Genomic DNA, 219,644 nt, shown 5'->3' on the forward strand with positions numbered 1-219,644 from the left:
GGACAGGGCGTTGGATGAGGCCATGGGGAGTCCTTGTGGTGATGGTCAGGTTCAGGCGGCGAGGCGCAGCGGCGGGCGTTGGGATGAACGGGAGGGGCTGCCGCTGAGCTGGTCGGTGACGATGTGGGCCAGGCGTTGCGGCGGGATGCGGCCACTCTCCAGCGCGTAGTGAGCCGCGCTGACGACATGACGGGGCGGCAGGTCTGTGGCCCGGCCGGCCTGCAGGCAGCGCGCGCCTTCTAGGATGGCGTCCTGGTCACCGCGGTTGAAGCGGATCACGTCGGCCAGGGCCTGCTGGGCAAGATTGCGCCGCGTCTGGAAGGCGATCTCGTCCACCACCTCAGGAATGAGGCGCGGGGCGCTCGTCATCAGGCCGGCGGGAATGCGGTGGCCGCTCTCGGTCCGGTACAGGGCCTGCCAGACGCGCAGCAACTTCGTCGCGTCGCTCGCGAACCCCATGCGGCGCAGCATCTCCGCCAGCAGGTAGACGCGCAGATAGGCCGTCGGATGGGCGCCGCCGGGGCGGAAGGTCATGGTGCGCGGCTGCGGGTGGGCCAGAAAATCGGCCATGCCCCAGGCCGCGGCCGGCCCGCCGAGCAGGATGGCGGCGAGATCGGCAAAGATCTCCTTGTGCCAGCGCCCGTAGACCGAGGCCAGCATGGGGTTGCCGGCGCGGCCCATCACCCGGCGCAGCACCGCCTGGCGGTTCTCCTGCCAGATGCCGGCATCGGCCTGGATGTTGTGGGCCACCTCGTGCAGGAAGACGCTCTGCCAGGGCTGGTCACGATCCCAGGGAATGCGGATCAGCGGGAAGGGGTTGGCCTCGCCGAGCAGGCGCGACAGGGCCACGCCGCGCCGCATGGTCGCCGGCGAGTAGCCATGCTCCATGTACGACACCGGCTTGAGCAACGGCCCGTCGAAGAGGCGCGGCGAGGTCTGGCGGATGGCGGCATAGCAGTCGGCGGCGATGCTGTCGTGGGCGGCGAGCGAGGGGCCAAAGGCCGTGCCGCGCTGGGCAAATACCTCGTAGAACATGCCGAAGAGACGGCGCGCGCGGTCCAGTTCGCGCTCGACCAGGGCGATGTCGACGAGGACGCGCTGGGGCGCGCGCTGGCCGACATCGGTCTGCAGGTCTTCAAAGCGCTGGCGGATGCGCTGCTCCACCGCCGCCAGCCGCGCATTGGCGACACGGAAATGCTCGGGCGAGGGTGCATACGGCATGTCCTGGGGGCGCAGGCCGACGAAGGCGTTGTCCACCCGCGCGAGCCGCGAGAGCCGGGCCGACAGCCCGGTGATCTTGGCCTGCAGGAAACGGCGCACATTCATGGCCCAGCCCTCGGTTGTCGTTGTGGGTCGCAGCTCAGCGGCAGCGCAGGTTGATGACGACGGGGCCGCGCGCAATCACACGACGGCCGCGTGCGCAGTGCGGGCAGCCGATGCGGGCGACGCGACCGGTCGTGGCCACCACCTGGCGGGCCACGGGCGCCACCGTGCGAGCGACCACCTGGGCCGCCTGGCCGCGCGGCGTGGCGCGACGGGCCGGCGCCACCAGCGGGCGGGACAAGCGCTGCACGGTCTGCGGGCGGGCCGCCACCTGGCGGGTGACGCGCTGCACCGCACGCACGGCCTGGCGGGCCGGCAGGCGGCGGCGCTGCACGATGCGGCGCGTGGCCGTGACGGCGCGAGCCACGGCGCGGGCGGCCTGCGGGCCCTGGCGGCGCACGGCGCCGCGCACGGCCTGGCTGACGGCGCGCACGGCGGCACGGCGCACCGGTGCCGCGGCTCGTGCCACACCGGGCAGGGCGCGGCGGATGACCATGCCGGCCAGCACCGGGGCGGCGGCGTCGATGCCATCCTCGTCCAGGCCGTCCACCAGCTCGTCGAAGGCCTCGAACTCGTCGGCCCCATCGGCCAGCAGGCGGCCGGCCACGTTGGCGATGCGGCCGATCATCTGGGCCTGCGGGATGGGGATCATGCTGGCCAGGGGGCCGACGACGCGGGCCGCACGGCCGATGCCGCGGCCCACGCCGCGGGCGATGCGGCCCAGGCGGCGGAAGAACTCGTCGCCATCGCCGGCGTCCATCGCGTCGGCGACGGCGGCTTCGAAGGCGTCGTCGCCGCCTTCGTCCCCGTAGTCGTCGCCGGCATCGAACTCGTCGCCCTCGTCGAACTCGTCGTACTCATCGGCTTCGTCAAAGCCCTCACTGCCGCCTCCGCCGCCACCCAGCAGGCCACCGGCCACGCGGCCGATGCCGCCGAGCAGGCGGCCGATGAACTCGTCATCGCCCTCGTCGGCGCCGTCGAACTCGTCGAACTCATCGCCTTCGTCGAACTCGTCATAGGCATTGCTGGTGCGTGCCGGGCCTTCTGCGGCGTCGGACATCAGGTCGTCCATCACGTCGGCTTCGAATCGGTCCATGGTGTGCTCCTTGCGTGAAGTGCTATCGAATGGTGGGTTAGCGCGGCGTGACCGTCAGCGCGACGGGGCCGTCGATGTGGAAAGTGCGGGTGCCGCTGATGCGACGCGTGCGCTGGCCGCGACCGACTCGGGTGTCACGCGCCAGCGGCGCAGAACCCGGGCCCGCGCTGGGGCGGGGGCTGGCGGCGCTGGGCTGGGCCAGTCGGCGCAGGGTTTGCGGTTGCTGGGCCACGCGGCGCGCCGTGGTGGGCAGGCCGCGTCGCACCTGCTGGGCGGCGCGCTGGGGTGTGGGGGCCGTGCGGGCGGCCACGCGGGCGGCGGACTGCGCAAGGCGGGGCAGGGCGCGCACCGCACCGCGGCCGCGCTGGCGCACCAGTTCGCGGGCGGCCGAGGCCGTGCCGCGCACGATGGCGCGCCGGCCCGCCTGGGCCAGTTGGCCCATATTGCGCATGCCCAGGGTGCGGGCCGCAGCGCGGGCGGCCAGGGCCACGACGGCCGGCAGAGCCTCGTCCACGCCGTCCTCGAAGGCATCGGCCAGCGCGTCGAAATCGTCCATCTCGTCCCCGCCGCCGCCGATCAGCTGGCTGAGCTGGCCCAGCACGCCCTGGGCGCTGCCGGCCGTGTTGGCGACGCCACCGGCCAGGCGCCCGGCCGTGCCGGCCCAGCCCTGCACGCGCTGGGCGCCACCGGCCACGCTGCGCAGGCCGCCGGCGATGCCGGGGGCCCCCAGCATCTGGGCCAGGCGCGAGGCGGCCATCGCCGCCGGCGATACCTGGCGGGCCACCCGGCCCACGCCGCCGGCCACGCGCTGGGCCTGGCGGGCCACGCCACGCACGCGGCCGGCGATGCCGGCGGCGCCGCCCACGCCTCGCCGCAGCATGCCGCCGGCGCGGCCCAGGCCGCCGAGAATGCGGCCGAGGAATTCGTCCTCGTCGGCGGCATCCAGGCCGTCGGCGACTTCGTCCTCGAAGGCATCCCACAGGGCCATGGCGTCACCGCCGTCGCCCTGGTCGTCGGCGAAGTCGGCACCGTCCAGCGCCTCGCCTTCGAAGCCGTCGCCCTCGTCGCCGAGGTCGCCAGCGTCGTTGTCGAAGCTTTCCATCAGGTCCATGCCGTCGCTGCCGTCGGCTTCGTCGAAACCCTCGTCCGCGCCGTCGCTCGCGTCGGCACCATCGAGGGCATCGGCCTCGTCCATCAGTTCGCTGTCAAAAGGGTTCTGATCCATGTCGTGGTCTCCAAGCCGGGGCGGCATCGCTACCGTGAAGTCACTCTAGGCAGGGCCAGGCGCGTCGACAAAACGTGTTTTGTGCCGACCGCATCGGGGCTCGTGTCGACGCACCAGTCCTGACGCACCAACCCATCGGAGGGCCCCCGTTTGAGGGCATCGATCAGGGGGACTTTGCTGGTGCGCGCCCGGACGCATGATGCGCAGCGCCGGGGGCGCCACCGCCGTGCATCGACATCCAGCACTTATTCACGTCGTCAGCCCCCCAGCTTCCCAGGTGCCAAGAAGGGCGGACTGAGCAAATATCCGGCGCCTTGGACGATCCAGAGAGGGACCACGTCAAAGCGGGAGCGCGTTATGGCCAGCAGCATGCAAACCCGGCGATCTCCAACGCCCCGAGGCGGGGCATGAACATCCGTCGCGACGGCCCCGACGACGACGCGGCCTGCGCCGACGCCGGGGCGCCGCCACCCTGCGTGGAACTGGGCGGCCGCAGCCTGCGCATCGTCTGCGTCGACGACCGCCTGCCCGACCACAGCGCGCGGCCCGGCAGTTCGCGGCTGTGCCAGCGCTATCTGCCGGGCGAGATCGCGCATTTCGAGTGGGCAGGACATCGCTACGCCGTGGTCCCGGTCAGCGAGTCATCTGAATCCGGCACGCCGGTGCAGGAGCTTCACACCCTGCTGACCAACCGCGAACTGCAGATCGTGCAGCTGATCTGCTCGGGCCTGCTGACCAAGCAGGTGAGCGCAAAGCTGCACATCAGCGAGTTCACCGTGCGGTCCTATCTGAAGACCATCTACTGCAAGCTCGGCGTGCGCTCGCGGGGGGCCATGGTCTATGCCTATGCGCAATCGCTGTCTCGCGTCCCGCGGGACGAAGTTGCGGACGCGGCCGACGCCTAGGGGTGCTCCGACACCCGAAATGAAGGTTGGCTGACAGGGCAGGTCTTGCCCTGGCTGATAGTCTGGGCGTATGAGATCCATGCTGATGACCACATTGGCCCTGGGCTGCGTCGCGAATGCCCAGGCCCAGCAGCCCGAGGTGGAAAGCCCTTCGGCCCGCTATCTGCTGGGCGCGGCCGTGGTGTCGCAACCCGAATACGACGGCGCCAGCAAGCGCGAGACCAAGCTCAAGCCGCTGTGGGCCTTCAAGCTCGGCCGGGTGCGCTTCAGCACCTCGGGCGCCGGCAGCCTGCTGGGCTTTGGCCAGGAGGACGCCGCAGGCGGCGCGAGCACGCAGTTCGTCGACACCGACAGGCTGCGCGTCGGCGTGTCGCTGCGCATGGACAGCGGCCGCAGCAGCGACGATGCCAGCACCACGCGGGGCCTGCCCGATGTTCGGCGCACGCTGCGGGCGCGCTTCTATACCAACTACAGCATCACCAAGGACTTCAACGTCAGCGCGAACCTGTCCCAGGATTTGCTGGGCCGCAAAGGCGGCATGACGCTGGGCGCCGACCTGGGCTGGCGCTTCTATCGCAGCCAGACGCTGGAGTGGACGGCCGGCGCCGGCATCTCGGCCGCCAATGGCCAGAACTTGCGCAGTTATTTCGGCGTGCCCGAATCGGCGGTGGCGGCGAGTGGCAAGCCGGCCTATGAGCCGGGTTCGGGCCTGCGCGACGTGCACATGGGCGTGGGCTTCATCCGGCCCATCACCAAGCACTGGATCGCCTACGGCAACGCCGGCGCGAGCCGCCTGCTGGGGCCGGTGGCGGACAGCCCCCTGGTCGAGAAGCGCACCGGCACTTCGGCCGGCATCGGCGTCGCCTGGCGCAACTAGAGCTTGACGCGACCGCGCAGGATGTCGGCGTACATGACCCAGTCGCCGGCAAAGCTGTAGAGCGGATATTTGAAGGTTGCCGGCCGGTTCTTCTCGAAGAAGAAGTGCCCCACCCAGGCAAAGCCATAACCGCACAGCAGACCGTACAGCAGCCACATCAGGGCGCCCGTCGTCGCCAGCTTGAACAGGCAGACCAGCACCAGCGTCGAGCCGACGAAATGCAGGCGGCGACAGACGATGTTGCTGTGCTCGCTGAGGTAGAAGGGGTAGAAGTCGGCGAAGCGGGTGAAGCGTTCGGTGCTCATGACGTGATTCAAGCGCGGGTTGTGCCCGAGCGGCAAGCGGGCTTGCCCTGGCAACATGAGCCGATGAGCGCAATCCCCAACAAGGAATACGAGGTCATCATCCTCGGCGCCGGCATGTCCGGCCTGTGCATGGCCATCCAGCTGCAGCGCGCCGGCATCCAGGACTTCCTCATCGTCGAGAAGTCCTCCGGCATCGGCGGCACCTGGTGGGACAACCGCTATCCCGGCGCCCAGGTCGACGTCCCGGCGCCCGCCTACAGCTTCAGCTTCGCGCCCAACGCCGACTGGACCCACCGCTTTGCCGACGCACCCGAGATCCAGCGCTACCAGCAGCGCCTGGCCGAGCAGCATGGCCTGCCGGCCCGCATGTGCCTGGGCACGGCCATCACCGAGGCCCGCTTCGACGAAGGCAGCGGCCGCTGGCAGCTGAGCCTGGACAGCGGCGAGACCCTCAGCGCGCGCTTTTTCGTCTGCAGCACGGGTCAGCTCAATATCGCGCGTTGGCCCGACATCCCCGGCCTGGCCGATTTCCGCGGGCAGTTGCTGCACAGCGCGCGCTGGCCCCAGGGTGTGGACCTGACCGGCCAGCGCGTCGGCGTCATCGGCACCGGGTCGACGGGGGCCCAGCTGGTGCCGGCGCTGGCCAAGACTGCGATCAGCCTCAAGGTCTTCCAGCGCACGCCGAACTGGGTGCTGCCGCGTGTGGACCGCCGATATGGGCGGCTGGACCGGCTGCTGATGGGGTTGCCTGGCTATGGACGCCTGACCTACAAGGCTTGGTGCTGGGCGCTGGACCAGGGCCGCAACGGCTTCGAAGAAGGCACGCTGGCGCGTCGTGCGGTGGTGGGGGCCGCCCGCTGGCATCTGCGCCGCCAGGTGGCCGACCCGGCGCTGCGCGAGGCCTTGGCGCCGCGCTATCCGCTGGGTTGCAAGCGCATCATCTACTCCAGCGACTATTACCCGGCCCTGTGCCGCCCCACGTCGGAGCTGGTGACTACGGGCATCACCCAAATGACGGCGTCGGGCGTGGTCACGGCCGATGGCCGCGAACATGAACTGGACACGCTGGTCTGCGCCACCGGTTATGACACCACCCAGCCGCTGAAGGGACTGAGCGTGGCGGGCCAAGGCGGCCGGTTGCTGGCCGATGCCTGGGCCGCGGGACCGCGCGCCTATCTCGGCATCAGCGTGCCGGAGTTCCCGAACTTCTTCCTGATGCTGGGGCCGAACACGCTGACCGGCCACACCTCGGCCCTGCTGTCGCTGGAGCCCCAGGTGGCCCATGCCGTTGCCTGCATGCAGCGCGTGCGCGGCGAAGGCCGGCAATGGATCACCGTGAAGGCGGCAGCCGCACAGGCCCAGGATGCCGCGGTGCAGCAACGCCTGGCCACGTCGGTGTGGAGCCACTGCAACTCCTGGTACCGCACCGAGGGCGGCCGCATCGTCGCGATCTGGCCCGGTTTTGCACGCGACTACGAGCGCGCCGCACGCCGGGTCGACGACAGCGCCTACGAACTGGGCTGAAGGGCGGCCCGCAGGGCGGCCAGCAGGGCGTCGGGCGCCTCGGCCATCAGCGCATGGCCGGCCGGCACGGTGTGAACTCGCGGCTTCAGCAGGCCGCCGAGCACGGCGTTCTGCCTGGGCGAGGTCATCTGGTCCAGGGCGCCGAGGATGAAATGCACCGGGCAGGCGACGCGCGCTGCCGCAGCCTCGCCGCCGGCGTAGCGGTCGCAGACCTGGAAGTCGTTCTCGAACAGATTGACCGCGGTCTGGCGCGATTGCAGCCGTCGCATCAACGCCATCGAGCCACCGCGCAGCCAGGCGCCCGGGCCCGGGTAGCCGGGCTTGGCGCTGGACAGGGAATGCGAGAAGGCCGTGACCATGGCCATGGCGGCCTCGGGCTTGTCGCGCGCCGTCGTCAGCAGGGCTTCGGAGACCTTCATCGGATAGGCCGTGCCGACCATGACGAGGGTAGAGGCCCGCGCGGCGGCTTCCAGCGCAATCAGCGAGCCCATGCTGTGACCGACCAGGGCGGCCTTGTCCACGCCGGTGGCATCCAGCAGCTGGTGCAGCCAGGCGGCGATGTCCTCGACGCTTTTCAAGGGCGCGCCACCGCTGCGGCCATGGCCCGGCAGGTCGGGTGCCAGCACGCTGTAGCCGTGGTGGGCACACCAGCGTGCCAGCAGCGTCCAGACGCTGTGGTCGTTCAGCGCGCCGTGGATGAAGACGACGCAGGGCAGGGCGGGGTCGAAGGTCTTGCCGCCGGTGTAGGCATAGGCCTCTTGGCCATCAACGACGAACTTCATGCCTTGCTCGCTGTTTTCAGCGCCCGCTTCAGATCGTCGATGAGATCGGCCGGATCTTCCAGGCCGATGGACAGGCGGATGGTGCCGGGGCCGATGCCGGCTTGCTGCAGTGCCGCATCGTCCATGCGGAAATGGGTGGTGCTGGCCGGGTGGATGACCAGGGACTTGGCGTCGCCGACATTGGCGAGATGGCTGAACAGCTTCAGCGACTCGATGAAGGCGCGGCCCTGTTCGCGACTGCCTTTCAGGTCGAAGGAGAACACCGCGCCGGCGCCGCGGGGCATCAGCTTTTGCGCCAGGGCATGGTCGGGATGGGAGGCGAGGCCTGGGTAGGCCACCTTCGACACGAGGTCGTGGGTTTGCAGGAACTCGGCCACCACCTGCGCATTGGCCACATGGCGAGCCATGCGCAGTGGCAGGGTCTCCAGGCCTTGCAGCATCAGCCAGGCCGTGTGCGGGCTCATGCAGGCGCCGAAGTCGCGCAGGCCTTCGCGGCGGGCGCGCAGCAGGAAGGCGCCGACAGTGCTCTCCTCGCTGAAGACCATGCCGTGGAAGCCTTCGTACGGCTCGCACAAGGTGTCGAACCTGCCATGACGGTCGTGTGCGGCCTGCCAGTCAAAGCTGCCCGCGTCCACCAGCACGCCACCGATGACCGTGCCGTGGCCGCAGAGGAATTTGGTGGCCGAGTGATAGACCAGGTCGGCGCCCAGTTCGGCGGGGCGCTGCAGATAGGGCGTGGCGAAAGTGGCATCCACCAGCAGCGGCAGGCCGGCCTCGTGGGCAATCGCCGACACGGCCGGGATGTCCAACACGTCCAGCCCCGGGTTGCCGAGGGACTCGCCGAACAGCAGCCGCGTCTCGGGCCGGATGGCCGCGCGCCAGGCGTCGAGGTCGCGCGGATTGACGAAGCTCGTCTCGATGCCGAAACGCTTCAGCGTGTAGTGCAACAGGTTGTGGCTGCCGCCATACAGCGCAGTGCTGGCGACGATGTGGCCGCCTGCCCCCATCAGCGTGCAGATAGCCAAATGCAGGGCGGCCTGGCCGCTGGCCGTGGCGATGGCGCCGATGCCGCCATCCAGGGCCGCCATGCGCTCCTCGAAGACGGCCGTGGTCGGGTTGGACAGCCGGCTGTAGACGTGGCCCGAGCGCTCCATGTTGAACAGCGACGCGGCGTGCTCGCTGTTCTCGAAGACAAAGGAGGCGCTCAAGTGCAGCGGCGTCGCCCGCGCGCCGGTGCCCGGATCGGGCGTGGCGCCGGCATGCAAAGCTAGGGTGTCGAAGCCTGGCATGGTGTTTTCTATGGTGTGGATGCGCGGGGATTGTGTGCTATGTTGACTGGCAGTTTTTCCATGGAGGCCCCTATGAAAGTCGTCGATATCCTGCGTGTCAAAGGCGGCACCCTGTTCACCGTCACGCCGGACGAGCCGCTGAAGGATTCCCTCGCCGTCATGGCCGAGCGCGACATCGGCTCCCTGGTCGTCATGGAGCATGGCGACCTGGTCGGCATGCTGACCTTTCGCGAGGTCATCTCGGCGGTCGTCAAGAACAACGGCGCGGTCGGCACGACCATCGTGCGCACGGTCATGGACGACGCGCCGCTGACCTGCACACCCGAGACCGAGATCGACGAGGTGCGCCGCATGATGCTGGGCCGCCACGCGCGCTACATGCCGGTCATGAACGGCAAGACGCTGATGGGCGTGATCTCGCTGTACGACGTCGCCAAGGCCGTGGTCGACAGCCAGGACTTCGAGAACCGCATGCTCAAGGCCTATATCCGCGACTGGCCGGTCGAGGAAGGCAGCGAAGAAGCCGCGCCCAAGCTCTGAAAGAAGTTCGCATCCCGACAAGGCGGCCTTGATGGGCCGCTTTTGCTTTTCCGGGCCGCCTAAAATTCGCTGCATATGTCAGGCAGCACCTTCGGCGAACTCTTCCGCGTCACCAACTTCGGCGAAAGCCATGGCCCGGCCATCGGCTGCGTCATCGACGGCTGCCCGCCGGGCATGCAGCTCAGCGAGGCCGACATCCAGCCCGAGCTGGACCGCCGCCGCCCCGGCACCAGCCGCCACGTGACCCAGCGCAACGAGCCCGACGCGGTCAAGATCCTGTCCGGCGTCTATGAGGGCGTCACCACCGGAACGCCCATCTGCCTGCTGATCGAGAACACCGACCAGCGCAGCAAGGACTACGGCAACATCCTCGACACCTTCCGCCCCGGCCACGCCGACTACACCTACTGGCGCAAATATGGCGTGCGCGACCCACGCGGCGGTGGCCGTTCGTCGGCGCGCCTCACGGCGCCCATGGTCGGCGCCGGCGCGGTGGCCCGCAAATGGCTGCGTGAGAAGTTCGGCACCGAGTTCCGCGGCTGCATGACCCAGCTCGGCGAGATCGAGATTCCCTTCGAAGCTTGGGAGCATGTCGGCCAGAACCCCTTCTTTGCTGCCAACGCCAGCAAGATCGCCGAGCTGGAGGCCTATATGGATGCCCTGCGCAAGGCCGGTGACTCGGTCGGCGCGCGCATCCGCGTCGAAGCCACCGGCGTGCCGGTCGGCCTGGGCGAGCCGCTGTTCGACAAGCTGGACGCCGACATCGCCTACGCCATGATGGGCATCAACGCCGTCAAGGGCGTCGAGATCGGCGCCGGCTTCGGCGTCGTGGCCCAGAAGGGCACCGAACACGGCGACGAGCTGACGCCGCTGGGTTTCGCCACCAACAACTCCGGCGGCATGCTGGGCGGCATTTCCACCGGCCAGGACATCGTCGCCAGCATCGCCATCAAGCCCACCAGCTCCATCCGCAGCCCCAAGGCCAGCATCGACCGCGCCGGCAACCCCTCGGTGGTGGAAACCTTCGGCCGCCACGACCCCTGCGTCGGCATCCGCGCCACGCCCATCGCCGAGGCCATGCTGGCCCTGGTGCTGATGGACCATGCGCTGCGGCACCGGGCGCAGTGCGGCGACGTGACGCTGCCCATGGCCCCCATCGCCGCGCAGCGCCCTTGAACAAGCGCGACCAGCGGGCGCTGGAGTTCATCGCCGCCTACGTCAAGGGTGAGACGGTCGAGGCCGGCTGGCTGTATGCCAAGGCTCTGCAGCAGAGCCGGCTGGATTTTTCCGACGCCAGCCTCGACCGCATCGACCACCTGCTGGCGTCCGTGCGCGGCCGCGCCAAGCCATCGGCCGACACCCTGCGCAACACCGAGCAGGGCCGCAACTTCTGCGCGCTGATTGCCTATTACCTGGGCGAGTTCATCCATCGCCGCACCGGCGCCACCCTGAACTGGCATGACCGCGAGTCCGCCACTGCGGTGCTGCCGCCGGGGCCGGCGCTGCCCGACGCGCCCCATATGCGCCTGGTCGCCGTGGTGCCCGAGCAGGCCCAGGTGTTGATGCTGCTTGGCTGGATCGAGGCCTGCGCGCTGGAAACCCGCACCCAATCGACAGCCAGCGCCCTGGTCGCGCGCTTCTGCGAGGTGCTGACGCAGAACGGGCCGGCGCTGTGGAAGGCCGGCCTTTACGCCGTGGGCCGCATGGCGGCCTGGCAGATGACCATGGCCTATGACGATGGCGTCGTCGTGCCGTCGATGATGAGTTCCACCCGCCCGGACATCTGGGTGACTTTGGGCATGGGTGAGGGCATCGACGAGTACCTGGCCATGGGCGCCAGGAAGCTCGAAGACAACCCGGAAGGTGCCGCCTGGCAGGTGCTGTCCTATGACGGCCATGGCGAATTCCAGGGCCAGCGGCGTGATGCCATCATGGTGGTGCTGCAGACCTACGAGCCGGCGCCGCTGAAGCTGAAGATCGCTTTTCCCTACCGGCAGGCCGCGGATGGCCGTGAGTTCACTATCCTCACACCCACGCTGCTGACCGCGAGCACGGATCGCGACGCGATCCTGAACCTCAGCGCCGCCATCGATAAAGGCACCCAGGCCGTGCGCTGGCCCGGCGGCCTGTCCTGGAACCAATTCCTGGAGGACGCCGAGACCCCGCCCTCCAGCCGGCATCATCTGCCGCCGCAGCCCGCCCAGCTGGAAATGGCGCAGATCATGGAGAAGCTGCGGGCCAGTTTCGAGCAGCGCCAGCAGCGCATGAGCGACCTGACCCTGGCCTCGGTGCTGGCGACCCCGCCCGACTGGATGCGGCCGGACGACAGCCTCAAAGAGGTCTTCGCCCGCCAGAAGCTGCTGCTGACCGAGGGTCGCGTCGTCTGGGGCGCCCTGGTGCAGGCCAACAACCTGATGTTCGAACCCGGCAACGCCAACTGTCCGGGACTGCTGGTCTATTCACCCGACGAGCATTTCGACGCTCATCCGATGGAGCTGCGTCTAGTCGGCCGGGCCTTCTTCGGGCTCAAGGGCACCCAGCCGGACGATCCCGAGCTGGCCAGGCTCGCCAAGCTGGTCACCGAAGAGGCGGACCGCACCCTGCAGTTCCGCCTGCCCCGGGTGTTCTGCAGCCAGGACGTCTGCTCCGGCATCTTCATGCTGTTTCGCAAGCACATCCCGAACGGCGTGCTGTCCTGCGGCCTGTTCCCGGTGCTGACGCATCCGTCCACGCCGGCGGTGCTGATGCTGCCCTTCGAGTTCTGGCCCATCGAGCTGATCGTCATGTGGAAGGAAGGCCGCCTGTAGGCCCTGGACCATGTCCTTCGTCATGGGGGCGGGTGGCGAAACGCCCCCTGCGGTCGACTTGATTCCCGCGGTTCGCCCCCTCCCGCCTGCAACTCGTCCGCCCCGGCGCCGGCCTGATCTCCAACCGGTGCAGCTCAGCCCCCGCAAACCGCGTTTCGTCACAAGGGCGCTGCGCCGGGCCGCTCACATTTCTAGACTGCAAAGGTCTGTATCAGAGAGCGTACTGGGGGAGCCATGCGTAAGTCTTTCAAGTTGGGTGCCATTGCGGCGGTCGTGCTGCTGGTAGGCGGTGCCGGCGTGGCCGTCATGGCCAGCAAGGGCGACGGCCCCAAGAAGCCGGGTGACGACAAGGCCAAGCCGGCCCTGGAGTTCGTTGCCAGCGAAGTCGTCAAGCCGACGCTGGCCGCCATGCCGGCCCAGATCGAATTCAGCGGCCCGCTGGTGGCGCCGGGCACGGCCATGGTGCGCGCCAAGTCCAACGGCACCTTGCTCAACCTCGCCGTCGGCGAAGGCAGCCGGGTCAAGGCGGGCCAGGCTCTCGGCCAGGTCGATCTGGAAGAGCTGCGCTATCGCATCGCCGAGCGCGGTGCCAGCGTCGAAGCCATGCGGGCCCAGATGGAGCAGGCCGAGCGCAGTTACAAGGCCAACGAAGGCCTGGCGTCCAAGAATTTCATCGCCCAGACGGCGCTGGACAACTCCCGCGCCGCCTACGAGTCGGCCCGCGCCAACTGGAACGCCGCCAAGGCCCAGCTGGACACCAGCCAGGTGACGATGCGCCAGGCTGCCCTGGTGGCGCCCATCAACGGCGTCGTCTCCAAGCGCCATGTGGTGCCTGGCGAGAAGGTGGCCGCCGAGCAGCAGATCCTGACCATCGTCGACCTGTCCAAGCTGGAACTGGCCGGCCTGGTGGGCACGCATGAGGTCAGCCGCCTGAAGCCAGGCATGACGGTGCAGGTCAAGGTCGAAGGCGTGGACGAGCCCGTCGAAGCCAAGATCGACCGCATCGCCCCCAGTGCCGAGCCGGGCACGCGCTCCATCGGCGTGACCCTGGTGCTGAGCAACCCCAAGGAGCTCTACCGCGCCGGCCAGTACGCCGTCGCCAAGGTGGTGCTGCAGGACGACACCCAGCGCCTGACCGTGCCCATCGCGGCCATCAGCCGCAATTCCGGCCAGGAGCAGGTCTGGATGATCGAGAACGGCGCCCTGGTGCGCCGCATCGTGACCACGGGCCGCAGCGACGCCCGTGACGGCCGCGTCGAGGTGCTGAACGGCCTCAAGCCCGAGGCCCAGGTGCTGGCGGCGCGCTTCGACAACCTGCGTGAAGGCGACAAGGCCACCATCGTGGCCGCCAAGGCCAAGGTGGCCAGCTCGGCCGCCTCCGCAGCCACCGTCCAACAGTGAGGGCCACACCATGTGGATGACCCGCGTTTCCATCCAGAACCCGGTCTTTGCGACCATGGTGATGGTGGCCCTGTGCGTGCTGGGCCTGTTCTCCTATTCCAAGCTGGGCGTCGAGCAGATGCCCGACATCTCCCTGCCCGGCGCCTGGATCGACATCCGCTACCCCGGCGCCTCGCCCGAGGCCGTGGAGCGTGAAGTCGCCAAGCCGCTTGAAGAGGCGCTGAACAGCATCGCCGGCGTCGACCGCATCCAGTCGCGCAGCTTCGAAGGCCGCGTGCAGGCCAGCGTCGAGTTCACGCTGAACACCGACATGAGCCGCGCCATGCAGGACCTGCGCGACCGTGTCGCTGCGGCCCAGTCCGCCTTCCCCAAGGACGTCAAGCCGCCGACGGTGTCGCGCTTCCAGGCCGACAACGCCCAGCCGGTCGTCGTCATGGCGCTGCTGAGCCAGACGCGTGGCGCGCGCGAGCTGTCCATGATGGCCGACCTCATCGTCTCCAAGCGCCTGGGCCGTGTCGAAGGCGTGGCCAAGGTGGACGTGGGCGGCATGGTGACCCGCGAGGTGCGCATCGACCTCGATCCCATGCGCCTGCGCGCCTATGGTGTGACGCCTGCCGAAATCTCCAAGGCCTTGAACGATGCCAACAGCGACCAGCCGGTGGGCCTGCTGTCCGACCAGACGTCGGACGCCATCCTGCGGGTCGAAGGCCGCGTCAAGGACCCCAAGCAGTTCGGCCAGATGGTGGTCGCCCGCCGCGGCAACCTGGCGCTGACGCTGAACGACCTGGGCACCCTCGTCGAGCGCGAGCGCGAGGTCGACAGCATCGCCCGCATCAACGGCCAGCCGGCCGTCAGCTTCAACGTCTTCAAGCAGCAGGACGCCAACATCGTCGCCACCGGCGATGCCATCAAGGACGCGATGGAAGAGCTGCGCAAGGTGCTGCCCAAGGATGTCGAGCTGCGCCTGATCTATGCCAACTCCGACTTCGTCAAGGGCTCGTTGACCGGCTTGAAGCACACGCTGGTCGAAGGCGCGCTGCTGACGGTGGCCATCGTCTTCCTGTTCCTGCACAGCTGGCGCTCCACCATCATCACGGGCCTGACCCTGCCCATCGCGGTCATCTCCAGCTTCATCGCCGTGCATGCCTTCGGCTTCACGCTGAACTTCATGACGATGATGGCGCTCTCGCTGTGCATCGGCCTGCTGATCGACGATGCCATCGTCGTGCGCGAGAACATCGTGCGCCACGTGGCCATGGGCAAGGACCATCACACCGCGGCCGGCGACGGCACCAACGAGATCGGCCTGGCGGTGATGGCCACCACCTTCGCCATCTGCGCGGTGTTCGTGCCCGTCGCCTTCATGGGCGGCATCATCGGCAAGTTCTTCTATCCCTTCGGCATCACCGTCGCGGTGGCCGTGATGGTCAGCCTCTTCGTCAGCTTCACGCTCGACCCGATGCTGTCCTCGGTCTGGCATGACCCACCGAATGCGCGCATCAAGCACTGGCCCGTCATCGGCCATGCCATCCGCGCCACCGACTGGAGCATGGACCGCCTGCACAACGGCTATGAGCGCCTGATCAAGTGGGCCTTCTCCGGCCGCCGCTACCGCGTCTTCGTGCCGCCGATTCCCGCCTACGGCCATCCCTTCGATGCCGATGGCAAGCGCGACAAGACCGCCAAGCGCGTGTTCCGCTTCGCGACGCTGACGCCGCGCGGCCTGGTCATGTGGGGCGCCGTGGCGAGCTTCGTCGCCGCCCTGATGCTGGCCCCCATGGTCGGCAGCGAGTTCGTGCCCGAGACCGACAACGGCTTCACGCAGGTCAACCTGCGCATGCCGGTGGCCTCCAGCGTCGAACGCGGCAGCGCCAAGGTCGCGCAGATCGAGGAGATCCTCAAGAACTACCCCGAGATCAAGACGGTCTCGACGGTGGTCGGCAGCACCGGTGAAGGTCTGGCGACGGGCCGCAACCAGGCCGCGCTGAACATCTCCCTGACCGACCGCAGCGAGCGCAAGCGCACGCAGAAGGAGATCGAGGACGCCATTCGTGCCGACATCGCCAAGATCCCCGGCATCGAGGTCAGCGTGGGCTTCAACCGCCCGATCTGGGTGACCATCCTCGGCACCGACCCCGAGGTGCTGACCCAGGTGGCCAAGGACTTCGCCGAGAACCTGAAGAAGATCCCCGGCGCCGTCGACGTGGACACCACGGTCAAGCCCGGCCTGCCGGCCTTCGCCGTGCGCCTGAAGGACTCGGCCATCCGCGAGCTCGGCCTGACCGCGCCGCAGATCGCCTCCAGCCTGCGCGCCTATGTCAACGGCGACATCGCGACCTACTGGACGACGCCCGACGGCAACCAGGTCGAGGTGCTGCTGCGCCTGCCGCGCGACCAGCGCGAGCGCATCGAGCAGATGAGCAAGCTGCCGGTGGCCTTCTCCAAGGACGGCGCGCCCATCACCCTGGACCAGGTCGCCACCATCGAGCCGGTGTTCAATCCCGAGGTCATCCGCCGCGAGAACCTGCAGCGCCGCGAGGCCGTGTTCGCCGGTGTTCAAGGCCGCCCTGGCGGCGACGTGAACGCCGACGTGCAGAAGCTGATCAAGAGCACCCAGCTGCCCCCGGGCATCAGCTTCAAGGTGGACGGCGCCGGCAAGCAGCAGGCCGAGGCCTTCAACGGTCTGCTGGCCGCCATGGCCCTGGCCGGCATCTTCATCTACATCGTGCTGGCCAGCCAGTTCGGCAGCTTCCTGCAGCCCATCGCCATCATGGCTTCGCTGCCCCTGGCGCTGATCGGCGTGATGCTGGCCCTGCTGCTGTGGCGCTCGACGCTGAACGTCTTCTCCATGATCGGCCTGGTCATGCTGATGGGCCTGGTGACGAAGAACGCCATCCTGCTGGTGGACTTCGCCAACCACGCCCGCAAGGCCGGGGCGACGATCGCCGATGCGCTGCTGCAGGCCGGCCTGATCCGCATGCGCCCCATCATCATGACGACGGCCGCGATGATCTTCGGCATGCTGCCCATGGCCATCGCGCTGAACGACGGCGGCGAGATCCAGGCGCCCATGGGCCGCGCCATCATCGGCGGCGTCATCACCTCGACACTGCTGACCCTGGTCGTGGTGCCGGTGCTGTACAGCTATCTGACCCGCGAGAAGAAGCCGGCTGTGAAGTCGGCAGCGCGCACGGCAGAGCAGGGCGGCGCCAGCTCGCTGCCGCTGCACGGCATGCCCGGCGCGATGCCGGCCGACAAGGAATAAGTTCTCCCTCGAGCGCGCTCCAGCGCCCCGGGCCGGCCACGCAAGTGGCCGGCCCTTTTTTCTTGTTCCGCCAGCCACGCGAATGACCGGCCCTTTTTCTTTTGGAGTGGCTGCTTTGAGCTTCGGCAAAGCCCTGTCCGCGTAGATCAGGATGCGGCGCTGCATCGCAGCCTCCTAGCATCCGCTTCGACATCCCAGGAGAGTGCGTTCAGCCAGGTTCACACAATGAACCCCTGATCGCCGCCGAAGGCGCAACCTCCCATGCACGCTCAGGCCCCGAACTGGTTTGTCACAGGAGCCGACACTGGAGAGCGGGACGGCGCGGATCAACACCGCGCACGCCCCCACCGAAGGAGCAAATGCCCCGGGCGTTCATCGCGCCGAGGCACGAATCTCTCAGGTACCAAGGACAGCGGGAGCGGCGCGAAACATCCGTGAGGCATGGCCTCGGGGGTTTCGTGGTCGTTCATTCACCGCTGGAGTCGCTGACTCACTGAACCCACCCTCGCACCCCCCGTTGCCGTCGTGACGGTCCAGGCGCTTTCGCGCCGTGCCGCCACACGCCCCTCACCGAAGCCGTGCAAGTCGACACAAGCCGTCGACGTTGCGGCGTCGGCGCCGAGATCTCTGCCGCCACGAAGAACCGTGGCGCCGCGAGAGGCCCGGCTCTTCCTCGAACCCACGAAACGGAGACCTTTGATATGCGAACTGATCGTGATTCGACCCTGCGCCTGCGCAGAGGTATTGGCCTGGCGCTGTCGGCGCTGGCGCTCATGACGGCGCCGGCCGTGCAGGCGCAGAACGTCGGCGCGGCTGCCGTGGCGCGCTTCAAGGCGCCGGACCTCGGCGACCGTGCCGGCGCCCAGGCCGCGGCCGAGCAGGGCCTGGCCGACTATGTGCAGCGCAAGCAGCAGCAAGGCGGCGCCGGCGCCACAGCCTTCGACCTGCCACGGGCTGGCGACCTCGCCAACACACGCATCGCCGGCGGCTTCGAGGTGCACACCATCGCGCCTCAGGACATCGCGGCCGGCCGCAGCGAGTTGCGCCACATGGTGCAGGCCAGCGGCATCTGGCGCTTCTTCGTCAAGGTGGGCACCAGGCCCGTGGGGCTGGTCACCGTGCAGCGCATGGACGGCCGCTGGCAGGCCGTCTCCTTCGGCGGCGCCGGACTCGCACAGGAGCTGTCGGAGCTGATGGCCGAGCATGCCGACGTCGGCGCCGACCACCTGCGCTTCATCCGCGTGCACCAGGCCCAGACCGATCTGCTCGAGGTGGTCTCGCCCACCGACCTGCAAGCCCGCTACGCGCCACTGGCTTCGGCCCGTGCAGCGTTGTCGACCGAGGCGCCAGCCACGACTTCCAAGCTGCTGGACACCTACGAGCTGCTGGAGCCGCTACGCAATGCCGTCAAGCGCAACCTCAATGGCCAGAACTGAGCCATGCCCGCCAACCACTTCAAAGCAACAGGAGCTGCCATGTCCCTGCATCTGAAGCGGGCCCTTGCCGGCCTCGCCATCGCTCTCGCGCTGCCGTTGGCGCATGCCCAGTACCGCCAACTCAATGTGCCCACCAACATCCAGGAGCACAGCCAGTGGTGCTGGTCGGGCTCCAGCAAGGCCGTCATCGGCTTCTTCAAGGCCGCGCCTTCGCAATGCGCCATCGTCAACTGGGCCTTCGGCATCAACTACGCCTGCGGCAACGGCAGCTTCAACTGGAACAGCTACGCCAACCAGCCCAACAGCCTCTACGGCACGAACGGCAGCGTGCAGAACATCCTGTCCAACTGGGGTGTACCGACCTATGCCTACACCTACGCCTCGTCGTGGAACTCCATCGTCAGCGACATCAATGCCAACAAGCCCTTCGTCATCCGCTTCGGCTGGACCAGTGGCGGCGGCCACATCATGGTCGGCACCGGCTACGAGGTCTGGAACGGCTACAGCTACGTCACCTACATGAACCCGTGGCCCGGCGAGGGCAACTCGGAGGATCTCTACAACTGGATGGTCTCGGCCAACGACCACCAGTGGACGCACACGCTTCGCGTGCGCTGATTCAGCTTTTCGTTTTCATCGTTGCAGGAGAGTGCCGGGCCGCGAGGTGCCGGCCGCCGAAGGCGCAGCCTCCCATAACCGCTCAGGCCCCCGTACTGCAACGACTCAATCGCCGTCTGGAGAGACGCCCTCACAAGGGGCGCACCGAAGGAGCAAGGCCCGCGGCAAAACGCCGCGGGCTCAATCTCTCAGGTAACAGGGACAGAGGGAGCGGCAACCGCAGCGTCAACCACGCTGCGCTGCGGCATCTCCTGGAGTTCCTGCAATGAAAGTCATCGTCCTCGGCGCCGGCCTGCTCGGCGTCACCTCCGCCTATTTCCTGCGCCAGCAGGGTTTCGACGTCACCGTCGTCGACCGCCAGGCCGCACCCGGTGCCGAAACCAGCTTCGCCAACGGCGGCCAGATCTCGGTCAGCCATGCCGAGCCCTGGGCCAATCCCAGCGCGCCGCTGAAGGTGCTGAGCTGGCTGGCGAGAGAAGACGCGCCTTTGCTGTTCCGGCTGCGCGCCGATGCCCAGCAGTGGCGTTGGGCGCTGCAATTTCTGCGCGAATGCTCGCCCTGGCGGACCCGCCGCAACATCGAGCAGATCGTCAAACTGGGCACCTACAGCCGCCAGGTGCTGCAGGCCCTGAGAGAGGCCTGCGGTTTGAACTACCAGCAGCGCAGCGAGGGCATCCTGCACTTCTATACCAGCCTGCGTGAATTCGAAGGCGCCGCCGGACCGACCGCGCAGATGCGCGAGCTGGGCTGCGACCGCCGCATCATCAATGCCGACGAGGCCGTGCGCATCGAGCCGGCCCTGCGCCACATCCGGCCACAACTCGCCGGCGCCACCTACACGGCGGAGGATGAGTCGGGCGACGCCAATGCCTTCACGCGTGAGCTGGCCGCGCGATGCGCACAAGACGGCGTGCGCTTCCTGTTCAGCCACGCCGTCACCGCTTTGCGCGAGGTGGGCGGCAAGATGGACCATGTGGAGGTGACGAACGCCGATGGCCAGTTCCAACTCCTGCGCGCCGACGCCTATGTGCTGGCCCTGGGCAGCTTCAGCACCGCTCTCGTCGCGCCACTGCGCATGCGTCTGCCCATCTACCCCGCCAAGGGCTACTCGGTGACCCTGCCCATCAAGGACGAGGCCTTCGCCCACCAGGTCTCGCTGACCGATGACGAATACAAGCTCGTGTTCTCGCGCCTGGGTGACCGGCTGCGCATTGCCGGCACCGCCGAACTCAACGGCTATGACCGGGACCTGAACCGCACCCGCTGCGACGCCATCCTGCGCCGCGTCGAGCAGCTCTTTCCCGGTGCGGGGGACATCGAGAGCGCCAGCTTCTGGACCGGCCTGCGGCCCGCCACGCCCTCCAACGTTCCCCTCATCGGCCGCACGCGATTGCACAACCTCTTCCTGAACACGGGCCACGGCACGCTGGGTTGGACGCATGCCTGCGGTTCGGGCAAGTCGGTGGCGCGCATCGTGGCCGGGCTGAAGCCGGAGGTGGATTTCGCGTTTGTTGGCGCTTGAACGTCAAGCCTGGCGACGCTGCCAGTTGAGGTGCAAGCCAATCTTCTTCGACAAGCTGCCATCCCAACCCGGCTCAAACCCATGCTCCACGAGGCGATCGCAGACCTCCCGGGCGATGCCGAGGGCATGGGTTTCATACACGTCGTGCGCCGCCTCGGCGTCGTCGGGCATGAAGCATCCATAGCCCAGATAGACCGACAGATGACTTCCCTCGGCCAAGGCATCGGCCATGTTCTGGTCGATGAAGAAGGCGTAGCCGCGAACACGCTGGCGAAAGCCGGCGTGCTGCTGATCGATCTCGTCGATGCGTTCCGGCAACTCGCTGCGGGTGCAGGTGTCACAGCAGGGTGACACCTGCCACAACAGAATGCCTCGATCCCGCAGATCGGCTTCCACGCGGTCCAGTCGGTCGCAGTCCGTTTCGGCGGGCCAACTCTTCTTTTCCAGGGCATGGCTCGCCATTGCCTTGTCCATCTCTTCCGCCGCAAACCGCGTGAATGCGTCCTGCTCTTCCGCGGGGCATTCGTCTTCGATATAGACCTCGCGGCAGGTCTGCAAGATGTCGTCTGGGTCCGATTGGGCCAGGCGGACTTCACCCAAAACCAGGTTTTTGAGGCGGGTTCGGAGTTCTTCCCGCGAGTCGTCGTTCCAGGGTGTGTTGTTGCTCATTGGGCTACTCGAATTCGTTTTGATCGCGACTATGCCAACGCTTCAACAGGATCTGCATCGCGCATCGACGTGAAGATGCACGCAGCGCCGGCTTCATGCTGAAAGAGCGAACACGTCCCGCACGCAACCGCGCAGCCACCGGTGCGCCGCATCGCCGTCCATGCGTGGATGCCACAGCAGCGAGACCGGAAAGGCGTCCAGCGCCAGCGGCAGTTTCAAGCTCAGCAAACCGTCACGAAGATGGCCCGTGTGGCGCTCGGGCACGGTGGCCACCAGGTCGCTGCCGCGCGCCAGTGCCAGCGCCTCGGAAAAGCCTGCCACCGTGACGACGATGTCGCGCGCCAGCCCCAGCGCTGCCAGGGCCTGGTCCACCGGTCCCGACGAAGTCCCTCGCCGAGAGACGACGACATGGCGGCCCGCGGCATAGCGTTGCGCCGTCAACCTGCCGCGCGACAGCGCATGCCCCTCGCGCACGACCGCCACGAAGCGATCGCGAAACAAGGGCAGGGCGCGCAGTTCCGGTCCGGTGGTCGAGCCGATGACGCCCGTCTCCAGATCCACACTGCCGTCACGCAGCGGCGTGCTGTCCTTGTCCGGCTTGGGCACGAATCGCAGCCGAACGCCGGGTGCTTCCGAGCTGATGCGTTCCAGCAGCGCCGCGCCGAAGTTCTCGACAAAGCCTTCGCGCGTACGCAGGGTGAACTCGCGTTCGAGCCTGTCCAGCTTCAAGGCCGCCGCCGGCCGCAGCGCGGCCTGAGCTTGCTGGACAAGCGGCCCGATGCGCTCGCGCAGTTCCAGCGCGCGAGGGGAGGGCACCAGTCCGCGCCCCGCTCGCACCAGCAGCGGGTCGCCTGTGGTCTCACGCAGCCGGGCCAGCGACCGGCTCATGGCTGACGGGCTCAGCCTCAGCCGCCGCGCGGCGCCAGCCACGCTGCCCTCGGTCAGCAGGGCGTCCAGGGTCAGCAGCAGGTTCAAGTCGGGTTCTGACATGGCGCCTTATGCAGGGATGAAGTGCAGATGATGCGTCTTCCGCCATGTCCGGCCAATGCCTAAGGTTGCTGCATGACGACCGCAACCCTCACGCCACCCGCCACCGCACCCGTCACCGGCGTGCTCGCCGCCCTGGCCCTGTGCACCTTGCTGCCTTCCCTGGCTGTCAGCAGCGCCAATGTCGCGCTGCCGACGCTGGCCGCGGCGTTTGGGGCCCCCTTTGCGGCGGTGCAATGGGTCGTGCTGGCCTATCTGCTGGCGACGACGGCCCTGATCGTCGGAGCCGGGCGGCTGGGCGACCTGGTCGGCCGCAAGCGCCTGCTGCTGGCCGGCATCGCGCTGTTCACCACGGCTTCAACGGTGTGCGCGATGGCGCCCGGACTGGCGTGGCTGATAGCGGCGCGCGCCGTCCAGGGTGTGGGCGCTGCCGCCATGATGGCCTTGACCCTGGCCTTTGTCGGCGAGGCCGTGCCCAAGGCCCGCACCGGCAGCGCCATGGGCTTGCTGGGCACGATGTCGGCCGTCGGCACGGCCCTGGGGCCGTCCCTGGGTGGGTTGCTGATTGCGGGCCTGGGCTGGCGCGCCATCTTTGCCTTCAATCTGCCCCTGGGCCTGCTCGCCTTGCTGCTGGTTTGGCGCTGGCTGCCGGCCGATCGCAGGAGCGCGCAGGCCTCGGGATTCGACCTGCCGGGCACGGCGCTGCTGGCGGTGGCCCTGGCCGCCTATGCCCTGGCGATGACCCTCAGTCTCTGGCTGCTGGTGGCGGCCGTGGTGGCCTTGCTGGCCTTTCTGCACGTCGAGACCCGGGCGGTCTCGCCCCTGGTCCGCCTGGATGCGCTGCGCGAACCACCACTGGCGGCAGCCCTGGCGGCCAATGTCGTGGTGGCGGCGGTCATGATGACGACCCTCGTCGTCGGGCCCTTCCATCTGTCGCGGGCCCTGGGGCTGAGCACCGCGTCCGTGGGGCTGTTGATGTCGGTCGGGCCGGTGGTGTCGGCCTTCAGCGGCGTCCCGGCGGGCCGCCTGGTCGATCGTTTCGGCGCCCGGCGCGCGTCACTGTTCGGCCTGGCCGGCATGCTTGCCGGCGGCCTGCTGCTGAGCCTGCTGCCGGCGGGCGGGGGAGCGGCGGCCTATGTCGGCCCGCTGCTGCTCATCACGCCGGGCTATGCGCTGTTCCAGGCCGCCAACAACACGGCCGTCATGGCGAATGTCGAGGCGGCGCGGCGTGGCGTCGTGTCGGGGTTGTTGAACCTGTCGCGCAACCTGGGCCTGGTGACGGGCGCATCCCTGATGGCCGCGGTCTTTGCCGCCGCTACCGGTACGGCCAGCCTCATGACGGCGACCGCGGCGGCCGTGGCCAGGGGCACGCAGCTGAGCTTTGGCCTGTCGGCCGTCCTGCTGCTGGTGGCCCTGGGGCTGGTCGCCCGCTACCAGGGGTCGAAGCAGTCGTAGTTGCGCACGCGACAGATCAGACCGTCGCGCAGCTCGAAGAACATGGCGAACCGGGCCTTCATCGTCGCGCCGGCGTCCAGCGAGCCCATGGGCACGGCCAGTTCGGCCGACCAGCGCGCCTCGATGACGACACGATCTCCCTGGGCCAGCTCCGAGACGATGTCGTAGCGCTGGCGGCGGATGATCTGCCGGGCCAGGCCGGTGCGGCGCTGCAGCTCGGCCTTGTCGCTGGTGGCGCCGTGCGGATTCAGCCGATTGGGCAGTTCGACCTGCTCGACGTCGTCGGTCAGGAAGCGCATGGCGTCGCGGCTGCCCTCCTGCAGGGTGGCCAGGAAGTCGCGCACGACCTGCAGCGATTCAAGATCCGCAGCCCTCATCGCCAGTGCCCCAGGCGTCGCCGCGTGCGACGGACGTCGCCTTCGGCCTCGCAGCGGTAAGAGTCGTACTCGGAGCGATGCAGGCCCAGGTCACGCAGCGCGGTGGCGTCGAGCTGCATGAACTCGGCGCGCTCGCGCTGGCTCTGCAGATGGCTCCGGCAGGCGTCGAGCAGGCGCCGCAGTTGCAGGCGCCAGGATGGCGAGGTCGGCAAGGCCAGTGTGCTCATGCTGCTCTCCTTCAAGCGGCCTTGGCCAGCGGCCCGCTGGCCGGCATGGCGTACAGCAGCGGCGAGACGGCTTGCTGGATGCGGGCCAGTTGCGGCGCACTCAGCACGATGTTCAGCAGGGACTGCAGGCGTGGCTCGAGCAGGCCGGAGACGATGTACTGCCAGCGATAGGCCTTCAGCACCGTGTCACCGATCTGCTCGATGTGCTCGGGGTTGATGATGCCGGCGGTCTTCAGAAAGTAGGCCGCGTCCGCCGCGGCCTGGCCCTGCAGGATGCCGTCCACGCCCTGCACCAGGGCGATCAGGTCTTCGACGGCGGCGTCACGTTCCAGCGGCACCAGCTTGGCGTCTTCGCGCAGCCATTCCAGCTCGTCGAGGATGGCGTGCTGGGACTCCTCCTTCCAGTGGAAGAGGAAAACGTCGCGGTAGAGGTCGGAGACGTCCTCGCCGGCCTCGCCGATGCTGGCGCGGTAGTGGGTCTGCGTGAACAGCTCGATATGGCAGGTCAGGGCCAGAACCGCCCAGCTGCTCTTGCCGAGCACGAACTCCGCGACGCCATTGGGCGTGGCCTCGAAACGGTAGCCTGGTGCCATGCGGTCGGCGGCCAGGGCCTCGATGCGGCGGAACAGCTCCTGGTGCTTCATCTCCTCGTCGGTGAAGCGCACCAGGGCTTCCAGCGCGGTCTGGTCGCCCAGCCAGTGGTCGCGGCTGATCTCCAGCATCTTGGCGCCGATGAAGCGTTCGACGAGGCCGAACATGTTGGCGTAGGTGCGGCCCTGGATCTGGCCGAGCAGGCGCTGGTCCGCGGGACTGAGGAAGGGCAGTTCGTCGATCAGCGAGAGCTGGTCGGGCAGGAACTTCTGGCGCAGGTCGAAGCTGCGGCCGCGGATGACATCGCGGTCGATGTCCCAGCGGATGCGTTTGGAGGCTTCGATGCAGCGGGCGTAGCGGGTCGTTTCGGTTTGCATGGTGGGGGCTTTCGGAAGCGGTGGACGGCGTCGTTCTGACGTGTCGTCATCATTCCGGGCCGCCCCTTTTTGCGCCTGAGAGCTGAGTCCCAGGACAGCCCCTGCAGGGCCTCAGCCGCCTGGGACCGCGGTCCCAAACCCCGCTTCGCGCGCCAGCACGATGGCCTGGGCACGGTTCTCCACCTCCAGCTTGGCGAAGATGCTGGTGATGTGGTTGCGCACGGTCTTGTCGCTCAGGCCCAGCACGGCGGCGATCTGCGCGTTGTCGCGGCCCTGGGCGATCAGCTCCAGCAGCCCGCGCTCACGCGGCGTGAGGTTCCCGAACGACGCATCCGAGCGCATGCCTTCGCCCGGACCGAGGAAGTCCCAGACCTCCTGCTCCCAGCGCTTCCAGGCCGGGTCGTCGGCCAGCATCAGGTGGTTGCGGGAGTCCAGCGGCACGAAGCGCGCCTCGGCGATGCCGCCGGCCAGCACGCGGCCCTCGGCAAAGGGCACGCTGAGGTCGCCGGTGGCGTGCAGCACCAGGGTCGGGCAGGCCAGGCGAGGCAGCAAGGCCTGAACATCGATGTCGTAGAGCGTCTCCATCGTGCGGGCCGCATTGCGAGGCGAGGTCGACATGCGTTCCAGTTCGTTGAACCAGCGCTGCTGCTCGGTGTTGGCGTCAGGCAGGAAGGCGCTGGTGAAGAACTGGCGAAAGGACGGGTCGTCCTTGCCCCAGCCCAGCTCGGCCAGCTTGACCATCATGCCGGCCAGTTCGTTGGACTCGGCCTGGCCCCGCTGGCGCCGCCCGCGCGCATAGCCCCCATGCAGCACGAGGTGGCTGACGCGCTCCGGGTGCTTGATCGCATAGGCAATGCCGACCGGACAACCCTGCGACACGCCCAGCAGCGCAAAGCGCACCAGGCCGGCCGCATCTACGACAGCCTCGAGGTCGCTGACCATGGCATCGAAGGAGATCTCCGGCACCTCCCAGTCCGACAGGCCGGTGCCGCGCTGGTCGTAGCGCAGCAGGCGACGGCGCTGCGACAGACGCTCGATGAAATGGCCCCAGACCGGGCTGGTCAGCTCGAACTCGAGATGGGTCAGCCAGTTGCCGACCTTGACGAGGGGCGCGCCACCGCCGCTCTCGGCAAAGGCCAGCCGCACGCCGTCGGGGGCGGTGCAGAAGCGGATGGACTGGCGCAGCGGGGCGATGGGCATGGCGGCCGCATTGTCGCGTTGACACGTTCCGGCGCGCGCAAGTACAGTCGCGCCCGCTCCGGGGTGCTCCGCTTGCTGAACAGCAGGCAGACGCTGAGATGGCCGCAAGGCCAAACCCGTGAACTTGAACCGGCTAGTACCGGCGTAAGGAGAGCGCATGCCATGAGGGCGTGCTGGCGAGGGCCCACCTCGCCGTGCACCCGCAGGCGGCCACGGAGCACCGAATCACAGCTCCAGGAGACCGCCTTGAACGCCCCCGATCCCACCCTCTCGCTGGCCGAGCGCCTGTCGCTGACGCGCGAGCCTTTCCCGGCCTCGTCCAAGATCTACGTCAGCGGCAGCCGGCCCGACGTGGCCGTGCCCATGCGCGAGATCGCGCTGACCAACGGCGAGCGCGTGGGGGTGCACGACACCTCCGGCCCCTACACCGATCCCCAGGCCGCCATCGACGTGCGCCGCGGCCTGCCGCCGGTGCGCTCCAGCTGGGTGGGTGATCGCGCCGACACCGAGGCCTATGTGGGCCGCACCCGCGTCGCCCTGGACGATGGCGGCAAGGAGGACAGCGAGCGCATAGCTCAATTGCGCGCCGAAGCTGCCGCCCTGCAGCGCCAGCCGCGCCGCGCCGTCAGCGGTGGCAACGTCAGCCAGCTGCACTACGCCCGCCGCGGCATCGTCACGCCGGAGATGGAGTTTGTCGCACTGCGCGAGAACGGCAAGCGTGAGTGGATGCGCGACTACCTGTCCGACGCCGAGCGCGAGCAGAGGTTGCGCGGCGACTCGCTGGGCGCCGCCATCCCCGAAATCATCACGCCCGAGTTCGTGCGCCAGGAGGTGGCCCGCGGCCGTGCCGTCATCCCGGCCAACATCAACCACACCGAGCTGGAGCCGACCATCATCGGCCGCAACTTCCTGGTCAAGGTCAACGCCAACATCGGCAACTCGGCCGTCACGTCCAGCATCGAGGAAGAGGTCGAGAAGCTGGTCTGGTCCATCCGCTGGGGCGCGGACACGGTGATGGACCTCTCCACCGGCCGCAACATCCACACGACGCGCGACTGGATCGTGCGCAACTCGCCCGTGCCCATCGGCACCGTGCCCATCTATCAGGCGCTGGAGAAGGTCGGCGGCGTGGCCGAGGACCTGACCTGGGCTATCTTCCGCGACACGCTGATCGAGCAGGCCGAGCAGGGCATCGACTACTTCACCATCCACGCCGGCCTGCGCCTGCCTTTCATCCATCTCACCACCCAGCGCCGCACCGGCATCGTGTCGCGTGGCGGCTCCATCCTCGCCAAGTGGTGCATCACCCACCACCGCGAGAACTTCCTGTACACGCACTTCGAAGAGATCTGCGAAATCATGAAGGCCTACGACGTGACCTTCTCGCTGGGCGACGGCTTGCGTCCTGGCAGCGGTGCCGATGCCAACGACGAGGCCCAGTTCGCCGAACTGCGCACGCTGGGCGAGCTGACCCAGGTGGCCTGGAAGCACGACGTGCAGACCATGATCGAAGGCCCTGGCCATGTGCCCCTGCACCTCATCCAGGCGAACATGGCCGAGCAGTTGAAGCACTGCCACGAGGCGCCGTTCTACACGCTGGGGCCGCTGACCATCGACATCGCGCCGGGCTACGACCACATCGCCTCGGCCATAGGCGCGGCCATGATCGGCTGGATGGGCACGGCCATGCTCTGCTATGTGACGCCCAAGGAGCACCTCGGCCTGCCTGACCGCGACGACGTCAAGCAGGGGTTGATTGCCTACAAGATCGCCGCCCACGCGGCCGACATCGCCAAGGGCCACCCCGGCGCCCGCGCGCGTGACGACGCCATGAGCAAGGCGCGCTTCGAGTTCCGCTGGAACGACCAGTTCGCCCTCGGCCTGGACCCCGACACGGCGCGCGACTATCACGATGAGACCCTGCCCAAGGACTCGTCCAAGGAGGCCCACTTCTGCTCGATGTGCGGGCCCAAGTTCTGCTCGATGAAGATCACTCAGGACGTGCGCGAGTACGCGGCTGCCAAGGGCTTGGAGGCGGCTGACGTCGTCGCCGACGGCATGGCGCAGAAGTCGGCCGAGTTCCGCGCGGCCGGCGGCGAGTTCTACATCCCGATCGCCAAAGCCTGATGGCCTCCATCGCCATTGCAGGTGCCGGTGTCATGGGCCGGCTACTGGCCTGGCAGCTGGCGCGGGCCGGCCATCGCGTCAGCGTCGTCGACCCCGCCGAGGGGCCGGCTCAACCCGGTGCGGCCGGCTTCACGTCGGCGGGCATGCTGAGCCCACTAGCCGAGCAGGAGCATGCCGAGCCGGACGTCGCGGCCATGGGCTGGCGCTCGCTCGAGCTGTGGCCGGCGATTGCCGACGCGCTGGAGCGGCCGGAACTCGTGAAGATCGATGGCAGCCTGCTGCTGGCGCATGGCAGCGACGTCGGGTCGGCTCAGCGCGTTTTGTCGCGACTGCCGGGCGGGCCGGAGCCTTTGAACCGCGCCGGGCTGCAGATGCTGGAGCCCACGCTGGCGCCCGACCTCTGGGCCTGGTGGCTGCCCGGCGAGGGGCAGTTGCTGCCGCGCGAATTGCTGCAGACCTTTGTCGAGCGATCGCAGGATGTCGAATGGCGCTGGGGCCGACGCGCCGTCGCCGTCGGGCCCCACAGGCTGGACCTGGATGACGGGAATGTTGTCGACGCCGATCTCGTCATCGACACGCGGGGTCTCGGTGCCAAGCCCGACCTGCCTGCTCTTCGCGGCGTGCGCGGCGAGATCATCTGGCTGCACGCGCCGGGCGTCGAACTCCATCGGCCCGTGCGTCTGATGCATCCGCGGCATCGCGTCTATCTGGTGCCGAGGCCAGGGGACGTCATCGTCGTCGGCGCGTCGGAAATCGAGAGCGAGGACCGTTCGCCTCTCAGCCTGCGCAGTGCCGTCGAGCTGATGGCCGCGGCCCACAGCGTGCTGCCAGCGCTGGCCGAGGCGCGCATCGTGCACATGGAAGCCAATCTGCGCCCGGCGCTGCCCGACCACCGACCCTGCCTGGACCACCGGCCCGGCCTGCTGCGCATCAACGGCCTGTTCCGCCATGGCTGGCTGCTGGCGCCGGCCCTGGCCGAGAAAGCCCTCCAGCATGTCTGAGTTCAGCATCAACAACGAGACCCAGCCCTGGCGTGAGGGCCTCAGCGTCGCCGCGCTGCTGGCCGAGCAGGGCAGGGCGGCCGATGCCGTCGCCACTGCCGTCAACGGCATCTTCGTGCCGCGGGGCCAGCGCGAGGCCACGCTGATCCGGCCCGGCGATGAACTGACCCTGATCCAACCCATCACCGGAGGCTGAGCATGTCCTGGACGCTCTATGGCCGTGAGCTGGCGAGCCGCTTCCTGCTCGGCACGGCCGGCTACCCCTCGCCCGAGGTGCTGCACCAGGCCGTACGCGCCAGCGGCGCCCAGGTGCTGACCGTCGGGCTCAAGCGCACGCTGGCCGCGGCCGGCGACAACGGTTTTGTCGCCGCCATCCGCGCCACGCTGAAGGAAACCGGCGGCCATCTGCTGCCCAACACCGCCGGCTGCCGCACCGCGATGGAGGCGGTCATCCTGGCTCAGATGGCGCGCGAGCTCTACGACACGCCATGGATCAAGCTCGAGGTCGTCGGCGATGAGTACACCTTGCAGCCCGACCCCTGGGAACTGGTCACGGCCGCCGAGCAATTGGTGAAGGACGGCTTCCAGGTCTTCCCCTACTGCACCGACGACCTCATCACCTGCCGCCGCCTGCTCGACGTCGGCTGCCAGGTGCTGATGCCCTGGGGCGCGCCCATAGGCTCGGGCCAGGGCCTGCTCAACCCCTTCGCCTTGCGCACGTTGCGCGAGCGCCTGCCCGGCGTGCCGCTGATCGTCGACGCCGGCATCGGCGCGCCCTCGCATGCGGCCCAGGCCATGGAGCTGGGCTTGGACGGTGTGCTCTTGAATTCGGCGGTGGCCCAGGCCGGCGACCCCATCCGCATGGCCGCCGCTTTTGGCCAGGCCATCGCCGCGGGCCGCCTGGGCTTCGAGGCGGGCGTCATGAGCAAGCAGGACATGGCCGTGGCCAGCACGCCCGTGGGCGGTCGCCCCTTCCTGATTCCATGAGCAAGCCGCCCATCCTCTGGAGCATCGCCGGCCTGGACAGCGGCGGCGGTGCGGGCTTGAGCGCCGACCAGCGCGCGGCCGACGCGGCCGGTGTGCATCTCTGCCCCGTGGCCGCTGCGTTGACGGCTCAGAACAGCATCGCCGTCGAGGCCTTGTTCCCGGTGTCGGCCGAACGCCTCGATGCCCAGCTCGCCGCGCTCGCGAACGACCTGCCACCGGCGGCCATCAAGACCGGCCTGCTCGGCGGTGTCGAGCAGCTGCGCGTCGTCGTGTGCTGGGTCGACCACCTGCGCGAGCGCGCGCCGGTTGCCCTCGTCGTCGACCCGGTGCTGCGCGCGTCCACGGGCGCCAATCTGGCCAACGAAGCCCTGCTGCGTGCCTACCGCGAGGAGCTTCTGCCGCGCGCCAGCGTCGTCACGCCCAACCAGCGCGAAGCCACACGCCTGGTGGGCGAGGGCAGTGCTCCGGCGCAGGCTCGTGCGCTGCAGGCGCTGGGCGTGGACGCTGTCTGCATCACCGGCGGGGATGGCGACGGGCCCCTGGCCCTCGACTGGTTGGCCGCCGAGCATGCAAGCGGCTGGCTGGCGCTGCCGCGCCGGGCCGCGAGCAACAACCATGGCACCGGCTGCACCTTTGCGACAGCCTTAGCAGCAGCGCTGGCGCGTGGCTTTGTGGCCGCCGATGCGGCCGTCATCGCCAAGATGCTGACGACCTCGGGCCTGCGCGACGCTGTCGCTGCGCCCGGTGCGGGCCCGGGGCCGGTGCGTCCCGACGCCGGCTTCATCCGCGACACCGGCCTGCTGCCGGCGCTGTTCGACGACGAGGCGCCGCCGACCTGCTGGCCTGTGCCTGGCCGCGGCTCACCCGCTGTCGAAGGCGTCTACGGCATCACCGACAGCGGTGCCCATGCGGCACGGCTGTTCCAGGCTGGTTTGCAAACTGTCCAACTGCGCGTCAAACGTGGAACTGATGAGAGCGAGTCCGCATGGCAGGCCCGCCTGCGTGCCGAGATCGAGGCGGCGCGGCGCTCTGGCGCGACGCTGGTCGTCAACGACCACTGGCGCGAGGCGCTGGCGATGGGTGTCGACTTCATCCACCTCGGCCAGGAAGACCTGCTGGCCCTGTCCGCCAAAGACCGCCGGGATCTCGCGGACGCCCGCGCCAGCGGCCTGCGCCTGGGCCTGAGTTCACACAGCCTGTGGGAACTGGCCCGCGCCCGGGCCTGGTCGCCCGACTACATCGCCTGCGGCCCGGTCTGGCCCACGCTGACCAAGGCCATGCCCTGGCGGCCTCAGGGCCTGCACAACCTCGCCTGGTGGGCGGCCATGGCGCCTGCACCTGTCGTTGGCATTGGCGGTGTGCTGGAACCACATCAACTCAGGGAGATTGCTACGGGCGGCGCACGAGCAGGCTGCGTGGTGCGCGGTCTGGCGCCTGGGGGCACACATTCACCGCGGGACTGGCAGCAGGCTTGGCATCAGGGCTGTGATGCGCAGCCCACGAAGGCGCCGGCCTGGCCCCTCCCCAGCCTCCCCGTCAAGACCCGTCTGGGTGGCTAACCCCGATTTCGGTGTCGGCAGGCTTTACAGCCGCCGTTACAGGGCGGGCGTTCTCATAGGAGAGCTGGGGTTGGCCCGAGGTTTGCTTGTAACAACCAAATTGCCTGGAGAACAAGATGAACTTCCGATCCCTCGTTGCCGGTGCTGCTCTTGCGGTTTCGGCCCTGACCGCTCAAGCCGCTCCTGTCCTCGTCATGCGTGGGGTTGGCGGTGTGGACCTGAGCCATCTGCTCATTGGGCAGACGTTCCAGGTTGAGGTGATCATCCAAGGCGGCGCGGCAGGTGAGAAAGATGCCGGCTTTTCCGGTGGCGGCAACCTCGATCCTGATGGCTCGCCTGCGCTCAACATCACGAATTTTGTGAATGGCACGGTCAAATCCGGCGCGGAATGGAATCTCGATCCGTCTCTGTTCATCTTCGACTACACGGCCGTCGCGGAAGGTTCCGGGTTCCTCGCTACCGATAGCCAGTGTCTGAATTCCAATTTCCAAGACTACGGCTGCAATTTCTCGAGCGGCCCGCTGGCCTTCACCGTCCGCGACCCCAACAAACTCCCTGAGCCGGCCACGCTGGCCCTGACGGGTCTGGCCCTGCTGGGTCTGGGCGCTTTCCGTCGTCGCGCCGCCTGATCCTCGCGGCCTCAGCGCCGTGCCAAACTTGCTTCCAGGGCCCCGCAGCGGGCCCTGATGCTTTCTGCGAGCCGCCTCAGGGCCGGCGTGAGGCGGTGCCGGCCGACGGCCATCCAGTGCAGGGGCGCGGGTTCGCCGAGCCAGTCCGGCAGCAGCGCCACCAATCGCCCGGCGGCCAGGTCAGCGGCCACGTCCAGGCCGCTCTTGTAGGCAATGCCCAGGCCGGCCACGGCCCATTCGCGCACCAGGCCGCCGTCGTCGACGGTGCGGCTGCCGCTGACCTCCACGGCCACGGTCTCGCCCTCGCGTGAGCCGAAGCGCCAGCGCGCGTGCAGGCTGTCGCCGAGCACCCAGCGCAGGCAATCGTGGTTGCGCAGGTCGGCCGGTGTCGCCGGCTGCCCGTGGCGGGCGATATAGGCCGGGCTGGCGCACAGCACGCGGCGGTTGGCCGGCGCCAGCGGCAGGGCGATGAGGCTGGAGTCCGGCGGCTCCCCGTAACGCACGGCGTAGTCGACCGGCTCCTGCACGAGGTCGGTCACGCGATCGCTGAGGCGCAGTTCGAGCTGCAGGTCCGTGCTGCCGTCCGCGGCGACGAAGTCCTCCATCCAGCGCCACAGATGCTGGCGGCCGATGTCGCTGGGCAGGCTGACGCGCAGGCGTCCGCTCAGGGGCTGGTCTTGGGCCGCAGCGCCGCGCAGGGCCGTCTGGCCGTCCTCCCAGGCGGCCAGCATCTGGCGCGCATGGGGAAGCCATTGCTCGCCAGCCTCGGTCAAACGCAACCGCCGCGTGGAACGCTCGAAGAGGCGTGTGCCCAGCTCACGCTCCAGCCGGGCGATGGTGGCGCTGGCCTGCACGGGCCCGAGATCGAGGCGCCGCGCAGCACCTGAAAAGCTGCCCGCCTCGGCGGCGGCAATGAAGAGTTGCAGGGGGGCGAGTCGATCCATCTTCACTCAATAGGTGAAACTGATTCTCCAATCCTAGGCTTTTTGAAAGGAATGCACGACGCCACCATGACGGACATCGTTGAACCGTCTCGGAAAGGACGCCCCATGAAAGCCGTTGGCTATCTGCAATCCCTGCCCATCGACCACCCCGAATCCCTGGTCGACCTCAACCTGCCGGCGCCGACACCCGGCCCCCTGGACCTGCTGGTGCGCGTGAGCGCCGTGTCCGTCAATCCGGTCGACACCAAGGTGCGCCTGAACCGTGCGCCCCAGGGCGCCCAGCCCGAGGTGCTGGGTTGGGATGCCGTCGGCACCGTCGAGGCTCTGGGCCGTGACGTGGCCGGTTTCGCCGTCGGCGATCGGGTCTATTACGCCGGCGGCATCAACCGCCCGGGGTCGAACGCCGAACTACAGGTCGTCGACCACCGCATCGCCGCCCGCGCGCCGCAAAGCCTGAGCGATGCCGAGGCCGCGGCCCTGCCGCTGACGGCCATCACGGCCTGGGAGCTGCTGTTCGACCGCTTTGGTGTGGCCGAAGGCGGTGGTGCGGGTGAGAGCCTGCTCGTCATCGGCGCGGCCGGCGGCGTGGGCTCCATCCTCGTGCAACTGGCCCGCGAGCTGACGCAGCTGCGGGTCATCGGCACGGCCAGCCGGCCCGAGACCCAGGCCTGGGTCAAGGAGCTGGGCGCCAACGTCGTCATCGACCACAGCCAGCCCTTCCGGCCGCAACTGGTCGCCGCTGGCGTGGCCGAGGTGGAGCTGGTTGCCAGCCTGACCCACACCGAGCAGCACTGGGACGCCATCATCGACGCCGCCGCCCCTCAGGGCCGTGTCGGCCTCATCGATGACCTGTCCGGTCCGATCGACGTGATGACGCTCAAGCGCAAGGCCCTGTCCCTGCATTGGGAAATGATGTTCACGCGGCCGCTGTTCGGCACGGCCGACATCGCCGAGCAGGGACGCCTGCTGGCACGCGTCGCGGCCCTCGTGGACGCCGGCCGCTTGCGCACCACGGTGAGCGAGCAGTTCAGCCCCATCAATGCGGCGAACCTGCGCCGGGCGCATGCGCTGGTCGAATCGGGGCGCATGCGGGGCAAGGTGGTGCTGAGCGGCTTCTGAGTCCACGTCGGACGGGCACGGCCTCCTGCCGAGCCCTCGTCCGACGCCGCCACCACGGCCGTCTGCCTACGCTGGGCGGCATGTCCATCGTCATCGGCACGGCCGGCTGGTCCATCCCGTCTCCGTCGGCAGGCGACTTCCCCGCGGAGGGCTCGCAGCTGGAGCGTTATGCCGCCGTCGTGGGCGGTGTCGAGATCAACTCCTCCTTCTACCGGCCGCACCGCCCGGCGACCTATGAGCGCTGGGCGGCCAGCACGCCCGAGCGTTTTCGCTTCGCTGTCAAATGCCCGAAGCAGATTTCACACGAAGCGAGGCTGGCAAACGTGGACGAGCTCCTTGCGCGTTTTGTGGGCGAGGCCGGTGCGCTGGGCGCCAAGTGGAAGGTGCTGCTTGTGCAGTTGCCGCCCTCGCTGCGCTTCGATGCCCGCTTGGCCGGGCATTTCTTCGAACATGTCCATGCAGCTTTCGACGGCGCCGTGGTCTGCGAACCCCGGCACTTGAGCTGGTTTGGCACCGAGGCGGAAAAACTGCTTCAGGCCTGCGAGGTGTCACGGGCCGCTGTCGATCCCGCCAAATGGCCCGGTTCCGCCGAGCCCGGGGGCGACACGCGAAGGATTTGCTACTTCCGTTGGCATGGCTCGCCGCGCACGTACTGGTCCAACTATGAGCCCGCCTGGCTGGCCTTGCGAGCCGAAGCGCTGCGGGCCGTGCCGGCCGGTGTGGATCGCTGGTGCATCTTCGACAACACCGCGGCGGGCGCTGCTCTGGCCAACGCGCTGGAGCTTCAGGCGTTGCTGTGAGACTTCACCACTTGCAGCCTTTGCCGCGGACGGTGTCGAGGGCCAGCGGTATCGCGGCCAGGATGCCGGCGTTGGCGTAGGCCTTGCGGCAGTCCTTGTTGGCGGCGTCTTCCACCGACTGCTCCAGCTTGGACTTGCGCTCCGGGGGCTGGGGCATCATGTCCACGAGGCCGGGGCTGCGTCGCGCGGCAATGTCGCCGCGTGGCAGCGATAGGTTCAGCGGCGCGCGTGGCGTGCTGGCCGCGGCCGATGGCGGCGCAGGCACATCGGGCCCCAGGCGCGGGCCGGCGTCAGGTGAACCCGCCGAGGCCTTGGGCGCGGCGTAGGGGTTGGCATTGGGATCGCCCCTGGCCGGTCCGGCCGGCGCACTGACTTCGCCGGGCAGGTTGCCGGACAGTTCGTTCGAGGCCGATGCGCCGGGCGTGGGCGCCGCGGTGCGCGCGCTGGAATCGCGCTGCAGCGGCGTGACGGCTGCACCACTCTCGCCCGATTCCAGGCGGCGCACCGGGGCCGGCAGATCTTGCGGCGTCAGCGTCTGTGCCGTGGACGGCGCCGTCGTGCCCGGCGTCCGCAACTCGTTCGAGCGCGCCAGCGGCGTGACGGCCGCGCCTTCTCCCGAAGGGGCTTCCAGCCTCTGCACGGCCGAGGGCAGGGCCGCGCTGGGCGTGGGCTGCGCCGGCGTGTTGGCTGGTGCGGCGCGCAATTCGGCCGCTCGCGGCAGGGCCTGGGCGACGCCGTTGTCGGTGGGGGCTTCCAGTCGGCGCACCGGGGCGGGCAATGCCGTGCTGGGCGTGGTGGCCACGGCGGTAGGCGCGGGCAGAGCGCGCAGATCGGCCGCGCGAGGCAGGGTTGGCGTCACGGCGGCCTCAGCCGGGGTCTCGAGGCGGCGCACCGCAGCGGGCAGGTCGGCGCTCGGCGGCGCCAACGTGGCCGTCATGGCGGGTGAGCGCAATTCCGCGGGCCGGGGAAGGGTGGCCGTGCGTGCGGGCGTCGGCGTCTCGTCCAGGCGGTTGACGGCCGCGGGCAGGTCCACGGTCGGCGTGGGCAACTCGGGCGTGCGGCTGGGCGTGCGCAGGTCGGCCGGTGCCGCCAGCGGTGCGACCGGCTCGGGGCGTGCCTCCAGGCGGCCGACGGTGGCCGGCAGTTCGGCCGCGGGTGTCGGCAACGGGGTGGTGCGCGGCGGCGGCGTGCTGAGGTTCTCGCGTTCCACCGGCTTGAAGCCTTCGGGCAGCTCCAGCGTGGCGGTGCTGGGGGGCGCGGCCGAGGGCTTGTCCGTGCGCGCTGCTTCGGGCGGCACTTCCTGCGGGTTGGGCTGGCCCAGCCTGGCAGCGCCGTTCTCGGCGTCAGGGCGGGCTTGGCCCTGCTGGCCGGCGGAGCCCGGTGCCTTGTCGCTGGGCGGTGCGCTGGCATCGCTGCCACTGCGGCCGAGCAGCTTGACGGTCAGGCTGCCCCACACGCCTTGTCCGGGCGCGGCCGTGCCGCTGGCGTTGCCGAACACCAGCACCAGCCAGATGTGCAGCAGCACGGCCAGCAGCAGGCAGCGCTGCAACTGGCGCGGATCGGGGGGCTGGCGGTGGCGGGCGTTGAGAACGGCGGCGGTCACGACTGGCTCAATTGTGGCCTGCCGAAGCTGGCGACTTGTTACCGCATCGAAGCGGCGAATGCGGGGTCGTTCACGGCCGCGAACCGGAAGCCCTCGGCGAGCAGCCGCGTGATCAGCGTGTCGAGCTGGGCCAGGGTGTGGGGATGGATCTCGTGCATCAGCACGATGCCGCCCTTGCGCGCCTTCACGGCGTTCACGACATGGTCGATGAAATGCTCGCGGTCGGCCTTCGCGACGCCGCAGATCTTGGCCTCGTGAGGGTCGATGCTGCCGGTCTTGTCGAAGGCCCAGTCGCAGCTGTCCACATGCCAGCCGACGATGCGGTAGCCGCGCTGCTGCAGCTGCGCATTGGCATCGCAGCTGGAGTTGCCATAGGGGTAGCGGAACAGCTTGGGGGCCTCCAGTGCGGCCAGCGCCATGTCGCTGCGTTCGACCTCGCTGGCCTGCTGGGCTGGTGCGATGTCGTGGAAGTTGGGATGCGACCAGGAATGGTTGCCGACCAGGGCCAGCGGATGTGCCTTCACGAGGGCGGCGAGTTCCGGGTGGCGCTGCGCCTTGGCCGCGATGAGGAAGAAGCTGGCCGGCACCTGATGCTTGTCGAGCAGGGCGAGGATGGCCTCGGTGGCGCCGGGCTCGGGGCCGTCGTCGAAGCTCAGGGCCACGACGCCAGGCGGTGGCGGCGTGGCGATGTCGGACTCGAAGCGGCAGCTCTGCTTCAAGGTCTCGGCCGGCAGGTTCATCTGCTCGGCCAGGCCGCGCACGCGCGCCGCGCGTATGGCCGCCGCGTGGTTGTGGTGGGGAGCGGATGCGGCGGCGGATGGGGGTGTCTGCGCCTGGATGGCGCCCATGGCCAGCACCAGCGGGAGGAGAGGGAGGAACTTCACGGCGGCATTGTTGCTGCCGGTTTCAGAGATGGTTTGCGCGAAGGTGTCGCAGCGCGGCTCAGGCCTTGCCCAAGGGGTTCCACAACTCCTCGAGATGGGTGAAGCCCCAGTTCTCGGGCGGCTCGCGGCCGACGATGGCGTCTTTTTCACCGGGCGCCGACGGGTCGAGCAGTTGCGCCGGGATGGGCATGCCGGACTTGGTGGAATAGAAGACCTTGACGCGCGGCTTCACCAGCGACGCGGCGCTCTGTTCGACCACGACGGCCAGGCGGCCCGATTGCAAGCGCACCAGGGTGCCGGTCGGGTAGATGCCCACGCTCTTCAGGAAGGCCTGGAAGACGGCCGGATCGAAGTGACCCTTCCACTGCGCCATGCGCTGCAGCGAACCCGCCGGGTCCCAGGCGCTGCGATAGGGGCGGCTGGACGTGACGGCGTCGTACACATCGCAGATGGCGCCCATGCGTGCCAACAGGCTGATCTCATCGCCGAACAGCCGGTGCGGATAGCCCGAGCCGTCGAACTTCTCGTGATGGTGCAGGGCCACGTCCAGGGCGCCGGCCGGCACCTGCGCGCCGCCCTTGAGCAGGTCGAAACCATGCTCCGGATGGGTCTTCATGACCTTGAACTCGTCATCGGTCAGTGCGCTGGGCTTGTTCAGCACCTCCAGCGGCATCTGCATCTTGCCGATGTCGTGCAGCAGGCCGGCCAGGCCCGCCTCGCGCGTCTGCTCGTCCGACAGGCCGAGCTGGCGCGACAGGCCGATCATCAGCGCGCAGACGGCCACCGAATGCATATAGGTGTAGTCGTCGCGCGTCTTGAGCCGGGCCAGGCTGACGAAGGCCGAGGGGTTGCGTGCCAGCGAGCAGGCCACGTCCTCGACGACCGGATAGCAGCGGTCGGTGTTCACCGTCTTGCCCAGGCGCGCCTCGCCGAACAGCGCCATGACGGCCTGCTTGGAGCGGTTGAGGACCTGGGTGGCGCGTTCGATCTCGCCCTCCAGGCTGTCCCGGGCCGGTGCGGGCAGCTTCTGGCTCTCTGCCGGTGGCGCGGGGGCTTCGGCGACCGCCACCGCCACCTCGGGCGAGATCGGGCCTTCCAGGTCACAGCCCTTGCTGATATCGATCCAGACCGAAGGCACTGGACTGCCCTTCAGCGTCGCCAGGTCGGCCGGATCGTTCAACACGAACTTGGTCTTCCAGAACGGGTGGGACAGCCAGGGACCTTCCAGCGACTGCAGATACATGCCCAGCGTCACGTCGGTGGTCGAAATCTTCTTGAGCATGATCAGAAATGAAGAGTCGCGCAAAGTATCTGCGGCACTCTGCTTTTCATGCTGTGACACATTTCGCAGCGCAACGGTTCCGTGGCAACGTTTTCATCGGCGCATTCCGAGGCTTCGCGGAGCCGCTATGCGCGGCCGTTTTCAGAAGATGGTCTGCTCGAAGGTGTCGCGGCCGGCGGCCTTGGCGCGGTACAGCGCCTTGTCCGCACGGTCCAGCAGGTCGTCGGCCCCCTCGCCAACGCCGTTCCAGCAGGCCATGCCGACGCTGGTCGTCACGAGGATCTCGCTCCCGGCCGGCAGCGGCATCGGCGTGCGGATGGCAGTGACCAGCTTGGCGGCGACGCGCGAAGCCTCGGCATCGCCCTGCAGGCCCTCCAGGATGACGACGAACTCGTCACCGGCGAGGCGTGCCGCGGTGTCGGTGCTGCGCACGGCGCGGCGGATGCGCGCAGCGAACTCCTTCAGCACCGCGTCGCCGGCGGCATGGCCGTGGCCGTCGTTGATGCGCTTGAAATGGTCGATGTCCATGAAGATCAGGGCCATGGCCTTCCGGCTGCGGCGGCTGCGCGCCAGGGCCAGGGCCAGCCTTTCCTCGAATTCGCGCCGGTTGGGCAGGCGGGTCAGCGGATCAATGCGGGCCAGTTCCTGCAGGCGGCGCTCGACGTCCTTGGTGGCCGTCACGTCGGTGGACAGGGTGTAGACGCCGGCAATGCTGCCGTTGGCACGGCGGTCCGGGATGTAGATGGTGTGCAGATGCCGGGTCAGGCCCAGGGCGAGGGAGACGACCTCGAACTCGACGCGTTCGCCATTCAGCGCCTGCGCCAGGGCCTGCTGGCGCTGGGCATAGAGCTCGGGGCCGATCAGCGCCTTCAGGTGGCTGCCGACCGCCAGCTCGGGGTCCACGCCCATCCACTCCTCGAAGGTCTTGTTGACGAAGGTCAGGCGGTGGTGGCGATCGATATAGGAGATCAGCACCGGCAGGTTGTCGGCGATGGCCTTGAGATGGGCCTGGGCATCGCTGAGGCGCTGCGCCGCGAGCTTGCGCTCGGTGATGTCGAAGGTGACAGCGAAGACGCCGGCGACCGCGCCGCTGGCGTCGAGCTCGGGCACATAGGTCTGCTGGTACTGGCGCACCTCGCCGTCGCGCGGGCCGGTCTCGGACTCGAAGACGACGGTCTGGCCCGCCATGGCCTTGTCCAGCCAGGGCCTGATCTGCGCGACGTAGTCCGCGTCGCGGACTTCATCGATGCGCTGGCCGAGCAGCTTCTCGGGCGCAATGTCGAGCAGGGTCTGGAACTGGCGGTTGGCAAACAGGTAGCGGCCGTCGGCGTCGAGGTGGGAGATCAGCGCCGGCAGGTTGTCGGTGATGGAACGCAGGCGGCGCTCGCTGCGCTCCTGCTTCAACTGGGCGCTGCGCAGGGCCGTGATGTCGAAGGTCATCAGATAGAAGCCGCTGACGGCATCCGTCTGGGCGTCGCGCATGGGGACGAGATGGATCTGGAAATAGCCGGTGCTGTCGCGCCAGGGCAGGGAGCCTTCGAAGGTCTGGCGCCGGCCCTGCAGCACGGCCTTCACATGGGCCTCGTGCAGGGCATAGCTGGCCTCGCCCAGGCCGTCGCGCATGGGCATGCCGATGGCGTTGTCGCGGCCGAGGCTGTGGACCTTCAGGGCCAGGTCGTTGGCGAAGACGCAGCGCTCCTGGGCATCGAAGACGCCGACCATGGCCGGGATGGCGTTGGTCACGTCGCGCATGCGCTGCTCGCTGGCGGCGAGCTCGCGGGCAGCGGCCTTGCGCTGGCCGACGTCGCGCACGAAGGCGTGCGCCGCATGGCCATCGCCGGTCGCCATCGCGGCGACGGACAGCTCCACGTCCAGGCGCCGGCCATCGCGATGCTGGGCCACGACCTCGACGCGCTGGTTGATGACGCGGCCCAGGCCGGTGTGCTTGAAGCGTGCCATGCCGGACTCGTGCGCCGCGCGTGATTCGGGCGGGATGATGAGCTCGGACAGGCGCTGGCCGCGGGCCTCGGCGGCCGTGTAGCCGAAGAGCCGCTCGGCCTGCAGATTCCAGTCGGTGACCAGGCCCTGGCTGTCCATGCCTATGAAGGCGTCGTTGGAGTTGTCCAGGATGGCCCGGCAGCGCGACTGCTCGGCTGCAAGCTGCTTCACCAGCGGGCGCACATGCTGGCGCAGCACCCAGGTGCCCAGCAGGGTGAGGGCGGTCAGCAGCAGGGCCAGCCAGCCCAGGCGCTGGCGGATGACGGCGAAGACGGCATCGATGTCGGCCTTGACGACCATGGCCAGGCCGGTGCGTCCCAGCGGCACATAGGACGCCACGACCGGCACACCGCGCAGGTCGGGCGTCAGCAGCACACCGGTCTCGCCGAGCAGGGCCCGGTTGATCGGCAGGTTGACGTTGCCGTGGGCGTCATACATCGGGATGGTGAAGGCCTTGGGGTAGAGCTTGGACGGCACGCAGGACGCCACCTGGTCGACCCGGTTGCAGATCAGCACGTCCGAAGAGGCGTCGGTATCGCGGATGCGCATGACGAGGCGGTCCATCAGGGCCAGGCGCTGCTCGCTCTGGAAGCGGGCCACGACCTCGCCCTTGTCAGTGACCGGCATGTCGGTCGCCAGGATGAAGCCACTGGCCCAGACCAGGCGGCTGCTGGCGGCGTAGTCGCGCGCCAGGGTCAGCGAAGGCGTGTCGGCCTGGGCCGAGAACGTGCCGGCCTCGGCCAGCGGCGCGCCATTGACGTCAAGAAAACGGGCCGCCGTGACGCCGGCGGTCAGCAGGTTGCGGGTGATGCCGCGCAGGCGCTCCTGCCGGACCGCGTCCTGCGGGCTGGCCGCCAGCACGGCCAGCTGCTCGACGATGACGGGCCGGGTGGCGATGGTCTGCGCCAGCCAGACGCCGTTGTCCAGGGCACTGACCAGGGCCTCGCCGGTGACGACGGCCGTGGCATGCACGTCCTCCTTGCGCGTGCGCTCGAACTCCGACTCCAGCGCCGCGAAGCCGCCGGCGCCGGCCGCCACGGCGATCAATGCCAGCACGGCCAGCGAACGCCGCGTGATGCGCTGCTCGTGCAGGTCGAGGCGCTCGCGCACGCCGCTCCAGCCCAGGCGCAGCTCCCACAGCGACAGGGCCAGCAGGGCCAGGCCGCCAGCGGTCGGCAGCGTCAGGCGGTTGAAGCTGCCCCAGTGGTAGAGCCGCTCCAGGTTCAGCAGATAGCCGAGGATGCCGAGGCCGGCGACGAAGGCGGCGGCCGCGATGCCGGCCCCGCTGAGGCGGCGCGCCAGTGGGCGTGGCAGGCTGGCGAGCAGGGCCTGGCTGGCGAACAGCAGCAGCAGGGCCACGCAGCCGTTGGGCGAGATGCGGCCGGGATGGGGATTGGCGGCTGTCGGCAGCACGCCGGCGCGGGCGATGTCGATGCCAAGGGACAGGCCGCCCACGGCCTCCGCCAGCATCAGCGCCGGCAGCACCGCCATCAGCAACGCGAGGCCTTGGACGGCGCGGCGGGCCGCCGGGCTCGGTGCCTGGCCGTCGGGCCAGCCGGCCATGAACCAGCCCGTGGCAGCGGCTGACAACAGCAGCAGGGAGGTCGCGAGACCGGTCTCGGCCAGGCCCGGCAGGAAACCGCCCAGGTCTAGCTGCAACCACCAGCGCAAGGCGACAAGACCCGCCATCAGCATGCAGGCCAGGGCGGCCCAGCGGGCGGTGGACAGACGGGACGCAGGGGTCATCGGCGGCGGGCCAGGACTCGGATGGCCCGTCTGTATAGCAGCTTGGAAGCCGGCCGGTCAGGGCCAGCCGGCCAATTCGTGGCGGGTAGGCGTCAGCCACTCGCCCTGGGCCGTCACCGTGCGCTCGATGATGTGGGTGGCCCCGCTGGCCTCCCGGATCAGCACGGTCGCGCAGCGGGTGCCGTAGACGGCGCGGCCGGGCTGCGCCGGGTCAGGCATGCGAATGAAGCGGGGCGACAGCAGGCGTTCGCGTTCCAGGCCGACGCCGGTATCCGGCAAGGCCGCATCGGGCGCCGGCGTCGAGTCGCGCAGCGCGTTGAACAGCCGGTCGGCGAGCAGCGGGGCTGACGGCGCTGCGGCCAGGGCTTCGGCCATCGCCGTCTTCAAGCCCAGCGTCTTGGGCCAGGGGGTGTCCAGGGCTGCGTTGGACAGCGCGTGAATGCCGGCGCGCAGCTCGAGCGGTGCGCCTGCACGGTTGCTGATCCAGTGCCAGCTGTTGCGGGTCAGATCGGCGGTGACGAGGTTGAAGCCGTTGTAGCCCTGTGCCAGGCCGCTCGCGAAGCCCTCGGCGCCATCGGCCGAACTCAGCCAGTCGACAACCAGGGCGCCGCGCGACGGTGCGTCGGGGTCTTGCCTTGCGGGCTCGCGCACATTGGTCAGCAAGGCGAGGCGCCCGCTGCGGCTGAGGCCGAACCAGGTGCCGCCGGCAGATAGGTCGCGGCCGGCCAGGATGTCCGGGCGGTCCGGCCACCAAGCCATGGGGGCCGCGGCGCGGGCAAAGAACTCGTCGCGGTTGGCGGCGATGACGAGGGGGAAGCGCGGATGGGCGTTCAGCGCAAAGGCGGCAAGGCACATGGGCGGGATGTGGATCTGTGTAGGAACCCTGCCATGGCCGGCGCGGGCGCCCGCCTATCATCGGCGCATCGACACTGGAGAACACAGTGCAGCGACGTCATGTGGGGCTGATGGGGCTTGTCTGGGCGTTTGATTCGCTGGCCGCCCCGGCTGAAGCGCCTTTGCGGCTGCTGAGCGAGGAATTTCCGCCCATCAATTTCACGGAAGCCGGCCAACCCAGCGGATTGGCCGTCGAGATCGTGCAGCATGTGCTGCAACGCCTGGGTTCGGTGCAGCGCATCGAATTTCTGCCTTGGGCGCGGGCCTATCGCGAGGCACAGGGCAACCAGCCGGTGGCCCTGTTCTCGGCAGCGCGCATCCCGGAGCGCGAGAAGCTGTTCCAGTGGGCCGGGCCTATCGTGACCTTCTACAGCAGCTTCTATGCGCGCGCTGGCGCCGAGCGGCTCAGACGCTTTGCCGACGCCCGCCTCGCCGAGGAGGTCCTGGTGGTGCGGGATTGGTATACGGCCCAGCAACTGGCATCCGAGGGTTTTCGCAATCTGCGCTATGTGAGCGATCCTGTTCAAGGCCTGCGCATGCTGATGGCCGGCCGGGCGTCGCTGTTTGCGTCGGAGCGCATCAGCATGCCCGGGACGCTGGCGTCCGCTGGCATCGAACCCGGCGCTCTGGCCGAGGTCTACACCTATGCCAGCAGCGACGGCTACATCGCGTTCTCACCCGGCACGCCGCGGCGTGTCGTGATGGCCTGGCAGCGCGAGATCGATGCCATGAAGCGTGACGGCAGCTTTCAGGCCATCTATAAGCGCTGGCTGCCGCAGGACAATCCGCCAAGATGAGGAGCCCCTCGCCGCTCACAACGGGCTGAACGCCGGTGTGCTCGTCGGTCCCCCGAGGGGACGGCGATGCTTGGCGGATCGACCGCCAAGCACATCGCCAGGCGGGCCGGCTCGGGAGCGGCCCAGCGCTCGGCCCGAATACCCAATACAGGCCGAAAAGTCAGCACTCGACGATATTCACCGCCAGGCCGCCGCGGGCTGTTTCCTTGTACTTGGTCATCATGTCGGCGCCGGTGTCGCGCATGGTCTTGATGACCTTGTCCAGGCTGACGAAGTGGGTGCCGTCGCCGCGCAGCGCCATGCGGGCGGCGTTGATGGCCTTGACCGAGGCGATGGCGTTGCGCTCGATGCAGGGGATCTGCACCAGGCCGCCGACGGGGTCGCAGGTCAGGCCCAGGTGGTGCTCCATGCCGATCTCGGCGGCGTTCTCGACCTGCTCGGGCGTGCCGCCCATGACTTGGCACAGCGCCGCGGCGGCCATCGAGCAGGCCACGCCGACCTCGCCCTGGCAGCCGACCTCGGCACCGCTGATGGACGCGTTTTCCTTGTAGAGGATGCCGATGGCCGCAGCGGTCAGCAGGAAGTCGGTCACGCCCTTGGCCGTGCTGCCATGGACGAAGCGCGTGTAGTAGTGCAGCACGGCGGGGATGATGCCGGCCGCGCCATTGGTGGGCGCCGTCACGACGCGGCCACCGGCGGCGTTCTCCTCGTTGACGGCCAGCGCGTAGAGGTTGACCCAGTCCATCACCTGCAGCGGGTCGCGCAGCGCGGCCTCCGGGTTGGCGGTCAGGTCGCGGTGCAGCTGAGCGGCGCGGCGCTTGACCTTGAAGCCGCCGGGCAGGATGCCCTCAGTCTTGCAGCCGCGCGTGACGCAGGCCTGCATGACGTTCCAGATCTTCATCAGGCCGGCGTCGATCTCGGCCTCGCTGCGCCAGTGGCACTCGTTGCGGCGCATCAGCTCGGCGATGGACAGGCCGTGGCGTCTGGTCTGCACCAGCAGCTCATCCCCCGTCTTGAAGGGGTAGGGCAGCACGGTCACGTCGGGCGCAATGACCTTCTGCTTGCTGCCGTCGGCCGCCACCTCGTCGCTGACGATGAAGCCGCCGCCGACCGAGTAGTAGACGCGGTTGGCGATCTCGTTGCCGTCCGCGTCGAAAGCGATGCAGCGCATGCCGTTGGCGTGGAAGGGCAAGGTCTCGCGGCGCTTGAAGACCAGGTCCTTGGCCTCGTCGAAAGCGACCCGGTGCTGGCCGATGATGTTGAGGTCGCCGGCGCGGATGGCATCCAGCAGTGCCGGGATGGCCTCGATGTCCACCGTGTCCGGCTCATGCCCGGCCAAGCCCAGCAGCACCGCCTTGTCGCTGCCGTGGCCCTTGCCGGTGGCTCCCAGCGATCCGTAGAGGATGACCTGCACGCGGGCCACCTTGTCGAGCAGGCCATCGTGTTGCAGCCGCAGCCCGAACAGGCGCGCGGCGCGCATCGGTCCGACCGTGTGCGAACTGCTCGGGCCAATGCCGATCTTGAAGAGGTCGAAAACGGAAACGGCCATATGGCGCTACCTTGAGTTGATGAAGCGCCGCTCAGCTAGGGGCTTCGGATGTCTTGCGCAGCTAGACGCCGCGGCTGTCTTCAGCTGTTCGCTCGACGACAAACTTTGGATTCGGCCCCAACCAAGCAGCCTTGAATGAAGTCAGTGCGCTGAACAGCGAGCCCAGGATCGCCATTCCCAACCCCAGCGCCAGCGCAAACATCATGACGAGCGCCGTGACGGAGTCCTTGAACCCAGAGGATGCCGACATTGCCAACGCCAGCAGCGCCGATACAGCGGAAAGGAGCAGCAACCAGCCTAAGACGAACCAGGTCTTGCGACGGTAGTAACTGCTTTTGGCTTCGCCATCAGCTGGGAAAGGCCCGGTCCAGGTGAACAGCAGTCGCATCGGTGCCGATTTGGGAAAGCGCTTAATCCCCCACCGCAAGCCAAAAACCAACACCATGAGCAAAGCGATCAAGAGGTCGTTGCTCATGGCGTGACGATCAGGCTTCTTGGTATTCGCTCAGCGGCACGCAGCTGCAGAACAGGTTGCGGTCGCCATACACGTTGTCCACGCGGCCCACCGGCGACCAGTACTTCTGGCGGCGCAGCGAGGGCAGCGGGAAGGCGGCAGCCTCGCGGCTGTAGCCGTGGGTCCACTCGGTGGCGCTGACGACCATGGCCGTGTGCGGCGCATTGACCAGCGGGTTGTCCTCGCGGCTGACCTTGCCGGACTCGACGTCGGCGATTTCGTGGCGGATCTGGATCATCGCGTCGATGAAGCGGTCCAGCTCGGCGCGCGACTCGCTCTCGGTCGGCTCGACCATCAGCGTGCCGGCGACGGGGAAGCTCAGCGTGGGTGCGTGGAAGCCGTAGTCGATGAGGCGCTTGGCGACGTCTTCGGCGCTGACGCCGCTCGTGTCCTTCAGCGGGCGCAGGTCCAGGATGCACTCGTGGGCCACGCCGCCACCCTTGACGCCGTCAATGCCACCCGAGAAGTGGATGTCGTAGTGGTCGCTCAGGCGGGCCGCCACGTAGTTGGCCGACAGGATGGCGACCTCGGTGGCCTTCTTCAGACCCTCGGCGCCCATCATGCGGATATACATCCACGAGATGGGCAGCACGGCGGCGTTGCCCAGCGGGGCGGCGGACACGGCGCCGATATTGGTTTCCTTGCCCAGGCCGGCGGTGCGGTGCGCCGGCAGGAAGGGCACGAGGTCGTCCACCACGCAGACGGGGCCGACGCCCGGGCCGCCACCGCCGTGGGGGATGCAGAAGGTCTTGTGCAGGTTCAGGTGGCTCACGTCGCCGCCGAACTCGCCGGGGGCGGCAATGCCGACCAGGGCATTCATGTTGGCGCCGTCCACATAGACGCGGCCGCCGTGGCTCTTCACCATCTGGCAGATCTCCTTCACGTGGGTGTCGAACACGCCATACGTGGAGGGGTAGGTGATCATGATGGCGGCGAGCTTGTCGGCGTGCTGCTCGCACTTGGCCTTCAGGTCGGCCAGGTCGATGTTGCCTTCCTTGTCGCACTTGGTGACGACGACCTGCATGCCGACCATCTGGGCCGAAGCCGGGTTGGTGCCGTGGGCCGATTCAGGGATCAGGCAGACGGTGCGCTGGGCGTCGCCGCGCGACTCATGCCAGGCCTTGATGGCCAGCAGGCCGGCGTATTCACCCTGCGAGCCGGCATTGGGCTGCAGGCTGATGCCAGCGTAGCCGGTGCATTCGGTCAGCCAGTTCTGCAGCAGGGTGTCCAGCTCGGTGTAGCCGGCAAGTTGGTCCTGCGGCGCGAAGGGGTGCACGCCCGCGAACTCCGGCCAAGTGATGGGGATCATTTCGGCCGTGGCGTTGAGCTTCATGGTGCAGGAGCCCAGCGGGATCATGCTGCGGTCCAGCGCCAGGTCCTTGTCCGACAGGCTGCGGATGTAGCGCAGCATCTCGGTTTCGCTGTGGTGGGTGTTGAAGACCGGGTGGGTCAGGTAGGCGCTGCTGCGGCGCAGTTGCGACGGGATCAGGCTGTCCACGCCAGCGGCGAACTCTTCCACCTTGGGTGCTGAAGCGCCAGCAGGGGCCAACCAGCTCCAGATCGCTTCGATGTCGGCACGCGAGGTGGTCTCGTCCAGCGCGATGCTGACGTGCTTGTCGCTGTGCTTGCGCAGGTTGGCCTGGGCGGCGACGGCCTTGGCGGTGACGGCAGCAGCGTCGCACTCCACCAGCAGCGTGTCGAAGACATGCGGCGTGACGACCTTGACGCCCATGCGGGTCAGGCCGGCGTGCAGGATGGCCGTGTAGCTGGCCACGCGCTCGGCGATGCGCTTGAGGCCTTGTGGGCCGTGGTAGACGGCGTACATGCTGGCGACGACGGCCGGCAGCACCTGGGCCGTGCAGATGTTGGAGGTGGCCTTCTCGCGGCGGATGTGCTGCTCGCGGGTCTGCAGGGCCAGGCGCATGGCGGGGTGGCCTTGCGCGTCCTTGCTGACGCCGACGAGGCGGCCCGGCATGGAGCGCTTGAACTCGTCCTTGCAGGCCAGGAAGGCGGCGTGCGGGCCGCCGGCGCCCATGGGCATGCCGAAGCGCTGGCTGTTGCCGGCCACGATGTCGGCGCCGAACTCGCCGGGCGACACCAGCAGAGTCAGGGCCAGCAGGTCGGTGCAGACGATGAAGGCGGCCTGCTTGGCATGGGCCTGGTCGGCGAAGGCCTTCAGGTCATGGATGAGGCCGGTGGTGCTGGGGTATTGGCAGACGACGGCGAAGTAGTCGTTCTCGGCCATCAGTGCGGGCGCCATGCCGACCTTGACCTCTAGCCCCAACGGCGCGCAGCGCGTCTGGATGACCTCGATGGTCTGCGGGTGCACGTCGCCGGCGACGATCAGCGTGTTGCTCTTGCTCTTCACGCCGCGCTTGGCCAGCGTGACGGCCTCGGCGGCCGACGTCGCCTCGTCCAGCATGGAACCGTTGGCGATGTCCATGCCGGTGAGGTCGGTCACCATGGTCTGGAAGTTCAGGATGGCTTCCATGCGGCCCTGCGAGATCTCGGCCTGGTAGGGCGTGTAGGCCGTGTACCAGGCGGGGTTCTCGAGGATGTTGCGCAGGATGACGCCCGGCGTGTGCACGCCGTAGTAGCCCTGGCCGATGAAGCTCTTGTAGACCTTGTTCTTGCCGGCGATCAGCTTCAACTCGGCCAGTGCGCCGGCCTCGGTGATGGGCGCGGGCAGCTTCATGCCCTGCGAGCGGCGGATGGACTTGGGCACGACCGCGTCGATCAGCGCGGTGCGGCTGGCCACGCCGACGGCGGCGCACATCAGGGATTCATCGACGGCATCCGGCCCGATGTGGCGGGCGTGGAATTCGGAGGCGTCTTCGAGTTGGGAGAGCGGCGTCGGCATGGCGGGTCTTGCTTCGAGAAATTACAGGGCTTGGATCAGAGCGTCTTCAGCAGCGCGTCGTAGGCGGTCGAGTCCATCAGCGCGTCGAGCTGGGCGGGGTTGCTCAGCTTGACCTTGAAGAACCAGCCGGCCTTCAGCGGGTCGGTGTTGGCCAGGGCCGGGTCGTCGCGCAGGGCTTCGTTCACTTCGACGACTTCGCCGTCGACCGGCATGTAGACGTCGGCCGCGGCCTTGACGGATTCGACGACGCCGGCAACTTCCTTTTCGGCATAGGTCCTGCCGACTTCGGGCAGGTCCACGAAGACCACGTCGCCCAGCGCATCCTGGGCGTGAACGGTGATGCCGACGGTCGCGGTGCCGTCACCATGGACGTCCAGCCATTCGTGGTCGGGGGTGTACTTGATGCTCATCGTTCAGGCTCCGTGATTAGCCGCGGTAGTAGCGGTTGGGGGTGAAGGGGGTGGAGGAAACAACCATGGGCGTGCGCTTGTCGCGCACGACGGCGAAGACTTCGGTGCCGACGGCCGTGTGGGCCTTGTCGAGATAGGCCAGGGCCACCGGCTGGTTGACCGTGGGGCCGAGCGTGCCGCTGGTGACGGTACCGATCTCGGTGCCGTCGGCGCTAACGATCTTGGCGCCTTCACGCACAGGCATGCGCTCCTTGCCGACCAAGCCGACACGCTTGCGAGCCGCGCCGTTGGCCAGTTGCTCGTCGATGACGGCGGCACCGGGATAGCCGCCGGCCCGGGCGCCACCGGCGCGGCGCACCTTCTGGATGGCCCAGGTGATGGAGGCTTCGACCGGCGTCGTCGTGGTGTCGATGTCGTGGCCGTAGAGGCACAGGCCGGCTTCGAGGCGCAGCGAGTCGCGTGCACCCAGACCGATGGGCTTGACCTCGGCATGGCTCAGCAGCTTGCGGGCCAGGGCCACGGCGTCGTCCTGGTGGACGGAGATCTCGTAGCCGTCTTCGCCGGTGTAGCCCGAGCGGGTCAGGAAGGTGGCTATGCCGTCCAGCTTGAAGAAGCCGCCGGTCATGAAGGTCAGTTGGGCGACCTCGGGGTTCAGGCGGCTCAGCACGTCGACGGCTTGCGGGCCTTGCAGGGCCAGCAGGGCGCGCTCGGGGACGGGAATGACTTCGCAGCGCGAGCCGATGTGCTTCTGCATATGCGCAATGTCCTGCTCCTTGCAGCCGGCGTTGACGACGACGAAGAGGTCGTCGGGGCGCTTGCAGACCATCAGGTCGTCCAGCAGGCCGCCTTGCTCGTTGGTGAACAGGGCGTAGCGCTGCTTGAACACACCCAGGTCGATGATGTCGACCGGCACCAGGGTTTCCAGCGCGGCGGCGGCATCGGCGCCCACCAGGCGCACCTGGCCCATGTGCGACACGTCGAACAGGCCGGCGGCGGCGCGTGTGTGCTTGTGCTCGGCCATCACGCCGGCGGGGTATTGCACCGGCATGTCGTAGCCGGCGAAGGGCACCATCTTGGCGCCGAGTTCGACGTGGAGGGCGTGAAGAGGTGTTTGCAGCAAAGAGGACATCAAGAGCTCCGACGGAATTCGGGTTTGGATGTCCTCGCTGTCCGGGGTACCTGAGAGATTGACAAGGCGGTTGGCAGTCCCGCGCAAGCTTGCCCCTTCGGTGGACCCGCTCAAGGGCGGGCCTCTCTCCAGTGAGGAACGCCCCAGTGTCTGCCACCGGTGGCGTTTTGTCAGTCCTTTTGCCTGAGCGTTCGAGCGGTGAGGCCCTGCGCCTTCGGCGGCCCCCAACAACCCCGGGGCGCTCTCCTGACTGGGGGGCATTCTAGATGCCAAAGAAGGACGTCTTCGGACCTAGGGGGTGTCGTTTCAAAACCCGTGTCGCAGACTGGTCCGACAACCAGGAGACAGGCCATGATCTTCTCGCGTGCATTGGGTGCCATCACGCTGGCTGTTGCCAGCATCGGAGCGCAGGCGGTCACGAACGTGACCGTGCAGCTGGGCGTGAATCCGAACTTTGCCGGTGGCACAGGCCCCGTGAATCCGGTGCTGACCCAGGCCGGCCCCGCCGAGCTGAGCAGCGGCCTGGTGACCGGCGGCTTCAGTTCCAGCGGCATGGCGCATGCCTATGCCGACATCGGCACACTGAAGGTGGACGGCACGTCCGAGGGCAGCCTGAACAGCCTGGCGCGGGCCAGCTGGCGCGACGACTTCATGCTCAACCTGCCGGGCGTGGCCGCCAACACCCAGGTCACCGTCAATTTCACGCTGCTGTTCGACGGCAGCCTCAACGTCGGCTCGTCCAACATCGGCTCGGCGTCCTGGCAGGTGAGGGCGGATGTCGGCGGCGGTGCCTACGACCTGGGTGGTGATGCCACCCTGTACAACAACTCGCCGTCGCTGGCCAAGCATGGCTATTTCGGCGACCCGCTGGGCGCCTTGCACGGCACGGCCACCTTCCTGACCGGCCAGAACCTGCCCCTCATCGTCGAGCTGACGGGTGTGGCCCAGACGGCCTACGACGGCCACGACGGCCCCTTGGCCACGGCGTCCTTCGACCTGGCGCACACCCTGCGCTGGGGCGGCATGACCGTGTCGCTCAACGGCGTGCAGCAGAACGACGTGATCCTGACCTCGGGCTCGGGCTTCAACTATCTGCAGGCGGCACCCGTGCCCGAGCCGGGCACGTTGATGATGGCGCTGTGCGGCGCCGCCGTGCTGGTGGCTCGGCGGCGCCTGTCCCGCACTTAGTCGCCCTCAATCACCCATGTGGCCCGACTCCAGGGCCTCGCTGTCGATGGGCATGCTCTTGCCGTCGGCACCTTCGAAGAACAGCGGCTTGCGGGCCTTGGCCACCGGCGCCACCTGGTTCATCGTCATGGCGTCGAACAGGCGGCCGTTCTGCATCACCTGGACGATGCGGTCGGTCTGGCGGATGTCGGCCAGCGGGTTGCCGTCGATGACGACCAGATCGGCCAGCTTGCCCGGCTCCAGCGAGCCCAGGTCTTTCTCCATGCCGAAGTTGCGCGCCGGGTTGATGGTGGCGGTGCGCAGGGCCTCGTGAGGCGTCATGCCGCCCATGACGAACATCCACATCTCCCAGTGCGTGCCCAGGCCTTCGCGCTGGCCGTGGGCACCGATGGAGGTGTTGACGCCGGCGCGTGACAGCTGGGTGGCGGTGCGGGCGACGCGGATGACGTTGAAGTCCTCCTCGGGCGCCGTCTCGCGGCGCACCGAGCGCGGCTCCAGCACGCTGCGCGGCACATAGCGGCTCAGCAGCGGGTGCTTCCAGACGTCTGTGCGGGCATACCAGTAGTGCTCGCCGTCCAGGCCGCCGTAGCCGACGTTCAGCGTCGGCGTGTAGCCCACGGCCGTCTGGCCCCACAGCTGCTTCACGTCGTCCCAGACCTCGGCCAGCGGCAGCGCGTGCTCCACCGTCGTGTGGCCGTCGACCACCATGCTCATGTTGAGCTGGAACAGCGAGCCGCCTTCGGGCACCACCATCATGCCGGTCTGGCGCGCCGCCTCCAGCACCTGCTGGCGCTGGTCGCGGCGCGGTTGCTGGTAGCTCTTCACGCTGATGGCGCCTTCGGCCTTCTGGCGGTTCAGGTGGGTCAGCGCGTCGTCCAGGCTGTTGACGTTGGAATAGAAGGGCGTGCGGGCGCCGTAGAGGATGGTGCCGGTCGAGTAGATGCGCGGGCCCAGCACGATGCCGGCACGTTGCATCTCGCTCTGCGTGAAGATGGCCGAGCTGAGGTTGGACGGGTCGTGCAGCGTCGTCACGCCGAAGGCCAGCGACGCCAGGTTGACCCAGCTGGTCTGAGGGATCAGGCCGGAGTCGTTCATGGCGCCGTGCCAGTGGGCGTCGATGAAGCCCGGCACGATGGTCTTGCCGCTGGTGTCGATGCGCTTGGCGTCGGCGGGAATGGCGACGTCCTTGCCCACGGCCACGATGCGGTTGCCGTCCACCAGCACGGTGCCGCCCTCGATGATCTCGTCGCCCTTCATGGTCACGACGCGGGCGCCGGTCAGCGCGATCTTGCCCGTGGGCTTGTCGCTGGCCTGCTCGAAGCCGATCTTCTGGCTGGTTGCCTTGTCCTTGCCTTCCGCGTTGGCAGTGAACAGCTCGTCGCCCAGCGTGAAGTGCAGCTGCTTGCTGTCGCCGCTCCAGTGCAGGGCGGAGGCTGAGTTGACGTCGAGCTGGCGTACCGGCAGGGCGTCCATCTTGCCGCCGACCGTGATGGGCTTGCCCGCCAGGGGCAGCGGCGTCACATAGGCGTGATAGCGCTCGACAAAGCCCAGCCATTGGCCGTCGGGCGAGACGCTGTACTCGGCCGCCGCGTCGCTGCGCGCCACTTCCGTCTCGCTGCGGTCGCGCAGGTTCAGGCGGGTCAGCGAGAAGCGCTGCTCGACCTCGCTGGTGCTGCTGGTCTTGGTGAAGAAGAGCTCGTCGCTCTTGGCGCCGAACTGTGCGCCGCTACCGTCCTTGCTGAAGCGCTCGGGCTTGCCCGAACCGTCGGCGGCGGCCAGGTAGAGACCGGTGTCCAGGCTGTGCCAGGGGCTGGTCAAGCCGCCGCCCTTGACCTTGCGGTAGACGACCTGCTTGCCGTCCGGCGACAGGCGCGGCTCCAGGTATTTGCCCGGCTCCTTGACGACGACGGTCTCGCGGCCGCTGGCGACGTCCAGGCGGCGGATGGTGCCTTGCGTGTCGTCACGCCAGGTCGCGAACACCAGGCTCTTGCCGTCGCGCGACCAGCTCGGTGCGAACTCGAAGGCGTCGTTCTGCCTGGTGAGACGACTCGGGGCGCCGTTCGGCAGCTCCTTCACATACAGCGAGCCCAGTGCCGAGTAGACGACCCGCTTGCCGTCGGGCGACACCTGGGCGCCGCGCAGCTGGTGCACGGCGAACTTGTCGGGCGCGACGACCTGGGCGTAGCGCATGGGCTCGCGCAGCTCGCGGGTGTCCTTCACATGGAAGGGGATGTCGGCGGCCGTGCCCTTGAAGGGGTCGACGCGCCAGATCTTGCCCTCGGCCCAGACGACCATCTCCTTGCTGCCAGGCATCCAGGCAAAGCTGGGGTAGACGCCCCACATGGCCCAGATCTCCTGCAGGTCGCGCGACAGGCCGCTCCAGGCCGGGAACTCGCGGCCGGTGGCCAGGTCCTTCAGGAACAGCGTGCTCTGGTTGCGCACGCGGCGCACGAAGGCCAGGTATTTGCCGTCGGGCGAAGGCGTCGGTCGCACCGCGCCGCCGGGGCCGGTGACGAAGGCCTCGACCGAGCCGTCGCTCAGGTCCTGGCGGAAGATCTTGTAGATCTCGCCATTGCTGTCCTTGTTGTACTCGAACACGCGGCCGGGCGTCGTGTCCTGCGAGTAGTAGAGGTATTTGCCGTCCGCAGACACGGCCGGCTCGCCCAGGTCCTTCTGCCAGTTGGGCTTCTCGTTGAGCTGCACGCCCTTGTTCTTGGCCGCGTCGCCATCGACGTGGAACATCCAGATCTCGCCCGAGCCTGCGCTGCGCGTGCCGGTGTAGTGCTTGCGTGCCAGCAGGTATTTGCCGCTGGGGTGCCAGACCGGGTTGTTCAGCAGGCGGAAGTCTTCCTTGGTCACGGCATGCACGCCGCTGCCGTCGGCATTCATGACCCAGATGTTGTCGCCACCGCCGGCATCGCTCAGGAAGGCGATCTGCTTGCCGTCGGGCGAGAAGCGGGCCTGGTGTTCCCAGGCGATGGAATGCGTCAGGGCCTTGGCCTCACCACCGGCGATGGGCAGGGTGTAGAGGTCGCCGAGCAGGTCGAACACGATCGTCTTGCCATCGGGGCTGACGTCCACGCTCATCCAGGTGCCGGTCTTCACGTCGATGTTGGCCGTCTTGGCCACGCCGGGCGGCGTGTTGACGTTCCACGCCGGTGCCTTGGGGGCTTCCTTCGGCGCTTCTTGAGCGTTGGCGGCGAGGGCCGCGGCCAGCAGCAGGGAGGGGGCGAAGCTCAGACGAGACATAGGTCGGGTGTGGGAAGACCAAAACCTTCGATGCTAGCGAAGGCCGGCTTGTCCACCCGTTCGTCACGCCCCTGTCAGGGCCAGGGCTTCGCTCAAACTGAGGGTTTGTCCCAGGCTCCAGGCGGCCTTGGCGCCGACGCTGCTGAGCTGGGAAGCGGCCAGGCGACGCACGCGGGCCAACGCACGGGCTTCGCGAGAGCCCAGCACGCCCAGGTGACGCTGCCAGTACTGCTCGGCGAAGGCCGCCAACTGCAGCGCGTGCTCGGGATGGCGCAGTCGGGCCAGCGGCCGCGGGAAGAGCTGCAGCGTCAGCGCGCGGGCATGCAGATGCTGGCGACCATGGGCGATGCGCAGGGCCTGGCGCGCGGCAGCGAGGGCGGCGGGCCAATCGCGGCGCGACTCGTGCGCCATCGCGAGGGTGTAGGCCGCGTCGAGCTGGCCGACGCCGTCGCCGTCTTCCTCGGCCAGGCGCTGGCAGGCCGTGATCCAGCCCACGGCCGTCGCGGTGTCGCCGAGTTCGATCAGGCATTGGGCGCGGTTGCGCAGGCGCGCGGCGGCCTGGCGTGAATGGCCGACGGCCTCCCACAGTTCCTGGGCGCGGGCATAGAGCGCCTCCGCCTGCGCCGGCTGGCCGCGCGACACGGCGATGGCGGCCAACTGCTGCCAGGCACGGGCTTCGGTTGCGACATCGCCGACGCGGCGGGCCAGGGCCACGGCTTCCTCCAGCGGACGGGTCTGGCCCTGCTCGCGGTTGTCGCCGGCCAGCAGCACCCAGGCGCGGCGCACCAGGGCCGGGGCTCGCGCGGCCGGGTCGGGGCCGGCGAGTTGCAGCGCACGTTCCGCCTCGGCCAGGGCCAGGGTGCGGTCGCCATGGGTGAAGGCCAGTTGGGCACGCAACTCGTGGCCGGCAGAGGAGGGCGCCAGCTGCAGCAGCAGGCCGAGCTGATCGACCAGGGTGCGGTCCACGCCGTCGCTCTCCCAGCAGGGGCGCAGGGCCAGGGCCAGGCTCAAGCCGGCTGCGGCATCGCCATCGTCAGCTGCACTGCTGATGAGGGCGCGCGCCTGCTCGCGGCGCGGCGTCCAGGCCGTGATGGGCGCCTGCAGCCCGAGGGCTGTGGCCCAGTCGCACAGGGCGGCACGCAACGTGCGGCGGGTCGCGCGCTGCTCGGCCACGTCTGTGCGGGCGAGCACACCGCGGCGCAGCAGCTCCAGCATGCGGTAGCGCGGCTCGGCGTCGCCGCCGGCCTGCACCAGGGAATGCCCCGTCAGCTCATTGAGCAGGGCCGGCGTGCCGTCCAGGGCAGCGACATCGGCCCAGGCAAAGGCGCCGGGCAGGGCAGCCAGGCGTTGCAACAGCGCGCGCGGCTCGGGGCCGAGCAAGGCCAGGCTCCAGTCCAGCAGGCCGGCCACCGAAGCGTGGCGAGGCGCGCGCGTCGGGCTGGCCAGCCACGTCGGCATGGCGCCGGCCCCCAGGCCTCGCCACTGCTCCAGCATCTGCGCCGGCGAGAAGCTGCGCACCCGGGCCGCGGCCAGCTCCAGCGCCAGCGGCAGGCCTTCGAGTTCGCGGATCAATTCGGTCAGCGCGGCCTGGTTGTCGCGGCTGGCTTGGAAATCAGCCCGCACGGCGCGGGCGCGGTCGACGAACAGGGCCTGGGCGGTGTCCGTCGCGTCGGCCAGCGGCGCCACGTCGAGCAGGGTCTCGCCATCCACCTCCAGCGCATGGCGGGACGTGACCAGCAGGCACAGCGCCGGTGCCAGCGCCAGCAGGCGCTGCACGGCCTGGGCGACGATGCCCAGGGCCTGCTCGGCGTTGTCCAGCACCAAGAGGCGCATGCCGCTCGGGTCCTGCAGCGCCGCCTCGATGGCCGGCCAGCCGCCACCGCGCGTGACCATCAGCGCGCGCTCCAGCGCCGCCACCAGGCCGGCCTCGTCGCGCACCTCGGCCAGGGCGGCCATGCCGCAGCTCCAGTCGGCCTGCTTGAACTGCAGCCAGGCCAGTTCCACCGCGAGCCGCGTCTTGCCGACGCCGCCCGGGCCGATGAGGGTCAACAGCCGCGCTTCAGGCAGTTGTGCGGCCAGGGCTTCGAGGCGGCCGGGCGGCGCGAAGTAGCGCGTCAGATAGCGCGGCAGGCTGGTGGCAAACGTCGGCTGGGGCGGGGCCGGTGTCGTCGCGAACTGCAGCACCGGCGGCGCCTGGGCCGGCAGGTCATCGGCCAGCGCGGCGAGACGATGGCGCTCGGTCACCACCCAGTCGTCGAAGTGGCCCGGCAGCAGCTCTCCACCGTAATGAGCATGGCTGCGGCTGGCCTCGAAGTCCTGCACGTCGGATGTCAGCGCGCCGGGCAGCAGCGAGATCTGCAGGCGGTCGGCGTTGAAGAGAGGGGCCTCCTCGGTCTCGAGCAGGGCGCGCAGGGTCGACAGGGTCTGGCGCAGGCGGTTGCGGCCGACGTCCAGCTCGACGCCGGGCCACAGCAGCTCGACGAGTTCCTCGCGCGGATGCTGGCGTTTGGGTTGCAGCGCGAGGCGCGCCAGCAGCAGGGCCGCGGCGCGGCTGGGCAGGCGCGTCAGCTCGACGCGGCCGGCGCGCTCGATCTCGAAACCACCGAGCAGGCGCAGCCGCAGCATGTCAACGGCGCCCGGCCGCCCGTAGGCGTTGACGCGCCCCCTCGGGGGGCAGCGGCCGGAGGGCGCGTGGGGGTCTCATGTTCTATGGCCAAAGCCACCAGACGATCAGGCCGCCGAACAGCACCCACTGGATGGCGTAATAGGCAAAGCGGCTCTTGGCCTTGATCCGCTTGCCGAACATGCGCACCTGCTGCACATAGGCGAACAGGCGGTTGATGCCGCCAGTCTTGTCCGTGTCTGAGTTGGGCGCCGAGGCCGCGCGGATCAGCGTGTTGCTGATGAAGTGGTTGAACCAGCGCGCCACCGGGTTGTTCAGCGGCCGCTCGACGTCGCAGAACAGGATGATGCGCATCATGTCCGACTGGTTTTCGGCATAGTGCAGATAGGTCTCGTCGAAGATGACGCCTTCGCCATCGCGCCAGAAATAGCGCTCGCCGTCGACCGAGATATAGCAGCTGTCGGCGTTGGGCGTGACCAAGCCGAGGTGGTAGCGCACCGAGCCGGCAAAGGGGTCACGGTGGGTGACTAGGCGTCCGCCCGGCGGCAGGGCCGCGAACATGGCGGCCTTCACGGTCGGGATGCGCTGCAGCAGCCCGGTCGTCACGGGGCAGAGCTCCTTGGCCGAAGAGTGCGCGTCGTCGTACCACTTCAGGTGAAAGCGCGTCCAGCCGGTCTTGAAGAAGCTGTTGAAGCCGGCGTCGTTGTACTTGTCGCTCTTCTTGATCTCGCCGGCATCGGCCAGCTTGAAGGCCTCGGCGCGGATGTCCTGCCAGTGTTCCTCCAGCAGCTTGAGCTCCGGGAAGCCCGCCACCGGCAGATAGGGCTTGGCCGGCAGCTTGGAGAACAGATACATCAGGCAGTTGATGGGCGCCATGAAGGTGGAGTGATCCATCAGCTGGCGGAAGAAGCGCAGGCGAACCCGGCCGCGGAAATGCACATACATCGTGCTGGCGATGAAGATCGCGACGATGCTGAGCTTGATGTAGGGGATGTCGTTCATCGTGCGTAGAAGTCGGCCTCGCCGGGCGGGCGCGACTTGAAGCGTTTGTGCAGCCAGAAGTACTGATGCAATTGTCGGCGCGCCTGGGCCTCGATGACGGCATTCATGCGGGTGGCGTCGGCGACGATGTCATCGGTCGGGAAATTCTGCAGCGCGGGTTCGATCACCAGCGTATAGCCATCCGCTTCCCGGCGCGGGTAGCAGGGCAATACGGCCGCCTTCGTCACGGCCGCCATGCGCGACAGCCCGCCGATGGTGGCCGCCGGCACGCCGAAGAAGGGCACGAAGACCGAGTCGCGCGCGCCGAAATCCTGATCGGGCAGGTAGTAGAGGCGGTAGCCTTCCTTCAGCGCCCGCAGCGTCGGCCGTGTGCCCTGCTGGCGCGCAAAGATGATGCCGGTGCCGAAGCGCAGGCGCTTGGCGCGGAAGAAGGCGTCCAGCCAGGGGTCCTTCTGCACCGAGTAGATGCTGACCAGGCGCGTCTCCAGTGACACCCTGAGGCCGGCCAGGTCCAGGCCGGTGAAGTGGGGCATCATCAGGATGACATTGCGGCCGTCCAGGGCGCGCAGATGCTCCAGGCCTTCGATGCGCACCAGGCGTTTGAGCTTCTCGCGCGAGGCGAACCAGCAGTAGCCGTACTCCAGCAGCATCTGCACCATGGCAACGAAGTTGCGTCGCAGCAGGCGGGCGCGCTCGGCCTCGCCGAGTTCGGGCAGGCACAGGCGCAGATTGACTGCGCCGATGCGGCGGCGCGAGGTGGGCAACGCATAGATCAGGCTGCCCACCAGCCAACCCAGGGCGGTGATGACCCGGAACGGCAGCCAGCTCAGCAGCCAGACGACGCCGACAAGCAGCCTCAGGCCCACGGGGTCCTCGGTCGGTCAGTCAGCAGATTCCGTTCAAAAACAATCACTTAGGGTTGCAGTGTGGCCGGTTGGGCCGCCATTGTCGTCTCAGGTCGCCATCTCCATGCGCTGCAGGCGCAGCCGCTGCGCCACAAGCATCAGCAGCGGAATGGCCGCCAGCCAGGCAAAGGCCCAGGCCGAGGGATGCATCCACCAGGCCGCGGCCACCAGACCGCACTGCAGCAGCATGGCATTGCCGAAGCCCGCGCCGCGCCCGCCGGCGTAGGCGGCGATCAGCATGAGGGTCAGCCACAGGCCGAGCAGGACGCGCAGGGCCAGCCACAGCGGGCCGGTCTCGGTGATGGCCAGCAGGCCGACCAGGGCCGGCCATTGCAGCAGGGCGAAGGTGCAGGGTTCGGACAGGGCGCGGTGGATCATGGCGGTCTCCATCAAGGGCGGCGGATCTCGTAGCGGGTCCAGTCGTAGTCGATCTGGTTGCGGGCGGGGCTGGTGGGCGACAGCACGGTCGGCGCCGTCGCGGGCGAGTTGGGATCGAAGACTTCGGCCGTCATGCTGACCGAGACGGGGATGTGCTGCTCGGCATCGACGATGCGGCGGATCACACGCAGTTCGTTCACGGTGCGCGTGGTGGTGCGCGGCTGGGCCGGCGTCGCGCTGGCCTTGGTGATTTCCTGGTCGATGGCGGCCAGGTCGCTGCCGCGGCCCGGCAGGTAGCCGGTGGCCTGCACGTGGACGTTGCGGGCTGACTTGCCGGCGGCGATCTGGTTCTTCAGCGGGCGCTCGAAGGCGCGGTACATCGAATCGCTGCCGCGGTTGTTGGCGGCCTGGGTGAGCGGCGTCAGATTGGCCCAGGTTTCGCCTGAGCCGCCGAGGTTGTGGTTCAGCAGATGGCCACGGATGTAGTAGGGGTTGCTGGGCGAGGGGCCGCGGGCGGCGAGGTCGTCCCACAGCCCGCCGACCACGCCGCTGCCGGGCTCGCTGCCGGGCGCGCAGTCGCGCGTCAGCGTGGCCACCGTCACATCGCGGCCGAAGCCGTGCTGCAGGCTGCCGTAGACCGGTGGCGACGAGGGGCCTACGCCGGTGCTCCCCATGAAGGCCATCAGCCGCCCGGCCACGACGCCGAGCTGGTTGGTCAGCGCGGGAATGCGCTGGTCCGGGCTGTTGGGCGCCGGCGGTGCCGCGGGTGATCCCGGCGAGCTCGGCGCCGGCGGCGACACGCGCTGCAGGGTCTGGATCTGGTCGAACAGACCCTGGGCCAGGGCCACGTCGGCCGCCGGCGCGGTCGCACGAACCGCGTCCAGGAAACGGTTGAAGGGCATGGGCGTGGACTCGACGGTCAGCACTGCATTGGCATCGTCGCCGTGGAAGTACAGCTCATGGCCGGCGCCATCCGGCGCGTTGAAGGACACCCGGATGCCCAGCCAGCCCAGCACCGCGCCGACGGCACCGCGCACCGCCGCCGCGCCGCGCCGCGCCATCTGGATGAAGGCCTGGCCCAGCTCGATGGCGCGGTCGATCAGCCAGTCGATGCCCTGGTCGACCAGCTCGCGCACCGTCTCCAGCAGCTCGTGCATGCGCTCGCCGATATTGCCCAGGCCGAACTGGTTGGCCAGGAAGCCGATCGCTACCGGCATTGCGCGGTCCAGCGCGTCCTCCAGGAAGCCGGCGGCGCCGTCAATGGCGCCGTGGGCGATGTCCAGGATGCCGTCGAGCACGCGCGAGACGATCTCCAGCATCTCGCGCAGGTACTGCATGAAGGATTCGATGGCGTTGTAGACGGCGATGAGCGTGTTGATGACGGGCATGACGCCGGTCACGTCCAGCAGGCTCATCAGCCAGCGCGTGGCGCGGCCGATGATGGCGTCCGTCACCCAGCTGATGACGCCGTCCAGCACGCGGTCCCACAGGTTGGTCAGCTGGTTCTGGATCTCCACCCACAGCCCCGCCGGCCCCTCGTCGATGAGGATGGACAGGAAGTGCCAGGCGCCGGTCGCCAGGTTCATGATCTGGCGCAGCCGCCTCACCGTGCTGGCATCCAGCTTCAGCGTCAGGCGCTCGAAGATGTGCTCCACGGTGATGCCCAGCACCTCCAGCACGAAGCTGAAGATGGAGCCGATGGAAAAGTCCCGCGGCGGCGTGATGCCGGCAGACTCGGCTTGGCCAAAAAGCCAACCGCTGACACCGTTGAGCAGATGCGTGCCGATGTTGTCGAAGAAGCGCCCGAAGCCGGCCTTGACGGCACCCAGCAGGTTGATGAGGAAGCCCACCGGGTCGGTCAGGATGTCGCCGATGGCCGCCGCGGCCTTGGCCAGCACCTGCACCACCAGCTCCGGCGGCAGGCCCAGCACGCGCAGCACCGACTGGAAGAAGGTCCAGGCCGCCCCGGCCAGGTCGCCGTCCACGAAGACCTGGCGCAGGATGCGCAGGGCCGTGGCCTGCACGCGCGGCCACAGCGTGGGGTCGCTGAAGAACTGGCCAAAGACGGGGATGCGCGCCAGGATCTGGTTGAAGACGAAATTCTTGACGGGTTCGCGGATGCAGCAGGGGATGGCCTCCCAGACGCTGGACAGGATGAGCTGGGGCAGGCGCATCAGGTCGGTGACGACGCCGATCAGCCGTCGCACCACGCCCACCGCGTTCTCGATGAAGGGCGTCAGCGCGTCGAAGCCCTGCAGGATCCAGTCGAACAGGCCGCGCACCTTCTCGTCCGCCCAGCTGACCAGGCGCAGGGCCGCGTCCTCCAGCCAGCCCAGGGCATTGGCCAGCATGGCCATCAGGCTGTTGGAGCGCAGGCTGCCCATCAGCGACGACACCGCGGCGCCCAGCGCCCCCACCTTGGTCGACACCCAGCCGCCGGCCTCGACGATGACATTGCGCACCGTGCCGATCACCTGCGTGACCGACGGCAGCACGGTGGCCAGCGTGTCGCGGTTCTCGGCCACGCCGTCGCCGCCTTCCATGGCCGTGGCCGAGGCATTCAGCTGCGTCGACATCTGCTGCATCTGCTGGCCGAAGTTGCGCATCCACGGCGGCGGCAGCATGTCGGCCACCTTCTGGGCCGTGGCGGCGATGGGCTGCCAGACCGGCGCCGTCTGCTCCTTGACCCAGTCCCAGGCCTCGCCCGCCTTGGTGGTGATCCAGCCGACGATGCCGCCTGAGCTGTCCCCACTGCCGGCCTCCTCAGGCCCGAAGAGCTGCTCCTTGACCCAGCCCCAAGCGTCGCCGACGGCGCTGCGTATCGGCTCCGTCCAGTTCCAGATGTCGGTGCCGAATTCCTCGATGCGAGCCCAGACCGCGCCGGCCTTCTCGCGCAGCCATTCGATGGCCGGCGCGCCATAGCCGTTCCACAGGTCGCTGAAGAAGTCGCCGATGGGCTGCAGAAAGGTCGTCAAGCGGTCCCACGCTTCGCCGGCCACCTCCGTGACGAAGGTCTTCAATTCGTCGATGGCATTCAGCAGCGGCTGGCAGTCGCCCGACATCAGCGCTGCGGCGATGCCGGCGGCGCGTTCGACCAGGCCGGTAAACACGCCCAGCATGGCCGTCAGCGTGCCGCTGGGGTCCAGCGCATTCAGCACCGAGGCCAGGCCGTCCAGGGCCGACGACACCATCTCGCGCAGCAGGGCCATGGGGCCGCGTTCGATGATGGGCACCAGGCTGGGCGCCACCTCGCGCACCAGGCGCATGGCGACGGCGCCTATGGCTTCGCCTACCGCTTCGGCGGCATCGCCGACGGCGTCCACGCCCGCGTCGACGACATCGCCGCCGAAATCGGCCACGGCGCCGGCGGCGTCGCCCAGGGTGTCGAGGATGCCGGAACGCTGCACGCCGGTGGCGGGCTGTTCCTTGGCCGTCAGTGGTGCGCCGCTGGCGGCCTTCTTCGCGTTGGCCTCGGCCTCGCGCTCGGCCTTGTCGTGGTGGGCGCCGCCATCGGCCGCGCTGGGCTGGGTGGCAGGCGTGCCGGCCTGGCGCTGCTGCACGACGTGGGTGAGTTCATGGGCGAGCAGGCCGCGGCCTTCCGCGCCTTCGGGCGCGAACTGAGCCGCACCGAAGACGATGTCGCTGCCGGCCGTGTAGGCCCGTGCGCCCAGGCCGGCGGCCGACGCGGCGGCAGCCCCGTCGGTATGAACGCGCACATCGGCCAGTGGCGCGCCAAAGCGGCCTTCCATCTCATGGCGCACCGGTGCCGGGAGGGTCTGGCCGCGGCCGGCCTTGTCCTGCAGATAGCGCGGCAGGCCGGCGGATGTCGATGATTTGGTTGCAGCAGCCCGTGGCGGTCCGCGGCCCGCCCCGCCTCGCGGCGTGCGTGCGGTGGCGGTACGGGCTTGCATGACGCTACAGGTCAGAGGGCGCGCTGCGACCCAGCTTGCGGTACTCGGCGCGCAGGCCGTCGGCGATGTCGGCGTAGGCGATGCGCGCACCACGGGCGCGGGCCTGGGCGGCGGCGGCCAGCACGGCATTGCGCACATGACCGCCGGCAAAGTCGCCCAGGGCGGCCAGGCGGTTGAGGTCGGCGGCCGTGCAGTCGCTGGCCTCGCCGAGATGAGCCTGCCAGAGATGGCGCCGCGCGGTGGCGTCGGGGGCGACGAAGTCGACGATGAAGTCCAGCCGGCGCGCAAAGGCAGGGTCGAAGCGGGCGCGGCTGTTGCTGGTCAGCACGACGATGCCGCTGTGGGTCTCGATACGCTGCAGCAGGTAGTTCGTTTGCGCATTCGCAAAGCGGTCGTTGGCGCTGGCCACCTCGGTGCGTTTGCCGAACAGGGTGTCGGCCTCGTCGAAAAGCAGCACCGCGTCGGCGTGCTCGGCACGGGCCAGCAGCTCGGCCAGGTTCTTCTCGGTGTCGCCAATCCACTTGCTCAGCATGGCGGCCAGGTCCACGCGGTAGATGGGCAGGCCGAGGCGATGCGCCAGCCATTGGCCGGCCAGCGACTTGCCGGTGCCGCTGCCCCCCGTGAACAGCATGCGCACGCCGTCGGTGGCACGGGTGCGGGCCGCCGCGCCCAGGCCGGCTTGCAGGGTCTCGCGCTGCGTGCAACGCTGCACGATGCGGTCCAGCTCGGCGCGCAACGCGGGGCTGACAACGAGGGCGGCGTCGGGCACGGTCTCGCTGAGGGGCTGGGCCAGGGCGTCGAGGGCGCGGCCCGAGGGTGTCATCAGAGCGGCGCGGTGCAGGCTGTCGCTTGATGCCTGGCCGGCGCCGAGCAGACGGGCCAGGCGGGCGTGGTCGCTGATCTGGGCATAGCCGGCCCGGTAGCGTTCGGCGGCTTGAGCGGCCAGGGTTGCGTCGGCCAGGGCGTCTTGCCAGAGAGCAGCGCGGGTTGCCGCATCGGGCAGGGGCACGCGCCAGTCGGCCATGGGGCCATCGCGGCGTACGCCGCCGTCCAGGCCGGTGACGACCAGGGCCGGACCGTCGTAGATCGTCAGGGCCGGCAGCGTCGTCACGGCACCGGGCGTACCGGCAATCTCGAAGACGGGGACGCGGCCGGTCAGCACCAGCCAGGCTTCGACGCCTGGGGGCAGCGTCTCGGTGCTGGAGAACCAGGCCGGCTTGGTGCCGAGACGCAGCACCAGTTCGGCGGCCAGGCCGTTCGCCTCATGCGGCGCAGCACTGCGGATGACGAGGCCGGAGCGCGGCATGGCGGCGAGATCGCGGGCCCAGTCGGCCAGGGTCGTGTTGAGGCTGGGCACGGCGGCCACGGGCCAGAGCGCGGGCGTTGGCGCGCCGGGCCAGTCACAGGACACGCCCGCCAGGGCGGCGGCGATGGGTGCCGGCACGCGCAGCGTCGTCTCGCACAGCGGGCGGGCGGTGTTGGCTTCCTCGGCCTGCAGCAGGCCGTGGCGCAGGGCGCGGCCATAGGCCAGGGCATGCAGGACCGCCGCCTCCCCGCGCTGCGGGTCAGCGGGATCAAAGCCTTCCTGCAGCGGCGCCAGGGCTCGCGCCAGCAGGGCCAGCGTCGGCCGCGGTTGGGGCTGCGGCGCCTGCATCCAGGCGATGACGCGACAGACCAGGGGATCGTCTTCCACCGAGGCAACCAGCGCCAGGGCCAGGGTTTCGAGGGCGCTGAGACCAAAGGCCTGGCGGGCGCGGGCCAGGGCCGCATCCTTGTCCAGGCTGTCCAGGGCATGGACGCACCAGCCGTCGCCCCCCGCAGCGGCCAGGGCATCGCGCAGAAAGCGCTCTTCGGGTGCGGCCGCCGGATCGCCGGGATGGATGAGCAAGGCACCCAGGGCCGCCAGGCCGAAGTCGCGCGGGCGCATCGTCAGTGGGGGCGGCAGGTCGGCGGCGTTCATGAGGGGTAGTGAAAGTGCACGATGCGGCCCAGCCAGGGAACGAAGCCGGGGTTGATGTCGAAGCCGGCGCGACGAATGCGCAGGTCCAGCGAGGTCGGCGGGAACTCGACGTCGATGCGCTCGGGCGAAATCCAGGCCGAGCCTCTGCGGCGGGCGATACGCAGCAGCGGTAGGCGTGCGTCGCGGACGGCGGCAAGGCGGGCGATGCGCAGCCAGTGCGAATCGCCTGTGGCCGGCAGCTCGAGACCGGCGAGGGCGGTGTGGATGAGGTCGTCGTCCGGGATGCGGCAGCGCCGGCGGGCAGCTCGCATGGCCCCGGACCAGGCAGCCAGTGGATCGTCGGCGCCGTCGAGCCCATGGCGCAGCAGCAAAGGCAACAGCAGCCACAGGCCGGACCAGGCGCTGGCGAAACCTTCGTCGAGAGTGGCTTGGGGTGCCAAGCTCATGACGGACCGAGCGGACGGCGTCGTGGCGCCTTCCGCAGCTTGGCGTCGCGGGGTAGCCAGAGTCGGCTCGTCCGGGGGCGGAACCGGGCTTTTCCTTACCGGTGATTCAAGCGCGAATTCGTCGGTGATCGTGGTCCAGCTTTCGATGCGAATGTCTTCGCAGAAGCCGCGCATCGCCGCCATCGCGTCAAGCAGCCGCACCCGCGGCGTCTGGACGCGGGGCACAGCCGATGCGGCCTGAAGCCGTCGGCGGGCCGGCGCCGGAACCGCTCTCAGCGCATCGACCACGTCCAGTACGGCGAGCGCCTGTGCGTCGCTGATGGCTTCGACAAACTGAGCCGCCATCCGGTGTTCCGCGATCAGCTCCAGCAGCGCACGAACCGACAGGGCCCGCTTTTGCGCCTCGGCGGCAGAAGAGGTCGCCACCAGGCCTTCCTCCCCGGCCAGCATCAACGCCACGGCGCGCTGCGGCCACTCGCCTTGCGCGTCCGGCGGCATCAGTCGCCGCCAGAACCAGGCCTCGGTCGCTTCACCGCGCAGCCATCGCCTCAGCAAAGCCAGCCGAGCCGTCGCCAGGCTGGGTGCCCACACCGCCTCGGCAGTGTCGCTGGCCTGCTCGATGGGCTGGGCGCGGGCCGCGAGCTGCTGCCAGGCGCGTTCCAGCTGCAAGGCCAGGGTTTGCGAGCTGACGCCCGCCGCCGCACGCAAGCGCAGTCGGTGAACAAGCACGAGACGATTCAGCAGGGCGGGTGGCTTGGACGACACGCGCAGCGCGTCCTCCACGCTGGGCAGCAGGCCGGGCACCGCCCGCTGCGACCGCAGGCGCAGTTGCTGGACGGTGATGTCGGCCGCGGCCATGGCGTCAGCCGAGCAGGAAGTTCACCGTGGACCGCGCGCTGGGCGTGAAGCCGGCCTGCACGGTCTGGGTCACGCTGACATGGGCGATGCCGCCGACGATGTCGGCCACGACGGCATGCGCGGCGATCTGGGCCTTGCCAACCGCGGCATCCAGCACCGGGTCCAACAGCTGCACCTTCATGCCGACGCGCAGGCGATCGGGCAGGGACGGCTGGACCTCGAAACGCACGCCCGGATGGATGGGGACGGGCCGCACCAGCCGGCCGGTCAGCAACTGTCCTGCCGGGCTGTGGCTGGCGGCCAGCACGCAGACGCGCACCAGGGCCGCCATCAGCGCCACCGCGCGCGGCTGGTTCTGATCGACGCGGCGGCGCAGCCAGGACGCCAGGTCGCGGATGTCCTCGCGGTCGTCGCGGTCCAGTTCAACGAAATGCGGCAGGGTCGAGAGATCTCCCAGGTCGCCCACGCTGTCGAACTGGCTGAAGCGCTCGGCCCAGTCCAGCCGGATGCCGGCGCGCACCTCGGACAGGCGGGCATGCAGGCAGGTGGCGACCTGCGCGATGCGGGCCAGCTCTTCCGTCACGCGCCGGTTCAGAAGATTGCGTTCGGCATTGGCCGCGGCCAGGTCAGCCAGCGACGCGCTCCTGGCGATGAGGTCGATCTTGCCCACCAGCCCCAGGGTGGCGGAGGACAGAGCCACGGCGGCGAAGGGCAGAGCCTCGCTGCGCGCCAGGCTGACGCTTTCGGCCTGGGCACGCACGGCATTGAAGGCGAGCTGCTGGCTGGCGCCGCCGGCCAGGCCGTTGAACAACGTCAGGGCGCTGAAGCTGGTGGTGCTGATGGCGGTGGCCGTGGCCGGCAGAGCGGTCAGCACGCGATCGGCGACGAAATGGGTGTCGAGCAGGCTCAGGTGAGCGCGCATGGCCGGGAACCAGTCCACGGGCGCCTGTCTCACGATGCCGATCATGGCGGCCACGTCACCGGGCGGGTCGTCGTGTTCGGTCAGGCAGGCCGGCACGGCGGCGGGCTCGAGGGCCGAATCGAGGTCGCGCGACGGCAGGGCCACGGTGCGGCTGCCGATGCGGGCCCGCGCGAAGGCGAGGAACTTGACGTTCTCGGCGATGACGGCGTCGCGCGACGCGTTCAGCGCCGCGGCACGCTGCTGGTCTTCGGCGAGCAGGGCGCGGGCGGTGGCCACGTCCTGGCGCGACTCGGCCAGTTCGCGCTCCACCAGGGCGAGGCGCGTGGCCAGGCCGGCCAGGCTGGCGTCGATGGCCGCCAGTGACTTCTTGCAGCGGTCCAGGGCGTCGCGGTATTTGCGCACGATGCCTTCGGCGGCGCGCAGCACGGCGATGGTGTGGTCGGACAGGTCCACGCCGCCAAGGAAGTAGGCCGACTCGTCGCGTGCCTTGTCCTCGGGGTCGGGGTCGAAGCTGAGGTCGGTGAAGCGCAGGCGCAGGGCGCTGAGCTTGATGGGGGCGGCGCGCAGCGGCTGGCCGCCGGGGTCGAACTCCTTGACCACGCCGTTGACGGTCTGCTTCTCGGCGATGCCGGGCACGTCCAGCTCGTCCAGGTCCAGGCCAAGAGAGGCCAGCTTGCTGATGACTTCCAGCCGCGTGGCGACGGTGAAGTCCTTGGCCTCGATGGCGCGCGGGCGTTCCAGCCGCGAGGCGATGGAGGTGGTGCGGATCTCGGCCTTGCCGGTCAGGGCCGACGCGTCGGTGACCTGGGTGCTGGGCGGCGGCGGTGGGGGCAGCGGGGCGAGGGGCGCCAGACCGCCCACGTTGAAACGAGGGTCGAAGGCGAGCTGGCTGCCGACGATGCTGCCGAGTCCGGTGAGGGCGGGCGCCGCGGGCGGCGTGAAGGTCGCGATCGGGCCGATGACGGAGCCGATGCCGGCGACCGGCGTGCTGATGACGCGGATGGGTGAAGGCGCCGGCGTCATGAAGCCGCCGACGCTCTTGCCAAGCCCCACATTGCTGGTCACGTTCAGGGCCGCAGCGCGCTCAGCGCCAACCTCCGCGGCCGCCGTCGCAGCGGCGCGGGCGACGCCGCGCGGCATGGGTGGCGTGACGATGCCGCCGGTGCGCGTGCGGATGGGGAAGACCGGCGGCGAGGTCGCGCCGTCGGGGCGCGCCAGCTGGGTCGCGCTCTTGACCGTGCCATAGAAGTCGGAGAGCTGCTCGCGCGTGGCGCTGGCGTTGTCGAGGTCGGCGATCTGCGTCAGGGCCGGCGACACGGCGAAGCGGCTGGCCTGGGAGGTCTTCAGCACCGTCTGGCGCAGCCGGTACATGTCGGTCTGCACGCGCAGATAGCCGAGGTTGACGGCATCGTCGGCCTCGTCGATGCGGCTGGACAGGTCGGCCACGGTCTGGCGCAGGCCATTGGCCTGGATCAGGGCGGCCAGAGTCTGGAAACCGCGCTTGGCGGCGTCGGCCTCGGTGGGCGTGAGCTTGCTGTCGTCGCCGGTGACGGGGGCGAGCTTGCGGCCGGCGATCAGCGGGTCGGCCAGCAGGGCAGTCAGCTCGGTGGAGTCGCGCTCACCCTTCTCGTCACCCGTGGTGTCGAAGGCATTCTCGAAGGCGGTGTTGGCATCGGCGGCGGCCACGAAGTCCCAGGACTCGCCCTCGCCGCGCTGGATGCCGGAGTCCAGGGTCTTCTGGTCGGTCCAGGCGCTCTCGGTGCCATTGCGCAGCACGCCGACGGGGCCGAACAGGGCCTGGCCGTCGTAAAGCGTGAAAGCGACACCGCTGACCGTCGTCTCCTCCAGCGCCAGAGCCGCCGCGGGGATTTCGAGGCGATGCCAGCGCCCCGGCGTGGGCACCATGGGCGGCACATCGGTGGACTGCTGCAGCCGCGACGGCGTGCCGTCCGCGCCCCAGCCGATCAGGTTCTCGCCCCAATAGGCGCGGTGCTCCCAGCTGTTGGCGATCTGCCATTGCAGCATCAGCGTGCGTGGCGGGAACTCGCGGTCCAGCTGCACCCAGGCGAACAGCACATCGCCCTTCTGCACGGCCAGCGTTTCGGTGGCGTGGTCGAGAAAATGCTGGTGCAGGCCGCGCACATGGGCCGAGCGGTGCAACAGGCCGGCCGGTGCGGACAGCAGTGGCGCCAGCCGCTCGTCCTCGACGCGCAGCGGATCGTCTGCGGGGTCGGGCACGGCATCGGTGTTGTCGGGACCTTCGGCTGCGATGCTCAGGGCCTCGCGCTGCTGGCGCTGGCGCTGGCGGCGGCGCAGCCAGTCGGCGCGGTCGTCCACATAGCGCTCGATGGCATCGGCGATCTTGTGGTCGGCGTCGGCCTCCTCGATCAGCAGCAGCTTGGGGTCGAAAAGCGTCTGCGGCACGGGCACGTAGACGCAGAGGCTGTCGCGCACGGCCAGGTCGATAGGTGCGAGTCCGGCGGCTGCCTCCAGCACCGAATCCAGCTGCTCGATGGGCAGGGGCAGGGCCGCCACGTCCAGCGTCGTCGGGAAGAAGGCCTGCCGCTTCGCGCGGGCATTGACGGCGTCGCGCGGCAGCAGCCCCGCCGGCGGCAGCGTCAGCATCTGGTCGCCTAGGGCCTGGGTGTCGGCGCCGGCCGCGGCAGCTTCGGTCAGGTGCTCGGTGAACTGGTCGATGCGGGCCTGCCACAGGAAGCGCGTGCCGGCGCCGAGCTGCGCATTGGCCTCGGCGCGCGGCCGGCCACCCAGCCGCGCGACGGCGGCGCGGTCGGCAAACAGAGGCTGCCAGGCGGCGTTGACGGCTACCAGAGCCAGGGGCACGCCGCTGGCATGCCAGGGCATGCTCTGGCTGTTGCCGAGCTCGGCCTCGCGAGCGAAGACGGCATGGGCCAGGGCATTGCGCCAAGTGGCGCCGGGCGCGGGCAGAGGCAGCCATTCGTCGGGCCAGGCATAGAAGACGGGCCGGGTGGCGTCCTGGCGCACCTGGTCCTCGAAGGCTTCGGCGTCCAAGTCGCGCTCGCATTGGTCGAAGGGGTCGGCGCCTTCGACGACGCGGTGCTCGATGGGCTCCAGCACGATGACGCCGACGCGTGGCAGCGGCCGGCCCACGGCCAGCAGGGTACGCAGGCTGCGGCCGGTGGCGCGCGCGAACAGCACGCTGCCGTCGGCCTCGGCCGGCATGGCCGGTGCCGGGTCGGTGTCGGACAGCAGCCAGGGCGGCGCGACGACGGGCAGGTCCAGCAGGTCGAAGGAGAAGGTCGCCGGGACGATGACCTCCTCGCCGCCGGCGCTCAGGCCCGAGCCAGTCTCCAGGGTCAGGCGGCGTACTGCGTCCAGCGCCAGCGCTGCCGGCGCCGGGTCTGCCGCGGTCGCGATGTCGGCGATGGCTTCGTCATCGAAGGCCAGGGCCAGGCCCTCGACGACGCCGGCGCTCAGGGCCCGGTTCAGCAGGGCGATGCGGCGGGCGCGCTGGTTCTGCTCGGCCTCCAGCAGCGGCGCGGTCAGGGCGCGGCCGGCAAAGGCGTTCATGCGCCGCTCGCCGTCGGGCGCGGTGCGGCTGGACAGGCGGGGCTGCACGGCCACGGCGATCTCGCCCTTGTCCAGGGCCAGGTGCTGGCCGCGTGCGGTGCCGGCCGGCGGAGTGACCTTGAGCGCGACGATGCGCGAGCCGTCCAGGGCGGGGGTGCTGCGGTCGCTGGCCATGGTGTTCGCTCCGGTTCAGCGCGGCTTGGCGGGCGTGAAGCGCGCCGCCAGCACCTTGTCGAGATTGGCCTTGCCGCGCGCCGGCACCTTGATGTCGGCCGACAGGCGCTGCGCCTCCTGGCCGCTGCTGCGCGAGAGCGTGCGGCCCATGTCCAGCAGGTGTTCGCTGCCGGCGAGCTTGTGCAGGGCCTCCTTGTCTTCCAGCAGGTCGGGGCGTTGCACGGCCAGCTTGGCCAGGCCATCGGACACGCCGGGCTTGTTCAGCGCCGTGGCGACCTCGGCGACGGCGCTCTCGTCCAGGGTCTTGCGCGCCTCCAGCTGGGCCAAGGCCACATGGGCCATCAGCGGCTCGGAGAACTTGGTGGCCGACAGCAGCTTGACCGCCTCGGCCCGCGCCAGCGAGTCGGAGCGGGCCAGCAGCTTCTCCACGCGCTCCGTCTCACCCAGGGCCTTGAAGCGCTCGCGGATGATGTTGTCGGGGTTGGGACCTTCGTTGATGACAGCCACAGCTACGCCTTCCACCTCGGGCCGCAGCGACACATTGCGCCGCCGTGCATACCAGAGGGTGGTCTGGGCATTCACCAGGCTGGCCCAGGCGGTATCGACCGGATCGGTGGGGGGCGCGGGCGGGAACAGCCCCGTCTTCACCAGCCGCGTGTTCTCCAGCAGGCGCAGGGACTCGGCCGGCGAGCGCTTGATGGGCAGGCGTGTGGCCGGCACGGTGAGTAGGCGCGTCAGCCGTTGCTGCAGCGCGCGGGCCTGCGCCGCCAGCGCCTCGCGCGGCACGGGCACGAGGATGCTGACAAAGGTCGAGGTCTGCGAATCGGCGCCCAGCTGCAGATCGATGGGCGGCAGGGTCAGCGACTCCTCGACCAGCATGGCGATCTCGTCCTGCGGCACCAGGGTCAGCTCCGCGTCAATGCCGGCGGGCAGCCAGCTCTGGCTGAAGTCGGCCGTGTTGACGGCGGCGGCGGGCAAGGGGCCGGCGGCCGGCAGGGACGAGAAGAACTGGGCCGCGCTGGGCCGCGCACCCAGGGGGCGCTTCATGACGTCGTCGAGATGGTCCTGGTACTGGGCCAGATGGGCTTCTCGCAGCAGGCGCGGTGCAAAGCCGAAGCCCAGCACGTCGGCATGCGACTGGCCGGCCGTGCGGCGGGCCAGATGAACGTCGATCCAGCGCACGGTGTCGCCGGTCAGAGCCACCAAGGCCAGGGCCAGGGTCTCTGCCGGCAGGGCGGGGCCGGCCTGTTGCACGAAGACCTCGCGCGCCAGTTCGCCGCGCAAGGCCTCGATGCGCTCGGCCGGGGCGTCGGCCACGTAATGCAGGGTCAGGGCGCTGGCCTCGACGATGTCGCCGGGCTCGACGGTGCGTTCGGCATCCAGGCCGGTGGGGTAGCTGGACACCGGGTTGGCGCTGAACTCCAGCGCGCGCAGGCCCAGCACGAAGATGCCGGTGCGGTTGCGCAGCGGCGGGATCAGCAGCTTCTTCTTGCCGGCATTGAGCTGCTGGGCCAGGGTCTGCAACTGGAAGAGCTGGGCCAGGGACACCCGCACCGGGCCGGTCAGGGCCACCAGCTCGCCGGCCGTCGTGTAGCCGAAGCCGGGGCTGACCTGCAGCTCGGTGGCCACGCTGCCCTGCGACACCTCCAGCCCTTCGACGACGCCCGGGCCCAGGGCCCGCGCGAAGCCGGCCTGGCGGGCCAGGAAATAGGCTTGCTCACGGGTCAGGTCGCGGGCCGCGAGGAATTTGCCGTCGAACCAGCGCGGCCGCACGCGGTGCGACTCTTCGACCATCAGATTGGCCTCGCGCAGCGCCCGCGCGGTGTCCACGCTGACGACGGTGCGCTGGGTGCCGCTGGCGGCGCCGAAGGAGACCTGGGGAGCTTTCTGGAGGGCCATGATGGGCTCCGGTTCAGATGCCGAAGACGGCGGCCAATGCGTCGGCCGGATAGGCGAAGCGGCGGCTGGTGTTGTCGATGCGGCTGGCATCCAGAGCCGTGAAGTCGGCCGTGGGGCGAATGCCGGGCGGCACGGCGGCGGGGGCTTCGACGGTGGGGATCAGCAGGCGGGCGAGGAAGAGGGCCGTCGGGTCGGCCAGCGAGGTGACACCGTCGGATGCAGTGCCGTGCTCGGGCAGGGGTGGCAGGGCCTCGCCGTCGGGGCGGGCGAGGTCATGGGCATGCGGGTTGGTCGTGTCGTCCCAGCCGTCGAGCAGGGCCTGGCGCAGCGCGTCGGGCCGGTCGGCGGGCGTCATCGCACGCACGGCGTCGAAGCGCGAGTGGGGCAGGAAATCGGTGGCCGGCGCGTCCTTGGCGTCGGGCCTCAGCACCAGCTCGAAGCGGAAGGCGTCGCGCACGCGGTTGGGCACCAGGGCGTCGGTCGCATCGAAGGCACCCTGGGCGAAGCTGGGCGTGCGGCCGCGGGCCTGCGGCGTGAAGCGCAGGAAGAGGTCGGCCACCACGCCATCGGCGCCATGGGCGGCGCGCAGCGCGTCGGCGGTCTGTGCGATGAACCAGGGCTCCAGGCGCACGCACCAGGCGCGTGGCACCTCGATGAGGCGGCCCAGGCGGTCGATGGCCAGGCCAGCGCCGACCTTGAGCTCGTGCTCGGTGCCGGCCTCGTTGGCCACCACCTCGGCCTTCAGCCCCACCAGGGTGCCGGCGCCGGCCAGATAGGCCAGGGCACGGGCCAGGCGGGAGCGGTGGTAGGTCTGCTCGTCGCGGAAATCGTCGCTGCCCAGCAGCACGCCGGTGTCGTAGAAGGGCCGGTCGGGCCGGTCCGCGGTCAAGAGGGCATCGACCTCGTCGAGGGCATTCATGGGATCAGTCCTCTGTCAATGGGCCGCACCGGCGTCACCGGTGTCACGGGCCCGCGCGGCACGATGAGGCCGTTGCTCACCGTCACGTCCAGCGACACCGCTTCGCTTTCCACGCCCTTGTCGTTGACGACGACCAGCGTGAAGCGGTGCTTGCCGGCGGCGAGCTTGTTCTCGACCAGCAGCACCGGCTTCTCCTGCTCCAGCGTCTTGCCGACCGGCAGCACGGCCATGGTCAGGCTCACCGCACCGGGCCGAGGTAGGTGTAGCGGTAGGTCTTGATGACGCCGCCGATATCGAAGGACTTGCTGCCGTTGAGCTCGAAGTTCTTGCCGAGGTCGGCGACTTGCGGGCCAGCGATGACGGCGGTCGGGCGCTCGCGGTCGGCCACGATGACGTCGACCGTGTCGGGCAGGGACACATTGCCCGAGTCGTCGACGACCTCGAGCTGGAACTTGTGGCGGCCGCGGGCCAGCGGGCTGCGTGGGTCAACCTCGACGACGACGGTGGGCTGATCGGTCTCGAAGGGGACGTTGATCTCGAACTTGGCCATGGTGGGCTCCTTGCAAGGATTACTCGGGGGCGGAAAGTCGGGTGAAGCGCCAGCGCGCGATCACGCCGTCGGGCGGGGGTTCTGAGCGGCGGCCGTCCAGCAGCAGATTGCCGCCCGGGTCACCGATGGGCGCGGCGTCCAGATGCGCGCGCGGTGCGCCGTCGAAGGCGACCAGGCCGCTGCTGTCATCCAGCCGCCAGTCCAGGGCGCCGCCGCCGCTGATGCGATCGCCGCGGCCGATGCCGCTCTGGTCGACGCGCGCCACCTGCAGCGGGATGGGCGCGCGCAGCCAGCTGTCCACGCCGACCAGGGAAGCGATACCGACCATGAAGGGCTCGCGCGCCGCCATCACCTTGACGAGGACATGGGCCGGCGCGATCTCCTCGGCCAGGTTGCGCACCATGGCGATGAGGTCTTCATCCAGCCCCTCGTGCACGAGGATGGTGGCGCGGTGGGCGGTGCGCTCGTAGACGCTGGCGACGGTCTCACGCTCGGCTTCCGAGTCAATCTTCTCGCCAAACAGCGCCAGAAACTCGGCACGGGCCAGGGCGTCGTCGGCGTCGCCCAAGGTCAGCGTGTCGCCGACAAAGGAGTTGCCGGAGATGACGAGGCCAGGCAGCAGCGGGTCGTCGCTGCGTTCCAGGTCGATGCCCAGCAGCGTGGCCAGCGTGCGGCGCAGGCGGAAGTCTTCCAGGACGATGATGCGGCCCAGGCTGACGGCGCCGTCGGTGGCGATGTCCAGGGCCAGGGCCAGGCCGCCGCGGGTGCCGCGCAGCCGGCGCAGCAGCGGCGCATTGGCCAGCCAAGCGCGCTTCTGCGCGGTGGGCAGGCGGGACGGGAAGCGCTCGCCGGTCCAGCGGGCCAGCCAGTCCAGCGCGTCGGGCGGCGTGCTGCTTGGCGAGGTCAGCACGCGGGCCTCGGCGATCTGGTCTTCCAGCGGCGTCAGCAGGCTTTCGAACAGGCCGATGAAGCGCTCGAGGAAGTCGTGGCGCGTGGCGTCGCCACCGGCCGTGCGGTCGTAGACGGGATCGTCGCGGTACAGCTCGGGCAGGTAGCGGCGCAGATAGGAGAAACGGTCGCCCCAGACGCGCAGAGCCGCGATCTGCGGCGTGGCGCGGCCGTTGCCGAACAAGGTCACGCGCGTCTGCAGCCGGCGGCCGCGCAGCTCACGCAACTGCATGCCGGCGCGCTGCACCAGGGCGCCGAACAGGCCGACGCGATTCGCCTGCGGCGCGCAGCCGAGCAGGCTGGCGTGATGGGGCAGTTCGCTGGGGCAGGCCAACCAGGCGGCGCGCGGGATGCCGGCGGGAAGGTCGGCCTGCGACGCACTCGCATCGCCGAACCAATGCGGCCACCAAGCGCCGCTGAAGGTCTCGTCGTCGGTGGCGCGCAGTTCCACCAGCACGCCGCAGCCCGGCGGGATGACGGCTTCGACATAGACGCGGTGCCAGACCAGGTCGAGGGACTGGGTGTCGATCGTGTGGCCCTGGGCCGTGCCAGTGGCCGCGAAACCGCGCCAGGACAGGGGCACGAGGGCGCGGCTGAACGTCGCGTCATCGGGAGCGTCGGGTACGTCCTGAGGGCGCACCAGCGGCAGATGCGGCGGCCAGTCCTGCGAGGCGACAAAGCCACCAGCGGCGGCGTCGGCGCTGGGGTAGCGGCGGCCCAGCGGCTTTTGAGGTCCAGGCGCATCGGCTGCGTAGACCAGGGCTTCGGCGAGGTCGGACACGCGCAGGGCGATATCGGATTCGTCCAGCCAGGCGATGGCGTGGGCGTATTCGGCACCTTCGAGGATGGCGTCCTTGCGTGCCAGGCCGTCGAACACGTTCAGATGCAGCTCGCCATCCGGACCCCACGAGATCACCGCGAGCCGCCCCAGGGGGCTGGCGGCCAGGGCGACGGGTCGCAGGGCGGGGTCGAGCAGGTCCTCGGGCAGCAGCTCGAGGCGGGCGTCGTCGGCGTTCTCGGGTTGGGGGCGGAAGGTGCCGGCGTCGCGCACCACGTCGCCGCGCTCGGGGAAGGGCGTGCCGGCCAGCCGCGCCAGGCGGCGGTTGTTGCGGTCCAGCAGCCAGCGGCCGCCTCTTGCATCGCAGGCCGCCGCCTGCGGCGTGAACAGCGGTGGCAGCTCCAGGCGCACCGGCTCGTGGCGGTCGCGCGGGTCGAAGAGTTCGACGCGGTCGGCAAAGGCAAAGACGATGCGGTCGTCGGCATCGAGTGCCATCGCGGTCGGCGCGCCCGGCGCCGTGGTCGCATAGCGCGGTACCTCGCCGGGGAAGGCACCAAAGCCCATCAGCGAGCCGCCTGGGCCCTCAGGCGTGGGCCGCGGGTCCCAGCGGGCGTAGGTGCCGAAGCGGTCACGCAGCAGTGGCAGCATGGCCAGCTCGGTCTCGGCGCTGGCCAGTCGCGAGGCGCCATCGATCATGGGCGGCAGGCCCAGTTCCGAGGCCAGGGACAGCACCTCTTCCACGCCGCCATGGGCCGCGTCGCGCGGCACGATGGCGCAGCCCTCGGCGACGACCCAATCCGCCGGTCGCGACCAGAGCCAGAAGCGTTGCGAGTTGCTGTCCATGGTCAGCAGAGGTCGACGATGACGGGCACGGCGACGCGAGTGCCGCCGCTGCCGGAGGCCGCGTCCGGGGCCAGGCTGCGAGCCGGCGCATTGCCGACTTCGACCAGCACCTGCATCAGCTCGGGCAGTTGCCAGGGTGCGAGCGCGACCTGCTGCAGGCCGTTGGCATCACGGCCGGCCAGGGCCCAGGCGCCGGGCCCGCCGGTGAAGAGGTTGACGCCGGCGACGGTGGCCACGCCCGGCACGCGGGCGGCCTCAACCTCCAGTTCGCGGTCGGCGACGGTGCGGCCCAGCGGCCAGCCATTGCCGTCGAAGCCGCCGGGCGCCAGCGGCCACAGCAGGCGCCGGATGACGAGGCGCACCGCCGCCAGCGTCTCCTCACGCGGCGCGCCGTCGCGCAGGCCGATGGCGATGGAGACGGACAGCGGCAGGTACTCGCAGCCGATGACATTGAGTTCGGTCGCCAGCAGTCGGCGCGGCTCCAGCCAGGCGTGGACGGCTTCGATCAGCGGCCGGTCGGCGCGCGGGTTGGGCGCCGTGCCGACCTCGCCGCTGGCCGTGCCCGGCAGCACCATGACGGCGACAACGCCGGGGATGCCAAAGGCGCGCGTGCGCGGTGCAAAGCGCGGCAGCACCTCAACGCGGCCAATGTCCATGCCCGGCGTCTCGCGGGCCAGGCTGGCGTAGTCGTCGGCCGTGACGGCGCGCTCGCGGTGGCGCAGCATGGCGGGAATGCGCTGCTGGGCGGCGTCGACGTCCTCGGCGTCCTCGCCGCCTTGTGTGGCGATGGGTTGGGACAGCTTGAGGTTGTTGACGATCGTGCCGGGCAGGCCGCTGGCATTGATGCTGGTCGCGACGATGTCCTTCAGCGTGCCCGCCGGCAGATTGCCTGCACGGCCGCCGCCCGAGCGGGCCGACACGATGCGCATCCGCGAGCCTGCCGGCGGCAGGCGGCCGCGCATGCCATCGCCCAGGCGCACCTGACCGGACTCGGCGTCCAGTTCGTAGGCGCGGGCATCGCGGGCCAGCTCGGCGCGATGCGACACCAGGGCCAGGTCGTCGACGCGGGTCCAGGCCGCGTACTGCATGCCGGGCTCGGCGATTTCGAGCTGCAGGCTGTCGGGCAGCACATTGCGCAGTGGCAGCGTGATGACTTCGTTGGGGCTGCCCGAGGTCTGGGCCACGACCAGTCCCTGGGTCGTCACGCCCTGTTCGATCTGCACCGCATGCAGGCCGGCCCAGCTCACGAGCAGGCGCTGCACGCCGGCGGCGGGCTTCATGCGAAGCCAGGCGACGAGGCGCTGGGCGCGGTCGGGGTCGTCCAGGCGCGGGGGCTCGTCGTCGACGCCGGAGACGGCATCGATGCCGCGGGCCGAATCGCCGACGCCGATCAGCTCGGGCCCGGGCATCAGCAGCCGCACGACTCCGGCGCGGCGCAGGCCGTCGGTGGTGTCGCTGCCCGAGGGGTCCAGGGTCTGGTAGTCGGTGGCGCGCGCACCGCCGACGGAGATCTCCCAGCTGACGCCGATGCGCTCGCGCTCGCCGACCAGCTCCTGGTCGTCGGGCACGGTCAGGGCCGGCACCAGGCCGACATTGAGCAGGCGGGCCGCACCGGCGGCGTTGCGGGCCAACTGCTGCACGCAGCGGTCGCGCAGCGCGGTGATGGACTCGCCGCGCGCCGGCTTGGGTGCGAGCAGGGCCATCCACAGGCAGCCGTCGACGCTGTCGGCCACCACGTCCACGCCGGCGTCCACCGCGCCATCGGCAAACAGCGGCAGGGTCTGGTAGGCGTCGAGGGCCTTGCCGCCATAAAGGGCGCCGAGCTGGGCCAGGGTGTCGGCCAGCTCGGGATGACCGTCTGCCGTGACGCGCCGCTTCAGATAGACCTCGCCAGTGACCGGCGCAATGCTGATCTCCTGGGCAGTCTCGAAGGGCAGGGGTTTGGCGATGCTGGCGCGCTCGCGCAGGTCGACGGCTTCGCGGGCTTCGTCGGGCAGGCGCAGGGTGACCATGCCGCGGGCCATGAGCGCGGGCTTGAGGCCCATGCCCAGCAGGTTGAGGAAGACGCGGCGCTGCAGCTCGGGCACCTGGTTGGCGCGGTAGAGCAGGGTGTCGCCGAGGAAGGCGAAGAGCTCGATCAGCGTGCGGCCGGGGTCGCCGACGCGCGGGTCGGTCCACTCCGGCGTGTGCGCCGGGATGCGCGCCAGCAGGTCGGCGACGAGGTCGTCGGCGCGGCGGTCGTCCAGAAGGGGAATGGGCAGCGGCATGGTCGTTACCCCAGAGTCAAGGCCAGCGCCATGCGCTGGGGCTCACCGGTGCGGCGCAGCCGGTAGTGCACGGCGACGTGGACGATGCGCGGGTCTTGCGGGTCCTCGTCGACGTCGATGCGGTCCACCTGGGCGCGCGGCTCCAGGCGGGCGATGGCGCCACTGATGCGCTCGTGCAGGCGGGCGCGCACGGTGAGGTTGTTGGGCTGGTTCAAAAAGTCCTGCACGCCGGCGCCGAAGTCGGGGTGCATCAGCAGCTCGCCGGGGCGCGTGGCCAGTACGCAGCGCAGGCCGTCGGCCACGCTGCGCGCCAGGCCAGGCCAGGCCCAGCGGCCGTCGGCGTCGGGCCGGCCCAGCAGCGGGAAGCCGATCGGCGGCGAGAGTTCGGGGGCGAGCTTGCGGGCCATGGCTATTTCTTCCTCGGGACCGGCAGGCAGATCTTCACGAAGGGCAGCCAGAAGAACACCAGGTTCAGCAGGGACAGCACGACGTTGAGCAGGATGAAGGCGCAGATCGTGATGATTGGAATCGAGAAGGAGCACAGCCAGCCCAGGCCGATGTCGCTGCCGGCCTTGGGCTTCTTCATGAAGTCCTCGGGCTTGTTGCGCATCAGCAGGTTGGCCAGGGCCGGCGGCACGTCGAAGGCGACGTTGGGCTTCATGGCGGCCAGCGACGCGCGGTCGAAGGCGGGCAAGGCGATGCGGGCCTGGGGCGTGCCGGTGGAGGCGAACCAGGGTGCCACGCGGTAGAGGGGCGTCATGTCGCTCCACACCAGGCGGTTCGGGTAGCCAGGCTCGCCGCGCACACGCACGAAGGCGCGGATGGCGTAGAGGGCTTCGGCATCGTCGAAGCGGCCCTCCAGCGTGCGCGCCTCGGCAGCGCGGCCTTCGAGCACGATGAGGGCCGTGTTGGTGAAGCGGTCCAGCCAGCCGGCCGGCACGGGGCCGAAGTCGTCGGGTATGTAGACGCTGCCGGCGTTCACGTCGGTCGCGACGCGCACGCAGGCCTGCAGGAAGGCCGAAGCGCCGGTCGTGATGCGCGTCGCGAGGCCGAGGGTGGTTTCGTTGCGACCCAGGCGCAGTTCTTCCAGCAGCGGCAGCAGCGCCTTGCCGCGGCCGTTGATGTCGAACTCGAAGGCCAGCTGGCGGATGAAGGCGGCGAACTGCTCACGCATGGCGCTGCTGTCGCCGCTGTCGGGTTCGCTGGCGTCGACCGGGTCGCTGCCGTTCAGCCAGGTGGCGTCGAAGCTGGAGCGTGCGCCGGGCAGCGGGCGGATGTTGGCGCGGGACAGATAGGGCGAGAGATGGGCGACGAAGCTGTCGCGCGCCGTTGAGCCCGGCGTGCGAGCGGCGGCGTAGTCCACCGCGGTGTCGGTCGGCTTGCGCAGGGCCTCGCTGGTGGGCACGACGCCATAAAGCAGGCTGCGCTTGGCGGCATCGCAGACGGCGGGCATCAGCGCATGCAGTGGATTCACCGCCTCGGCCGGGTGCACGGCGCGCAGGGCGGCCAGGCGGGCGTCGACACCGGGGTTGCCGGTGCGGGGTGCGGGGCGGCGCGCCGGATCAGGATCGGCGTCGAAGGCTGCGGCATTGGGCAGGCCGCGCCAGCCTTCGGCCTGCCAGGTCTGCCAGTTGTGCGGGTCGGCCAGGGCCTGGGCGTTGATGTCGTCCGGCCCAGCCCAGCGGCGCACGACAAAGCCGCTGGACTCGATCTTCCTGGGATCCAGGCGCGGCGATCCGAAGACCTCGCAGTGGGTGTCGAATAACACCAGGTTGAAACGGCGGTGGATGGGCTGGAACAGGGCGCGCGGCGCGGCCTGGTCGGGCAGGCGGGCGATGGGCAGCGAGGCCGGCCAGCCGAAGCGGGGCCAGGCGGTGGACGTGATGGCATCGCTGAGGGCGGTGACGAAATCGCCGGCCTCGATGTCCACCAGCACGGCCGGCGCATGCGGATGCTGGCGCGACGGCCCGCCGACGGCGACGGCGTGGTGGGTGTGGGGGTCCATGACGGCAGCCATCGCCAGCCTCACCAGATGTTCCCGGCGCCGGGCGTGTAGCTCGACGACACGACGGCGTTGGTGATCAGCGTGTCGCACTGGACCACGCCGCTGAACTTGGACATGCCGGCATCCACATTGACCATGCCGGCGCTGACCTTGACCGTGCCGGCATTGACCGTCACGGTGGCCGAGGCGGTGACGGTGACGCCGCTGCTGTCGAGCTTGATGCTGTTGCCGCTGGAGTCTTCCAGCGTGCACTCGCCGGGGCCGTCCTTCAGCGTCAGCTTCTGGCCGCCCGGCGTCTCGAGGATGAGCTTCTCCTGGCCGTCCTGGTCGTCCATCGTGACCTTGACGCCATTGCGAGAGCGCAGCACCTTCAGATCGTTCTTGCCGGCGCCGTCCATGCTTTCCGGTGTCTGGGCATTGCCATGCCAGAGGCCGCCGAGAGCGATGGGCATGCGTGGATCGCCCTGCACAAAGGCCACGGCCACCAGGTCGCCGACATCGGGCACCCACCAGGCGCCGCGGTTGTTGCCGGCGAAGGGCGCCATCAGCGGGGCCCACAGCGTGGCGTCCTCGGCCTGGTCATCGACGCCGTGGATGCGCACCTTGATGCGGCCCCGGCCGTCGGGGTCCTTCAGATCGGTCACCTCGGCCATGAAGACGCCGCCGCCCAGCCAGGCCGGGCCGAGGGCCGGCGGGTTGCCGGCGGGGGCGAAGGTGAACGGGGCGCGGTCCATGATCAGTTTTCGGCCAGGAAGGCCGACTGCGCCACGAACTCGGTGACGTAGCCGCTGGTGGGATCGAAGCGATGGCGCGCCTCGATGACGGCATAGCGGTTGTCGAAGCGCCGGCCCACGCCGTGCAGGTTCACGCGCGTGCCAACGCGCAAGCCGGCGTTGCCCTCGGTGCGGCCGTGCAGGCGCACGAACTGGCGGGCGCGCTGGTCGAAGGCGGCGTCGGCCAGGGCCTGGGCGTCAGCCCCATTGCGGCAGGGCAGGGCGCCCAGGTGTTCCTTGCGTTGAATGCCGATCTCGTTCAGCAGCGAGGCGCCCGTGCGGCCGCTGCCGGGGCCGGGCTGGGCGCCGGTGCTGGTCTTGTCGAAAGGATCACCGGCCGCGGGGTCGAAGCCGCGGGTTGTGACCTCGGTGACCTGCTGCGACAGGTCGGCGATGACACGCACCTCCTGCAACTGGCTGTAGAGGGTCAGGTCCAGGGTGCCGCGGTCCATGTCGGCCGTGCTGCGCACCTGCAGGGTGCTGCCAATCACTTGCAGCTCGCAGTCGCTGCGGCCGAGGATGCGGCGCAGGAAGGACAGATCGCTCTCGTCCAGCTGCACCCACAGGCCGGTGGCGCCCGGCAGGCCGCTGGCGTCGACCGTCAGGCCGTGGTCGCCGGCGATGGCGCGCACGACATCTTCCACGCTCATGTCTTCGTAGCTCTTGCTGCGCCGCTTCATGCGCGCGCTGTAGAGCTTGTCTTCGGCCAGCACCAGCAGGCTGGGCGGCGCGCCGACGGAGCCGCTGGCCTCAATGGCATGGATCTGGCCGTCGAAGATCTCGGTGGGGCTGGACGTCTCGCCCGCATAGAGCTGCAAGCGGGCGCCGAGCTTGATGGCGCTGCCGGCGTCGAACACCAGGCCGAGCGTGCTGTCCACCATGCCCCAGTTGCCCATGCCCAGCGACAGGCTGCTCATGCCGCCTTCGGCCTCGGTGACGGAGAAGGTGCGCACCAGGTCGTCCAGGGCCGGCAGGGCCTGGCCGTCCACGCGCAGCGTCGGCCGCGCGCTGTAGGCGGTGCGCGAGGAGACGGGGCGTTCGCTGGTTTCGGGCATGGCGGGGTGGTCCTAGTCGGCCAGCAGGCGCAGGCGGCGCTCGAGGGCGATGCTCAATTGCTGGTCCAGCATGGAAGCGAACTCGGGCGTCCAGGTCGGCGTCGGCGTGGCATTGGCCGCTCCCTGGGCGTCGCGCGACTGCTGGCCGGCCGTGGTCTCCGGCGGCGGGACGTCAACGACGAATTCATCGATGTGGACGGGCATGCGGGGTCTCCTGTTCAGTCGTCGAAGCGCAGGGCGCGCGGGGCCTGGCCGACGTTGGCCCGCAGGCCGGCCGCACCGGCGGGCAGGGCGCGGCCGTCGATGCTGAAACCGGCGCCAACATCGGTGGCGAGTTGCTGGGCCGCAGGCGGCGGTGCCAGGCGGCTGGCGTCGAAGCGCAGCGACGGGGCGGAGGCGGAGAGGCCGATGCCGGCACCGGCACCCACACCGATGCCCAGGCCGCCGACGCCCGCGCCGCCGGCGAATGACACTGCGGCTTTCAGCTCGACCTTGGCGCCCACCGCCAGCGTTGCTCCCGCCGAGAAGCGCAGGCTGGCCTCGCCATTCATGCTTGCGATGGCACGGGCGGCGCGCAGATCGCCGCCCAGACCCGCTATGCCCGCCGCACCGCCCATGCCGCCCGAGACCTCGAAGGCCGTGCTGCGGGCGCGGGCAGCATTGGCCGCGGTAGGGTTGTCGCGCTCCAGGGCGCTGAACTCGTTGGGCTGCTCCTTCAGCGCCAGGGCGACGCTGGAGCGCAATGGCACACCCTCGGGCGAGAAGAAGTCCAGCGTCTCGCGGTAGCTGTCGGAGATGCCGGTGAAGGTGAAGGTGCCCCATTCGAAGCGCAGCGTGGGCGGCGTGAAGGCGGCGCTGGACTCGGCGCTCTGCGTGCCGGTGGCGTCGGGCGAGCGCACGGCGGCGCGCAGGCGGCGCGTGATGCTGCGCACGTCTTCGCCGGTGTGGGTGGTGTCGAAGAGCAGGTCGAGGCCGAGCTTGGCGCTGGACTGCGTGGCCGTCTGCGTCGTGGCGCCGCTGCCGCTCTGTGGACTGGTGGAGTTGGTGATCTCGACCTGCAGCGACACCGGGTTGAAGTGCACCTCGACGGTGTCGATGTCCTGGCCGTTGCGCTGCAGGACGATCTTGGCCTTGACGACGTTGGGAGCAGTCATGATGTCGAGTGCTCCAGTCCTTCGTGGACGATGTGCAGCTCTTCCACGCCCACGTCGGTGCCCCGGGCATTGAGGTCGGCGGCCTTGAACTTGACGGGCATGGCGCGGCGCAGCGTCCAGCCCATGATGCGTTCTCCGGTGGTGCTGCGAATCTCGATCTCGGCCTTGAGACGGTTCACATAGCCGCCCTGGCCCAGCAGTTCGAACCACTGCCAGAGGTCACGCGAGCGCGTGATGCCGCGCTTGAGCACGACGGTGGCGAAATTGACGCCACCGGGCCGCTGCACGCTGCCCCAGTTGCGGCCGCCCTCGCGGATGCTGCGCGGCTCCATCGTGGCTTCCAGGCCGGTCAGCTCGCTGAAGGCACCTTGGCACAGCGTCGCGTCGTCGCCGCCGCTGCCGTCCACGGGGTCGCGGCTGAACGACACATGAAAGTTGAAGACGCCGATCGGTGCGGCCTTGGCATCGCTCATGTGAGCCCCCCGCCCAGCGAATACGCTGATCGGCCCCCCGAGGGGGCGGCGATGCTCGCCGGATTGACCGGCAAGCACATCGCCAGACGGGCCGGCTCGGGAGCGGCCCAGCGCTCGGCCCGAAATGCATGGGATGCCGCGCGCTTCATAGCGCCTCCGCGGTGTGAACGAGCGGCTCGGCGTCCTGCCAGTTGACGCTGCCGTCCTCGGCCAGGGCCAGCTCGATGCGGATGTGGGCGATGGCCGCCTGGGGCGCGAACTGCACCAGCACGACGACGCGGCCGGCGTCGAGGTCGCTCTGCGTCATCACGCTGCGGTCGCAGCGCACCGTGAAGGCCTCGGCCGCCGAGGCGCCACGCAGGGCACCAGCCTGCCAGTAGCTGGACAGCATGTCTTCGAAGCGGCTGCGCACGCGCGCCCACAGGGCCTCGCCTGAGGGCTCGAAGACCAGGGTGGCGCCGACCATGCGGGCCGTGCGCAGCAGCTGGCCGAGCAGGCGCACGACGCCGGCGCTCCGCCATTCGCGCACGGCGCTCAGCGACGGATCGCTGAGCAGGCGGATGCCGTTGGCAGTGGGGCCGAACAGGGCGCAGGTTTCTGCCAGCGGCCAGCCGGTGCGGCGGCTGTTGAGGTCGGGCAGATAACCGGGGAACTGGTCGGGTGGCGGCGAGCGCAGCTCCTCGTCGCGCGGCTGGGGCACGACGGCGAGAACGCCCATGGGCGACTGACCCGCGGCCGGCCGCACCGGGCCGTTGGCCAGCACCGAGGCGGCGATCAGGCCGGCCAAGGCACCATCGGGCGGGATCAGGCCTTCGGGCGTGCGCACCTCGCGCAGCGGCAGCAGCCAGGGCGTGGCGCATTCGACCATGCTGGTCTGCAGGGTGATGGCATCGCTGAGCTGACGCGCGGCCTGGCTGTCGCGCGCCGTTAGCGGCACGGCGACCAGCAACATGAGGTCGCGGCGCTGGCGGGCGAGGGTGTTGCGCAGCCTCAGCACGTTGCTGTTCCACAGCTCAAACGCCGCGTCGGACAGCCGCGGCGCCGCGAGCTGGCGCACGCCGTTGGTGGGCGGCGTGGCAAAGGCTTCGGTGCCACATTCGACAAAGACTTCGGGCACGAGGGCCGTCACGTCCGGGTCACCGGGGAGGGGCGGGTGGTTCAGATTGGCGTGCAGCTCGGGCAGGTCGGGCGCCAGCACCAGGCTGGCGTCCTCCAGCGTCCAGGCCTGCTGCATGGCGGTGTCCAGCGCGTCGAACAGGGTCACGGCGGGTGTCGAGCCCAGCGGCCACGGCAGGCCCAGGCACAGCACATAGGCCTTGCGGCCGCCATTGGTGAAGAAGTCGCGCACGGCCAGGCCCAGCCAGTCGTCGGCGAGTTCGCTGCGCCCCCGCACGGCGCGCGCATGCCAGTCGAACAGGCCGTCGAAGGCTTCCCAGGTGTCGATGGGCACCGGCATGCCAAGCAGGGTCTCCCGCAGGGCGGGGTCCTTGAAGCCCCGGGCGTTCAGCCAGTCCGAGGTCGCCCGCGGCAGCGCCGCGCCGGCGCGGCGCGTGGTCCAGCCCACGAACAGCGCGATGTCGGCGCGCGCCGGATGCGGGCGCTCGACAGGGCGGGTCGATTCGAAGCTCAAGCCGTACATGGCGGTTGTCCGGTCAGGCGGCCTCGATCTCCAGGCCTTCGGACGACAGCACCAGTTCTTCCATGGCCACGTCGCCGCCGCCCTTGGCTGCCAGCGTCGGGCCGGTGTACTTGAGCGGAATGGCGTTGCGCAGCAGCCAGACCTGCACCGGGTTGCGGGCCTCGTCCAGCAGCGTGATGGAGATGTTCTTCTGCGCGTTGACGCCGGTGGTGCGGGTTTCCTTGACCCATTCCCACAGCGACTTGGAGCTGATGATGCCGCGCTTGAGCGTCACGTCGCCGACCTTGTGGACGCCGGGGATCTTGCGCACATGGTTCTCGGCGTCGTTGCCGTAGCGGTACTCGGCCACGGTGATTTCCGAGCCGAGGCCGGAGACGTCGGAGAAGCCGCCGAAGGCTTCCGCGCCGTCGAAGTTGACGAGGAAGTTGAAGGCGCCGTAAGGGACTTTGCGTGCCATGAGCTGCTCCTATTCAGTCTCTGGAATCGGCGGTCTTCTGGCCGATGCGGAAGATCACGAACTCGGCCGGCTTGAGCGCCGCGACGCCGATCTGGCAGACCAGGCGGCCGTTGTCCAGGTCGTTCTGCGTCATCGTCGAGCGGTCGCAGCGAACGAAATAGGCCTCCTCGGCCTTGCCGCCCAGCAGGGCACCATTGCGCCATTCGTTGTAGAGGAACTGCGAGATGGTTTCGCGGATGTTGGCCCACAGGCGCTCGCCGTTGGGCTCGAACACGGCCCACTGGGTGCTGCGGTCGATGGAGGCTTCCAGGTAGTTGAAGTAACGCCGCACGTTGACGTACTTCCACTCAGGGTCGCTGCTGGCCGTGCGCGCGCCCCAGACGCGGTAGCCGCGGCCCGGGAAGTAGCGCAGGCAGTTGATGCCCAGGGGGTTGAGCACCTCCTGCTCGCCGAAGCTGACGTCGCGCTCGAAGCGCAAGGCGCCGCGGACGACCTCGTTGGCGGGTGCCTTGAAGACGCCGCGCTCGATGTCGTTGCGCGCATAGATGCCGCAGACGAAGCCAGAAGGCGGCAGGGCGATCTCGCGCGGGATGTCGTCGCGGCCCGGCCGGGCATTGGGATTGGCGATGACGACCCAGGGGTAGTACATCGCGGCGTATTTGCTGTCGATGGCGGCGCGCGCGTCACGGGCGGCGCCGGCGTTGAGGCCTGTGTCGGTGTCCAGCACGGCGATGCGGTACATGCGCCGGCCTTCGGCGTGGCTGATCAGGGCATTGCGGATGGCGTCGCGCGAGTCGTAGGCGCTGGAACCCGGCGCGGCGACGATGGCGATGTCGTCGAGCTTGGCCAGGGCCGCGAAGGCGCCGGTGTAGCTGGCATCGGTGGGCTCGGCGCCATCGTTGCCGCCGGTCAACACAAAGGAGCCGCGCCGGCCGGTGGCGATGGCGGCACCGGGGAAGAGGGCGGTCAGCAACTGCAGGCCATTGACGGCGCTGCCGAGGTTGGCGGCGTAGAGGTTCTCGATCTGGTCGACGCGCCGGTTGGGTTGCAGCGGCATGACGGTGCCCAGCCAGCGCGGGTGAGCGCGGTCATAGCCCAGGTCGTCGATGGCCAGGCTGCCGCCGTCGGCATCGGTCGTGATGACGGCCAGCGTGATCAGCGAGACGGAAGCCAGCAGAGCCGCGGCGGCGTCGCGTTGGGTCTGGTTGCCGGCGGCCGCGACGGCGGCCTGGGCGGCAGCGTCGGGGGCCGTGACGGCAGCGTCGGCACCGGCGGTGTCCACGGCATGCCAGCCATCGGCGCGCTTGACGAAGTAGCTGAAGGGCGCGCCGGTGCCGCTGCGGGCCATGGAGCCCAGCGGCGCGCTGTCCAGCACGCGCTGCGGTGCGGGGGCGATGATCTCGCGGGTCTGGATGCCGCGCAGCTGGGGCTGTTCGCGCGTCGGCACGGCGCCGTTGCCGCTGGCGCCGGGGAAGCGGGCAACGAAGCGGATGCGGTTGGTGTCGTCCTCGGCCGCCAACACGGCGGGAGCGACGGCGGCAGGGCGCAGGTCGACCGTGCTCGCCCTGCCCGAGTCATTGACGCCGCGCTCCAGGAAGACCCGCGCGACGTAGAGGCGCGAGCCGCCCTCGTTGAAATAGGCACGCACCGCGTGGGCCAGGAAGTTGAGGGTGTCGCCCTGCAGGTCCAGGTTGGCCGTGCCGCCGTAGATGCGTTCGAAATCGGCGAAGCTGGTCAGGATCTCGGGCAGCAGCTCAGCCGTGGCGATGGGCCCCTTGCGTGTCGGGCCGGCGAAGGCCGTGGTGCTGGTGCCCACGCCTTCGATGGACTTGGCTCGAAAGCTGGTTTCTTCCACGTACACGCCTGGGGCGAGGTATTCGGGCATGGTGTGCCTCCTTCAATCGGTCAAGCAGGACTCAGGGGAGCGTCAGGTTCATCACTTCGATGCGGCCGCTGGCGAGGTTGCGCGTGGCGGTCAATCGGGACAGGCCGGCGCCGGGGGCGCGCGCGGCCAGCAGGTCGGGGTCGACGAGGGCGCCGGGCGCCAGGGCGGTGTCGGCGCTGATGACGATCTCGACGGCGATTTCGGTCTCGACCACCAGTTCGTCGGCACCCGGTGTGACCTGGGCAACGCCGACGACAGCCACCAGGGCCTCGCCGCGTGCGTCGGTCATGCCTCGGCCCAGCACGGTGTCGCTGCCGGGGCGGTGCACGCGGATGGCCGCCTGGGCCGCCGGTGCTCCGGCACGCCGCACGCTGAGGCGCAGGGCGGCCCAGGTGGGGAGGAGGGCGGTGGCGGCGGTGGGGTCGAGGGTGATGGTGGCCGCTTCAAACAGCGGCGGCGTCGCACCGGGGGCGGGCGGCAGCGGCGAGCGGGGCAGGGCCAGCGTGAAGCGTCGCGCGAGATAACGCCCGCCGGGGTCGCTGACCGTGCCGGGCAGGGCGATGGCCGGTGCCGCCGGGATGGGGTCGAAGGCGTTTTCGTAGTCGCGCCGCGCGGCGAGATTGGCGACGTCGTCCAGAGCCGTGACGACGAAGAGCCCGCTGCTGTTGCGCTGCAGCCGGGCGCCGGGCAGTTCGACGTGCAGCGGGCCGGCGACGGTGTGGCCCGACATGGCGTCGGCAAAACGCAGGGCGCCCCAGACGCGGCGCACGTCGGCTTCGATGCTGTGGAAGACCGCGCTCATGCGGGCACGCCTCCATAGTCGAAGCGGCGCGCCACGACAGGCAGCGCGTCCGGCTCCTCGACATCCAGCTGCACGATGCGGGCCACATAAGGCGCGCTCAGCCGGTAGCTGGGCGCGATGGCATCCCAGATGCGCATCATGTCTTCCACCGTGATCTCGGCCGGGATCAGCTGCACGACCTCTTCTGCTGACCAGCCACCATTGCTGGACAGCGTGGACGCATCGAGGATGGGCTGGCGGTGCAGCTCGCGCAGCACCCAGGCGAACACGGACAGTTCCAGCGCGGTGTTGGCCGACCAGATGGACAACAGCAGATGCACATCCAGCGACAGCGGCCGGTTGGAAAGGCCCGGCGTGCGGCGCGCGTCGCTGGCGCTCAGGTTGCGCATCTGTTCGTTGATGGTGACGCGGTAGGGCCAGACCGACAGCACGGCGCCCTGCACGTTCAGGTCGGCCAGCAGGGCGCCGCTGCCGACGGCCTGGAAGCTGACATCGCCATGCAAGGCCCGCAGCGCCGGCGTCCAGGCGTTGTCCAGCCTTTGCGCCAGGGACTCGGCCAGCGAGAGGAGGGCGGACTCGTTGGCCATGACGGGTCAGTAGGTGGAGTCCTGGGGCACGACGCCCGAGCCGACCGGAACAACGGGGCCGTACTCCGCCTCGTAGCGCTGCATGGCTTCCGACAACAACTGCAGCAAGGCCATGGCATAGGACGGCGTCATGACCACGCGCGTGGGCATGCCATGCGTGATTGCCTCGCCCTCATAGGCCTGGGCCATGCGCAACAGCACTTCGTTGCGGCTGAAGCCGACCTCGAACTGGTTGGCGTATTGATAGCCGCCCGAGGCGCCGGCCGCCGGGCAGCCCTCGGCAGCCCAGTCACGTCGAACGTCGGTTGGCGACTTCATGCGCCTGATGGCGCAAGGTGCGTGCCATGCGGGGTGGCAGATGCCGACCCTTATGAATCAATCACTTGCGCGCCTGTTTGTGAACCGTGTCACAGCGAGGATGTGACGCCGCGCCGAAAAAACCACGGCGAATCAAGCACTTGAGGTGTCACAGGCCGGTGTTACGGTGCACGTGCAGTGCGGACCGGCTCGGGTGCGATGTGGAACTGCTTCATCTTGCGGTACAGCGTCATGCGCGACCATTGCAGCATCTCGGCAGCCCGGGTGCGGTTCCATTCGCAGTGTTCGAGGGCGGCGATGACGCGGCGGGGTTCATCGTCGGCCGGCGGCTTCATGTTCACGAGTGGCAGTTCGGCAGGTTCGAGAGGCCTGCCGTCGAAGACCAGTCCGGCCGACTCGACCAGGTTGCGCAGTTCGCGCGCATTGCCGGGCCAGTCATGCTGCTGCATCAGGGCCATGGCGGACGGCGTGATACGGACCGGGGGCTCGCCCAATTGACCCGCGAAATGCTCGAACAGCGGTGCGACGTCCTCGGGCCGCTGGCGCAGCGGCAGCAATTCGATGCGGGCCACGTTGAGCCGGTAGAACAGATCGGCGCGGAAGGCGCCTTTGCGCACCGCCTGTTCCAGCGCGCAGTGCGTGGCCGCGACGATGCGCACGTCCACATGCCGGCTGCGCATCGCGCCGATGGGAAAGACCTCGCGCGTCTCCAGCACGCGCAGCAGCTTGGCCTGGGCATGCAGCGGCATGTCGCCGATCTCGTCAAGGAACAGCGTGCCGCCGCTGGCCAGCGAGATCTTGCCGGGATAGGCCGCGTGGGCACCGGTGAAGGCACCGCGCTCGTAGCCGAAGAGTTCGCTGTCCAGCAGCGTGTCAGGCAGGGCCGCGCAATTGATGCTGACCATGGGCCCGCTGCGCCGCTCGCCGAGCTCATGCAGGGCCCGCGCCACGCAATCCTTGCCCGTGCCGGTTTCGCCGGTGATCAGCACGCTGCAGTTCGAGCGTGCCAGCATCGGCAGGCGTTCGCGGAGCGCGCACAGCGAGGGGCTGGGACCGACGATGCCAGCCAGCGCATCCTTCAATGGACGCACGGACCGGGAGTCTGGGCCAGGCGCCGACGCAGGCAACTGCTTGGGCGCGCTCGCGAGGGTCATGGATGGGCCTTCCTTGGCTGCCTGCCGCCGCGGCTGGTGTCATTCGTCCAGCTGTCGCGGCGTCAGGCAGGGAACCGGGTTGTACGACCGGAGCCCGCCCAGGTCATCCTCAAGCGCTCGGAAATAGCTGTCCGACAAAAATGACCCCGTCCCTGCAACCAAGGATTGTCATTTAAAAACAATGGGTTAGGTTGAAAACCCGGGTGATTTCTGTCGTTGGTCGGCGTCACAAATGTCCTAGCAAAAGGGTACGCGACACAAGCGTCCTAGCCAACCGGCCAGCGCGGAGTTCGGCAATCTGGGCGGATGTAACTGAAGGCGCCGGGCACCTCAACGACACAGTCGCCAGATCGACACACGCTCGAAGAAACCATATAGGTGGCTCATCTGGTGAGCTAACGCGCCACTAACGTGGTCGTATGAACTCACCAAAACCAAGTCGATTCAACGTCACTGGCTGGCTGCAATCCCAAGCGGACAAGGTGGCCGGCCTGCCACGGTATTTGCAGATCTATTTGGGCTCGTTGACCCTGCTGCTGCTGTTTGCAGTGGTCAACCTCTTCCACCCGGATCCATTCGTGAGCGGTGGCCTGTACGTGGCGGTCAACGGCTTCGTGTTGGGTTTTGTCGTGTGGGCATGGCCGATTGTTGAAGCCAAATGGTCATCGCGCCTGGGCAAGGTCACCAAGACCGTCCTGCACCTTTTTGCAGCGTTGATCGCCACCGCCGTCGCCCGGTATCAGGTGTCTTCCGCGCTGGGCCTGCCGGCGCACGACTTCGACTTGACAGTCGCGTTCTTCGCGCTCGTGCTGTACCTGCCGGCATGGGCGCTCATCGTCTACCTATTGCTTGCACCCATCTACCTGGTCGGTGTGCCGGCTCTTGTGCTCAGTTCCTCTTTCCGGGCGCGCCTCGAACACAGCGCCTTTTGGATCGGACTCGCGCATCTGGCTGGGGCGGCAGGTTTGTCCCTGTATGCCTGGTCCTTCTTCAACTGGGCGGCCGAAGACAAGCCGGGCCTGCATTCGACCATCGTGACGGTCGCTGCGCTCGTGGACTACCAACCGGCAAAGGACTATCCCGGCATTGGGCCCAAGGAGAGGGTCCGCCTGCACGAGAACGGCATCGTGTCCTCGGTCGAGTTCACCAAAGAAGGCGTGGTTCTCCGCGTCCGCCAGTTGGGCTCATCGCAGGGAGGGGCGTAGTTGCACCGGCGTTGTCTTGCTGAGCGTCGACTTCTTTCCATTGGACCGGCCGACGCCGCAGACAGAGTTGGGCGCTTGACCGACACAGCCGACGTGGCCAGCAAGGCGCTGCCTATAGGTCTGGCTCGAGGCTGGCGATCTGTCCCTGCATAGGCAGGGCCACCGCGTTGCAAATATGCGCTTCGATGGCAGACGCGACTGCGCGGAAGTGGGTGTCGTCGACCACCAAGGCCAGTTGCGGAGGCCCTTCACCGAGGATCTCCTTAATCTCGGCGCTCTCGAAGTTCAGGATGGCCTTCGAATGGGCGAACGCGTTTCGGCACCTGCGGATGGCAGTGATCAGCTTGTAGTGTTGACGGTCCAGCACGCCGAAGGCGAAGGCGACGTCGATCTTCGCGCTGAAGTCGCGGAGGACGCCGTGGTCACTGAAGAGCTTGTCGCGCATCTCGCGGTTCTGAACCGCCATCTTGGTGAACAACGCTTCTTCAAGAATCCGATCAAGGGCCGCGGCCACCACCATCGCCGACGCCGCATGGCTGAGCCGCGCCAAGTTGCCGACGGCCCTTTCAATCTCAGCGAGTTGCGGTAGCGCCTGCTTGGGCTTCTCATCACTCATGATCGCCTCGGGAGCCCATGCCTACATGCCCGTTGGCAGAGGTGCGCCTCGGTCCTTCGCAATCTTCACAAAGATCGCTCGCTTGGGGTCGGTGGCGTTGGGGGCCAGGCGGGATAGCAGTTTTGCCACGATCTCCCCAGGCACGGCCTTTTCGTCGGTTGTCTTCGGCACGTCAAACCATGAGCTCAGCAGCGCTTTGTCCACGGCCTCACGGGCGAAGACCGTCCGGAGCTTGAGAAAGAGGTGCGTCCAGGCCGCTCCGGCGGTGAACCGCTCGCCATGGTCCAGAACAGGCTGGATTCGCTGGGCTCCGTCAAAGTCGATGGCTTTGCCATATGAGATGCGGTAGAGCTTCGACACGCCGGTGTAGCTCGCGACAAGATAGTCCGCGATGCCTGACTCGAGCGCGCTCCGTTCAGGGCCAACGTTTCTGATGTCCATCTTCGAATACAGCACATGGTGCATATATTCGCGATAGATCATCTGCAGGTCTCTGGCAGCTGCCTCCTGCATGACGATGTTGCCCTCTTGGTAGGTCGCGGTCGGTGCGTTCTTGTCCTTGGTGATCCTGAGCTGCAGAGTCGAGCCGCTCGGCGCGTACCCAAGGCCGACGATGTACGCCTGAAAGGCGGCGAAGTCCTTCTCGATCTGTTTTTGCGTTTCGGGTGTCAAGACAGATTGGGTCGTTGAGGGGAACGCCAGTCGTTCGCGCACGTCCTTCAGGTCCTTCGACAACGTCTCGATTTTCTGCTCGGCCTGGGTCTGCTTCTGGTTCACGTCCGCGAGTTTGGCTTCCAAGGCTGCGGCCTTGTTCGTGGCACTGCTCACCAAGCCTTGGAGCTGCTCTTCGCTCTTGGTGACAAGCGAGGTGAAGTCCGAGTACTTGCTGATGCCCAACATGGCCAACAACGCAACGATCAGGGCGGCGGGAACAGCGACCACGCCCGCGAACAGCTTGGCCCAGCCCATCAACCGTTCGAGCACCTTGGTCGCCAGCTCTATCTCGGCGGTCTTCTCGTCCTTGCTGGTCGCTTTCTCTTCGGCTGGCGGTGTCAAGGCCTGCTCTACACTCGTCGCAGTTGCCAGAGCGGCGCGCCGGTATCTGCCGGGCCCGAGCAGGTGTTGGACTTGCTCGTTAACCTGGCGGTCGGCTGCAGCGGCCGCATCGATCAGCCTCGCGATGTCGTCAGCCACGGAGTTTTCCGTCGCGTCTTCCGCCTTGCGGAGGCCCGCTGATACTCCAAGCAGCGCAATCTGCCATTCCAACTGGATGCGTTGCAGCTGAGTTTGCTCATCCTCGGTCAGGCTGAAGCCTGCAGGGGAGGTCATCAGATGGAGCAGGATCTTTGGCCCCGTCGGAACGGCGATGGCCAGGACAGCAGGTTCACCGATTGGCGACGCGCCAGGTGGATCGGTCACCACCGTTTGAAGTTCCTGCATCGATGCTTTCCGTTCGAGGCCGCAGAGCCGGGGGCACTCTAGAGCGCAATGCCGCAGGCCTGAATCATCAACTTTGAGTACCGCGGCAGTGCGCGTTCATGGGCTGTGGCGCATCCATAGTTCAGGCCGCGAGTGGACGCGGCGTAGTTAGCCCAGCAGGGTGTTCGTTCAAATCGGGGCCATAGGCCGGATGAATGGAAAAAGCCCACCGGGTTAGGGTGGGCTTCTCGGCCTATCGTTAGTCTGCGGGTGGAGGCAAAGCCAACGTTTCCTGCAGCCAGCGCGCTAAGTATAAGTACATGAGCGATGGCGACAACCGTAGCGGAGATCGGGGACTGGCTTGGGTACATCCGCGAGATCGCGTGCCTGCCGGTGAAGCCGCAGCATTCATCAGGCCACCGCGCCAGCTTGAGGAGACTCGACACCTTCGCACTGACGATGGACGTCGGGTTTGTCGGCCATTTACGTCCATCGAACGGCCTGCTAGGCTGATCCGACAAGGCAGGGCGCGCACTCGCTGCATCGACGTCCGTGGCTGATCACCGAGGAGAGGAACCTTGATGATGAATTCGACATGCGCGCGCGCGTGCACGATCTTGGCCGCGGCCGCCTTGGCGTTTTACTCCCAGTCCGCACGCGCAGCGCCGCTGCGCATCGTGACATGGAACCTTGGATGGCATGTCTCGCAAGCGGAGTTGACCGGCTGGACGGCGCAGTGCAGTAAATCCTTCGTGAAGAACCCTGCCAATCTCGTGTGGGAGGTCGTCTCCGCCGATGCGCCAGGCGCCATGCCCGGGTGGAGCATCACCGAGTCGCGTGCAAAGCTTGAAGGTGTGGATCTGTCGGTGCAGCCGCCATGCGGCGTCTACCAAGATCCCGCTCGCAAGGGCATTGCGGTCACCTCAGCGGCCTACATCAAGCGTGATGCGCAGATCGCGCGCATGCTCGCCAACGACGTCCGCCCGGATGTCATCGCACTGCAGGAAGTCTCAGGCACCCAGGCCGTCCAGGAGGCGCTTGGGGCCGCAGCGAGCGACTACAACGTCTGCTCGTTTGATGGGCAGTACAAGGTTCAGCGACTGGCCTTCGCGTGGCGCAAGACGCTGGGCATGGCGGTCGAGCCTTGTGCGGCCGTGAAGCCCATGGCGTTGCCTTTTCTCCCGGCGGAATTCCAAGTGCGCCCCGGCTACACCGTCACGTTGCGCCTGAACGGCAAGGCGGTCCGCTTCCTCACCGTGCACCTGAAGTCGGGCTGCGTCTCGCCGCTGGAGCGCGGCAAGCTTGACCAGAACGCTGGTGCCGATGACCCGTGTCCGATCCTGCAGCAGCAGGTGGCGCCGCTTGAGGAGGAGTTCGAACAACTCGCCCGCGGCGTCGATCATTTCGTGGTCCTCGGCGACTTCAACCGCAACCTGTGGCATGAGGCGAACCTGGTCAAAGGCGCCGAGGCCGTCCGGGGCGACGGGAGCACGGACCTGACCAAGCCACGCGCCGGCAAGGTTCTCACGCGCAACCTCTTACTGGAGGTCAACGACGGCGCGCCACCCGAATCGAAGGCAGTGCTGCTCGCGCCGACCTGCGGCGGCGACCCGGCTGTCGCTGCGGCGTGCGAGGCGGCCAAGTCCGGCCTGCTTGACGCCAGCCAACGCAAGGTGCTGACCGCCAAGACCGGGCTGGGCTGCCGCAACCCCGTCGGGCTGGATCACATCATCGTTTCTCAGTCGCTGGCTGGCGCCGTGCGCAGTACGAGCAAGGTGCCGATTGGCGCGTTGGGTGCGTCCCTGTCGCCCAAGCCGCCAAGCCTGCCAGACCCGCTGCTGGCGGTATCGGACCACTGCCCGTTGGTCGCCGACATCGAGTTGTGATCCCGCCGGGCGACGCCAGGCCCGCGCGCTCCCGTGTTTCCTAGGCAACGGAGGCTGTACGTGTACCAAGACCGAGCACACCATCCGCTGAGCGATCAGCTTCCGATCGCCGATGACGACGTACGCCGCGCCATGTGGGCGCTATTCGTGCACATCGGGAAGTTCTGGCGCAATCTGGACGACGCCAAACCCTACGAGTCACGCCTGTACTCCTTCATGACCAACCGGGTCGCGCTCGACCCGAACTACAAGGACTACTACGCGACAGCACGTGCGGTGATCGACCAGCTCATCGCCGAGAAGGGAGAGGATGCGGCCTACGAGTTCCTCTTCACCGATGCGCAGGCCAACCTCGCGCCGCCCAGCACGCCGCTAGCGCTGACGCGGCAGAAGGTCTCCAACGAGTTCGTGGCGCTGCAGATGGCGCTGGGTGGCTTCCTGGCGTTCGGGGCGCTGAACTACCCCGGCTACTTCGGTGGTGCAAACGCACCCGGCGCGCCAGTTCCCTATCGGCCGATGGAGGACCAGCATGGCGGTTGACACCCTCATCATTGGCTCTGGCGTTGTCGCGGCCGCACTGGCCCAGCGTCTGCTGGACAAGAACCCGAAGGCCTCGATCCTGATCCTGGAGGCGGGCGACCGCGTGAAGACCAAGGACTTCGCGCTCTGGGAGAACTACCTGATCACAGGGAAGTTGCCGTACGACCGCTATCGGGACCTGGACTACCCGCAGAAGGACAACCCGGGCGAGAACAAGAGCGTGGGTGGTACCGAGGTCCCGCTCATGGGCGCACGCTTGCTGACCTACGGCGGTTCGACGCTGCACTGGGGAGGATGGTCGTTCCGGCTCAAGCCAGAGGATTTCGAACTGAAGACCCGCACGGGCAACGGCGCGGACTGGCCCTTCGGCTACGCGGAGTTCGAGCCGTACTACGTCCAAGCGGAGCACTACATCGGCGTGTCTGGCGACAGCAAGGACCCGACCGTGCCGCGCAGCGACGGCTATCCATTTCCCGCGTTCCCATACTCGCTCGAAGACCAACCCGTGGCTCATGCGATGGAAGCGCTGGGGGTCACGTACAGCCACTTGCCCATTGCGCGGCATGGCGTGACAGACACGACCTCCAAACATGCACCGTGCCAGACCACGGGCACCTGCAAGTACTGCCCGTTCGGCGCGCGGTTCGCGGCCACGAACTACCTCAACGACATGGTGGAGTGGAACGACTACCCGAACTTCGAGGTGCGCACGGGCGTCATCGTGGAGTCGATCGTCCTGGCTTCCAAGCAGCGGGCGGCTGGCGTCGCCTACATCACACGGGATTCGCCAGTGCCCCAGCGCATCGAGGCCGAACGAATCATCGTGGCAGCAGGCGCGATCGAGTCGGCCAAGCTGCTGCAGCGCTCGACATCCGCTGACTGGCCGCGGGGCGTGGGCAATGACAACGACCTGGTCGGCCGGTTCCTGGTGACGCACCCTTATTTCATCTTCACCGCGGCTCTGCCGGCCAACCCGCTGAAGCTGCAGGCGGAGATGAACTTTCCCACGCTGTGCAGCCGGCACTTCGACAGCGTGACGGAACAGCCAGGCGGAAAGTTCATTCTGGTGAACCCGCCCGACACAGTGAACCCCAAGCTGGTCGCCGCGATGCAGTCCGGCAAGACGCGGGATCAACTCGATGCTCGCCTGATCGGTGCCAACAACATCCAGCTGCATGGCATGCTGGAGGTGTTCGGCAAGCCGGAGAACCGGGTGCTGAACAGCGACAAGCGCAACCAGTTGGGCCTGATCGAAACCAGCGTCGACTACACCAAGGATTTCACCTTTGATGCGCGGATGCAGTCGATCCAGACCCAGGTTGAGCGCATCTTCGGTCAGATGGGTGCGACGCTCTCGGGCAAGCCATCGATCTCCTGGCGAGCCGACCACGCGGGGTCGCTGTGTCGGATGGGACAGTCAGACGCGGACAGCGTCATTGACGCCAACCTGCGCGTGCATGGCGTCGAGAACCTTTACGTCTGCTCCAACGCCAGCTTCCCGTCCATCGGCGCGATCAATCCGACGCTGACGTTGACAGCCCTGGCGCTGCGCCTCGGCGACCATTTGGCCGCGCGGCCTGCGTAAGGAGTACACGATGAGCATCGATACCGCGAAGCGCGCGCAGCTCCTCGAATGGCTCCAGATCGCCATCGAGCTGGAGCTGGCCATCATCCCGCCTTACCTGACGGCGCTGCTGAGCATCAAGCCGTCCAGCAACCGGGCCGCCGCCGAGATCATCCGCAGCGTCGTGATGGAGGAGATGCTGCACATGGCGCTGGTCTCCAACGTCGTCTCCGGCATCGGTGGAACGGTGCAGCTGACGCAGGACAGTCTGCCGCCGTATCCGTTCACGCTTAACTTCGAAGGCAAGACCTTCGAGGACCGGAAGTTTCCGGTGGACCTGGCGCCGTTCTCCCAGGCAACGATCGAGACCTTCATCAAGATCGAGCAGCCCAGCAAGCGCAAGCTGGAGGCTTTGGGTTTCAAGAAGAGCGAGCTGACGGTGCCGGCGCTCACCATTGGTGACTTCTACAGCGGCATCGTCGCGTTGCTTGAGGAGATCGATGCCGCGGCACCAGGGGAGCTCTTCGTGGGCGATCCGGCGCGCCAGATCGCGGCCGACTACTACTGGTCCGCTGGTGGCAAGCCGGTCATAGTGACCGGACTGGCCTCGGCCAAGCAGGCCCTGGAGATCGTGATGCACCAGGGGGAGGGCGCTCCGGCGTCGCTCAATGATGGCGACGACACGCACTTCGGTCAGCCTTTCGAGGTGGCGCACTACTTTCGGTTCTTGGAGATCCGACACGGCCGGCGATACCTGCCGACGGACCTGCCTACCGAAACCCCCAGTGGGCCGGTGATCGAGGTCGACTATGCGGCGGCGTATCCGATCCTGGTCAATGCCAAAAGCGCGAACTACGCAGCAGGCTCTTCGTTGGCCGCGCTGAACGACAGCTTCAACCGGCACTACACACAGATGCTGCTGCAGTTGCAGGAGGCGCTGAACGGCAACCCCAAGGTGCTGTACACGGCCATCATGAACGGCATGCACAACTTGTCGCCGATCTGCCGTCAGATGATGGCGTTGCCGATCGAAGGGGATGCACAGGGCCGCCATGGCTGCCCGAGCTTCGAGTGGTTGGAGGTCTAGCGGGGCGCGACCGCGCATCCCAGGTTCTTCTCAGGTGTGGACGCCCCCGAAGCACTGCGTGAACGTGCACAGATGTTCCACGAGCGCGCGGTGGGGTTCGGGCCAATGGGCGCGGCTCTCAACCAGGTGCTCGGCGGCGGCGCTGGCGAACTTCGCGCGCGTGGCGCTGCTCTCGCACCAGGCGCGAGAGAACGCGCGGTGAGCCTCTGCCTTGAACGGCTGCGCGCCCTCGAGCTGTTCCTGCAGCGCTTCGGGCAGCACCCAGCTCCTGACGCTGCGCGCGAGCCGGTAGGCGCGATCAGGCGCTGCGCGCGGATCCCCGGTCGGTGAACCCGCGTACTGGGCCCGTATCAGGACCTGCTGCATGACACCGGCGTACGCGGGCGCGACGCGCTGGGCGATCTCATCAGGCCAATCGCCGGACATCAGGTCGCGCCTGGCATGCGCCAGGGACGCCGAAGCGGCGGTGCCGATGAGGCGGTAGTGGCGGAACAGGGCCATCAACAGCGGTATGTGAAAGTCTGAGACAGGTGGCGATAGCGTCCGCGTGGGTGGTCAGGTCTTTGGAGAAGTGGGTTCGAAGCGCCGCCAGCCGTTCCTCGCTGAGCGGCGACGCACAAAAGAGGCAGTCGTCTTGGTGCTGGTGGAGCGGCATGCCCTGCAGCACCCACCGCTCGACGTCTGCGTTCTGCGCCAAGGCTTGGATGGCGTTGGGAGCTGAACGATGTATCAGCAGCGAATCGAGGAAAAACGGGGCGAATTGGAGAACGCGCGTATCTTGGCGCGCGCGGCGCGCAAGGCCGTCGTGGACGCCGAAGGCAGAGACTGCGTCTCAGGGGCGGAGCTGGTCCATCTTCAGACCGAGCTGACTCGGGCCGAGGAAAACGTCTTCTGGCTGGCTGCCGAGCTGGAGGCATTGAACGAACTTCAGGCCGAGCATGTGCGGGCGACACGAGTGTCTTCCGGCTGATCTCAACTCGTAGCGCCTGGCAGGCGTCACCGGACGGCCGACAAAGCACTGGAGATGATCGACATCGCTTGAGCCGACGGGTTCACGAACACCAAGCCGACTGCGAATCCCCGTCTGCGTTGCTGAACACGCTGTGTACGACCCGGACCTGCGTCGCCAGTTCCACCCGCTCGCCCGCGACAAGCAGGTGGCAGCGCGATGTCAAGACAAGTCCGGGCACTAGGGGACCATCGGTCACGATCGCCATCCCGCTTTCGCTGATATTCAGCGTACGAGCGTCCATCAGCAGGCCTTCCCGGATATGCAGCTGGATCTTCGTGCCCAAAGGGCCGGCGAGCTGTGCCGCGTCGCTCGTCTTTCGAGGTGCTCATGCGGGCATGCTGGCTTCGGCTGGTCGACTGTCATGCGAAGCGCCGGTCATACCGCCACGCTGGGTCCCAGACAGGCTGGGGAGGCATTGCCTCGGGTGCCGGCTCTCGAACCTGCTCAGGATCGGATGGGCCTTTGACTTCGGCATCCGCCGGTTGGTCACTGAACGCGCGCGTGCCGTCAAGCACCAGTGCCAACACCAGCAAGACCAAGAGCACGAGCCATACAACCTGCATCCTGTCCATGGCACACCGCAAAAACGCATCCATAGAAAAGGCCCCATGCGTGGAAGCATCGGGCCTTTGTCGGTGGGCCGTTCAAGTTGCCGTCGGGCATCTGTCCTAGCTTGCGACGTCACAAATTTAGCTCGCCAGCTCGCCATGCACACGTGCTCGTCGCCTGATCGATTCGTAGGAAGTTCCCTACGACCTACCCCAAACAAGTTACATGTCCATGGCTCGTTAGCGGCCAAGGCACCAAGCCTTCCCATAATCTTTTGGGCACGCATCAGGGGCCACCCATGAACAAGTCCGCCGGGCAAATCCCGCTCACCCTCGGCCAACCTGCCGAGAACCTTCAGGCGGAATGGAAGGACGCGGTGATCGATCGCTACCGACGCATCCTCAATCGGGCGACGCAGACGGCGATCATCACCATCGATGCCGAGGGTCTCGTCACGGGCTGGAGTGAGGGAGCTCGCGCATTGCTGGGTTGGACGGAGCAGGAGATGTTGGGCCAGTCGCTGGGTCGCATCTTTTCAGAGGGAGAAGGTGGCGAGCAAGCGCTGCACGCGGAGATCGCGGAAGCGGCGCGAAAGGGCTCCGCCAGCGCCGAAGGGTGGCGACTGCGCCGTGATGGTCAGCGGATCTGGGCGATTGGCGAAACGAGCTGGCTGTACGAAGACCAGCCCGAGGCAGGCTTCGTGAAGGTCCTGCGCGACCGCACCGCCCGGCGCGAAGTGGAGCTCAAGCTGATCGAACGAACACGGGCACTGGAGCTTCTGAACCGCGCGGGCGCGGCGCTGGCGCGCGAGACCAATCTCGAAGTGGTGGTGCAGACGGCGACCGACGCCGGCGTCGCGCTGACAGGGGCGGAGTTCGGAGCTTTCTTCTACAACGTCATCAACGCCGACGGCGAGAGCTACATGCTCTACAGCTTGTCCGGCGTGCCGCGTGAGGCCTTCTCAAAATTCCCGATGCCGAGGAACACGGCCGTCTTCGCGCCAACGTTCGAGGGCAAGGGGATCGTCCGGTCCGATGACATCACGCTGGACCCCAGATACGGTCACAACGCACCGCGCCGAGGAATGCCCGAAGGGCATCTGCCGGTGCGCAGCTACCTGGCCGTGCCGGTCATCTCGCGATCCGGCGAAGTCCTGGGTGGGTTGTTCTTTGGGCACTCCCGGGCCGGCGTGTTCACAGCGGAGTCCGAGCGAGGCCTGGCCGGGCTGGCGGGTGAGGCCGCGGTGGCCATCGACAACGTGCGGCTGCACGACGCGACGCAGCGGGAAATCGACGAACGCCGCCGCGCCGAGGCCGCGCTCCGCGAGCTCAACAACGAGCTCGAGACCCTCGTTCGACAGCGGACCGATGAATTGATGCAGCAGGCCGAGGCGCTTCGCCAGGCTCAGAAGATGGAGGCGTTGGGCCAGTTGACGGGTGGCATCGCGCACGACTTCAACAACATCCTGCAGGTCATCGTGGGCAATATGGAACTGCTGTCCAGAACGCTGCCCGATGAGATGGCGAAACAGAAGCGCGCTGCCCTGGCCGCCCTCAATGCAGGCAAGCGGGCCGGTGAGTCGACCCAGCGGCTGCTGGCCTTCGCGCGGCGCCAGCCGCTGAATCCGAAGCCTGTCGACGTCAACGTCATGGTGCAAGGAACTTCGGAGCTCCTGAAGCGCTCGCTCGGAGAAACCATCGAACTCAGAACCGCGCTTGCGAGCGCCGTCTGGCCGGTCGAAGCCGATCCCAATGAGCTGCAGAGCGCGCTGCTGAACCTGGCCGTCAACGCGCGCGACGCAATGCCTGACGGCGGGAAGCTGACCATCGAGACTGCAAATGCCTATCTCGATGAGGTATACGCGGCCCGGCACGCCGACTTGGCGCCCGGCGAGTACGTTCAGGTCGCCGTGTCCGACTCCGGTGCGGGCATGGACCCGCAGACGGTCTCCCGGGCCTTCGAACCCTTCTTCACGACGAAGCCCGAGGGCAAGGGCACTGGACTTGGCTTGAGCCAGGTCTACGGATTCGTCCGCCAGTCCCACGGCCACGTGAGCATCTATTCGGAAGTCGGCGCCGGAACCACGGTGAAGATCTATCTGCCACGCCTGCACGCTGTTCCTGACTCGACGGCGCTGGACGACACCCCTCCAACACCTGAAGCGTCCGGTGAAAGCGTGCTCGTCGTCGAAGACGATGCCGACGTACGCGCCTATACGGTGGGCGCCCTGCGCGAGCTCGGCTACCGTGTCACGGAGGCCGTCGACGGCCCGTCGGCCGTGGCGATGCTGGGCGCTTCACGAGTCGATCTGGTCTTCACCGACGTCGTCCTGCCCGGCGGCATGACGGGCGCCGACGTTGTCGCACGGGCGAACGAACTGTGGCCTGGAATCAGGTCGCTGTTCACGACGGGGTATGCCAGAGACGCCATCGTCCACCAGGGACGGCTCGATCGCGGCGTCCATCTCATCACCAAGCCGTTCTCCTTCGACGACCTGGCAGCCAAGCTGAGGGACGTGCTGGACGCCTGAGCGGCGCGCAACTGCAGCGCCTGCAGCTACCCATGGCGACCCGTCTCTCCCGGGTGGGCTCCAGGGGGCATGCCAGCCCGAAATCGTAAGTACGGCGTTGTCCGACAAGGGCCTTGGCCGAGCTGCCGCAATCTCTGCATCCGCGTGCCGGAGCCAGAAGGCACGGCGCTTGCCGGCGATCTGTGGAAGGAATCCAGCCATGAGCAATCCTCTATCGCATGTCGGTCAGACGCCCCACCCGGAGGTGTCTGCCCAGGTCCAGCAGCATTGCGACCAAGTGCAGGCTCAATCGCAGACGCCCGTGGAGAGCCACAGCCAAGGCCAAACCGGCGGCTCCGCAGAAAGCGCACCCCCGGCATCCGGTCCATGGGAGCCTCCCGCAACCCGGCTGCCGCAGCACCCGCAGCAGCAACAAACCGATGCAGCCCAGCGACCCGATGAACAGCAACGCATTCGCCAGCAAGGCGAGACACGTGCTGAAGACACCTCACTGCCGGCGCCCACCGACGCCGACTGACCCCGCGACGCCCATTCCGGGCGCCGCTTTTTTGCCACTAGCTAGTAGGAAGTCACATGCCCACCGCAACGAAAACCTCAGCCAAGGCGTCCAAAGGCGCATCCACTAAAACCGCACCGGCTGCCAAGGCAGGACGCAGCGATGCGCCCGACGCCATCGAGCTGTTGATGACCGATCACCGCGAGGTGAAGGCGCTGTTCAAGGAATACGACAAGCTCGTCAAGGCGGAAGCCGACGCCGGCGAGAAGCAGGTCGTGGCCGCACAGATCTGCGTGATGCTCACGGCCCACGCGACGGCCGAAGAGGAATTGTTCTATCCGCGCGCCCGCGAAGTGCTCGGCGAGGACGAGGACCTGGTCGACGAGGCGGACGTGGAACACGCCAGCGCCAAGGAGTTGATCGCCCAGATCGAGGCAGGCTCGCCGGACGATCCGCTGTATGACGCCAAGGTCAAGGTGCTCGGCGAGTACATCGATCACCACGTCAAGGAAGAGGAAGGCGAGATGTTCCCCAAGGTGCGCAAGTCGGACCTCGACTTGGATGCCATCGGCGAAGAGATCGCTGCGCGCAAGGCCGAACTGATGGGCCAGGCAGGCGACCCGCACTGATCGACGACGCCGGCCCGGGTGTCCGGGCCGCTTTCATCCCACGCCATTCATGGAGCACAGGCATGGCAGACGACAAATCGAAGACCGGCGGCCAGGACCGCCAGCGCATCAATGTCAACGAGGACTATGAACTGCGCGACTGGGCCGCGAAGTTCGGCGTCACCACCGAACAGGTCAAGCAGGCGGTCGCCCAGGTGGGCGACCGAGCCGCCGAGGTTGAGCAGTATCTGAAAGGCGTGCGGAGCTGACCCATGCCCACCGCGCCACGGACTTCGGCGCGAGCCGCGTCGCCAAGGCCAAAAGCCACTTCCCCCGCGCGCAAAGCGGCCGCTGCACGAAAGCCGCCCGCCGCGAAGGCGGTGAAAACGCCTGGCCAGCGTGGCTCCAAAGCACTGCCGCCCGCTGCGGTGGATGTGCCGCTGGCCCATTACAACGCGAAGCGTGATTTCACCGGGACTGCCGAACCGGCGGGCAAGGTAGGCCGCCGTAAGTCCAAGGATCTGGGCTTCGTCATTCAGAAGCACTGGGCATCGCGCCTGCACTACGACTTTCGGCTGGAGCTGGATGGCGTCATGGTCAGCTGGGCCGTTCCCAAAGGACCCAGCTTCGACCCGGCGACCAAGCAGATGGCCATCCACGTCGAGGACCATCCGGTCAGCTACAACACGTTCGAGGGTGACATTCCCAAGGGCCACTACGGCGCCGGCACGGTCATCGTCTGGGACCGCGGCACCTGGGAGCCCGTGGGCGACCCGCGCGAGGGTTTGGCCAAGGGCAAGCTCATCTTCCAACTGCACGGCCAGAAACTCGCTGGCCTGTGGGAATTGGTGCGCATCTCCAAGCCTGGTGAAAAGAAGCAGGACCAGTGGTTGCTCCTCAAGAAGCGCGGCGACGCCTGGGCGCGGCCCGTTGCCGAGTACGACGTCATCACCGCGCTGCCGGACAGCGTCGTGGAGAAGCCGCTCGGTCTCGTTGAGGAGCGCGAGCCTCGGCTGGTAGCCACCGCCTCCTCGGCCGCCGGGCCCGACCTGTCCAAAGCAGTCAAGGCACGCTTCCCTGAATCCCTGAAACCGCAGCTTGCGACGCTGACTTCAGCGCCGCCCGTGGGCGGTAGCTGGGTGATCGAGAACAAGTGGGACGGCTACCGGGCCCTGGTCAAGATCAAGGGAGGCAAGGCCCAGGTTCTCACCCGCAACGGCAATGACTGGACGGCGAAGCTCAGCTCACTCGTGCAGGAGATCGAAGCCATCGGCATCGACAAGGCCTGGCTGGACGGCGAGATGGTCGTGATGAATGAGAACGGCGTGCCGGACTTCAATCTCCTGCAAAACGCCTTCGACAACGCGCGCACGAAGGACATCGTGCTCTTCCTGTTCGATGTGCCGTTCCTCGGGGACACCGACCTGCGCGAGGTGCCGCTGCGAAGCCGGCGAGCCGTGTTGAAGGAACTCCTCAAGGACCATGGGTCAGATCGGATCCGGTTCAGTGACGAGCTGCCGACGTCACCGGCGGCCGTCCTCAACGCCGCATGCCAGCTCGGGCTGGAAGGCGTCATGCTGAAGGATGCGAGTTCGCGATACGTGTCCGCGCGAAGCGAATCCTGGTTGAAGCTCAAATGCCAGCGTCGCCAGGAGTTCGTGGTGGTTGGATTCACGGATCGCACCAGCTCCGCCAAGGAGGTTGGCGCGCTGATCCTGGGCTATTACGACGATGGCGGAAAGCTTCGTGCCGCGGGCTCGGTCGGGACCGGGTGGTCTTCCAACAAAGGCGGTGAGCTGCATGCACAGCTGGTCGAGCTGGAGATCGACAAACCGGCGGTCGCTCCTGAAGAGACCAAACCGGGACGGTGGTCAAAGCGCCCGCGCGGCACGGAGCGCTGGGTAAGGCCGGAGATGGTCGTCGAAGTGGCCTTTGCCGAATGGACGCCGGACGGCAAGGTCCGGCATGCCACGTTCCGAGGCGTGCGCACCGACAAGCCCGCGAAGTCGATCCGGCGTGAGCAGGCCTCGGTACCGCCCGGGGATGCCGAAGTTGCAGCCAAGCCATCCGCCAGATCCGCCGCCGGGCCTCGCACCTCGATCAAGATTTCCAACCCTGACCGCGTGATCGATCCGTCGACTGGGCTGCGCAAGATCGACCTGGTGCACTACTACGAGAGCGTGGCCGACAGGATCCTGCCGCATCTGCGGCACCGTCCGGTGTCACTCGTCAGGGCGCCCCAGGGCATCACTGGCCAGCTCTTCTTCCAGAAGCATTCCGACGCCAAGATCACCGGTCTGACCGAGCTCGATGCCAAGCTTTGGCCTGGCCATGAGCCGCTGTTGACGGTGGACTCCATTGACGGCCTTATCAGCGCTGCGCAGTTGAATGTCGTGGAGTTCCACACGTGGAATTCGACGACCAAGCGGATCGATGATCCGGATCGTGTCGTCTTCGACCTCGATCCTGGCGAAGGCGTCACCTGGGCCCACGTCCAGGAGGCGGCAGAGTTGACCCGGACCATGCTCGAAGAACTGGGTCTCAAGAGCTGGATCAAGACCAGCGGCGGCAAGGGGCTGCATGTCGTCGTGCCGCTGGCGCCGAAGCTGGACTACGACTTGGTCAAGGCGTTTTCGCAGGCTGTCGTAATGCACATGGCCAAGACCATCCCGCAGCGCTTCGTTGCGAAGAGCGGCGGCAGCAACCGCGTGGGCAAGATCTTCATCGATTACCTGCGCAACGGCCATGGCCAGACGACAGCCGCGGCCTTCTCGGCGCGTGCACGCCCGGGCTTGGGCGTGTCCGTGCCCATCGACTGGGACCAACTGCGCGAGCTCAAGAGCGGCGCGCAATGGTCGATCGCGACGGCGCGCGAGCACCTCTCCTTCGAAAAGACCGATCCCTGGGCGGACTACTGGAAGTCCAGGCAGACGCTCACCGCTGCTCGCAAGCTTCTAAAGCTCACCTAGGAAACCCATGGCCACCTCAAAAACCTCTGCCCAGCCGAAGTCCAGCGCGCGATCCATCTGGAAGGGTGCGATCTCCTTCGGCCTGGTGCATGTCCCGGTGTCGCTGCACTCGGCCACCGATGAGCAGGAGATTGACTTCGACTGGCTCGACAAGCGCACCATGGACCCGGTGGGCTACAAGCGCATCAACAAGCGCACCGGCAAGGAGATCGACAAGGAGAACATCGTCAAGGGCGTCAAGCTGGAGAGCGACGAGTACGTCGTCCTCTCCGATGACGAGATCAAGGCCGCGTACCCGAAGCGCACGCAGACCATCGCGATCGAGGGCTTCGTCAAGGCCACGGACGTGTCGTTCGTCTACACGGAGCGGCCGTACTACCTGGCGCCGGAAGGCAAGGCCGACCGGGTGTATGCCCTGCTGCGTGAAGCGCTGACCAAAGCCGGGGTCATCGGCATCGCGCGCTTCGTGCTTCATAACAAGGAGCACCTCGCGGCGGTCATTCCGGCCGGCCCCGCGCTGATGTTGGGAACCTTGCGCTGGGCCGAAGAAATCCGGTCGCCGGATGCGCTGGATTTGCCCAAAGAAGGCGCGTCCGCCAACAGCCTCAAGCCGGCCGAACTCAAGATTGCGCAGCAGCTCATCGACCAGATGACTTCAGCGTGGAAGCCAGAGGAGTTCAAGGACGACTTCACCAGCGCGGTCCGCGCCCTCGTCGACAAGAAGGCCAAGGCGGGAGACAAGGCCACGGTCGAGCCCTTCGAGGAAGCGCCGGACCTCGGCAGCTCCAACGTCGTGGACCTGAGCGAACTGCTACGCCAGAGCCTCGGTTCCAAGGCCGGCGCAGCCAAATCGCCGAAATCCGCTGAGCCAGCCAAGGTGGCGGGGAAGTCGCCGGCCCCAAAGAAGACGGCCTCGAAGACTGCCAAGCCGGCAGCGAAAGCCAGGAAGGCGGCGTAGTCGCTGGTGGACTTCACGCAAGCTCCTGAAGCGGTGGCCCGCCAGTTGATTGGCTGGACGCTTCTAGTGGATGGCGTGGGTGGCGTGATCGTGGAAACCGAGGCCTACGACACCGACGATGAGGCATCCCACAGTTTCAAAGGTCCGACGCCCCGCAACGCACCAATGTTTGGCCCGCCGGGGCGCGTGTACGTCTACCTGAGCTATGGCCTTCACTGGTGCCTCAATGTCGTCTGCCGCGAAGTCGGCCATGGGGCAGCCGTGCTGATCCGCGCCGTGGAGCCAACGCACGGGCTGGAAGCAATGCGGGAGCGGCGTGGCGTTCATCGAGCCCAGTTGCTGGCTTCGGGTCCTGGCCGTGTCGGCCAAGCGCTGGGCATCGATGCTTCCTTCAACGGCCTGGCCTTTGACGAAACACCCTTTGAACTGCTCGAGCCTTCAGCACCGGCGAAGCTAGTCGTCGGCACGCGTATCGGTATCACCAGGGCTGCACATCTGCCGTGGCGCTTCGGTGCGGCGGGCTCGCCGTTCTTGAGCAGGCGCTTCAGCTAGTCGCTGTGCGGCGCGGTCTTAAGCGTAGCGCGGCGACTCGCCGTGTTCTTCCAGTCCAGCTCTATCCAGACCGGCGCGTGATCGCTGGACTTCTCCCAGCCCCTCACGTCGAGGTCGACGGCCGCCGCCCGCAGGTGAGGCACCAGGGAGGGGGACAGCAGAAGATGGTCGATCCTCAAACCCGCATGGCGCTGGAACGCGTTCCTGAAATAGTCGAAGTAGGTGTAGATGACGGCCTCGGGGTGCAGCGTCCGAATGGCGTCGGTCCAACCTTGAGCGACCAAGCGCTCGAACGCTGCGCGGGTTTCCTCGCGGAACAGCGCATCGTCGACCCAGCGCTCGGGCTTGTACACGTCACGGGCGGTCGGAATCACGTTGAAGTCACCCGCCATCACGACCGGCTTGTCGCTCGCAAGCAGGCTCTGGGCGTGACGAATCAGCTGCTCCATCCAGCGCAGCTTGTAGTCGAACTTGGGCCCCGGGGCGGGATTGCCGTTCGGCAGATACAGGCAGGCCACGCGGATGCGGCCCACGTCGACCTCGAGGTAACGGCTTTGCGTGTCGTCAGGGTCTTCTGGCAGTCCGCGCTGGACCTCGATGGGCGTACTCCCACGCACCAGCACCGCGACACCGTTCCAGCTTTTCTGCCCGTGCCACACCGCCTCATAACCAAGCTCCCTCAGCGCATCGGCAGGGAACCGTTCCTGGGGCGACTTCAGCTCTTGCAGGCACGCGACATCGGGCTGCGTCTTCTCCAGCCACCGAAGCAGCACCGGCAGCCGCGCATTCAAGCCGTTGATGTTGTAGGTCGCGATCCGCATGAGGGGCATCAAAACGAAGCCCCCGACCGTGGAAGGGGGATGGGGACTTCGGCGTCGAAGCCTAAGCCTGGATCAAGACGTCAGCGCACAAACAGCGCGATGAGGATGATGATGGGGATGGGCACGCCCAGCATCCAAAGAAGCAGTGATCGCATGTTGATCTCCAGGGGTGATGTCAGAACTGGTCCCGATGACGGCCGCCTACGGTGCCGAGGAAGCTGGCAACGAAGGCACCGATCAGCAGGGAGATGAAGGCCCACAAGGAGGCTGCAGCCGTGGCCTTGCGGGCCTTGTCGGCGGCGGCCTTGGCGTCTTCCTTGGCGGCGTTGGCCTTGGCCTGCATTCGCGCATAGGTGTCCGTCACGCGCCTTTCGGCATCTTGTTGCGACAAGCTGGTGCGCTGCGAGACCAACTGGCCCAGGTACCGGGTGTCGTCGGCACCCAGGCCGGTGGATGCTGCAGCGTTGGCGAAGATGCGGACGACCTCGGCCGTGGGCGCCGTGCCCTTGTCCTGATTAGCCGGCATTGCGGTGTTGCCTGCAGTGGCGGTCGTGGCTGCGGAGGCCGCCGTGCCAGGCACGCTCGCGGCCGCAGCCGGCGACGCAGCGTCGCGGCGGAACAGCGAGTCGACGAAGTAGTCCGGACTCACGCCGGCGGCGCTGGCGGCTGCCGCTGCAGCAGGCGCGGCTGCTGCAGCGCCTGCGACAGCTGTCCCTGCTACTGCGGCGCCTGCTTTGGCACCACCGCTCACGATGGAGCCGACGGCCGCCGTCAGCATGCTTGCCGTGACCAGCGTGGCAACCGACCAGGCGAGGAAGCCGTGAGCCGTGTCGCGGAAATACACCTCGTCGGTGTGGACGGCCGCCCAGCGGTGGCGCAGTCGCCCGGCGAGGTACCCGCCCAAGCCCGAGGCCGCCAACTGGGTGAAGGTCAGCCACGCGATCGTGGACACGCCGAATGTCTCGGCGGACACGCCGTCGGACGACCAGGGCGACACCGAGGAAAGCCCAAGGCCGACACCCAGGATCAGCAGGATCAGGGACAGCGAAGCTGCGCCCGCCGCGCCGGCGAAGACGGCGCCCCAACAGACGCTGTGGGAGTGACCACGGTCTTCGACGTCAGCGTCGACGGCGGCAATGGGACGAGTGCCGGGAATTGCGCCCGGCGAGATGGTCGTAGCGTTCATCGTGGCTCCTGAAGTGGCAGCGCATCGTGGAACTTGGAGCCGCCGGCAGCTGAAGGACTCGGGCTGAAGGATGCGTAGGACGATGAGCACACAACTGGTGCATGCCCTCATGAACCCGGAGGGCCGTTCTTGTCACTGCCTGTCGTTCTCTTATCGTCTTCGAAAGGCAGCACCGACAGCTTGCCGTCGCCTTCAAGAAACGCAGCCCGTACCTTGCTCACATCGTCGATGCCGGCTTGGCGAAGTTGGGCCTCGACGTCCTCTCGGGTCAGAAACTCCTTGCGTAGGTTGCGCATGAGCATCTGGCCGTCCTTCACCAATTGCAGGGGATCTGGCTCGGTGAGTTTGTGAACCGCTTCCCATCGAAAACTGGCCCAGTCGAGCACGTAGTTCCAGAACACCAGGGTGCCCACGAGGATGAATCCTTCCGCCACCGTCTGGTAGCTGCCCGACATGCCGTTCTGCGAGGCGTCGGCAATGATCACCACGAGGAGGATGTCGGCGACGCCCAGCGAGCCCGGATCACGGCGCAACACGAAGCGAAAAATCAGCAGCAGGAACCAGTACATCAGCGTGCCGCGTGCGATCAACTCCAGCGGCGATACGTGGATGGCGAACAGCTCCGCAAAGTCCATCTCTCTACCTCCCTGTGCGAACGGCTTCCGACGGCCGGATATCGGCCTTAAGAACCCGGGCCATCTGCTCCAGGGCACTGTCTCTCGCAGCGGCAGACTCCGCTGCGACGCAGTCGACCGGGATCCATACCGAATAGCCGCGAAGGTACGCGTCCATGGCGCTGAAGAGGACGCAGTTGTCAGCGGCGATGCCGGTGACGATGAGGCGCTTGCAGCGGAGTTGGTCCAGAAGCAGGTCCAAAGGCGTGGCGTAGAAGGCTGAATGCCGCGGCTTCAGCAGCACGAAGTCGTCACGCTTGGGCGCCATCAACTTGGCGATCTTCCCGGCAATGCCAGGCGCGGCGCGGCAGTGCTGCCAAAGCGCCTTGAAGTCGGACGTCCATTGGCCATAGTTGTCGTTCGCATAGACGGTGCGCACCCCTTCGGCCGCGAGCCGTCGGCGCAAACTGGAGGTCTGCCTCGCCGCCTCCAGCGCCGATGGCGCTAACGCTGCGGCCCCGTCGAAGTCGAGGGGGTTCACGAAATCGACCAGCAGCAAGACCGTCTTGCTGGGCTCAAGGGCGTGTGTCCTGATCTTGCTCATGTCGGCACCGGGAGCCAACCGGCAAGTCATGTTCCCTCCCTAGAGCCGCGCTAGCACCGCACCGTTTGGGAGTTACGAACTGCCGCCGTAACTGCGGCCTTGTCTGACATTGGGTCGTTTAGCGCTGCCTAACCTTGCATCGCGGCGCCACGAGGGCGCCCGCGTTTTTCCATCAACCATTGGAGATTCACATGCCCAACAGCAATCGCAATCAAGGTTCGGACAAGCAGCAAGGCAGCAACGACGGCGGCAGCCGCAGCGGCAATCAAGCGGGCTCTGGCAGCAGCGGCAGCGCTGGCCAGCAGGAGCAAAGCTCCCGCAGCGGTGGCAACCAGCACGGCGGCACGCAAGGCTCGACGCGCGGCGGATCGCATGAGCAGCACGTCAACGCCGGCAAGCAAAGCCACAAAAACAGCTGAGCTCTGACCGCCTGACGATCCGGCGCGAAACGACGCGCGCCGGTCGGGACGCCGTGCCGCGCTGCATCCAGCGGCACGGCGTTTGCCCTTGAGATCGACACCCTCAATTGCTGGAGAGCACCATGCCCAGAGGCGACAAATCCTCCTACACGGACAAGCAAAAACGCCAGGCCGAGCACATCGAAAGCGGCTATGAGCACCGCGGTGTGCCCAAGGACGAGGCCGAGCGCCGCGCCTGGGCCACCGTCAACAAGGAGACCGGCGGCGGCAAGAAGTCCGGCTCGGGCCGCGGTGAGGCCGAGAACCATGAGCCGTCTCGCAAGGGCGGCCGGACCGGCGGAGCCGCTTCGGCCAGCCGCACGGCCGCTGAACGCTCAGCGTCCGCCAAGAAGGCAGCGGCGACCCGCAAGCGCAATGCCGCAGCCCGCGGCGCCCACCACTGAGGACAAGGATGAAAGCGCTGACCTACCACGGCTCCAAGGATGTGCGCGTCGAGACGGTGCCGGACCCGGTGATCTACGCCGACGACGACATCCTCCTGCGCATCACCGCGACGGCCATCTGCGGCTCGGACCTGCATATCTTCCGCGGCAAGATCCCCGACATGAAGGCCGGGGACATCTTGGGCCACGAGTTCATGGGCATCGTCGAGGACGTCGGGCCGGGCGTGACCCGGTTGCGCAAGGGGGATCGCGTCGTCGTGCCGTTCACGATCTCCTGCGGCGATTGCATGTTCTGCAGTCGCAAGCTGTTTGCCGCGTGTGAAACCACGAATCCCGGTCGCGGCGCCATCTTGAACAAGAAGGACATCCGCCCCGGGGCCGGTCTGTTCGGATACAGCCACCTCTACGGCGGCTACCCGGGCGGCCAAGCCGAATTCGTGCGCGTTCCCAAGGCCAACGTCGGCCCGCTGGTGATCCCCGATTCGACGCTGCGCGACGAGCAGGTGCTTTTCCTGTCCGACATCCTGCCCACCGGCTACCAGGCCGCAGTGAACGCTGAGGTTGGTCCTGGCTCGAAGGTCGCCATCTTCGGGGCCGGCCCTGTGGGCCTCATGGCTGCCGCGAGCTGCCGCATGCTGGGCGCCGAGCAAATCTTCATGGTCGACCACCACCAGTACCGACTGGACTTTGCCGTGGCGACCTACGGCGTGGTGCCCATCAATTTCGACAATATCGACGACCCCGCAGCCTACATCGTCGACGCCACCGGGCACCACGGCGTGGATGCCTCCATCGACGCGGTGGGCTTCGAGGCCAAGGGCAGCACGACAGAGACGGTGCTGACGACGATGAAGCTCGAAGGCTCAAGCGGTGCCGCGCTGCGCCAGGCCATTGCCGCTACTCGACGCGGCGGCATCGTCAGCGTCCCAGGGGTGTACGCGGGATTCATCCACGGCTTTCTGTTCGGCGACGCCTTCGAGAAGGGCCTCACCTTCAAGGGCGGCCAGACACATGCGCAGCGCTTCATGCCGGAGCTGCTTCAACAAATCTCCGCGGGCGTACTGCGACCCGAGGTGATTGTGACCCACAACCTGGCGCTGCAAGACGCCGCGCGCGGCTACGAGATCTTCAACGAGAAGCAGGAAGACTGCCGCAAGGTCATCCTGCGCCCCGGCGCTGCCAGCGTCTATCCGTCCTGAGGCAGCCATGAGCACTGTTCCCCACCGCCCCATTGCCGTTGTAACGGGCGCTTCGTCCGGGATCGGCCGAGAGCTGGCCCATTTGCTCGCCAAGGACGGCTACGACCTGTTCCTGGCCGCCGATCAGGGGCCGCTCGACGAAGTCGCCGCCCACATGCGCACCCACGGCGGTCACGTCGAGGCCATCCACGCGGATCTGGCGACCGCGGAGGGTGTTGCCCAGCTCGTCGCGGCGGTCGGACAGCGGCCGGTGGCGGTGCTGATGGCCAATGCAGGGCATGGCCTCGGCCATGCTTTCATGCAGCAAGACTTCCAGCAGGTTCGTCATGTCATCGACACCAACATCACGGGCACGATCGACCTAGTCCAGCAGATCGGCCAAGGCATGGTTCAGCGCCATGCCGGCCGCATCCTGGTTACGGGCTCGATCGCGGGCCTGATGCCGGGAAGTTTCCAGGCGGTCTACAACGGCACCAAGGCCTTCATCGACTCGTTCTGCTACGCCTTGCGAAATGAGCTGAAGGACTCGGGCGTGACGGTGACCTGCCTGATGCCGGGCGTCACCGACACCGAATTCTTCGAGCGCGCCGACCTGATGGACACCAAAGTCGGGACGGGCAAGAAGGCCGACCCGGCCGACGTGGCTCGTGCGGGATACGAGGCGATGCTCGATGGCGATGCCGACGTCGTTGCAGGTTGGAAGAACAAGCTGCAGGCCATTCTGGCGAACGTGACGCCAGCGCCCGTGCTGGCGGAACAGCATCGCAAGATCGCGGAGCCGGGATCGGCGGACAAATAGCCCGCGTTGTTCACCCACCAGAAAGTAAAGCCATGCCATCAGCCAAGCCCGCCGAACGCGACACGGCGCTCAAAGACCCGCAGGATGCCTATCCCCGTCCGCCCTTCGCGAGGCAAGAACAGCCTCGCCCGGGTTTGGCATGCCGGATGGATCCTCGGCCCGATCACGGAGAAGACAGCTACGTCGGCTCGGGCCGCCTGAGAGGGCGCAAGGCGCTCATCACGGGCGGCGATTCGGGCATCGGCCGCGCCGCTGCGATCGCCTTCGCGCGGGAAGGTGCGGATGTCGCTTTTGGGTATCTCCCTGAGGAGGATGAAGACGCAGCCGAGGTCGTCAGCCTCATCGAGGCCGCAGGCCAGAAGGCGATTCCTCTCCCCGGCGACATCCAGTCAGAGGAGTTCTGCCAGCAGCTGGTGGCCGCTGCCGTCGAGAAGCTCGGCGGGTTGGACATCCTGGTGAACAACGCGGCCTACCAGCAGGCCCATGAAAGCTTCGCCGACATCAGCACCGAGTCCTTCGACGCGACCTTCAAGACCAACGTCTACGCGCTGTTCTGGATCACCAAGGCCGCATTGCCGCATCTCAAGCCGGGTTCCACGATCGTCAATACCGCATCCATCAACACCTACGACCCTTCGGAGGTACTGTTCGACTACGCTGCCACCAAGGCGGCGATCGGATCCTTCACCAAGTGCTTGGCCAAGCAACTCAGCGGCAAGGGCATCCGGGTGAACGCCGTGGCACCCGGGCCGTACTGGACGCCGCTTCAGCCGTCCGGTGGCCAGCCGCCCGACAAGCTGCCGGACTTCGGATCCGACACGCCCCTGGGACGCCCGGGTCAACCCGCAGAAATCGCACCCCTGTACGTGCTGCTGGCTTCGTCGGAGTCGCCATTCACCAGCGGTGAGATTTTCGCAAGCACCGGTGGCAAGCCAGCCAATTGAACGCTCACCTTCAAAGGAACAGCCATGGCAACCAGCTCCCAACCTCCGATGCCCTCGAGGGACGGTGACGGCGAACCCGACGAAGCGGCGGCTCCCGGACCTCTGCATGCAGCACTGGACCACGCCAGCCAGTTGGGCGCTGACGCCACGTCGAGCCTGCGCGAAGGTATCGCGTCGGCGCGTGAGACCCTGACCGAGTGCGCCGAAGAGCTTCGCGACATGACGCAGGAGCGCATCGAGATTGCTCGATCCAACGTGAGGGCGCGTCCGCTGGTCGCAGTGGCGACCGCCTTCGCGCTGGGCATGCTGGTGGGCCGCCTCTGTAGATAGCGCAAGCTGACATTTCATTGGGCCGGCACCGCCGTGGTTTCTTGAAATCGACTGAATCCTCCAGAGATTTGTCGGGATTCGTGCGCGTGCGCGGCGCGCGTGAGCACAACCTGAAGAACGTCGACGTCGACGTGCCCCGCGACGCGCTGGTAGTGTTCAGTGGTGTGTCGGGCTCGGGCAAGTCGTCATTGGCCTTCGCCACCATTTATGCCGAGGCGCAGCGGCGCTACTTCGAATCCGTCGCGCCCTATGCGCGCCGACTCATCGACCAGGTCGGCGTGCCAGCTGTCGACTCCATCGACGGCCTGCCGCCGGCCGTGGCCCTGCAGCAGCAGCGCGGGACGCCCAGCGCACGCTCGTCGGTCGGCAGCGCCACATCGCTGTCCAGCCTCCTGCGCATGCTGTACTCGCGCGTCGGGCACTACCCGGCCAGGCGGCCCATGCTGTATGCGGAGGACTTTTCGCCGAACACGCCCCAAGGTGCATGCCCGACCTGCCACGGCCTCGGCCGCGTCTACGAGGTCAACGAGGCCTCCATGGTGCCAGATCCCTCGCTCACCATCCGCGAGCGTGCCGTGGCCGCGTGGCCTCCAGCCTGGCATGGGCAGAACCTGCGCGACATCCTCGTCACGCTGGGCCATGACGTCGACAAGCCCTGGCGGGATTTGCCGAAGAAGGTGCGCGACTGGATCCTGTTCACCGAGGAGCAGCCCACCGTCCCTGTCTACGCGGGCTTCACGCCCGCTGAGACCCGCGCCGCGCTGAAAAGCAAGATGGAGCCCAGCTACCAGGGCACCTTCATGGGCGCGCGCAAGTACGTGCTGCATACCTTCGCCACCACCCAGAGCGCGCTGATGAAGCGCCGCGTGGCCCGCTACATGATCGCCAGCAACTGCCCCACCTGTGATGGCAAGCGGCTCAAGCGCGAGGCGCTGTCGGTGACCTTCGCGGGGCTGGACATCGGCGAGATGGCGAGCATGCCCCTGCGCAACCTGGCCCTGGCGCTGGCACCCGCCGCACGAGGCGACGCCCACGGGAGCGCGGGCCACGGCATCAGCAAGGCGACCTCACGTGCGCACACCGCGCAGCGCGTGGCCGCCGGCGGCAAAGCCCACGCCGCCGCGCCGGACGTGCGGCGCACGCCCGAGCAGTCCGAAGAGAAGCGCATCGCGGCGCAGCGGCTGGCGCAGGACATGCTGGCGCGCATCACTACGCTCAACGAGCTGGGCCTGGGCTATCTGTCACTGGACCGCGGCACCCCCACGCTGTCGTCCGGAGAGCTGCAGCGCCTGCGGCTGGCCACGCAGATCCGCTCCAACCTGTTTGGCGTCATCTACGTGCTCGACGAGCCCTCCGCCGGCCTGCACCCCGCAGACGGCGAGGCCCTGCTGGGCGCGCTAAAAGACCTGAAGGAAGCCGGCAACTCGCTCTTCATCGTGGAGCATGATGTGGAGCTGATGCGAGAGGCGGACTGGCTGGTGGACGTGGGGCCCGACGCCGGCGAGCGCGGCGGCGAGGTGCTTTACAGCGGGCCGCCGGCCGGTCTGAAAGCGGTGGCGGCTTCGCGAACGGGGACCTATCTCTTCCCCAAGGCCCGGCCACAGCGGCCGCCGCGCCGCGAGCCTGGGAATTGGCTCAAGCTGGCCGGCGTCACGCGCAACAACCTGCGCGGACTCGATGTCGAGTTCCCGCTCGGCTGCTTCGTGGCAGTCACGGGCATCTCAGGCTCCGGCAAGTCCAGCCTGGTGAGCCAGGCGCTGGTGGATCTCGTGGGCCAGGCCCTGGGGCATGAGCCGCCGCTACCCGACGCCGAGGAGGACGATGACCCCGACATCGCGGCCCGCGAGGTCACGCACGGCCACATTGTCGCTGGCGCCGAGCACATCCGCCGCATGGTGAAGGTGGATCAGAAGCCCATTGGACGCACGCCGCGTTCTAACCTGGCGACCTACCTGTGAGGGCGAAGGTTTCGTCAGCGTCGAGCTGCTCTTCATGCCCAGCGTGTACGCGCCGTGCCCGACCTGCCATGGCGCGCGCTACAACGAGGCGACGCTGAAGGTCCGACTGCGCGAGCAGACCATCGCCGACGTACTTCGCATGACGGTGGATGAAGCGGCCGCATTCTTCGTCAACGACGCGGTGTTGGCCCGGCCGCTGACGCTGCTCCAACAGATCGGTCTGGGCTATCTGCGCCTGGGCCAGCCTGCCACTGAACTGTCCGGCGGCGAGGCCCAGCGGATCAAGCTCGCAACCGAGTTGCAGCGCGCCCAGCGCGGCCAGACCTTGTACGTGCTGGATGAACCAACGACCGGGCTGCATCCATCGGATGTGGACAAGCTGCTGACGCAGTTGAACAGCCTGGTGGACGCGGGCAATACCGTGGTTGTCGTGGAGCACGAGATGCGGGTCGTGGCCGCCAGCGATTGGGTCATCGATGTCGGGCCAGGCGCCGGGGCCGAGGGTGGCCGCATCGTCTGCGCCGGTACACCCGACGCGGTTGCGCTGGCACCGGAGAGCCGTACCGGACGCTACATCGCCAGGGCGCTGCGCTAGTCAAGTGCATTACGGCGTCGCTCTCGCAGGTGGCCGCCGCAACGGAGCTTACGGCAGCGTTTCCGTTGATCCCTCGCGCGGCCTTGTCCGATAGGCACACAAGGTGCAGTCATGTAGCTTGAATAGGCAACCCGGCGGGCCTGCCCCAAGCAGGCGCTGGCCGGCCGCATCCCAAGGAGGTTACGTGGACATTTCCCAGAACAAGCCCGCAGTGGTTTCCGATGGCGGCAACGGCGATTCGTTGGGCGCGATGCCCAGCACGAACACGGCCGCGTACGCGACCAGATCGACGTTGCTCACGTATTTCGATCACTTCGCGTCGGCGGTGACACGTTGGTGTGGCTCCCCCCTGGCGTTCTGTGCCGCGCTGGCGATGATTGCTGGATGGGCCTTGCTGGGGCCGCTCTATCAGTTTTCTGAGAATTGGCAGCTCGTGGTCAATACCGGCACGACCATCGTCACCTTCCTGATGGTGTTCCTCATCCAGCAGAGCCAAAACAAGGACAGCGTCGCCCTGCATCTCAAGCTCAACGAACTCTTGGCAGCTCACCGAAGTGCGAGCAACCGCATGATTGGCATCGAGACCTTGGATGAGCAGGACCTGCGTGAGGTGGCCGCCTTCTATGCGCGACTGGCGGAGCGCGCCAAGACGGCCGGCCCGGCCAAGGAGATTCACTCGATCGATGAGGAGGGCATGCCGACCAGCGTGTGCACCGGGACCTCCTCACCGACAACGGATACAGACAGCGGCCGTTGAGGCAACCAGGCGGAGCCGAGGAAGATGTCCAAGTGCATCATGCTCATTCGACACGCGGAGAAGCCGGGTCAGGGGCACGAGGGCATTGACAGGGTGGGAAGGCCCGATGACCGGTCATTAAGCCTGGCCGGCTGGCTTCGCGCTGGTGCCCTGGTGCCATACTTTGCATCGCTAGCCGATCGCATCCATGCTCGGCTGGTGTGCAGGCCGGAACACATTTTCGCGGCGCGCGCGACGTCCATGCATCCATCGACGCGCCCGCGAGACACCGTGCAGCCGCTCGCTGACGTGTTGGGCCTGTCCGTCGACGAGCGATGGTCGGACGAAGACTCGTTGGACAGGTTTGCCGAGACGCTCAGAAACTTCGAGGTGCCCGTCTTGGTCTGCTGGCGCCACGACTACCTGCCGGCATTGGCCAGGGCGATTCTGAGGGACGTAGGCGTGCCGGAGGCGTGGCCGGACGAGAGGTTCGATCTGATCTGGTCAATCCGGCGCGACAGCGATGGCTGGGCGTTTCTGCAGGTGCCGCAGCTGCTGCTGGCGGGAGACCGGGTCGATGTGATTGATGTCGATCAGCGCCAATAGGTGGCGCTAGCAACCGGGCCGAGCTGTGCGAGCGACTTGTCCGGCAGCTGCGTCTCGTGCTGACATGCCGTGAGAACGGCGGCCGCGATTGCCGCGACCGCCATCGCTTGAAGCAGTTGCCTGGGTTTCATGGGGCGCTTCGCTCAGCGTTTGGCGATTGATATTCGTGGCCCCGCGCGGCGTTGTTCAGCGCACCCAGGGAGAACCGTAGTAGTCGTAGACGCCGCGGCCGTAGTCGTCGGTGTATTCCGGTTCGTCGTCCTTCGCGTACTTCGGCGCGCCTTCGAGCTGCTCCTTGGTCAGGTCGACGACATAGCCGTCCTTACCGTTGTCGTACTGCAGCTTGCCCCACGGCAGCGGGTACAGGTCGGTGCCCATGCCGAGGAAGCCACCAAACTCCAAGGCTGCGTAGCGCACTTGGCCGCTGGCCTTGTCGATGACGAGGTCATCGATCGAGCCCAGCTTGTCGCCGTTGAGGCCGTAGACGTTGGTGCCTTCCACCTTGGAAGACGAAATGGTCGAGCTCGGGATGTTCATTTCAGGTTGCATGACTGACTCCTGCAGGGTTGACGACGACATGCCGCTGCATCGCGGCCGCAGTCCGCAGCATGGTGCAGCAGCGTCAGAGCCTGGGTCGGCGCCTAAGCAGCGGTCCCGTAGGCGCTGACTGACTTACACACTCGAAGCCACCACGTCACTTTGTGAGCCGGTCGGTGGCCGCTGTTCACACTGCAGGAGGGTCCGTTTCGCGTTGAGGGTGACGGTGTTGGGCAAGGCCGGCGATCAGCACCTCTGAGCCCGCTGTCGCGTCCGATGTGATGGTCAAACCGGGATCTGCCTCGCCGCTTGGCAGTGCGTCCGGAACGCCGGCAATGTCCAGCAGATCAGCGCCCGTGCCCAAGGCCAGGATGGTCTTGCAGTGCCGATATTGGTCGCGTATGCCTGCCAAGGCATTTGCATCTGCGGCCAGCGCCGGCACGGCGGCGGCGCCGTCTGCGAGCACCAAGCCATCGAACAAGAACGCGGGCGCGTTCTCGAAGGACGCGTCCGCCTGGATCTCGACGCCGTCTTCGGTTTGAACCGGGCCAATGCGCGTCGCGAGGAATCGCGGCACGGCGCCCGCCTCGAGCAATTTGGCATGGACCTCCGTCGCGGTCTGGCCTATGCAACCATCCGCTACGAAGATCGCCACCTTGCGACCGAGCACGGTGCCATCGCCCGGCCTTGCCGTGAGGGACAAGGCAGGTGAAGTGGAGACCTCAGGCTTGATGGGGCGCTCGATCGCCCTTGGCATCGGGTCCGGCAGCGGCGTCATGTTCAAGCCTTGCGCGACCTGGGCAGCCAGGTCTTCGGAGACGTTGCGCAGCATGGACACCACGCGCTGTCGAATGGCAGGCACGGTCACCTTGCTCAGCTCGAAGCGAAAGGCAGCCGCGATGTGTGCCTGTTCTACCGGTGTCTGGCTCTCGTAGAAAAGGGTGGCCTGGTTGAAATGCTCGGCGAACAGTTCGGGCTTGGCACGCACCTTCCCCTGTTCTTCGCGGGAGCGAATCCTGGCCGCCACCGACGTGAAGCCCTGTGTCGCCCCCGCCTGGAAGGGGCAGCCCCCGCCGAGCGAGTTGGGCTCGTAGGCAACCTTCCCGCGGTGGATGGCCTGACGGTGCATGCCGTCGCGCTGGTTGTTATGCACCGGCGCGATGGGCGAGTTGATCGGGATCTCATGAAAGTTCGGTCCACCCAGGCGGCTGATCTGCGTGTCCACGTAGGAATGGATGCGACCGGCGAGCAGCGGGTCGTTGGAGAAATCGATGCCTCGAATCACGTTGGCCGTGCAGAAGGCGATCTGCTCGGTTTCGGCGAAGAAGTTGTCCGGGTTGCGGTTCAACACCATGCGGCCCACCGGCCGTATCGGCACCAGTTCTTCCGGCACCAGCTTGGTGGCGTCGAGGATGTCGAAGCTGAACTTGTCGGCTTGCTCCTCAGTGAAGACCTGCAGGCCCAGTTCCCACTCAGGGTAGGCGCCGCCTTCGATGCGCTCCCACAGGTCGCGCCGGTGGTAGTCCGGATCAGCCCCTGAAATCTTGACGGCTTCATCCCACACCAGCGAGTGCGTACCGAACTTCGGATTCCAGTGGAACTTCACGAATACCGACTCGCCCGCCTCGTTGACCAAGCGGTAGCTGTGTACGCCGAAGCCTTGCATCGTGGCATAGCTGCGCGGGATGGCGCGGTCACTCATGACCCACAGCAGCATGTGCGTGGATTCAGGCATCAGCGAGACGAAGTCCCAGAACGTGTCGTGGGCGCTGCCCGCCTGAGGCATCCCGTGGTGCGGCTCGGGTTTCACGGCGTGCACGAGATCGGGGAACTTCATCGCGTCCTGGATGAAGAAGACGGGGATGTTGTTGCCGACGATGTCCCAGTTGCCTTCGTCGGTGTACAGCTTCACCGCAAAGCCCCGTACGTCACGGGCGGTGTCCTTAGAACCACGCTCACCCTGAACGGTTGAGAAGCGCACGAACACCGGCGTGATCTTGCCGGCCTCGCTGAAGGGCGCGGCTATCGTCAAGTCGGGAATCGGCTCGTAGCACTCGAAGTAGCCGTGGGCGCCGGAACCGCGCGCATGCACGATGCGCTCGGGAATGCGCTCGTGGTCGAAGTGCGTGAGCTTGTCGCGGAGGATAAAATCCTCCAGGAGCACCGGGCCCCGCACGCCGTACTTCAGGGAGTTCTGGTTGTCGGCAATCGGCACGCCCTGGTTGGTCGTGAGGCGCTGGCCACTGCCGTCGACGCGGACGCGATCCAAGGGGCCAGTCGTGGGACTTGAACCCCGGCTCGGCGCGGTACCCACCTTTGCGGATGCGTTTGCTTCGGACAGCGTACTTGCGCCCGGCAGGTCAGACGGCGGCTCGACCTTCGCGCCTTCCGACGGCCGGCTGCCGTTGGCAAAGCCATGTTCGGCGGCCTTGTTGGGATTGAACGGCATCGCCGCTGCCATGGCCTCGGTTTGCGCCGCTCGTTGGGCAGCAGGGTCGTCCGGCACCACAGCCGGCGTTGCGGGTCCGCTATCGGTATTGCGTGCTGCAGCCTTGGCAGCTGCGGTCTTCTTGTCAGTCGGCGGGAGTCCGGACTTGGGGCTGGGCATGGGTGGGTCTCCGTCGGGGCTTAATAGCAACGGAGCAAGTGGCAATCGGTGCTCCCGCGCCTGCTGAGCGCCGCTCGCCGCGGGCGTGGCGACGAACGCTCGCCGGCTGTGCGGTGAAGGCCTTGGACGTGCCCGCCGTAGTGTCCGGAGCAACACTGATCATTGCGTCCTGGCGTCGCCCTAGCGCCTGGCGAGCCGATCCCAAAAACTAGGGACTTGAAGTCGATACCACGGCGCCTACTTTGGCGCGGTCTTCACTTGCCAACGACCGATTCGGAAGAGGAACTGAATCATGGCCCAGTCCGCTCAACCATCGTCCAACCCTTCGACGCCGGGCCATCGAAGGGCGCGGCCCTCCATGACGGCGTCACAGATCCGCGCCTACCTGCTCGCCCGCGACACGCTGCGCCGTTTGCGTAGCGGCTTCGTCAGCCGTACTGCGTCAGCATCGCCCGAGACTGGCCAGTGAAACCATGGAATGCTATCGAGTCAAAGTGCCACAAGGCGCTGGCCTGACAGGCTTCACGGTGGCGGGTCAACGCGTGCCGATCCTGCCCGGTGAGTACCACGTGCACCGTCTGAACCCCAAAGTGCCCTTGGGCAGCAAAGGGACCGCACTGCGCTTCGTCGGTGCGTTCGGGCGTGACGGCGACATTCATGTGCCGTTGGCTGAAGGGACCGATATCCGCACGCTGCACGTGGAAGTCGAGCCAATGTCCTAGTGCTGCAAAGGAGTGCAGTTCAGGTCCAAGGCAACCGCGACAGGCACTTAGGTCCGGGGCGCTCCGGTTATCAACAGCGTTGCCCACCGTTTTGCTGAATAACGTTGGTGTGCAGCGTTGTCTTCACGCGCAACAGTGCGTCGCGAGCGTCTCGTTGGCGATCGTAGAAACGCAGCAGGATTTCATCGTCAGGGAGGGCCTCCTGGGCGACGTGGACCTGCAGACGCCGCAAGGCCCCATCGTTCCCGCGGGGCAGAACCTGGCGCCGCTGTTCAACATCGTGGGCAGCGAAATGGACTCTGGTAAGGTGCGGACCACCTATGGATGGGTGGTTGGCGGAAGCCTGGTTGTCCCCCCGGGCAAGACCACGGTGACGGCCGTGGCCCGTGTGACCGACAACGCGGGCAACTCGGGCAGCACGACCAGCACGTTCGGCATCAGCCCGGTCGTGAAGGTCAAGATCTGACGCCTGCGCCTTGACGTAAGCGGCCGGCCGAACGCAACGTGTTCGGCCGGTTGTCGAACGGAACGAGCCGCTGGCGGTCGAGCAGGGGGGAGGGCTGCCCCAACCGATCGATCACCCTAGGAGATCGCAGCAGTTGCCCCATCTATGATTTAGCCGTGGTCGCGTGAGCGATCGCCCAGCTTTTCCTCCCTGAGCTGGCGGCGGATCGTGATGACAGCGGTTCTCCGTTCCAACTCGCCGGTTTCGCCCGGCGAGTTTTTCTTTTTGGGCGGCGAACGACCGGCCAAGCTTCAGTCTTTTGTGCCTGGCATTGAGGATGCAACCCGCGTCGGGAGACGCCCCTCGGGCTGGTGCCTGCTAGCCTTTCACCATGGCATCTATCGGCCAGCGGTCGTGAACGAGTCAGGCTAGGCACGAGATCGTGGCGACCACCGTGTTCGAACCCGTTTGACGCCAGGCATTGCCAGACACAGGAGGAGTGAGCCGTGACCGCGAGATACATCCTGGAGCAGCAGATCTACGATCCCCACCCTCAGGTCGAGATCACCGAAGAGCGCTTCCAGGTGCTGGTGCGCGCCGGCGCGACGCTGTCCGACGCCCGGGCGTTCGAACAGGGATACGAGCTGATGCTGGGCAACTTCATGGACATGGAGATGGCCTTCTCCCGCATCGGCCTGAGCGCCACGCTGGAGTTCGACCACCAGTACGCGTCGCTCGCCCAAATCCTGCGCGACGCTAACCGGCAGGTGGTCAACGTGTTGACGGCGATACGGAGTTATGTCGATCAGGCGCCGCAGTTGTTCAAGACGCTCGACCTGAAGCCAGATTTCGCGTCGACCGTCAAACAGGCGCTCAACGACATGCATGCCGGCAGCGCCGACTACCGCTTCATCTACGCCTTGCGCAACCACGTCCAGCACCAGGGCAACGCAGTGCAGGGCTTTGAGGGCGCGGAAGGGCCCAAGGTCGACGCCAACGGCTGGGCTGACGCCGTGAGACTGCTGGCTTTCAAGAACCAGCTCGGCACCGCTGATTTCAAGGCGAAGGTGTTGGCCGAGCAGCCGGACAAGATTGATGTCCGGCACCGCCTGCGCATGAGCATGGAAGCCCTGGGCAAGGTTCATCTGTCGCTGCGCGAGGTGGTTGCCTCTCGCGTGGACGCCGCGCGGTCGGCGTTCGAAGAGGCAATTCGCGACTATCGGGCGGCCGAGCCACCGGGTATCGCCGCGCTGTACGCCCGAGCCGTAGCTGATCCCACTCAGGCCGTGCTGATCATCCTCGACTGGGACGACGTGCGCTTGAGCCTGGTCCGCAAGAACTGCCAGCCCGCGCGGCTATGGCCCAAGCGCTCCAGAGGCCAGCCGGAACCCACGGCGCTCGCGGCGCTACGCGTTGCAGCCAAGCACACGGTGCGGCAGGCCGCGGGCGCCGTCTGCGTGTCAGAAGAGCAATGGTTGGACTGGGAGGCCGGCCTGCCGATGCCCGAAGGCCTGTTCATCCTCTACCAACTCCAGACTGACCAGCACCCGACGCATCGGGTCGAACGGGAAGGCGAGGCGGCCAGGCCGGATCAGTAGCCTGACCAGGCTGCAAGTACACCGCGCCATGCGCGCAGGTCGTTGCAGAGATGGCACGTCTCGGCCGCGTCTTCATGAAACGCGATCCTCGTGCTGCCGCCGCGACTCAGAACTCGTCGACCGTGCTGCGCGTGGCCGGCGCTGCTGCCTTCTCAAACACCCAGTCCGTTCCGTCCTTGCGGCCGCGGACGGTGCGCGCGTGGTCGCCGCCGACCGTCTTGTCATCGCAGGCGTGGAAGGCCTCCCATGACACTGTGTAATGGACCGCCACGCCGGCATCGGTCGCTTCTGCGCCGGTGACGGCCAAGTCCGTCAGGCGCGCCAACTCGTCGAACTCCGACACGTTGTAGTCCAGCACCAGGTTGAAGCCATCGTTCTCGACCATCTCGTCGAAATACAGCCGCAGGTCCTCGCCAAGCTTGGGGATCGGCACTCTGATGTCGGTGGGCATGCGCGGATTCTGCATCGGCATCCAAGGGCTTCAGGCCGTGTTTGCTGGCGGCTGGATCTGCGGCAGCACGTCGGCGTAGGCGACGTAGCCGGTCCGATGCGCTGCAGCGCGCCAGGTGAGTTGCCCAGGTGGGCCAGCAGCCGCGCTGCCATCTGCAGCACGCCGTTGGACAGCTTGACGACGTCGGTAGCCAGCTTGTCCGGGAAACCCTCACGTGTTCGCGCCAGCGCATGCAGGCCGCTGTGGGCGAAGGCGTTCATGGCCGCCCAGCCGCTGTCCTTCAGCTCCTTGAGTGGCAGCACGAGGCCCCGCAGTCCAGGGTTCAGCGCCGTCGCCCGTTCCAGCGCCTTGAGCATCTCGTCGGCGCCGTGGATATTCTTTGCGTCCGCTGCGGCCTCCAGCGTCAGCGGTGCGGCCATCTTTGCCACCTGCGCGTCGTTAGCCGCGTACAGCAGCCAGGCCGCGCGCAGCATGGCCTCGAACTGAGCCCGCAGCAACACGACGGCCGAGCTGGCGGTGCCCACCTCGAAGAGCACCCGCACCGCCACGGCGTGCTCGAACACCAGTTCGGCCGCTGCGAACGCGGCGTCCTCGCGATCGCTGCCGGCGAACTCGCTGCACTGCTGCAGTTCGGCCAGCAGCATCTCCGAGAAGTCGTGCGAGCGGGACAGCAGCTGTTCGAGAGGCGCCATGTCGAAAGTGTCGCAGCCGCGCCTCCGCGATACCAGTTCGGGCAGGGGCCCCAATGACCGCGTCGCCGCCGGCCCATCACTGGTCGACCCTGACGGCTCAGTCGCCGCGCCGTTGCTAAGCTCCCTTTACCCAAGCCTCTGCATCCGCGATGCCCCGTCTGCTAATAAAAATCAAATGGCGCCACGGTTTCGAGTTCATCTCGGTAGACCCGGACTCTTTGCCCTCGCCTGGGACGTACATCAAGACCACTGAGTGCTGGAAGGAGAGTGAGGAAATCGTGAAGTACGACGTCCTGTGCCACGCCTCATCCCGACGTAGGTCACGGGTCCAGTTGGACCTCCGGTATGCCAAGGTCGACAACCCGCATCTCGCCGAGAAGAACGACGCGTGGGGCCGCTGTGACCTCGTCGTCGACTTGGCGACTTCGCGTGCGCACGCGACGTGGTCGGATGTCGCGGTGACGTCCTACAACGGGGCGGGACGGTGCGTCGTGTTGGAGGATTCGCTGCTGGACGAATACACGTATCGGCGGATCATTGCGTTGGGCCGCCCAAAGCAATCAGCCATGCGCAAGCAGCTCCTGCAGATGTATGGCTGCTGCGCGCTGACTGGCGAGACGACGCGTGAAGTGCTGGACGCTGCCCACATCCTGGAGGTGGTTCAAGGTGGCGGCAACACCCGGGCGAACTGCTTCCTGCTGAGGACCGACCTGCATCGCTTGTTCGACAGGGGGCTGCTCACCTTCAGCTCACAGGGTCTGGCCGTATTTGCGCCAAACGTTGGCGCCGGCTATGTCGACGAGCTCTCAGGACGCAAACTTGCAGCCGAAGTCCTGGAGAACGTAGCCGTAGCCCTCGCCAAGCGCGGCTGCGCGGAACCCATCTGACTCCTTGCTCGCAGCCTTTTTCGACGCAATGGCCGGGCGTCAACAAGAGGGTGCACGGAGATTGTCTGGAGCCCCGAAAAGCTCGGCTGGAAGGTTAAAAATCAGCGGGGAGCTGCCACTAATCCTGCTCGGCGAGATGGGCCTCGATCTCATCCACAAACACAGAGGCGCGGCCGGGCGTATGCACCAGGTGCACTTCAAACTTGGCACGCGTGACGCCGACGTAGAAAGCCCGGCGAGACTCTTCGGTCTGCCGTGCCGTCTCGTTGAAGCGCGGAAGCCTGCCATGGTCCATCGCAAACATAAAGACGATGCCGAACTCGCGTCCTTTGGCGCTGTGCAGCGTCGACAACGTCAGGCGCTGCAGGTGCTGGCCTTTGCCTGCTAGTTCCCCCAGCGACATGCCAGCATGGTCGCCCTCCGGCGCTACGCGGTTCGCGAACCTGTCGTAGACCTGCAATTCCTCGCGCATACCGCTGCAGCGAGCGGCCAGCGGCTCGAAGACGGCGTGCAGTCCTTGCAGCCATTCGTGAACTGGCAGGCCGGCGTCGCGTCGTTGCCAGAGCACGTCGATCAGGCTGCGATGAAAGCTCATCCGCTCAGCGTCGGTGCTCAAGGCGGGTGCGAACAAGCGATGGCCATCGCTCATCAATCGTGAGAAACGCGGGTCGCCGCTGCGCCAGCCGCCACAGCACCACCGTCCACAGGACTCAAGCCATTGCATCAAGCGGCTTGATCGGGGGTACAGCGAATTGCCGTCTGTTCTGACCATGGGCAGGCCTATCGCCCTGGCGGCGTCTGCCACCTTGTCGCCCAGCCAAGCCGCCGGGTACAGCACAGCGACGTCACCGAGGCCCAACTCGGGGCACCGCGCCAGCGCCTCGGGAACGAGTTGCTGCAGCAAAAACTCTGCCTGTCGCTCATGTGGGCCGCCCACGGGATGAACGAAGACCAAGCCGCGCGCGTCCGCATCAGCCGCCGCGTAATCCCGATCCTCGCCCAGCGCCACCCGCGACGCGGCGACGATGGCATTGCCGCTGCGGTAGTTCAGCCGCAGCCGCACCGTCTGGACGTCTTCGCGCTCGGACAGCCGACGCAGTAGCTCCGGACGCGCGCCGGTGAAGCCGTAGATGGACTGGTCGACATCGCCTACGGCGAACAGCCGGATACCCGTCGCGAAGCACAGGGTCATCACGATCCGGTGCAACGCGATGCCAAGGTCCTGGTATTCATCGACCACCAACACCGGAAACTTCGCCAACAGGGCTTGCCGGAGCCAGGCATGGGCTGTGAGCGCCCGGTAGGCCAGCAGCGGCATGTCGTCGAAGTCGATCATGCCGCGCCGCCTCAACTCCGCTTCGAAGGCCTCAGTGAGCGCGGCGAGGTCAGGGTCAGTGTCCCGCCATGTCTCGGAATTGCGATCGACATGCCGCCGGCGGTACTGGCTCATTCGGGTGTCGAGGGCAGCCAGATCGCCCGGCTCATCAAGTGTGCGGTTCGCTGCAGCCTCGAAGGCCTCTGCGCGTTCGGCCCGGCCTGCGACTTCGAACTCGTCCGGCAGCCCCATGCCCGCCACCTTCGCGTAGGGCAGGATGATCTGCGTGAGCGAGAAAGAATGCACCGTGCCGATGAACACCCGGCCGGACGGCTCCACCCCCAGCTTGGCGAGTCGGTCCTCAAGCTCCTTGGCGCACTCGTTGTTGAAGGTGATGCAGGCCACGCCCCGCGGCTCATGAACATCCTCAGCGAGCATGCGCGCCAGCTTCGTCGTCAGCGTCTTGGTCTTGCCGCTGCCAGGGCCTGCGAGGACGATGCAATGTCCTTGGGACTCGTAGGCCTCCCACTGGCGCGGATTGGCCTTGAGCCCTTCGGCGGCCTTGCGGTAGGTGGGATCAGACACGGTCGACCACGAAGGCGATTGCGTGCTCGATGTAGTCCGGCGGCATGACGCCTTCGATGCGGGTAGCCAGCCGCTGGGCGAATCGGCCCTTGCCGATCGCGTCGATGATCTTCAGGTAGGTCTCTTCGTCCAGCGTGTCAGGGTCGGCTGCCCAGCCGTCGACCAGGGCCCTGCGCTCTGCGCTGCAGGGCTTCTCGCGCAGCGTGTCGGCCAGGGCTTCAACGAACCTGTCCTGATAGAAGAGGTCGACCTCCAGCGTGCGGACATTGGTGAAGACGCCATAGGCGTCGCACCGGGCGCTGAAGATGTTGGCGTCGTCGAGGGCGTCGAGTTCTTCGATGAGTTCCTTGACGGGCGCGCCCGTGCGCGTCGACTCGATGGTCTCGACGAGCTTCAAGGCGCGGTTCCAGCCCAGCGGGGACTTCTTGGGCCGCGGATCCCAATCCGTGACGACGGCGAAGGGGATCCCCAGCGCGGTCAGGAACTTGGCGTAGGGCGTGAAGTTGGTGCCCGACACGGAGCACACCGTGATGCCCAGGTGGTCCAGGTCATGTCCCATGGCCTGCGCGAACACGGGCACCAGGAACTTCTCGGCGTCGCCTTCCACGAGGAGGATGCCGCGCGCGAACAGCATCTCGGCGCGGGTGACGTCCAGGTAGCGGGCCAAGTCGTCCTCCTCGTCGGGCGTGAGGTCGACCGAGGCAGCGGACCTAGCGACCGACCCCTCGTGGGCCGTGTCGCGCAGTAGCACGAGGGAGCGCAGCGGCGCCACGCTGGCGATGTGGGGCGAGTGGGTGGTCAGCAGCAACGACACGGGTTGGGCTTCGCCTTCCTCGCCGGCCAAGCCTTCGAAGAGGTGGCGGTAGACCGAGCGCTGCAGGTGAGGGTGCAGGTGCGCCTCAGGTTCCTCGATCGCCAGCAGCGCGTGGTCGCGCTTGTTCTCGGCCATCATCTGCCGAAGCTCCAACGCCTTGAGCGTCAGAAAGGCGACGTTAGCCGACCCCAAGCTCGCATCTCCGATGGTGCGTAGACCATCGTCGATTAGCAGTCGCAGGTTGCGAAACAACCGCCGGACATCCGTGGTGCCAAACCCAAAGCTGAGCTCGATGTCCTGCTTGGGGCCGCTCATCAACGCGAACTGCTGCTGGAGCTGCTGCTCAAGGGTTTGGACGGACGGGAACTGGGCCAGCTTGTCGGTGGCCGTCGCCACCGCCGCCCGCACGTCGTTGAGATCGTCCGTGGATACGGCGGCGAAGGCACGCTCCAGGAGCGGGCGCAGGGGCGACTTGCGCCACAGGGCCAGGTCGCCTTCCGCGTCCCTGAGGGCTGGCAGCAGGTCCATGGAGATGCGCCGGCGCAATTCGTGCCCGAAGCGCTTGGACTCAGACTCTCCCCCGTAGCAGACGAATTCGTAGTCGTCGTCAGATTCGGGGAAGCCCTCCAGGTCGGGCTGCGGCCGGAACTCGTAGGTGAGCCGCACCGTGTGCGCGTCATCGTCCAGCCGGTAGTCGGTCAGCTGGGCCAGCAGGTCCGGGTCGTTCTCGAAATCCTGCAGCTCGACCAGGATGACGATCTTGCTGTCCTCCAGCGGCTCACCCAGGCCGTCATGGAAGTCGCCCTGGTCCAACTGCCGGGCGCTGTCAGGCAGGCTTGGATCGAAGATCAGCCGCAGGGCGTGCAGCAGATTGCTCTTGCCCACGCGGTTCTCGCCCACGATCACCACGTCGCCATCGACGGCGATGTCCAGCTTCCAGAAGTTTCGGAAGTTCTCGATGCGAATACGTGTGAGCTTCATGGTTCCCTCTCCCTGGTTCGCCCGGCGCCGCACCGATGGAGATCGGCGCGGTCGCTCACGGCGACACGTCGCTGCGTGCGTTGATGCCCGCGAATCTACCGCAGCCTGCAGGCATACGGCGTTGCCAGCGGCTGGCGTTGTTGTTCCAGTTCAGCTGCAGTCATTTACTGTTAATGCATACAGTACTATGCTGCACTTCAGGCTGCGGCAGGATAAGAAAACCATCGAATGTTCCAGACTTGTCTGCAGAAGGGTGCGCTTGTGCTCTTTTAAATCAATGAGTTAGGCGCGTTTATTGGCATCGTTTTCTTGGTTGGAACAGTTTCATAGGATGCGTGATAGCATCTGTTCCAATTCAAACGAACGCACGTATTCGGAGTCAGTCAAAGGTGGAACAAAAGGCCAAAGAGGAGTTGATGAGTTTGTTCCAGGACGCCATCCGCACCGGCGGTGCGGCGCTGGAGATGCGCGTCCGACGGTTCGCGAGCTTCGTGCGCACCTCGGACCCCGAACTCGCCCAGGCGGTGGCCGCACTGGTCATGAACGATCCCACGCGAGCCTTTGGCGGGGATGCCGCCGTGCGCACGTCGCCGGTGGATTCGGACACCAAGCTGCCGCTGGTTCGCATCGAGCCCGCCAGCACCCCGCGCGGCGAGCCGGTGCTGACCGAGGCCACCCGTGCCGAGGTGGAACGCGTCGTGAGGGAGCGTCATGCTTCGGACCGGCTGATCGCCGCCGGACTGATGCCGGTACGCTCGGTGCTGATGAGCGGCCCGCCCGGCGTGGGCAAGACGATGACAGCTGGCTGGCTGGCCAAGCAGCTGGGACTACCGCTGTTCACGCTGGACCTGGCGAGCGTCATGAGCAGCTACCTCGGCAAGACCGGCGCGAACGTCCGCGCGGTACTCAACCATGCGCAAGAGCACCCCTGCGTACTGCTGCTGGACGAGTTCGATTCGATCGCTAAACGGCGCGACGACGACAGCGACGTGGGCGAGCTCAAGCGGCTGGTGACCGTCATTCTGCAAACGATCGACGACTGGTCACCGTTGTCGCTGCTCGTAGCGGCGACAAACCACGGCGAACTACTCGACCCGGCTGTGTGGCGGCGTTTCGATGTGACGCTGAATTTCAGCCTGCCGGACCCCGCGCAGCGGGCCCAGCTGCTGCGCGCGCATGGCGTGGCTGACGAGGTGGCCAACGCCATCAGCGCGGTCATCGAAGGCCAGACCTTCTCGGCCATCTCGCGCGCTTTGGACTCGGCTCGCAAGCAGACGATCCTGGAAGGCGTGCCGTTCGAGGAGGCGCTGGTGGCCTGGGCTCTGGCATTCAGCGCCACGTCGGGCAAGCCGTCGTCGGCCATCGAGCGGCAGCGTCGCGACCTGCGGGCGCTGGTCTATCACGGGCGCAACCTGTCCACGCGCGAGATTGCCGACCAGATTGGCACCTCGCACACCACCGTCATTCGATCGCTGAAGCGATTCCACGGAGGAGATGATGCCGGGACCTAAGCTACTGATCGGCAATGGCCAGGTGCTGGCGGGGCCAATCCCGCGGCCGCCTGGGGGCGGCAAGACCAAGCAGCCTTACTACACCATTGAGCAGGCTCGCCTGCGGCTGGGACCAGCTCTCGGCGACATCGTGGCTGCCGCGGGCAAGCTTCCCGAATCGGCCAAACCACGCGGAGAAGCCACCAGCGTCGTCACCGTGCACCCGGCCTTCCAGGCCAAGACCCACCTTCCCGGCGACGTCTTTCAACGCGCTGGGCTGCGCACTGTCGGCAGCAAGCCGGCGATGGTGACGCCCGATGTCGATCCGCGTCAGAACGCGCCGCTGGGCGAACAGCCCACGGCCGAGCTCTACATCACCGGCACCGCGGCGGCGTTCGATGCGCTGCACAAGATGCTGATGTCGAAGAAGACTGGCAAGGGCGTGCAGCGGGAGCTGTGCAAGCTGGAAGCCATCCGCTTCCTGACGCCTCAGGAGCGGCTGCTGCGGCTGGACGGCGACGAGGCGGAGATCCCGATCGAGATCGTCCTGCACGGGCAGGGCACCGACACCGATCTGCTTGACGGTTTCGAGCGTTTCTCGGCGCAATGCGGCGCCAAGGTGTTCAAGGGCAAGCAACTGGCCGTGCCTGGCCTCGTGTTCATGCCCGGTGTGGTGCCGCGGAGCAAGCTCGACGAGTTCGCCAGCTTTACCGCGCTGCGCGCCGTGCGCCGGCTGCCGAAGCTGCGCTTGAACCGCCCCACGGTCCGACAAAAGCTCACCGTGGCCGCGCCTAAGCTGCCGGATGCCGATGCCCTGGACCCCGGCCTGCGCCTGGCGGTCTTCGACGGTGGCCTCGGCGCCAAGGACTTTGCCCGATGGGCCACTGAGGAGGTCCCCGTCGACCTGATCAACACGCATGCGGACTACCTGTCGCACGGCACGGAGGTGACGTCGGCGCTGCTGTTCGGCGACGTGCCGGACGGCGCTACCGAGTTGCCTCGCCCGTTCTTCAACATCACGCACCACCGGGTGGTCGGCCGCGCCGACGAAGCGGATCCGGACCTCTACGACTGCATGAAGCGCATCGACGCCGTGCTGGGTGGTGGCGGCATCGACTTCGCCAACATCTCGTTGGGACCGCGCATGGCTATCGACGATGGCCACCCGCATGCCTGGACCTCGATGCTGGACGCGCACCTCGCGTCGGGTGTGACGCTGCTGTCCGTGGCCGTGGGCAACGACGGTGCAATCCAGGGACCGATGGCCCGGATCCAGCCGCCGGCCGACGCCGTGAACGCGCTTGCCGTCGGCGCGGCGGATTCCACCGGCTTCATGTGGGGCCGCGCCGCCTACAGCTGCGTCGGTCCCGGCCGCTCGCCGGGGCTGATCAAGCCCGACGGGCTGGCGTTCGGCGGCACGGACGCGCAGCCCCTGGCGCTGCTGAATCCGCTGTCCGGCGGCCTGACCGGCGTGCAGGGCACCAGCTTCGCCGCTCCCCTGGTGCTGCGTACGGCGGCCGCAGCTCGCGCCATGTCCGAGACGCCGCTCGCCGCGACCGCGCTGCGAGCGCTGCTCATCCACCGCGCTGAGCCGGGCGGCCACCATCAGACCGACGTCGGCTGGGGACGCTTCCCGCAGCTGCCTGAGGATCTTCTGACCTGCTCGGATGGCGAGGCGACGATCCTGTACCAGGGTCATCTCACGGCCGGCGGCATCATGCGCATCGGGCTGCCGATTCCTGCCGTGCCGCTTGGGGTCAAGCTGCGCATCACCGCAACGTTCTGCTTTGCCTCGCCGGTGGATCCGGCTGACCCGGTGAACTACACCCGCCACGGCCTAACGATCACGTTCCGGCCCATGGGCTCGGGCTCGTCAGAGCCGTTCTTCTCGTCGGCCATCCACGGCAGCAGTGAGCAGGACCTGCGCCGCGATGCTCACAAGTGGGAGACCGTCCTGCATCGCACACGCGTCTACCCGGCCGAACAGCTGCTCGACGCCTGCTTCGATGTGGATCACGGTGCGCGCGAGCATGGCCTTCGGGTGGACAACAAGCATGTGCCGCCGCTGCCCTATGTGCTGGTGGCCACCATCGCCAGCGACAAGGGCGAACCGGTATACCAGGCGGTGCGGCAGAAGTTCAGCATGCTCACGCCGATCCACCTGCGCGACCGCGTGCGCCTGCGCCGCTGACGGGGCCTCACCAGCCGATGCGGTGCGCGCCGCTGACCGCGGCATGTCGGGCATCGTCTTCCCCGTGAACGTAGATACTGGTCGTCGCTAGGTTGGCATGGCCCAGCGTGTCGCGCACATGGCGAAGGTCAACGTCGTTGGCGAGGCTGGAGCCGGCGGTGTGGCGCAGCCAGTGGGCCGAGGCTGCCCTGAGTTTTTCGGCCTGTTCAGGGCCGCGGCCTTCCTTCAGCCAGCGCTCGGCGGCCGCCGAGAACACCCCCTTCAGGATGCCGTGAATCGCGCTGCGTGTCATCGCTGCGGGCCAGTCGGGCGCGGGATGGCTGGCGCGACGCCACGCGACGGGCAGGAGCAGCGGGGAGGGCTCGCCGGCCTGCGGCAGATCCGGCAATCCCAGCGCGCGCCGGTAGGCCATGAGCTCGACCATCAACTCAGTCGTCGCGGGCACCAGGCGCTGCTTGCCGCCTTTGCCCAGCACCTGCAGCCACCAGCGTGGCTCCCCCGACTTGGCGTCCGACCGCATGAAGAAGTCGCCCATGCCGTTGCCGACCACCTCAGAGATGCGCAAGCCGCCGAGGAACAGCAGACTGAACAGCCACCGTGCGCGCCCATAGGTGGCCAGCTGGCGGGGCGTGTCCTGCGGCATGGCGAGGATGGTTCCGCGCACGGCCTCCCAGAGGTCGGTCTCCAGGAAGCGCGAGACACGCGGCTTGGGTGCCATGCCGCGCCGTTTGCTCAGGGCCAATGGGTTGCCGGCCAGGTAGCCGGCCTCGACCAGCCATGACAGCAGTGAATTCAGCACCGTCATGGACTGGCGGATGCTGGTTTCGGAAAGCGGTCCGGCAAACGGGCGCCAGCGTTGGTCCCGTCGGGCCGCTTTGCGGCCAGGCGCCATGACCCAGCGCTCGGCGGGCTGCGGATTGGCCAGGAAGCGCCGGTAGAACAGGAAGTCCTCGTGCGTCAGCGACGACAGTGGCTTGCCGCGCTCAGTTGCCGCCCACAGCAGGATGCGTTCGGCCTCGCGCCGGCAGTTCGCGAGGGTGTTGGGGCTGTCGGCGTAGCGGGCCAGCCAGGCGAGGACGGCCGCTTGATCGGTGTCGGCGCTGATCTGCGAACGACCGCTGTGCGATCGGTTGGTGCCCGTTTTGCCGGTCAGCGTATCGATCATCACGACATCGCCAAGCGAGGCGAGGGCCGGGGCGCCAACGGGCTCGGTTTCGGCGGTCTGCAGGGTCTCGCGCATCGCTGACAGTGGCTTTTGACAGAGTTTTGACACTATAGGAATAATGTCAAAAGTCCAACTTTGAAAGTTGGATTTCCAACGTATTACGTTGTAATATCAACAAATGAGTACCGAAACAGAGATCCTGGCCGAAGTGGAGGCGCTAAAGGCCAAATTCAGCGATACAAAAACGCTGTACCGCGAAGTTTGCGTCCTGCTGTTCTTCAGGTACGGGATCACGCCGACGGCCAACAAGCTCTACCAGTACGTGCGGCGCGGCTCGATGAACGTGCCGACCGAGGAGGTGGGCAAGTTCTGGGACGACCTGCGGCACCGGGCGCGCGTCGACATCCAGCATCCGGACCTGCCGGAGCCCATCAAGGCCGCGGCGGCCGAAGCCATCGCCGCGCTGTGGAGCCAGGCCACCGAAGCCGCCCGCGGCGAGCTGGCCGCCGCGCGGCTGGAACTGCAGGCCGACGCCGAGCGTGCCCAGCAGGCGCAGGCAGCCGCCGAGCAGGCCTTGGCCGAAGCGCAAGCCAGGACCGAGGAGATCCGGGGCCAGGTGGTCCAGATGCAGGAGTGCCTCCAGCAGGCCCAGGCGGCGCTGGAGGCCGAGCGCCGCGCGCACGCCGGCACGCAAGCGCGGGTCCAGCAGATGCAAAGCCAGCTGCAAGACGCGGCACGCCAGCAGCAGGCGCTGCAGGACGGCTTCGCGGCCGAACTGGCCAAGGCGCGCGAGGCCGTGGAAGCGGCCAACGAGCGAGCGACCGGCGCCGAGCGGCGGGCGCTGAAGGAAATCGAGCAGGAGCGCCAGGCGCGCGGCCGGGCCGACAACGCGGCCGAGGCAACACGCCAGAAGCTGGCCCAGGTGGAGGCAGCCGCCCGCGAGCAAGCCGTCGAGCATGCAGCCAAGGCCACCCGCCTGGAGATCGACGCCAACCAGGCCAAGCTCGCCCTGGACACTGCCATCAAAGCCCAGGCTGGCCAAGAGGCGCAGGTCGCCGAGCTGCAGCGGCAGCTCACCGACAGCCAGCAGGCAGCGTCGCGCCACGAGGCGGAGGCAAAGACCTTGCAGGCTCTGGTGGAGCGGTTGGCGCCCGTGCCGGCACCCGACACCAGCACACCCGCGCGCCAGGGGCGCCGCAAGGCCGGGTCAAGCGGCGCGTGAGCGTGGCGGGGGAGGGCGCTGCCGATCCCAAACTGGTGGCGGCGGCCAAGACCATCGGGGACCTGGACGAGCTGGTGCAGCTGATCCGCACGGGCCTGGGCCGCGCCAAGCCGTGGCAGCGCCAACTGGCGGCGCGCCTGGGCGACATCGACGGCCTCATGCAGGTGCTGCGGCTGACCATCGCGATGGACAAGCCGGACGGCGAGATCATCGCCTCGGCCGAGGCTGTCGCCGGGGCCTGCCGCCGCGCCGCGGCGTCGCTCGCGGGCAGCCGCGCGGACTATCCGGCGCTGCAGGCGATGGCGCTGGTCGGTGATCTTGGCGAAAAGCTGCGGGCCGCTCTCAACACACTGATGTAGCGCCTTGAAAGGGGCCGTCACCCTGCCTTGCGGCGCAGAGGCTTTGGCTTCGCTGCCCCTCGGGGCTTTGCGATGGCCAGCGGCTTTGGCGAGCCTGCCATGAGACCCGCCGTGTGCCTCGGCTCGGTCGCACTGAGCGCAAGGAGCTGGTCGCGCGTCAGACCGGTCGCGAACACGCGCGCGGCCTTCTCCGCCAGCTCGGTCGAGATGGTGACGAACTTGCCGGGGGCGATTCGAATCCGCTTCATGCTTGCATATTGCCAGCCCGGGACTTTAGCCATCGGTCGTCCACCTTGGCGAGGGTAGGTCTCCGCAGTTTCTGCGCTTGAGGGTGGCAGGCCGGAACCCGTGGCGGGAGACTGTCGGGTTGCTGTCGTGTCCATCACCACCGGCTCGCCGCACACTGAGCCTGCCGTTGAACCTGGAAGGACGCCGCCGTGACGACCGCCGATGACACCGAGTCCCCGCCCCGCCTGCTGACCGATGCCGAGATCGGCGGCTGCGTGCGTGTTTTCCGGGAACTGCACGGCTGGTCGCAGGAGCAACTGGCCGAGATCTCGGGCCTGAGCGTGCGCACCATCCAGCGAATCGAGAAGGGCCAGCCGGCGAACCTGCACACCCGCCGCGCCCTGGGCCACGCGTTCGAGTTCGAGGACGCCGACGCCCTGAACAAGCCCTTCTCGATCCCCACCGAGGCGCAGCTGAAAGCGCGCAAGGAAAAGTTCGACCGGGAGCACGTGACCTTGACGGCCCATCCGGTGACGACCGGCCGCCAGCTGGCCACCCTGGTGGAGAACCACATGATGGACCTGTCGGAGCCCGGCTTTGACATGGAGCGTGAGGCGGCCGAGGCCTTTGCCGTGCTCGTCGACTACATCCACGACTACCGCGACTGCGCCAGTGAATATGCGCAGACGATGAAGCTGGAGGTCTACGACGAGCTGCAGTCCCAGATCGATGCGCTCAAGGACCTGGGCGTGTCGCTGCGCTATGCCGAACGCAGGCTGATGCTGACCTTCGGTAGCGACTCGCCTGGCGCCAAGCCCATGGCGACCAGCGCCCTTTACCTCGTCGGCTTCCGCCTGGGCCACGAGCCCGACAGCTTCGTCACCCCGCGCAAGGCGGGGATCAAGTTCTAGCGAAGTCGCAGCTTTTTTTGGTGCGCAAGCGCGCGCTGGGCCTGTCGTGACAGAAGACTAACCGCAGCCCAAGACCCCCCGGACCGAGCTCGAAGCGGTGCAATCGCCGTCGAGAAGGGACTTGCCAGCAACTTTGGAACGCAACGAAGTTGTCTACGAACTTATTTCTTGAACTGGTGGATTGCTTAAAAAAATTCTCGTTGCTAAGAAATCTTGCTGCTGAAGAAGTTGCCAATAACGAACACCAGAGAAGCTACCAACACGCGCACCAGAACTTCGCTACGCATCCACAGCAACGGCGACATCTTCAACAACATCAACTTGGCAACTCACCAACATGAAAACATCCGCATCTTCAGCATCATCAAAAACAGCGCCACTAATATTTCGCGTGAACGAACTACAAGAGCAAGTTTTACGTACGCACAAATAGCGCAACTTGTAATCGACATCCAATGCATGCGAAGCAAACCACTTCGCAGACCTACGAGGATGCAAACGAGATGCTGAACATCAACGCATAGATAACAGCAGCACTAATATTAACGAACTCGTTAAATCGCGCTGAATCAATGACTTAGCGAAAACAAGCGCCGATGATTCTAGCGGAGCCAGATACTCGCTTGACGCGGGCCCAGCGACCGCCATACCATACTCGCTCTTCACCGGTATTGCGAATTGCATCGCTTGGTGACGGACCCTCGGCGATCCGGGGGGGACAGGGCGCCGCACCCCGAGAAAGGAGCGTTCGAACGGGCCCTAAACGAACAAAGCCGCCAGCTTTGCAGCGGCGGCTTGTTCAGGTGGGTGGGGCATGCGCCTCCAACGACACCTCTCTTGGCGGAGAACCACAGTCTATGGGCTGTGGGGGTGTTGGACAAGGCGTGCCCCGTGTTTCAACGTGAACCCGGGAGATGCCGTGCGCCACTGCATGTATCCGCAGGCTGTCCACGTGCGCGAGTACGTTCGCTTCCGCCTCGGGCGGATCGAGAACGTCTGCGAGCACTGCCGCAGCCACCCCGGTCAGATGGACCTGTTCCATCCGGCCAATCGCTAACCAACCCGCCCCGGCCTCGCGCCGGGGCTTCTTTTTGCCCAGCCCGGGGCGTCGGCTGGCGCAGCAGGCGGGTCGATGCCCGCTCGATCGCCGCCCTCCCAGCCATCAGCCAGGGCCAGCGCCTGGGAATTATGGCGTTTTCCCATAATTTGCCATCACTCTGATCCTGCGCGGCTGCACATGCGATCGCCGCAGGATGAAGAGTTCGATTCACACCGAGAAGTACGCGCTGTTTCTGGAGGAGCTGAAGGATCTGCGGGCCCAGGCCGGGCTGAGCCAGACCGAGCTGGCAGCACGGCTCGACGTCGGCCAGGACCTGATCAGCCGCAGCGAGGCCGGCAGCCGGCGGGTGGACGTGTTCGAACTCGCGCTGTGGGCCCACGCCTGCGGCACCACGCTGGAGGCCTTCGTCCAGCGGCTGGACGATCGCATCCGCAGCAACCAGTTGCCCGGCCTGCTGGGTGAAGAAGGGCAGGGCGCGGGGCACTGAACGCGCCCGCCGGCGGTCACGCGTCGGCGACCGCAGGCTTGGATTTCGCCTGCTCGATCAGCTCACCGACCGCTGCAATGACCCGCAGCGCATCCTGCCGACTGGATCGGTGAGGGCGGCGCTTGGGCTTGGCCTTCGCGATGTTCAGCGGCGTGGCGGCCTGCTCGCGCAGCTCTTCGTCGAGCTGGCGGACGAACCGCATGAAATCCACCCCCAGCGCCTGAAGCCACTGGTGCAGCTCCATGACGTCCAAGCGGCGCTCGCCGCGCTCCACGTTGCTGACCATCGCCTGGCTGTGGCCCAGCCGATCGGCCAGGTCTTGCTGCCGCAAGCCCCGTGCCTCGCGCAGCTCCCGCAGGCGGGTGGGCAAGAGGTCGCTGTGGGGGCTGTGCAGGGTCTTGGGCATGAAGTCGCTTTCAACTTCACACCGTACCTCAGCCGGCTGGATATACAAAAACCGAATTCGGCCGGCGCTGGCAGGCGCAGGGCCCGTTACGGCCAGGCCGTCTTCAGCTCCAGCAACGTGCCGTTGAAGTTGCGCAGCACGAACACGCGCGCAAACCGGGTCTTGAAGACGGCCGCCCGGACCTGGTCGGGGTCGTCGAACCAGGTGGACATCCGGTGGCCGTCGATCGCGATGACCAGCCAGGCCTCGTCGCAGCTGCGGCGATAGGCGTCGAAGGTGCCTTCCTTGGCGTCCAGCGCGCGCTGGACGTCGCCTAGCGCCAGCGGCTGCAGCCAGGTGTGGCCGGCGCCGCCGAAAAAGCTCTCGGTCAGGCCGTCGTAGCGGGCGACGCGCACGTAGTCGACCTCGTCTGGGAAGCCCGCGACCGTGCGCCAGGTCGGCTCGACGAAGCGGACCAGCTCGCCGTCCGCAGGGATATTGGCCGCCACGATCTCCGCGATGGCGGCCGCCAGCGGCTGGACACGGTCGCGGTGCATCGTCACGTCTTTGAGGTGCACCTGGCAGTCGACCGGCGGGTGGCCCGCGCGGTCATGCAGCGCCCTGGCCGCCTCGATGACGTCATCGCGCCGCGCCTCGCGGGCCTGCAGCGGCAACAGCTGGCCGTCCGGATCGCGGTGCAGCTCAGTGATCTCGATGCCGAGCACCCCGCCGCCAAGGTTGACCAGGAAGTCGGGCTCTTCGTGGGGTTGGACGGTGCCGCCGGGGAAGCCCGGCAGCATGGCTTTGACCCGGTCCAGGTAGTGGCGTTCCAGGTCCTTCTTGGCAGTGCGGGTCATGCGGAGGGAAGGGTGGCGATTTCGTGGCGATTTTGAGGGTCAGGACGATGAAAACAACTAAATAGAAGGTCTGGCCAAGACGGACAGACGAAAGGAGGAGATGAACATGATCATTGTTTTGCGTCACTACGGCCTGCCGTTCCTGAACAGCACTGACGCCGTGCTTGTGGCAACGGGTTCGTTGCATCACATCGTGCTGCTCAAGGTGTAAACGGCAGGACAGTGCCATTGGCACTGCCGGCGTCGGCGGCCCCAGCCGCCGGTGCTCCACCGCCGGCTCGGCGTCCAGGCGGCGCGCGTTGGTCTGGCGCAATTGAGCCGCAGTGCCCTGTGGCCGTCGTGACGGTAGCCTGACGGCATGAGATTCTTTCGCTACGCCGAAACCGCACCGGACGGGAACCCGACCGGCCGAGAAGTCGTCGTCCAGGGACGCGAGCTGGCCCCCATGGGGTTCGCCGCGCTGGCCGAGCGGACGCTGGGCCGGGCGTCGCCGCTGACGCTGAAGCTGCTGGGCGCCGAGGTCGTGGAAAGCTCGATGGACGAGGTGCCCAAGGGCGACAGTGGCACGTGGGACACCACGTTCAGCACGGACCTCACGATGCGGCACATTGGCCTGGTCAGGGGAGGTTGGCTGCCCGCCGGCCTGGCGCTCGAGGCCGGCAGCGTCATCATGATCGACCGTTGCACGCTGACGGACCTGAAGGGCCGGTTCAAGCAAGGTGCCAGCGGCCAGGCTGGCCGGGATTTCGTGGACTGGCTCAATGATCCAGATGCGCGGTTGAACCCGGTCCTGCTGGCGCTGGAAGGCAACCAGCGCGAGTTCCCCTCCAGGGCCGACATCCAGGCGCAGATGCAGGAACACATCGCCCACCTGCGCCAGCTTTTGCCCAAGGCCACGGTCATCGGCGACGCCCCCGACGTGATGGAAGCCATCACCACGTTCGCGCAGGAACAGCAGGCGCCCTCGGAGCGCACCATCCAGTTCCTGCTCGCCACAGCGCCGCTGTTGCGGCACCAGGTCAGCCGGGAACGCTTGCCATGGGTGCTCAGAGAGATCGCCTGCACGGCGCTGCGCTGCGGGCTGGCTCTCACCGACCTGGTGGTGGTCTGCGCCATCAGCGCCGCCGCGGTGAACAAGGGGCGCAATTCAGCCAAGCATGCCTTGAAGTTCACCCAGCCCAACTACACCCGCCAGGATGCGTTCAATGCCATGGCCGACCTGCGTGGGCTGAAGTCCTTTGCGAGCCTGCTGGGGCTCGTGCCCAACGAGCGCCCCATGCTGTGCACGAGCGACAAGGACCTGGCCCTGGTGTGGGTCGGGCTGAACCTGTCGCAGTTCGAGTTCGGCAACGGTCCACCCGCCGTCAAGGCGCAACCCGTGGACGCGTTCCTTCCGCGCGCTGCGGGCCTCATCTTTCAGCAACTCGTGGCCGAAATGGCGCGCTAGAGGCGCTGCGGGCAGGCGCCGAACTTGGCGGTCAAGGCCTGGATGGCGACCTTGTCGGTCGAGCGCCAGATCTCGTCAAGGCCGCGCTCGACCTTGGAGTAGGTGCTTGAGAGGTGCTCCCGCCACCGATACGTGCAGACCGCGTCCGCCGGGCGCTCACGCACCGTGCCCCCGAAATCGGTGCTCTCGGTGCCCTTCACCCAACCCGCTGGGGTCAGGTGCCAATCGGTCCATTCATTGCTCGCAGACATGGTGCCTCCTCGGTTGAGCGGGAAGGGTAGCCATCGTCGGGTCCACCTACCTAATTGCGCCGCGGTGCAATCGCGCGGGCGCTACCGGTGATAGCGCCCGCGCCCCCCGGGTGACCACTGCGGTGCGTCAGGGAGGGGGTGCCGCGGCCCTGGCTACAGTGGCCATTCCCACACTCAACCCCTGCGCATGACCCAAGCACTGCGACCCGTTTTGCCCGTCGACATCCCGCTGGAGGAGGGCAGGCCGGCGCCGGACGGCACGGTCTTCATCACGCTCCCGACGCTGGACGCGCTGGAGCAGTTCTGGCAGCAGCACCGGGATCGGCTTCCTTTCGCCTGCGAGGGCACGCCGAACAGCGAGCCGACGTTCCTCAGGCCCTACCAGTGGATCTTCGGCCCGTCCAAGGCGGCGGTCGTCGCTGCGGCCATGCGCTGGGGGCGCTCGGGCATCGGCTGCGAGTTCTACGAGTGGGCCGCGCTCGCACCTGACGACCATGAAGCCTGGTTCGCAGGGCAGGAAGACCATCGCACCACGGCGACGGCCGCGGGCACCTGGACCGAGGACGACGAGGCGGACTTCCAGCGCCGCACGCGACAGACCTACCGGGGCTGGTGGCGGTTTTGCAATCTGCCCGACGGCCAGGACCCGGGCGAGTGGTTTTCACCGGGGTCGGACCATGTCGAACTGATCGATCCGCACCTGCCTCGCGCGGCCGTCGAGGCACAGCTGCTGTGGGAGACCTTCGACAGCTGGGTCGACGCCTATCCGTCCGACATTCAAGCCCACGACGCAGCCGGTGTGGACAAGACCATCGCGTACTGGCGCGCTGAACAGGCGGCCGGGCAGGGCTACTACGGCGACGAGAACGAGCAGGCGCCGGCGCTGGACGCGCGGCACTGAATCCAGCGGCCCTGCGTGCCTGCAGCCAAGCGCCGGCGCTACGCGCTTGGCTACTTCGCGAACGCGCGGTTCAGGATGTAGGCGATGCGGGCCCCGGCCTTTGCCAACTGGACAGGCACGGTCTCGATCGCCTTGTTCACGTAGATCGAGTCCAGGGTGATCTTGTCGGTGCCGAAGTCGTCGTTGTTGCACTGCCAGTTGGGCAGGCCGCCGTACGCAAAGGTCGACGCGCTGTCGTAGGTCTCGGCGAGCCACTTGGCCGTCGAGCCATGCTGCCAGCCCGGGATCTCGGCGCTGAAGCGGTTCACCAGGTCCTGCGCGATCGCGCGCTCGTCGGTGGTCGAGAACGCGGCCTTGACGAAGTCGCCGTCCCAGGCTGAGTGCAGGTTGGTCGTGCGCTGCTGGCCGCTGGGCAGCTTGAACTGCACCTTGATGTCGTTGCCGCCGCGGTCGTCGTGGTCGGAGCCGTGCAGCGGCTGGTGGATGTCGCCGATCAGGTGCACCAGCACGTAGATGGCAAAGCGCTTCTGGTCGTCGGCCACGCCGTGCTCGTCGATCAGCGCGCGATAGTGGCGCGTGATCTGCGTCGAGGCGCAGTTGCCGTTCGGGCAGTAGTCGGCCTTCTTGGCCTGTGCATCGCAGACCGGCCGGTCGTCGTAGTGCCACTCCCGCGAGCCCGGGATCTGCTTGTCCAAGCGCAGCTTGTTGACGTCCAGGTAGACCGAGTCGGCGGCCAGGTCCGTCTTGCCCATCAAGGCCTTGATGCCCGCGTCGGCCTCGGGCGTCAGCAGGCGCTGCGCCACCAGGCCGGTGATGCGATGGCCCTGGGCGCCCCAGGCCAGCGCCGAGCCAGCCCAGACCATCAGCGCGCTTGCCGCGATGGCGCGAAGGAATCGATCTTGTTGCATGGAAGCCCCCTGTTGGCGTCGCCGGAGTGGACGCGGGCGCAGTCTCCTCGAGGCGCACGGCGCTTCGCATCCTCAAGACTGACCAGTCCCGCGACGCCGGTTTCATCGTGCTGCCACGGAGCAGCGGGGAGGGCGACGTACTGCTGCACGGCGCGCCGCGGCATTCGATTCTTGGATACGGGTGCTGAGGTGTTACGGTGAGGCCGTCTATCAACGAGGAACCCTCGTCCGCCATGACCGACTCGCAAGTATTGGCCGCAGCGCCATGGATATCGGCCTTGGGCAGTTGGCTGCTGGTCGGCTCGTTCTATGCAGTCGGCCCTGTCGCGGAGGTGCTGTGCGCGTTGAGCCTGGTCACGCTGCTCACCTGTCTTGGTGCGCTGCTGACGCACTGTCCTCTTCGGAAAGAGCAACGCCGAACGTAGTGGTGAAGTCTGTTCGCAAGACTGTTACGCAAGTTGCCACGCGCTAACCGCGAGGTTGACTGCATCCAGCGCCTTCGCGAAAAACGCAGGAATTTCGATACGCGGTAACCACTTTGAAGCCCGGAATCGACCGCCCGCGTCTGATTTCTCGTCGCGCTGTAGTCCAGCGTTGCAAGACGACCCGCTTTGAAAACGCGTGCCGGTCCGCTACACCCGCGAGTTTGCAACTCGCGAAAGGAGGCGGAAAGCAAAAAGCCAAGCTCTGCTGGAACAGAAGCTTGGCCGTGCACTTCAATCTCTGTCGACTCGTCCACTAGCAATGGCTTTGTCTGCCCAAGACAGTACCCCTTGAGCGGGTCGCTGTCAAGAGCGGTCAGGGCGGGCTTTTGCCCAAAAAAGTCGACAGGCTCTACCTGCATCAAGCAGGTCAACACACTCCTCAAACACCTCAGGAGCTGTGATGAAGAACCTATCCAAGACCTCGTCCGCGACACCCCAAGACACCAAGGCCGGCAGGAATCCAGGCGCCAGACCGGGCGTCGCCATGCGCGGCGCACTGGCCGCGGTGTACGAGCTTCGCGGGCACACCCAGGGCAAGCTCTGGACCCAATACAGCGGCAAGAGCCGCGCGGACGTAGCCTTCGCGACCGAGATCGCCTATCTGCATTTCCTCTATGTCGAGTCGTCCTTCGACGTGGTGAGCGTGGATTACTCGCCGGCGTTCAAGATCACGCGGGCCGTCGGCGAAAGCTTTGTCGATCTGGTCGATGCCGAACTCGTCATGGCCAACGGCGACGTGATCTGGCGCAAGGTTTGCGATGACGACCGGGAGAGGGATTTCCTGCAGGCCCAGCGGCAGCTCGACGTGCTGCTGAAGCACGTCAGGATGCCCGACGGACTAAGGACGCCGAGGCTCCAGACGCTGACGCATTCACAGATGCTGGTGAACCCGGAGCGCATTCGCAACTGGCATGGCATCGCCAGCTGGCTGAGCGCCGGTCGCGACTGGGAGCTGAGCGAGTTCCAGATTCCGGTCTCGGCTTTGATCAGGCGGGAGGGGCGGGCGGAATTCCAGCAGGTGCTGGCGTTGGGCGGCGGCACCGATCAGGACGATCTCTACGGCGTGGCGCTGCTGGAGGCTCTGCAGCGCGGGGCGTACCGCAGCAACCTCTATGACGCGCCGTTCACGATGCGTTCGGTCTTCTCGGCCACGCGGGGTGCAGCATGAAGCGCGGGGGTCGGACCTTCAAGACCCTATCCCCCGAGCTGCGCGACACCGAGCAATGGCGCAAGGTGGACACGACCCTCCTCGATGATCAGGACCGCCAGCGCTTCGAACGCTACATGCCGGCCGTCAAAGCCTACCTGAGCAACGGCGCGCTGAGGGCCGCCGCCAAGAGCGCCGGTGTGTCCGACGATTCGCTGCTCGCTCAAGTCCGGCGGTGCACCAAGCGGCATCCCGAGGGCGGCATCGTGGGCTGGGCGGGGCTCATCCGCGGGCTGCGGCTCGAAGGCTACGAGCGCTCGTGCCCACTGCCTCAAGGCAAGCAGCCCGCGCGGGGCAAGCCGGGCGGGGCGAAGGGAGCAGGCAACGCTGGGGCTTTCCGGCGCTTCCTGGACGACAACTTCCCCATCAAGAAGTCGCTCGACGAGGTGATCCGCAAGGGCCTCGGCCGCGGCTCCGTCCGCGCGGCGAAGACAACGGCCAAGATGGTCTGGGACAAGTTCGTTGCTGTGGTCGAGCAAAGCATCGCAGCGGATCAATATCCCCGCACCACCAAGTCCTGCGCCCGTCGTTCGGTCGAGCGATACATGGGGGAGATGATCGCCACCGATGCGCAGGCCAGGGCCACCGCGGTAGGCGCCAAAACCGCCAAGGCCGCGGGGCAGGTCGGCAACGGCCTATGGTCGTTCGACCTGACCAGCAGGGCGTTGGACCTGATCCAGATCGATGCCCACCACGAAGACTGCATCGGCACGATCGAAGTGGAGGGCCCGGCAGGCTCACAGTTCGTGCCGCTGTCACGGATCTGGATCTACGCGATCGCCTGCGCTGAAAGCCGGGCGATCCACGGCTACTCGGCATCGTTTCGCAGCGAGCCGGTGTCGACGCAGATCGAACTGGCGCTGGACATGGCCAGCAAGCCCTGGGTGCCGCGCAACGTCAAGATGGAAGGCGTCTCGTACAAGCAAGGTGCGGGCTTCCCGATGGGCTGCGTCGAGGGGTTCAAGTTCGCCCCGGCCGCGATCCGCATGGACAACGCCATGCAGGGATTTGCCAGGCGCATCGTCGACCGGGTGCGTCGCCGCTTCGGCTGTGCGGCGAGCTGGAGCGCGGTGGGTGCCTGGTACCACAACGCTGTGATCGAGCGCTTCTTCGGCATCATGGAGAGCTACGGCCTGCATCGGCTGCCGACGTCGGTGGGCTCGGGCCCATCCGACCCAAAGAAGACCAATGCCGTGGTCGAAGCGGTCCGGCTCAAGGTGACCTGGGAAGAGCTGCTCGACATCCTCGACATCACGATCGCGAACTACAACGCGAAGGGGCAGCCGGGCCTGGGGCACCGCTCGCCGCTCGAGGTCCTGCGTGACCTGTACAGCCCCGAGCGCCAGCGCTTCGCGCCGCGGCCGCTGATCCCGCCGACGCTGCTCACGCCTCGTCTTGGCGTGGCCATCGAGACGCACATCGTGCGCGGCTCGTGCAGGCCCGGCAAGCTGAAGCGGCCGTACGTCCAGGTGGACAAGGCGACCTACACCAACCCGGAACTGGCCGCCGATTTCGGTCTGATCGGACAGACGTTGGTGCTGCATGTGCACGAGAGCGACATGCGTACGGTGGAGGCCTACCGCCAGGACGGGACGTATCTCGGCTGGTTGACGGTGCGGGAGCGTGGCTGGCGCCGCACGCTGCACACGCGCGATGTGCGAAAGCAGATCAATCGCATGCGCGACGCGCGCGAACTCGCGGACAGCGGCGATTTCATCGAGGCCTATCTGGAGCACCTGGCCGCCAAGGCGCTAGCTGCAGGTCGCAGCAACCCCCACAAGGTCTCCGAGGCGGCGACCGCGCTCGCCGAGACGGCGCGCGTCACCGGCGCCGCCGTGCCCCGCGTTGGCGCTCGCAAGCCGGCGGACAACCTCGTCCCGTTACGCCTCGTGCCGATTCCCGCCCAGCTGAACCTGCGTCGGCCCTCCTGGGGCTGAGCGGGCCAACCCAGCTGTTCAGCGTCAAAAACTTTGGAGATCCCCATGCAAGCTTTCACCGCAGAGGCCGATGCCTCGCGCGACACCTCGCCGAACGACGCATCCGACCCCGTCGCCGGCCGCAGGAACCTGCGCTACAAGGCACTGTGCGATGCCATGCTGCGACAGGAGTTCTACCTGTCGCATCCCGTGGTCAGCGACGACCTGATCGTTGCTACCGAGCCCGTGCGCGAGGTGTTCAACATCATCCAGCACCTGCTCATCCACCGATTTCCCGGCTCGCCGTTCGTCGGCGACTTCCGGATGGGCAAGACGCAGACCATCGAGCTTGTCTCGGCCGAGTTGCGCCGGATTTTTCCGACGATCGGCATCGGCACCATCATCGCCAAGCACCACGAACGGCCGTCCGAGGGCGCCTTCTACAGCGACACGCTGGACGACTATGGTCACGGGTCGGCACGCTCAGGCACGGCCTACGACCGCGGCCTGCGGTTGCTGGAGCTGATCGTGGGCGCCGTCGATTCCCTGGGCGGCAACCAGTACCTCTTCTTCATCGACGAGGGACAGAACTGGGGCGTCGCCGAGTTCGAATGGATGCGCGACCTCACCAACAAGCTCCAAAAGCGCGGCATCAAGTGCACCACCATCGTGTTCGCTCAGGAGAAGCTGCGGGTGCTGCGCGACATGCTGCTCAGCACCGGGCGCAAGGACCTGATCGGGCGGTTTTTCCTGAAGCCACGCGCCTTTCGCGGACTGAACACGGAGGCAGAGCTGCGGGCACTGATGGCCGCGTTCGACGACCCGTCGCGGCATGAGTACCCCGAGGGCAGCGGCATCTGCATGTCGGAGTTCTTCCTGCCTACGGCCTACGACGGCGGTTGGCGCCTCGGCGGCGAAGCCGCTGCTCTCTGGGCACGGCTGAAGAAGGTGGCGGAGGAAAGTGGCCTGGAAGTCAAGAACGTCGGCATGCAGTGGGTGATGGCGGCCATCCGGTCATGGTTGTTCCTGCAGGCCGAGGTCGACGGGGCGCTCTTCACGTCCCGCCCGGAGTCCTGGGTCGAGGCGGTCGATGCCAGTGAATACGAAAGCAGCCTGAGATGAGGCCGGCAGCCCAAGGCGGCCTCGGCGCTCTTCACCTGGTCGACGGGCTCGCGGTCAGCGACCGCTGGTTCGCGCCAGGGGAGGGGCCCTTCACGGTCTTGGCAAAGATCGCGCGGGCCAACGTGCTGGATGCCAGAGGCCTGTGCCGCCACTTTGGAGTTTCCATGCCCCAGGCGCCTGCCAACGCGCCGCACCGTCGCAGCCTGCTGCACCTGGGATGGCTGGCGCGTGGCGAAACCACGCGGGAGCTGTTCGCCCAGTTGTGGGAGAGGGGGCTGCTGGCGCGGTCTGAACGCTGGAGCCACGCACTGGCCAGCGACCGTACGCTGCGTTATTGCCCACGCTGCCTGTCGATGGGATACCAGTCCGCGCTGTGCCAGATCGATGGCCTGGCGCACTGTCCTACCCACGGGGATGAGCTGCTGGATCGCTGCCAGGCCTGCGGCGCATCCACGCCGCCGTATGCCATCACGCCGGAAGCCTTCGACGAGCCGCTGGTCTGCGCGCGATGTCGGCAGCCACTGGCGCCGATCTGGGGCCATGGCGGCGGGCTGCGGCTTCGTGTGGGCATCGAGGAGCAACCGGCCTACCGGCGGCTGGATCGGTGGCTCGAACGCGCCGATCGCCTGGAGATCGAATGGATGGACCAGCCGAGCTGGCTGGGTGACCCACGCGCGCCGCTGCTCGCGGGCAAGGTGCACAAGCGCGTTCACACGGCTGGCGTGCTGAGCGCTTTGGTTTCTTTGCCGGGCCAGCTTCTCGGCGAAGACAGCTGGATGGGCAGTTGGTCCATCCCGGCAGCGTGCCCACCGCAGCTGGCGCCGGACAAACCTGTGACGTGCGCGGCGCGGGTCGCCATCTACAAGTCGATCCGGCGCCAGTACGCCAGACGCTTCGGCGCGCGTGTCGGCGGTACTGCGCACAGTGATCGCCACAAGCTGGTTTGGAGCAATGACCACGCGATGGCCATGCCGACCGGGGAGGGCGGTGATCCGTCCCGTCACGGATTCCTGGCCTGGCGGTTGCGTTTCGAGGAACCCTCGAACAGGCTGGGCGCCCTGCGCTCCGAGGAAACCTCGAACGGGCAGGGCACCTACCGGCGCCTGAAATTGTTCGACGCGTTGCTGCTGTGGCCCGTGGACTGGTTGGCACCCGACGCGGCGTGGGGCCACTTCGCGCACCGATGCCTGTTGCTGGACCTGGCCATGGCGCGAGCCCTGGCCCGCGCGATGACGGGGCTGGACTACCAGCGAGAGCAAGACCGGGCGACATGGCTCGAGGTCGTCAGCCTTTGGCATCACCGGTTCGGATCCCACGCCCGCGTCTGGCCCGACGGCCTCACGACGTTCAAGACGGCCGGCGCCGAAGGCACGCCAGGCCGCATCCACCTTGTTGCGGCGCCCTCCGTTGTGAGCATCTCTGGAGCCCCACATGAACTTTGACTCCATCGCACCGTGGGTTGCCCCGCTGGACCGCTTCATCGCGCCGCCCGGCTTGGATGGGCGCCAGGGTTCGAACCGGATGCCGGCGGACCGTAAGCGGAACGACGCGCAGACGGATGCCCAGGCCATCCAAGCCTGGCTGTCGAGCCTGAAGACTTCCCGGATCGATACGATCCGGCTCTACCGGTCTGCAGCCGAAAAGCTGCTGAACTGGGCCTGCTTCGCCCGAGGGAAGGCACTGTCTTCTTTGAACGCTGACGATCTTCGGGCCTTCGTCGAGTTTCTGGCGGCGCCGCGGCCGGCGTTGGACTGGATCGGCGCACGATGTGCGTCGCGCGATTCGGTCGACTGGCGCCCTTTCACCGGGCCGTTGGCACAGGGTTCCATCCGGGCGACGCTGACCATCAACGCCCTGCTTTTTGGATGGCTGTCGGCCGTCGGCTACGCGGCCATGCCGGAGATCAAGACCGCCGACCATGCCCGCTCGCGGCGATCCGCGACGGATGTTTCGGCAAACAGCCTGACGCGCAGCCCGCGGCGCACGCTTAGCGCTGCAGGCTGGGGTTGGGTCCGGCGACATCTTGAAGGGCCCATCGTGCCGATCACGAGGCTAGCCGTCGAGCTGGAGTATTTCAGCAACTTCAAGCCGGCTGAGATAAGAGAGCTGCGGCAAGCGGACTGCGTAGCGCCGTCGGACGAGTGTGTGGCCTGGCGGATCTGGCTGGCTTCGATGAAGACCAGGGCGCGTTGCGTCTTCGCGCTGCCGCCGGTCGGCAGTTCCCTGGCCAAATGGTTCGAGGCGCAGGGGATCGAGCCGCGCAAGAGGTTCGCCTCGGCCGAGGAACGGGCCGAGTCGCCGCTGCTGTTCGGCGCCGGCATCCGCCCCGACCATCGGGTCCGCAGCGTTCTCCATTGCGCGGCGGGTCTCGCGTCGGCCGGCGGAGATGGTCTGGCCGCCGACGAGCTGCTGGGCGCGAGCCAGCGTTGCTTCAGGAACGCGCTGGAAGCCCATGCCGGTCCGGATCACCCAGTGACGCCGGGGTTCGTCGCCAACATGCCGTTGCTGGCCACGACGACCGGCCTTTATTTCAGACGCATCATTCCGACCGACGCGCAGATCTTGGCGGGCTGGGAGCAGCTGAAGGACCACTGGGCGTCGTACAGCGATCGCCTGGACCAGATGCTGGGCAAGCCGGCGGGCCGGGCTGAAAACTGAAGGTGCCAGCTGGTTATGGCGGGCTGGTTCAACTATCGTTTGGCGTCAGCTGCCGCCGGCGGAAGCGTTGGGCTGGCGCGGTCTGCTTGGCTAGGACGGTTGTGTCGCGCAAATCGCCGTCACAAGTGTCCTAGCGGAATGGATGGACCGCCGGCTAGGACCTTTGCGTCGCGGATTCCCTCTGGGACGGGGGTATTTTCTGTCGGACAACTGAAATACGCGAACAGCTTAGGGGGTGCACATTTGTTATTTTACATAATGCACATTGTCGCCATGAAGTAACTGTTCTAGGGATTGCGTTAACTAAAGTTGCTGCGTTCGTCAACGATAGAGAAAACACCAATAGACCAGGGAGGGTCATGATTTTGAGAGCTGAGCGTCTCCAATTGCCCACGTTTGGGCAGATTTGCAACGACTTGGGGAACCCCAGCGCGCCCCGTTTGGCGCGCGCCCTGGGCGTCCACCCGCGCACCGTTGAGCGCTGGCGGGCCGGCCGCAGCCCCGCGCCGCGCTCGGTCCTGCTGGGCCTGTTCTGGCTGACTAGCTGGGGGCAATCCGAGCTGGACTGCGAGCTGCACAACCGCGCGACGGCGTACACCGGCCATATCGAGGCCGCGAGGCGCGAGAACGACGCCCTGCGCCGCGAGCTGGCCCGCGTTCTGGCTGCTGGTGACTTCGGGAGCGCGAACCGGCCGACGCTTCAGCCGGCGGCAGAACTGGTCAGCTTGGGAAGGCTGTCAGGGTGACTTTCGAGGCCGAACCCTGGGGGTTGGTGGCTTCGTTGTTGATTCGGACGAGCAGATAGCGCCCCTTGGGCCGCGTGTGCATCTCAGCGGCACCTGAGGCGCTTGTGAACGTGGTCACGAACCACGACCCGGCCGCATTGCTGAATGCTGGCCCGAGCCGGCGTGACGAGTTGTTGGCCGTCGTGTCGCTGCCCACCATGAACACCGAGGCAAACTGCGCCGCTGGCGCGGTGGACGTGACCGTCACGCAGACGAGCGTGTATTGCCGCCAGTCCGGCCCCAGGTCAAAGACGCAATCGACCGATGCGCCGGCCGCCAGACTGGCCGGCGACCCGCTCACCCATCCCGCACCGCTGCCTCCTGGCACAGCTGCAACGTCGGTCTCAAACAGGAGGACCGGGAGGCGGGTTACGAGCTGGGTCACAGACCGCCGGCCCAGATCGCTTTATTGGCTACGCCGTTGGCGCCCATGAACAGGTCACCAACGGCGCTGCGAATGCCGTTCGCGACCAGGGAGTCGCTACGCATGATCCACAGCGCAGCGATAGCCACGCCGCCGGCAATGGCGAGGGTCTTGCCGTTGAGCTTCATGGCTCAGCCCTTGGCTTTGACGATGCGCCCGCCCTTGGCATAGCGATAGCCCTTCTTGAGCTTGCCTTTGCCCTTGGTGCCGGCGGACTTGGAGACGGTGCGACGCTTGGTCATTTGGTGCCTTTCAGGTGGGACTTTTCGAGGTAGTCGAGTCGCAGCTTCATCGTTGCGATATCGACGCGGATGCCGATGTAGACGGCCAGGGCCGGCGCGACGTAGGTCAACACCGATTGAAGTTGTTCAAAGGTCATGGGCTCACCAGCCGTCGCCGGTTCCGAAGTCGATATATCCGCCCAGCACGCCGAAGGCACGCGCGAGCGCTGAGTTGTTCGGCGGGGGCTTGCCGCTGCCGACTTCCATGGTCATGGCCGACAGCAGCGCCGGCACGCCACACCACTTCGAGGCCTCCCAGTAGCCCGCGCGATCAATGACCCAACGGGCAACGGCCGGGTCTGTCGTCGTCTCGTCGGGGGTGGGGATGCCCACGCCCGTCGAAATCGCGCCTACGGCCCCGGAAACAGCCCCGCCGGCCGCGTCCACGGCGCTACCTGCCGCCGATTTGGCGAGGTTGCCGAGTCCGCCCTTACTCCAAGCCATGAGGCCGATGGCGCCCACGGCCAGGACGCCCAGACCGAGCAGCATTGCGGAGGAGCCGAGATTGAGCTTCACGGGGAGCCGAACGCTGCCGATGCGAAGCCGTAGCTGTCCATGAGGCCGGGCAGGTTGACCGCGAAGCCATCCTCAGGCAGCAGTGACACCGTTGGCTGACCGTTGACGGTGGGCACGGACGATGCGCCGGCCGAAGAGCCGATGTTGCCGAAGACGCTCTTGTAGATGCCGCCGATCATCGAGCCCAGGCCGTAATAGGCTTGCGCCTGGGCCTGCCCGCCGGGCGTCGTCGAGACGTTGGGGATGGGCTGCACGTAGCCGCCTTGCGGGGCGTACTGCACATAACCCGCCTGACGCCGGTTCAGCATCATGTAGGCCACCAGACCGATGCCGGCCACGACGAGGAGTTTTTCAGAGTTCATGGGTCAGCTTTCGAACTGGGCGCGCTCATCGGCGCGGCGGGCTACAAGGCCCTGGTTGACGACGTTGCTTGCATAGACCCAGCGGCCGAACTCGTCGCCGGCATTGAGGTCCATGGCGTTGATGCGGCGGACCAAAGTACTCCGCGCGAAGGCGCCGGCCCCGACGTTGAAAGCGAACGACACGAGGGCGTCAAACTGGGATTGGTTGACCGGCGCCGTGATGGCCGCGCGCACCGCGTCCACGGCCCAGCCGACATCGGACGCGAGGAGCTGGGCGCCCTGCTCTGCCGTGATGACGCCGAAGCTTTCACCGTCGCGGATCAGGTGGCCGTAGCCGATGGAATAGCCCTTGTGGTCGGGGTAGGCCGTCGCGCTGAAGCCCTCGCGGCGCATGATCGCGGCGAGGCCGTCTTGGCTGAGGGTGGACGGGTTGCCCCAGGTGCTGGCCGTCACGGCGCTTTGCGCCTGGGTGAACAGGCCGGGAATGTCGGTCCAACCGCCCTCCCCGTCGCCCGTGGACACGTCGCCGCCGCCGCTGCCTTCGGAAAGGTCGAGCACAGGCTGACGGCGCAGGTTGACGTAGGCCACCGCGCCCAGGGCAATGGCCGCCGCGATCAGAGTGGGGTCGAGCTTCATCCTGCGATGCCCAGCCACACCAGTGACGAATCCGTCAGCACCGTGGCGTTGTAGGTAAAGAGGTTCAGCTGAGATGTGCTGACCGGCTGCGTGACGGCGTTGAATGGCGACCGCGATGCGCCGCTTGCCGCGTGATCAACGATGACCGTCACATAGTCCTGGTCCACCATGGCCGAGGTCAGGTTGATGGCGTAGTTGCCGGCCGAGTTGCGCACGACGGACGAGACGCCGGCCGCCTTGACGATGGCGCCAGTACCGCCGCGAAACAGCACCCAGGCCCGGACGTTCAGGCCAAAGGGGATTCCGCCCGAGCTGGTGATTGCTGGAGAGCCGGCCATGGGTCAGCCTTCCACGACGGTTACCAGGGCGTTTGCCGCGTCGCCGATGACCTGCCAAGCGTTCGTCACGCCGATGGCATCCCATTCCCAGAATCCGCCCGGACCCACCTTGATGCAGGGCACCGTGCCCACCGCCGCCGTAACGCCATTGCGGAGCCAGATGGTCGCGGTTGGGTGCTGGTTCTGCACCATGAGGTATTGCCGCGCCGCGTTAGCAGCGATCAGCTGACCCGACGACGTTGCCACGCCCGGCGCCGAGTGGCTGAGGGACGAAACCTGCGGGTTCTTCGTCGCCGTGATGACCGTGTTAGTCACCGGGGCGTTGAGAAACGCTTCGTCACTGATGACCAGGGTCACCGTGTTGGACGCGCCGGACTGGTCGGTGACGCTGAGGAAGCCGAACGGGGTCTTTTCCTTGCCGTCGCCGACGATGCACTGATCGAGGTTGTCGGTCTCGTTCTGGACCCGCACCGGGCCGCTGCAAGCCAGGATGCGCCAGAAGCGCCCCACGACCTGCTGGCGCCAGTTCTGGCCGGCGCCAATGGTGAACGTGTATTTGGTGGTTGCCGTGGTCATTTGCGAGTCGCCATGAATGCCACGAAGAGCGCGCCGCCAATGGCGAGCATCGTGATCGTGTCGGTCATCGAGCCCCGGCCCTTGGCATCGGCGAAGGCCCGTTCCACGGCGCTTGCCGTGCTGTTGAGGCTGTCCACCACGGTCCGCGTCGAGTCGGTCGAGGCCTTCAGCGCCTTGTCAAAAGCGCTGGAAATGGCCGACTGGCTTTCGGCCTGGGCCTGCTTGGCAAAGCCGAGCGCCGAGTCAACCGTGTCAGAGCCGAATGCAAGGGCCTTCGAGCCAAAGCCGAGGGCCGAGTCGCCGAACTTGAAGGCCGCCGAGACGGTCTTGTCGGTGCTGTCAAAGGCCTTGCCGATGGCGCCGCCGTCCAGCACCTGATACGACGAATTGCCGCTGTTGGTGTTGCTGACGTTGCCGCTGTCGCGGGTGTAGAAGCTTGAGCTGGTGGAGTTGTCCACCGAGCCACTGCCGATCACGCCGTAACCCGCGTCCTGCACCGACCGGTTGTCGTTGTAGGTGCTGTTCGTCGTGGTCTCGGTCTGGCTTTGCTTGTCGGCCTTGATGAAGCCGCCCTGCACGTCGGTGGACCCACCGCCGAGGAGGCCGCCCAGCAATCCGGAGAAGAGTCCCATGGGGGCGCCTTATTTGAGGAGGTACAGCGCGAGGCCGCCGATCAGTAGCCAGGGCAGCAGGTCGCCGCCCTGCCCTGCGCCGAAGCCGGGCATTGCGGGGATGGAGCTGACCGCGCTGGGCGTGACGGCGCCGGACTGGTTGAGGCCGCCGGACTTGCCGCCGGTTGCCCGGCTGCTGCCCGTGCTGACGGTCCAGCCCGAGCCATCGAAGGCCGAGCGGGCATCAACCCAGGCCGAGGCCTGATTCGTGCCCGCCAGGGCCTGGGCGCCTAGGTCGGTGGCCGCGCCAGCGGCTGCACCGATGGCAGTGCCCCACGGCCCGAACGCGGACCCGGCCTGCATGCCGAGCTGGACGTTGCTGCTTGCCATGTCACTTGAGGAACATGTAGGCGGCAACCGCCGCCAGCAGCCACAGCACCTCAGGCGAGGACGTGCGGATGCCGGCGCTGGTGGCCGTGGCCGAGGCCTGGACGTAGACCGGCTGACCCTCGCGGGCAGTCATGCCGTTGGGGCTTTGCGAGACGAACTGGCCGGACGGGTTGCCGGCCCAGTAGTCGGCATCGGCGTAGGTCTGGTCCGCCGTCGCGCCGGCCAGCAGGGAGACGAAGTTGCGGATAGGCCGCAACGTGTCTTGCTGCTGAGTGACGGTGACGACTTGCACCATGTCAGTACGCGCCCAGCGGCAGCAGTTCTTCGGTCTCGATGGTGATCGTTTCACCAGCGCTGAAGGTGCCGTAGAACTGGGCCGAGCGGACGCCGACGCTCGGTCGGGTGTCCCACACGCGGCCGGTCATCTGGCCGTCCTGCACCGGGTCGAAAACCACCAGATTGGCCTGCGGCACCTTGCCGTTGTCCTTCTGGGCGTTCTCGTTCTGGAGCTTGGTGAGCTCATGCTCGGCGATGCCCTCGCGGACCGTCTTCAGCGCCGTCATGTTGGCGCTGTAGAAGTACAGCCGGCGATAGGTCGAGCCGCCGCCGGCCGGGTCCATGTGGGGGATGGGCAGGGCATAGGTGCCCGAGCCCGGCGCTGTGTACAGCAGGCGATGGCGGCGCACCATGAGGCCGCGGATGCCTTGTTCGTTGGGGTCATCGCTCGGGGGCGACACGTCGGCGAAGCCCACCAGGGTCGGCGCGGTGGCGCCGGCAATGGTGATTTCCAGTCGCAGACTCGTGATACCCGAGCCGACCGAGCAATCGATCGCGCCGGCTTGTCGGGCGTTGACCGTGACGGCCTTGCGGTCCATGAAGTCGAGCTTCAGGATCGTGACATCTGACGTGCCGGCGTTGTACAGGTTGGCCGAGTCCAGCTTGCTGCCGTCAGTCTCGAAAATCACCTTGCCGTTCGCCTTCAGGGCGAGGTAGGTGATCATCGACTTCGTGAACGTGGTGCCGCCGAGCGTGAAGGTGAACTTCTCGATGACGGAGCCGAGGAACTTCGCGAGGTCGCAGATGGCGACGCCGGTCGCGACAACGTTCTGAAACGGATCGAGGGGGACTTGCTTTTGCATGGTGCCGCCTCGCCTTAGATCACGTCTTTGACGTAGGGGATTTGGCCCGCGGCGATGGTGCCGGCGACGCCCAGGACCATCGCCTTGACGCGCTGGTCAGGCACGAAGCGATACAGGGCGTAGAGGATGGCGGCCGGGATGGCCAGCTTGGTCAGGTTGGAGAGGTCCACGATGGTTTCCTGAGGGGGTGTTTGGGGGTTGCTGTGCGAACGGTTCGCAGTGGGCAACCCGGGGCACCTCAGGCGCAAAAAACGCCCCTAAGGGGCAGTCCCTTAGGGGCGTGTTTTGGCGGGCTTCACAGCCGGCTTTTTTCGTGAAAAAGACAACACGCCGCGCGCAACCTCAGGGGCATCCGCGCGCTTTTCGATCCAGTGCAGATCGGGCAGCGTCGCCAGTTCCTTAGGCTGAATCCCCCACATCGCGGCGAGCTGGCGGGCGTCGCTGGCATAGCCCAGGCGGCCCGCGTGGATGACATCGCAGTTACCCAGGAACGACTTATCGACCTCGGGCGGGCGCTGGCTTGCCGCGAGGATCGAAAGCGACTTGGTTCCGTTGTCATAGCTGCGGCCGACGTTGACGCACTTGCGCCATGCCGGCGGGGCCTTGTTGGCCTTCGTCACCTCGGCCAGTTCGTCGACGAACATGAGCAGATTCCCCTCCCGCCAAGCGAGCCGGCAGAAGGCCTCAAACTGCTCGTGCGGATCGTGGTCAGGGCTGACCAGATAGCGCGCCGTGAACTGAGGTCGGGTGCATGCCGCGACGAAGGCGGCCCAGTCCGCATAGGCCTTGCCGACATCGCTTAGCCCGTCGTCGTGCTTGTAGTCCCAGACCATCACGCGCTTGCTGCCGCTGGCCTTGATCCACTGCTTGCACCATGCCGTTTTTCCTGTGCCCCGGGCACCCGTCGCGAAGGCCGCGAGGGCCTTCACGAGGGGCCGGCCGAGCCGTCGCCGGCCGGCATTTCGATGGTGCGGCGATGCTGCTCAACCGCCTGCATGTAGCCCAGGCCCAGCGGCAGGCAGGCAAGGCCCAGCGCGACCAGCTCGGGCGAGCTGCCGAGCAGGCCCATCAAGGCGCCCATGTGTCTTTCGAGCAGCGGCAACGCGGCCTCAGCCGGCCCGTTCAGCACGGCATCCGACCAGTGTTCCCGAATCTCGGGCAGGCGCCGGGCGATCAGCGTTCGCGCCGTCTTCAGGAGGCCGACGAGGACATGCTGCATGCCCGCTTTGAGCATTTCCGCTTGCCGGTCGGCCTGGGCCTGTTCATGCGCCTGCTGGGCTTCGTTGGCGGCAGCGTCGGCCTGCGCCTGGCCGCCGGTCGGGGTGAATGTGATTGCGGCGAGGTCATCGCCGGGGGTGTCGTCGCGGCTCATAGGCCTCCCAGGGAGAAGACGGAATTGACTGCCTTTGCAGGCGGCGCTGGCGCGGTCTCAGGGGCCGGCGGGGGCGATGCCTTAGGGACATGCTCCGGGGCCGGTTCGTCGAGTCGCTTCGTGATGGTGGCGAGGGCCTTTCTCGCGGCCGGACTACCCATTGGCATGTAGCCGCTGAGGTCGCAGGCGTCGCATTGGAAAGACAACTTGCCCCCGCTGGTCTCTCGGTACATGACCGATTCGGCGCAGCAGGGGCAAGCCCCGCGCCCCACCTTTTCAGATACGGCGCGGACCATGGCTTAGGCCAGGGCTTGGAGGTCAGCGATCAGCACGCGCTCGGGCTCGCCGCCCGCATCGAACTTCACGACGACCGCATCGGGGTCGGTGGCCGTGGTGCTGAAGACGGTGCCGGCTTCACCGAAGCGGGCGTGGTCGGGGTTCTTGACCTTGACGGATTGCCAAACGGAGAACATAGGGGTTCACTTTCAAAGGTTGGACCCCCCGGCCCCCGATTCATGACGGCCCCGACGATGCCGGAGCCCCACAGCGCGGCGATGCCGCCGGCCTGCTGCGTACAGTTATTGACACGGGTCCAAGGCTGCGCGCGCTTCGCGCTTGCAAAGCCGGCCCGGCGGGTTGCCGCCATGGCCTTGTCGCCTTGTCCCCATGTGCCACGCGGACGCCATTGGCGCCGCTCAGATTCGAAGACACGCGGCCCGCCCAGGCGGTCGCGCACGCCGACGATTCGCAGGGCCGGCACGGCGCCATAACGGCCCTCGCGCAGCTCTTCGACGCCGGCAATCTCGATGCGATAGGCACGGCCCACCATGGCGCCGCCCTGGGCTTCCATGTAGCGCCGCCAGCAGGCACGCCGGCCGCCGTCGCGGTTGACCGCTTCCAGCGCTTCCTGCACCGCGTATGAGGCGCCCTGTGCGGCGGGCTCCGAAACCCGCCGCAGCTCGCGCCACACAGTGACCGGAGGCTGACCAATGGCCTGAAATTGCCTGATTCGATGCTCGGACGCCCAGGCTTCCACGCGCTTCGCGCTGCCGCCGATGGCGTCGACCTGCTGGCCCTGCTCTTCGTCGCGGTGGCCTTCAACGCCCACGGCGCCGGCATCGTCAATGCCCTTGGAGATGTACTTCGCGACGTAGCCGGCGGCACCGCCCTTGTCCAGCGGCTTGAACTTCACCCGGTGTTCCTCGGCGCCGGCTTCGTCGCCATCCTCGGCCAGCCAGTGCGCGCGCATGATGGCTTGCAGCTTGTCCAGCTCGGCCGGCGGCGCCCACAGGAGCATGTGCCAGTGCGGGCACCCGTCTTGATGTGGCTCCGCCACCCGGTAGCCGAAGACGGAGACGCGCGCACGGGCCAGGGCAGCGCGGGTGCGCGCCCAGGTCTTGCAGAGCCAGCGCTGAGCATCGGCCGGCGCGTTCGGCCGCTGTGGGCCGTAGTCGCCAGCACCGGGCGACGACTCGCCGCCCGTGTATTTGTGGTTGCGCCCTGCCGCCGAGTGAAACCGACTGGGGGCCGTGTTGGTCGTGAACAGGCCAGCCATGCCGCGCGCCTCTGCCCACAGCTCGGCGCCCTTGATGCGGGTCATCAACTCGCCGCGCCGGATCGCCTTGTTTGCCACGCTGGCCTTGACCGCTGCGGCGAGGGTGATCTTGTTCCCTTCGTCGTCTTCAATCTCGGTCCGCTCAAGCATGGCCTTGTTGCTGGCGCGCTGGGCCTCATGCCGGCGTGCCGTGTCGTCGGTGACGTACACCTGCCGCCCCTTGCCGAGCTGGCCGTTGAAGGCCGCGCGCGCCTCGCGCGCCTGCCCGGCAGCGCGGCGCACCTGACGGCGCCACCAGTAGGGGCAGCAAACGCGCTTGACGGCGGCGCGCAGGCCGTCAGCGTCGCCGCACTTGACCGGCGGCAGCTCGGCCTGAAGCGGCCGGACCTGCGCGGCAAGCCACGCCAGCGAGACGGGCTCGCAGAGGTCGCCGATGCGGTCCAGCATGATGCCGGCCCGGATGCGGGCGAGGTCGCGCAGCACGGAGTCCGGCGCGTCCGGGTCCACCGGGGCCAGCGCGCGCTGCATGCCCAGCTGGGCCATGGATTCGCGGGCGGCATGCTCGGCGCGACGGCGGCGCGGCGCGTCGGCCGTCCACATGGCCCAGGCGATGAAGGCCGTCTTGTGGCCGGCGCGGCGCGCTGCCTTTACGTCGGAGGGCTTCGCGCCCAGAAGCTCGAGCTTCCGGCGCGGGCTGAGGTTCAGCACGTCAGCCGGCCGACTTCACGCGACCGCAGGCGCAGCAGCGATAGCCCACGACGCCTTGCAGCCAGCCCTTGCCCCAGATGGGCGCCCAGCGATGTTCATTGCCCCGGCAGCGACGCATCACCACCCCAGGCAGTCGCCGCCCTTGAGCCCGCGCAGCAGCTCGGCGGCCGTGGCCGCGATGCTGGTCTGATCGCCGGGACCGAAGGCATCCCAGGGCAGGCGCGCCCTGGTGGCCGCGTCGCCCTCGGTCTTGGCTCCGAGGTTGACCAGCAGCGTTCGCACGCGCAGCGGGCATTCCTGCCACCAGCGCGCGGGCGCCGTCATGACGCCGGCCTTCTTGCGGGCGTCCTGGGCGTCGAGGATGGATGCCTTCGACTTCAGCACCGCGAACTCACGCGCGCTCAGGCCCAGGGCCGCAGCCTCAGCAGCGAAGGCGAAGCCCTGGGCCGCCTGGGCGACTTGATGGGGGATGGGGCCGCTCATGGTCAGAAGCCTCCTTCGTGGGCGTCGCGGAGGGCTTCCACCGCCGCTTCATGCTGTAGGAGCACCTGCGCTGCCGCCGTTGGAATGTGCGTGCCGGCGCCCAGGGCGAGGGCTTGCAGGCGCAGGCCGGCCGACGTGCCGAGCTGGAGCACCTGCAAGACGTGGACGAGGTTGCGCAGCTCGATTGCCACGTCGAGCAGGCCGGAGGCGCACGCGCCTTGATCGTCGCTGCGGGCGTTCATCCTGCGATCCCTCGCATGGTCGGGTTCTGCACGGATGCCGTGTTGGCCTTCGCGTCCTCGCGAATCTTTGCGGCCTCCGCGAAGTCGCCCGCCTTGATGGCCGCATGGCCGATTTCCCGGGCCTCTGCGGGGCTGAAGTACAGCGGGAACAAGCCGACCTTGACGCGCACGACGCCGGGCACGACGCCCGATTCATCGGCAGCGACTTCAGCCGTCCCGGCTTTGGTCTTGATGGTGGCGAGCATGGTCAGACCCTCCACGTAACGCAGCAGTCGGCGCCGGGCTCCGGCGGCCACGGCACAGGCGGTTGCCAGCCCAGCACAGCCAGGGTCTTGATGGCCGTGTCGAGGCGTCGCTGCATGAAGTCGCCGGGCGCGGCCAGGAGCACCGCCGATGTCAGCTCATCCAGCACGCGGGCGAGGTCGCTGTACTTTGGCAGGCCGTCCACCTCGCACCGACCATCGAAACAGGCGATGGCCATTTCTTGAATTCGTTGGGTGTTCATCGTCAGACCTGCCGCGCGATGAATTCCATGTCGGCCACGTCGAGGATGTCGACGCGCTGCACCGCCTGGAGCGCCGTGTAGTCCATCGCCTTCAGGACTTCGGGGCGGTTGAGGATGAGCGCGACGGCCAGCGTCTCGCCGGTCGACCAGCCCGGCCACTTGGCGAAGGTCTTGCCCTTCACGTGCCGCGCCATGGTCAGAAAACGGTTGATGGTGTTGATGTCACCAAATGCCATGCGAAACCCCTTGAACCCCCACCCTCCCCGCCTGAGACCCTTCGGGGTGGCGCCGCCGTGGACTCTCACCACGAGCACCGAACCGGGCCGCCCTATGCGCGGCGCCATTCCGAAGGGTGCTGACCGGACCGGGGAACGGGGGGTTTCGAAGTGACCGGTCAGCGGGGCGCACGATAGAGCAAATACGTTCAGCTACAGCAACAACATTCAGTTGTTTGTCGTTTGCCTGAAGGCGCTTAAAGTGCCTTTTGTGGCAGCAGCGCCACGAAACCGGGGGGTTTCCATGCTTTCGACGATTGAATTGCTCGACCTTGCCAAGCACCGGCAAGGCGATGTCACCGACTACCGAATTGCCAAGCTTTTGGGCATCACGTCGGCGCACGTCACGCACTACCGAAGCAAGGGCGTGAAGCCCTCAAACCCAGTAGCCATGCGGCTTGCCGAGCTGGCGGGGGTTGATCCGGCTGAGGCCGTGTTGGCCGTAAATCTCGAGCGCGCGACCTCTCCCGAGGACCGCGAAGTGTGGGAAATGCTGCTCTCGCGCATGTCCAAGCCTGGGAAGGCTAAAACGGCCCACTGAGGGCCCTACCCCGGCACCGTGCCGGGGGTGCCGGATCGCGACTTTCCCCTTTATCCATCGGGGTTCGCGGGTCATTTCAGACCGATCCGGTAATGCACATTGTCGCCACCGCAGACGCTGGCTCGATCGGCTCCTAACGCGACTTCTCAACGTAACTATGGCCCGCACTGCGGGCCTTTTTTCTATGACATCGCAGCCGATTCAAATGCCATGCTGAATCGCCTGCCAACCTGGCTCCCGACGCTCGCGGAGCTGATGAACGACCTCGGCCTGCAGGCCGCCGATGTTCCCAAAATCGCCCGTGTCCTGGGCGTGTCTGAGCGCACCGTATGGCGCTGGATGGGGCCACAGCGCTTGGGACGCCGAGATGCACAACCGGACCCAGAACGCGCTCAACCTGCAGGCGGCGCTTTACCGCGAGCTGCGCCGACTGCAGGACGCAGCCAAGGTGACCGGCGCCGGCGAGCTAGGCCAGGTCGGACGAGAGCGCCTGGCGGCCAACGACATCCCGTCGCCACCGCCCAAGGTCTTGACGACGCGGCCAGCCTGGAAAGACCTCGACCAGGCGCGGCGCGGTTGAGCAGCTGCAGCTCGTCGACCAGGCGGGCTCCCGCGGCCTGGCGGCCAGCTCTCCCAGGGCTACCGCCCCGGACCCCGCTAAACAGTCACTTGCCTGAATTTTCCAATTTGGCCTTCATTTTGAAGGTAATAAACTTTTCATCCGGAAAATACTGTTTGGCTACTTGGCGCATTTTCTCAATCGTCTCTGGCAATGATTTCCGAGAATCGGCAAAGAGATCGAGCGCATTGTCTGTTGTATTAATCAAGGTGTGATAGAGCCTTTCGCCCAGTGCCTGTTCCATCTCGTCGTCGGTTATCACCCTATTGTTCACTTGCGCCTTCTCAATAGCCGGGTGAACTTGCTCAAAAAAGAACTCATTTCGAAGTCGAAGCGCGGCGTATGCCTGATGGAAGCTTTCTTGTTCTATCGTCAGCAGGAGAAAAAAGTTTGGGTCGTGGTCTAAAACGAACTTGAGATCAGCGAAGTCGTGCACCAGATCTTGGTAGTCTGGAGGCTTTTGTGCAGGATAAGTGAACGCCCTGTGAGCGGGCGGCAGACTACGATACTTGTCCATCCCCAGAGATGTGCCTTCAACTGCATTTGCTTGTCGAACCAGGATAAATAGCCCCCAACTCAACGCATCTTTTCGTCTCTGCTGCTCAATCAAGTGCTCTTTCGCCTGATTCAGACGGAAGGCGAAAGTCGCACCGAAGAATGTGCCGAGTAATGGAAGGCATCCAAGCGCTAGCTCTCTATTTCCGATTGCACCTGCCACATAGGCACAAATCAAAACTCCGCTCAGCGCAAGAAAAATAAGAACATAAACCCATGATTTTGGTTTCACGCTGGACATTTTTGCTCCCTTTGATGCTGGGCCCAATCAGAGCTTGCCTGCCTCATACAGTTCCGCAAATCGCTTGTTAGCCCGAATAAATTCGTTGGAGCAATCCACTGTCCATGAGCCGCCCCGGGCCTCATCGCAACTTGCCGGCTTGCGGTAGTACCGCCCCCAAGCGGCGGCGCGCTTGCCTGCCTCGGCCGAAATCTGCCGTTTGGCCTGCTCATCCGCGTTCTGCGCCTGTACAAACTGCGCGCGCTTGGCAGCTAAGACCGCTTGATTCGCCGCCTGCGTGCGCTTCACATCTGCGTCGACTGCTGCGGCTTGCCTAGCCAGCTCGGCGGCCAGCTCCGCAGCGGCTACCTGCGCCTGCCAGACCACAACGCGCCGTAGCACAAACGACGCGGCGAGCGACCCGATGAAGACACCCAACGCCACGTGCAAAAAAAGCGGCAGACCGCCCGACCTTGAATCCCAACCAGACATCTGGCCTCCCCTTTTGGCGGCCAGTATCGCCGTGCCCCTACTGCGCGGTTCTCTCCATCCGGCGCGCCACAGGCCCGGCATCGGGTTGAACCGTAGCGGCGGCGATTTGAGCCGGCGGCGGGCCGAACGAGCCTGCACCCTGCCCTAGCCTCTCGCCAAGCGCCTGTGGGGCCGCCTGCGGGGCTTGCTGGGGCTGTTGCTGCACCCGCTCGCCATTGGCGGCCCAGGCCACGAAGAATCCGCCATCGGCGAGCTTGCGGCACAGCTCATCACTCATGTCCAGCTTCGTGGACTGCTGGCTGTAGCACTGGCAGCGCTTGGCGCTGGCGATGCAGGCGGCCGGATATGGCGCCTGCTGCGGCATGGTGACGCCGTCATAGACCGGCGTCAATGCCCGAATAGCTCGCGTACCCGATGCCCAGGGACAGCAAGACGCGGCCAACGAGAGTGCCCGCCGCAGAGATCAATGCGCCGATCAGCGCGCCGAGAAACAGAGGCACGGTCAGTCTTTGAAGGCGATGCCCAGGGCGCCAAGCACGCTCAGCGCCATGAAGATGTGGCCGAGCATCTGCAGGGGCTCGTTCAACCATCTAGGGCCGTATCGGCGTTGACCGTCGCACTCCCCGAGCCCACGCTGGCTTGAATCCTCATGCCTGAGGCAGCGAATTACGCGGGGAGCCCCCTTGCGGCGTATTCGGGTATGCCTGTCCATTGTTTCTTGCGTACCTGCTAACGGAACTTTCAAGCAGTCCGGGCGACTAAATGGCGCTGTCTTGTTGCTCGTTGAGCCCGTCGGCGATGCCGACCGGCTTGCAAGTTATGTATTCACCCCGGTGACCATCATGCCAACACCTTCAAAGTCCGCGGTGCGCGAGGTTCTCGAGTCCATACGCCTGAAGGAGAGCTCACCGCCTCAATCAGCGGACGAGCGGGATGCTGGACGTTCTCGCCAGCGTGCCGGTAGTACAGCCGGGATGGTCGACTACGCCAAGTGCCGGCTCGTTTGGGATGCGACCAAAACGAAGGTCGCAGCCGAACTCAAGAAGCTCGAGCAAGCGATCACGGAGGTCTACGGGAAGCGAGAAGGTTTTCCGCAGATTGCCAGCAAGCTACGTAAGCTCGACAGCGTGCTGGATGCATTCGCCGACGATCTTTCCGGCCTTTTCAGCCGCTTGGCGGCTGGGCCGCAAGCCTCAGACCGAGATTCACTGCATCGCGAGGCGGCTCGCCTGGTTCGCTTCTTCCATCGGCAGGCTGTCAGCGACCCCTTCATCGGCGAACTCGATTCGAACCCATTTGTTCCGGTCACGATTCGCGCCACGCTTGATCGGTCGCTGACTGATCTTTCCGGAAAACTGAGGTAGGTCGGGAGCACGCGATGGAGGTGATTGAAGTGATGGCAGGGCCGTGTGTCGAGCTGCCGCCTTGGCGCTTCGTGCGCTTTGGACAGGATGACTCCCTCGACGCTGCAGCTCGCCGCCTCTTCCTGGCGCAATGGCCAGGTTGCCATTTGCCGCGCTGTGAGGGTTTAGACCTGCCGATGACAGCGATTGCGCTGGGCGACGACCAGGTCTTGGGTTGCGCAAGCGTTGTGCGAGCGTTCTTGCCTGAATCCGGTCGGCTCGCTACGTGCCTCTCCAACCTGGTCGTCGCCTTCCCCCACCGGCGACAAGGCCTGGGTCGCCAGCTCGTCAGCTGGCTGATGCAAGAGGCTGCGGAAGTTGGTGAAAGAAGGTTGTACGCAGTCAGCGCGCAACGTGCCTTCTTCCAAGCTATCGGGTGGAGTCCCGTTTCAACGGAGCAGAAATCGGAAGCAAGCGCGTTTACGCGAGATGCCGAAGCCGCACAGCTCTTCGAATCGCCCTGGAACAAGCAATGGAGCGCGATATGACTGATCGGAAGAAACAAGATGCATGGCTGATGACGGCCCTTGACGTCCCCATGGAGGTGGTAGTTGACGCTGGCGACCAATCTTCAGAGCAGGACCGCGTCGGCAGTTTGGTATGGGAAGGTGCCACCTTGCGCGCTCAATCGGCGCTTCGCCAGTTGGCTGCGGAGATGGACCGACGCGGTGGCACTGACTACCAGAAGGCTGCGGCTATGGTGCGCAGCGCTCAGGAGAAGCTTGCTCAACCCCTCGACTCCGCCAAAAGCGTCGCTCAGATGAAATCTTGGATCCTCACCGACGAGTTGATATCAGGGTGTGATGACGTCCTTCACCTGACCGATCCACTTCTGGTCGCCGTCGATCGTCTTGCGACGACCTTTCAATCTAAGGGAGCTTGACCATGGAAGCACCTGACGCAGCAAGAATAGTTACGGACCGACTCGTCGGAGGTTCTCGAAAAGGCGGCGGTGGTCGCGATGACGGCGATGACGACCGGAAGAAGAAGCTTCCCATTGAAATCATGAGCGACGCTGACGAAGCTGTCGCCACGGAAGCTGCCGCTGCCTTGTTTGAGCTGATGAAGTTGTTGGAAACGGAGCTTCACCCCTACGGCTTCAACCTGGACATCTGGCTGGAGAGGTACACGTTTGAATCTCCTGAACTGTCCGAGTTAGTGGAGCAGATCATGAGCATCGCGAGCCCGGAGTTGCAGCATGCCTTGCAACAAGAAGAAGATGACCTAATCCATGAACGTGCGTCGGTCGAGCACATGCGTCGTCTCGCCCGGAAGTGCAGGGACATGTACGACACGTTGATGGTTTTTCTTGCCAACGCGCAGCGTTTGTACAGAGAGCTCCAGAGGCGGCGTGCCGCTGAAGCGGAGGAGAAGTCTGGCGCGAGCAGCAGTTCCAGTTCGAGTTCAACCAATGAAGGCGGATTCAACTTTGTTGCCGCCCTGGAGGGTCTAGAAGCCAACCACGACAAGAAAAAATGGCTTGCGGCTGTCAAGGAGACCGGCAAGGGCGCGAAGTGCATCTATGTCGACGCGGACCTGATCAATCGCATCAAAAGTCTCTTTGAGCAGTACTCCAAAGATTGGGATGCCGCTTCAGTTGACGGCTTCAAGGGCATGAAGGTGGACAAGTTCCGGCGCATGACAGCTGCGCTTGAAGAAATCATTGGCCTGCTTGTCTCCTCGGGCAACATCCTGACTCATGCTTCCATCGGCCCTGGCTCTGCCTTCTTTGACATGATGATGCGCCTGCTGAAGCAGAGCTGTGGAAGCCGCGAAGTTTTGACGTTGGCGCAATGGTGGATGTCCATCGCAAAGCCCTCGAAGAAGTGAGTGGTGCGGCATTCGGGAAGGTGCAGCCTGCCCAGGCGACTCCGTTTGTCAGGCCTGCTTGTTCTAGATGCTCGCGTTGCGCGCGCTTCCTGTCACCACTTGCAGCACCTATAGGTGCTCAAAATGGAAGCGACGTCGGGGCGTGCGCCGGCTGCCCGCGCTGTGCCAGGGGCCTGCAAAAAGCCGGCGCCCCTGCCCTCATGCTTCCTCGATAGCCAAGCCCTCTGGCGCCGTCGCCAAGGCGTGCTGCCCTGGCGTCACGCCAAATCTGCGTTTGAACAATGCAATGAAGCCACTGACGTTGGCGTAGCCGAGTTCGAGAGCGACGCTCTTGACCGAGCGGCCGGCGGCGATCAGCTCCAAAGCGCGCAGCAGGCGCACCCGTTGACGCCACTCCGCAAAACTGAACCCCGTCTCGGCGGCGAACTTTCGCGTGAACGTCCGCGATGAAGCGCCTGCCCAATCGGCCAACGCTTCTAGGCTCCGATCATCGTCCGGCCGTGTCAGCAGTTCTTGCGCCACCTTCAGCAGCCTGGCGTCGGTGGGCAGAGGCAGGCTGAATGGGATGCGCGGCAGGTCGCCGATCTCATCGAGGATCACAGCGGCAGCCGGGCCTGCGCGTCGGTCAGAGGCCCCGCAGGCCAATCCGTCGCTCGCGCGATGCCGGCGCGCAGCAGCTGCGAAACGGCCACCACGCCCGGCTCGGCCGGCAACGTCGCGCAGGCCTCGGCGGCGACGTAAACGCTTCAGCCCGTGAAGGGTCCATGCGACTGCATGCCATGCGGGACATCCGGCGGCACCCAGACGGCATGCGTGGCAAGCACCACCCAGCGGCAATGCATCGCTTCGACGGTCAGCAAGCCGCGCGTAGCCCCGAGCAGCTGTCCGCGCGCGTGGCTGTGGCTGGGCGTGCGGCGTGCCTCGCCCGAGGTGGCCGCGACGCCCATCAGGGGCGGCCCGCCCTCGTCGGAGGCTTTTGCGGGCGGGATCAGCGGGAGATGCATCCTTGGCGGAAAACGGCTATCGATTGGCGTCGGCATCGTACTCAGATGCGCCACCCGTCTCTAGAGTTGCCTGCATAGCAACTTCACGAGGAGCCGCCATGCGAGCCCAAGACATCCTGCCCGACAGCCAGAACGAGGTTGAGCTCGAAGGCGTCGTCGTCCGCAAGGGCACCGTAGGCGCCTTTCTTACCAATGCGCGTGCCTGGACAAGCTCCCCACCGGGTTCGGAGGAGCGCCTCAATGCCGAACAAAGCATCGGTCGAGATCTGCCCGCCCTCCGCGCCCTGGGTCTGTTCGAGGCATTCAACGTTCGCGACGACGCGCTGAAGGCCTGGATCGACGCTCACTGAAGAGATCGGGGGCCGCCTGGTGCCCAGGCGCCCTCTTACGCCGTGCGCGCGGCGATCTGCAGTCGATCCAGGATTTCCGCGCGCTTGATGCCCAGCTGGATGAGCTGCTGGCTTGCGGCACGGATTTTTCGATCCAGGTCGACGGCCAGCGCCGCGATCTCCCGATTGCCCGATTCGACAAGCGCGGCGGCCTGCCAGGCAGCATAGGAATCCTCGGCCAACCCGACGAGGATGTTCACGCCGGGGATGTAGTCGGTCATGGCCTTGCGCTTCAGCTCCGCGACGATGCCCTGCTTGAGCAGGGACAGCATCGTCTTGACGTGCCCGTCTTCAAGCCGCGTGCCGCTCTTGGCGAACTTGCCGTAGAGCTCATGGACGACGACCTGGTAGAGGGAACTCGCTCCCTTGAGCTCGAAGGAGTTCACGATCACGTTGAGTGGAATCAAGGTGACGTTGGCCATCACGCCAACGATGCCCCAGGCGCTGGCGGAGGCCCTGGCGCTGGCCAGATCCATCTGCGCGCTCTGCAGCAGAGCTATCCCCTCCTGGATGGCGAGCTGCTTTCTTCCAAGCATTGCGAACTGGTGTGCCTGATGCGCCATCTCCACGGTGGACCTCCGTCTTTCGTTCTGCCTTGCGACGGCTCATGCTGACATCGCCGCGCCGTGACCGCATCCACAGAAATCGCTAGCCGCACCGCCCTCTGGGCATCGCGGCCTGCATGTCTCAGGGAGCCGACTTGCCGCGACGGTGGCATGTCAATGACAAGAATTGACTTTAAGAAAGCTTTTCAAGCATTTGATAGATATGGGTATTTGTGAAGTCTTCTAGAGGAGATGAGCGTAGACCGCTGGCCCCAGATGGCGGCCTCGCGATCCGGTGTCTGTCGGTACCGCATCGTTCCATGCCTGCAATGCATAGGGTTAACCCTTGTGATGCCTGGTAAAAACCCTAAGATAGCGTTGCATCAACAAAGAAAGGGAAACAAATGGAACTGCTCATCGTTGCTCTGGCGCTGTCCACCGTGGCCGTCATCGCTCAACTGGCTGACATCACCAACAAGCGCAACTGAAATCGCTTCACACCGTCCGAAGGGCTGCATCTGCAGCCCTTTTGCTTTTCTGGCGCCGAAAGAACCCATACGAAATCCCTATAGCTGTCAGCAAAGAATCGATATTTCAGAACTAGCAGCCCCTCCTAAGCTGACGGCCGTTCCTGTTGCAGACACGGCCCATGCGAATCACCAAGCTGACGACCTACCGCCTCGCGCCGCGGTGGATGTTCCTGAAGATCGACACCGACGCCGGCATCAGCGGCTGGGGTGAGCCCGTCATCGAGGGCAAGGCTCGCAGCGTCGAAGCCGCGGTGCACGAGTTCGAGCCCTATCTGATCGGCCAGGACCCGTCTCGCATCAACGACCTCTGGCAGGTCATGTACCGCGGCGGCTTCTACCGCGGCGGCGCCATCCTGATGAGCGCCATCGCCGGCATCGACCAGGCGCTGTGGGACATCAAGGGCAAGGTGCTCGGCGCGCCCGTCCACGAGCTGCTGGGCGGCCTGGTACGCGACCGGATCAAGGTCTATTCCTGGGTCGGGGGCGACCGCCCGGCCGACGTCATCCGCGACATCCAGCGGCTGCGCGAAGGCGGCTTTGACACCTTCAAGATGAACGGCTCCGAGGAAATGGGCCTCATCGACAGCGCCCGCAAGGTGGACGAGGCCGTGGCCCGCATCGCCGAGATCCGCGAAGCCTTCGGCCACGACATCGAGTTCGGCATCGACTTCCACGGCCGCATCGGCGCGCCCATGGCCAAGGTGATGCTGAAGGCGCTCGAGCCTTATCGCCCGCTGTTCGTCGAGGAGCCGGTGCTGGCCGAGCAGGACGAGGCCTATGCACGCCTGGCCGAACATACCGCCATCCCGCTGGCGGCCGGCGAGCGCATGTACTCGCGCTTCGAGTTCAAGCGCGTCTTCCAGGCTGGCGGCCTGTCCATCGTGCAGCCCGACCTGTCGCATGCCGGTGGCATCACCGAGTGCATGAAGATCGCCTCCATGGCCGAGGCCTATGACGTGGCCCTGGCACCGCACTGCCCGCTCGGCCCCATCGCGCTGGCGGCCTGCCTGCATGTGGACTTCGTGTCGCACAACGCCGTGCTGCAGGAACAGAGCATGGGTATCCACTACAACCAGGGCGGCGAGCTCCTCGACTATGTGGTGAACAAGGAAGACTTCCACATCGAGGACGGCTATATGAAGCCGCTGACCCGGCCGGGCCTGGGTGTGGTGGTCGATGAGGAGAAGGTCATTGCAGCCAGCAAGGTGGCGCCGGACTGGCGCAACCCGCTGTGGCGCCATGCGGACGGCAGCGTCGCGGAATGGTGATGACGAACACCAACGCCAAACTCATCGCGCTGGACTGGGGCAGCACCCGGCTGCGGGCCTTTTTGCTCGGGACCGACGGCACCGTGCTGGAAACGCGGCAATCGGAGCAGGGCGCTTCGACGCTTTCCGGGGAGTCCGCTTTCGCACAAGCGTTCGCTGCGATCACGACCGGTTGGACCGCCCTCCCCGCGCTGGCCTGTGGCATGGTCGGCAGCCAGCACGGCTGGCGCGAGGCGCCCTATGCGCCCTGCCCGGCCGATGCCGCGGCACTGGCCCGCGCGGCCCTGCAGGTCAAGGACAAGCTCTGGATCCTGCCCGGCCTGATGCGCGACGGCGCCCAGCCCGATGTCATGCGTGGCGAGGAGACGCAGATCGTCGGCGCGCTGGCCCTGCACCCCGAGCTGGCCGCGCAGTCCTGCCTGGTCCTGCCCGGCACGCATTCCAAATGGGCTCGCGTCGGCCAAGGCCGGGTGACGGGTTTTGCCACCCACATGACCGGCGAGCTGTATGCGCTGTTGCGCCAGCATTCGGTGCTGTCGCGCCTGATGCCGGCCGACGGCAGCGCCCCGCCCTCCCCCCAGGCCTTCCTGGCTGGCGTGGATGCGGCGCGCGAAGACGGTGCCTTGAGCCATCAACTGTTCGCCGTGCGCACGCTGGGCCTGTTCAAGCGCTTGCCGCCCGCGGACCTGCCCGACTACCTCTCCGGCCTGCTCATCGGCCATGAGATCGCCCACGAACTGAAGGCCGGCGCGCCCGAGTGCCTGGCCCTGATCGGCGACCCGGCTCTGTGCGAGCGCTATGCCCTGGCCCTGGGCCGCTTTGGCGTCCACGCGCCACTGCAACTTGACAACACCGCGCCCGCCGGCCTCTGGCAGCTGGCGCAAACCATGGGGCTTGACTGACATGCTCGACCCGGCACTGCAACAACTCCCCCTCGTGGCCATCCTGCGCGGCGTCAAGCCCGACGAGGTCGAGGCCATCGCCGACGGCCTCTATGCCGAAGGTTTTCGCGTCATCGAGGTGCCGCTGAATTCGCCCCAGGCCCTGGACTCCATCGCCCGCCTGGCGCGGCGCATGCCGGCCGATGCGCTGATCGGCGCCGGCACCGTGCTCAGCGCCGACGCGGTGCGCGATGTGCAGATCGCCGGCGGTCGCCTCATCGTCATGCCTCATGCCGACGTGGCCGTCATCCGCGTCGCCAAGGCGCGCGGCATGGCCTGCGTGCCGGGCGCGGCGACGCCGACCGAGGCCTTCGCGGCTTTGCAGGCCGGTGCCGATGCGCTCAAGCTCTTCCCGGCCGAACTCGTCACGCCGCCCGTCGTCAAGGCCATGCGCGCCGTGCTGCCCAAGGAGCTGCGTCTGCTGCCGGTGGGCGGCATCACGCCAGAAACCATGGCTATCTACCGCCGTGCCGGCGCCAACGGCTTCGGCCTCGGTTCTGCCCTCTATGCACCCGGCCTGAATGCGTCCGAAGTGGCGCAAAGGGCCAAGGCCTTCGTGCAGGCCTGGCACGCGTTCTGAAGCGCGGCCGCACAAAACAAAGACAACGGAGACTCCCATGAACCGCATCCTGACGCTGTGCGCAGGGCTGGCGCTGGCCGCGCTTGGCCCGACGGCCAGCGCCGACATGCTGCTGAAGCTGGATGCCCGCGCCGACGCGCCAGCGCCGACGACCGGCCATCTGCAGCTCGGCACGGCCCGCACGCCCAAGGGCCAGACCTTGGCCGTCCACAGCCAGTACCTGCTGAAGGACGGGCAGCCCTGGCTGCCGGTCATGGGCGAGTACCACTTCAGCCGCGCACCGGCCTCGCAATGGGAGACCCAGCTGCGTCTGATGAAGGCCGCTGGCCTGGACATCGTCGCCAGCTATGTGTTCTGGAACCACCACCAGGAGCAGCCCGGCGCCTTCAACTGGAAGGGCAACCACGACCTGCGCCGCTTCGTGCAGCTGGCCCAGGCCGCCGGACTGCAGGTCGTCGTGCGCCTGGGCCCCTGGGCGCATGGCGAGGCGCGCTATGGCGGCATCCCTGACTGGGTCGTCGACAAGATGCCCACCCGCGGCAACGACCCGGAATACATGGGCCATGTCGAGAAGCTCTACGCCGAGATCGGCGCCCAGCTCAAGGGCCTGCTGTGGAAGGATGGCGGCCCCGTCATCGGCGTGCAGCTGGAGAATGAATACAACATCCGCGGTGCCGGCCGTGGCGAGGAGCACATCAGCGCGCTGAAGAAGCTGGCGCTGAAGGCTGGCCTGGATGTGCCGCTCTACACCGTCACCGGCTGGGACGGCACGGTCTACCCGTCCGGTCAGGTCACGCCCGTCTTCGGTGGCTACCCGGACGAGCCCTGGGCGACCAGCACGACGGAGCTGGCTCCGAAGGAAACCCACGCCTTCCGTTTCGACACCCGCGTCAGCGGCGACCTCGGCGCGCAGACCCAGGCGCACGAGCCCGGCACCGCCGAGAGCGACAAGGACAAGGTGCCCTTCCTGGGCGCCGAATACGGCCCCGGCCTGCCGGCCATGTACCGGCGTCGCACCCTGGTGTCGCCCGACGACATCGCGGCCATGCTGCCGGTGCAGCTGGGCTCGGGCGTCAACCTGTTCGGCTATTACATGTTCCATGGCGGTCGGAACCCGGTCGCTGGAACTGGAATTGGCGGCACGGGCCTCGAGGAAAGCACGTTGAGCGGTGGCTACAACGACACCCCGCGCATCAGCTACGACTTCCAGGCGCCCCTCGGGCCCGACGGCCAGCAGCGCCCGGTGCTGACCAAGCTGCGTCCCTTCCACTATTTCCTGCGCGACTACGGCGCCCGGCTCGCGACGATGACGGTGCGCCAGCCCGGGCGCACGCCCGCCAACCCAGCCGATCTGCAGACGCCGCGCTGGGCCGTGCGCGCACGAGGCGACAGCGGCTTCCTGTTCTTCAACAACCATGTGCGCCAGTACGCCCTGCCGGCCCAGGGCGGCGTGCGCTTCGAGGTGCAGTTGCCTGGCGGTGCGCTGACCCTGCCCAGCCACCCGATCGACATCCCGAGCGGCGTCTATTTCATCTGGCCGCTCAATCTCGATCTCGATGGCGTGAAGCTGCGCTACGCCACGGCACAACCCGTGGCGCGGCTGGACGCGGGCGCCCAGGGCATCGTGCACGTCTTCGCGCCGACGCCAGGCGTGCAGGCCGAGTTCGCGTTGGCCGATGGCATCAAGACCATGTCCTCCGACGGCGGGCAGTTGCTGACTCTCGGCAAATCGGGCGGCCGTGCGGTCAGCGTGCTGCTGCTGTCTCAAGAGGAGGCCTCGCAGCTGCAGATCCTGGACATCGCCGGCCAGCGCCGCCTGGTCTTCAGCGAGCAGCAGGTCTGGGTGGCCGAAGGCAAGCTGCAGCTGCGCGGCCTGGCCACCGAACCCCTGCATGCCGCCGTCTTCCCTGCCCTGCCCCAACCCAAGGCGCCGGGGTTGCAAGTCAGGCTGGACGGTCCATTGCAGCATCTCGAATTCAAGGCCGGGGCTGCCGAGCCGACGCTGCAGGTCACCGCCACGCGCCCGGCTCGCAACGCACCACCGGTGCTCAAGGGTGGCCTGGCCCATGCGGCCGTCCAACCCGTTCCCGAGGCCTTTGCCAGCGCCGCGACCTGGTCGCTGAAGCTGCCCCAGCCGCTGGCACCCAACGCCGAGGACGTGCTGCTGGAGCTGGACTTCGTCGGCGACATCGGCCGCGTCTTCGCCGGCCCGCGAATGCTGGATGACTGGTATTACAACGGCCAGCGTTGGCAGATCGGCCTGCGCCAGTTTGCGCTGAAGCCCGGTGCCGAACTGCAGCTCAGCGTGCTGCCGCTGCGCGCCGACGCGCCCATCTACATCGACGCCGCCCACCGCCCGGTCTTTGCCAGCGGCCAGACCCAGGTGGCCGAGCTGCGCGGCGCCCGCCTGCTGCCCATCCGCCGGGTGGCCATCACGCCATGACGCAAGCGCTTGACCTCGCCCTGGCCCAGACCGCCACGCTGGGCGAAGGCCTGCTGTGGCGAAATGGCCGCTGGTGGTGGACGGACATCGAAGGCGCCACGTTGAACGCCTGGCGGCCTGGCGATGCAACGGCCCTGGCCTGCCGCCTGCCGGACCGGCTCGGCAGCTTCGCTCATTGCCGTTCGGGCCGCGTGCTTCTCGGCCTGGCCAAGCGCATCGCCCTGGCGACGGTGGGCGACGAACTGGAGTTGGGCCAGTTGCAGACGCTGGCGCCGGTCGACGCCGCCGAGGCCCGCACCCGCGTCAACGACGGCCGCACCGATCGCAGTGGGCGCTTCGTCTTCGGCACGCTGAACGAAGCGAAGGAGAAGCGCGCCATCGGCAGCTTCTATCAATACTCCATGCTGCACGGCCTGCGGCGCCTGGCCCTGCCGGCGGTGGCCATTGCCAACAGCATCTGCTTCAGCCTTGACGGCCGCACGATGTACTTCTGCGACACGCTGACCCAGCGCATCCAGCAGTGCGACTACGACACCGCGACCGCCCAGGTCGGCAACATTCGCCTGTTCACCCAGATGGACAGCAGGCAGGCTTGGCCCGACGGGTCCGTCATCGATGCCGAGGGCTGCCTGTGGAATGCCCAGTGGGGCGCCGGACGCGTGGTGCGCTACGACCCGTCGGGCAAGGCGATGAGCGTGTACGCGGCACCGGCTGCCCATACGACCTGCCCCGCCATCGGCGGCGAAGGCCTGGACCAGTTGATGTTGACCACCGCCCGCAGTGAGCTCAAGCGCGAGGCCCTGGCCGCCCAGCCGCTGTCCGGCAGCCTGTTTGGAACACGCCTGCCCGGCAAGCTGGGGGTGGCCGACGCCCTGTTCGAAGACTAAGGAGACGACAAGATGATGAAGATGCAACGCCGCGCCCTCACCCTCGCCCTGCTGGCCCTGCCGGTGGTCGCGGTGGCCGCCGATCCGGTCAAGGTCGGCTTTCTCGTCAAGCAGGCCGAGGAACCCTGGTTCCAGGACGAATGGAAGTTTGCCGAACAGGCCGCCAAGGACAAGGGCTTCACGCTCGTGAAGATCGGCATCCCCAATGGCGAGAAGATGATGGCCGCCATCGACAACCTGGCGGCGCAGAAGGCCATCGGCTTCGTCATCTGCGCACCCGACGTCAAGCTGGGCGTGGCCGTGAATCGCGCCGCCAAGCGCCACAACCTCAAGGTCATGTCGGTGGACGACCAGCTCGTCGATGGTGCCGGCAAGCCCATCGCCGACATCCCCCACATGGGCATCTCGGGCTACGAGATCGGCAAGCAGGTGGGCCAAGGGTTGCTGGCCGAGATGAAAGTGCGCGGCTGGAAGCTCGATGAAGTCGGCGTGCTGCGCGTGGCCTTCGACCAACTGCCCACCGCCAAGGACCGCACCATGGGCGCCGTCGATGCGCTGAAGGCCGCCGGCGTACCGGCCGCCAATGTCGTCGACGCCCCCCAAGCCAAGACCGACACCGAGAGCGCCTTCAACGCCGCCAACATCGCCTTCACCAAGAATGCCAAGTTCAAGCGCTGGGTGGCCTTCGGCCTCAACGACGAGGCAGCCCTGGGCGCGGTGCGCGCCGCCGAAGGCCGCGGCATCAAGCAGGACGCCATGCTGGCCATCGGCATCGGCGGCAGCCAGACGGCGCTGAACGAGTTCACCAAGCCCACGCCGACGGCCTTCTACGGCACGGTGCTGATCAGCCCCAGGCGCCATGGCTACGAGACGGCCGTCGCCATCTACGAGTGGGCCACCGCCGGCAAGACGCCGCCGCCGGTCACGCTGACCAGCGGCACGCTGATGACGCGCCAGAACCAGGCCGAGCTCAGAAAGCAGATGGGCCTCTGAAATGGCTTCACTGCAGTTCGACAACATCAGCAAGGTCTTCCCGGGCGTCAAGGCGCTGAACGGGGTGAGCTTCGAGGCGAGGCCGGGCCAGGTCATGGGCCTGCTGGGCGAGAACGGTGCGGGCAAGAGCACGCTGCTGAAGATCCTCGGCGGCCAGTACAAGCCCGACGGTGGCCGCCTGCTGCTAGACGGCCAGGAGCGCCACTTCACATCCGCCGGCGACGCCATCGCGGCCGGCGTGGCCATCATCCACCAGGAGCTGCAATACGTGGCCGAGCTGACGGTGGCCGAGAACGTGTTGCTGGGCCGGCTGCCGACACGCTTCGGCCTGGTCGACCACAAGGCCGCGCGGCGGCTGGTCGCCGAGCAACTGGCCGCCATCGGTGTGGACCTGGACCCGGCCGCGCGCCTGTCGGAGCTGTCCATCGCCCAGCGCCAGATGGTGGAGATCTGCAAGGCCGTCATGCAGGATGCCAAGGTCATCGCCTTCGACGAGCCCACCAGCAGCCTGTCCCACCGCGAGACCGAAATCCTGTTCCGCCTCGTCAAGCGCCTGCGCGCCGAGGGCCGCACGCTGATCTACATCTCGCACCGGCTGGAGGAGTTGTACGAGCTCTGCGACGCCTGCACCATCTTCCGCGACGGCCGCAAGATCGTCACACACGACGTGATGGCTTCAGTGCCGCGCGAGCGGCTGATTGCCGACATGGTGGGCCGCGAGCTGCAGGACATCTACGACTACCGCAGCCGGCAGCACGGCCCCGTGCGCCTGGAAGCGCGCGGCCTGCACAGCGCCCGCCTGCCCGAGCCGCTGAGCTTCGCCATGCGCGGCGGCGAGGTGCTGGGCTTCTTCGGCCTGGTCGGTGCCGGCCGCAGCGAGCTGATGCGCCTGCTCTATGGTGCTGATGCGCGCCGCGGCGGCGAGGTGCTGCTGGACGGAAAAAGGGTGTCTGCCGGCAGCCCGGCCGACGCGATTGCTGCCGGCATCGTGCTCTGCCCCGAAGACCGCAAGGAGCAGGGCATCCTGGCTCACTCCTCGGTGGCCGAGAACATCAACATCAGCTGCCGCCGCCACGGCCTGGCCGGCGGCATCTTCCTGCGCCACCGCCAGGAGGCCCGGCGCGCCGACGACTTCATCCAGAAGCTGCGCGTCAAGACGCCGAGCCGCGACCAGGAGATCCGCCTGCTGTCGGGCGGCAACCAGCAGAAGGTCATCCTGGCGCGCTGGCTGGCCGAGCCGGGACTCAAGGTGCTGATCCTCGACGAGCCGACACGCGGCATCGACGTGGGCGCCAAGAACGAGATCTACAAGATCATCCACGACGTGGCCGCTTCGGGCTGCTGCGTCATCGTCATCTCCAGCGAGCTGCCCGAGGTGCTGGGCATCTCCGACCGCCTCATCGTCATGCGCGACGGCCACATCAGCGGCGAGCTCTCGCGTACCGACGCCAGCGAGACCACTGCGCTCGCCCTGGCACTACCGGACGGTGCCTCCGCCGCCCTGCATTGATCATGAACACGACCACTCTTACGCAACGCCCCGCCATGTCGACCACGTCCCGCGCCCTGCTAAAGGAACACAGCATGACGCTGGGCTACGGCCTGCTCTTCGTCGTGCTGGCCTTCAGCGTCGAGAACTTCTTCTCCGGCGCCAACATCGTCGGCCTGCTGCTGTCGGTGGCCCAGATCGGCATGGTGGCCTGCACCATGATGCTGTGCCTGGCCTCGCGGGACTTCGACCTCAGCGTGGGCTCAACAATAGCCTTTGCCGGCGTGCTGGGCGCCATGGTGCTGGAGCGCACCGGCAGCGTGGGCCTGTCCATTGGTGCCGGCCTGCTTGCCGGCGCGCTGATCGGTGCCGGCAACGGCGTGTTGATCGCCTATCTGCGTGTCAATGCGTTGATCGCGACCTTGGCCACCATGCTGATGGTGCGCGGCCTGGCCTTCATCGCCTCCCATGGCCAGGCGGTGGGCATTGCCGACGAAGGCTTCATCAGCTTCGGCGACACCACTTTCCTGAACCTGCCGCTGCCGATCTGGATGACCGCGCTGTGCTTTGTCATCTTCGGCGTGCTGCTCAATCACACCGTCTTCGGCCGCAACACCCTGGCCATCGGCGGCAACCCGGAGGCGGCCCGGCTGGCCGGCGTGCGTGTGGAGAGGCTGCGGGTGTGGATCTTCCTGCTGCAGGGCGTGGTCACGGCCCTGGCCGGGCTGATCCTGTCGGCCCGCATCACCAGCGGCCAGCCCAATGCCGCCACCGGCTTCGAGCTGGACGTCATCTCGGCCTGCGTGCTGGGCGGCGTGTCGCTGCAGGGCGGCAAGGCGCGCATCTTCGGCGTCGTCATCGGCGTGCTCATCATGGGCACGGTCGAGAACGTGATGAATCTGCTCAACGTCGATGCCTTCTACCAATACCTGGTGCGCGGCCTGATCCTTCTGGCAGCTGTTCTTCTCGACCAATTGAAGACGCGAGGCGAGCGCCGTGGCTGACCGACTGCAAGGCAAGGTCGCCCTGGTGACCGGTTCCACCCAGGGCATAGGGAAGGCCGTCGCACGGCTGTTCGTCGCCGAAGGCGCCAAGGTCATCCTGAATGGCCTGAATGCCGACGCCCACGGCGAGGCGCTGATCGAAGAACTGGGCGAGGACCGGGCGATGTTCGTCCCGGCCGACATCGCCGACGAAGCGGCCGTGCGCGCCATGGCGGCCCGCGGCGCCGAGCGCTTCGGGCCCATCAATGTCCTCATCAACAACGCCGGCATGGACGTCTTCACCGAGCCGCTGGCCATGACGACGGCCCAGTGGCAGCGTTGCTTTGCGGTGGACCTGGACGGCGCCATGCATTGCAGCCGCGCCGTGCTGCCCGGCATGCTGGAGACGGGCGGCGGCAGCATCGTCAACATCGCTTCGGTGCATGGCCATCGCATCATCCCCAACGCCTTCCCCTATCCGGTGGCCAAGCACGCACTGATCGGCATGACCAAGGCCCTGGGCATCCAGTACGCGGCGCGCAATGTGCGCGTCAACTCGATTTCGCCGGGGCTGATCCTGTCGGAGCGCGTCGTCGAATGGCTGGACAGATCGCCCGAGGACGCGAGGCGCCAGGTGGAGCTGCTGCCATCGAAGCGCATCGGCGAGCCCATCGAGGTTGCCTACACTGCCCTCTTCCTCGCCAGCGATGAAGCCCGCTTCATCAACGCCACCGACATCCTCATCGACGGCGGGCGATCGCAGCTCTATCACGAATGACCGATCCCCGTTCGGACCGCTTCGTCCGCTCCCACCTGAAAACCCGCCAGCTGGTGCTGTTGGTGGAGCTGGGGCGGCATGGTTCGATCCTGCATGCGGCCCAGGCCGCCAACCTGACGCAGCCCGCCGCCTCCAAGCTGCTGGCCGACCTGGAACATGCCCTGGGCGTCAAGCTCTTCGAGCGCCTGCCGCGCGGCGTGGCACCCACCTGGTATGGCGAGGTCATGATCCGCCGCGCCGGTGCGGCGCTGGCCGAGCTGGATGCCGGCCACCAGGAGGTCATGGAGCTGCTGTCCGGCTTGTCGGGCCGCGTGGCCGTCGGCGCCGTGCTGACGCCCTCGACGACGCTGCTGCCGGCCGCCATCACCTTGCTCAAGCAACGCCAGCCGCGCGTGCATGTCGCCATCTCGGTCGACACCAGCAAGATCCTCATCCAGCATCTGCAGAACGGCGAGCTCGATCTCGTCATCGGCCGCGTGCTGGACAGCGAGTCGGCCGCCCAGCTCAGCTTCGAGCCCCTGACCGACGAGCCCCACAGCCTCATCGTGCGTGCCGGCCACCCGCTGGCAGGCCGCAGCGACCTCAGCCTGCCCGAGTTGGCCCGCCAGAGCTGGATATTGCCGCCCGGCGGCAGCATCCTGCGCGACCGCCTGACCGCCCTCTTCCTCAGTGCCGGCCTGGACCAACCTCAACAAACCGTCGAGACGCTGTCCCTGCCCGTCGTGACCGCCCTGCTGAGCCAGTCCGACATGGTCTCCGCCCTGCCCGCGGAACTGGTCAAGCCCTATCTGGAAGCCGGCTTGCTGACCGTGCTGGACTTTGAACTCGGCCTGCGCATGGACGCCTATGGCATCGTCACCCGCCGCGCCCACCAGCTGTCACCCGGCGCCGAGCTGATGCTCAATTGCTTGCGCGAGGAAGCCGCGCGGCGGCCGTCGCGTTGAATCCTTGCTGAAAGGAGACTCGCATGGAAGTCACCGGCGGCTGTCTTTGCGGCGATGTCCGCTTCGTCGCGACGGGGCGGCCCTACCGCGTCGGCCTCTGCCACTGCCTGGACTGCCGCAAGCACCATGGGGCTCTCTTCCATGCCTCGGCGATCTTTGCGCAGCAGTCGGTGGCGATCACGGGCGAGACGCGCGACTACGCCGGGCGCCACTTCTGCCCGCGCTGTGGTTCGTCCGTCTTCAGCCGCAGTGGGGATGAGGTTGAGGTGAATCTCGGCGCGCTCGATGCGCCCGACCAGTTCCAACCAAGCTACGAGCTCTGGACCGTGCGGCGTGAAACCTGGTTGCCGCCTTTTCCGTTGGCGCATCACTACGAGCGCGACCGCGAGAGCCTGGGCCGCAGCGAGGACTAGGGTTTGCGCGCCAGCGGGATCTGCAGATTCGTCGGCCGGTTCGCCTCGCTGTCGAAGCCGCGCCCGTCGATGTGGCGGGCGCCCCAGAACAGCAGGCCGTTGCTCAGGTGGACGAGGTCGTACTCCATGAAGTTCTTGCCCTCGGCGAGGCCAAACGGCGCGAAGTTCTTGCCGAAGACGCTCTGCGCTGCGCCGACCTCCCACTTGGCATAGCCCTGGGTCGCCGCCTGGTTCATCAGGTCGGCAAAGCCCTGGATCAGCGGCGTGACCTCGTAGGCCTCGTCGGCCACGAAGTCGACTTTCTGCGCACCGGGTGCGACGGGGTGATCGCCCCGCCACAGCATGTGGCCGCGGATGAGGATGCGCGCCAGCGGCACGCGGCCCATCGGGTCGGCGTACTGGGTGACGACCAGCTCGAAACGGTCACCCGTCGAGTAGCTGAAATCGCGCTTCAGGTGGAAGGGCTTGAGGCTGCCGTCCGGGTTCTTCAGGCTGCTGGGGCGCAGCTCGGGAGCCAGGCTGCTCCAGTGGCCCAGCAGCTGGGTCTTCAGGTCGTCGAGGTTCATGGCGTCGGCTTTCAGGGCTGAAGCCGCCAGGCACATGGCCAGCGCGGCGCGTCGGGTCCACATCGTTGCGGTCCTCCTTCGCCACCAGTGTGGGCGGCGGGTGAGGAGGACCGTTAGCCCAAATCGGCAAAACGTGGGGGCCTTGGGGCATCACCTCGGCGGCTATCCTTGCCCGCATGGCGATCCGCCTCGACGTCTTCGACGACTTCCACCTGCATGGCGCCTCGGCGCCCGAGTGGGCGCAGCGCTATGTCCAGTTGTCGCCCGGCCTGATGCGCAGCGCCCTCATCGAGACGGCCTCTCCCGGTTTGCATGTGTTCCGCAAATGGATGAGCGAGCGCGTGGTGCAGCAGGGCTGCCTGCCCGCCGGCCAGATCTGCTTTGCGATGCTGCATGGCCGTGGCGCCGGACAGCCCTGGATGCAGGGTCATCCGTTGCAGGACGACCTGATCTTCGTGCTGCGCGCCGGCCAGGAGTTCATGTTGCAACGCCCGCCCGGCATGGCCCTGCTGGCCTGCAGCTTCGATGCGGAAACCTTCCGCCGCCTGCTGGACGCGCGGCCCTGGAGCGCACCGGCACATGTACTGCTGTCGCGCTCCAGCGTGCAAGCGCCGCCTGCGGAACTGGAGGCGCTGCGCCGCGTGCTGCTGCAAGCGTCCTCGGCACCGCCCGTATTTGCCGCGCTGACCGATCTCTTCGATGCTGCCGCTGGGCCCGTGCAGCGGGCGGGCAGCGCCTCGGCGGCCTATATCGTCGCGGCCTGCCATCGGCTGGTTGCCGCGGGTGGCGACGCGCCACCTGACATCGACGCCCTCTGCCAGCGCCTGCGCACCAGCCGCCGCAGCCTGCAGAACGGCTTCCGCCAGGTGGCGGGCACCACACCCGTCCACTATCTGCGCAGCCTGCGCCTGAACGCGGTGCGCCAGCGGCTGCTGGCGACGCCTCCCAGGATCTCAGCGTCTCGCAGGCCGCCAGTGATGTCGGCTTCGAGCACCTGGGTCATTTCGGGACCCGCTACCGCGACCTCTTCGGCGAACTGCCCTCGAAGACCCTCAGAAAGCCCCCCTCACCATGACCCTCCACTGCGACGTTGCCATCATCGGCGCCGGCACCGCCGGCATGGCCGCCTACCGTGCCGCCCGCGTGCATACCGACAAGGTGCTGCTCATCGAGGCGGCCCATTACGGCACCACCTGTGCGCGCGTCGGCTGCATGCCCAGCAAGCTGCTGATCGCCGCGGCGGAGGCGGCCCAGGCCGTGCGCGAAGCCCATCGCTTCGGCGTGCAGGCCGAGGCGCCGCGCATCGATGGCCGGGCCGTCATGCAGCGGGTGCGCAGCGAGCGGGACCGCTTCGTCGGCTTCGTGCTCGAGACCATCCACGGCTGGCCGGAGTCGACACGGCTGTTCGGCCGGGCCCGCTTCACCGGGCTCGGCGCGCTGGATGTCGAAGGGCAGCCGATCAAGGCCAGGACCGTCGTCATCGCCACCGGCTCACAGCCCTTTGTGCCCTCCGGCTGGCGTGAGCGGCTGGGCGCCAAGCTGCTCGTCAACGACGATGTGTTTGACTGGGTCGACCTGCCCAAGTCGCTGGCCGTCGTCGGCGCCGGCGTCATCGGCCTGGAGCTGGCCCTGGCCCTGCACAAGCTCGGTGTGCGCGTGCGCCTGTTCGCGCGCGGCAACCGCGTCGGCCCGCTGACCGACCCCGAATTGCAGCCCCTGGCCCAGAAGCTGTTCGCCGAGGACCTGCCGCTGACGCTGAATGCCGACAAGCTCGACCCCGTGCTGGACGGCGACGAAGTCGTCATCGGCGGCGAGCGCTTCGAAGCCTTGCTGTGCACGGCAGGCAGGCAGGCCAATCTCGACAACCTGGGCTTGGAAGCGCTGAACCTGCCGCGCGACGCCGAGGGCCATCCGTTGATCGACCGCCACACCAGCCAGTGGGGCGGCATGCCGGTCTTCATCGCCGGCGACGTGACCAATGACCGGCCGCTGTTGCATGAAGCGTCAGACGCCGGCCGCATCGCGGGTGACAACGCAGCCCGCTGGCCCGATGTGCATGCCCGGCCGCGCCGTGCGCCGCTCGCCATCGTCTTCAGCGAGCCGCAGATTGCCATTGCCGGCGCCAGCCATGCCGAGCTGGTGGCAACCAGGCGGGAGTTCGACACCGGCCGCGTCAGCTTTGCCGACCAGGGCCGCAGCCGCGTCATGGGGGTCAACCGCGGTGGCTTGCATGTCTACGCCGAGCGCGGCACGGGCAAGCTGCTGGGTGCCGAGATGATCGGGCCGTCGGCCGAACATCTTGGCCATCTGCTGGCCTGGAGCGTGCAGCGCGGCGACACCGTGCAGCAGATGCTGGACTGCCCTTTCTATCACCCGGTCGTCGAGGAAGGCCTGCGCACCGCGCTGCGCCAGCTGCACAGCGACCTGCACCTGCCGGCTCCGCCCATCGAGGACTGCATGGATTGCGACACCGAGGCCGAAGTCGGCGGCTGAGCCTTCAGGACGCGGCCACGGGCTGCACTTCGGGCTCGCAGACTATGGGGAAGTTGAGCGAATTGGCCACGTAACATTTCTCGTGGGCGACGTGGTGCAGGGCCAGGGCCTTCTCGACATCGTCCGTGGGGCGCACGCCCACCTTGGGCCGCAGCGTGATGCTTGTGAAGCGGCCGCCGTTGGCGTCTTCCTTCATCGTGCCCTCGGCATCGTCCTCATAGCGCATGACGGCGATGCCGGCTTCCGCGCACAGGTGCAGATACCAGAGCTTGTGGCAGGCGGACGCCGCCGCGACGACGAGATCCTCAGGGTTCCAGCGGTCGGCATCGCCGCGGAAGGCCGGGTCGGATGAGCCGGGGATGTCGGGCTTGCTGCCGGCCGAGATGAGGTGTTGGCGGCCATAGGCTGCATAGGCCGATGTACCGCTGCCGCGGTTGCCCGTCCAGACGACCTTGACGGCGTAGTGATGTTCTCCGCGGGACATTCGGTGCTCCTGATGTGGGTTGTCAGCGTGGGTTGGCGTTCGGCGCGGCGAGGTGGTTCGCGATGGCGCGGTGGGTTTCGTTCAGGTGCTCGGCCAGGCAGGTGCTCGCGGCAGCAGCGTCTTTCTGCTTGACGGCTGCGATGAGCGCGCGGTGCTCATGCCCCCAGGCCGTGCGGCGCGTGTCCGGCCCCATGTCGCGCAGCGCGAATCGCTCGACCCGCCCGCGCAGTTGCATCACCATCTGCAGGGTTTGGGGCTTGTGCGCGGGTTCATAGAGGGTCTCGTGGAAGCTGCGATCGCCGGCGAGCCAGCCGCTGCGGCTGTCCTCCAGTTCCAACTCGGCCTGGACGGCCTCCAGGCGCACCAGGGTCTTGGGCGTGTGCCCGTCGATGGCTCGCGTCAGCAGGAAGGTTTCCAGCATCAGGCGCAGCTCGAAGATTTCGGTCAGCTGCGCGGCGGACAGCATGGGGATGTGCGCGCCGCGGTTGGGAACGACCTCGATCAAGCCTTCGCTGCCCAGCAGCTGCAAGGCCTCGCGCACGGGGATTCGGCTGGCCCCATAGCGCACGGCGAGTTCTTCCTGTCTCAACACCTCGCCTGGCGGCCAGGCGCCTTCGTTGATCTCTTGCCTCAGGCGCTGCGCGAGAGCCAAGGCCGTGGTTGGATGCGGCATTGGATAAATGTATACAAAATGAGTGAGCGAAGCAAGATTCAGGATTCGAGCCAGCGCCTGGCCTTTCAGGGCGGGAACCTAGGCGGCCTTCGCACCCTCGGCTGACCGCTTGCGGAACCAGAACCACCAAGTCCCGAAACACACCAAGCCGTAGCTGATCACGGTTCCCACGAGGCCGTTTTCTTCTTCTTCAGTCCGCACCTTGCCGTCTTCTTCAATGACAGTGATCGTCTTCAACGTCGGCATGACCGCGTAGGTCTGTTCACGCCTTTCGCTAGTGACAGCGCCAGCGGATCGAACGCGGTAAGACCAGCCGATCAAGACACTCCCGCGCGTTGCGACCGGCCCCAGCGCCTCCTGAGCCACTGACCATGGCGACACGAAACCCACCGCCATGACGCAGGGCAAGGCCGCGACAAGCAATGGGCATACGTACTTCAGGATCGTCGAAAGGAGCTTGATCATGGTGGGTGGCCAAAGCTCTCGAGAGCGCTTCGAGCGGCGTACTACTTGTGATTGTGGGGCTACCCCTTTTCGCGTCGGCGCTGCCGCCAGTGCCAGGCCAGCAGCAGGGGCGTGGCCAGGCCCATCAGCCAGTGGCAAAGGCTCGCTGCATCGCGCAACGCGGGTGAGCCGGCGTAGTACAGCAGCCAGCCGCTTAGAGCCAGCAGGGCCAGCAACGCCAGCATCGTGCCGCCGCTGAGCCGGTTGCGTCCCGTTCGCCAGGCGGCCAGGGCGTGATGGGGCAGCAGGCTGCCGACGACCACCAGCGCCAGCATCGCCAAACCGCCATGGATGCGCAGGCTCCAGGCTTGCGCAGGGTGCATGCCCATGACTTCGGGTTCGCCGAGGAACTGGAACACCAGCCAGACCACGCCGCTGGCCAGCAGCCCGGCCAGGACGGCAAACACCATCAGCTGATGCCAACTCGTCAGACGCAAGGTGGGTCTCATGCGGCGTAGGGGAAGGCGCGCCACTCGGCGTCGAGGGCGGCGCAGGCGCGATCTGCCAGTGGCGTGCTGACCAAGGCGACCTTGGTCAACGCATCCGCGACAGCCGCCGACGTGGCGTGAACCACGATGGAGTCGTCGCGCATGACCGCGCTTCCATTGCGAGCATCGAAGTGGCTGCCGGACGGGTCCGCGCGGGAACTGGCCATGGCCGCGTCCTTCAGCATCGCCACTGTCTGCACACCGTCGGCCATGCGCAGTTGCACGGGATGGCTCGCGTCGCCGAAGGCGCGCATGTCGCCCCCTGCGTTGACGAGGGCGCCGGCCACACCCAGCTTGGCCAGCGCATGGATCGCGCAGTCGACGGCATGGCCCTTGGCAATGCCGCCGAAGTCGAGCTTCAGCGGGCGGCGGAACCCCACCCGCCCCTCCGCGCCGATGACGACATCGGCCAGGCTCCCGCCACTGCCTGCGCTGGGGTCAAAGACACCCTCCGACAGTGCATACACCCTCAGCGCCAACCGCAGCACGGCGAGTGTGTCGGCATGCACGGCGACCGGCGCCAGATGGGCCTGCCGGGCCAGGCGCGCGAGATCGCTGCCCTCGTCGTGGACGCTCATCAGGTCATGGATGCGCCGCACCTCGGCAAAGGCGGCTTCGAAGGCGGCATGAGCTTGACCGGGATCGGCCGTGTCGATGGTGATGTCGACGAGGGTGCCCAGGGCTGGCCTGGCCCTACGGCGACGTTCGCAGCGCCAGCTCATAGGTGGTCAGCAGTCGGCGGATGCCATCGGTGACGTGCACGCTGGACAGCGTGGCCCCCGCCAGGTTCTGGATGTTCTTGTCGATGCGCACGGCGTCGGCCGCCGTCTTGCCGACGAACTGCGCGCGCCAGGCCGGCTGGCGAACCTGGCCGCCATAGGTCTCGCGGTAGTCCAGGATCTCGACCTGCAGCACGCTGCCGTCGGGCTTCAGCGCCACGGCATAGGTAATGAATTCGTGCTTGCCGATGACCTCGTCGACCAGCACGAGGCCCAGCACCCCGGAGGCGCCGCGCGCCTCCCAGCACCGGACCTCGGCCGTGCGCACCGGCGTGCCGGCGGCGCGCGCAATGGTTTCGCGCTGGGCGGCGGTCAGCAGCAAGGCGCGCGGCTTGAACTCGGTCGCGGCCGGGAACATCAGCTGCTGCGCGGCCTCCACGGTCAGGTACTGCACCGCGAAGGCCTGCAGTGGCGCGCACAGCGCCACCGGCACCAGCCAGGGGTTCAGCGGGGTCATCAGAAGCTGTACGACACGCGCAGCCGCGCGTTGAGCTTCTCGGTGGACTTGTAGACGCGGTCGTCGACCAGCTCGGCCTTGGCCGCGTCCGAGTAGGCGCTGGCCCAGGGCATCTGCGTCGTCATGGCCAGGTTGACGGACCACTTCTGCGCGCTGAACACGAGATTGGGGCCGGCGAACCACGCCGAATAGTCGCGTGCACCGTTGCCGAAGCCGTGGCCCTTGTAGCCGCGCTCGTTGCGCAGTTCCACGCCGGCGCGCCAGCCGGGCGCGAACAGATAGGACGCGCCGCCTGACAGCTCGATCTTGGCTTCCTTCTCGAAGCCCAGCTGCGACCAGTTCTCGCGCTCCAGCTCCACCGCGAGATTGCCGGCCAGCACCAGGCGGTCTTCCATGAAGTTCTTCTGCACGATGGCCTTCAGCTCCAGCTCGCGCACGCGCGGGCCGTGGGTGTACTCCACATAGCCGGCCAAGCCGATGCCGTCCTTATAGGGACTGAGCAGCTGGTAGACGCTCTCGATCGACACGCTCTCGTGGCCCGACTTCTTGTAGCGCGACGCGGGCAGTGGCAGCTTGTCCAGGAAGGGCACGTAGGAGCCGAAGGTGACAGGGCCGCCGCCGGTCACTTCGTCACCATCGCCGATGGCCATGTAGTTGTTGCGCGAGGCGATGGAGTTGTTGTTCTCGGCCACGACCGAGTAGCGGTTGACGTAGAAGGACATCGTCCAGCGATCGGTCACGCCGTATTCCAGCTCGGCGCGGTTCTGGAACAGCTTGTAGGTGCCCTGGGACTTCTTGGCGCGGTAGGTGGACCAGATCTCACCTTCCAGCGCGTTGGCGGGCAGGGTCTCGGCCGTGTAGGTGTAGCCGAACAGCGGTTCGGAGGCTTGCGCGGCGGGTGTCAGGGCGAGCGCGAGAGTGGCGGCCAGCGCCAAGGGGATGTGTTTTGTCATTTCAGTGTTGATTACTCTTTCGGGCCGAGCGCCGGGCCGCTCCCTAGCCGGCCCGCCTTGGCGATGTGCTTGCGGCTTGATGCCGCGGGCATCGCCGTCCCCGCGGGGGACCGACTGGACTTGCCCGCGTTCAGCGAGGCAAGACTGGGCGAGGGGCCTTTTCACCTCAGGCCCCCGCGTAGCGCAGCGAGCCGAAGATGCCGGCGGTCTCGTCTTCCGGGCCGGCGCCGAAATACAGCGCGTTGCTGTCGCCCAGGCTCTGGCCGTTGCCGAACAGCAGGCCCCACAGGCCCTGGATGACGACCTTGTTGCCGGCCGTGTCGCGCATGTACTCGGTGGCCCGGCGCGTGGTGACGTCGAAGCCGACCAGGGTGCCGTCCGAGAAGTTGCCGACGATGAGCTGGTTGGAGAAGGGGCCGAAGTTGGCAGGCGCCATCACGATGCCCCAGGGTCCGTTCAGCGCGCCGCGGTCGTCCCAGGTGGCGATCAGCTGGCCTGCCGGCGAGTACTGCACCAGACGGCCACGGCCGCGGCCGGCGTCTTCGACGGCGGGCACCAGTGCGCCCGTCTTGGGGTCGACGCTGGTGTTGACGTACATGACGAAGACCGAGGCCACGCCGTTGATCGTCACCGTGTGCACATTGAAGGGCACCAGATCGCCGGGCTTGAAGGCGCCCGACAGGAAGGGGTTGGCGAAGCGCGTGCCCAGCGGCTCCTCGACGAGGTTGGCGCTGAGGTAGCGGAGCCGCGGCGTGGGGTTGGCGCCGAAGTCGTTCAGCAGCAAGCCGTCCATGGCGGGCAGCACGGCCAGGCCGAAGAAGGACGAACCGTTGGCGCTGTCGTCCAGCACGGTGATGGCATCCACCGGGCGGTCGAAGCCGCCGTCAGCGCGCTGGCGCTCGGTCCAGGCGGACAGCACGCCGTTGTCGGAACAGAACAGGAACTTGGCCGGCGCCGTGATGGGGCCGTTGGCGTGGGCCTGGGTGATGACGAAATGGCTGCCGGTATTGAAGATGACGCCATTGGACGCGCCCTCCCCCGCCGACGAGGCCGGCAGGGCCACCTCGGCCAGGCCGTCGGTGTGCAGCGGCGTGCCGTTGACGTCGCCGACGTATTCGTAGGAGACGCCGCTGGCCGTCACCCAGAAATGCCCGCCTGCGCCGGCCGGCCGGTTGGCCACGCCCCAGGCGTCCACCAGGCCCGGCTGCACGATCAGCGGCGAATACTTGGCCGACGTGGCGACCAGGTTGGTCTGGCGGTAGCCGTTGTTGGCCGACACGGTCTCGCCTGCCGCGCCGCCACCGCCGCAGGCCTGCAGCAAGGGAGCGATGGCCGCGCTGCCCGCTGCATAGGCCCCGGCGCGCATGAACTCTCTGCGTTTCACTCGTACATCCGATCTCAAATGCCTTTAAAACGCAAATGATAATCAGTTGCATTCGCAAATAAGACCGATAACGCGGCGGGCCCCTAGATTGAGCTGTCGGGACGCGTGCGCTGCCCGTCAGCCCATGACATCGACGACGACCTTGCCCTGGCCCAGTCCGGCCGCGACGAGGGCATGCGCGTCGCCAGCCGTCGCCAGCGTGAAGCGGCGCGCATCCAACCGCGGCGTCAGCAGGCCGGCATCCACCAGGGCCGCGGCCTCGCGCAGGATGGCGCCATGCGCGTCGCGGCCCTCGCCGCTGAGCAGCGGCAGCAGCGTGAACACGCCCGAGTAGGTCGCGGCCCGGAAGGACAGCGGCGCCAGGCTGTGCGTGCCCCAGCCAAGGATGCTGACGACATGGCCGCCGTAGCGCCGCGCGGCGGTGAAGGACGCGTCCAGCACGGGGCCGCCGACGGCGTCGAAGACGACGTCGAAGCCCTGGCCGGCCGTGTGTTGGCCGACATAGTCTGCGACCGTCTCGCTGCGGAAGTCGATGGGCGTGGCGCCCCATGAGCGCACGAGCTCGAAGTCCTCGGCCTCCACGGTGGCGAACACCTCCGCGCCGCGCGCCCGCGCCAGCTGCACGGCGATGTGTCCGACACCGCCGGCACCGCCCTGCACCAACACCTTCTGGCCGGGCTTCACCTGGGCGCGATCCACCAATCCCTCCCAGGCCGTGATGACGGCCAGCGGCAGCGCCGCGGCTTCGCGCATCGTCAGCCGCGCTGGCTTGCGCGCCAGCAGGCGGGCATCGACGGCGATGAACTCCGCCAGCGTGCCCTGCAGGCCAGCGATGCCGCCGGCCATGGCATAGACCTCGTCGCCCGCCTTCCAGCCCGTCACGCCAGCGCCGACCTGCTCGACGACTCCGGCCATGTCGATGCCCAGCACCGCAGGCAGCGGTTGCCGAGCATGGGCGGCCTGGCCAGCACGGATCTTGGTGTCCAGAGGATTCACGCCGCTGGCATGGATGCGCACCAGCACCTGGCCTTCGCCGGGCTCGGGCCGGGGCAGATTGACGGCGACGAAATCGCCGCCGGGTTGGTCCACACGCGACGCACGCATCGTTGAGGTCTTGGCATTCATGAAGAACTCCTGGGTTGTTGATGACGGGAGTTTTGGTCATGCGACTTCGAATGAAAACCAACGATTCCGCAAGCCGAGCATGCAATTTCGTATGCTTGCCGGCATGGACTGGGACGACATCAAGGTGTTTCTCGCCGTCGCTCGCGCCGGCTCTCTCGGCGGCGCGGCGCGGGCGCTGGGCCAATCCCAGCCCACCATGGGCCGGCGGCTCAAGGCCTTCGAGGAGAGGGTGGGCACGTCGCTGTTCCAGCGCGGCTCTGAAGGCTTCGTGACAACCGACGCCGGCGCCGAGGTGCTGGCCCACGCCGAGCGCATGGAAGAGGAGGCCCTGGCCTTCGAGCGCCGGCTGGCGGGTCAGGAGGCGGAGCTGGAAGGCCTGATCCGCGTTTCGTCTTCCGACTGGTTTGGCGTGCACGTGCTGGCGCCGGTGCTGGCCGGCTTCCAGGCGCGTCACCCGCGCGTCGTCATCGAGCTGATCACCGACTCCCGCCTCTTCAATCTCGCCCGCCGCGAAGCCGACCTGGTGTTCCGCATCCGCCCCTTCGAGAGCGCCGAGGTCGTGCAGCGCCGGCTGATGACGTTGGACTACGCGCTGTACGGCGCCGCTGGGCTGGCCCTGCCCGTCTGGGGCGATGGCCGCGGCACCGAGTTGATCACCATGGACACGGCCTTTGCCGAGATGCCCGATGTGCAGTGGCTACAGCGCGTGCTGCCGCAGGCCAAGGTCACGCTGCGCAGCAACAACCGTCAGGTGCAGGCCGCGTTGTGCGCTGCCGGGCGGGGTTGGACGGTGCTGCCCTGCCCGCTTGGCGACGCCCACCCGGGCCTGGTGAAAGCCACGCTGCCCGAGGCGCCGCCCAGCCGGGAGGTGTTTCTCGGCTACCACCGCGACCTGCGCCGACTCGGGCGGCTACAGCGGTTGATTGCTCACATCGTGACCCGGCTCGCGCCGGTCACAATGCCCGCCACCCCCAAGCCTTGAGATCCATGCGATGAAGAAGTTCGCCACCTGGAACGTCAACTCCCTCGCCGTCCGCCTGCCCCAGGTGCTGGACTGGCTGGCCGCCCATCCCGTCGATGCGCTGGTGCTGCAGGAGACCAAGCTCACCGACGACAAGTTCCCGACGATGGAAATCGGCGAGGCGGGCTGGCAGGTGCAGTGGTTCGGCCAGAAGACCTACAACGGCGTCGCGCTGATCAGCCGCGAGCCGGCCACCGACATCGTCAAGAACATCACCGGCTTTGCCGACGAGCAGGCCCGCGTCATCGCCGGCACGGTGGGCGGCGTGCGCGTCATCGGCGGCTACTTTCCCAACGGTCAGGCACCGGACAGCGACAAGTTCGTCTACAAAATGAACTGGCTGACCGGCCTGCGCGCCTGGCTGGTCGAGGAAATGAAGCAGCACCCGGAACTCGTGCTGATGGGCGACTTCAACATCGCCCCCGAGGACCGCGACGTCTATGACCCCATCGCCTGGGCCGGCCAGATCCACTGCACGCCGCAGGAGCGCGAGCATTTCCAGCAGTTGATCGGCCTGGGCCTCACCGACGCCTTCCGCCTCTTCGAGCAGCCGCCCAAGAGCTGGAGCTGGTGGGACTACCGCAACCTGGCCTTTCGCAAGAACCAGGGTCTGCGCATCGACCACATCCTCGTCAGCGCAGCGCTCAAATCTCGCGTGACGGCCTGCGAGATTGACAAGCTGCCGCGCAAGAACGAGCGCCCCAGCGACCACGCACCGGTCATCGTGACCATCGACGGTTAGGGCTTCGGGTGACGGCGCAGCGGTGTGCTCAGGATCAGCCCGGCCATGCCGAGCAGCGCCACCCATTTGATGGCGCTGGCCGCAAACAACAGCAGGCGAACGCCCGCGGCCAGCGGCCAGGACGGCATGGGCTCCTGGCCGTGGCCCGCCGCAGCCAGGGCGACGAGGGACAGCAGGTCCTCCGCAATGTCGGCGCCCACGGCGGCGGCCAGGGCCCAGCCTGCACGGTTCAGCCACGCCGAGGGCGTCATGCCGACCTGGATGAGGCCGGCATGGCGGGCGAACGCGCGGCAGAACCAGGGCGCCAGCAGCCAGGCCCAGGTGGCGATGAGCAGGAAATCCAGCAACAACGCCTTGACCGGCCGGGCGAAGCCCCTCGCCTGCCCCATCCATTCCCCCATGGAGGCTAGGCTGAGCTGCCAGCGCTGGAAGTCGCCGTTGGCAGCTAAGGCCGCCGGGAGCTGATCCAGCGGCGGCAGCCAGCCCTCTGAGCTGAGATGCGACCAGCCCATCACGGCTGCCAGCAGCAGGAGCACCAGCAGGCCCACGACCAGCCGGCCCCAGGGCGCGTTGCCGCGCTCGCCCCAGGCGGTGCGGGCGGGAAAGGCATGCGCCCATTGCAGTACCGACGCATGCGCCTGCATCTTGACCGGCGTGCAGGCGCCCTCGTCTACATCGGCATGGGCCGTGTCACGCACCTTGAGCCCGGTCAGCGCCCACAGTGGCGTCGCCTGGGTCTCGCTGTTGACGCGAGCCGCGAAGCGATGCGGCGGGTGCGGGTCGAGCACCGGCATCAGATTGAACACATCGGACTCGGTCGCGGGGGTGGCATGGGTCGTGTTTGCCGGCAGGCTGAGCCCGCACTGGACGGCCTCGGCCACCATCCACGCAAAGGACGCGCGGGACAGTTCGCTGTAGGGGTAGACATTGCCACCGCCGACATCGCAGTGCGAGCCGCGGAACCAGAACTGCTGGATGTCGCCACGCTGCTGGTTGGCCATCTCGTAGCCGCCGTTGTTCTGGGCATAGGCGCGCGGCAGGAACTGCGCGCGCTGCTCGTCCAGGGCCAGGGCCTGGCGCACATGGCGGAAATGCTTGCCGCCTAGCGTCGGTCGTGCGGTGATCTTCAGGCCAAAGGGCGGCAGGCCGACACTGGCCACGGTGTCCCAGACGCCGACGAAATGGATCTCGGGCCAGGGCTGGCCCGCACCGGCCTGGCCGAAGAGGCGCGCGGCCTGCTCCCGGATGGCCGCGTGGGCCGGCGAAGTCTTGGAGAAATAAGTGGCGACGAGGCTGGAGACCAGGGTGTCCTGGTGGCTGTCGATGATGCCGAACGCATTCACCATGCCGACGATGGAGCGCGCGGTGAAGGCGCCGCGCGAGAAGCCGAAAGCGAAGATCTGGTCGCCCGGCTGCCAGTTGGCCATCAGGAATTGATAGCCCTCGGCGACGTTGTCGTACAGGCCGCGGCCGAAGGCCAGGCCGTTGACACGGTCCTTGGCGCGGCTGAACTTGTCGGCAAAGGTGGTGCCGGGCAATTGGCCTGGGTTGCCCACGCCCGGGTCGTAGTAGACGAGGCGGTTGGGGTCGGGAAAGAGGCGCAGCAGCTCCGCCAGCAGCACCACATGCGTATCGGCATGGCGGCCGCTGAGGTTGTTGTTGGTGCCGTCGCACAGCAGCACCAGTTGACGCGGCGAATTCATGAGGAGCCTCGTGAGGAAGGAGCCGGCCGCAGTCTTGCATCCACCCCGGTCCGCATCATCCCCAGAAACGCGGAGAGACGGCGAGATCGACTACTTGCGCTTGGCCAGCACCCAGGCCACCAGCGCATTGGCATGGCCGTGGCCCATCTCGTGCTCGGTCTTCAGGTGGGTGACCAGCTCCATATGCTTCAGCGGGCCGGCCCGGTTGATGACCTTTTCCCAATGGGCGATGGGCTGGCCGTATTTCTTCTCGATGGACGGGAAGTAGGAAGCCGGGCCCTTGACCGGGTTGTCTTGCGTTGCCATGTCGAATCCCTTCAAAGTGAATGACGCTGCCGATTTGCCGACATCATCTGCTTCACGACGAACGAGGATCACGGAGATCGACATGGGCAAGGCATTGGCAGGCAAGGTGGCCCTGGTGGCTGGTGCGACACGCGGTGCCGGCCGCGGCATTGCGGTGGCCCTGGGCGAGGCTGGCGCGACGGTCTACTGCACCGGGCGCAGCACGCAGGCAGCCCGGTCGGAGATGGACAGACCCGAGACCATCGAGGAGACCGCCGCCCTCGTCGATGCCGCTGGCGGCCGCGGCATTGCGGTGCAGGTCGATCACCTCGTGCCTGACGAGGTGCGTGAGCTGGTCGCCCGTATCGAACGCGAACAGGGTGTCCTGCATGTCCTGGTCAACGACATCTTCGGCGCGACCCGCATCGAATGGGGCAAGACGGTCTGGGAGTCGGACCTGGCATTCGGTCTGCACAGCCTGCGCCTGGCCATCGACACCCATGCCATCACCAGCCACTTCGCCATCCCCTTGCTGTTGAAGACGCCGGGCGGTCTGGTCGTCGAGATCAATGACGGCACCGAGGAATACAACGGCACGCGCTACCGCAACTCCTTCTTCTACGACCTCAGCAAGGCGGCCGTGCTGCGCATGGGCTTCGCGCTGGGCCACGAGCTGAAGTCGCGCGGCGCGACGGGGTTGTCGCTGACGCCGGGCTGGTTGCGTTCGGAGGCCATGCTGGAGGTGTTTGGCGTGCGCGAGGACAACTGGCGCGAGGCCATCGAGCGCGTGCCGGGTTTTGCCATCGCCGAGAGCCCGGCCTTGGTGGGGCGCGCCGTCGTGGCGCTGGCCAGCGACCCCGACGTCGGGCGCTGGAGCGGCCAGTCCTTGTCCAGCGGCCAGCTGGCGCGCGTCTATGGCTTCACGGACCTCGACGGCAGCCAGCCCGACGCCTGGCGTCACATGCTGGACAGCGAGAAGGGCGAGGTCGACGTGGCGGACTATCGCTAGATGGGGGCTAGATCGCGTCCAGCTGCGCCTGCAGTCGCTCGAAGAAGCGGCCGACATGCACACCGTCGCACAGCGCGTGGTGCACGTCGATGGCCACCGGCATCAGCAGCCGGCCACCTTCCTCCTTGAAGCGGCCGAAGGCCACCTTGGGCCGGTCATCGCCGACGCCGCGCGCATGGGTGAAGGCCGTGAAGGACATCCAGGGCAAGGCGGTCATGTGGACCAGGGTCTCTTCACGCACATCGCCCGGGTCGTCGGCGGCGAACAGGTCACCGCTGGCCTGGCGCACGCGCTCGATATGGGGTCTGGCCCGGGCCGCGAAGGCCGCCAGCGAGGCCTCTCGCGGCAGCGTGAGGAAGCCGAAGCTGCCGTCGTCGCGCAGCACCGTCGTGCTGGCATGGATGACGGCGAACTCGCGCACGCCGCTGCCGTCGGCCTTCATGGTCTGGCGCATGGCATCGACGGCATTGGCGGCCTCCAGCGCCGCATGGTGATAGGCCAGCCAGGGTGTGGCGCCATGGGCAGCCGCGCGCTCGCGCAGGCCGGTCACGTCGACGGGCGCGGTGATGCTGAAGGCCGGCTGGGCCATGCGGCGGAAATGTTCGAGGGCCGCGCGGCGCGGCCAGGCCTCGAGGGGGATGTCTCGGTCTTGCATGGGGGACTCGGATGCGAGGCCCACATGCTCGCACGCCGGAGCCACCGGCAGCCGCGCAAAAAAAGAGCCCGGTCACTGGGGCACCGGGCACGAAGGAGTAGAGGGGCGGGCTGCGGCCGTCAGTCGCTCAGTTCACCGAACTCGGAGGGGCGCATGCCGTAGTCATAGAGGGCGCGCTGCAGTTCCTCGGCGTGATCCTCGCCGAGATCGGCGAAGAGGCGGCTGTTCGGCGTGCTGCGGATCTGGCCGATCTGGTTGTAGCCCAGCGTCTTGGCATGGGCCAGGGTGCGCGAGGTCACGGGCAGGCACTCGAGAGGGGCCTGGTCTGCCAGGCTGAGCAGCCTGGCGTATGTTGCCGCGGAGATGGACACGGTGCCGGTACTGCTCGAAGGCATCGAGTGGAAGGCGGGACGCTGCGGCTTCAGGAAGACGCAAGGTGCGGAGCTCGTTGTCTGGAGCCGGTCACCCTGGTTCTTCGTCGCCGCGTGCATCGGGTGAACCCTCAGCCGCCCGTACGGGGCAGACCGAGAGCTTCGAGGATCAGATCGATGATGGACATGAGGGGCTCCTGGGAGAAGGGGCTGAAATTGGCTTGCCCGGACTGTCTCCGTTTTTGCCCCCCTAGAAACCTAGCAAGTTTGCTAGGTTGTGCGATGTCAGAGGATGCCCGCCGCGACGCACCTGAGCACCGCCTGGTGCTTGGAATTGACTTCCAGCTTGCGCATCGCATTGCCGAGATGGAAGTTCACGGTCTTCTCGCTCATGCCCAGGATGACGCTGACCTCCCAGGCCGTCTTGCCCTGAGCCGTCCAGCTGAGCACGTCCAGTTCACGCTTGGTGAGCTTGGGCATGTCGCCCTTGGCGAGCATGGGACTCAGCAGGCGGTCGGCGGCAGTCAACGCATGTGCTGCCAAAAGTTGCAGGCCTGCAACCATTGGCATCAACTGCTCGCCGGTCGCGGGTAGAGCCTCTTCTCTATCCACGCCCAGCAGGAAATGCTTGTCGCCGGGCAGATGCAGCTTCACGGCGATGCCGGTCTTGTAGCCATAGGGCGCCTGCATCTCCCAAAGTTCGCCGACACCGGCCGCGACATAGGTGGCCTGGTCGTAGACGACGGGAATCGACTCCATCATCAACCGGGTCATGACGGGGTCGCGCCTGGCGTCTCCCAGGTCGCGTGCGGCCTGCAGATAGGCATCGGGCGTGTTGCCGAGTGACGTGATCTGCACGTCGGCATCCTGCAGGCGCCCGCGGATCAACGCGCCGGTGATCATGGAGAACCCCATGGCATCCGCCGTCTCGACAAGACGGCGCTCGAAGACCTCGAAGTCCTCGCTCAGACCGACGTCGATCAGCTGCTGGTAGTTCATTTCGGGCTTACCCATACCTGCCAAGTCTGCCAGCTTGTTCGGCTCCGGCGCTGACCAGAGACTGCAGTCCCGTTCGAATCACACGACCCCGAGGTGATGTCCATGCCAACCCTGATTCAACTGCCCGAAGGCAGCGTTTGCTGGCCCGTTGCCGCCCTGTCCAGCGCCGCCCAGGACGTCAGACACGCCCAGACCCATGTGCACCGCACGCGCGGCGGCGGCGAGTGTCGCCTCAGTGGTTCGACGCGCTGGGAGCGCCACTATGCGGACAGTTGCGCCTGGGTGGAATGGGACTGGGTCAGCATGGGCGACGGTGCCGTCGCGCAGGCCGATCCCCTGAACGTGCGCTCCAACGTGCTGTTGCTGGACGAGCGCGGCCGCCCGCTGCTGTCGTCGCGGCGGCGCGCCACGCTGGCGACCCTGGTCTATCTGCTGCCCTGGCAGGGACCGGTGCTGGACAAGCTCCGGGCCTGCGACCTGTCGCCTCGCCTTGAAGTGCCGGCCGAGCGCCTGGCCGCCTGAACAAGGGCGACAGCGCAGGGCTCTCGCTTTGCGCAGAATCGGCGGCTTCATCGCTCGAAGCTGCCACCATGAGTTCAACTTCCCACGACGACATCCTCGCGCAATGGCAGGCCGAAGAGGCTGCCGCGCGGACCCGCCAGCAGCAGGAGCCGGGCCTCGCATCGCGCGCCATGCTGGCCGGCAAGACGGGCCTGCAGCAGATGCAGGCCATGCTGGATGGCGAAGGTCCGCCCCCGCCGATCAGCCGCACGCTGGACTTCCTGCTGATCTCGGTCGCCGACGGCGAGGCCATCTTCCAGGGGCGTCCGCAGTTCAAGCACTACAACCCGCTGGGCAGCGTGCATGGCGGCTGGTTCGCAACGCTGCTGGACTCGGCCCTGGGCTGCTCGGTGCACACGACGATGCCCATCGGTCGCGGCTACACGACGCTGGAGTTCAAGGTCAACCTGGTGCGGGCGTTGAGCGACAAGGTGCCGCTGGTGCGCGCCATCGGCAAGGTCGTGCATCGCGGCCGGCAGGTCACGACGTCGGAAGCAACCCTGGTCGGCCATGACGGCAAGCTCTACGCCCACGCCAGCACGACCTGCCTGCTCTTCGATATCCCCGGCTAGACGCGTTCGAGCTTCTCGAAAGGCGGCGCCGGCAGGCGCACGGTGATGGCGTCGCCCGGCTTCACGAGGCCGCCTTTGAGCACCACGCTCATGACGCCGGCCTTGCGCACGACGCCCCCACCATCGCTATCGCGGCCGACGACGGCCTTCAGCAGGCCGGCCTCGAAGTTCTCGATCTGCGGGCAGGGGTTGCGCAGGCCGGTCACGCGCAGCACGACCTCGGCGCCGATGCGCAGTTCGGTGTCGCGCGGCAGGGCCAGCAGGTCGATACCGCGGGTCGTGAGGTTCTCGCCCATCTGGCCCGGCTGCACGCCGAAACCCTGGGCGGCGAGCTCGTCGAAGAGTTCGCCCTGGATGAGGTGCACCTGGCGCAGATTGGGCTGGCTCGGGTCGACGGCGACGCGCGAGCGGTGCTTGACCGTCACGCCGCAGTGGGCATCGCCTTCGACGCCCTGCCCTTCAACCAGCGTCAGCGCGCTCTGGGTGTACTTGGAGAAGGTGTGGGAGGCGCTGGACCAGACGGCGGTGACGAGGCTCATCCGCGCAGCGTAGCGGCATCGGCGGCGAGCCGGGTGATGCGCGCCCAGTCCTTGGCATCAACGGCGTCCTGAGGCGTGAGCCAGGAGCCGCCGCAGACCTTGACGTTGGGCAGCTTCAGGAATTGCGGTGCCGTCTCCAGCGAGATGCCACCGGTCGGGCAGAAGACCACGTCCGGGAAGGGGCCGGCCAGCGACTTCAGCAGGTTCACGCCGCCCACGGCCACGGCCGGGAAGAGCTTCAGGAAGCCGTAGCCGGCCGCGTTGGCCTGCATGACCTCGGAGGCCGTCGACACGCCGGGCAGCAGGGGCAGGCCATGCTGCTGGCAGGCGGCGCCGATGGCTTCAGTGAAGCCCGGGCTGACGCCGAACTGGCAACCGGCGTTCTTGGCATTGGCCACGTCCTGGGGCGTGCGCAGCGTGCCGGCGCCGACGATGGCGCCTGGCACCTTGGCCATGGCTTCCATGGCCTGAAGGGCGACGGGTGTCCGCAGCGTCACCTCCAGCACCTTGACGCCACCGGCCACCAAGGCCTCGGCCAGCGGCACGGCGTCTTCCAGGCGCTGGATGACGATGACGGGGATGACGGGGCCGTGGCTGGCCAGGCTCAGGGTTTCAAGCATGTTCTTCTCTGTGATCACAACCAGGTGACCGCGCCTTCTTCGGCGGTCAGCACATTGCGGCGCAGGCCGGCGAAAAGCTCGCGGCCCAGGCCGTGGCCATTCACATCGGCCTCGGCGGCGTCGAGGGTCGCGACATCGCGCGCCGCCCAATCCGCAGCGTCGACCAGCGCGGCCAGCACGCCGTTGACGGCACAAACGCGCACCACGTCGCCATCGCGCAGCCTGGCCAGCGGACCGCCGGCCAGGGCCTCGGGGCTGACGTGGATGGCCGCCGGCACCTTGCCGGAGGCGCCGCTCATGCGGCCGTCGGTGACCAGGGCCACGCGGAAGCCCTTGCCCTGCAACACGGCCAGCGGGGGCGTCAGCTTGTGCAGCTCGGGCATGCCGTTGGCATGCGGGCCCTGGAAGCGCACGACGACGACGACGTCCTTTTCCAGCTCGCCGTTCTTGAAGGCGGTGAGCATGGCTTCCTGCGTCGTGAAGATGCGGCAAGGCGCTTCGATGGTGTGGCGGTCCTCCGGCACGGCCGAGGACTTGATGACGGCGCGGCCCAGATTGCCGTCCAGCAGCTTGAGGCCGCCGGTGGCGCTGAAGGGCTCGGCGGCCGTGCGCACGACGCCGTCGTCGCCGCTGGCGGCCGGCAGCGGTTCACGCACGACTTCACCGCCCTGCCCCACCGCGCGTGGCACGAAGGCATAGGGGCGCAAGCTGTCGCCGGCGACCGAGAGCACGTCTTCGTGCATCAGCCCGGCGTCCATCAGCTCGCGGATGACGAAGCCCGGGCCGCCAGCGGCCTGGAACTGGTTCACGTCGGCGCTGCCGTTGGGGTAGACGCGGGCCAGCAGGGGCACGACGGCGGACAGGTCGGAGAAGTCCGTCCAGTTGATCAGGATGCCGGCCGAGCGCGCGACGGCCACCCAGTGGATGAGGTGGTTGGTCGAGCCGCCGGTGGCCAGCAGGGCCACCATGGCGTTGACGATGCAGCGCTCGTCGACGACGTGGCCGATGGGCTTGGCGACCTGGCCTTCGAGGCGTCCGCTGATCTTCAGCGCCGTGCCGACGGCTTCGCGCGTCAGCGCCATGCGCAGGTCGTCGTGCGGGTGCACGAAGGCGCTGCCGGGAGTGTGCAGGCCCATGGCCTCCAGCAGCATCTGGTTGCTGTTGGCCGTGCCGTAGAAGGTGCAGGTGCCGGCGCCGTGATAGGCGGCGGACTCGCTCTTTAGCAGTTCGTCGCGGCCGACCTTGCCCTGGGCGTAGAGCTCGCGGACCTTGGCCTTGTCGCTGTTGGAGATGCCCGAGCTCATCGGGCCGGCCGGCACGAAGACGCAGGGCAGATGGCCGAAGTGCAACGCGCCGATCAGCAGGCCCGGCACGATCTTGTCGCAGATGCCCAGCAGCAGGGCCGCGTCGAAGACGTCGTGGGTCAGGGCGATGGCCGTGCCCATCGCGATGGTGTCGCGCGAGAACAGGCTCAGCTCCATGCCGGGCAGGCCCTGGGTCACGCCATCGCACATGGCGGGCACGCCGCCGGCCACTTGCACCGTGGCGCCCAGGCGATGCGCTTCGGCGCGGATCTGCTCGGGGTAGCCCTCGTAGGGCTGGTGGGCCGACAGCATGTCGTTGTAGGCCGTGACGACGCCCAGATGGGGCGCCTTCTCGGCCACGATGCGCAGCTTGTCGTTGGACGGCAGGGCCGCAACCGCGTGGGCGACGTTGGCGCAACCCATGCGCTCAAAGCCGCGCTGGCGGCCGCTCATCTTGGCGATGCGGGCCAAGTAGTCGGCCCGCAGCTTGGCGCTGCGTTCGCGGATGCGTTCTGTAACTTGATCGAGTGTGGCGTGCATTTGGATCTCCTGAGGCTCTCGTAACTAGCCTTTTGGAATTTAGGTAACCATATTACTTCCCCAGGCGGTGCAACGGGTTACGACCTGGGTACCAGCCATGACAAGATGGCGGCAATGGCGTCACAGGCAATTCACATTCCTCATGGGCCGGTGCGCAGCGCCCATCTGCTGCAGCGGACGACCGCCGAATGGCGGGCCAGCGGCGACGACCTGCTGCTGTTTGCCTACGGCTCGCTGATCTGGCGCCCCGAGTTCGAGTATGCCGAGGCCTTGCAGGCCAAGGTGCTGGGCTTTCACCGCGTACTGCGCATGCGCTCACGCGTGAACCGCGGTTCGGCCCAGGAGCCGGGCCTCGTGCTGGCGCTGATCTCGGGCGGCAGCTGCCGGGGCCTGATCTACCGCATCCCACGAGCCGCCGGCGAGGAGGTGCTGCCGCGCCTGTGGGCCCGCGAGATGCCCAACGGCGTCTACGAGCCGCGCTGGCTGAACTGCGACACCCCTTGCGGCCGCCTGCGCGCCCTGGCCTTCACGCTGTCACGCCAGAGCCCCAACTGGACCGGCCCCTTGCACGAGCCCGAATTGCTGCACATCTTCCGGCACGCCAGCGGCCGCTACGGAACGACGCTGGACTATCTGCTGCGCACCGTCCAGGGTTTGCGCGAACACGGCATCCGGGACATGGAACTGGAGCGCCAGGCACACCTGGCGGCTCAGCACGGGCTGTGCGCGCCGCTTTAGGCATCAGTCAAGGCTAGCCGCGCAGCCGGGCGAGGTCTTCCACGGTGTCGACATCCACATGCACGCCGGGGTCGTCGACGGCGATGGGCTGGGCCGCATAGCGCGCCACGATACGCCGCGCGCCCTCGTCACCCTGCAGCGCCATCAGCTCGGAATAGAGCTCCGTGCCGAAGCCCACCGGATGGCCCTGGATGCCCCGGTACTGGGCATAGCAGACGGGATAGCGTTCGAGACCTTCGGCCACGGCCATGATGGTGGTGGGCTGCACCAGCGGCATGTCGGCGGGCAGGATGAGCCAGCCGTCGGCATCGCCCGTCGCGCTGACGCCGGCCACGATGGAATGGCCCATGCCGATGGGCTGGAGCCGGCCCTGGGCATCGCGCTCCGGCAGGCTCACGACGTCGCGCGCGGCGATCAATTTGTGCACGGCCGGCGCCAGGGCCGGCGTCGTGACGACCACGACCGGCAGCTGCGTCGCGATGGCGTGACGCAGGGTACGGGCCAGCAAGGTATCTCCGCTGGGCATGCCGCCCAGGTTCTGCTCCAGCTTGTGGCCCGAACCGCGGAAGCGCGAACCGCGACCTGCGGCCAGCACGACGACGGCGGGGCGTCGCTTTGTCATTTGCAATATGTCCTTAAAACCCACTCACCTAGCATCGGTCTGCGCCGTTTGCTGCAGTGCCACAAGCATGCCGAGTGACCTTGCTCTTGAAACTGGTAGGTTCACTTAAGGGAAGGTCTGCATACTTCGGCCCCATGAGCAAGCTGAGTGAATTCCGAAAGAGTTACGAACTGGGCGAACTGGACGAGGCCCAGGCCGCGGATGGCCCCCTGCCCCTGTTCAACCGCTGGATGGACGAAGCCATAGCCCACGACGTGTCCGAACCCACGGCCATGACTTTGGCCACGGTGGCCCAAGGCGGCCGGCCCTCGACGCGTGTGGTGCTGCTGAAGGGCTGCGATGCACGCGGCCTGGTCTGGTTCACCAATTACGAAAGCCGCAAAGGTGAAGAGTTAGCAGGCAACCCCTTTGCGGCCCTGCAATTCCATTGGGTGGAGATGGAGCGTGTCGTGCGCATCGAAGGCCGTGTCGAGAAGACCTCGGCGGAGGAGTCCGACGAGTACTACAAGAGCCGGCCCCTGGATTCGCGTCTTGGTGCCTGGGCCTCGCCGCAGAGCCAGGTCATCTCCTCGCGCGCCGTGCTGGTGGCCAATGCGGCCAAGGCGGCGGTGCAGCATGGGCTGAACCCGGACCGGCCACCGCATTGGGGTGGTTACCGGCTGGTGCCGGACCGTTACGAGTTCTGGCAGGGGCGCCGCTCGCGCCTGCACGACCGGCTGGTGTTCACGCTGGATACCGACCGCTGGGTGCGTGAAAGGCTCGCGCCTTAATTGACGGCGTTGCCGTCCTCGACGCGGTAGTAGAGGCCGTAAGGGTCGTCCATCAGCACGGCCAGCTGGCCTTCGACGACGACGGGTTCCAGCGTGTAACGCACCGGCTTCTTGGTGCGCACCTCGACCAGGCCTTCGGGGCCGGCCGGCACGCAGAAGGAGCAGGTCGTCGGCACCGAGGACAGCAGGAAATGCTGCTGCTTGTCGCCCGCCTCCAGCGGCATCATGAAGCCCTGCACCTTGATGGTCTTGCGATCCAGGGCCTGCACGGCGGCCGGGAAGGTCGGCACGATCTTCTTTTTCTCGGCCTTGGCCGTGACCTGGGACAGCAGCTTCCACGACACGATGTCGGAGCGCTCCTCCAGCGGCTTGAAGGGGCTGCGCGGGTCGTGAAAGCCTGGGCCCTGGCCGATGGAAGGCGCGGTCTGCGCGAAGGCCGCGGTGGCGGCCAGCAGGGTGATGGCGATGACGGCAGCGGGGGACTTCATGCCCTCATTGTGACTCTGTCGCATTGGGCTGCAGTTGCGACAGGTATTGCCGCAGCAGCGCCGCGCGCCGCGGGCGGAAGGTCTCGCCGACATTTTCGACGTGCTGGATGCGCTCCAGGCGGAACATGCGGAAGTCCTGGCGCAGGCAGCACCAGGCGAACAACACCAGCAGACTGTCCACGTAGACGATGCTCAGCGGCCAGACCTTGCGGTCGCTGGCCGCGCCGTCGCGGTCGATGTAGGCCATCTGCAGCGCTTCCTCGCGCCAGCAGGCCTCGCGCAGCAGCTGCAGGTCGACGGCTGGCGGCGGACGCTGGTTGAAGCGGTGAACCTGTGACACCGCGTGCTGGATGTGCTGCTGCCCCGCCGACGGCAGCGTGGCCACCACCTTGCCGAGCACCGACGCGGCGGCTCTGGCAAGCGCCGGATCACCGAGATGACGCACCTGCGCCAGCCCCAGCACCAGGGCCTCGATCTCCAGTCGCGTGAAGGTCTGGGGTGGCAGCGAGCCGTCCTCGACCAGGCAATAGCCCAGGCCGCGCTCGCCGCCAATCTCGGCGCCGGACATGCGCAGGCTTTCGATGTCACGGTAGATGGAGCGCACCGACACGCCCGTCTCGGCGGCCAACTGCTCGGCGGTGACCGGTGAAGGCAGGGTACGAAGGGCTTGGAGCAGACGAAACAGGCGCTCGGAACGAGACATGGCCACGCGGTCAGCAACTGACGAAAACTGGCAGGAGTACTGCCTAGAGTAGCAGCCGTCAGTTCATCGCCGGGCGCCCTCCTCTGGGGTGATGACGACGCTTCCCTCACCTCTCAGAAAGCCATCCATGACCGTCTCCGTCGTTCCCCACATCAACCTGCGCGGCCAGGCCCGCGGCGCGCTCCAGTTCTATCAATCCGTCTTCGGTGGCGAAATCGCGCTGATCACCTATCGCGATGCCCACAGCGTGCGCGACCCGCAGGATGCCGATCGCCTGATGTGGGGCCAGGTGCGCGCCGCCGACGGCTTCCAGGTGATGGCCTATGACGTGCCGACCGACACTGCCCTGCAGCCCGGCGAGAACGCCTATTTCATCTGCGTGGGCTGCAGCAGCGCCGAGGAGGCCAGCCAGCGCTGGGCCGGGCTGGCCGCCAGCGCCATCGTCATCCAGCCGCTGGCGCCGGCGCCATGGGCGCCGCTCTACGGCATGCTGAAGGACAGGTTCGGCGTGACCTGGGTGATCAATGTCAGCGCGGCGCTTGCAGCAGCGTCGTGACGTCCAGCCGGTAAGCCCGCCAGGCCGGCCAGGCCGCGGCCAGCAAGGCCAGGCCGCCGGCCAGTGCCGGCACCAGCCATTCGGCATCGCTGAGGCCCAGAGCGCCCAGCCTCAGCGACTGGCGCTCGGCCAGCAGACGCTCCAGCACGGCCACCAGCCCATGGCCGGCGGCCAAGCCCAGCACGGCGGCGATTGCCGCGAGCAGCAGGGCTTCCAGCGCGATCAGCGCGGCGACGCGGCGGGCCGGTGCGCCCAGCATGCGCAGCATGGCCAGGTCGCCCTGCCGAGCCCGCACCGCGTGCAGCAACGCGACCCAGACCGAAAGGCCCGCGGCGGCGAGCAGCACGATGCCGAACCCACGCAGCACCTCGGTGCCTGCGCCCACCAAGCGCATCAGCCGGGCCGTTTCCAACGCCGGTGCGGCCGACTGCAGGCCGTCCTGCGCATTGACCCAGCGCGGCAGCGTGACGGCCGCCAGCGGGCTGCGGTAGCGCACCAGGGCCAGCGTGATTTCCTTGGGCTTGTCCTCGCCGGGGGCTGCATGGTCTTCATGCACCTCCCAGACCGAGGCCAGGTCGGTCAGCACCAGGCGGTCCAGCACACTGCCGGACTCGGCCAACACGCCGACGACTTCGAACTGGTGCTCGCCATGCGCACCGCCACCCTCGGCCAGGCCATGGCTGCCGGCAAACCGGTCGCCGACCTTGAGCCCGCCGGTGCGCGCGACTTCGGCGCCCAGGACAGCCTGCATGGGTCGGGTCCACAAGGCGCCCTGCCCCAGCTTGCCGCCGTAGAGACCGACATAGTCCGGTGTCGTGCCGGCAATGCGATAGCCGCGAAATGAGTCCCCCAGCGACAGCGGCACGGCCTGGGCCACCAAGGGTTGCTGCTTCAGCAGGTCCAGCGTCGCCAGCGGAATGTTGCCGGTGGGTGCATCGAGGTGGAAGACGCCGGCCAGCATGATCTGCATGGGGCTGCCCTTGGCGCCGACGACGAGGTCGATGTTGGCCAGATCGCGCTTCAGCCCCGCCTCGACCTGGGCACTGGCGCGCAGCACGAAGGTCATGGCAGCCAGCCCCAGCGTCAGCAGCAACAGGTTCAGCGCCGTCGTCAGCGGGCTGGACCAGAGATAGCGCCAGGCCAGGCGGATCATCGCGTCACCCCGCTGGACCAGAAGGTGGTCGGGTCGGCCGACGCATCGCCGGCCGGCCCGAGCAGCACCAGCTCGGCCACGTCATCCCGCTCACCCAGCGCGTCGATGACGCGGCTGTCATGGCTGGCAATGATCAACGTGCAGCCCTCACGTTCGGCCGTGGTCAGCAACAGGGCCAGCATGTGCAGTGCGTGCTCGTCATCCAGGCTCGCAGTGGGCTCATCCGCCAGCAGCAGCCGCGGACGACGCATCAGCGCGCGGACCAGGGCCACGCGTTGAGCCTGGCCGACGCTGAGCTGGTGGGGGCGGCGCCCGCTGAGCTCGGCGATGTCCAGGGCGGCGAGCAGCTCGGCCGCACGTTCGGCGTCAGCGCCCTGCCCTGCGGCCAGGGCCGGCAGGGCGAGGTTCTCGGCCACCGTCAGCGCTTCGCTCAGGTGCAGGCGCTGAGGCACGACGCCCAGCGTCGCGCCGCGCCAGGCATCGAGGGCGCGCGCGCTCATGCCCTGCAGCTCGGTGCCGGCGACGATGAGCTCCCCCTGCTGCACGCGCAGCAGCCCGGCCAGCAGGGCCAGCAGCGTCGACTTGCCCGAGCCCGAGGCGCCGCGCAGCAGCAGATGCCTGCCCGCGGCCAGCGCGAAATCGGCATAGCCGATCTCCGCACCGCCGGCATAGCGATGTCGCAGCCCGCCCCAGGCCAGCATCACTTCACGAGCCGCTTGAAGCTGGCCAGGAACTTCTCGACCTTGCCGGCGACGACAAAGGCGCAGTAACCCTGGTCCGGGTTGCGGGCGTAGTAGTGCTGGTGGTAGGCCTCGGCCGGGTGGTAGTTGGTCTCGGGCAGCAGCTCGGTGACGACCCGGCCGACGTGGTGGTCGTTGGCCTCCTTGATGACCTCGGCCGCGAGCTGCCTCTGGGCCTCGGTATGCCAGTAGATGCCCGAGCGGTATTGCGTGCCGACGTCGGCGCCCTGGCGGTTCAGCGTCGTCGGATCGTGGATGGTGAAGAAGACCTCGAACAGCTCGCGCAGCGAGACCTCGGCGGGGTCGAAGTCGATGCGAACGACCTCGGCAAAGCCGGTGTTGCCGCCGCAGACGGCCTCGTAGGTGGGCTTGGCGCCCTGGCCGTTGCTGTAGCCGTTCTCGACGTGGTGCACGCCTTTCACGCGTTCGTAGACGGCCTCCAGGCACCAGAAGCAGCCGCCGGCCAGGGTGATGCGTTCGAGATTCGGAGCAGTCATGGGATGTCTTTCAATGGGCGCCAAGGGACAACTCGACATGGGGGCGCCAGGTCTCATCGCAACCCTGGTCGCAGAGCTTGGGGGCGGCGAGGAAGACGCGGGCATTGGGCGCGCCGCGGGCCAGCAGGGCATCGCGCACGGCGGTGGCGCGGGCCACGGCCAGCTGGCGCAGCATCTCGTCGTCGATGTTGTAGTTGCCCAGCAGCAGGCCGCGCATCTGGGTCGGTGGCAGATCCTTGGACAGGCCAATCAGATTCTTGGGCTTGTTGGGCAGCTTGGTCGCCTCATACAGCCGCTTGAGGGCCGCGTCGGGCGTGGCGGCGTTTTCCGCTTTCAGCGCGCTGGCCAGGCGCTGCTCGCGCAGGGCCTGACCCTCGGCGGCGATGCCGGCCCAGCCCGTCAGCGTCAATTGCACGCCGGGCTTGTCGACGAGCAGCTTGGCGATGCGATCGAGCTGGTCGACGGCGGCCAGTTCGGCGCCGCCGGGCTTGAAGGCGATCTGGGCCTCCTCGGGGCTGTCGCTGCCGCTGAAGAGGGCAAACGGCGAGGTCAGGGCCTTGCCGATGAGATTGAGGAAGAGGCGCCAGACCAGGCCGCCGACACTGAACTCGGGGTCGTTCAGCGAGCCGCTGACCGGCAGGTTGATGTCGATGACGCCGTTGCCGTCCTTCAGCAGCGCAACGGCGAAGCGCACGGGCAGCGAGGTGGCATCGGGGCTGTCGACGCGTTCGCCAAAGGTCAGCTGGTTCAGGATGATCTGGTTGCTGGCCACCAGCTGGCCGCCCGGCTCGACCTTGTAGCGCAGCCTGGTGGACAGCTTGCCGCGCTCGATGGCGTAGCCGGCGTATTTGCCGGCATAGGGCGACAGCGGCGCCAGTTCGATGTCCGTCGCGTTGGCGGCAATGTCCATGGCCAGCGGATTGCCGGGCTTGAGTTGGCCATCGATCTCCAGCAGGCCGGTGCCGGCGACCTTCCCCTTCAGCGTCAACGGCGCCATGGCCGCGCTGGTCGACGAGAAGGCGCCGAGCGAGCCCTGCAGTTCGGTCAGGCGGGCGCTGTAGCTCGGCTTCACGAAGCGGTCGTTGAAGTCGACGATGCCGCGGTTGACGCGGATGCGCTCGGCGGCGAACTCGGGCGCAGGCGCCGAGGCTGATGCCGCCGGCGCGGAAGCCGCCTCCGCCGGGCCGAGATCGCGCAGATTGAAACGACCCTGCTCGTTGACGATGAGGCGGGCATAAGCGTCGTCCAGCAGCGCGTCCTTGACGGCCAGCTTGGGTGGCACGCCAGGGGCGAGCGCCAGCTTGAGGCCGTCCAGTTGCAAGGCCTGCCAGCTCAGCAGGTCTTCGCCGATGACGCGCTGGCCGTCGACGACGCGGGTCTGCAGCAGGGCCAGCGGCCCGACACGCACATCGCCGCCGACACTGGCGTTCCAGGCACTGCCGGCCTGCTGGGCCGCGACCTCGGCCTTCATGCCGAGTTCAGCGCGCTGCAGATGCAGGCCCCAGGCCGGGTCGAGATAGGCATTCAGCAGATGCAGTGGCAGGGCCTTGGCCTGCAAGCTACCCGCGGCCGACAGCGGCGCCAGGCCGAGCTTGCCGTTCCACTGCAGGCTGCCGGCGCTGGCCACCACGGGTTGGTCGTTGGCGCCGAGGGCCGCGAGCTGAGCGGTGGCCTGGGCCTGCACCGGCGCCGTGACCGGCCAGCTCAGGGCGCCAAGCTGCAGGCGAAGCGGCTCGACGGCCAGGGCCACGGGTGTGACGCCCGCAGGCACAGCGGCGTCCTGCCAGCGCAGTGCGCCGCGTTCGACGTTGAGGGCGGCCAGTTGCAGCTTCCAGGCGGGGCCTGCAGCCGAGGCGGCACCGTCGGGCGGCATCAGAGCAGCGATGTTCAGGCGGCCGCTGCCCTCGCGGGCGAGTTGGGCGCGCAAGGCATCCAGCGTCAATGTGCCCAGGGTAATGGTGCGCGCGGCGGGTTCGATGCTGGCCTTGTCGAGCTGGGCCGAAGCCAGGGTCACGAGCTTGGGAGCGCCAGACAGGCTGAGGCGGGCATCCTTGACTTGCAGCTCGGCCAGGCTGAGCTGGACGCGGTCTGCAGCACCTTCGGCCAGCGGGTCCTTGATGCTGAGGCCGGCTTTGGTCGAGACGCCGGCCGTCAGCCTGGCACCGCCCGGCAGGGTCAGCCAAGCGGCCAGGCGCTCGACGGCGAGATCGTTCAGTTCGGCATCGGCCTGCAGCAGTTCCGCGGAAAGCCTGGCCTGGGCGCTCAACGTGGCCTTGTCCAGGCGCAGGCTGGCGTCGAGCTGGGCGGGGGCCTTCAACGGCCACGTCATGCTGCCGAGCTTGAGCTGGATGGCTTCCAGCGCGAGGTCCTTGTTGACGTTGAAGCGCCCGTCCTTGACTTCCAAACCGGCGAGGCCGAACTGCCACGGGGTCGCCGCCGGCGTGCCGGCTTCGGCCGACGCCTTCGGCAAGGGCCGCAGCCAGGCCTCGGGCGATTCCAGCAAGATGGCGCCAAAGCCGAGCTGGCGGCGCAGGGGCTGCACGTCAGCCAGCGGCAGGATCAGGTTTTTGAAGGCGAGCAGCGGCTGGCCGTCGGGCTGTTTCAGGGCCAGTTCGTGCAGCTGCACCCGACCGCTGAGCTTGACGCCCGGCGGTTGCTTGGGGCGCTCGGCAAAGTCCAGGGCCAGGTCGACGTCGAGGCGGCCGCCGCCCACACGGAAAGGGGCGCTGGCAGGCACATAGGCGGCCAGGGGCTCGAGGTCCAGACCAGCGAACCTGAAGGACAGGCGGGCACTGACGTCGTCGTCGAAAGGCAGGGCCTCGCCACGGCTGTCGAAGGCGACGCCGTCGAGCTTGCCGCTCAGATGCGGCAGCACCTTGACCTTGACGTCGGTCGGCAGCGTCGACATGAAAGGCAGGGCAAGGTGCAGGCCGGCCAGCTCGTGCTTGCGCTGCACCGGGCGGTCGTCGAAGAGCACCAGGCCGTCGCTCAGCTCGATGTTGTAGACGGCGAACTCGGGGTCGGGCTCCTCCGGCGAGCCGGGCTTGGCGGCAAAGCGCTGGATCAGGTCGTCGATGTCGTAGCGACCGTCGGCCACACGGGCGACGCGAAGTTGGGGCCGGGTCAGGGACAGGGACTCGATGACGGCACGGCCGCGCAGCAGGGAGCGCAGTGACAGGGCCGCATCCATCTTCTGCAGCTTGAACAGCGGCGGCTGCTTGGGGGTGGGGCCGCCGATGCTGAAGCCTTCGATGACCAGGGCCAGGCGCCAGGGCTGGAAGCTGGCTTCCTCGATGCTGACCGGCCGGCCCAGGACTTCGCTGGCCAGGGCAGCGCCGCGGCCGGTGACCCAGCCCGGCAGGGCCAGCGTCACGATCAGCAGCAGCAAGGTGACCCCGGCCGACAAGCCGGCCAGGGTCCAGAGAGCGATGCGGGCGGGGGAGCGGGCGGCGGTCGTCACGGCAGACACATTATTGGGGTCGGCGATGATGCCGACGTGATCTCCCTTGACTATTCAGGCTTCAAGACTCTGTTGCTCGCCGCCGCCCTGCCCCCCATGCCCCTGTTGTGGCTGGCTGCCTGGGGCGGATGGCGACTCCGGCGAGGCCGGCGCTTCGGCGCAGCACTGCTGGGGCTGGCGATTGCCGGCATCTGGCTGTCGGGAACCGAGGCGGCCGGCGAATTGCTGAGCCGCGCCGTCGGGCTGCCGACGGCCCTTGCGCCGGATCGGGTCGATGCACTGCGTGGCCGCCAGGATGGCGCGGTGCTCGTGCTGGGCGGCGGCGTGAAGCGCCATGCGCCGGAATTCGGCGCCGGTGCGCCCAGCCCCATCACGGCCGAGCGCCTGGCCTATGGCGTTTGGCTGGCCAGGCGCAGCGGCTGGCCGCTCGCCTTTTCGGGCGGTATTGGCTGGACGGCCACGGAACTGCGCGAGCCCGAGGCTGCCATCATCAGCCGCGTGGCGGCCCAGGACTATGGCCTGCCGCTGCGGTGGGCAGAGGCCAGTTCGCGCGATACGCGTGAGAACGCCGCCCACACCCTGCCCTTGCTGGCGGCTTCGGGCGTCAAACAGGTCGTGCTCGTGACCCATGAAACCCATATGCGCCGCGCCGTGCGCGCCTTCGAGACCGAGGCAGCGCCGCTGGGCATGACCATACTGTCGGCCCCGGTTGGCCTGCGTGAGGACGCGCTGGGGGGCTTCGATGATTGGTGCCCGTCCGTCGAAGGCTTCGCGCGCGTTCGCTACGTGGTCTACGAAACCCTGGCCTGGTGGGCAGGCCGCTAGAAATAGAAACCCCGCCGGGCTTGAAGGCCGGGCGGGGTGGGTGGCGATGCCACCTTGAAGCTCCACGGCGATTTGCCGAAGGGCTCCTGGCGCGCAAGGGATTGCGCCAGAGGTTGTGCCTGAAAAGGCATTGCAACAGTAGGCGAGCGCCCTCAGGGCTTCAAGAAGAGTTGCCCGAATAGCGCCTCGGCACGCTTTGTGACCTCGGCCGGCAGGGTGATGCCGCGGCCCCATTCGCGGGAGGTTTCGCCGGGCCATTTGTTGGTGGCGTCCAGCCCCATCTTGCCGCCCAGGCCACTGACGGGCGAGGCGAAGTCGAGGTAGTCGATGGGGGTGTTGTCCACCAGCGTGGTGTCGCGCACCGGGTCCATGCGGGTCGTGATGGCCCAGATCACTTCCTGCCAGTTGCGCGTGTCGATGTCGTCGTCCACGACAACGATGAACTTCGTGTACATGAACTGGCGCAGGAAGCTCCAGATGCCGAACATCAGCCGCTTGGCATGGCCCGGGTAGGCCTTCTTGATGGACACGACGGCCATGCGGTAGCTGCAGCCCTCGGGCGGCAGGTAGAAGTCGACGATCTCCGGAAACTGCTTCTGCAGGATGGGCACGAAGACCTCGTTGAGGGCCACGCCCAGGATGGCCGGCTCGTCCGGCGGCTTGCCGGTGTAGGTCGAGTGGTAGATGGGGTTCTTGCGCTGGGTCAGGCGCGTGATCTCGAAGACGGGGAACCAGTCCTGCTCGTTGTAATAGCCGGTGTGGTCGCCAAACGGCCCTTCCAGCGCATGCAGATAGCCGCCCTTCTCTTTCAGAGGCACGCCGTGCTCGCTGGTGCCGGTGAAACCAGCAAGGGCGGGCGGGATGTGGCCCTCCAGCACGATCTCGGCCGAGGCCGGCGCCTGCAGCGGCTGGCCTTTGCCGACGCCCGTGTTGACCAGTTCGGTCCGCGAACCGCGCAGCAGGCCGGCGAACTGGTACTCCGACAGGCTGTCCGGCACGGGTGTGACGGCACCGAGGATGGTGGCAGGGTCGGCACCCAGGGCCACGGCGATGGGAAACGGCTCGCCCGGGTGGGTTAGAGAGAAGTCTCTGAAATCCAATGCACCACCGCGGTGCGCCAGCCAGCGCATGATGACCTGGTTGCGCGAAACCAGCTGCTGGCGGTAGATGCCGAGGTTCTGGCGGGTCCGCGTCGGGCCCCGGGTGATGACCAGACCCCACGTGATCAGGGGGGCTGCATCGTCCGGCCAGCAGGTCTGGATGGGCAGGCGGCCGAGGTCGATGTCGCTGCCTTCAAAGACCTCTTCCTGGCAGGGCGCGCGGCGCTGCACGGCGGGCTTCATGTCCCACAGCGCCTTGGCCATCTGCAGCAGCTTGCCGGCATCCTTCAGCCCCTTGGGCGGATCGGGTTCCTTGAGGCTGGCCAGCACCCGTCCGACATCCCGCAAATCGGCCAGAGACTCAGCGCCCATGCCGAGTGCGACGCGACGCGTTGTCCCGAAAAGATTGGTCAAGGCGGGGGTGGAATACCCGTCTGGCGCTTCGAACAACAGGGCCGGTCCGCCGGCCCGCAAGACCCGGTCGCTGAGGGCCGTCATCTCCAGCACCGGCGAGACTTTTTCGCGCACGCGCTTGAGCTCCCCGAGGCCTTCCAGGCCGGCGATGAAGTCCCTCAGATCGCTGTATTTCATAACCAAAAGTAGTTTTGAAGAGCCCAAACAACCTTGACTGGTTATCTTCGACCCGTAAAATTCGCCGCTTCGGGTTTGTACTGAAACCCAACCGACCG

General features: G+C 67.5%; 221 protein-coding genes, 2 pseudogenes and 6 riboswitches (1 of these 229 cut by a window edge). Of the genes and pseudogenes, 93 read left to right on the forward strand and 130 right to left on the reverse strand.

Features of this window, described 5'->3' with window-relative positions; genetic code table 11:
• The 4 genes in view from ACS5PN_RS03105 to ACS5PN_RS03120 are tightly spaced (at most 37 nt apart) and all read right to left on the reverse strand, a layout consistent with a single transcriptional unit that may run on beyond the window.
• A protein-coding gene (locus ACS5PN_RS03105; RefSeq protein ID WP_439462472.1) for a hypothetical protein crosses the window boundary here: on the reverse strand, positions 1-24 show its start. The gene continues 1,941 nt to the left of window position 1, outside the view; only the first 24 of its 1,965 coding nucleotides appear in the window; it begins with the start codon at positions 22-24; its stop codon lies off the left edge, out of view.
• Between the two features lie 27 nt (positions 25-51).
• Positions 52-1,326, reverse strand: a complete 1,275-nt coding sequence (locus ACS5PN_RS03110) for a hypothetical protein (protein ID WP_439462473.1) — start codon at positions 1,324-1,326, stop codon at positions 52-54.
• Between the two features lie 34 nt (positions 1,327-1,360).
• Positions 1,361-2,419 (reverse strand): hypothetical protein, encoded by a 1,059-nt coding sequence (locus tag ACS5PN_RS03115; protein WP_439462474.1) that lies wholly within the window; start codon positions 2,417-2,419, stop codon positions 1,361-1,363.
• A gap of 37 nt (positions 2,420-2,456) precedes the next feature.
• Positions 2,457-3,644, reverse strand: coding sequence for a hypothetical protein (locus ACS5PN_RS03120; protein WP_439462475.1), 1,188 nt, complete (start codon positions 3,642-3,644; stop codon positions 2,457-2,459).
• A 407-nt stretch (positions 3,645-4,051) separates the two neighbouring features.
• Here ACS5PN_RS03120 and ACS5PN_RS03125 point away from each other — a divergent pair, with 407 nt between their 5' ends.
• Positions 4,052-4,549 carry a response regulator transcription factor gene (locus ACS5PN_RS03125; RefSeq protein ID WP_439462476.1) on the forward strand — a complete coding sequence of 166 codons (498 nt, stop codon included), beginning with the start codon at positions 4,052-4,054 and terminating at the stop codon, positions 4,547-4,549.
• A 79-nt stretch (positions 4,550-4,628) separates the two neighbouring features.
• Positions 4,629-5,426 carry a MipA/OmpV family protein gene (locus tag ACS5PN_RS03130; RefSeq protein WP_439462477.1) on the forward strand — a complete coding sequence of 266 codons (798 nt, stop codon included), beginning with the start codon at positions 4,629-4,631 and terminating at the stop codon, positions 5,424-5,426.
• Here ACS5PN_RS03130 and ACS5PN_RS03135 read toward each other — a convergent pair.
• Positions 5,423-5,731 (reverse strand): Mpo1-like protein, encoded by a 309-nt coding sequence (locus ACS5PN_RS03135; protein ID WP_439462478.1) that lies wholly within the window; start codon positions 5,729-5,731, stop codon positions 5,423-5,425. The two genes, ACS5PN_RS03130 and ACS5PN_RS03135, sit on opposite strands and share 4 nt — an antisense overlap.
• A 63-nt stretch (positions 5,732-5,794) precedes the next feature.
• Here ACS5PN_RS03135 and ACS5PN_RS03140 point away from each other — a divergent pair, with 63 nt between their 5' ends.
• Entirely contained in the window at positions 5,795-7,255 is a 1,461-nt protein-coding gene (locus ACS5PN_RS03140) for a flavin-containing monooxygenase (RefSeq protein WP_439462479.1), read from the forward strand.
• Here ACS5PN_RS03140 and ACS5PN_RS03145 read toward each other — a convergent pair.
• Positions 7,240-8,037, reverse strand: a complete 798-nt coding sequence (locus tag ACS5PN_RS03145) for an alpha/beta fold hydrolase (protein WP_439462480.1) — start codon at positions 8,035-8,037, stop codon at positions 7,240-7,242. The two genes, ACS5PN_RS03140 and ACS5PN_RS03145, sit on opposite strands and share 16 nt — an antisense overlap.
• Entirely contained in the window at positions 8,034-9,326 is a 1,293-nt protein-coding gene (locus ACS5PN_RS03150) for an O-acetylhomoserine aminocarboxypropyltransferase (protein ID WP_439462481.1), read from the reverse strand. The genes ACS5PN_RS03145 and ACS5PN_RS03150 overlap by 4 nt, the downstream gene beginning before the upstream one ends.
• 72 nt (positions 9,327-9,398) lie before the next feature.
• Between ACS5PN_RS03150 and ACS5PN_RS03155 the strand changes: the two genes are divergently transcribed.
• The 8 genes from ACS5PN_RS03155 (at position 9,399) to ACS5PN_RS03190 (ending at position 20,915) form a co-directional block, all read left to right on the forward strand.
• Positions 9,399-9,866 carry a CBS domain-containing protein gene (locus ACS5PN_RS03155; RefSeq protein WP_439462482.1) on the forward strand — a complete coding sequence of 156 codons (468 nt, stop codon included), beginning with the start codon at positions 9,399-9,401 and terminating at the stop codon, positions 9,864-9,866.
• A 75-nt stretch (positions 9,867-9,941) separates the two neighbouring features.
• Positions 9,942-11,042, forward strand: a complete 1,101-nt coding sequence (gene aroC, locus ACS5PN_RS03160) for a chorismate synthase (protein ID WP_439462483.1) — start codon at positions 9,942-9,944, stop codon at positions 11,040-11,042.
• On the forward strand, positions 11,039-12,673 hold the full coding sequence (locus ACS5PN_RS03165; protein WP_439462484.1) for a hypothetical protein: 1,635 nt from the start codon (positions 11,039-11,041) through the stop codon (positions 12,671-12,673). Before aroC ends, ACS5PN_RS03165 begins: the two co-directional genes overlap by 4 nt.
• 234 nt (positions 12,674-12,907) lie before the next feature.
• On the forward strand, positions 12,908-14,074 hold the full coding sequence (locus ACS5PN_RS03170) for an efflux RND transporter periplasmic adaptor subunit (RefSeq protein WP_439462485.1): 1,167 nt from the start codon (positions 12,908-12,910) through the stop codon (positions 14,072-14,074).
• A gap of 10 nt (positions 14,075-14,084) precedes the next feature.
• On the forward strand, positions 14,085-17,339 hold the full coding sequence (locus ACS5PN_RS03175) for an efflux RND transporter permease subunit (protein WP_439462486.1): 3,255 nt from the start codon (positions 14,085-14,087) through the stop codon (positions 17,337-17,339).
• 185 nt (positions 17,340-17,524) lie between these two features.
• Positions 17,525-17,633, forward strand: a riboswitch (glycine riboswitch).
• A gap of 10 nt (positions 17,634-17,643) precedes the next feature.
• A riboswitch (glycine riboswitch) is annotated at positions 17,644-17,752 on the forward strand.
• Positions 17,753-18,040: 288 nt separating this feature from the next.
• Entirely contained in the window at positions 18,041-18,775 is a 735-nt protein-coding gene (locus ACS5PN_RS03180; RefSeq protein WP_439462487.1) for a hypothetical protein, read from the forward strand.
• Positions 18,776-18,814: 39 nt separating this feature from the next.
• Positions 18,815-19,393 (forward strand): C39 family peptidase, encoded by a 579-nt coding sequence (locus tag ACS5PN_RS03185; RefSeq protein WP_439462488.1) that lies wholly within the window; start codon positions 18,815-18,817, stop codon positions 19,391-19,393.
• Between the two features lie 106 nt (positions 19,394-19,499).
• A riboswitch (glycine riboswitch) is annotated at positions 19,500-19,608 on the forward strand.
• Between the two features lie 50 nt (positions 19,609-19,658).
• Positions 19,659-20,915 carry a D-amino acid dehydrogenase gene (locus ACS5PN_RS03190; protein WP_439462489.1) on the forward strand — a complete coding sequence of 419 codons (1,257 nt, stop codon included), beginning with the start codon at positions 19,659-19,661 and terminating at the stop codon, positions 20,913-20,915.
• A gap of 3 nt (positions 20,916-20,918) precedes the next feature.
• On the opposite strand, the gene ACS5PN_RS03195 is transcribed toward ACS5PN_RS03190, so the two are convergent.
• Both ACS5PN_RS03195 and ACS5PN_RS03200 read right to left on the reverse strand, forming a co-directional pair.
• Complete coding sequence (locus ACS5PN_RS03195; protein ID WP_439462490.1) at positions 20,919-21,584, reverse strand: DUF6891 domain-containing protein; 666 nt, start codon at positions 21,582-21,584, stop codon at positions 20,919-20,921.
• A gap of 93 nt (positions 21,585-21,677) precedes the next feature.
• Positions 21,678-22,574, reverse strand: a complete 897-nt coding sequence (locus ACS5PN_RS03200) for a LysR family transcriptional regulator (RefSeq protein WP_439462491.1) — start codon at positions 22,572-22,574, stop codon at positions 21,678-21,680.
• Positions 22,575-22,646: 72 nt separating this feature from the next.
• Between ACS5PN_RS03200 and ACS5PN_RS03205 the strand changes: the two genes are divergently transcribed.
• Complete coding sequence (locus tag ACS5PN_RS03205) at positions 22,647-24,026, forward strand: MFS transporter (protein ID WP_439462492.1); 1,380 nt, start codon at positions 22,647-22,649, stop codon at positions 24,024-24,026.
• Here ACS5PN_RS03205 and ACS5PN_RS03210 read toward each other — a convergent pair.
• The 4 genes from ACS5PN_RS03210 to ACS5PN_RS03225 form a co-directional block, all read right to left on the reverse strand.
• A complete protein-coding gene (locus ACS5PN_RS03210; protein ID WP_439462493.1) occupies positions 24,002-24,403 on the reverse strand; it encodes a nuclear transport factor 2 family protein in 402 nt (133 codons plus the stop codon). The two genes, ACS5PN_RS03205 and ACS5PN_RS03210, sit on opposite strands and share 25 nt — an antisense overlap.
• Complete coding sequence (locus ACS5PN_RS03215) at positions 24,400-24,630, reverse strand: DUF1127 domain-containing protein (RefSeq protein ID WP_439462494.1); 231 nt, start codon at positions 24,628-24,630, stop codon at positions 24,400-24,402. Before ACS5PN_RS03215 ends, ACS5PN_RS03210 begins: the two co-directional genes overlap by 4 nt.
• 11 nt (positions 24,631-24,641) lie before the next feature.
• Positions 24,642-25,598, reverse strand: a complete 957-nt coding sequence (locus ACS5PN_RS03220) for a hypothetical protein (protein WP_439462495.1) — start codon at positions 25,596-25,598, stop codon at positions 24,642-24,644.
• Positions 25,599-25,709: 111 nt separating this feature from the next.
• On the reverse strand, positions 25,710-26,798 hold the full coding sequence (locus tag ACS5PN_RS03225; RefSeq protein ID WP_439462496.1) for an alpha/beta fold hydrolase: 1,089 nt from the start codon (positions 26,796-26,798) through the stop codon (positions 25,710-25,712).
• A gap of 49 nt (positions 26,799-26,847) precedes the next feature.
• Positions 26,848-26,966: riboswitch (TPP riboswitch) on the forward strand.
• Between the two features lie 78 nt (positions 26,967-27,044).
• On the opposite strand from ACS5PN_RS03225, the gene thiC reads away from it, so the two are divergent.
• The 6 genes from thiC to ACS5PN_RS03255 all read left to right on the forward strand — a co-directional run bounded on the left by thiC (position 27,045) and on the right by ACS5PN_RS03255 (position 33,101).
• Positions 27,045-28,925, forward strand: a complete 1,881-nt coding sequence (gene thiC, locus ACS5PN_RS03230; protein ID WP_439462497.1) for a phosphomethylpyrimidine synthase ThiC — start codon at positions 27,045-27,047, stop codon at positions 28,923-28,925.
• Positions 28,925-29,926, forward strand: coding sequence for an FAD-dependent oxidoreductase (locus ACS5PN_RS03235; RefSeq protein WP_439462498.1), 1,002 nt, complete (start codon positions 28,925-28,927; stop codon positions 29,924-29,926). The genes thiC and ACS5PN_RS03235 overlap by 1 nt, the downstream gene beginning before the upstream one ends.
• Complete coding sequence (gene thiS, locus ACS5PN_RS03240; protein WP_439462499.1) at positions 29,919-30,122, forward strand: sulfur carrier protein ThiS; 204 nt, start codon at positions 29,919-29,921, stop codon at positions 30,120-30,122. Before ACS5PN_RS03235 ends, thiS begins: the two co-directional genes overlap by 8 nt.
• Positions 30,123-30,124: 2 nt before the next feature.
• Positions 30,125-30,913, forward strand: a complete 789-nt coding sequence (locus ACS5PN_RS03245) for a thiazole synthase (protein WP_439462500.1) — start codon at positions 30,125-30,127, stop codon at positions 30,911-30,913.
• Positions 30,910-32,472, forward strand: a complete 1,563-nt coding sequence (locus tag ACS5PN_RS03250) for a bifunctional hydroxymethylpyrimidine kinase/phosphomethylpyrimidine kinase (protein WP_439462501.1) — start codon at positions 30,910-30,912, stop codon at positions 32,470-32,472. Before ACS5PN_RS03245 ends, ACS5PN_RS03250 begins: the two co-directional genes overlap by 4 nt.
• A gap of 116 nt (positions 32,473-32,588) precedes the next feature.
• Positions 32,589-33,101, forward strand: a complete 513-nt coding sequence (locus ACS5PN_RS03255) for a PEP-CTERM sorting domain-containing protein (RefSeq protein WP_439462502.1) — start codon at positions 32,589-32,591, stop codon at positions 33,099-33,101.
• Positions 33,102-33,112: 11 nt separating this feature from the next.
• On the opposite strand, the gene ACS5PN_RS03260 is transcribed toward ACS5PN_RS03255, so the two are convergent.
• Complete coding sequence (locus tag ACS5PN_RS03260) at positions 33,113-34,045, reverse strand: LysR family transcriptional regulator (RefSeq protein ID WP_439462503.1); 933 nt, start codon at positions 34,043-34,045, stop codon at positions 33,113-33,115.
• Between the two features lie 105 nt (positions 34,046-34,150).
• Here ACS5PN_RS03260 and ACS5PN_RS03265 point away from each other — a divergent pair, with 105 nt between their 5' ends.
• Both ACS5PN_RS03265 and ACS5PN_RS03270 read left to right on the forward strand, forming a co-directional pair.
• Positions 34,151-35,164, forward strand: coding sequence for a zinc-binding alcohol dehydrogenase family protein (locus ACS5PN_RS03265; protein WP_439462504.1), 1,014 nt, complete (start codon positions 34,151-34,153; stop codon positions 35,162-35,164).
• A gap of 80 nt (positions 35,165-35,244) precedes the next feature.
• The gene (locus tag ACS5PN_RS03270) at positions 35,245-35,964 is read left to right on the forward strand and encodes a DUF72 domain-containing protein (protein WP_439462505.1); all 720 of its coding nucleotides are present in this window, start codon (positions 35,245-35,247) and stop codon (positions 35,962-35,964) included.
• Positions 35,965-35,968: 4 nt separating this feature from the next.
• Here ACS5PN_RS03270 and ACS5PN_RS03275 read toward each other — a convergent pair whose 3' ends face one another.
• The 5 genes from ACS5PN_RS03275 to ACS5PN_RS03295 form a co-directional block, all read right to left on the reverse strand.
• Positions 35,969-37,567 carry a hypothetical protein gene (locus tag ACS5PN_RS03275; RefSeq protein WP_439462506.1) on the reverse strand — a complete coding sequence of 533 codons (1,599 nt, stop codon included), beginning with the start codon at positions 37,565-37,567 and terminating at the stop codon, positions 35,969-35,971.
• 38 nt (positions 37,568-37,605) lie between these two features.
• A complete protein-coding gene (locus ACS5PN_RS03280) occupies positions 37,606-38,451 on the reverse strand; it encodes a polysaccharide deacetylase family protein (RefSeq protein ID WP_439462507.1) in 846 nt (281 codons plus the stop codon).
• 58 nt (positions 38,452-38,509) lie between these two features.
• Complete coding sequence (locus ACS5PN_RS03285; RefSeq protein ID WP_439462508.1) at positions 38,510-39,733, reverse strand: HD-GYP domain-containing protein; 1,224 nt, start codon at positions 39,731-39,733, stop codon at positions 38,510-38,512.
• Positions 39,734-39,874: 141 nt separating this feature from the next.
• A complete protein-coding gene (locus tag ACS5PN_RS03290; protein WP_439462509.1) occupies positions 39,875-43,477 on the reverse strand; it encodes a PAS domain-containing protein in 3,603 nt (1,200 codons plus the stop codon).
• Positions 43,478-43,534: 57 nt separating this feature from the next.
• The gene (locus ACS5PN_RS03295; protein WP_439462510.1) at positions 43,535-44,332 is read right to left on the reverse strand and encodes an NRDE family protein; all 798 of its coding nucleotides are present in this window, start codon (positions 44,330-44,332) and stop codon (positions 43,535-43,537) included.
• Positions 44,333-44,418: 86 nt separating this feature from the next.
• Between ACS5PN_RS03295 and ACS5PN_RS03300 the strand changes: the two genes are divergently transcribed.
• Positions 44,419-45,168 carry a substrate-binding periplasmic protein gene (locus ACS5PN_RS03300; protein WP_439462511.1) on the forward strand — a complete coding sequence of 250 codons (750 nt, stop codon included), beginning with the start codon at positions 44,419-44,421 and terminating at the stop codon, positions 45,166-45,168.
• A gap of 160 nt (positions 45,169-45,328) precedes the next feature.
• On the opposite strand, the gene ACS5PN_RS03305 is transcribed toward ACS5PN_RS03300, so the two are convergent.
• From ACS5PN_RS03305 to gcvT, 5 genes are all read right to left on the reverse strand, one after another.
• Positions 45,329-46,717 (reverse strand): L-serine ammonia-lyase, encoded by a 1,389-nt coding sequence (locus tag ACS5PN_RS03305; RefSeq protein WP_439462512.1) that lies wholly within the window; start codon positions 46,715-46,717, stop codon positions 45,329-45,331.
• Positions 46,718-46,778: 61 nt separating this feature from the next.
• Positions 46,779-47,192, reverse strand: a complete 414-nt coding sequence (locus ACS5PN_RS03310; RefSeq protein ID WP_439462513.1) for a hypothetical protein — start codon at positions 47,190-47,192, stop codon at positions 46,779-46,781.
• Between the two features lie 10 nt (positions 47,193-47,202).
• Positions 47,203-50,091, reverse strand: coding sequence for an aminomethyl-transferring glycine dehydrogenase (gcvP, locus tag ACS5PN_RS03315; protein WP_439462514.1), 2,889 nt, complete (start codon positions 50,089-50,091; stop codon positions 47,203-47,205).
• Between the two features lie 35 nt (positions 50,092-50,126).
• On the reverse strand, positions 50,127-50,501 hold the full coding sequence (gene gcvH, locus ACS5PN_RS03320) for a glycine cleavage system protein GcvH (protein ID WP_439462515.1): 375 nt from the start codon (positions 50,499-50,501) through the stop codon (positions 50,127-50,129).
• A gap of 16 nt (positions 50,502-50,517) precedes the next feature.
• Positions 50,518-51,630 carry a glycine cleavage system aminomethyltransferase GcvT gene (gene gcvT / locus ACS5PN_RS03325; protein WP_439462516.1) on the reverse strand — a complete coding sequence of 371 codons (1,113 nt, stop codon included), beginning with the start codon at positions 51,628-51,630 and terminating at the stop codon, positions 50,518-50,520.
• 27 nt (positions 51,631-51,657) lie between these two features.
• A riboswitch (glycine riboswitch) is annotated at positions 51,658-51,772 on the reverse strand.
• 19 nt (positions 51,773-51,791) lie between these two features.
• Positions 51,792-51,889, reverse strand: a riboswitch (glycine riboswitch).
• Between the two features lie 92 nt (positions 51,890-51,981).
• Here gcvT and ACS5PN_RS03330 point away from each other — a divergent pair.
• On the forward strand, positions 51,982-52,818 hold the full coding sequence (locus tag ACS5PN_RS03330; protein ID WP_439462517.1) for a PEP-CTERM sorting domain-containing protein: 837 nt from the start codon (positions 51,982-51,984) through the stop codon (positions 52,816-52,818).
• A gap of 6 nt (positions 52,819-52,824) precedes the next feature.
• Here the strand turns inward: ACS5PN_RS03330 and ACS5PN_RS03335 are convergent, their stop codons facing one another.
• The 29 genes from ACS5PN_RS03335 to ACS5PN_RS03475 form a co-directional block, all read right to left on the reverse strand.
• A complete protein-coding gene (locus tag ACS5PN_RS03335) occupies positions 52,825-56,067 on the reverse strand; it encodes an amidohydrolase family protein (protein ID WP_439462518.1) in 3,243 nt (1,080 codons plus the stop codon).
• 63 nt (positions 56,068-56,130) lie between these two features.
• Positions 56,131-58,692 (reverse strand): ATP-binding protein, encoded by a 2,562-nt coding sequence (locus ACS5PN_RS03340; protein WP_439462519.1) that lies wholly within the window; start codon positions 58,690-58,692, stop codon positions 56,131-56,133.
• An 82-nt stretch (positions 58,693-58,774) separates the two neighbouring features.
• Complete coding sequence (locus tag ACS5PN_RS03345; RefSeq protein ID WP_439463685.1) at positions 58,775-59,674, reverse strand: aspartyl/asparaginyl beta-hydroxylase domain-containing protein; 900 nt, start codon at positions 59,672-59,674, stop codon at positions 58,775-58,777.
• A 14-nt stretch (positions 59,675-59,688) separates the two neighbouring features.
• Positions 59,689-60,558 (reverse strand): LpxL/LpxP family acyltransferase, encoded by an 870-nt coding sequence (locus ACS5PN_RS03350; protein WP_439462520.1) that lies wholly within the window; start codon positions 60,556-60,558, stop codon positions 59,689-59,691.
• 87 nt (positions 60,559-60,645) lie between these two features.
• Positions 60,646-60,975 (reverse strand): hypothetical protein, encoded by a 330-nt coding sequence (locus ACS5PN_RS03355; protein WP_439462521.1) that lies wholly within the window; start codon positions 60,973-60,975, stop codon positions 60,646-60,648.
• 11 nt (positions 60,976-60,986) lie between these two features.
• Entirely contained in the window at positions 60,987-64,886 is a 3,900-nt protein-coding gene (locus ACS5PN_RS03360) for an eCIS core domain-containing protein (protein WP_439462522.1), read from the reverse strand.
• Between the two features lie 4 nt (positions 64,887-64,890).
• Positions 64,891-66,846: an ATP-binding protein gene (locus tag ACS5PN_RS03365; RefSeq protein WP_439462523.1), complete on the reverse strand. Its 1,956-nt coding sequence runs from the start codon at positions 66,844-66,846 to the stop codon at positions 64,891-64,893.
• Positions 66,843-68,150, reverse strand: coding sequence for a hypothetical protein (locus ACS5PN_RS03370; protein ID WP_439462524.1), 1,308 nt, complete (start codon positions 68,148-68,150; stop codon positions 66,843-66,845). Before ACS5PN_RS03370 ends, ACS5PN_RS03365 begins: the two co-directional genes overlap by 4 nt.
• A gap of 4 nt (positions 68,151-68,154) precedes the next feature.
• Positions 68,155-72,795, reverse strand: coding sequence for a hypothetical protein (locus tag ACS5PN_RS03375; protein ID WP_439462525.1), 4,641 nt, complete (start codon positions 72,793-72,795; stop codon positions 68,155-68,157).
• Positions 72,796-72,810: 15 nt separating this feature from the next.
• A complete protein-coding gene (locus tag ACS5PN_RS03380; RefSeq protein ID WP_439462526.1) occupies positions 72,811-74,694 on the reverse strand; it encodes a hypothetical protein in 1,884 nt (627 codons plus the stop codon).
• A 13-nt stretch (positions 74,695-74,707) separates the two neighbouring features.
• Positions 74,708-75,613, reverse strand: coding sequence for a hypothetical protein (locus ACS5PN_RS03385; protein ID WP_439462527.1), 906 nt, complete (start codon positions 75,611-75,613; stop codon positions 74,708-74,710).
• Positions 75,610-75,855, reverse strand: a complete 246-nt coding sequence (locus tag ACS5PN_RS03390; RefSeq protein ID WP_439462528.1) for a hypothetical protein — start codon at positions 75,853-75,855, stop codon at positions 75,610-75,612. The genes ACS5PN_RS03385 and ACS5PN_RS03390 overlap by 4 nt, the downstream gene beginning before the upstream one ends.
• On the reverse strand, positions 75,852-76,163 hold the full coding sequence (locus ACS5PN_RS03395) for a hypothetical protein (protein WP_439462529.1): 312 nt from the start codon (positions 76,161-76,163) through the stop codon (positions 75,852-75,854). Before ACS5PN_RS03395 ends, ACS5PN_RS03390 begins: the two co-directional genes overlap by 4 nt.
• Before the next feature lie 19 nt (positions 76,164-76,182).
• Positions 76,183-78,732 carry a phage tail protein gene (locus tag ACS5PN_RS03400; RefSeq protein WP_439462530.1) on the reverse strand — a complete coding sequence of 850 codons (2,550 nt, stop codon included), beginning with the start codon at positions 78,730-78,732 and terminating at the stop codon, positions 76,183-76,185.
• A 2-nt stretch (positions 78,733-78,734) separates the two neighbouring features.
• Positions 78,735-80,999: a putative baseplate assembly protein gene (locus ACS5PN_RS03405; protein WP_439462531.1), complete on the reverse strand. Its 2,265-nt coding sequence runs from the start codon at positions 80,997-80,999 to the stop codon at positions 78,735-78,737.
• A 5-nt stretch (positions 81,000-81,004) separates the two neighbouring features.
• Complete coding sequence (locus ACS5PN_RS03410; protein ID WP_439462532.1) at positions 81,005-81,406, reverse strand: GPW/gp25 family protein; 402 nt, start codon at positions 81,404-81,406, stop codon at positions 81,005-81,007.
• 2 nt (positions 81,407-81,408) lie between these two features.
• A complete protein-coding gene (locus tag ACS5PN_RS03415; protein ID WP_439462533.1) occupies positions 81,409-83,004 on the reverse strand; it encodes a hypothetical protein in 1,596 nt (531 codons plus the stop codon).
• 20 nt (positions 83,005-83,024) lie between these two features.
• Positions 83,025-83,738 carry a phage baseplate assembly protein V gene (locus ACS5PN_RS03420; protein ID WP_439462534.1) on the reverse strand — a complete coding sequence of 238 codons (714 nt, stop codon included), beginning with the start codon at positions 83,736-83,738 and terminating at the stop codon, positions 83,025-83,027.
• A gap of 2 nt (positions 83,739-83,740) precedes the next feature.
• Positions 83,741-84,832: a phage late control D family protein gene (locus ACS5PN_RS03425; RefSeq protein ID WP_439462535.1), complete on the reverse strand. Its 1,092-nt coding sequence runs from the start codon at positions 84,830-84,832 to the stop codon at positions 83,741-83,743.
• 12 nt (positions 84,833-84,844) lie between these two features.
• Positions 84,845-85,036 (reverse strand): hypothetical protein, encoded by a 192-nt coding sequence (locus ACS5PN_RS03430; protein WP_439462536.1) that lies wholly within the window; start codon positions 85,034-85,036, stop codon positions 84,845-84,847.
• Between the two features lie 14 nt (positions 85,037-85,050).
• Positions 85,051-85,986, reverse strand: a complete 936-nt coding sequence (locus ACS5PN_RS03435; protein WP_439462537.1) for a CIS tube protein — start codon at positions 85,984-85,986, stop codon at positions 85,051-85,053.
• Positions 85,983-86,459 (reverse strand): phage tail protein, encoded by a 477-nt coding sequence (locus ACS5PN_RS03440; RefSeq protein WP_439462538.1) that lies wholly within the window; start codon positions 86,457-86,459, stop codon positions 85,983-85,985. Before ACS5PN_RS03440 ends, ACS5PN_RS03435 begins: the two co-directional genes overlap by 4 nt.
• 145 nt (positions 86,460-86,604) lie before the next feature.
• The gene (locus tag ACS5PN_RS03445) at positions 86,605-88,098 is read right to left on the reverse strand and encodes a hypothetical protein (protein ID WP_439462539.1); all 1,494 of its coding nucleotides are present in this window, start codon (positions 88,096-88,098) and stop codon (positions 86,605-86,607) included.
• 13 nt (positions 88,099-88,111) lie between these two features.
• Positions 88,112-88,555, reverse strand: a complete 444-nt coding sequence (locus ACS5PN_RS03450) for a phage tail protein (protein WP_439462540.1) — start codon at positions 88,553-88,555, stop codon at positions 88,112-88,114.
• A 13-nt stretch (positions 88,556-88,568) separates the two neighbouring features.
• On the reverse strand, positions 88,569-90,440 hold the full coding sequence (locus ACS5PN_RS03455) for a phage tail sheath family protein (protein WP_439462541.1): 1,872 nt from the start codon (positions 90,438-90,440) through the stop codon (positions 88,569-88,571).
• A 31-nt stretch (positions 90,441-90,471) separates the two neighbouring features.
• Entirely contained in the window at positions 90,472-91,242 is a 771-nt protein-coding gene (locus tag ACS5PN_RS03460) for a hypothetical protein (protein ID WP_439462542.1), read from the reverse strand.
• On the reverse strand, positions 91,239-91,829 hold the full coding sequence (locus ACS5PN_RS03465) for a DUF4255 domain-containing protein (RefSeq protein ID WP_439462543.1): 591 nt from the start codon (positions 91,827-91,829) through the stop codon (positions 91,239-91,241). Before ACS5PN_RS03465 ends, ACS5PN_RS03460 begins: the two co-directional genes overlap by 4 nt.
• Positions 91,830-91,835: 6 nt before the next feature.
• On the reverse strand, positions 91,836-92,147 hold the full coding sequence (locus tag ACS5PN_RS03470) for a DUF3467 domain-containing protein (protein WP_439462544.1): 312 nt from the start codon (positions 92,145-92,147) through the stop codon (positions 91,836-91,838).
• 161 nt (positions 92,148-92,308) lie between these two features.
• Positions 92,309-93,238: a sigma-54 interaction domain-containing protein gene (locus ACS5PN_RS03475; protein ID WP_439462545.1), complete on the reverse strand. Its 930-nt coding sequence runs from the start codon at positions 93,236-93,238 to the stop codon at positions 92,309-92,311.
• A 482-nt stretch (positions 93,239-93,720) separates the two neighbouring features.
• On the opposite strand from ACS5PN_RS03475, the gene ACS5PN_RS03480 reads away from it, so the two are divergent.
• Positions 93,721-94,506, forward strand: a complete 786-nt coding sequence (locus ACS5PN_RS03480; protein WP_439462546.1) for a hypothetical protein — start codon at positions 93,721-93,723, stop codon at positions 94,504-94,506.
• Positions 94,507-94,618: 112 nt separating this feature from the next.
• Here ACS5PN_RS03480 and ACS5PN_RS03485 read toward each other — a convergent pair whose 3' ends face one another.
• Together ACS5PN_RS03485 and ACS5PN_RS03490 are read right to left on the reverse strand one after the other, a co-directional pair.
• Positions 94,619-95,122 carry an MltR family transcriptional regulator gene (locus tag ACS5PN_RS03485; protein WP_439462547.1) on the reverse strand — a complete coding sequence of 168 codons (504 nt, stop codon included), beginning with the start codon at positions 95,120-95,122 and terminating at the stop codon, positions 94,619-94,621.
• 21 nt (positions 95,123-95,143) lie between these two features.
• Positions 95,144-96,562: a hypothetical protein gene (locus tag ACS5PN_RS03490; protein WP_439462548.1), complete on the reverse strand. Its 1,419-nt coding sequence runs from the start codon at positions 96,560-96,562 to the stop codon at positions 95,144-95,146.
• Between the two features lie 560 nt (positions 96,563-97,122).
• Here ACS5PN_RS03490 and ACS5PN_RS03495 point away from each other — a divergent pair.
• From ACS5PN_RS03495 to ACS5PN_RS03510, 4 genes are read left to right on the forward strand one after another with little or no spacing between them, the layout of a single operon-like run.
• A complete protein-coding gene (locus ACS5PN_RS03495; protein WP_439463686.1) occupies positions 97,123-98,427 on the forward strand; it encodes an endonuclease/exonuclease/phosphatase family protein in 1,305 nt (434 codons plus the stop codon).
• A gap of 60 nt (positions 98,428-98,487) precedes the next feature.
• The gene (locus ACS5PN_RS03500) at positions 98,488-98,967 is read left to right on the forward strand and encodes a hypothetical protein (RefSeq protein WP_439462549.1); all 480 of its coding nucleotides are present in this window, start codon (positions 98,488-98,490) and stop codon (positions 98,965-98,967) included.
• The gene (locus tag ACS5PN_RS03505; RefSeq protein ID WP_439462550.1) at positions 98,957-100,552 is read left to right on the forward strand and encodes a GMC oxidoreductase; all 1,596 of its coding nucleotides are present in this window, start codon (positions 98,957-98,959) and stop codon (positions 100,550-100,552) included. The genes ACS5PN_RS03500 and ACS5PN_RS03505 overlap by 11 nt, the downstream gene beginning before the upstream one ends.
• Before the next feature lie 10 nt (positions 100,553-100,562).
• Positions 100,563-101,618 carry a ferritin-like domain-containing protein gene (locus tag ACS5PN_RS03510; protein ID WP_439462551.1) on the forward strand — a complete coding sequence of 352 codons (1,056 nt, stop codon included), beginning with the start codon at positions 100,563-100,565 and terminating at the stop codon, positions 101,616-101,618.
• A 30-nt stretch (positions 101,619-101,648) separates the two neighbouring features.
• Here ACS5PN_RS03510 and ACS5PN_RS03515 read toward each other — a convergent pair whose 3' ends face one another.
• Together ACS5PN_RS03515 and ACS5PN_RS03520 are read right to left on the reverse strand one after the other, a co-directional pair.
• Positions 101,649-102,119 carry a hypothetical protein gene (locus tag ACS5PN_RS03515; RefSeq protein ID WP_439462552.1) on the reverse strand — a complete coding sequence of 157 codons (471 nt, stop codon included), beginning with the start codon at positions 102,117-102,119 and terminating at the stop codon, positions 101,649-101,651.
• Positions 102,025-102,315, reverse strand: coding sequence for an AAA family ATPase (locus ACS5PN_RS03520; protein ID WP_439462553.1), 291 nt, complete (start codon positions 102,313-102,315; stop codon positions 102,025-102,027). Before ACS5PN_RS03520 ends, ACS5PN_RS03515 begins: the two co-directional genes overlap by 95 nt.
• A 27-nt stretch (positions 102,316-102,342) precedes the next feature.
• On the opposite strand from ACS5PN_RS03520, the gene ACS5PN_RS03525 reads away from it, so the two are divergent.
• Positions 102,343-102,588 carry a hypothetical protein gene (locus ACS5PN_RS03525; RefSeq protein ID WP_439462554.1) on the forward strand — a complete coding sequence of 82 codons (246 nt, stop codon included), beginning with the start codon at positions 102,343-102,345 and terminating at the stop codon, positions 102,586-102,588.
• An 82-nt stretch (positions 102,589-102,670) separates the two neighbouring features.
• On the opposite strand, the gene ACS5PN_RS03530 is transcribed toward ACS5PN_RS03525, so the two are convergent.
• A complete protein-coding gene (locus ACS5PN_RS03530) occupies positions 102,671-102,913 on the reverse strand; it encodes a PilZ domain-containing protein (protein WP_439462555.1) in 243 nt (80 codons plus the stop codon).
• A gap of 564 nt (positions 102,914-103,477) precedes the next feature.
• On the opposite strand from ACS5PN_RS03530, the gene ACS5PN_RS03535 reads away from it, so the two are divergent.
• From ACS5PN_RS03535 to ACS5PN_RS03560, 6 genes are all read left to right on the forward strand, one after another.
• A complete protein-coding gene (locus ACS5PN_RS03535) occupies positions 103,478-105,709 on the forward strand; it encodes an ATP-binding protein (RefSeq protein ID WP_439462556.1) in 2,232 nt (743 codons plus the stop codon).
• Between the two features lie 573 nt (positions 105,710-106,282).
• On the forward strand, positions 106,283-106,834 hold the full coding sequence (locus ACS5PN_RS03540) for a hemerythrin domain-containing protein (RefSeq protein WP_439462557.1): 552 nt from the start codon (positions 106,283-106,285) through the stop codon (positions 106,832-106,834).
• A gap of 62 nt (positions 106,835-106,896) precedes the next feature.
• Entirely contained in the window at positions 106,897-107,082 is a 186-nt protein-coding gene (locus ACS5PN_RS03545) for a DUF3606 domain-containing protein (RefSeq protein WP_439462558.1), read from the forward strand.
• 3 nt (positions 107,083-107,085) lie between these two features.
• The gene (ligD, locus tag ACS5PN_RS03550; protein ID WP_439462559.1) at positions 107,086-109,782 is read left to right on the forward strand and encodes a DNA ligase D; all 2,697 of its coding nucleotides are present in this window, start codon (positions 107,086-107,088) and stop codon (positions 109,780-109,782) included.
• Between the two features lie 7 nt (positions 109,783-109,789).
• Entirely contained in the window at positions 109,790-110,740 is a 951-nt protein-coding gene (locus tag ACS5PN_RS03555) for a Ku protein (RefSeq protein ID WP_439462560.1), read from the forward strand.
• A 6-nt stretch (positions 110,741-110,746) separates the two neighbouring features.
• Entirely contained in the window at positions 110,747-111,292 is a 546-nt protein-coding gene (locus ACS5PN_RS03560) for a DNA-3-methyladenine glycosylase (RefSeq protein WP_439462561.1), read from the forward strand.
• Here ACS5PN_RS03560 and xth (ACS5PN_RS03565) read toward each other — a convergent pair.
• From xth (ACS5PN_RS03565) to ACS5PN_RS03580, 4 genes are all read right to left on the reverse strand, one after another.
• Positions 111,289-112,113 (reverse strand): exodeoxyribonuclease III, encoded by an 825-nt coding sequence (xth, locus tag ACS5PN_RS03565; protein ID WP_439462562.1) that lies wholly within the window; start codon positions 112,111-112,113, stop codon positions 111,289-111,291. The two genes, ACS5PN_RS03560 and xth (ACS5PN_RS03565), sit on opposite strands and share 4 nt — an antisense overlap.
• Before the next feature lie 175 nt (positions 112,114-112,288).
• A complete protein-coding gene (locus tag ACS5PN_RS03570; RefSeq protein WP_439462563.1) occupies positions 112,289-113,299 on the reverse strand; it encodes a hypothetical protein in 1,011 nt (336 codons plus the stop codon).
• Between the two features lie 107 nt (positions 113,300-113,406).
• Positions 113,407-113,934, reverse strand: coding sequence for a DUF421 domain-containing protein (locus tag ACS5PN_RS03575; protein ID WP_439462564.1), 528 nt, complete (start codon positions 113,932-113,934; stop codon positions 113,407-113,409).
• A gap of 4 nt (positions 113,935-113,938) precedes the next feature.
• Positions 113,939-114,517 carry a cysteine hydrolase family protein gene (locus ACS5PN_RS03580; protein ID WP_439462565.1) on the reverse strand — a complete coding sequence of 193 codons (579 nt, stop codon included), beginning with the start codon at positions 114,515-114,517 and terminating at the stop codon, positions 113,939-113,941.
• Between the two features lie 191 nt (positions 114,518-114,708).
• Between ACS5PN_RS03580 and ACS5PN_RS03585 the strand changes: the two genes are divergently transcribed.
• The 9 genes and pseudogenes from ACS5PN_RS03585 to ACS5PN_RS03625 all read left to right on the forward strand — a co-directional run bounded on the left by ACS5PN_RS03585 (position 114,709) and on the right by ACS5PN_RS03625 (position 122,546).
• Entirely contained in the window at positions 114,709-114,936 is a 228-nt protein-coding gene (locus ACS5PN_RS03585) for a hypothetical protein (RefSeq protein ID WP_439462566.1), read from the forward strand.
• 122 nt (positions 114,937-115,058) lie between these two features.
• Positions 115,059-115,379 carry a plasmid stabilization protein gene (locus ACS5PN_RS03590; RefSeq protein ID WP_439462567.1) on the forward strand — a complete coding sequence of 107 codons (321 nt, stop codon included), beginning with the start codon at positions 115,059-115,061 and terminating at the stop codon, positions 115,377-115,379.
• Between the two features lie 8 nt (positions 115,380-115,387).
• Entirely contained in the window at positions 115,388-116,578 is a 1,191-nt protein-coding gene (locus ACS5PN_RS03595; protein WP_439462568.1) for a zinc-dependent alcohol dehydrogenase, read from the forward strand.
• A 7-nt stretch (positions 116,579-116,585) separates the two neighbouring features.
• Positions 116,586-117,377 carry an SDR family NAD(P)-dependent oxidoreductase gene (locus tag ACS5PN_RS03600; protein ID WP_439462569.1) on the forward strand — a complete coding sequence of 264 codons (792 nt, stop codon included), beginning with the start codon at positions 116,586-116,588 and terminating at the stop codon, positions 117,375-117,377.
• 32 nt (positions 117,378-117,409) lie between these two features.
• Positions 117,410-118,321: an SDR family oxidoreductase gene (locus tag ACS5PN_RS03605; RefSeq protein WP_439462570.1), complete on the forward strand. Its 912-nt coding sequence runs from the start codon at positions 117,410-117,412 to the stop codon at positions 118,319-118,321.
• Between the two features lie 24 nt (positions 118,322-118,345).
• The gene (locus tag ACS5PN_RS03610; protein WP_439462571.1) at positions 118,346-118,651 is read left to right on the forward strand and encodes a hypothetical protein; all 306 of its coding nucleotides are present in this window, start codon (positions 118,346-118,348) and stop codon (positions 118,649-118,651) included.
• A gap of 41 nt (positions 118,652-118,692) precedes the next feature.
• Positions 118,693-121,204 (forward strand): annotated as a pseudogene (locus tag ACS5PN_RS03615) (excinuclease ABC subunit A).
• A gap of 250 nt (positions 121,205-121,454) precedes the next feature.
• Entirely contained in the window at positions 121,455-121,961 is a 507-nt protein-coding gene (locus ACS5PN_RS03620) for a low affinity iron permease family protein (RefSeq protein ID WP_439463687.1), read from the forward strand.
• 24 nt (positions 121,962-121,985) lie between these two features.
• Positions 121,986-122,546, forward strand: coding sequence for a histidine phosphatase family protein (locus tag ACS5PN_RS03625; RefSeq protein WP_439462572.1), 561 nt, complete (start codon positions 121,986-121,988; stop codon positions 122,544-122,546).
• Between the two features lie 186 nt (positions 122,547-122,732).
• Here the strand turns inward: ACS5PN_RS03625 and ACS5PN_RS03630 are convergent, their stop codons facing one another.
• The gene (locus ACS5PN_RS03630) at positions 122,733-123,095 is read right to left on the reverse strand and encodes a PRC-barrel domain-containing protein (RefSeq protein WP_439462573.1); all 363 of its coding nucleotides are present in this window, start codon (positions 123,093-123,095) and stop codon (positions 122,733-122,735) included.
• A gap of 175 nt (positions 123,096-123,270) precedes the next feature.
• Positions 123,271-125,691, reverse strand: a complete 2,421-nt coding sequence (locus ACS5PN_RS03635) for a catalase (RefSeq protein WP_439462574.1) — start codon at positions 125,689-125,691, stop codon at positions 123,271-123,273.
• 473 nt (positions 125,692-126,164) lie between these two features.
• Here ACS5PN_RS03635 and ACS5PN_RS03640 point away from each other — a divergent pair, with 473 nt between their 5' ends.
• From ACS5PN_RS03640 to ACS5PN_RS03650, 3 genes are all read left to right on the forward strand, one after another.
• On the forward strand, positions 126,165-126,413 hold the full coding sequence (locus ACS5PN_RS03640; protein ID WP_439462575.1) for a hypothetical protein: 249 nt from the start codon (positions 126,165-126,167) through the stop codon (positions 126,411-126,413).
• 79 nt (positions 126,414-126,492) lie between these two features.
• Positions 126,493-126,879 carry a hypothetical protein gene (locus ACS5PN_RS03645; protein ID WP_439462576.1) on the forward strand — a complete coding sequence of 129 codons (387 nt, stop codon included), beginning with the start codon at positions 126,493-126,495 and terminating at the stop codon, positions 126,877-126,879.
• A gap of 485 nt (positions 126,880-127,364) precedes the next feature.
• Entirely contained in the window at positions 127,365-128,456 is a 1,092-nt protein-coding gene (locus ACS5PN_RS03650; RefSeq protein ID WP_439462577.1) for a hypothetical protein, read from the forward strand.
• Positions 128,457-128,562: 106 nt separating this feature from the next.
• Here ACS5PN_RS03650 and ACS5PN_RS03655 read toward each other — a convergent pair whose 3' ends face one another.
• Positions 128,563-128,841, reverse strand: coding sequence for a hypothetical protein (locus ACS5PN_RS03655; protein ID WP_439462578.1), 279 nt, complete (start codon positions 128,839-128,841; stop codon positions 128,563-128,565).
• Positions 128,769-129,599: a DUF6988 family protein gene (locus ACS5PN_RS03660; protein ID WP_439462579.1), complete on the reverse strand. Its 831-nt coding sequence runs from the start codon at positions 129,597-129,599 to the stop codon at positions 128,769-128,771. The genes ACS5PN_RS03655 and ACS5PN_RS03660 overlap by 73 nt, the downstream gene beginning before the upstream one ends.
• 278 nt (positions 129,600-129,877) lie before the next feature.
• Here ACS5PN_RS03660 and ACS5PN_RS03665 point away from each other — a divergent pair, with 278 nt between their 5' ends.
• The gene (locus ACS5PN_RS03665) at positions 129,878-130,486 is read left to right on the forward strand and encodes an HNH endonuclease (protein WP_439462580.1); all 609 of its coding nucleotides are present in this window, start codon (positions 129,878-129,880) and stop codon (positions 130,484-130,486) included.
• A 118-nt stretch (positions 130,487-130,604) separates the two neighbouring features.
• On the opposite strand, the gene ACS5PN_RS03670 is transcribed toward ACS5PN_RS03665, so the two are convergent.
• Both ACS5PN_RS03670 and ACS5PN_RS03675 read right to left on the reverse strand, forming a co-directional pair.
• Positions 130,605-132,386, reverse strand: a complete 1,782-nt coding sequence (locus ACS5PN_RS03670; RefSeq protein WP_439462581.1) for an ATP-dependent helicase — start codon at positions 132,384-132,386, stop codon at positions 130,605-130,607.
• Positions 132,379-134,181, reverse strand: a complete 1,803-nt coding sequence (locus ACS5PN_RS03675; protein ID WP_439462582.1) for an ATP-dependent nuclease — start codon at positions 134,179-134,181, stop codon at positions 132,379-132,381. Before ACS5PN_RS03675 ends, ACS5PN_RS03670 begins: the two co-directional genes overlap by 8 nt.
• Before the next feature lie 416 nt (positions 134,182-134,597).
• Between ACS5PN_RS03675 and ACS5PN_RS03680 the strand changes: the two genes are divergently transcribed.
• Positions 134,598-135,692: an AAA family ATPase gene (locus ACS5PN_RS03680; RefSeq protein ID WP_439462583.1), complete on the forward strand. Its 1,095-nt coding sequence runs from the start codon at positions 134,598-134,600 to the stop codon at positions 135,690-135,692.
• Positions 135,679-137,862: a S8 family peptidase gene (locus ACS5PN_RS03685; RefSeq protein ID WP_439462584.1), complete on the forward strand. Its 2,184-nt coding sequence runs from the start codon at positions 135,679-135,681 to the stop codon at positions 137,860-137,862. Before ACS5PN_RS03680 ends, ACS5PN_RS03685 begins: the two co-directional genes overlap by 14 nt.
• Before the next feature lie 7 nt (positions 137,863-137,869).
• Here ACS5PN_RS03685 and ACS5PN_RS03690 read toward each other — a convergent pair whose 3' ends face one another.
• Positions 137,870-139,102: a tyrosine-type recombinase/integrase gene (locus ACS5PN_RS03690; protein ID WP_439462585.1), complete on the reverse strand. Its 1,233-nt coding sequence runs from the start codon at positions 139,100-139,102 to the stop codon at positions 137,870-137,872.
• A 103-nt stretch (positions 139,103-139,205) separates the two neighbouring features.
• Between ACS5PN_RS03690 and ACS5PN_RS03695 the strand changes: the two genes are divergently transcribed.
• Both ACS5PN_RS03695 and ACS5PN_RS03700 read left to right on the forward strand, forming a co-directional pair.
• Complete coding sequence (locus tag ACS5PN_RS03695) at positions 139,206-140,249, forward strand: DNA-binding protein (protein WP_439462586.1); 1,044 nt, start codon at positions 139,206-139,208, stop codon at positions 140,247-140,249.
• On the forward strand, positions 140,246-140,608 hold the full coding sequence (locus tag ACS5PN_RS03700; RefSeq protein ID WP_439462587.1) for a hypothetical protein: 363 nt from the start codon (positions 140,246-140,248) through the stop codon (positions 140,606-140,608). Before ACS5PN_RS03695 ends, ACS5PN_RS03700 begins: the two co-directional genes overlap by 4 nt.
• Positions 140,609-140,625: 17 nt before the next feature.
• On the opposite strand, the gene ACS5PN_RS03705 is transcribed toward ACS5PN_RS03700, so the two are convergent.
• The gene (locus ACS5PN_RS03705) at positions 140,626-140,889 is read right to left on the reverse strand and encodes a hypothetical protein (protein ID WP_439462588.1); all 264 of its coding nucleotides are present in this window, start codon (positions 140,887-140,889) and stop codon (positions 140,626-140,628) included.
• A 156-nt stretch (positions 140,890-141,045) separates the two neighbouring features.
• Between ACS5PN_RS03705 and ACS5PN_RS03710 the strand changes: the two genes are divergently transcribed.
• The 3 genes from ACS5PN_RS03710 (at position 141,046) to ACS5PN_RS03720 (ending at position 143,294) form a co-directional block, all read left to right on the forward strand.
• Positions 141,046-141,747, forward strand: coding sequence for a helix-turn-helix transcriptional regulator (locus ACS5PN_RS03710; protein ID WP_439462589.1), 702 nt, complete (start codon positions 141,046-141,048; stop codon positions 141,745-141,747).
• Positions 141,748-142,648: 901 nt separating this feature from the next.
• Positions 142,649-142,804, forward strand: coding sequence for a hypothetical protein (locus tag ACS5PN_RS03715; RefSeq protein ID WP_439462590.1), 156 nt, complete (start codon positions 142,649-142,651; stop codon positions 142,802-142,804).
• 196 nt (positions 142,805-143,000) lie between these two features.
• On the forward strand, positions 143,001-143,294 hold the full coding sequence (locus ACS5PN_RS03720; protein ID WP_439462591.1) for a helix-turn-helix domain-containing protein: 294 nt from the start codon (positions 143,001-143,003) through the stop codon (positions 143,292-143,294).
• A gap of 16 nt (positions 143,295-143,310) precedes the next feature.
• Here ACS5PN_RS03720 and ACS5PN_RS03725 read toward each other — a convergent pair whose 3' ends face one another.
• Positions 143,311-143,700 (reverse strand): helix-turn-helix domain-containing protein, encoded by a 390-nt coding sequence (locus tag ACS5PN_RS03725; protein ID WP_439462592.1) that lies wholly within the window; start codon positions 143,698-143,700, stop codon positions 143,311-143,313.
• An 86-nt stretch (positions 143,701-143,786) separates the two neighbouring features.
• Positions 143,787-144,536 (reverse strand): hypothetical protein, encoded by a 750-nt coding sequence (locus tag ACS5PN_RS03730; RefSeq protein WP_439462593.1) that lies wholly within the window; start codon positions 144,534-144,536, stop codon positions 143,787-143,789.
• Between the two features lie 445 nt (positions 144,537-144,981).
• On the opposite strand from ACS5PN_RS03730, the gene ACS5PN_RS03735 reads away from it, so the two are divergent.
• Positions 144,982-145,983, forward strand: coding sequence for a hypothetical protein (locus ACS5PN_RS03735; protein WP_439462594.1), 1,002 nt, complete (start codon positions 144,982-144,984; stop codon positions 145,981-145,983).
• On the opposite strand, the gene ACS5PN_RS03740 is transcribed toward ACS5PN_RS03735, so the two are convergent.
• On the reverse strand, positions 145,980-146,234 hold the full coding sequence (locus tag ACS5PN_RS03740) for a translation initiation factor 1 (protein ID WP_439462595.1): 255 nt from the start codon (positions 146,232-146,234) through the stop codon (positions 145,980-145,982). The genes ACS5PN_RS03735 and ACS5PN_RS03740 overlap by 4 nt on opposite strands.
• 187 nt (positions 146,235-146,421) lie before the next feature.
• Between ACS5PN_RS03740 and ACS5PN_RS03745 the strand changes: the two genes are divergently transcribed.
• Positions 146,422-147,135 (forward strand): hypothetical protein, encoded by a 714-nt coding sequence (locus tag ACS5PN_RS03745; RefSeq protein ID WP_439462596.1) that lies wholly within the window; start codon positions 146,422-146,424, stop codon positions 147,133-147,135.
• 50 nt (positions 147,136-147,185) lie between these two features.
• On the opposite strand, the gene ACS5PN_RS03750 is transcribed toward ACS5PN_RS03745, so the two are convergent.
• Positions 147,186-148,043, reverse strand: coding sequence for a S1/P1 nuclease (locus ACS5PN_RS03750; RefSeq protein WP_439462597.1), 858 nt, complete (start codon positions 148,041-148,043; stop codon positions 147,186-147,188).
• A gap of 233 nt (positions 148,044-148,276) precedes the next feature.
• On the opposite strand from ACS5PN_RS03750, the gene ACS5PN_RS03755 reads away from it, so the two are divergent.
• The 7 genes from ACS5PN_RS03755 (at position 148,277) to ACS5PN_RS03785 (ending at position 156,177) form a co-directional block, all read left to right on the forward strand.
• The gene (locus ACS5PN_RS03755; RefSeq protein WP_439462598.1) at positions 148,277-148,468 is read left to right on the forward strand and encodes a hypothetical protein; all 192 of its coding nucleotides are present in this window, start codon (positions 148,277-148,279) and stop codon (positions 148,466-148,468) included.
• 460 nt (positions 148,469-148,928) lie between these two features.
• A complete protein-coding gene (locus ACS5PN_RS03760; RefSeq protein ID WP_439462599.1) occupies positions 148,929-149,696 on the forward strand; it encodes a hypothetical protein in 768 nt (255 codons plus the stop codon).
• A complete protein-coding gene (locus tag ACS5PN_RS03765; protein WP_439462600.1) occupies positions 149,693-151,672 on the forward strand; it encodes a hypothetical protein in 1,980 nt (659 codons plus the stop codon). Before ACS5PN_RS03760 ends, ACS5PN_RS03765 begins: the two co-directional genes overlap by 4 nt.
• A 45-nt stretch (positions 151,673-151,717) precedes the next feature.
• Positions 151,718-152,773 (forward strand): hypothetical protein, encoded by a 1,056-nt coding sequence (locus tag ACS5PN_RS03770; RefSeq protein ID WP_439462601.1) that lies wholly within the window; start codon positions 151,718-151,720, stop codon positions 152,771-152,773.
• On the forward strand, positions 152,770-154,215 hold the full coding sequence (locus ACS5PN_RS03775) for a hypothetical protein (protein WP_439462602.1): 1,446 nt from the start codon (positions 152,770-152,772) through the stop codon (positions 154,213-154,215). Before ACS5PN_RS03770 ends, ACS5PN_RS03775 begins: the two co-directional genes overlap by 4 nt.
• The gene (locus tag ACS5PN_RS03780; protein WP_439462603.1) at positions 154,205-155,431 is read left to right on the forward strand and encodes a hypothetical protein; all 1,227 of its coding nucleotides are present in this window, start codon (positions 154,205-154,207) and stop codon (positions 155,429-155,431) included. Before ACS5PN_RS03775 ends, ACS5PN_RS03780 begins: the two co-directional genes overlap by 11 nt.
• Before the next feature lie 440 nt (positions 155,432-155,871).
• Positions 155,872-156,177: a hypothetical protein gene (locus tag ACS5PN_RS03785; protein WP_439462604.1), complete on the forward strand. Its 306-nt coding sequence runs from the start codon at positions 155,872-155,874 to the stop codon at positions 156,175-156,177.
• Here the strand turns inward: ACS5PN_RS03785 and ACS5PN_RS03790 are convergent.
• The 21 genes from ACS5PN_RS03790 to ACS5PN_RS03890 form a co-directional block, all read right to left on the reverse strand.
• A complete protein-coding gene (locus tag ACS5PN_RS03790) occupies positions 156,152-156,517 on the reverse strand; it encodes a hypothetical protein (RefSeq protein ID WP_439462605.1) in 366 nt (121 codons plus the stop codon). The genes ACS5PN_RS03785 and ACS5PN_RS03790 overlap by 26 nt on opposite strands.
• Before the next feature lie 80 nt (positions 156,518-156,597).
• Positions 156,598-156,768 (reverse strand): hypothetical protein, encoded by a 171-nt coding sequence (locus tag ACS5PN_RS03795; protein WP_439462606.1) that lies wholly within the window; start codon positions 156,766-156,768, stop codon positions 156,598-156,600.
• Positions 156,769-156,878: 110 nt separating this feature from the next.
• Entirely contained in the window at positions 156,879-157,019 is a 141-nt protein-coding gene (locus ACS5PN_RS03800; protein WP_439462607.1) for a hypothetical protein, read from the reverse strand.
• 4 nt (positions 157,020-157,023) lie between these two features.
• The gene (locus ACS5PN_RS03805) at positions 157,024-157,437 is read right to left on the reverse strand and encodes a hypothetical protein (protein WP_439462608.1); all 414 of its coding nucleotides are present in this window, start codon (positions 157,435-157,437) and stop codon (positions 157,024-157,026) included.
• The gene (locus ACS5PN_RS03810) at positions 157,434-157,799 is read right to left on the reverse strand and encodes a hypothetical protein (protein ID WP_439462609.1); all 366 of its coding nucleotides are present in this window, start codon (positions 157,797-157,799) and stop codon (positions 157,434-157,436) included. The genes ACS5PN_RS03805 and ACS5PN_RS03810 overlap by 4 nt, the downstream gene beginning before the upstream one ends.
• Positions 157,800-157,802: 3 nt before the next feature.
• Positions 157,803-158,435 carry a lysozyme gene (locus ACS5PN_RS03815; RefSeq protein WP_439462610.1) on the reverse strand — a complete coding sequence of 211 codons (633 nt, stop codon included), beginning with the start codon at positions 158,433-158,435 and terminating at the stop codon, positions 157,803-157,805.
• On the reverse strand, positions 158,432-158,773 hold the full coding sequence (locus ACS5PN_RS03820; protein ID WP_439462611.1) for a hypothetical protein: 342 nt from the start codon (positions 158,771-158,773) through the stop codon (positions 158,432-158,434). The genes ACS5PN_RS03815 and ACS5PN_RS03820 overlap by 4 nt, the downstream gene beginning before the upstream one ends.
• A gap of 3 nt (positions 158,774-158,776) precedes the next feature.
• Positions 158,777-159,349, reverse strand: a complete 573-nt coding sequence (locus ACS5PN_RS03825) for a hypothetical protein (RefSeq protein ID WP_439462612.1) — start codon at positions 159,347-159,349, stop codon at positions 158,777-158,779.
• Complete coding sequence (locus ACS5PN_RS03830) at positions 159,346-159,927, reverse strand: hypothetical protein (RefSeq protein WP_439462613.1); 582 nt, start codon at positions 159,925-159,927, stop codon at positions 159,346-159,348. The genes ACS5PN_RS03825 and ACS5PN_RS03830 overlap by 4 nt, the downstream gene beginning before the upstream one ends.
• A 63-nt stretch (positions 159,928-159,990) precedes the next feature.
• On the reverse strand, positions 159,991-160,350 hold the full coding sequence (locus ACS5PN_RS03835; RefSeq protein WP_439462614.1) for a hypothetical protein: 360 nt from the start codon (positions 160,348-160,350) through the stop codon (positions 159,991-159,993).
• Position 160,351: 1 nt separating this feature from the next.
• Positions 160,352-160,645: a hypothetical protein gene (locus tag ACS5PN_RS03840; RefSeq protein WP_439462615.1), complete on the reverse strand. Its 294-nt coding sequence runs from the start codon at positions 160,643-160,645 to the stop codon at positions 160,352-160,354.
• A 1-nt stretch (position 160,646) separates the two neighbouring features.
• Positions 160,647-161,489, reverse strand: a complete 843-nt coding sequence (locus tag ACS5PN_RS03845; RefSeq protein ID WP_439462616.1) for a major capsid protein P2 — start codon at positions 161,487-161,489, stop codon at positions 160,647-160,649.
• Between the two features lie 14 nt (positions 161,490-161,503).
• Complete coding sequence (locus ACS5PN_RS03850; RefSeq protein WP_439462617.1) at positions 161,504-161,659, reverse strand: hypothetical protein; 156 nt, start codon at positions 161,657-161,659, stop codon at positions 161,504-161,506.
• A gap of 102 nt (positions 161,660-161,761) precedes the next feature.
• Entirely contained in the window at positions 161,762-162,418 is a 657-nt protein-coding gene (locus tag ACS5PN_RS03855) for a hypothetical protein (RefSeq protein WP_439462618.1), read from the reverse strand.
• Positions 162,415-162,861, reverse strand: coding sequence for a hypothetical protein (locus tag ACS5PN_RS03860; protein ID WP_439462619.1), 447 nt, complete (start codon positions 162,859-162,861; stop codon positions 162,415-162,417). The genes ACS5PN_RS03855 and ACS5PN_RS03860 overlap by 4 nt, the downstream gene beginning before the upstream one ends.
• Before the next feature lie 361 nt (positions 162,862-163,222).
• Positions 163,223-165,124, reverse strand: coding sequence for a replication endonuclease (locus ACS5PN_RS03865; RefSeq protein ID WP_439462620.1), 1,902 nt, complete (start codon positions 165,122-165,124; stop codon positions 163,223-163,225).
• A 117-nt stretch (positions 165,125-165,241) separates the two neighbouring features.
• Positions 165,242-165,607, reverse strand: coding sequence for a hypothetical protein (locus ACS5PN_RS03870; RefSeq protein WP_439462621.1), 366 nt, complete (start codon positions 165,605-165,607; stop codon positions 165,242-165,244).
• 2 nt (positions 165,608-165,609) lie between these two features.
• Positions 165,610-165,849: a hypothetical protein gene (locus ACS5PN_RS03875; protein ID WP_439462622.1), complete on the reverse strand. Its 240-nt coding sequence runs from the start codon at positions 165,847-165,849 to the stop codon at positions 165,610-165,612.
• Positions 165,846-166,094, reverse strand: a complete 249-nt coding sequence (locus ACS5PN_RS03880; protein WP_439462623.1) for a hypothetical protein — start codon at positions 166,092-166,094, stop codon at positions 165,846-165,848. Before ACS5PN_RS03880 ends, ACS5PN_RS03875 begins: the two co-directional genes overlap by 4 nt.
• 2 nt (positions 166,095-166,096) lie before the next feature.
• Positions 166,097-166,354: a hypothetical protein gene (locus tag ACS5PN_RS03885; RefSeq protein WP_439462624.1), complete on the reverse strand. Its 258-nt coding sequence runs from the start codon at positions 166,352-166,354 to the stop codon at positions 166,097-166,099.
• Between the two features lie 2 nt (positions 166,355-166,356).
• Positions 166,357-166,590, reverse strand: coding sequence for a hypothetical protein (locus ACS5PN_RS03890; RefSeq protein WP_439462625.1), 234 nt, complete (start codon positions 166,588-166,590; stop codon positions 166,357-166,359).
• Between the two features lie 283 nt (positions 166,591-166,873).
• Here ACS5PN_RS03890 and ACS5PN_RS03895 point away from each other — a divergent pair, with 283 nt between their 5' ends.
• Together ACS5PN_RS03895 and ACS5PN_RS03900 are read left to right on the forward strand one after the other, a co-directional pair.
• Complete coding sequence (locus ACS5PN_RS03895; RefSeq protein WP_439462626.1) at positions 166,874-167,170, forward strand: hypothetical protein; 297 nt, start codon at positions 166,874-166,876, stop codon at positions 167,168-167,170.
• A gap of 367 nt (positions 167,171-167,537) precedes the next feature.
• Positions 167,538-167,750 (forward strand): hypothetical protein, encoded by a 213-nt coding sequence (locus ACS5PN_RS03900; RefSeq protein ID WP_439462627.1) that lies wholly within the window; start codon positions 167,538-167,540, stop codon positions 167,748-167,750.
• Positions 167,751-167,835: 85 nt separating this feature from the next.
• On the opposite strand, the gene ACS5PN_RS03905 is transcribed toward ACS5PN_RS03900, so the two are convergent.
• From ACS5PN_RS03905 to ACS5PN_RS03920, 4 genes are read right to left on the reverse strand one after another with little or no spacing between them, the layout of a single operon-like run.
• The gene (locus tag ACS5PN_RS03905) at positions 167,836-168,585 is read right to left on the reverse strand and encodes a hypothetical protein (RefSeq protein WP_439462628.1); all 750 of its coding nucleotides are present in this window, start codon (positions 168,583-168,585) and stop codon (positions 167,836-167,838) included.
• A 27-nt stretch (positions 168,586-168,612) separates the two neighbouring features.
• A complete protein-coding gene (locus ACS5PN_RS03910) occupies positions 168,613-169,056 on the reverse strand; it encodes a hypothetical protein (RefSeq protein WP_439462629.1) in 444 nt (147 codons plus the stop codon).
• 37 nt (positions 169,057-169,093) lie between these two features.
• Positions 169,094-169,447 carry a hypothetical protein gene (locus tag ACS5PN_RS03915; protein ID WP_439462630.1) on the reverse strand — a complete coding sequence of 118 codons (354 nt, stop codon included), beginning with the start codon at positions 169,445-169,447 and terminating at the stop codon, positions 169,094-169,096.
• On the reverse strand, positions 169,431-169,556 hold the full coding sequence (locus tag ACS5PN_RS03920) for a DUF2523 family protein (RefSeq protein WP_439462631.1): 126 nt from the start codon (positions 169,554-169,556) through the stop codon (positions 169,431-169,433). The genes ACS5PN_RS03915 and ACS5PN_RS03920 overlap by 17 nt, the downstream gene beginning before the upstream one ends.
• A gap of 273 nt (positions 169,557-169,829) precedes the next feature.
• Here ACS5PN_RS03920 and ACS5PN_RS03925 point away from each other — a divergent pair, with 273 nt between their 5' ends.
• From ACS5PN_RS03925 to ACS5PN_RS03940, 4 genes are read left to right on the forward strand one after another with little or no spacing between them, the layout of a single operon-like run.
• Positions 169,830-170,420, forward strand: coding sequence for a hypothetical protein (locus ACS5PN_RS03925; protein ID WP_439462632.1), 591 nt, complete (start codon positions 169,830-169,832; stop codon positions 170,418-170,420).
• Between the two features lie 14 nt (positions 170,421-170,434).
• Positions 170,435-170,947: a GNAT family N-acetyltransferase gene (locus ACS5PN_RS03930; RefSeq protein ID WP_439462633.1), complete on the forward strand. Its 513-nt coding sequence runs from the start codon at positions 170,435-170,437 to the stop codon at positions 170,945-170,947.
• Positions 170,944-171,342, forward strand: coding sequence for a hypothetical protein (locus ACS5PN_RS03935; protein WP_439462634.1), 399 nt, complete (start codon positions 170,944-170,946; stop codon positions 171,340-171,342). Before ACS5PN_RS03930 ends, ACS5PN_RS03935 begins: the two co-directional genes overlap by 4 nt.
• A gap of 2 nt (positions 171,343-171,344) precedes the next feature.
• A complete protein-coding gene (locus ACS5PN_RS03940; RefSeq protein WP_439462635.1) occupies positions 171,345-172,289 on the forward strand; it encodes a hypothetical protein in 945 nt (314 codons plus the stop codon).
• 198 nt (positions 172,290-172,487) lie between these two features.
• Here the strand turns inward: ACS5PN_RS03940 and ACS5PN_RS03945 are convergent, their stop codons facing one another.
• Positions 172,488-172,889, reverse strand: a complete 402-nt coding sequence (locus tag ACS5PN_RS03945; protein ID WP_439462636.1) for a helix-turn-helix domain-containing protein — start codon at positions 172,887-172,889, stop codon at positions 172,488-172,490.
• 146 nt (positions 172,890-173,035) lie between these two features.
• On the reverse strand, positions 173,036-173,293 hold the full coding sequence (locus ACS5PN_RS03950; RefSeq protein ID WP_439462637.1) for a hypothetical protein: 258 nt from the start codon (positions 173,291-173,293) through the stop codon (positions 173,036-173,038).
• A gap of 98 nt (positions 173,294-173,391) precedes the next feature.
• Here ACS5PN_RS03950 and ACS5PN_RS03955 point away from each other — a divergent pair, with 98 nt between their 5' ends.
• Positions 173,392-173,643, forward strand: coding sequence for a hypothetical protein (locus ACS5PN_RS03955; RefSeq protein WP_439462638.1), 252 nt, complete (start codon positions 173,392-173,394; stop codon positions 173,641-173,643).
• A 35-nt stretch (positions 173,644-173,678) separates the two neighbouring features.
• On the opposite strand, the gene ACS5PN_RS03960 is transcribed toward ACS5PN_RS03955, so the two are convergent.
• Together ACS5PN_RS03960 and ACS5PN_RS03965 are read right to left on the reverse strand one after the other, a co-directional pair.
• Positions 173,679-174,251, reverse strand: a complete 573-nt coding sequence (locus tag ACS5PN_RS03960; RefSeq protein WP_439462639.1) for a hypothetical protein — start codon at positions 174,249-174,251, stop codon at positions 173,679-173,681.
• 359 nt (positions 174,252-174,610) lie between these two features.
• Positions 174,611-174,784 carry a hypothetical protein gene (locus tag ACS5PN_RS03965; RefSeq protein WP_439462640.1) on the reverse strand — a complete coding sequence of 58 codons (174 nt, stop codon included), beginning with the start codon at positions 174,782-174,784 and terminating at the stop codon, positions 174,611-174,613.
• A 92-nt stretch (positions 174,785-174,876) separates the two neighbouring features.
• Here ACS5PN_RS03965 and dgoD point away from each other — a divergent pair, with 92 nt between their 5' ends.
• The 11 genes from dgoD to ACS5PN_RS04020 all read left to right on the forward strand — a co-directional run bounded on the left by dgoD (position 174,877) and on the right by ACS5PN_RS04020 (position 186,476).
• Positions 174,877-176,025, forward strand: a complete 1,149-nt coding sequence (gene dgoD, locus ACS5PN_RS03970; protein ID WP_439462641.1) for a galactonate dehydratase — start codon at positions 174,877-174,879, stop codon at positions 176,023-176,025.
• Positions 176,025-176,927 carry a 2-dehydro-3-deoxygalactonokinase gene (locus ACS5PN_RS03975; RefSeq protein ID WP_439462642.1) on the forward strand — a complete coding sequence of 301 codons (903 nt, stop codon included), beginning with the start codon at positions 176,025-176,027 and terminating at the stop codon, positions 176,925-176,927. Before dgoD ends, ACS5PN_RS03975 begins: the two co-directional genes overlap by 1 nt.
• Before the next feature lies 1 nt (position 176,928).
• The gene (locus ACS5PN_RS03980) at positions 176,929-177,546 is read left to right on the forward strand and encodes a 2-dehydro-3-deoxy-6-phosphogalactonate aldolase (RefSeq protein WP_439463688.1); all 618 of its coding nucleotides are present in this window, start codon (positions 176,929-176,931) and stop codon (positions 177,544-177,546) included.
• A gap of 37 nt (positions 177,547-177,583) precedes the next feature.
• Positions 177,584-179,989: a beta-galactosidase gene (locus tag ACS5PN_RS03985; RefSeq protein WP_439462643.1), complete on the forward strand. Its 2,406-nt coding sequence runs from the start codon at positions 177,584-177,586 to the stop codon at positions 179,987-179,989.
• Positions 179,986-180,876 (forward strand): SMP-30/gluconolactonase/LRE family protein, encoded by an 891-nt coding sequence (locus ACS5PN_RS03990; protein WP_439462644.1) that lies wholly within the window; start codon positions 179,986-179,988, stop codon positions 180,874-180,876. Before ACS5PN_RS03985 ends, ACS5PN_RS03990 begins: the two co-directional genes overlap by 4 nt.
• Before the next feature lie 21 nt (positions 180,877-180,897).
• The gene (locus tag ACS5PN_RS03995; protein WP_439463689.1) at positions 180,898-181,869 is read left to right on the forward strand and encodes an arabinose ABC transporter substrate-binding protein; all 972 of its coding nucleotides are present in this window, start codon (positions 180,898-180,900) and stop codon (positions 181,867-181,869) included.
• Between the two features lies 1 nt (position 181,870).
• Complete coding sequence (gene araG / locus ACS5PN_RS04000) at positions 181,871-183,379, forward strand: L-arabinose ABC transporter ATP-binding protein AraG (RefSeq protein WP_439462645.1); 1,509 nt, start codon at positions 181,871-181,873, stop codon at positions 183,377-183,379.
• A 74-nt stretch (positions 183,380-183,453) separates the two neighbouring features.
• A complete protein-coding gene (gene araH, locus ACS5PN_RS04005; RefSeq protein ID WP_439463690.1) occupies positions 183,454-184,362 on the forward strand; it encodes an L-arabinose ABC transporter permease AraH in 909 nt (302 codons plus the stop codon).
• On the forward strand, positions 184,355-185,119 hold the full coding sequence (locus ACS5PN_RS04010) for an SDR family oxidoreductase (protein ID WP_439462646.1): 765 nt from the start codon (positions 184,355-184,357) through the stop codon (positions 185,117-185,119). The genes araH and ACS5PN_RS04010 overlap by 8 nt, the downstream gene beginning before the upstream one ends.
• Positions 185,116-186,063 carry a LysR family transcriptional regulator gene (locus tag ACS5PN_RS04015; protein WP_439462647.1) on the forward strand — a complete coding sequence of 316 codons (948 nt, stop codon included), beginning with the start codon at positions 185,116-185,118 and terminating at the stop codon, positions 186,061-186,063. The genes ACS5PN_RS04010 and ACS5PN_RS04015 overlap by 4 nt, the downstream gene beginning before the upstream one ends.
• A 23-nt stretch (positions 186,064-186,086) precedes the next feature.
• On the forward strand, positions 186,087-186,476 hold the full coding sequence (locus tag ACS5PN_RS04020) for a GFA family protein (RefSeq protein ID WP_439462648.1): 390 nt from the start codon (positions 186,087-186,089) through the stop codon (positions 186,474-186,476).
• On the opposite strand, the gene ACS5PN_RS04025 is transcribed toward ACS5PN_RS04020, so the two are convergent.
• Together ACS5PN_RS04025 and ACS5PN_RS04030 are read right to left on the reverse strand one after the other, a co-directional pair.
• Positions 186,473-187,105: a hypothetical protein gene (locus ACS5PN_RS04025; protein ID WP_439462649.1), complete on the reverse strand. Its 633-nt coding sequence runs from the start codon at positions 187,103-187,105 to the stop codon at positions 186,473-186,475. The genes ACS5PN_RS04020 and ACS5PN_RS04025 overlap by 4 nt on opposite strands.
• Before the next feature lie 50 nt (positions 187,106-187,155).
• The gene (locus ACS5PN_RS04030; protein WP_439463713.1) at positions 187,156-187,809 is read right to left on the reverse strand and encodes a hypothetical protein; all 654 of its coding nucleotides are present in this window, start codon (positions 187,807-187,809) and stop codon (positions 187,156-187,158) included.
• On the opposite strand from ACS5PN_RS04030, the pseudogene ACS5PN_RS04035 reads away from it, so the two are divergent.
• The 3 genes and pseudogenes from ACS5PN_RS04035 to ACS5PN_RS04045 form a co-directional block, all read left to right on the forward strand.
• Positions 187,759-187,968, forward strand: a pseudogene (locus ACS5PN_RS04035) (helix-turn-helix domain-containing protein); the annotation flags it as partial. The gene ACS5PN_RS04030 and the pseudogene ACS5PN_RS04035 overlap by 51 nt on opposite strands.
• Positions 187,969-188,036: 68 nt before the next feature.
• Positions 188,037-188,117 carry a hypothetical protein gene (locus tag ACS5PN_RS04040; protein WP_439463691.1) on the forward strand — a complete coding sequence of 27 codons (81 nt, stop codon included), beginning with the start codon at positions 188,037-188,039 and terminating at the stop codon, positions 188,115-188,117.
• Positions 188,114-189,535 (forward strand): dihydrolipoyl dehydrogenase, encoded by a 1,422-nt coding sequence (locus tag ACS5PN_RS04045; protein WP_439462650.1) that lies wholly within the window; start codon positions 188,114-188,116, stop codon positions 189,533-189,535. Before ACS5PN_RS04040 ends, ACS5PN_RS04045 begins: the two co-directional genes overlap by 4 nt.
• 4 nt (positions 189,536-189,539) lie before the next feature.
• Here the strand turns inward: ACS5PN_RS04045 and ACS5PN_RS04050 are convergent, their stop codons facing one another.
• From ACS5PN_RS04050 to ACS5PN_RS04090, 9 genes are all read right to left on the reverse strand, one after another.
• Entirely contained in the window at positions 189,540-190,019 is a 480-nt protein-coding gene (locus tag ACS5PN_RS04050; RefSeq protein WP_439462651.1) for an OsmC family protein, read from the reverse strand.
• Positions 190,020-190,041: 22 nt separating this feature from the next.
• Complete coding sequence (locus ACS5PN_RS04055) at positions 190,042-190,692, reverse strand: GntR family transcriptional regulator (RefSeq protein ID WP_439462652.1); 651 nt, start codon at positions 190,690-190,692, stop codon at positions 190,042-190,044.
• 78 nt (positions 190,693-190,770) lie between these two features.
• Entirely contained in the window at positions 190,771-191,157 is a 387-nt protein-coding gene (locus ACS5PN_RS04060) for a hypothetical protein (protein ID WP_439462653.1), read from the reverse strand.
• A 59-nt stretch (positions 191,158-191,216) separates the two neighbouring features.
• Entirely contained in the window at positions 191,217-191,645 is a 429-nt protein-coding gene (locus ACS5PN_RS04065) for a DUF4405 domain-containing protein (protein WP_439462654.1), read from the reverse strand.
• The gene (locus ACS5PN_RS04070; protein WP_439462655.1) at positions 191,642-192,406 is read right to left on the reverse strand and encodes an FAD:protein FMN transferase; all 765 of its coding nucleotides are present in this window, start codon (positions 192,404-192,406) and stop codon (positions 191,642-191,644) included. The genes ACS5PN_RS04065 and ACS5PN_RS04070 overlap by 4 nt, the downstream gene beginning before the upstream one ends.
• Positions 192,378-192,920 (reverse strand): FMN-binding protein, encoded by a 543-nt coding sequence (locus tag ACS5PN_RS04075; RefSeq protein WP_439462656.1) that lies wholly within the window; start codon positions 192,918-192,920, stop codon positions 192,378-192,380. The genes ACS5PN_RS04070 and ACS5PN_RS04075 overlap by 29 nt, the downstream gene beginning before the upstream one ends.
• Positions 192,920-193,873 carry a DUF6662 family protein gene (locus ACS5PN_RS04080; RefSeq protein ID WP_439462657.1) on the reverse strand — a complete coding sequence of 318 codons (954 nt, stop codon included), beginning with the start codon at positions 193,871-193,873 and terminating at the stop codon, positions 192,920-192,922. The genes ACS5PN_RS04075 and ACS5PN_RS04080 overlap by 1 nt, the downstream gene beginning before the upstream one ends.
• A 166-nt stretch (positions 193,874-194,039) precedes the next feature.
• Positions 194,040-195,257 carry a TIGR03118 family protein gene (locus ACS5PN_RS04085; RefSeq protein ID WP_439462658.1) on the reverse strand — a complete coding sequence of 406 codons (1,218 nt, stop codon included), beginning with the start codon at positions 195,255-195,257 and terminating at the stop codon, positions 194,040-194,042.
• 117 nt (positions 195,258-195,374) lie between these two features.
• Positions 195,375-196,382 (reverse strand): zinc-dependent alcohol dehydrogenase family protein, encoded by a 1,008-nt coding sequence (locus tag ACS5PN_RS04090; protein WP_439462659.1) that lies wholly within the window; start codon positions 196,380-196,382, stop codon positions 195,375-195,377.
• 79 nt (positions 196,383-196,461) lie between these two features.
• Between ACS5PN_RS04090 and ACS5PN_RS04095 the strand changes: the two genes are divergently transcribed.
• Both ACS5PN_RS04095 and xth (ACS5PN_RS04100) read left to right on the forward strand, forming a co-directional pair.
• Complete coding sequence (locus ACS5PN_RS04095) at positions 196,462-197,364, forward strand: LysR family transcriptional regulator (protein WP_439462660.1); 903 nt, start codon at positions 196,462-196,464, stop codon at positions 197,362-197,364.
• Positions 197,365-197,374: 10 nt separating this feature from the next.
• Positions 197,375-198,145 (forward strand): exodeoxyribonuclease III, encoded by a 771-nt coding sequence (xth, locus tag ACS5PN_RS04100; RefSeq protein WP_439462661.1) that lies wholly within the window; start codon positions 197,375-197,377, stop codon positions 198,143-198,145.
• Here xth (ACS5PN_RS04100) and ACS5PN_RS04105 read toward each other — a convergent pair.
• Positions 198,142-199,848: a T6SS phospholipase effector Tle1-like catalytic domain-containing protein gene (locus ACS5PN_RS04105; RefSeq protein WP_439462662.1), complete on the reverse strand. Its 1,707-nt coding sequence runs from the start codon at positions 199,846-199,848 to the stop codon at positions 198,142-198,144. The two genes, xth (ACS5PN_RS04100) and ACS5PN_RS04105, sit on opposite strands and share 4 nt — an antisense overlap.
• Positions 199,849-199,938: 90 nt before the next feature.
• Positions 199,939-200,154, reverse strand: coding sequence for a DUF4287 domain-containing protein (locus ACS5PN_RS04110; RefSeq protein WP_439462663.1), 216 nt, complete (start codon positions 200,152-200,154; stop codon positions 199,939-199,941).
• Positions 200,155-200,236: 82 nt separating this feature from the next.
• Here ACS5PN_RS04110 and ACS5PN_RS04115 point away from each other — a divergent pair, with 82 nt between their 5' ends.
• On the forward strand, positions 200,237-201,142 hold the full coding sequence (locus tag ACS5PN_RS04115) for an SDR family oxidoreductase (protein ID WP_439462664.1): 906 nt from the start codon (positions 200,237-200,239) through the stop codon (positions 201,140-201,142).
• A 7-nt stretch (positions 201,143-201,149) separates the two neighbouring features.
• Here ACS5PN_RS04115 and ACS5PN_RS04120 read toward each other — a convergent pair whose 3' ends face one another.
• The 3 genes from ACS5PN_RS04120 to ACS5PN_RS04130 form a co-directional block, all read right to left on the reverse strand.
• Positions 201,150-201,797 (reverse strand): CatA-like O-acetyltransferase, encoded by a 648-nt coding sequence (locus tag ACS5PN_RS04120; RefSeq protein ID WP_439462665.1) that lies wholly within the window; start codon positions 201,795-201,797, stop codon positions 201,150-201,152.
• A 119-nt stretch (positions 201,798-201,916) separates the two neighbouring features.
• Positions 201,917-202,192 (reverse strand): hypothetical protein, encoded by a 276-nt coding sequence (locus ACS5PN_RS04125; protein WP_439462666.1) that lies wholly within the window; start codon positions 202,190-202,192, stop codon positions 201,917-201,919.
• Positions 202,193-202,453: 261 nt separating this feature from the next.
• Positions 202,454-203,182 carry a helix-turn-helix transcriptional regulator gene (locus ACS5PN_RS04130; RefSeq protein WP_439462667.1) on the reverse strand — a complete coding sequence of 243 codons (729 nt, stop codon included), beginning with the start codon at positions 203,180-203,182 and terminating at the stop codon, positions 202,454-202,456.
• A gap of 87 nt (positions 203,183-203,269) precedes the next feature.
• Between ACS5PN_RS04130 and ACS5PN_RS04135 the strand changes: the two genes are divergently transcribed.
• Entirely contained in the window at positions 203,270-203,689 is a 420-nt protein-coding gene (locus ACS5PN_RS04135; RefSeq protein ID WP_439462668.1) for a hypothetical protein, read from the forward strand.
• Between the two features lie 68 nt (positions 203,690-203,757).
• Positions 203,758-204,300: a PaaI family thioesterase gene (locus ACS5PN_RS04140; protein WP_439462669.1), complete on the forward strand. Its 543-nt coding sequence runs from the start codon at positions 203,758-203,760 to the stop codon at positions 204,298-204,300.
• Here the strand turns inward: ACS5PN_RS04140 and ACS5PN_RS04145 are convergent.
• From ACS5PN_RS04145 to edd, 3 genes are read right to left on the reverse strand one after another with little or no spacing between them, the layout of a single operon-like run.
• Entirely contained in the window at positions 204,297-204,839 is a 543-nt protein-coding gene (locus tag ACS5PN_RS04145; RefSeq protein WP_439462670.1) for an MOSC domain-containing protein, read from the reverse strand. The genes ACS5PN_RS04140 and ACS5PN_RS04145 overlap by 4 nt on opposite strands.
• Positions 204,836-205,459: a bifunctional 4-hydroxy-2-oxoglutarate aldolase/2-dehydro-3-deoxy-phosphogluconate aldolase gene (gene eda, locus ACS5PN_RS04150; protein WP_439462671.1), complete on the reverse strand. Its 624-nt coding sequence runs from the start codon at positions 205,457-205,459 to the stop codon at positions 204,836-204,838. The genes ACS5PN_RS04145 and eda overlap by 4 nt, the downstream gene beginning before the upstream one ends.
• Positions 205,460-205,473: 14 nt before the next feature.
• Positions 205,474-207,303, reverse strand: a complete 1,830-nt coding sequence (gene edd / locus ACS5PN_RS04155; RefSeq protein WP_439462672.1) for a phosphogluconate dehydratase — start codon at positions 207,301-207,303, stop codon at positions 205,474-205,476.
• Positions 207,304-207,453: 150 nt separating this feature from the next.
• Here edd and ACS5PN_RS04160 point away from each other — a divergent pair, with 150 nt between their 5' ends.
• Complete coding sequence (locus tag ACS5PN_RS04160) at positions 207,454-208,041, forward strand: gamma-glutamylcyclotransferase (RefSeq protein ID WP_439462673.1); 588 nt, start codon at positions 207,454-207,456, stop codon at positions 208,039-208,041.
• A 13-nt stretch (positions 208,042-208,054) separates the two neighbouring features.
• Here the strand turns inward: ACS5PN_RS04160 and ACS5PN_RS04165 are convergent, their stop codons facing one another.
• On the reverse strand, positions 208,055-208,663 hold the full coding sequence (locus tag ACS5PN_RS04165) for a nucleotidyltransferase family protein (protein WP_439462674.1): 609 nt from the start codon (positions 208,661-208,663) through the stop codon (positions 208,055-208,057).
• Between the two features lie 134 nt (positions 208,664-208,797).
• On the opposite strand from ACS5PN_RS04165, the gene pdxH reads away from it, so the two are divergent.
• Positions 208,798-209,433: a pyridoxamine 5'-phosphate oxidase gene (gene pdxH / locus ACS5PN_RS04170; protein WP_439462675.1), complete on the forward strand. Its 636-nt coding sequence runs from the start codon at positions 208,798-208,800 to the stop codon at positions 209,431-209,433.
• On the opposite strand, the gene ACS5PN_RS04175 is transcribed toward pdxH, so the two are convergent.
• Both ACS5PN_RS04175 and ACS5PN_RS04180 read right to left on the reverse strand, forming a co-directional pair.
• Positions 209,430-209,921 carry a DUF3299 domain-containing protein gene (locus ACS5PN_RS04175; protein ID WP_439462676.1) on the reverse strand — a complete coding sequence of 164 codons (492 nt, stop codon included), beginning with the start codon at positions 209,919-209,921 and terminating at the stop codon, positions 209,430-209,432. The two genes, pdxH and ACS5PN_RS04175, sit on opposite strands and share 4 nt — an antisense overlap.
• A 4-nt stretch (positions 209,922-209,925) precedes the next feature.
• Positions 209,926-210,624, reverse strand: a complete 699-nt coding sequence (locus tag ACS5PN_RS04180) for a helix-turn-helix transcriptional regulator (protein ID WP_439463692.1) — start codon at positions 210,622-210,624, stop codon at positions 209,926-209,928.
• 127 nt (positions 210,625-210,751) lie between these two features.
• On the opposite strand from ACS5PN_RS04180, the gene ACS5PN_RS04185 reads away from it, so the two are divergent.
• A complete protein-coding gene (locus ACS5PN_RS04185; protein WP_439462677.1) occupies positions 210,752-211,180 on the forward strand; it encodes a VOC family protein in 429 nt (142 codons plus the stop codon).
• Here ACS5PN_RS04185 and ACS5PN_RS04190 read toward each other — a convergent pair.
• The 4 genes from ACS5PN_RS04190 to ACS5PN_RS04205 are packed head-to-tail and all read right to left on the reverse strand — an operon-like array spanning position 211,152 to position 217,030.
• Positions 211,152-212,333, reverse strand: coding sequence for an FtsX-like permease family protein (locus tag ACS5PN_RS04190; protein WP_439462678.1), 1,182 nt, complete (start codon positions 212,331-212,333; stop codon positions 211,152-211,154). The two genes, ACS5PN_RS04185 and ACS5PN_RS04190, sit on opposite strands and share 29 nt — an antisense overlap.
• Positions 212,330-213,034, reverse strand: coding sequence for an ATP-binding cassette domain-containing protein (locus tag ACS5PN_RS04195; protein WP_439462679.1), 705 nt, complete (start codon positions 213,032-213,034; stop codon positions 212,330-212,332). The genes ACS5PN_RS04190 and ACS5PN_RS04195 overlap by 4 nt, the downstream gene beginning before the upstream one ends.
• Complete coding sequence (gene msrA / locus ACS5PN_RS04200; protein WP_439462680.1) at positions 213,034-213,570, reverse strand: peptide-methionine (S)-S-oxide reductase MsrA; 537 nt, start codon at positions 213,568-213,570, stop codon at positions 213,034-213,036. Before msrA ends, ACS5PN_RS04195 begins: the two co-directional genes overlap by 1 nt.
• Positions 213,571-213,580: 10 nt before the next feature.
• Positions 213,581-217,030: a DUF748 domain-containing protein gene (locus ACS5PN_RS04205; protein ID WP_439462681.1), complete on the reverse strand. Its 3,450-nt coding sequence runs from the start codon at positions 217,028-217,030 to the stop codon at positions 213,581-213,583.
• A 36-nt stretch (positions 217,031-217,066) separates the two neighbouring features.
• Here ACS5PN_RS04205 and ACS5PN_RS04210 point away from each other — a divergent pair, with 36 nt between their 5' ends.
• Positions 217,067-217,855: a YdcF family protein gene (locus tag ACS5PN_RS04210; protein WP_439462682.1), complete on the forward strand. Its 789-nt coding sequence runs from the start codon at positions 217,067-217,069 to the stop codon at positions 217,853-217,855.
• Between the two features lie 152 nt (positions 217,856-218,007).
• Here ACS5PN_RS04210 and ubiD read toward each other — a convergent pair whose 3' ends face one another.
• Entirely contained in the window at positions 218,008-219,546 is a 1,539-nt protein-coding gene (gene ubiD / locus ACS5PN_RS04215) for a 4-hydroxy-3-polyprenylbenzoate decarboxylase (RefSeq protein ID WP_439462683.1), read from the reverse strand.
• Positions 219,547-219,644 lie beyond the last annotated feature (98 nt).

This window comes from Roseateles sp. NT4 (assembly GCF_051857475.1).
Lineage (GTDB): Bacteria > Pseudomonadota > Gammaproteobacteria > Burkholderiales > Burkholderiaceae_C > Pelomonas.

Bases quoted from the DNA above. Each gene is read 5' to 3' on its own strand.
- ACS5PN_RS03110 (WP_439462473.1), bottom strand. From the start codon at position 1,326: ATGAATGTGCGCCGTTTCCTGCAGGCCAAGATCACCGGGCTGTCGGCC.
- ACS5PN_RS03115 (WP_439462474.1), bottom strand. From the start codon at position 2,419: ATGGACCGATTCGAAGCCGACGTGATGGACGACCTGATGTCCGACGCC.
- ACS5PN_RS03120 (WP_439462475.1), bottom strand. From the start codon at position 3,644: ATGGATCAGAACCCTTTTGACAGCGAACTGATGGACGAGGCCGATGCC.
- ACS5PN_RS03125 (WP_439462476.1), top strand. From the start codon at position 4,052: ATGAACATCCGTCGCGACGGCCCCGACGACGACGCGGCCTGCGCCGAC.
- ACS5PN_RS03130 (WP_439462477.1), top strand. From the start codon at position 4,629: ATGCTGATGACCACATTGGCCCTGGGCTGCGTCGCGAATGCCCAGGCC.
- ACS5PN_RS03135 (WP_439462478.1), bottom strand. From the start codon at position 5,731: ATGAGCACCGAACGCTTCACCCGCTTCGCCGACTTCTACCCCTTCTAC.
- ACS5PN_RS03140 (WP_439462479.1), top strand. From the start codon at position 5,795: ATGAGCGCAATCCCCAACAAGGAATACGAGGTCATCATCCTCGGCGCC.
- ACS5PN_RS03145 (WP_439462480.1), bottom strand. From the start codon at position 8,037: ATGAAGTTCGTCGTTGATGGCCAAGAGGCCTATGCCTACACCGGCGGC.
- ACS5PN_RS03150 (WP_439462481.1), bottom strand. From the start codon at position 9,326: ATGCCAGGCTTCGACACCCTAGCTTTGCATGCCGGCGCCACGCCCGAT.
- ACS5PN_RS03155 (WP_439462482.1), top strand. From the start codon at position 9,399: ATGAAAGTCGTCGATATCCTGCGTGTCAAAGGCGGCACCCTGTTCACC.
- aroC (WP_439462483.1), top strand. From the start codon at position 9,942: ATGTCAGGCAGCACCTTCGGCGAACTCTTCCGCGTCACCAACTTCGGC.
- ACS5PN_RS03170 (WP_439462485.1), top strand. From the start codon at position 12,908: ATGCGTAAGTCTTTCAAGTTGGGTGCCATTGCGGCGGTCGTGCTGCTG.
- ACS5PN_RS03175 (WP_439462486.1), top strand. From the start codon at position 14,085: ATGTGGATGACCCGCGTTTCCATCCAGAACCCGGTCTTTGCGACCATG.
- ACS5PN_RS03180 (WP_439462487.1), top strand. From the start codon at position 18,041: ATGCGAACTGATCGTGATTCGACCCTGCGCCTGCGCAGAGGTATTGGC.
- ACS5PN_RS03185 (WP_439462488.1), top strand. From the start codon at position 18,815: ATGTCCCTGCATCTGAAGCGGGCCCTTGCCGGCCTCGCCATCGCTCTC.
- ACS5PN_RS03190 (WP_439462489.1), top strand. From the start codon at position 19,659: ATGAAAGTCATCGTCCTCGGCGCCGGCCTGCTCGGCGTCACCTCCGCC.
- ACS5PN_RS03195 (WP_439462490.1), bottom strand. From the start codon at position 21,584: ATGAGCAACAACACACCCTGGAACGACGACTCGCGGGAAGAACTCCGA.
- ACS5PN_RS03200 (WP_439462491.1), bottom strand. From the start codon at position 22,574: ATGTCAGAACCCGACTTGAACCTGCTGCTGACCCTGGACGCCCTGCTG.
- ACS5PN_RS03205 (WP_439462492.1), top strand. From the start codon at position 22,647: ATGACGACCGCAACCCTCACGCCACCCGCCACCGCACCCGTCACCGGC.
- ACS5PN_RS03210 (WP_439462493.1), bottom strand. From the start codon at position 24,403: ATGAGGGCTGCGGATCTTGAATCGCTGCAGGTCGTGCGCGACTTCCTG.
- ACS5PN_RS03215 (WP_439462494.1), bottom strand. From the start codon at position 24,630: ATGAGCACACTGGCCTTGCCGACCTCGCCATCCTGGCGCCTGCAACTG.
- ACS5PN_RS03220 (WP_439462495.1), bottom strand. From the start codon at position 25,598: ATGCAAACCGAAACGACCCGCTACGCCCGCTGCATCGAAGCCTCCAAA.
- ACS5PN_RS03225 (WP_439462496.1), bottom strand. From the start codon at position 26,798: ATGCCCATCGCCCCGCTGCGCCAGTCCATCCGCTTCTGCACCGCCCCC.
- ACS5PN_RS03235 (WP_439462498.1), top strand. From the start codon at position 28,925: ATGGCCTCCATCGCCATTGCAGGTGCCGGTGTCATGGGCCGGCTACTG.
- thiS (WP_439462499.1), top strand. From the start codon at position 29,919: ATGTCTGAGTTCAGCATCAACAACGAGACCCAGCCCTGGCGTGAGGGC.
- ACS5PN_RS03245 (WP_439462500.1), top strand. From the start codon at position 30,125: ATGTCCTGGACGCTCTATGGCCGTGAGCTGGCGAGCCGCTTCCTGCTC.
- ACS5PN_RS03250 (WP_439462501.1), top strand. From the start codon at position 30,910: ATGAGCAAGCCGCCCATCCTCTGGAGCATCGCCGGCCTGGACAGCGGC.
- ACS5PN_RS03255 (WP_439462502.1), top strand. From the start codon at position 32,589: ATGAACTTCCGATCCCTCGTTGCCGGTGCTGCTCTTGCGGTTTCGGCC.
- ACS5PN_RS03260 (WP_439462503.1), bottom strand. From the start codon at position 34,045: ATGGATCGACTCGCCCCCCTGCAACTCTTCATTGCCGCCGCCGAGGCG.
- ACS5PN_RS03265 (WP_439462504.1), top strand. From the start codon at position 34,151: ATGAAAGCCGTTGGCTATCTGCAATCCCTGCCCATCGACCACCCCGAA.
- ACS5PN_RS03270 (WP_439462505.1), top strand. From the start codon at position 35,245: ATGTCCATCGTCATCGGCACGGCCGGCTGGTCCATCCCGTCTCCGTCG.
- ACS5PN_RS03285 (WP_439462508.1), bottom strand. From the start codon at position 39,733: ATGCTCAAGAAGATTTCGACCACCGACGTGACGCTGGGCATGTATCTG.
- ACS5PN_RS03290 (WP_439462509.1), bottom strand. From the start codon at position 43,477: ATGACCCCTGCGTCCCGTCTGTCCACCGCCCGCTGGGCCGCCCTGGCC.
- ACS5PN_RS03295 (WP_439462510.1), bottom strand. From the start codon at position 44,332: ATGTGCCTTGCCGCCTTTGCGCTGAACGCCCATCCGCGCTTCCCCCTC.
- ACS5PN_RS03305 (WP_439462512.1), bottom strand. From the start codon at position 46,717: ATGGCCGTTTCCGTTTTCGACCTCTTCAAGATCGGCATTGGCCCGAGC.
- ACS5PN_RS03310 (WP_439462513.1), bottom strand. From the start codon at position 47,192: ATGAGCAACGACCTCTTGATCGCTTTGCTCATGGTGTTGGTTTTTGGC.
- gcvP (WP_439462514.1), bottom strand. From the start codon at position 50,091: ATGCCGACGCCGCTCTCCCAACTCGAAGACGCCTCCGAATTCCACGCC.
- gcvH (WP_439462515.1), bottom strand. From the start codon at position 50,501: ATGAGCATCAAGTACACCCCCGACCACGAATGGCTGGACGTCCATGGT.
- gcvT (WP_439462516.1), bottom strand. From the start codon at position 51,630: ATGTCCTCTTTGCTGCAAACACCTCTTCACGCCCTCCACGTCGAACTC.
- ACS5PN_RS03330 (WP_439462517.1), top strand. From the start codon at position 51,982: ATGATCTTCTCGCGTGCATTGGGTGCCATCACGCTGGCTGTTGCCAGC.
- ACS5PN_RS03335 (WP_439462518.1), bottom strand. From the start codon at position 56,067: ATGTCTCGTCTGAGCTTCGCCCCCTCCCTGCTGCTGGCCGCGGCCCTC.
- ACS5PN_RS03340 (WP_439462519.1), bottom strand. From the start codon at position 58,692: ATGCTGCGGCTGCGCCTGCTCGGTGGTTTCGAGATCGAGCGCGCCGGC.
- ACS5PN_RS03355 (WP_439462521.1), bottom strand. From the start codon at position 60,975: ATGATCCACCGCGCCCTGTCCGAACCCTGCACCTTCGCCCTGCTGCAA.
- ACS5PN_RS03360 (WP_439462522.1), bottom strand. From the start codon at position 64,886: ATGCAAGCCCGTACCGCCACCGCACGCACGCCGCGAGGCGGGGCGGGC.
- ACS5PN_RS03365 (WP_439462523.1), bottom strand. From the start codon at position 66,846: ATGAACGCCGCCGACCTGCCGCCCCCACTGACGATGCGCCCGCGCGAC.
- ACS5PN_RS03370 (WP_439462524.1), bottom strand. From the start codon at position 68,150: ATGGCCGCGGCCGACATCACCGTCCAGCAACTGCGCCTGCGGTCGCAG.
- ACS5PN_RS03375 (WP_439462525.1), bottom strand. From the start codon at position 72,795: ATGGCCAGCGACCGCAGCACCCCCGCCCTGGACGGCTCGCGCATCGTC.
- ACS5PN_RS03380 (WP_439462526.1), bottom strand. From the start codon at position 74,694: ATGGCCCTCCAGAAAGCTCCCCAGGTCTCCTTCGGCGCCGCCAGCGGC.
- ACS5PN_RS03385 (WP_439462527.1), bottom strand. From the start codon at position 75,613: ATGAATGCCCTCGACGAGGTCGATGCCCTCTTGACCGCGGACCGGCCC.
- ACS5PN_RS03395 (WP_439462529.1), bottom strand. From the start codon at position 76,163: ATGGCCAAGTTCGAGATCAACGTCCCCTTCGAGACCGATCAGCCCACC.
- ACS5PN_RS03400 (WP_439462530.1), bottom strand. From the start codon at position 78,732: ATGGACAGCAACTCGCAACGCTTCTGGCTCTGGTCGCGACCGGCGGAT.
- ACS5PN_RS03405 (WP_439462531.1), bottom strand. From the start codon at position 80,999: ATGCCGCTGCCCATTCCCCTTCTGGACGACCGCCGCGCCGACGACCTC.
- ACS5PN_RS03410 (WP_439462532.1), bottom strand. From the start codon at position 81,406: ATGGCCCGCAAGCTCGCCCCCGAACTCTCGCCGCCGATCGGCTTCCCG.
- ACS5PN_RS03415 (WP_439462533.1), bottom strand. From the start codon at position 83,004: ATGGACCCCCACACCCACCACGCCGTCGCCGTCGGCGGGCCGTCGCGC.
- ACS5PN_RS03420 (WP_439462534.1), bottom strand. From the start codon at position 83,738: ATGGACCGCGCCCCGTTCACCTTCGCCCCCGCCGGCAACCCGCCGGCC.
- ACS5PN_RS03425 (WP_439462535.1), bottom strand. From the start codon at position 84,832: ATGCCCGAAACCAGCGAACGCCCCGTCTCCTCGCGCACCGCCTACAGC.
- ACS5PN_RS03430 (WP_439462536.1), bottom strand. From the start codon at position 85,036: ATGCCCGTCCACATCGATGAATTCGTCGTTGACGTCCCGCCGCCGGAG.
- ACS5PN_RS03435 (WP_439462537.1), bottom strand. From the start codon at position 85,986: ATGACTGCTCCCAACGTCGTCAAGGCCAAGATCGTCCTGCAGCGCAAC.
- ACS5PN_RS03440 (WP_439462538.1), bottom strand. From the start codon at position 86,459: ATGAGCGATGCCAAGGCCGCACCGATCGGCGTCTTCAACTTTCATGTG.
- ACS5PN_RS03445 (WP_439462539.1), bottom strand. From the start codon at position 88,098: ATGTACGGCTTGAGCTTCGAATCGACCCGCCCTGTCGAGCGCCCGCAT.
- ACS5PN_RS03450 (WP_439462540.1), bottom strand. From the start codon at position 88,555: ATGGCACGCAAAGTCCCTTACGGCGCCTTCAACTTCCTCGTCAACTTC.
- ACS5PN_RS03455 (WP_439462541.1), bottom strand. From the start codon at position 90,440: ATGCCCGAATACCTCGCCCCAGGCGTGTACGTGGAAGAAACCAGCTTT.
- ACS5PN_RS03460 (WP_439462542.1), bottom strand. From the start codon at position 91,242: ATGAGCGCGGTCTTCCACAGCATCGAAGCCGACGTGCGCCGCGTCTGG.
- ACS5PN_RS03465 (WP_439462543.1), bottom strand. From the start codon at position 91,829: ATGGCCAACGAGTCCGCCCTCCTCTCGCTGGCCGAGTCCCTGGCGCAA.
- ACS5PN_RS03470 (WP_439462544.1), bottom strand. From the start codon at position 92,147: ATGAAGTCGCCAACCGACGTTCGACGTGACTGGGCTGCCGAGGGCTGC.
- ACS5PN_RS03480 (WP_439462546.1), top strand. From the start codon at position 93,721: ATGAACTCACCAAAACCAAGTCGATTCAACGTCACTGGCTGGCTGCAA.
- ACS5PN_RS03485 (WP_439462547.1), bottom strand. From the start codon at position 95,122: ATGAGTGATGAGAAGCCCAAGCAGGCGCTACCGCAACTCGCTGAGATT.
- ACS5PN_RS03490 (WP_439462548.1), bottom strand. From the start codon at position 96,562: ATGCAGGAACTTCAAACGGTGGTGACCGATCCACCTGGCGCGTCGCCA.
- ACS5PN_RS03495 (WP_439463686.1), top strand. From the start codon at position 97,123: ATGATGAATTCGACATGCGCGCGCGCGTGCACGATCTTGGCCGCGGCC.
- ACS5PN_RS03505 (WP_439462550.1), top strand. From the start codon at position 98,957: ATGGCGGTTGACACCCTCATCATTGGCTCTGGCGTTGTCGCGGCCGCA.
- ACS5PN_RS03510 (WP_439462551.1), top strand. From the start codon at position 100,563: ATGAGCATCGATACCGCGAAGCGCGCGCAGCTCCTCGAATGGCTCCAG.
- ACS5PN_RS03515 (WP_439462552.1), bottom strand. From the start codon at position 102,119: ATGGCCCTGTTCCGCCACTACCGCCTCATCGGCACCGCCGCTTCGGCG.
- ACS5PN_RS03525 (WP_439462554.1), top strand. From the start codon at position 102,343: ATGTATCAGCAGCGAATCGAGGAAAAACGGGGCGAATTGGAGAACGCG.
- ACS5PN_RS03535 (WP_439462556.1), top strand. From the start codon at position 103,478: ATGAACAAGTCCGCCGGGCAAATCCCGCTCACCCTCGGCCAACCTGCC.
- ACS5PN_RS03540 (WP_439462557.1), top strand. From the start codon at position 106,283: ATGCCCACCGCAACGAAAACCTCAGCCAAGGCGTCCAAAGGCGCATCC.
- ACS5PN_RS03545 (WP_439462558.1), top strand. From the start codon at position 106,897: ATGGCAGACGACAAATCGAAGACCGGCGGCCAGGACCGCCAGCGCATC.
- ligD (WP_439462559.1), top strand. From the start codon at position 107,086: ATGCCCACCGCGCCACGGACTTCGGCGCGAGCCGCGTCGCCAAGGCCA.
- ACS5PN_RS03555 (WP_439462560.1), top strand. From the start codon at position 109,790: ATGGCCACCTCAAAAACCTCTGCCCAGCCGAAGTCCAGCGCGCGATCC.
- xth (WP_439462562.1), bottom strand. From the start codon at position 112,113: ATGCGGATCGCGACCTACAACATCAACGGCTTGAATGCGCGGCTGCCG.
- ACS5PN_RS03570 (WP_439462563.1), bottom strand. From the start codon at position 113,299: ATGAACGCTACGACCATCTCGCCGGGCGCAATTCCCGGCACTCGTCCC.
- ACS5PN_RS03575 (WP_439462564.1), bottom strand. From the start codon at position 113,934: ATGGACTTTGCGGAGCTGTTCGCCATCCACGTATCGCCGCTGGAGTTG.
- ACS5PN_RS03580 (WP_439462565.1), bottom strand. From the start codon at position 114,517: ATGAGCAAGATCAGGACACACGCCCTTGAGCCCAGCAAGACGGTCTTG.
- ACS5PN_RS03585 (WP_439462566.1), top strand. From the start codon at position 114,709: ATGCCCAACAGCAATCGCAATCAAGGTTCGGACAAGCAGCAAGGCAGC.
- ACS5PN_RS03590 (WP_439462567.1), top strand. From the start codon at position 115,059: ATGCCCAGAGGCGACAAATCCTCCTACACGGACAAGCAAAAACGCCAG.
- ACS5PN_RS03595 (WP_439462568.1), top strand. From the start codon at position 115,388: ATGAAAGCGCTGACCTACCACGGCTCCAAGGATGTGCGCGTCGAGACG.
- ACS5PN_RS03600 (WP_439462569.1), top strand. From the start codon at position 116,586: ATGAGCACTGTTCCCCACCGCCCCATTGCCGTTGTAACGGGCGCTTCG.
- ACS5PN_RS03605 (WP_439462570.1), top strand. From the start codon at position 117,410: ATGCCATCAGCCAAGCCCGCCGAACGCGACACGGCGCTCAAAGACCCG.
- ACS5PN_RS03610 (WP_439462571.1), top strand. From the start codon at position 118,346: ATGGCAACCAGCTCCCAACCTCCGATGCCCTCGAGGGACGGTGACGGC.
- ACS5PN_RS03620 (WP_439463687.1), top strand. From the start codon at position 121,455: ATGCCCAGCACGAACACGGCCGCGTACGCGACCAGATCGACGTTGCTC.
- ACS5PN_RS03625 (WP_439462572.1), top strand. From the start codon at position 121,986: ATGTCCAAGTGCATCATGCTCATTCGACACGCGGAGAAGCCGGGTCAG.
- ACS5PN_RS03630 (WP_439462573.1), bottom strand. From the start codon at position 123,095: ATGCAACCTGAAATGAACATCCCGAGCTCGACCATTTCGTCTTCCAAG.
- ACS5PN_RS03635 (WP_439462574.1), bottom strand. From the start codon at position 125,691: ATGCCCAGCCCCAAGTCCGGACTCCCGCCGACTGACAAGAAGACCGCA.
- ACS5PN_RS03640 (WP_439462575.1), top strand. From the start codon at position 126,165: ATGGAATGCTATCGAGTCAAAGTGCCACAAGGCGCTGGCCTGACAGGC.
- ACS5PN_RS03655 (WP_439462578.1), bottom strand. From the start codon at position 128,841: ATGGTCGAGAACGATGGCTTCAACCTGGTGCTGGACTACAACGTGTCG.
- ACS5PN_RS03660 (WP_439462579.1), bottom strand. From the start codon at position 129,599: ATGGCGCCTCTCGAACAGCTGCTGTCCCGCTCGCACGACTTCTCGGAG.
- ACS5PN_RS03675 (WP_439462582.1), bottom strand. From the start codon at position 134,181: ATGAAGCTCACACGTATTCGCATCGAGAACTTCCGAAACTTCTGGAAG.
- ACS5PN_RS03680 (WP_439462583.1), top strand. From the start codon at position 134,598: ATGAGTTTGTTCCAGGACGCCATCCGCACCGGCGGTGCGGCGCTGGAG.
- ACS5PN_RS03685 (WP_439462584.1), top strand. From the start codon at position 135,679: ATGCCGGGACCTAAGCTACTGATCGGCAATGGCCAGGTGCTGGCGGGG.
- ACS5PN_RS03690 (WP_439462585.1), bottom strand. From the start codon at position 139,102: ATGCGCGAGACCCTGCAGACCGCCGAAACCGAGCCCGTTGGCGCCCCG.
- ACS5PN_RS03695 (WP_439462586.1), top strand. From the start codon at position 139,206: ATGAGTACCGAAACAGAGATCCTGGCCGAAGTGGAGGCGCTAAAGGCC.
- ACS5PN_RS03705 (WP_439462588.1), bottom strand. From the start codon at position 140,889: ATGGCTAAAGTCCCGGGCTGGCAATATGCAAGCATGAAGCGGATTCGA.
- ACS5PN_RS03720 (WP_439462591.1), top strand. From the start codon at position 143,001: ATGAAGAGTTCGATTCACACCGAGAAGTACGCGCTGTTTCTGGAGGAG.
- ACS5PN_RS03725 (WP_439462592.1), bottom strand. From the start codon at position 143,700: ATGCCCAAGACCCTGCACAGCCCCCACAGCGACCTCTTGCCCACCCGC.
- ACS5PN_RS03730 (WP_439462593.1), bottom strand. From the start codon at position 144,536: ATGACCCGCACTGCCAAGAAGGACCTGGAACGCCACTACCTGGACCGG.
- ACS5PN_RS03735 (WP_439462594.1), top strand. From the start codon at position 144,982: ATGGGGTTCGCCGCGCTGGCCGAGCGGACGCTGGGCCGGGCGTCGCCG.
- ACS5PN_RS03740 (WP_439462595.1), bottom strand. From the start codon at position 146,234: ATGTCTGCGAGCAATGAATGGACCGATTGGCACCTGACCCCAGCGGGT.
- ACS5PN_RS03745 (WP_439462596.1), top strand. From the start codon at position 146,422: ATGACCCAAGCACTGCGACCCGTTTTGCCCGTCGACATCCCGCTGGAG.
- ACS5PN_RS03750 (WP_439462597.1), bottom strand. From the start codon at position 148,043: ATGCAACAAGATCGATTCCTTCGCGCCATCGCGGCAAGCGCGCTGATG.
- ACS5PN_RS03755 (WP_439462598.1), top strand. From the start codon at position 148,277: ATGACCGACTCGCAAGTATTGGCCGCAGCGCCATGGATATCGGCCTTG.
- ACS5PN_RS03760 (WP_439462599.1), top strand. From the start codon at position 148,929: ATGAAGAACCTATCCAAGACCTCGTCCGCGACACCCCAAGACACCAAG.
- ACS5PN_RS03765 (WP_439462600.1), top strand. From the start codon at position 149,693: ATGAAGCGCGGGGGTCGGACCTTCAAGACCCTATCCCCCGAGCTGCGC.
- ACS5PN_RS03770 (WP_439462601.1), top strand. From the start codon at position 151,718: ATGCAAGCTTTCACCGCAGAGGCCGATGCCTCGCGCGACACCTCGCCG.
- ACS5PN_RS03775 (WP_439462602.1), top strand. From the start codon at position 152,770: ATGAGGCCGGCAGCCCAAGGCGGCCTCGGCGCTCTTCACCTGGTCGAC.
- ACS5PN_RS03780 (WP_439462603.1), top strand. From the start codon at position 154,205: ATGAACTTTGACTCCATCGCACCGTGGGTTGCCCCGCTGGACCGCTTC.
- ACS5PN_RS03795 (WP_439462606.1), bottom strand. From the start codon at position 156,768: ATGAAGCTCAACGGCAAGACCCTCGCCATTGCCGGCGGCGTGGCTATC.
- ACS5PN_RS03800 (WP_439462607.1), bottom strand. From the start codon at position 157,019: ATGACCTTTGAACAACTTCAATCGGTGTTGACCTACGTCGCGCCGGCC.
- ACS5PN_RS03810 (WP_439462609.1), bottom strand. From the start codon at position 157,799: ATGAACTCTGAAAAACTCCTCGTCGTGGCCGGCATCGGTCTGGTGGCC.
- ACS5PN_RS03815 (WP_439462610.1), bottom strand. From the start codon at position 158,435: ATGAAGCTCGACCCCACTCTGATCGCGGCGGCCATTGCCCTGGGCGCG.
- ACS5PN_RS03820 (WP_439462611.1), bottom strand. From the start codon at position 158,773: ATGGCCGGCTCTCCAGCAATCACCAGCTCGGGCGGAATCCCCTTTGGC.
- ACS5PN_RS03825 (WP_439462612.1), bottom strand. From the start codon at position 159,349: ATGACCACGGCAACCACCAAATACACGTTCACCATTGGCGCCGGCCAG.
- ACS5PN_RS03835 (WP_439462614.1), bottom strand. From the start codon at position 160,350: ATGGCAAGCAGCAACGTCCAGCTCGGCATGCAGGCCGGGTCCGCGTTC.
- ACS5PN_RS03840 (WP_439462615.1), bottom strand. From the start codon at position 160,645: ATGGTGCAAGTCGTCACCGTCACTCAGCAGCAAGACACGTTGCGGCCT.
- ACS5PN_RS03845 (WP_439462616.1), bottom strand. From the start codon at position 161,489: ATGCAAAAGCAAGTCCCCCTCGATCCGTTTCAGAACGTTGTCGCGACC.
- ACS5PN_RS03860 (WP_439462619.1), bottom strand. From the start codon at position 162,861: ATGAGCCGCGACGACACCCCCGGCGATGACCTCGCCGCAATCACATTC.
- ACS5PN_RS03870 (WP_439462621.1), bottom strand. From the start codon at position 165,607: ATGAGCGGCCCCATCCCCCATCAAGTCGCCCAGGCGGCCCAGGGCTTC.
- ACS5PN_RS03875 (WP_439462622.1), bottom strand. From the start codon at position 165,849: ATGAACGCCCGCAGCGACGATCAAGGCGCGTGCGCCTCCGGCCTGCTC.
- ACS5PN_RS03880 (WP_439462623.1), bottom strand. From the start codon at position 166,094: ATGCTCGCCACCATCAAGACCAAAGCCGGGACGGCTGAAGTCGCTGCC.
- ACS5PN_RS03885 (WP_439462624.1), bottom strand. From the start codon at position 166,354: ATGAACACCCAACGAATTCAAGAAATGGCCATCGCCTGTTTCGATGGT.
- ACS5PN_RS03890 (WP_439462625.1), bottom strand. From the start codon at position 166,590: ATGGCATTTGGTGACATCAACACCATCAACCGTTTTCTGACCATGGCG.
- ACS5PN_RS03895 (WP_439462626.1), top strand. From the start codon at position 166,874: ATGCTTTCGACGATTGAATTGCTCGACCTTGCCAAGCACCGGCAAGGC.
- ACS5PN_RS03900 (WP_439462627.1), top strand. From the start codon at position 167,538: ATGCACAACCGGACCCAGAACGCGCTCAACCTGCAGGCGGCGCTTTAC.
- ACS5PN_RS03905 (WP_439462628.1), bottom strand. From the start codon at position 168,585: ATGTCCAGCGTGAAACCAAAATCATGGGTTTATGTTCTTATTTTTCTT.
- ACS5PN_RS03910 (WP_439462629.1), bottom strand. From the start codon at position 169,056: ATGTCTGGTTGGGATTCAAGGTCGGGCGGTCTGCCGCTTTTTTTGCAC.
- ACS5PN_RS03930 (WP_439462633.1), top strand. From the start codon at position 170,435: ATGGAGGTGATTGAAGTGATGGCAGGGCCGTGTGTCGAGCTGCCGCCT.
- ACS5PN_RS03935 (WP_439462634.1), top strand. From the start codon at position 170,944: ATGACTGATCGGAAGAAACAAGATGCATGGCTGATGACGGCCCTTGAC.
- ACS5PN_RS03940 (WP_439462635.1), top strand. From the start codon at position 171,345: ATGGAAGCACCTGACGCAGCAAGAATAGTTACGGACCGACTCGTCGGA.
- ACS5PN_RS03950 (WP_439462637.1), bottom strand. From the start codon at position 173,293: ATGCATCTCCCGCTGATCCCGCCCGCAAAAGCCTCCGACGAGGGCGGG.
- ACS5PN_RS03955 (WP_439462638.1), top strand. From the start codon at position 173,392: ATGCGAGCCCAAGACATCCTGCCCGACAGCCAGAACGAGGTTGAGCTC.
- ACS5PN_RS03965 (WP_439462640.1), bottom strand. From the start codon at position 174,784: ATGGGTTCTTTCGGCGCCAGAAAAGCAAAAGGGCTGCAGATGCAGCCC.
- dgoD (WP_439462641.1), top strand. From the start codon at position 174,877: ATGCGAATCACCAAGCTGACGACCTACCGCCTCGCGCCGCGGTGGATG.
- ACS5PN_RS03975 (WP_439462642.1), top strand. From the start codon at position 176,025: ATGACGAACACCAACGCCAAACTCATCGCGCTGGACTGGGGCAGCACC.
- ACS5PN_RS03980 (WP_439463688.1), top strand. From the start codon at position 176,929: ATGCTCGACCCGGCACTGCAACAACTCCCCCTCGTGGCCATCCTGCGC.
- ACS5PN_RS03985 (WP_439462643.1), top strand. From the start codon at position 177,584: ATGAACCGCATCCTGACGCTGTGCGCAGGGCTGGCGCTGGCCGCGCTT.
- ACS5PN_RS03990 (WP_439462644.1), top strand. From the start codon at position 179,986: ATGACGCAAGCGCTTGACCTCGCCCTGGCCCAGACCGCCACGCTGGGC.
- ACS5PN_RS03995 (WP_439463689.1), top strand. From the start codon at position 180,898: ATGCAACGCCGCGCCCTCACCCTCGCCCTGCTGGCCCTGCCGGTGGTC.
- araG (WP_439462645.1), top strand. From the start codon at position 181,871: ATGGCTTCACTGCAGTTCGACAACATCAGCAAGGTCTTCCCGGGCGTC.
- araH (WP_439463690.1), top strand. From the start codon at position 183,454: ATGACGCTGGGCTACGGCCTGCTCTTCGTCGTGCTGGCCTTCAGCGTC.
- ACS5PN_RS04015 (WP_439462647.1), top strand. From the start codon at position 185,116: ATGACCGATCCCCGTTCGGACCGCTTCGTCCGCTCCCACCTGAAAACC.
- ACS5PN_RS04020 (WP_439462648.1), top strand. From the start codon at position 186,087: ATGGAAGTCACCGGCGGCTGTCTTTGCGGCGATGTCCGCTTCGTCGCG.
- ACS5PN_RS04025 (WP_439462649.1), bottom strand. From the start codon at position 187,105: ATGTGGACCCGACGCGCCGCGCTGGCCATGTGCCTGGCGGCTTCAGCC.
- ACS5PN_RS04030 (WP_439463713.1), bottom strand. From the start codon at position 187,809: ATGGCAGGCCGCGACGATATAGGCCGCCGAGGCGCTGCCCGCCCGCTG.
- ACS5PN_RS04045 (WP_439462650.1), top strand. From the start codon at position 188,114: ATGACCCTCCACTGCGACGTTGCCATCATCGGCGCCGGCACCGCCGGC.
- ACS5PN_RS04050 (WP_439462651.1), bottom strand. From the start codon at position 190,019: ATGTCCCGCGGAGAACATCACTACGCCGTCAAGGTCGTCTGGACGGGC.
- ACS5PN_RS04055 (WP_439462652.1), bottom strand. From the start codon at position 190,692: ATGCCGCATCCAACCACGGCCTTGGCTCTCGCGCAGCGCCTGAGGCAA.
- ACS5PN_RS04060 (WP_439462653.1), bottom strand. From the start codon at position 191,157: ATGATCAAGCTCCTTTCGACGATCCTGAAGTACGTATGCCCATTGCTT.
- ACS5PN_RS04065 (WP_439462654.1), bottom strand. From the start codon at position 191,645: ATGAGACCCACCTTGCGTCTGACGAGTTGGCATCAGCTGATGGTGTTT.
- ACS5PN_RS04070 (WP_439462655.1), bottom strand. From the start codon at position 192,406: ATGAGCTGGCGCTGCGAACGTCGCCGTAGGGCCAGGCCAGCCCTGGGC.
- ACS5PN_RS04075 (WP_439462656.1), bottom strand. From the start codon at position 192,920: ATGACCCCGCTGAACCCCTGGCTGGTGCCGGTGGCGCTGTGCGCGCCA.
- ACS5PN_RS04080 (WP_439462657.1), bottom strand. From the start codon at position 193,873: ATGACAAAACACATCCCCTTGGCGCTGGCCGCCACTCTCGCGCTCGCC.
- ACS5PN_RS04090 (WP_439462659.1), bottom strand. From the start codon at position 196,382: ATGAATGCCAAGACCTCAACGATGCGTGCGTCGCGTGTGGACCAACCC.
- ACS5PN_RS04095 (WP_439462660.1), top strand. From the start codon at position 196,462: ATGCAATTTCGTATGCTTGCCGGCATGGACTGGGACGACATCAAGGTG.
- xth (WP_439462661.1), top strand. From the start codon at position 197,375: ATGAAGAAGTTCGCCACCTGGAACGTCAACTCCCTCGCCGTCCGCCTG.
- ACS5PN_RS04105 (WP_439462662.1), bottom strand. From the start codon at position 199,848: ATGAATTCGCCGCGTCAACTGGTGCTGCTGTGCGACGGCACCAACAAC.
- ACS5PN_RS04110 (WP_439462663.1), bottom strand. From the start codon at position 200,154: ATGGCAACGCAAGACAACCCGGTCAAGGGCCCGGCTTCCTACTTCCCG.
- ACS5PN_RS04115 (WP_439462664.1), top strand. From the start codon at position 200,237: ATGGGCAAGGCATTGGCAGGCAAGGTGGCCCTGGTGGCTGGTGCGACA.
- ACS5PN_RS04120 (WP_439462665.1), bottom strand. From the start codon at position 201,797: ATGCAAGACCGAGACATCCCCCTCGAGGCCTGGCCGCGCCGCGCGGCC.
- ACS5PN_RS04125 (WP_439462666.1), bottom strand. From the start codon at position 202,192: ATGCCTTCGAGCAGTACCGGCACCGTGTCCATCTCCGCGGCAACATAC.
- ACS5PN_RS04130 (WP_439462667.1), bottom strand. From the start codon at position 203,182: ATGGGTAAGCCCGAAATGAACTACCAGCAGCTGATCGACGTCGGTCTG.
- ACS5PN_RS04135 (WP_439462668.1), top strand. From the start codon at position 203,270: ATGCCAACCCTGATTCAACTGCCCGAAGGCAGCGTTTGCTGGCCCGTT.
- ACS5PN_RS04140 (WP_439462669.1), top strand. From the start codon at position 203,758: ATGAGTTCAACTTCCCACGACGACATCCTCGCGCAATGGCAGGCCGAA.
- ACS5PN_RS04145 (WP_439462670.1), bottom strand. From the start codon at position 204,839: ATGAGCCTCGTCACCGCCGTCTGGTCCAGCGCCTCCCACACCTTCTCC.
- eda (WP_439462671.1), bottom strand. From the start codon at position 205,459: ATGCTTGAAACCCTGAGCCTGGCCAGCCACGGCCCCGTCATCCCCGTC.
- edd (WP_439462672.1), bottom strand. From the start codon at position 207,303: ATGCACGCCACACTCGATCAAGTTACAGAACGCATCCGCGAACGCAGC.
- ACS5PN_RS04165 (WP_439462674.1), bottom strand. From the start codon at position 208,663: ATGACAAAGCGACGCCCCGCCGTCGTCGTGCTGGCCGCAGGTCGCGGT.
- pdxH (WP_439462675.1), top strand. From the start codon at position 208,798: ATGAGCAAGCTGAGTGAATTCCGAAAGAGTTACGAACTGGGCGAACTG.
- ACS5PN_RS04175 (WP_439462676.1), bottom strand. From the start codon at position 209,921: ATGAAGTCCCCCGCTGCCGTCATCGCCATCACCCTGCTGGCCGCCACC.
- ACS5PN_RS04180 (WP_439463692.1), bottom strand. From the start codon at position 210,624: ATGTCTCGTTCCGAGCGCCTGTTTCGTCTGCTCCAAGCCCTTCGTACC.
- ACS5PN_RS04185 (WP_439462677.1), top strand. From the start codon at position 210,752: ATGACCGTCTCCGTCGTTCCCCACATCAACCTGCGCGGCCAGGCCCGC.
- ACS5PN_RS04190 (WP_439462678.1), bottom strand. From the start codon at position 212,333: ATGATCCGCCTGGCCTGGCGCTATCTCTGGTCCAGCCCGCTGACGACG.
- ACS5PN_RS04195 (WP_439462679.1), bottom strand. From the start codon at position 213,034: ATGCTGGCCTGGGGCGGGCTGCGACATCGCTATGCCGGCGGTGCGGAG.
- msrA (WP_439462680.1), bottom strand. From the start codon at position 213,570: ATGACTGCTCCGAATCTCGAACGCATCACCCTGGCCGGCGGCTGCTTC.
- ubiD (WP_439462683.1), bottom strand. From the start codon at position 219,546: ATGAAATACAGCGATCTGAGGGACTTCATCGCCGGCCTGGAAGGCCTC.